At 72.7% G+C, this 222,228-nt stretch carries 217 protein-coding genes, 3 tRNA genes, 1 other RNA gene and 2 pseudogenes (2 of these 223 only partly in view); 95 read left to right on the top strand and 128 right to left on the bottom strand.

What is annotated here, in order from left to right:
• The 4 genes from CCO04_RS03455 to CCO04_RS03440 all read left to right on the top strand — a co-directional run.
• A protein-coding gene (locus tag CCO04_RS03455) for a GntR family transcriptional regulator (protein ID WP_215812682.1) crosses the window boundary here: on the top strand, positions 1-500 show its 3' portion. The gene continues 205 nt to the left of window position 1, outside the view; only the last 500 of its 705 coding nucleotides appear in the window; its start codon lies beyond the left edge, outside the window; it ends in the stop codon at positions 498-500.
• Positions 501-545: 45 nt separating this feature from the next.
• Positions 546-938 (top strand): phage holin family protein, encoded by a 393-nt coding sequence (locus tag CCO04_RS03450; protein ID WP_215812681.1) that lies wholly within the window; start codon positions 546-548, stop codon positions 936-938.
• A 7-nt stretch (positions 939-945) separates the two neighbouring features.
• On the top strand, positions 946-1,461 hold the full coding sequence (locus CCO04_RS03445; RefSeq protein ID WP_308281113.1) for a low molecular weight protein-tyrosine-phosphatase: 516 nt from the start codon (positions 946-948) through the stop codon (positions 1,459-1,461).
• A gap of 68 nt (positions 1,462-1,529) precedes the next feature.
• Entirely contained in the window at positions 1,530-2,384 is an 855-nt protein-coding gene (locus tag CCO04_RS03440) for a 3-hydroxybutyryl-CoA dehydrogenase (RefSeq protein WP_215812680.1), read from the top strand.
• 200 nt (positions 2,385-2,584) lie between these two features.
• On the opposite strand, the gene CCO04_RS03435 is transcribed toward CCO04_RS03440, so the two are convergent.
• The 5 genes from CCO04_RS03435 to CCO04_RS03415 all read right to left on the bottom strand — a co-directional run bounded on the left by CCO04_RS03435 (position 2,585) and on the right by CCO04_RS03415 (position 8,927).
• Positions 2,585-4,288, bottom strand: a complete 1,704-nt coding sequence (locus tag CCO04_RS03435) for an AMP-binding protein (protein WP_215812679.1) — start codon at positions 4,286-4,288, stop codon at positions 2,585-2,587.
• Between the two features lie 62 nt (positions 4,289-4,350).
• A complete protein-coding gene (locus tag CCO04_RS03430) occupies positions 4,351-5,859 on the bottom strand; it encodes an aldehyde dehydrogenase family protein (RefSeq protein ID WP_215812678.1) in 1,509 nt (502 codons plus the stop codon).
• Positions 5,860-5,945: 86 nt separating this feature from the next.
• On the bottom strand, positions 5,946-6,767 hold the full coding sequence (locus tag CCO04_RS03425; RefSeq protein ID WP_215812677.1) for a VWA domain-containing protein: 822 nt from the start codon (positions 6,765-6,767) through the stop codon (positions 5,946-5,948).
• A 131-nt stretch (positions 6,768-6,898) separates the two neighbouring features.
• Positions 6,899-7,801: a MoxR family ATPase gene (locus CCO04_RS03420; RefSeq protein ID WP_215812676.1), complete on the bottom strand. Its 903-nt coding sequence runs from the start codon at positions 7,799-7,801 to the stop codon at positions 6,899-6,901.
• A 13-nt stretch (positions 7,802-7,814) separates the two neighbouring features.
• Positions 7,815-8,927 carry an NDMA-dependent alcohol dehydrogenase gene (locus CCO04_RS03415; RefSeq protein WP_215812675.1) on the bottom strand — a complete coding sequence of 371 codons (1,113 nt, stop codon included), beginning with the start codon at positions 8,925-8,927 and terminating at the stop codon, positions 7,815-7,817.
• Positions 8,928-9,105: 178 nt separating this feature from the next.
• Here CCO04_RS03415 and CCO04_RS29625 point away from each other — a divergent pair, with 178 nt between their 5' ends.
• Complete coding sequence (locus CCO04_RS29625; RefSeq protein ID WP_215812674.1) at positions 9,106-10,716, top strand: helix-turn-helix domain-containing protein; 1,611 nt, start codon at positions 9,106-9,108, stop codon at positions 10,714-10,716.
• On the opposite strand, the gene CCO04_RS03405 is transcribed toward CCO04_RS29625, so the two are convergent.
• Positions 10,710-11,228, bottom strand: a complete 519-nt coding sequence (locus tag CCO04_RS03405) for a MarR family winged helix-turn-helix transcriptional regulator (protein WP_215812673.1) — start codon at positions 11,226-11,228, stop codon at positions 10,710-10,712. The genes CCO04_RS29625 and CCO04_RS03405 overlap by 7 nt on opposite strands.
• 129 nt (positions 11,229-11,357) lie before the next feature.
• On the opposite strand from CCO04_RS03405, the gene icmF reads away from it, so the two are divergent.
• From icmF to CCO04_RS03365, 8 genes are all read left to right on the top strand, one after another.
• A complete protein-coding gene (icmF, locus tag CCO04_RS03400) occupies positions 11,358-14,531 on the top strand; it encodes a fused isobutyryl-CoA mutase/GTPase IcmF (protein ID WP_215812672.1) in 3,174 nt (1,057 codons plus the stop codon).
• Positions 14,532-14,623: 92 nt separating this feature from the next.
• Positions 14,624-14,998 carry a YciI family protein gene (locus CCO04_RS03395; RefSeq protein WP_215812671.1) on the top strand — a complete coding sequence of 125 codons (375 nt, stop codon included), beginning with the start codon at positions 14,624-14,626 and terminating at the stop codon, positions 14,996-14,998.
• A gap of 62 nt (positions 14,999-15,060) precedes the next feature.
• Positions 15,061-16,323: an RNA polymerase sigma factor gene (locus tag CCO04_RS03390; protein WP_215812670.1), complete on the top strand. Its 1,263-nt coding sequence runs from the start codon at positions 15,061-15,063 to the stop codon at positions 16,321-16,323.
• Positions 16,324-16,332: 9 nt separating this feature from the next.
• On the top strand, positions 16,333-17,124 hold the full coding sequence (locus CCO04_RS29620) for an IclR family transcriptional regulator (protein WP_215812669.1): 792 nt from the start codon (positions 16,333-16,335) through the stop codon (positions 17,122-17,124).
• Between the two features lie 46 nt (positions 17,125-17,170).
• A complete protein-coding gene (locus CCO04_RS03380) occupies positions 17,171-18,601 on the top strand; it encodes an aldehyde dehydrogenase family protein (protein WP_215812668.1) in 1,431 nt (476 codons plus the stop codon).
• Positions 18,598-19,743: a cupin domain-containing protein gene (locus CCO04_RS03375; RefSeq protein WP_215812667.1), complete on the top strand. Its 1,146-nt coding sequence runs from the start codon at positions 18,598-18,600 to the stop codon at positions 19,741-19,743. The genes CCO04_RS03380 and CCO04_RS03375 overlap by 4 nt, the downstream gene beginning before the upstream one ends.
• Positions 19,743-20,573 carry a fumarylacetoacetate hydrolase family protein gene (locus tag CCO04_RS03370; protein ID WP_215812666.1) on the top strand — a complete coding sequence of 277 codons (831 nt, stop codon included), beginning with the start codon at positions 19,743-19,745 and terminating at the stop codon, positions 20,571-20,573. Before CCO04_RS03375 ends, CCO04_RS03370 begins: the two co-directional genes overlap by 1 nt.
• Positions 20,573-21,205: a maleylpyruvate isomerase family mycothiol-dependent enzyme gene (locus tag CCO04_RS03365; protein WP_215812665.1), complete on the top strand. Its 633-nt coding sequence runs from the start codon at positions 20,573-20,575 to the stop codon at positions 21,203-21,205. The genes CCO04_RS03370 and CCO04_RS03365 overlap by 1 nt, the downstream gene beginning before the upstream one ends.
• 9 nt (positions 21,206-21,214) lie before the next feature.
• Here CCO04_RS03365 and CCO04_RS03360 read toward each other — a convergent pair whose 3' ends face one another.
• The 8 genes from CCO04_RS03360 to CCO04_RS03325 are packed head-to-tail and all read right to left on the bottom strand — an operon-like array spanning position 21,215 to position 30,710.
• Positions 21,215-22,057: a fumarylacetoacetate hydrolase family protein gene (locus CCO04_RS03360; protein ID WP_215812664.1), complete on the bottom strand. Its 843-nt coding sequence runs from the start codon at positions 22,055-22,057 to the stop codon at positions 21,215-21,217.
• A gap of 18 nt (positions 22,058-22,075) precedes the next feature.
• A complete protein-coding gene (locus CCO04_RS03355; protein ID WP_215812663.1) occupies positions 22,076-22,840 on the bottom strand; it encodes an IclR family transcriptional regulator in 765 nt (254 codons plus the stop codon).
• Positions 22,837-23,724 (bottom strand): alpha/beta fold hydrolase, encoded by an 888-nt coding sequence (locus CCO04_RS03350; RefSeq protein WP_215812662.1) that lies wholly within the window; start codon positions 23,722-23,724, stop codon positions 22,837-22,839. Before CCO04_RS03350 ends, CCO04_RS03355 begins: the two co-directional genes overlap by 4 nt.
• A complete protein-coding gene (locus CCO04_RS03345) occupies positions 23,721-24,668 on the bottom strand; it encodes a hypothetical protein (RefSeq protein WP_215812661.1) in 948 nt (315 codons plus the stop codon). The genes CCO04_RS03350 and CCO04_RS03345 overlap by 4 nt, the downstream gene beginning before the upstream one ends.
• A gap of 42 nt (positions 24,669-24,710) precedes the next feature.
• Positions 24,711-25,061 (bottom strand): DoxX family membrane protein, encoded by a 351-nt coding sequence (locus CCO04_RS03340; RefSeq protein WP_215812660.1) that lies wholly within the window; start codon positions 25,059-25,061, stop codon positions 24,711-24,713.
• A complete protein-coding gene (locus CCO04_RS03335; protein WP_215812659.1) occupies positions 25,054-26,364 on the bottom strand; it encodes a Rieske 2Fe-2S domain-containing protein in 1,311 nt (436 codons plus the stop codon). Before CCO04_RS03335 ends, CCO04_RS03340 begins: the two co-directional genes overlap by 8 nt.
• A 24-nt stretch (positions 26,365-26,388) precedes the next feature.
• Positions 26,389-28,605, bottom strand: coding sequence for a hydantoinase B/oxoprolinase family protein (locus CCO04_RS03330; RefSeq protein ID WP_215812658.1), 2,217 nt, complete (start codon positions 28,603-28,605; stop codon positions 26,389-26,391).
• Positions 28,602-30,710 carry a hydantoinase/oxoprolinase family protein gene (locus tag CCO04_RS03325; RefSeq protein WP_215812657.1) on the bottom strand — a complete coding sequence of 703 codons (2,109 nt, stop codon included), beginning with the start codon at positions 30,708-30,710 and terminating at the stop codon, positions 28,602-28,604. The genes CCO04_RS03330 and CCO04_RS03325 overlap by 4 nt, the downstream gene beginning before the upstream one ends.
• On the opposite strand from CCO04_RS03325, the pseudogene CCO04_RS30080 reads away from it, so the two are divergent.
• Together CCO04_RS30080 and CCO04_RS30075 are read left to right on the top strand one after the other, a co-directional pair.
• Positions 30,633-31,253 (top strand): annotated as a pseudogene (locus CCO04_RS30080) (class II aldolase/adducin family protein); the annotation flags it as partial. The gene CCO04_RS03325 and the pseudogene CCO04_RS30080 overlap by 78 nt on opposite strands.
• Positions 31,136-31,651, top strand: coding sequence for a class II aldolase/adducin family protein (locus tag CCO04_RS30075; RefSeq protein WP_256448389.1), 516 nt, complete (start codon positions 31,136-31,138; stop codon positions 31,649-31,651). The pseudogene CCO04_RS30080 and the gene CCO04_RS30075, both read left to right, overlap by 118 nt.
• Positions 31,652-31,665: 14 nt before the next feature.
• Here the strand turns inward: CCO04_RS30075 and CCO04_RS03310 are convergent, their stop codons facing one another.
• On the bottom strand, positions 31,666-32,397 hold the full coding sequence (locus tag CCO04_RS03310; protein WP_215812655.1) for an SDR family NAD(P)-dependent oxidoreductase: 732 nt from the start codon (positions 32,395-32,397) through the stop codon (positions 31,666-31,668).
• A gap of 58 nt (positions 32,398-32,455) precedes the next feature.
• Positions 32,456-33,385, bottom strand: coding sequence for an AraC family transcriptional regulator (locus CCO04_RS03305; protein ID WP_215812654.1), 930 nt, complete (start codon positions 33,383-33,385; stop codon positions 32,456-32,458).
• 185 nt (positions 33,386-33,570) lie between these two features.
• Between CCO04_RS03305 and CCO04_RS03300 the strand changes: the two genes are divergently transcribed.
• The 4 genes from CCO04_RS03300 to CCO04_RS03285 all read left to right on the top strand — a co-directional run bounded on the left by CCO04_RS03300 (position 33,571) and on the right by CCO04_RS03285 (position 36,565).
• On the top strand, positions 33,571-34,116 hold the full coding sequence (locus CCO04_RS03300; protein ID WP_215812653.1) for a flavin reductase family protein: 546 nt from the start codon (positions 33,571-33,573) through the stop codon (positions 34,114-34,116).
• Between the two features lie 10 nt (positions 34,117-34,126).
• Positions 34,127-35,713: a 4-hydroxyphenylacetate 3-hydroxylase family protein gene (locus tag CCO04_RS03295; protein ID WP_215812652.1), complete on the top strand. Its 1,587-nt coding sequence runs from the start codon at positions 34,127-34,129 to the stop codon at positions 35,711-35,713.
• Between the two features lie 91 nt (positions 35,714-35,804).
• Entirely contained in the window at positions 35,805-36,125 is a 321-nt protein-coding gene (locus CCO04_RS03290) for a hypothetical protein (RefSeq protein WP_215812651.1), read from the top strand.
• Complete coding sequence (locus tag CCO04_RS03285; protein ID WP_215812650.1) at positions 36,122-36,565, top strand: hypothetical protein; 444 nt, start codon at positions 36,122-36,124, stop codon at positions 36,563-36,565. Before CCO04_RS03290 ends, CCO04_RS03285 begins: the two co-directional genes overlap by 4 nt.
• Positions 36,566-36,575: 10 nt before the next feature.
• Here the strand turns inward: CCO04_RS03285 and CCO04_RS03280 are convergent, their stop codons facing one another.
• Positions 36,576-37,847 (bottom strand): MFS transporter, encoded by a 1,272-nt coding sequence (locus CCO04_RS03280; protein ID WP_215812649.1) that lies wholly within the window; start codon positions 37,845-37,847, stop codon positions 36,576-36,578.
• A gap of 157 nt (positions 37,848-38,004) precedes the next feature.
• Between CCO04_RS03280 and CCO04_RS03275 the strand changes: the two genes are divergently transcribed.
• Positions 38,005-38,502: a thioesterase family protein gene (locus CCO04_RS03275; protein ID WP_215812648.1), complete on the top strand. Its 498-nt coding sequence runs from the start codon at positions 38,005-38,007 to the stop codon at positions 38,500-38,502.
• A 200-nt stretch (positions 38,503-38,702) separates the two neighbouring features.
• Here the strand turns inward: CCO04_RS03275 and CCO04_RS03270 are convergent, their stop codons facing one another.
• Entirely contained in the window at positions 38,703-39,620 is a 918-nt protein-coding gene (locus CCO04_RS03270; protein ID WP_215812647.1) for a family 16 glycosylhydrolase, read from the bottom strand.
• A 202-nt stretch (positions 39,621-39,822) separates the two neighbouring features.
• Here CCO04_RS03270 and CCO04_RS03265 point away from each other — a divergent pair, with 202 nt between their 5' ends.
• The gene (locus tag CCO04_RS03265) at positions 39,823-40,632 is read left to right on the top strand and encodes a helical backbone metal receptor (RefSeq protein WP_308281112.1); all 810 of its coding nucleotides are present in this window, start codon (positions 39,823-39,825) and stop codon (positions 40,630-40,632) included.
• A 78-nt stretch (positions 40,633-40,710) separates the two neighbouring features.
• The gene (locus tag CCO04_RS03260) at positions 40,711-40,881 is read left to right on the top strand and encodes a hypothetical protein (protein WP_215812646.1); all 171 of its coding nucleotides are present in this window, start codon (positions 40,711-40,713) and stop codon (positions 40,879-40,881) included.
• Positions 40,882-40,984: 103 nt separating this feature from the next.
• Here the strand turns inward: CCO04_RS03260 and CCO04_RS03255 are convergent, their stop codons facing one another.
• Positions 40,985-42,628 (bottom strand): helicase HerA-like domain-containing protein, encoded by a 1,644-nt coding sequence (locus tag CCO04_RS03255; RefSeq protein ID WP_215812645.1) that lies wholly within the window; start codon positions 42,626-42,628, stop codon positions 40,985-40,987.
• An 80-nt stretch (positions 42,629-42,708) separates the two neighbouring features.
• Here CCO04_RS03255 and CCO04_RS03250 point away from each other — a divergent pair, with 80 nt between their 5' ends.
• Together CCO04_RS03250 and CCO04_RS03245 are read left to right on the top strand one after the other, a co-directional pair.
• Positions 42,709-43,005, top strand: a complete 297-nt coding sequence (locus CCO04_RS03250) for a type II toxin-antitoxin system VapB family antitoxin (RefSeq protein WP_215812644.1) — start codon at positions 42,709-42,711, stop codon at positions 43,003-43,005.
• A 4-nt stretch (positions 43,006-43,009) separates the two neighbouring features.
• Positions 43,010-43,549: a LytR C-terminal domain-containing protein gene (locus CCO04_RS03245; protein ID WP_215812643.1), complete on the top strand. Its 540-nt coding sequence runs from the start codon at positions 43,010-43,012 to the stop codon at positions 43,547-43,549.
• A 12-nt stretch (positions 43,550-43,561) separates the two neighbouring features.
• Here CCO04_RS03245 and CCO04_RS03240 read toward each other — a convergent pair whose 3' ends face one another.
• Positions 43,562-45,055, bottom strand: coding sequence for a potassium/proton antiporter (locus CCO04_RS03240; protein WP_308220332.1), 1,494 nt, complete (start codon positions 45,053-45,055; stop codon positions 43,562-43,564).
• 69 nt (positions 45,056-45,124) lie between these two features.
• Between CCO04_RS03240 and CCO04_RS03235 the strand changes: the two genes are divergently transcribed.
• The 3 genes from CCO04_RS03235 to CCO04_RS03225 are packed head-to-tail and all read left to right on the top strand — an operon-like array spanning position 45,125 to position 48,421.
• Positions 45,125-46,612, top strand: coding sequence for an FAD-binding protein (locus tag CCO04_RS03235; RefSeq protein WP_308281111.1), 1,488 nt, complete (start codon positions 45,125-45,127; stop codon positions 46,610-46,612).
• A 16-nt stretch (positions 46,613-46,628) separates the two neighbouring features.
• Positions 46,629-47,798, top strand: coding sequence for an aminotransferase class I/II-fold pyridoxal phosphate-dependent enzyme (locus CCO04_RS03230; protein WP_308281110.1), 1,170 nt, complete (start codon positions 46,629-46,631; stop codon positions 47,796-47,798).
• Positions 47,795-48,421, top strand: a complete 627-nt coding sequence (locus CCO04_RS03225; RefSeq protein WP_215812642.1) for a hypothetical protein — start codon at positions 47,795-47,797, stop codon at positions 48,419-48,421. The genes CCO04_RS03230 and CCO04_RS03225 overlap by 4 nt, the downstream gene beginning before the upstream one ends.
• Here the strand turns inward: CCO04_RS03225 and CCO04_RS03220 are convergent.
• Positions 48,418-49,659 carry a hypothetical protein gene (locus CCO04_RS03220; RefSeq protein WP_215812641.1) on the bottom strand — a complete coding sequence of 414 codons (1,242 nt, stop codon included), beginning with the start codon at positions 49,657-49,659 and terminating at the stop codon, positions 48,418-48,420. The two genes, CCO04_RS03225 and CCO04_RS03220, sit on opposite strands and share 4 nt — an antisense overlap.
• A 159-nt stretch (positions 49,660-49,818) precedes the next feature.
• Between CCO04_RS03220 and CCO04_RS03215 the strand changes: the two are divergent.
• The 3 genes and pseudogenes from CCO04_RS03215 to CCO04_RS03205 all read left to right on the top strand — a co-directional run.
• Positions 49,819-50,277, top strand: a pseudogene (locus CCO04_RS03215) (WXG100 family type VII secretion target); the annotation flags it as partial.
• A gap of 4 nt (positions 50,278-50,281) precedes the next feature.
• Positions 50,282-51,205, top strand: a complete 924-nt coding sequence (locus CCO04_RS03210) for a hypothetical protein (protein ID WP_215812639.1) — start codon at positions 50,282-50,284, stop codon at positions 51,203-51,205.
• The gene (locus tag CCO04_RS03205) at positions 51,202-52,566 is read left to right on the top strand and encodes a hypothetical protein (RefSeq protein WP_215812638.1); all 1,365 of its coding nucleotides are present in this window, start codon (positions 51,202-51,204) and stop codon (positions 52,564-52,566) included. The genes CCO04_RS03210 and CCO04_RS03205 overlap by 4 nt, the downstream gene beginning before the upstream one ends.
• On the opposite strand, the gene CCO04_RS03200 is transcribed toward CCO04_RS03205, so the two are convergent.
• Positions 52,556-53,104, bottom strand: coding sequence for a hypothetical protein (locus tag CCO04_RS03200; protein ID WP_215812637.1), 549 nt, complete (start codon positions 53,102-53,104; stop codon positions 52,556-52,558). The genes CCO04_RS03205 and CCO04_RS03200 overlap by 11 nt on opposite strands.
• Positions 53,082-54,416, bottom strand: coding sequence for an acyltransferase family protein (locus tag CCO04_RS03195; RefSeq protein WP_215812636.1), 1,335 nt, complete (start codon positions 54,414-54,416; stop codon positions 53,082-53,084). Before CCO04_RS03195 ends, CCO04_RS03200 begins: the two co-directional genes overlap by 23 nt.
• Before the next feature lie 158 nt (positions 54,417-54,574).
• On the opposite strand from CCO04_RS03195, the gene CCO04_RS03190 reads away from it, so the two are divergent.
• From CCO04_RS03190 to CCO04_RS03175, 4 genes are read left to right on the top strand one after another with little or no spacing between them, the layout of a single operon-like run.
• Positions 54,575-55,573, top strand: coding sequence for a diiron oxygenase (locus CCO04_RS03190; RefSeq protein ID WP_215812635.1), 999 nt, complete (start codon positions 54,575-54,577; stop codon positions 55,571-55,573).
• A gap of 18 nt (positions 55,574-55,591) precedes the next feature.
• Positions 55,592-57,283, top strand: a complete 1,692-nt coding sequence (locus CCO04_RS03185; protein ID WP_215812634.1) for an FAD-dependent oxidoreductase — start codon at positions 55,592-55,594, stop codon at positions 57,281-57,283.
• Positions 57,280-58,020, top strand: coding sequence for a TetR/AcrR family transcriptional regulator (locus CCO04_RS03180; RefSeq protein WP_215812633.1), 741 nt, complete (start codon positions 57,280-57,282; stop codon positions 58,018-58,020). The genes CCO04_RS03185 and CCO04_RS03180 overlap by 4 nt, the downstream gene beginning before the upstream one ends.
• Positions 58,021-59,478 (top strand): NAD(P)/FAD-dependent oxidoreductase, encoded by a 1,458-nt coding sequence (locus CCO04_RS03175; RefSeq protein WP_215812632.1) that lies wholly within the window; start codon positions 58,021-58,023, stop codon positions 59,476-59,478.
• Positions 59,479-59,502: 24 nt separating this feature from the next.
• On the opposite strand, the gene CCO04_RS03170 is transcribed toward CCO04_RS03175, so the two are convergent.
• Positions 59,503-60,915: a VWA domain-containing protein gene (locus tag CCO04_RS03170; protein ID WP_215812631.1), complete on the bottom strand. Its 1,413-nt coding sequence runs from the start codon at positions 60,913-60,915 to the stop codon at positions 59,503-59,505.
• 7 nt (positions 60,916-60,922) lie between these two features.
• Positions 60,923-61,840 (bottom strand): MoxR family ATPase, encoded by a 918-nt coding sequence (locus tag CCO04_RS03165; RefSeq protein ID WP_215812630.1) that lies wholly within the window; start codon positions 61,838-61,840, stop codon positions 60,923-60,925.
• Positions 61,841-61,946: 106 nt separating this feature from the next.
• Here CCO04_RS03165 and CCO04_RS03160 point away from each other — a divergent pair, with 106 nt between their 5' ends.
• Both CCO04_RS03160 and CCO04_RS03155 read left to right on the top strand, forming a co-directional pair.
• Complete coding sequence (locus CCO04_RS03160) at positions 61,947-62,342, top strand: hypothetical protein (protein ID WP_215812629.1); 396 nt, start codon at positions 61,947-61,949, stop codon at positions 62,340-62,342.
• A gap of 61 nt (positions 62,343-62,403) precedes the next feature.
• Complete coding sequence (locus CCO04_RS03155; protein WP_215812628.1) at positions 62,404-63,762, top strand: helix-turn-helix domain-containing protein; 1,359 nt, start codon at positions 62,404-62,406, stop codon at positions 63,760-63,762.
• A gap of 40 nt (positions 63,763-63,802) precedes the next feature.
• On the opposite strand, the gene CCO04_RS03150 is transcribed toward CCO04_RS03155, so the two are convergent.
• The 4 genes from CCO04_RS03150 to CCO04_RS03135 form a co-directional block, all read right to left on the bottom strand.
• Positions 63,803-64,693 carry a nuclease-related domain-containing protein gene (locus CCO04_RS03150; protein ID WP_215812627.1) on the bottom strand — a complete coding sequence of 297 codons (891 nt, stop codon included), beginning with the start codon at positions 64,691-64,693 and terminating at the stop codon, positions 63,803-63,805.
• A 90-nt stretch (positions 64,694-64,783) separates the two neighbouring features.
• Positions 64,784-65,152 carry a nuclear transport factor 2 family protein gene (locus tag CCO04_RS03145; RefSeq protein ID WP_215812626.1) on the bottom strand — a complete coding sequence of 123 codons (369 nt, stop codon included), beginning with the start codon at positions 65,150-65,152 and terminating at the stop codon, positions 64,784-64,786.
• Positions 65,153-65,156: 4 nt separating this feature from the next.
• A complete protein-coding gene (locus CCO04_RS03140; protein WP_215812625.1) occupies positions 65,157-66,272 on the bottom strand; it encodes a lysophospholipase in 1,116 nt (371 codons plus the stop codon).
• 62 nt (positions 66,273-66,334) lie between these two features.
• Complete coding sequence (locus CCO04_RS03135) at positions 66,335-67,879, bottom strand: MFS transporter (protein WP_215812624.1); 1,545 nt, start codon at positions 67,877-67,879, stop codon at positions 66,335-66,337.
• A 114-nt stretch (positions 67,880-67,993) separates the two neighbouring features.
• On the opposite strand from CCO04_RS03135, the gene CCO04_RS03130 reads away from it, so the two are divergent.
• Positions 67,994-68,716: a TetR/AcrR family transcriptional regulator gene (locus CCO04_RS03130; RefSeq protein ID WP_252372601.1), complete on the top strand. Its 723-nt coding sequence runs from the start codon at positions 67,994-67,996 to the stop codon at positions 68,714-68,716.
• 52 nt (positions 68,717-68,768) lie between these two features.
• Here the strand turns inward: CCO04_RS03130 and CCO04_RS03125 are convergent, their stop codons facing one another.
• Complete coding sequence (locus tag CCO04_RS03125; protein ID WP_215812622.1) at positions 68,769-69,389, bottom strand: TetR/AcrR family transcriptional regulator; 621 nt, start codon at positions 69,387-69,389, stop codon at positions 68,769-68,771.
• Between the two features lie 135 nt (positions 69,390-69,524).
• Between CCO04_RS03125 and CCO04_RS03120 the strand changes: the two genes are divergently transcribed.
• Together CCO04_RS03120 and leuC are read left to right on the top strand one after the other, a co-directional pair.
• Positions 69,525-70,100, top strand: coding sequence for a VOC family protein (locus tag CCO04_RS03120; RefSeq protein WP_215812621.1), 576 nt, complete (start codon positions 69,525-69,527; stop codon positions 70,098-70,100).
• A 4-nt stretch (positions 70,101-70,104) separates the two neighbouring features.
• Positions 70,105-71,517, top strand: a complete 1,413-nt coding sequence (leuC, locus tag CCO04_RS03115; RefSeq protein ID WP_215812620.1) for a 3-isopropylmalate dehydratase large subunit — start codon at positions 70,105-70,107, stop codon at positions 71,515-71,517.
• Positions 71,518-71,536: 19 nt separating this feature from the next.
• Here the strand turns inward: leuC and CCO04_RS03110 are convergent, their stop codons facing one another.
• From CCO04_RS03110 to CCO04_RS03030, 17 genes are all read right to left on the bottom strand, one after another.
• Positions 71,537-72,481: a ketopantoate reductase family protein gene (locus tag CCO04_RS03110; RefSeq protein WP_215812619.1), complete on the bottom strand. Its 945-nt coding sequence runs from the start codon at positions 72,479-72,481 to the stop codon at positions 71,537-71,539.
• Positions 72,481-73,647, bottom strand: coding sequence for an enolase C-terminal domain-like protein (locus CCO04_RS03105; protein ID WP_215812618.1), 1,167 nt, complete (start codon positions 73,645-73,647; stop codon positions 72,481-72,483). The genes CCO04_RS03110 and CCO04_RS03105 overlap by 1 nt, the downstream gene beginning before the upstream one ends.
• 55 nt (positions 73,648-73,702) lie before the next feature.
• On the bottom strand, positions 73,703-74,440 hold the full coding sequence (locus CCO04_RS03100; protein WP_215812617.1) for a GntR family transcriptional regulator: 738 nt from the start codon (positions 74,438-74,440) through the stop codon (positions 73,703-73,705).
• A 27-nt stretch (positions 74,441-74,467) separates the two neighbouring features.
• Positions 74,468-76,009, bottom strand: coding sequence for an AMP-binding protein (locus tag CCO04_RS03095; protein WP_215812616.1), 1,542 nt, complete (start codon positions 76,007-76,009; stop codon positions 74,468-74,470).
• A gap of 10 nt (positions 76,010-76,019) precedes the next feature.
• On the bottom strand, positions 76,020-77,558 hold the full coding sequence (locus tag CCO04_RS03090; protein WP_215812615.1) for a class I adenylate-forming enzyme family protein: 1,539 nt from the start codon (positions 77,556-77,558) through the stop codon (positions 76,020-76,022).
• On the bottom strand, positions 77,558-78,646 hold the full coding sequence (locus tag CCO04_RS03085; protein WP_215812614.1) for a branched-chain amino acid ABC transporter permease: 1,089 nt from the start codon (positions 78,644-78,646) through the stop codon (positions 77,558-77,560). The genes CCO04_RS03090 and CCO04_RS03085 overlap by 1 nt, the downstream gene beginning before the upstream one ends.
• Positions 78,639-79,529: a branched-chain amino acid ABC transporter permease gene (locus tag CCO04_RS03080; RefSeq protein WP_215812613.1), complete on the bottom strand. Its 891-nt coding sequence runs from the start codon at positions 79,527-79,529 to the stop codon at positions 78,639-78,641. Before CCO04_RS03080 ends, CCO04_RS03085 begins: the two co-directional genes overlap by 8 nt.
• Complete coding sequence (locus tag CCO04_RS03075) at positions 79,522-80,352, bottom strand: ABC transporter ATP-binding protein (RefSeq protein ID WP_215812612.1); 831 nt, start codon at positions 80,350-80,352, stop codon at positions 79,522-79,524. The genes CCO04_RS03080 and CCO04_RS03075 overlap by 8 nt, the downstream gene beginning before the upstream one ends.
• Positions 80,345-81,106 (bottom strand): ABC transporter ATP-binding protein, encoded by a 762-nt coding sequence (locus tag CCO04_RS03070; protein ID WP_215812611.1) that lies wholly within the window; start codon positions 81,104-81,106, stop codon positions 80,345-80,347. Before CCO04_RS03070 ends, CCO04_RS03075 begins: the two co-directional genes overlap by 8 nt.
• 7 nt (positions 81,107-81,113) lie before the next feature.
• Entirely contained in the window at positions 81,114-82,364 is a 1,251-nt protein-coding gene (locus CCO04_RS03065) for an ABC transporter substrate-binding protein (protein ID WP_215812610.1), read from the bottom strand.
• Between the two features lie 88 nt (positions 82,365-82,452).
• Complete coding sequence (locus CCO04_RS03060) at positions 82,453-82,986, bottom strand: DoxX family protein (protein WP_215812609.1); 534 nt, start codon at positions 82,984-82,986, stop codon at positions 82,453-82,455.
• Between the two features lie 143 nt (positions 82,987-83,129).
• Positions 83,130-84,950 (bottom strand): glycoside hydrolase family 18 protein, encoded by a 1,821-nt coding sequence (locus CCO04_RS03055; RefSeq protein ID WP_215812608.1) that lies wholly within the window; start codon positions 84,948-84,950, stop codon positions 83,130-83,132.
• Between the two features lie 93 nt (positions 84,951-85,043).
• Positions 85,044-86,393 (bottom strand): threonine/serine exporter family protein, encoded by a 1,350-nt coding sequence (locus CCO04_RS03050; RefSeq protein ID WP_215812607.1) that lies wholly within the window; start codon positions 86,391-86,393, stop codon positions 85,044-85,046.
• An 85-nt stretch (positions 86,394-86,478) separates the two neighbouring features.
• Positions 86,479-87,012, bottom strand: coding sequence for a hypothetical protein (locus CCO04_RS03045; RefSeq protein ID WP_215812606.1), 534 nt, complete (start codon positions 87,010-87,012; stop codon positions 86,479-86,481).
• 5 nt (positions 87,013-87,017) lie between these two features.
• Positions 87,018-87,332, bottom strand: coding sequence for a hypothetical protein (locus tag CCO04_RS03040; protein ID WP_215812605.1), 315 nt, complete (start codon positions 87,330-87,332; stop codon positions 87,018-87,020).
• Positions 87,333-87,416: 84 nt separating this feature from the next.
• Positions 87,417-87,779: a hypothetical protein gene (locus CCO04_RS03035; RefSeq protein ID WP_215812604.1), complete on the bottom strand. Its 363-nt coding sequence runs from the start codon at positions 87,777-87,779 to the stop codon at positions 87,417-87,419.
• Between the two features lie 248 nt (positions 87,780-88,027).
• Positions 88,028-88,117 (bottom strand) — tRNA-Ser (locus tag CCO04_RS03030).
• Between the two features lie 151 nt (positions 88,118-88,268).
• On the opposite strand from CCO04_RS03030, the gene CCO04_RS03025 reads away from it, so the two are divergent.
• From CCO04_RS03025 to CCO04_RS03015, 3 genes are all read left to right on the top strand, one after another.
• Positions 88,269-89,480 (top strand): GAF domain-containing protein, encoded by a 1,212-nt coding sequence (locus CCO04_RS03025; RefSeq protein WP_215812603.1) that lies wholly within the window; start codon positions 88,269-88,271, stop codon positions 89,478-89,480.
• 85 nt (positions 89,481-89,565) lie between these two features.
• The gene (locus CCO04_RS03020) at positions 89,566-91,089 is read left to right on the top strand and encodes an aldehyde dehydrogenase family protein (protein WP_215812602.1); all 1,524 of its coding nucleotides are present in this window, start codon (positions 89,566-89,568) and stop codon (positions 91,087-91,089) included.
• A complete protein-coding gene (locus tag CCO04_RS03015; protein WP_215812601.1) occupies positions 91,089-91,454 on the top strand; it encodes a DUF779 domain-containing protein in 366 nt (121 codons plus the stop codon). Before CCO04_RS03020 ends, CCO04_RS03015 begins: the two co-directional genes overlap by 1 nt.
• On the opposite strand, the gene CCO04_RS03010 is transcribed toward CCO04_RS03015, so the two are convergent.
• Genes CCO04_RS03010 through CCO04_RS03000 form a run of 3 tightly spaced genes read right to left on the bottom strand, consistent with a single transcriptional unit; the run spans position 91,405 to position 92,956 of the window.
• Complete coding sequence (locus tag CCO04_RS03010; RefSeq protein ID WP_215812600.1) at positions 91,405-92,025, bottom strand: TIGR03086 family metal-binding protein; 621 nt, start codon at positions 92,023-92,025, stop codon at positions 91,405-91,407. The genes CCO04_RS03015 and CCO04_RS03010 overlap by 50 nt on opposite strands.
• Positions 92,022-92,453 (bottom strand): nucleoside deaminase, encoded by a 432-nt coding sequence (locus CCO04_RS03005; protein WP_215812599.1) that lies wholly within the window; start codon positions 92,451-92,453, stop codon positions 92,022-92,024. Before CCO04_RS03005 ends, CCO04_RS03010 begins: the two co-directional genes overlap by 4 nt.
• Before the next feature lie 20 nt (positions 92,454-92,473).
• On the bottom strand, positions 92,474-92,956 hold the full coding sequence (locus CCO04_RS03000; RefSeq protein ID WP_215812598.1) for a tRNA adenosine deaminase-associated protein: 483 nt from the start codon (positions 92,954-92,956) through the stop codon (positions 92,474-92,476).
• Between the two features lie 70 nt (positions 92,957-93,026).
• Between CCO04_RS03000 and upp the strand changes: the two genes are divergently transcribed.
• The 3 genes from upp to pntB all read left to right on the top strand — a co-directional run bounded on the left by upp (position 93,027) and on the right by pntB (position 96,764).
• Positions 93,027-93,671 carry a uracil phosphoribosyltransferase gene (gene upp / locus CCO04_RS02995; protein WP_215812597.1) on the top strand — a complete coding sequence of 215 codons (645 nt, stop codon included), beginning with the start codon at positions 93,027-93,029 and terminating at the stop codon, positions 93,669-93,671.
• 130 nt (positions 93,672-93,801) lie between these two features.
• Positions 93,802-95,337: a Re/Si-specific NAD(P)(+) transhydrogenase subunit alpha gene (locus tag CCO04_RS02990; RefSeq protein WP_215812596.1), complete on the top strand. Its 1,536-nt coding sequence runs from the start codon at positions 93,802-93,804 to the stop codon at positions 95,335-95,337.
• A 2-nt stretch (positions 95,338-95,339) separates the two neighbouring features.
• A complete protein-coding gene (gene pntB / locus CCO04_RS02985) occupies positions 95,340-96,764 on the top strand; it encodes a Re/Si-specific NAD(P)(+) transhydrogenase subunit beta (RefSeq protein ID WP_215812595.1) in 1,425 nt (474 codons plus the stop codon).
• 382 nt (positions 96,765-97,146) lie between these two features.
• Here the strand turns inward: pntB and thpR are convergent, their stop codons facing one another.
• From thpR to mftR, 3 genes are read right to left on the bottom strand one after another with little or no spacing between them, the layout of a single operon-like run.
• On the bottom strand, positions 97,147-97,698 hold the full coding sequence (thpR, locus tag CCO04_RS02980; RefSeq protein ID WP_215812594.1) for an RNA 2',3'-cyclic phosphodiesterase: 552 nt from the start codon (positions 97,696-97,698) through the stop codon (positions 97,147-97,149).
• A gap of 13 nt (positions 97,699-97,711) precedes the next feature.
• Positions 97,712-98,458, bottom strand: a complete 747-nt coding sequence (locus CCO04_RS02975; protein ID WP_215812593.1) for a VIT family protein — start codon at positions 98,456-98,458, stop codon at positions 97,712-97,714.
• On the bottom strand, positions 98,455-99,105 hold the full coding sequence (gene mftR / locus CCO04_RS02970) for a mycofactocin system transcriptional regulator (RefSeq protein ID WP_215812592.1): 651 nt from the start codon (positions 99,103-99,105) through the stop codon (positions 98,455-98,457). The genes CCO04_RS02975 and mftR overlap by 4 nt, the downstream gene beginning before the upstream one ends.
• Before the next feature lie 92 nt (positions 99,106-99,197).
• On the opposite strand from mftR, the gene mftA reads away from it, so the two are divergent.
• Genes mftA through CCO04_RS02930 form a run of 8 tightly spaced genes read left to right on the top strand, consistent with a single transcriptional unit; the run spans position 99,198 to position 105,301 of the window.
• Positions 99,198-99,287, top strand: coding sequence for a mycofactocin precursor MftA (gene mftA / locus CCO04_RS02965; protein ID WP_075018440.1), 90 nt, complete (start codon positions 99,198-99,200; stop codon positions 99,285-99,287).
• On the top strand, positions 99,287-99,586 hold the full coding sequence (mftB, locus tag CCO04_RS02960) for a mycofactocin biosynthesis chaperone MftB (protein ID WP_252372600.1): 300 nt from the start codon (positions 99,287-99,289) through the stop codon (positions 99,584-99,586). The genes mftA and mftB overlap by 1 nt, the downstream gene beginning before the upstream one ends.
• Complete coding sequence (gene mftC, locus CCO04_RS02955; protein WP_215812591.1) at positions 99,583-100,800, top strand: mycofactocin radical SAM maturase; 1,218 nt, start codon at positions 99,583-99,585, stop codon at positions 100,798-100,800. Before mftB ends, mftC begins: the two co-directional genes overlap by 4 nt.
• A gap of 13 nt (positions 100,801-100,813) precedes the next feature.
• Positions 100,814-102,055, top strand: a complete 1,242-nt coding sequence (mftD, locus tag CCO04_RS02950) for a pre-mycofactocin synthase MftD (protein WP_215812590.1) — start codon at positions 100,814-100,816, stop codon at positions 102,053-102,055.
• A 2-nt stretch (positions 102,056-102,057) separates the two neighbouring features.
• Positions 102,058-102,738, top strand: a complete 681-nt coding sequence (mftE, locus tag CCO04_RS02945) for a mycofactocin biosynthesis peptidyl-dipeptidase MftE (protein ID WP_215812589.1) — start codon at positions 102,058-102,060, stop codon at positions 102,736-102,738.
• A complete protein-coding gene (locus CCO04_RS02940) occupies positions 102,738-103,505 on the top strand; it encodes a mycofactocin-coupled SDR family oxidoreductase (RefSeq protein ID WP_215812588.1) in 768 nt (255 codons plus the stop codon). Before mftE ends, CCO04_RS02940 begins: the two co-directional genes overlap by 1 nt.
• Complete coding sequence (gene mftF, locus CCO04_RS02935; protein WP_308281108.1) at positions 103,502-104,878, top strand: mycofactocin biosynthesis glycosyltransferase MftF; 1,377 nt, start codon at positions 103,502-103,504, stop codon at positions 104,876-104,878. The genes CCO04_RS02940 and mftF overlap by 4 nt, the downstream gene beginning before the upstream one ends.
• Before the next feature lie 27 nt (positions 104,879-104,905).
• Complete coding sequence (locus CCO04_RS02930) at positions 104,906-105,301, top strand: RidA family protein (RefSeq protein ID WP_215812587.1); 396 nt, start codon at positions 104,906-104,908, stop codon at positions 105,299-105,301.
• On the opposite strand, the gene CCO04_RS02925 is transcribed toward CCO04_RS02930, so the two are convergent.
• The 5 genes from CCO04_RS02925 to CCO04_RS02905 form a co-directional block, all read right to left on the bottom strand.
• The gene (locus CCO04_RS02925; protein ID WP_215812586.1) at positions 105,298-105,672 is read right to left on the bottom strand and encodes a cupin domain-containing protein; all 375 of its coding nucleotides are present in this window, start codon (positions 105,670-105,672) and stop codon (positions 105,298-105,300) included. The genes CCO04_RS02930 and CCO04_RS02925 overlap by 4 nt on opposite strands.
• Positions 105,669-106,433: an aldolase/citrate lyase family protein gene (locus CCO04_RS02920; protein ID WP_215812585.1), complete on the bottom strand. Its 765-nt coding sequence runs from the start codon at positions 106,431-106,433 to the stop codon at positions 105,669-105,671. Before CCO04_RS02920 ends, CCO04_RS02925 begins: the two co-directional genes overlap by 4 nt.
• On the bottom strand, positions 106,430-107,590 hold the full coding sequence (locus CCO04_RS02915; protein WP_215812584.1) for an amidohydrolase family protein: 1,161 nt from the start codon (positions 107,588-107,590) through the stop codon (positions 106,430-106,432). The genes CCO04_RS02920 and CCO04_RS02915 overlap by 4 nt, the downstream gene beginning before the upstream one ends.
• A gap of 58 nt (positions 107,591-107,648) precedes the next feature.
• Positions 107,649-108,464: a fumarylacetoacetate hydrolase family protein gene (locus tag CCO04_RS02910; RefSeq protein ID WP_215812583.1), complete on the bottom strand. Its 816-nt coding sequence runs from the start codon at positions 108,462-108,464 to the stop codon at positions 107,649-107,651.
• Between the two features lie 197 nt (positions 108,465-108,661).
• Positions 108,662-110,887 (bottom strand): cytochrome P450, encoded by a 2,226-nt coding sequence (locus CCO04_RS02905; RefSeq protein WP_215812582.1) that lies wholly within the window; start codon positions 110,885-110,887, stop codon positions 108,662-108,664.
• Positions 110,888-111,038: 151 nt separating this feature from the next.
• Here CCO04_RS02905 and CCO04_RS02900 point away from each other — a divergent pair, with 151 nt between their 5' ends.
• Entirely contained in the window at positions 111,039-112,148 is a 1,110-nt protein-coding gene (locus CCO04_RS02900) for an NDMA-dependent alcohol dehydrogenase (RefSeq protein WP_215812581.1), read from the top strand.
• 275 nt (positions 112,149-112,423) lie between these two features.
• Here CCO04_RS02900 and CCO04_RS02895 read toward each other — a convergent pair whose 3' ends face one another.
• The 4 genes from CCO04_RS02895 to CCO04_RS02880 are packed head-to-tail and all read right to left on the bottom strand — an operon-like array spanning position 112,424 to position 117,272.
• Positions 112,424-113,332 (bottom strand): ABC transporter permease, encoded by a 909-nt coding sequence (locus tag CCO04_RS02895; protein WP_215812580.1) that lies wholly within the window; start codon positions 113,330-113,332, stop codon positions 112,424-112,426.
• Between the two features lies 1 nt (position 113,333).
• Positions 113,334-114,527 carry an ABC transporter permease gene (locus CCO04_RS02890; protein WP_215812579.1) on the bottom strand — a complete coding sequence of 398 codons (1,194 nt, stop codon included), beginning with the start codon at positions 114,525-114,527 and terminating at the stop codon, positions 113,334-113,336.
• Complete coding sequence (locus CCO04_RS02885) at positions 114,524-116,080, bottom strand: ABC transporter ATP-binding protein (protein WP_215812578.1); 1,557 nt, start codon at positions 116,078-116,080, stop codon at positions 114,524-114,526. Before CCO04_RS02885 ends, CCO04_RS02890 begins: the two co-directional genes overlap by 4 nt.
• 40 nt (positions 116,081-116,120) lie before the next feature.
• Positions 116,121-117,272: a BMP family ABC transporter substrate-binding protein gene (locus CCO04_RS02880; RefSeq protein ID WP_215812577.1), complete on the bottom strand. Its 1,152-nt coding sequence runs from the start codon at positions 117,270-117,272 to the stop codon at positions 116,121-116,123.
• A 168-nt stretch (positions 117,273-117,440) separates the two neighbouring features.
• Between CCO04_RS02880 and CCO04_RS02875 the strand changes: the two genes are divergently transcribed.
• The gene (locus CCO04_RS02875; protein WP_215812576.1) at positions 117,441-118,916 is read left to right on the top strand and encodes an aldehyde dehydrogenase family protein; all 1,476 of its coding nucleotides are present in this window, start codon (positions 117,441-117,443) and stop codon (positions 118,914-118,916) included.
• Positions 118,917-118,919: 3 nt separating this feature from the next.
• Here CCO04_RS02875 and CCO04_RS02870 read toward each other — a convergent pair whose 3' ends face one another.
• The 18 genes from CCO04_RS02870 to CCO04_RS02785 all read right to left on the bottom strand — a co-directional run bounded on the left by CCO04_RS02870 (position 118,920) and on the right by CCO04_RS02785 (position 136,744).
• Entirely contained in the window at positions 118,920-119,204 is a 285-nt protein-coding gene (locus CCO04_RS02870; protein WP_215812575.1) for a hypothetical protein, read from the bottom strand.
• Between the two features lie 103 nt (positions 119,205-119,307).
• Positions 119,308-120,306 (bottom strand): ABC transporter substrate-binding protein, encoded by a 999-nt coding sequence (locus tag CCO04_RS02865; RefSeq protein WP_215812574.1) that lies wholly within the window; start codon positions 120,304-120,306, stop codon positions 119,308-119,310.
• Positions 120,307-120,317: 11 nt separating this feature from the next.
• Positions 120,318-121,094 carry an ABC transporter ATP-binding protein gene (locus tag CCO04_RS02860; RefSeq protein ID WP_215812573.1) on the bottom strand — a complete coding sequence of 259 codons (777 nt, stop codon included), beginning with the start codon at positions 121,092-121,094 and terminating at the stop codon, positions 120,318-120,320.
• A 27-nt stretch (positions 121,095-121,121) separates the two neighbouring features.
• Positions 121,122-121,928, bottom strand: coding sequence for an ABC transporter permease (locus CCO04_RS02855; protein ID WP_215812572.1), 807 nt, complete (start codon positions 121,926-121,928; stop codon positions 121,122-121,124).
• Complete coding sequence (locus CCO04_RS02850; protein ID WP_215812571.1) at positions 121,921-122,718, bottom strand: ABC transporter permease; 798 nt, start codon at positions 122,716-122,718, stop codon at positions 121,921-121,923. The genes CCO04_RS02855 and CCO04_RS02850 overlap by 8 nt, the downstream gene beginning before the upstream one ends.
• Before the next feature lie 216 nt (positions 122,719-122,934).
• A complete protein-coding gene (locus CCO04_RS02845) occupies positions 122,935-124,416 on the bottom strand; it encodes an amidohydrolase family protein (RefSeq protein ID WP_215812570.1) in 1,482 nt (493 codons plus the stop codon).
• Entirely contained in the window at positions 124,413-125,015 is a 603-nt protein-coding gene (locus tag CCO04_RS02840; protein WP_215812569.1) for a thiamine pyrophosphate-dependent enzyme, read from the bottom strand. The genes CCO04_RS02845 and CCO04_RS02840 overlap by 4 nt, the downstream gene beginning before the upstream one ends.
• Positions 125,012-125,536 (bottom strand): thiamine pyrophosphate-binding protein, encoded by a 525-nt coding sequence (locus CCO04_RS02835; protein ID WP_215812568.1) that lies wholly within the window; start codon positions 125,534-125,536, stop codon positions 125,012-125,014. Before CCO04_RS02835 ends, CCO04_RS02840 begins: the two co-directional genes overlap by 4 nt.
• Positions 125,537-125,545: 9 nt before the next feature.
• On the bottom strand, positions 125,546-128,893 hold the full coding sequence (locus CCO04_RS02830; protein WP_215812567.1) for a molybdopterin cofactor-binding domain-containing protein: 3,348 nt from the start codon (positions 128,891-128,893) through the stop codon (positions 125,546-125,548).
• Positions 128,890-129,357, bottom strand: coding sequence for a (2Fe-2S)-binding protein (locus tag CCO04_RS02825; protein WP_215812566.1), 468 nt, complete (start codon positions 129,355-129,357; stop codon positions 128,890-128,892). Before CCO04_RS02825 ends, CCO04_RS02830 begins: the two co-directional genes overlap by 4 nt.
• Positions 129,350-129,985 (bottom strand): cysteine hydrolase family protein, encoded by a 636-nt coding sequence (locus CCO04_RS02820; protein ID WP_082003825.1) that lies wholly within the window; start codon positions 129,983-129,985, stop codon positions 129,350-129,352. Before CCO04_RS02820 ends, CCO04_RS02825 begins: the two co-directional genes overlap by 8 nt.
• Complete coding sequence (locus tag CCO04_RS02815) at positions 129,975-131,363, bottom strand: dihydroorotase family protein (RefSeq protein ID WP_215812565.1); 1,389 nt, start codon at positions 131,361-131,363, stop codon at positions 129,975-129,977. Before CCO04_RS02815 ends, CCO04_RS02820 begins: the two co-directional genes overlap by 11 nt.
• 223 nt (positions 131,364-131,586) lie before the next feature.
• On the bottom strand, positions 131,587-131,952 hold the full coding sequence (locus CCO04_RS28240; protein ID WP_215812564.1) for a HepT-like ribonuclease domain-containing protein: 366 nt from the start codon (positions 131,950-131,952) through the stop codon (positions 131,587-131,589).
• A complete protein-coding gene (locus CCO04_RS02805) occupies positions 131,949-132,392 on the bottom strand; it encodes a helix-turn-helix domain-containing protein (protein WP_215812563.1) in 444 nt (147 codons plus the stop codon). The genes CCO04_RS28240 and CCO04_RS02805 overlap by 4 nt, the downstream gene beginning before the upstream one ends.
• A gap of 59 nt (positions 132,393-132,451) precedes the next feature.
• Entirely contained in the window at positions 132,452-133,696 is a 1,245-nt protein-coding gene (locus tag CCO04_RS02800; protein ID WP_215812562.1) for a M20/M25/M40 family metallo-hydrolase, read from the bottom strand.
• Positions 133,660-134,868 carry a Dabb family protein gene (locus CCO04_RS02795; protein ID WP_215812561.1) on the bottom strand — a complete coding sequence of 403 codons (1,209 nt, stop codon included), beginning with the start codon at positions 134,866-134,868 and terminating at the stop codon, positions 133,660-133,662. Before CCO04_RS02795 ends, CCO04_RS02800 begins: the two co-directional genes overlap by 37 nt.
• Positions 134,869-134,879: 11 nt before the next feature.
• Positions 134,880-135,404 (bottom strand): aromatic-ring-hydroxylating dioxygenase subunit beta, encoded by a 525-nt coding sequence (locus tag CCO04_RS02790; protein ID WP_215812560.1) that lies wholly within the window; start codon positions 135,402-135,404, stop codon positions 134,880-134,882.
• A complete protein-coding gene (locus CCO04_RS02785; RefSeq protein WP_215812559.1) occupies positions 135,401-136,744 on the bottom strand; it encodes an SRPBCC family protein in 1,344 nt (447 codons plus the stop codon). Before CCO04_RS02785 ends, CCO04_RS02790 begins: the two co-directional genes overlap by 4 nt.
• 203 nt (positions 136,745-136,947) lie before the next feature.
• On the opposite strand from CCO04_RS02785, the gene fdxA reads away from it, so the two are divergent.
• From fdxA to CCO04_RS02770, 3 genes are all read left to right on the top strand, one after another.
• Entirely contained in the window at positions 136,948-137,247 is a 300-nt protein-coding gene (gene fdxA, locus CCO04_RS02780) for a ferredoxin (protein WP_215812558.1), read from the top strand.
• Positions 137,244-138,245: an NAD(P)/FAD-dependent oxidoreductase gene (locus CCO04_RS02775; protein ID WP_215812557.1), complete on the top strand. Its 1,002-nt coding sequence runs from the start codon at positions 137,244-137,246 to the stop codon at positions 138,243-138,245. Before fdxA ends, CCO04_RS02775 begins: the two co-directional genes overlap by 4 nt.
• A 91-nt stretch (positions 138,246-138,336) precedes the next feature.
• Positions 138,337-139,101, top strand: a complete 765-nt coding sequence (locus CCO04_RS02770) for an IclR family transcriptional regulator (RefSeq protein ID WP_215812556.1) — start codon at positions 138,337-138,339, stop codon at positions 139,099-139,101.
• A 66-nt stretch (positions 139,102-139,167) separates the two neighbouring features.
• On the opposite strand, the gene CCO04_RS02765 is transcribed toward CCO04_RS02770, so the two are convergent.
• Positions 139,168-140,313: an acyl-CoA dehydrogenase family protein gene (locus tag CCO04_RS02765; RefSeq protein WP_215812555.1), complete on the bottom strand. Its 1,146-nt coding sequence runs from the start codon at positions 140,311-140,313 to the stop codon at positions 139,168-139,170.
• A gap of 151 nt (positions 140,314-140,464) precedes the next feature.
• On the opposite strand from CCO04_RS02765, the gene CCO04_RS02760 reads away from it, so the two are divergent.
• The gene (locus tag CCO04_RS02760; RefSeq protein ID WP_215812554.1) at positions 140,465-141,475 is read left to right on the top strand and encodes a Calx-beta domain-containing protein; all 1,011 of its coding nucleotides are present in this window, start codon (positions 140,465-140,467) and stop codon (positions 141,473-141,475) included.
• An 11-nt stretch (positions 141,476-141,486) separates the two neighbouring features.
• Here CCO04_RS02760 and CCO04_RS02755 read toward each other — a convergent pair whose 3' ends face one another.
• Positions 141,487-142,062, bottom strand: a complete 576-nt coding sequence (locus tag CCO04_RS02755) for a hypothetical protein (RefSeq protein ID WP_215812553.1) — start codon at positions 142,060-142,062, stop codon at positions 141,487-141,489.
• 82 nt (positions 142,063-142,144) lie between these two features.
• Between CCO04_RS02755 and CCO04_RS02750 the strand changes: the two genes are divergently transcribed.
• The 3 genes from CCO04_RS02750 to CCO04_RS02740 all read left to right on the top strand — a co-directional run bounded on the left by CCO04_RS02750 (position 142,145) and on the right by CCO04_RS02740 (position 146,883).
• On the top strand, positions 142,145-144,937 hold the full coding sequence (locus tag CCO04_RS02750; protein ID WP_215812552.1) for an AAA family ATPase: 2,793 nt from the start codon (positions 142,145-142,147) through the stop codon (positions 144,935-144,937).
• Between the two features lie 70 nt (positions 144,938-145,007).
• Positions 145,008-146,237: a hypothetical protein gene (locus CCO04_RS02745; protein ID WP_215812551.1), complete on the top strand. Its 1,230-nt coding sequence runs from the start codon at positions 145,008-145,010 to the stop codon at positions 146,235-146,237.
• A 16-nt stretch (positions 146,238-146,253) separates the two neighbouring features.
• Entirely contained in the window at positions 146,254-146,883 is a 630-nt protein-coding gene (locus CCO04_RS02740) for a PadR family transcriptional regulator (protein ID WP_215812550.1), read from the top strand.
• 30 nt (positions 146,884-146,913) lie between these two features.
• On the opposite strand, the gene CCO04_RS02735 is transcribed toward CCO04_RS02740, so the two are convergent.
• Positions 146,914-149,043, bottom strand: a complete 2,130-nt coding sequence (locus CCO04_RS02735; RefSeq protein WP_215812549.1) for a hypothetical protein — start codon at positions 149,041-149,043, stop codon at positions 146,914-146,916.
• Positions 149,044-149,294: 251 nt separating this feature from the next.
• Between CCO04_RS02735 and CCO04_RS02730 the strand changes: the two genes are divergently transcribed.
• Positions 149,295-150,323: an ATP-binding cassette domain-containing protein gene (locus tag CCO04_RS02730; protein WP_215812548.1), complete on the top strand. Its 1,029-nt coding sequence runs from the start codon at positions 149,295-149,297 to the stop codon at positions 150,321-150,323.
• Positions 150,320-151,072, top strand: coding sequence for an ABC transporter permease (locus CCO04_RS02725; RefSeq protein WP_215812547.1), 753 nt, complete (start codon positions 150,320-150,322; stop codon positions 151,070-151,072). The genes CCO04_RS02730 and CCO04_RS02725 overlap by 4 nt, the downstream gene beginning before the upstream one ends.
• Here the strand turns inward: CCO04_RS02725 and CCO04_RS02720 are convergent.
• From CCO04_RS02720 to CCO04_RS02705, 4 genes are all read right to left on the bottom strand, one after another.
• Positions 150,973-152,241 (bottom strand): serine/threonine-protein kinase, encoded by a 1,269-nt coding sequence (locus CCO04_RS02720; RefSeq protein ID WP_215812546.1) that lies wholly within the window; start codon positions 152,239-152,241, stop codon positions 150,973-150,975. The genes CCO04_RS02725 and CCO04_RS02720 overlap by 100 nt on opposite strands.
• A gap of 25 nt (positions 152,242-152,266) precedes the next feature.
• Positions 152,267-154,444: an MMPL family transporter gene (locus CCO04_RS02715; RefSeq protein WP_215812545.1), complete on the bottom strand. Its 2,178-nt coding sequence runs from the start codon at positions 154,442-154,444 to the stop codon at positions 152,267-152,269.
• 118 nt (positions 154,445-154,562) lie between these two features.
• Positions 154,563-155,069: a hypothetical protein gene (locus tag CCO04_RS02710; RefSeq protein ID WP_215812544.1), complete on the bottom strand. Its 507-nt coding sequence runs from the start codon at positions 155,067-155,069 to the stop codon at positions 154,563-154,565.
• Positions 155,066-156,349 carry a hypothetical protein gene (locus tag CCO04_RS02705; RefSeq protein WP_215812543.1) on the bottom strand — a complete coding sequence of 428 codons (1,284 nt, stop codon included), beginning with the start codon at positions 156,347-156,349 and terminating at the stop codon, positions 155,066-155,068. Before CCO04_RS02705 ends, CCO04_RS02710 begins: the two co-directional genes overlap by 4 nt.
• A gap of 120 nt (positions 156,350-156,469) precedes the next feature.
• Between CCO04_RS02705 and CCO04_RS02700 the strand changes: the two genes are divergently transcribed.
• Positions 156,470-157,237 (top strand): TetR/AcrR family transcriptional regulator, encoded by a 768-nt coding sequence (locus CCO04_RS02700; RefSeq protein ID WP_215812542.1) that lies wholly within the window; start codon positions 156,470-156,472, stop codon positions 157,235-157,237.
• A 4-nt stretch (positions 157,238-157,241) separates the two neighbouring features.
• On the opposite strand, the gene CCO04_RS02695 is transcribed toward CCO04_RS02700, so the two are convergent.
• From CCO04_RS02695 to CCO04_RS29465, 6 genes are all read right to left on the bottom strand, one after another.
• Complete coding sequence (locus CCO04_RS02695; RefSeq protein WP_215812541.1) at positions 157,242-157,631, bottom strand: cupin domain-containing protein; 390 nt, start codon at positions 157,629-157,631, stop codon at positions 157,242-157,244.
• A 75-nt stretch (positions 157,632-157,706) separates the two neighbouring features.
• Positions 157,707-158,162 (bottom strand): MarR family winged helix-turn-helix transcriptional regulator, encoded by a 456-nt coding sequence (locus tag CCO04_RS02690; protein WP_215812540.1) that lies wholly within the window; start codon positions 158,160-158,162, stop codon positions 157,707-157,709.
• Between the two features lie 7 nt (positions 158,163-158,169).
• Complete coding sequence (gene cobB, locus CCO04_RS02685; protein ID WP_215812539.1) at positions 158,170-158,862, bottom strand: Sir2 family NAD+-dependent deacetylase; 693 nt, start codon at positions 158,860-158,862, stop codon at positions 158,170-158,172.
• Positions 158,863-158,936: 74 nt separating this feature from the next.
• Complete coding sequence (gene tuf / locus CCO04_RS02680) at positions 158,937-160,124, bottom strand: elongation factor Tu (RefSeq protein ID WP_215812538.1); 1,188 nt, start codon at positions 160,122-160,124, stop codon at positions 158,937-158,939.
• A gap of 281 nt (positions 160,125-160,405) precedes the next feature.
• The gene (locus CCO04_RS02675; RefSeq protein ID WP_215812537.1) at positions 160,406-161,491 is read right to left on the bottom strand and encodes a glycosyltransferase; all 1,086 of its coding nucleotides are present in this window, start codon (positions 161,489-161,491) and stop codon (positions 160,406-160,408) included.
• 44 nt (positions 161,492-161,535) lie between these two features.
• Positions 161,536-162,534, bottom strand: a complete 999-nt coding sequence (locus CCO04_RS29465) for a hypothetical protein (RefSeq protein ID WP_215812536.1) — start codon at positions 162,532-162,534, stop codon at positions 161,536-161,538.
• Positions 162,535-162,703: 169 nt separating this feature from the next.
• Between CCO04_RS29465 and CCO04_RS02665 the strand changes: the two genes are divergently transcribed.
• The 3 genes from CCO04_RS02665 to CCO04_RS02655 all read left to right on the top strand — a co-directional run bounded on the left by CCO04_RS02665 (position 162,704) and on the right by CCO04_RS02655 (position 165,219).
• Positions 162,704-163,291, top strand: a complete 588-nt coding sequence (locus CCO04_RS02665; RefSeq protein WP_215812535.1) for a tetratricopeptide repeat protein — start codon at positions 162,704-162,706, stop codon at positions 163,289-163,291.
• 87 nt (positions 163,292-163,378) lie between these two features.
• The gene (locus CCO04_RS02660; RefSeq protein ID WP_215812534.1) at positions 163,379-164,017 is read left to right on the top strand and encodes a hypothetical protein; all 639 of its coding nucleotides are present in this window, start codon (positions 163,379-163,381) and stop codon (positions 164,015-164,017) included.
• A complete protein-coding gene (locus CCO04_RS02655; RefSeq protein ID WP_215812533.1) occupies positions 164,014-165,219 on the top strand; it encodes a PrsW family intramembrane metalloprotease in 1,206 nt (401 codons plus the stop codon). Before CCO04_RS02660 ends, CCO04_RS02655 begins: the two co-directional genes overlap by 4 nt.
• Here the strand turns inward: CCO04_RS02655 and CCO04_RS02650 are convergent.
• Positions 165,183-165,866 carry a LuxR C-terminal-related transcriptional regulator gene (locus CCO04_RS02650; RefSeq protein WP_215812532.1) on the bottom strand — a complete coding sequence of 228 codons (684 nt, stop codon included), beginning with the start codon at positions 165,864-165,866 and terminating at the stop codon, positions 165,183-165,185. The genes CCO04_RS02655 and CCO04_RS02650 overlap by 37 nt on opposite strands.
• Before the next feature lie 96 nt (positions 165,867-165,962).
• On the opposite strand from CCO04_RS02650, the gene CCO04_RS02645 reads away from it, so the two are divergent.
• From CCO04_RS02645 to CCO04_RS02630, 4 genes are all read left to right on the top strand, one after another.
• Complete coding sequence (locus tag CCO04_RS02645) at positions 165,963-166,625, top strand: hypothetical protein (protein WP_215812531.1); 663 nt, start codon at positions 165,963-165,965, stop codon at positions 166,623-166,625.
• A gap of 24 nt (positions 166,626-166,649) precedes the next feature.
• On the top strand, positions 166,650-167,540 hold the full coding sequence (locus CCO04_RS02640; protein ID WP_215812530.1) for a LysR family transcriptional regulator: 891 nt from the start codon (positions 166,650-166,652) through the stop codon (positions 167,538-167,540).
• 90 nt (positions 167,541-167,630) lie between these two features.
• Complete coding sequence (gene aceE, locus CCO04_RS02635) at positions 167,631-170,273, top strand: pyruvate dehydrogenase (acetyl-transferring), homodimeric type (RefSeq protein WP_215812529.1); 2,643 nt, start codon at positions 167,631-167,633, stop codon at positions 170,271-170,273.
• An 11-nt stretch (positions 170,274-170,284) separates the two neighbouring features.
• Positions 170,285-171,511 carry a 2-oxo acid dehydrogenase subunit E2 gene (locus tag CCO04_RS02630; RefSeq protein ID WP_215812528.1) on the top strand — a complete coding sequence of 409 codons (1,227 nt, stop codon included), beginning with the start codon at positions 170,285-170,287 and terminating at the stop codon, positions 171,509-171,511.
• Positions 171,512-171,538: 27 nt separating this feature from the next.
• On the opposite strand, the gene CCO04_RS02625 is transcribed toward CCO04_RS02630, so the two are convergent.
• Positions 171,539-172,252 carry a LuxR C-terminal-related transcriptional regulator gene (locus CCO04_RS02625; protein ID WP_252372721.1) on the bottom strand — a complete coding sequence of 238 codons (714 nt, stop codon included), beginning with the start codon at positions 172,250-172,252 and terminating at the stop codon, positions 171,539-171,541.
• Between the two features lie 126 nt (positions 172,253-172,378).
• Between CCO04_RS02625 and acs the strand changes: the two genes are divergently transcribed.
• Together acs and CCO04_RS02615 are read left to right on the top strand one after the other, a co-directional pair.
• On the top strand, positions 172,379-174,346 hold the full coding sequence (gene acs, locus CCO04_RS02620; protein ID WP_215812526.1) for an acetate--CoA ligase: 1,968 nt from the start codon (positions 172,379-172,381) through the stop codon (positions 174,344-174,346).
• A complete protein-coding gene (locus CCO04_RS02615; protein ID WP_215812525.1) occupies positions 174,346-175,008 on the top strand; it encodes an adenylate kinase in 663 nt (220 codons plus the stop codon). Before acs ends, CCO04_RS02615 begins: the two co-directional genes overlap by 1 nt.
• On the opposite strand, the gene CCO04_RS02610 is transcribed toward CCO04_RS02615, so the two are convergent.
• On the bottom strand, positions 174,914-175,597 hold the full coding sequence (locus tag CCO04_RS02610; RefSeq protein WP_215812524.1) for a hypothetical protein: 684 nt from the start codon (positions 175,595-175,597) through the stop codon (positions 174,914-174,916). The genes CCO04_RS02615 and CCO04_RS02610 overlap by 95 nt on opposite strands.
• Positions 175,598-175,669: 72 nt before the next feature.
• Between CCO04_RS02610 and CCO04_RS02605 the strand changes: the two genes are divergently transcribed.
• A complete protein-coding gene (locus CCO04_RS02605) occupies positions 175,670-176,830 on the top strand; it encodes a hypothetical protein (protein ID WP_215812523.1) in 1,161 nt (386 codons plus the stop codon).
• Here CCO04_RS02605 and CCO04_RS02600 read toward each other — a convergent pair.
• Both CCO04_RS02600 and CCO04_RS02595 read right to left on the bottom strand, forming a co-directional pair.
• On the bottom strand, positions 176,823-177,317 hold the full coding sequence (locus tag CCO04_RS02600) for a hypothetical protein (RefSeq protein WP_215812522.1): 495 nt from the start codon (positions 177,315-177,317) through the stop codon (positions 176,823-176,825). The genes CCO04_RS02605 and CCO04_RS02600 overlap by 8 nt on opposite strands.
• A gap of 100 nt (positions 177,318-177,417) precedes the next feature.
• Positions 177,418-177,864: a hypothetical protein gene (locus CCO04_RS02595; protein WP_215812521.1), complete on the bottom strand. Its 447-nt coding sequence runs from the start codon at positions 177,862-177,864 to the stop codon at positions 177,418-177,420.
• A gap of 143 nt (positions 177,865-178,007) precedes the next feature.
• On the opposite strand from CCO04_RS02595, the gene CCO04_RS02590 reads away from it, so the two are divergent.
• Both CCO04_RS02590 and CCO04_RS02585 read left to right on the top strand, forming a co-directional pair.
• Positions 178,008-178,616: a hypothetical protein gene (locus CCO04_RS02590; RefSeq protein ID WP_215812520.1), complete on the top strand. Its 609-nt coding sequence runs from the start codon at positions 178,008-178,010 to the stop codon at positions 178,614-178,616.
• A gap of 571 nt (positions 178,617-179,187) precedes the next feature.
• Positions 179,188-179,529 carry a hypothetical protein gene (locus CCO04_RS02585; protein ID WP_215812519.1) on the top strand — a complete coding sequence of 114 codons (342 nt, stop codon included), beginning with the start codon at positions 179,188-179,190 and terminating at the stop codon, positions 179,527-179,529.
• A gap of 7 nt (positions 179,530-179,536) precedes the next feature.
• Here the strand turns inward: CCO04_RS02585 and CCO04_RS02580 are convergent, their stop codons facing one another.
• From CCO04_RS02580 to CCO04_RS02560, 5 genes are all read right to left on the bottom strand, one after another.
• Entirely contained in the window at positions 179,537-179,938 is a 402-nt protein-coding gene (locus CCO04_RS02580; protein ID WP_215812518.1) for a hypothetical protein, read from the bottom strand.
• A 42-nt stretch (positions 179,939-179,980) separates the two neighbouring features.
• Positions 179,981-180,856, bottom strand: a complete 876-nt coding sequence (locus CCO04_RS02575; RefSeq protein ID WP_215812517.1) for a hypothetical protein — start codon at positions 180,854-180,856, stop codon at positions 179,981-179,983.
• 46 nt (positions 180,857-180,902) lie between these two features.
• A complete protein-coding gene (locus CCO04_RS02570; protein WP_215812516.1) occupies positions 180,903-181,634 on the bottom strand; it encodes a hypothetical protein in 732 nt (243 codons plus the stop codon).
• Positions 181,635-181,704: 70 nt separating this feature from the next.
• Positions 181,705-182,649 carry a 1,4-dihydroxy-2-naphthoyl-CoA synthase gene (locus tag CCO04_RS02565; RefSeq protein ID WP_215812515.1) on the bottom strand — a complete coding sequence of 315 codons (945 nt, stop codon included), beginning with the start codon at positions 182,647-182,649 and terminating at the stop codon, positions 181,705-181,707.
• A 27-nt stretch (positions 182,650-182,676) separates the two neighbouring features.
• Positions 182,677-183,135 (bottom strand): GatB/YqeY domain-containing protein, encoded by a 459-nt coding sequence (locus CCO04_RS02560; RefSeq protein WP_215812514.1) that lies wholly within the window; start codon positions 183,133-183,135, stop codon positions 182,677-182,679.
• Between the two features lie 36 nt (positions 183,136-183,171).
• Between CCO04_RS02560 and CCO04_RS02555 the strand changes: the two genes are divergently transcribed.
• Positions 183,172-184,104 carry a metallophosphoesterase gene (locus CCO04_RS02555; protein WP_215812513.1) on the top strand — a complete coding sequence of 311 codons (933 nt, stop codon included), beginning with the start codon at positions 183,172-183,174 and terminating at the stop codon, positions 184,102-184,104.
• A gap of 99 nt (positions 184,105-184,203) precedes the next feature.
• A tRNA-Pro gene (locus tag CCO04_RS02550) sits at positions 184,204-184,277 on the top strand.
• Between the two features lie 43 nt (positions 184,278-184,320).
• On the opposite strand, the gene CCO04_RS02545 is transcribed toward CCO04_RS02550, so the two are convergent.
• On the bottom strand, positions 184,321-184,851 hold the full coding sequence (locus CCO04_RS02545) for an SRPBCC family protein (RefSeq protein WP_215812512.1): 531 nt from the start codon (positions 184,849-184,851) through the stop codon (positions 184,321-184,323).
• Positions 184,848-185,234, bottom strand: a complete 387-nt coding sequence (locus tag CCO04_RS02540) for a helix-turn-helix transcriptional regulator (RefSeq protein ID WP_215812511.1) — start codon at positions 185,232-185,234, stop codon at positions 184,848-184,850. The genes CCO04_RS02545 and CCO04_RS02540 overlap by 4 nt, the downstream gene beginning before the upstream one ends.
• A 101-nt stretch (positions 185,235-185,335) precedes the next feature.
• Between CCO04_RS02540 and CCO04_RS02535 the strand changes: the two genes are divergently transcribed.
• Positions 185,336-186,244, top strand: a complete 909-nt coding sequence (locus tag CCO04_RS02535) for a hypothetical protein (RefSeq protein ID WP_215812510.1) — start codon at positions 185,336-185,338, stop codon at positions 186,242-186,244.
• A gap of 30 nt (positions 186,245-186,274) precedes the next feature.
• On the opposite strand, the gene CCO04_RS02530 is transcribed toward CCO04_RS02535, so the two are convergent.
• The 7 genes from CCO04_RS02530 to ffs all read right to left on the bottom strand — a co-directional run bounded on the left by CCO04_RS02530 (position 186,275) and on the right by ffs (position 192,751).
• Entirely contained in the window at positions 186,275-187,321 is a 1,047-nt protein-coding gene (locus CCO04_RS02530) for an aspartate-semialdehyde dehydrogenase (protein ID WP_215812509.1), read from the bottom strand.
• A gap of 3 nt (positions 187,322-187,324) precedes the next feature.
• Positions 187,325-188,614 (bottom strand): aspartate kinase, encoded by a 1,290-nt coding sequence (locus tag CCO04_RS02525; protein WP_215812508.1) that lies wholly within the window; start codon positions 188,612-188,614, stop codon positions 187,325-187,327.
• 56 nt (positions 188,615-188,670) lie between these two features.
• Positions 188,671-189,318, bottom strand: a complete 648-nt coding sequence (locus CCO04_RS02520) for a DUF5063 domain-containing protein (protein ID WP_215812507.1) — start codon at positions 189,316-189,318, stop codon at positions 188,671-188,673.
• A complete protein-coding gene (recR, locus tag CCO04_RS02515; RefSeq protein ID WP_151582346.1) occupies positions 189,315-189,911 on the bottom strand; it encodes a recombination mediator RecR in 597 nt (198 codons plus the stop codon). Before recR ends, CCO04_RS02520 begins: the two co-directional genes overlap by 4 nt.
• A 15-nt stretch (positions 189,912-189,926) precedes the next feature.
• On the bottom strand, positions 189,927-190,346 hold the full coding sequence (locus CCO04_RS02510) for a YbaB/EbfC family nucleoid-associated protein (RefSeq protein WP_215812506.1): 420 nt from the start codon (positions 190,344-190,346) through the stop codon (positions 189,927-189,929).
• Positions 190,347-190,414: 68 nt separating this feature from the next.
• A complete protein-coding gene (locus CCO04_RS02505; RefSeq protein WP_215812505.1) occupies positions 190,415-192,604 on the bottom strand; it encodes a DNA polymerase III subunit gamma and tau in 2,190 nt (729 codons plus the stop codon).
• A gap of 56 nt (positions 192,605-192,660) precedes the next feature.
• Positions 192,661-192,751, bottom strand: an RNA gene (ffs, locus tag CCO04_RS02500) — signal recognition particle sRNA small type.
• Positions 192,752-192,880: 129 nt separating this feature from the next.
• Between ffs and CCO04_RS02495 the strand changes: the two genes are divergently transcribed.
• A tRNA-Ser gene (locus tag CCO04_RS02495) sits at positions 192,881-192,966 on the top strand.
• Between the two features lie 51 nt (positions 192,967-193,017).
• Here the strand turns inward: CCO04_RS02495 and CCO04_RS02490 are convergent.
• The 6 genes from CCO04_RS02490 to CCO04_RS02465 form a co-directional block, all read right to left on the bottom strand.
• Positions 193,018-194,250 (bottom strand): S8 family serine peptidase, encoded by a 1,233-nt coding sequence (locus CCO04_RS02490; RefSeq protein WP_215812504.1) that lies wholly within the window; start codon positions 194,248-194,250, stop codon positions 193,018-193,020.
• The gene (eccB, locus tag CCO04_RS02485) at positions 194,238-195,638 is read right to left on the bottom strand and encodes a type VII secretion protein EccB (RefSeq protein ID WP_215812503.1); all 1,401 of its coding nucleotides are present in this window, start codon (positions 195,636-195,638) and stop codon (positions 194,238-194,240) included. Before eccB ends, CCO04_RS02490 begins: the two co-directional genes overlap by 13 nt.
• Positions 195,639-195,649: 11 nt before the next feature.
• A complete protein-coding gene (gene eccD, locus CCO04_RS02480; RefSeq protein WP_215812502.1) occupies positions 195,650-197,032 on the bottom strand; it encodes a type VII secretion integral membrane protein EccD in 1,383 nt (460 codons plus the stop codon).
• Between the two features lie 171 nt (positions 197,033-197,203).
• Complete coding sequence (locus CCO04_RS02475) at positions 197,204-197,500, bottom strand: WXG100 family type VII secretion target (protein WP_215812501.1); 297 nt, start codon at positions 197,498-197,500, stop codon at positions 197,204-197,206.
• Between the two features lie 48 nt (positions 197,501-197,548).
• A complete protein-coding gene (locus tag CCO04_RS02470) occupies positions 197,549-197,875 on the bottom strand; it encodes a WXG100 family type VII secretion target (RefSeq protein ID WP_215812500.1) in 327 nt (108 codons plus the stop codon).
• A gap of 123 nt (positions 197,876-197,998) precedes the next feature.
• Positions 197,999-199,393: a hypothetical protein gene (locus CCO04_RS02465; protein ID WP_215812499.1), complete on the bottom strand. Its 1,395-nt coding sequence runs from the start codon at positions 199,391-199,393 to the stop codon at positions 197,999-198,001.
• Positions 199,394-199,543: 150 nt separating this feature from the next.
• Between CCO04_RS02465 and eccCa the strand changes: the two genes are divergently transcribed.
• On the top strand, positions 199,544-203,635 hold the full coding sequence (gene eccCa / locus CCO04_RS02460) for a type VII secretion protein EccCa (protein ID WP_215812896.1): 4,092 nt from the start codon (positions 199,544-199,546) through the stop codon (positions 203,633-203,635).
• On the opposite strand, the gene CCO04_RS02455 is transcribed toward eccCa, so the two are convergent.
• Entirely contained in the window at positions 203,627-204,904 is a 1,278-nt protein-coding gene (locus CCO04_RS02455; RefSeq protein ID WP_308281106.1) for a YibE/F family protein, read from the bottom strand. The genes eccCa and CCO04_RS02455 overlap by 9 nt on opposite strands.
• A 176-nt stretch (positions 204,905-205,080) precedes the next feature.
• Between CCO04_RS02455 and CCO04_RS02450 the strand changes: the two genes are divergently transcribed.
• Positions 205,081-206,121, top strand: coding sequence for a GTP-binding protein (locus CCO04_RS02450; RefSeq protein WP_308281105.1), 1,041 nt, complete (start codon positions 205,081-205,083; stop codon positions 206,119-206,121).
• 158 nt (positions 206,122-206,279) lie between these two features.
• On the opposite strand, the gene CCO04_RS02445 is transcribed toward CCO04_RS02450, so the two are convergent.
• From CCO04_RS02445 to rpmB, 4 genes are read right to left on the bottom strand one after another with little or no spacing between them, the layout of a single operon-like run.
• Positions 206,280-206,561, bottom strand: coding sequence for an HU family DNA-binding protein (locus tag CCO04_RS02445; protein ID WP_215812497.1), 282 nt, complete (start codon positions 206,559-206,561; stop codon positions 206,280-206,282).
• Positions 206,562-206,598: 37 nt separating this feature from the next.
• Positions 206,599-206,904, bottom strand: coding sequence for a 30S ribosomal protein S14 (rpsN, locus tag CCO04_RS02440; RefSeq protein ID WP_215812496.1), 306 nt, complete (start codon positions 206,902-206,904; stop codon positions 206,599-206,601).
• A gap of 3 nt (positions 206,905-206,907) precedes the next feature.
• Complete coding sequence (rpmG, locus tag CCO04_RS02435; protein ID WP_215812495.1) at positions 206,908-207,078, bottom strand: 50S ribosomal protein L33; 171 nt, start codon at positions 207,076-207,078, stop codon at positions 206,908-206,910.
• The gene (gene rpmB, locus CCO04_RS02430) at positions 207,078-207,311 is read right to left on the bottom strand and encodes a 50S ribosomal protein L28 (RefSeq protein ID WP_215812494.1); all 234 of its coding nucleotides are present in this window, start codon (positions 207,309-207,311) and stop codon (positions 207,078-207,080) included. Before rpmB ends, rpmG begins: the two co-directional genes overlap by 1 nt.
• Positions 207,312-207,370: 59 nt before the next feature.
• On the opposite strand from rpmB, the gene CCO04_RS02425 reads away from it, so the two are divergent.
• The 6 genes from CCO04_RS02425 (at position 207,371) to CCO04_RS02400 (ending at position 211,074) form a co-directional block, all read left to right on the top strand.
• Positions 207,371-207,631, top strand: coding sequence for a type B 50S ribosomal protein L31 (locus tag CCO04_RS02425; protein ID WP_215812493.1), 261 nt, complete (start codon positions 207,371-207,373; stop codon positions 207,629-207,631).
• A complete protein-coding gene (locus CCO04_RS02420; RefSeq protein ID WP_215812492.1) occupies positions 207,628-208,692 on the top strand; it encodes a GTP-binding protein in 1,065 nt (354 codons plus the stop codon). The genes CCO04_RS02425 and CCO04_RS02420 overlap by 4 nt, the downstream gene beginning before the upstream one ends.
• The gene (rpmF, locus tag CCO04_RS02415; protein WP_038676431.1) at positions 208,692-208,880 is read left to right on the top strand and encodes a 50S ribosomal protein L32; all 189 of its coding nucleotides are present in this window, start codon (positions 208,692-208,694) and stop codon (positions 208,878-208,880) included. The genes CCO04_RS02420 and rpmF overlap by 1 nt, the downstream gene beginning before the upstream one ends.
• On the top strand, positions 208,877-208,999 hold the full coding sequence (ykgO, locus tag CCO04_RS02410) for a type B 50S ribosomal protein L36 (RefSeq protein WP_215812491.1): 123 nt from the start codon (positions 208,877-208,879) through the stop codon (positions 208,997-208,999). The genes rpmF and ykgO overlap by 4 nt, the downstream gene beginning before the upstream one ends.
• Positions 209,000-209,093: 94 nt before the next feature.
• Complete coding sequence (locus CCO04_RS02405) at positions 209,094-209,525, top strand: VanZ family protein (protein ID WP_215812490.1); 432 nt, start codon at positions 209,094-209,096, stop codon at positions 209,523-209,525.
• A 19-nt stretch (positions 209,526-209,544) separates the two neighbouring features.
• On the top strand, positions 209,545-211,074 hold the full coding sequence (locus CCO04_RS02400) for an FAD-dependent oxidoreductase (protein WP_215812489.1): 1,530 nt from the start codon (positions 209,545-209,547) through the stop codon (positions 211,072-211,074).
• Positions 211,075-211,089: 15 nt separating this feature from the next.
• Here CCO04_RS02400 and CCO04_RS02395 read toward each other — a convergent pair whose 3' ends face one another.
• Complete coding sequence (locus tag CCO04_RS02395; RefSeq protein ID WP_257752749.1) at positions 211,090-211,560, bottom strand: MarR family winged helix-turn-helix transcriptional regulator; 471 nt, start codon at positions 211,558-211,560, stop codon at positions 211,090-211,092.
• A 59-nt stretch (positions 211,561-211,619) separates the two neighbouring features.
• Here CCO04_RS02395 and CCO04_RS02390 point away from each other — a divergent pair, with 59 nt between their 5' ends.
• The gene (locus tag CCO04_RS02390) at positions 211,620-212,117 is read left to right on the top strand and encodes a VOC family protein (RefSeq protein ID WP_215812487.1); all 498 of its coding nucleotides are present in this window, start codon (positions 211,620-211,622) and stop codon (positions 212,115-212,117) included.
• Between the two features lie 10 nt (positions 212,118-212,127).
• Here CCO04_RS02390 and corA read toward each other — a convergent pair whose 3' ends face one another.
• A complete protein-coding gene (corA, locus tag CCO04_RS02385; RefSeq protein WP_215812486.1) occupies positions 212,128-213,279 on the bottom strand; it encodes a magnesium/cobalt transporter CorA in 1,152 nt (383 codons plus the stop codon).
• A 345-nt stretch (positions 213,280-213,624) separates the two neighbouring features.
• Here corA and CCO04_RS02380 point away from each other — a divergent pair, with 345 nt between their 5' ends.
• The 4 genes from CCO04_RS02380 to CCO04_RS02365 all read left to right on the top strand — a co-directional run bounded on the left by CCO04_RS02380 (position 213,625) and on the right by CCO04_RS02365 (position 217,008).
• Positions 213,625-215,064: a glyceraldehyde-3-phosphate dehydrogenase gene (locus tag CCO04_RS02380; protein ID WP_215812485.1), complete on the top strand. Its 1,440-nt coding sequence runs from the start codon at positions 213,625-213,627 to the stop codon at positions 215,062-215,064.
• Positions 215,065-215,175: 111 nt separating this feature from the next.
• The gene (locus CCO04_RS02375; protein ID WP_215812484.1) at positions 215,176-215,841 is read left to right on the top strand and encodes a hypothetical protein; all 666 of its coding nucleotides are present in this window, start codon (positions 215,176-215,178) and stop codon (positions 215,839-215,841) included.
• A 317-nt stretch (positions 215,842-216,158) separates the two neighbouring features.
• A complete protein-coding gene (locus CCO04_RS02370; RefSeq protein WP_215812483.1) occupies positions 216,159-216,689 on the top strand; it encodes a C40 family peptidase in 531 nt (176 codons plus the stop codon).
• A gap of 19 nt (positions 216,690-216,708) precedes the next feature.
• Entirely contained in the window at positions 216,709-217,008 is a 300-nt protein-coding gene (locus tag CCO04_RS02365; protein ID WP_215812482.1) for a DUF4031 domain-containing protein, read from the top strand.
• Here CCO04_RS02365 and CCO04_RS02360 read toward each other — a convergent pair.
• Positions 216,995-217,810, bottom strand: a complete 816-nt coding sequence (locus tag CCO04_RS02360; protein WP_215812481.1) for a crotonase/enoyl-CoA hydratase family protein — start codon at positions 217,808-217,810, stop codon at positions 216,995-216,997. The genes CCO04_RS02365 and CCO04_RS02360 overlap by 14 nt on opposite strands.
• On the bottom strand, positions 217,807-218,862 hold the full coding sequence (locus CCO04_RS02355; protein WP_252372715.1) for an LLM class F420-dependent oxidoreductase: 1,056 nt from the start codon (positions 218,860-218,862) through the stop codon (positions 217,807-217,809). Before CCO04_RS02355 ends, CCO04_RS02360 begins: the two co-directional genes overlap by 4 nt.
• Before the next feature lie 81 nt (positions 218,863-218,943).
• Here CCO04_RS02355 and CCO04_RS02350 point away from each other — a divergent pair, with 81 nt between their 5' ends.
• A complete protein-coding gene (locus CCO04_RS02350) occupies positions 218,944-221,772 on the top strand; it encodes an FAD-binding and (Fe-S)-binding domain-containing protein (RefSeq protein ID WP_215812480.1) in 2,829 nt (942 codons plus the stop codon).
• Here the strand turns inward: CCO04_RS02350 and CCO04_RS02345 are convergent.
• Positions 221,759-222,228, bottom strand: the 3' portion of a protein-coding gene (locus CCO04_RS02345; protein WP_215812479.1) for an SDR family NAD(P)-dependent oxidoreductase. Its footprint extends 337 nt past the window's final position; the window shows 470 of its 807 coding nt (coding positions 338-807); its start codon lies off the right edge, out of view; the stop codon is at positions 221,759-221,761. The genes CCO04_RS02350 and CCO04_RS02345 overlap by 14 nt on opposite strands.

The raw sequence follows: 222,228 nt of genomic DNA, 5'->3' as shown, positions 1-222,228 counted from the left end.
TCGCCGAGGGGCTCGCCACCCGCGAGCCGCACCGCGGGGTCGCGGTCGCCACGCCGCGGGCCGACTCGGTGCGCGACGTGTGCCGGGCGCGCTGGGTGCTCGAAGGGGCCGGGGTGCAGGCCTGGACCAGCGCCGACGACCAGCAGCGCCAGCGGGTCCGGGACACGCTCGAGGCCTACACGAGCGCGGTCCGCGGCGGGCGGGCGTCGTACGAGGAGCTCAACGAGCGCCACCTGTCCTTCCACGTCTCGCTGGTCGAGCTGACCGGCAGCCCGCGCCTGGTCCAGATGGCCGAGGCGCTGATGGACGAGCTCAAGCTCGCCCTCGCCCAGGTCGACCGGATCCGCCGCAACGCCCACGACGAGGCCGAGTCCCACGAGGGGCTGGTGACCCTGCTCGAGGCCGGCCGGATCGACGGCGCCGGCGGGGCGTACGCCTTCCTGCGCCAGCACATCGCCGACGCCGAGGTCGAGGTCATCGACGCGCTCGACCTGCGCTAGCCCGCCCTGGGACGCCGTCAGCCGCGTCTCTGCAAGGATGGCCGCATGCTGGCCTTCCTCTCCCGCTGGGCGATCACGGCCGCCGCGCTCGCGGTCGCGGCGCAGCTCCTCGGCGGCATCTGGTTCGAGGGCGCGGACTCCGGTCGCGCCGAGCTCGAGGACAAGATCCTCCCGCTGCTGCTGGTCGCGCTCATCTCGTGCGTGGTCACGGCGTGGGTGAAGCCGGTCCTCACGTTCCTGTCGATCCCGTTCATCCTGGTGACGCTGGGGCTGTTCCTGATCATCCTCAACGCGCTGCTGCTGCGGTTCACCGCGTGGCTGGCGGGCCTGGTCGACATCGGGTTCCACGTCAGCGGCTTCTGGGCGGCGTTCTGGGGCTCGATCATCATCAGCATCACGACGTGGTTCCTCGACGCCCTGGTCGGCGTCGACGACTGACGTCCCGGTGAGCGTCGTACCGCCGCCCCGGACGCCGGGGAGCTACCGCATCGCCCTCGTCTGCCTCGGCAACATCTGCCGCTCCCCCATGGCCGACGTCGTGCTGTCCGCCCGCGTCGCCGACGCCGGCCTGGATGACATCGTCGAGGTGGTCAGCGCCGGCACCCGCGGCTGGCACGCCGGCGAGCCGATGGACCACCGCGCCGCCGCCCTCCTCACCGCCGAGGGGTACGACGCCAGCCGGCACCGCGCCCAGCAGGTGCTCCCCGCCTGGCTCGACGAGCACGACCTCCTGCTCGCCATGGACGACGACAACCTGGCCGGCCTCCAGGCCCTCGGCCCCGCCGACCCGACCCGGGTCCGCCTCTTCCGCGACTTCGACCCCGAGGGCACCGGCGAGGTGCCCGACCCGTACTACGGCGGCGACGCCGGCTTCCGCGCCGTCCTCGCCATGGTCGAGCGGACCGCCGACGCCCTGACCGGTGACCTGCTTCACGTGGTGCTACCGACGGGTCACCCCTAGGTTTTGCTAGGACGTCCAAGTAAATCAGCACGGGTGCGCACGAGGCGCGCCTGCGGAGGGAGAACCAGATGACGGGCATCGAACGGGTCGGCGTGGTGGGCGGCGGCCTGATGGGGTCGGGCATCGCCGAGGTCAACGCCCGCGCCGGCAAGGACGTGGTCGTCGTCGAGTCGTCCGCGGCCGCCGTCGAGAACGCCCGTCAGCGCCTGACGAGCTCGCTCGAGCGCGCGGAGAGCCGCGGCAAGATCGAGTCGGCGGCCGCCGTACTGGACCGGATCCGGGTGGTCGACGACCTCACCGAACTGGCCGACCGCGACATCGTCATCGAGGCCATCGTCGAGGACGAGGCCGCCAAGACCGACCTCTTCCGCCGCCTCGACGAGATCGTCACCAGCCCCGACGCCATCCTCGCGTCCAACACCTCGTCGATCCCGATCATGAAGCTCGCGGTCGCCACGAAGCGCCCGAGCCACGTGCTCGGCGTCCACTTCTTCAACCCGGTGCCGGTGCTCAAGCTCGTCGAGCTCGTGCCCTCGCTGATGACCGACGCCGAGACCACCGAGCGCGCCCGCGCCTTCGTCCAGGACGACCTCGGCAAGAACGCCATCGACTGCCAGGACCGCGCCGGCTTCGTCGTCAACGCCCTGCTGATCCCGTTCATCCTCTCCGCGATCCGGATGCTCGAGTCGGGCTTCGCCACCGCCGAGGACATCGACCAGGGCCTCGTCCTCGGTGCCGCCCACCCCCAGGGCCCCCTCGCCCTGGCGGACCTGATCGGCCTCGACACCACCAAGGCCGTCGCCGAGTCGCTCTACGAGGAGTTCAAGGAGCCGCTCTACGCCGCCCCGCCGCTCCTGGCCCGGATGGTCGAGGCCGGCCTGCTCGGCCGCAAGACCGGCCGCGGCTTCTACACCTACGGCTGACCTCTCTTCCGACACCACGAAGTACGCCGGTTGCTGCACCGAAGTACGGCAGCTGCTGGACCGAGGCACGGCTGTCACCCAAGAGAGGCCACACCTCGCGCCAGCAACCGGCGCACCTCGCGCCAGCAACCGGCGCACCTCGCGCCAGCAACCGGCGCACTTCGCGCCAGCGACCGGAGCACCTCGTGGGGTGAGCGGGATCAGCCCCGCAGCCCCGGGAAGTCCTCGTCGCGGAACTCCCCCGCGGCCCGGGCCCCCTCGACATCCAGCGCCGTCTCCCGCTGCCGCAGCTCGACCCGCCGGATCTTCCCCGAGATGGTCTTGGGCAGCTCGTAGAACTCCACCCGCCGCACCCGCAGGTACGGCGCGAGGTGCTCTCGCGCGTACCGCAGGATCGACTCCGCGGTCTCCGCCGTCGCCTCGAACCCCGGCACCAGCGCCACATAGGCCTTCGGTACGGCGAGGCGCACCGGGTCCGGAGCCGGTACGACGGCCGCCTCGGCGACCGCCGGGTGCTCGATGAGGACGCTCTCGAGCTCGAAGGGGCTGATCTTGTAGTCGGAGGCCTTGAAGACGTCGTCGGTGCGCCCGATGTAGGTGATGCAGCCGTCCGCGTCGCGTGAGGCGACGTCGCCGGTGTGGTAGAAACCGCCGGCCATGGCCTCGGCGTTGCGGACCGCGTCGCCCTGGTAGCCGGTCATCAGCGGCAGCGGGCGGGCGGCGAGGTCGAGGCAGAGCTCGCCCTCGCCGACACCGTCGACGACCGTGCCCGCGAGCGGGTCGACGAGCACGACGGGCAGGCCGGGCAGCGGATGTCCCATCGCGCCCGGAACCACCGGTTGGCCGGGGGTGTTGGCGATGCAGGCGGTCATCTCGGTCTGGCCGAAGCCGTCGCGGATGGTCAGGCCCCAGTGCTTCTCGACCTGGCTGATCACCTCGGGGTTGAGGGGTTCGCCGGCGGCGATGGCCTCGCGCAGGACGCCGGGGCCGGCGGAGAGGTCGGCGTTGATGAGCATCCGCCACACGGTCGGCGGGGCGCAGAAGGTGGTCACGCCCTCGGCCCGGATCTGCCCGAGCAGCGCGGCGGCGTCGAAGCGCGCGTAGTTGTAGACGAAGACCGTCGCCTCGGCGAGCCACGGCGCGAAGAAGTTCGACCAGGCGTGCTTGGCCCAGCCGGGGCTGGAGATGTTGAGGTGCACGTCGCCGGCCTGGAGGCCGAGCCAGTACATCGTCGACAGGTGCCCGACCGGGTACGAGACGTGGGTGTGCTCGACGAGCTTGGGCCGCGAAGTCGTGCCGGAGGTGAAGTAGAGCAGCAGCCGGTCGTCGCTGGCGTTGCCCGGGTGCGCCACCGAGGCCGGCGCGAGGTCGTACGCCGCGGCGTACGGCAGCCAGCCGGCGAGGTCGGCAGAACCGACGACCAGCCGCACCGGCGCGCCGGGCACCTCGTCGAACTTGGCGGCGTCGGCGGCGTTGCAGATGACCGCCCGGGCCGCGCCGCGCTCCAACCGGTCGACCAGCTCGGCGGTGCCGACGGCGGTCGTGGTCGGCATGATCACCGCACCGAGGCGGATGAGCGCGAGCATCGACTCCCACAGCTCGACCTGGTTGCCGAGCATCACGACGACGGCGTCGCCGCGGCCGATGCCCTGGGCGGCGAGGTGGGCGGCGACCTGCTCGGAGCGGGTGACCAGCTCCCCGAAGGAGTACGACGAGCGGGCGCCGTCCTCCTCGACGATCACGAGCCCGGGCTGGTCGTTGTCCCGGGCGAAGCCGTCGAACCAGTCGTGCACGAAGTTGAACGCCGGCCCGACGTCGGGCCAGGTGAAGGCGGCGACCGCCGCGGCGCGGTCGGTGCGCAGCGTGCGCAGCAGGTCGCGGGCCGTGCTCAGGGTGGTGCTCATGATCTCCACTCTCCTCGTTCGGGGGCTCCTCACGACACCCCCGAACGAGGGCGAGGTGGGGCTCAGGTCAGCAGCGCGTTGACCGACTTCTGCTCGGTGTAGGCGTCGATCGCCGAGGCGCCGAGCTCGCGTCCCCAGCCGGACTGCTTGTAGCCGCCGAAGGGCATCGCGGTGTCGAACGCGTTGTGGCAGTTGATCCAGACCGTGCCGGCCTTGATCTGGCGCGCGGTGCGGTGCGCCTTGCTCACGTCGCGCGTCCACACCGACGCCGCCAGCCCGTACGGCGTGTCGTTGGCCGCCGCGGCCACGCCGCGCTCGGCGTTGAACGGGGTGGCGACGACGACCGGACCGAAGATCTCCTCGCGGTAGACGCTGAACGAGGAGTCGACGTCGACGAGCACGGTGGGCTCGACGTAGTAGCCGGCGTCCCCGCGGCGGCGGCCGCCGGTGAGGGCGCGGGCGCCGTCGCGCAGCCCCTGGTCGACGTAGCCGAGCACCCGGTCGAGCTGGGTCTGCGAGACGAGCGGGCCGACCTCGGTGGTGGGGTCGAGGCCGGGGCCGACCTTGCTGGCGGCGGCGACCTCGGCGACGCCCTGGGTGAACTCGTCGAAGATCCGGTCCTCGACGAGGAGCCGGGTGCCGCTGGTGCAGGTCTGGCCCTGGTTGAACAGGAAGCCCGAGGCGGTACCGGGGATGGCGAGGTCGAGGTCGGCGTCGGCGTAGACGACCTGGGGGCTCTTGCCGCCGAGCTCGAGCGAGACCTTCTTGAGGTTGCCCTTGGCGGCGTCGACGATGAGCTTGCCGACCTCGGTCGAGCCGGTGAAGGCGATCTTGTCGACGTCGTCGTGCGCGGCGAGCGCGGCGCCGGCCTCGCCGTACCCGGTGATGACGTTGAAGACGCCGTCCGGCAGGCCGCACTCGGCCATGATCTCGGCGAGGCGCAGCGCGGTGAGCGGGGTGTCCTCGGCGGGCTTGAGGACGACGGTGTTGCCGCAGGTGAGCGCGACCGGCACCTTGAAGGCGGCCATGAGCAGCGGGAAGTTCCACGGCACGATCGCGCCGCAGACGCCGACCGGCTCGCGCAGCGTGTAGGCGTGCCACTGGGCGCCGGGGGCCCACGGGACCGACACGGGCAGCGTGCGGCCCTCGATCTTGGTGGCCCAGCCGGCGTAGTACTGGAAGAGCTCGGCGACCCAGGTGATGTCGACGGCCTGCGCGACGGCGGCGGACTTGCCGTTGTCGAGCGACTCCAGCTGGGCGAGCTCCTCGGCGTGGTCGTAGATCGCCTCGCCGATCTTGAACAGCAGGCGCTGGCGCTGGGCCGGCGTCCAGAGCGCCCACTCGCCCTCGAAGGCCTTGCGGGCGGCGCGGACCGCGCGGTCGACGTCCTCGGCCTCGCCGTGGGCGACCTGGGTCAGCACCTGGCCGGTGGCCGGGTCGCGGGTCTCGAACGTGCGGCCGGAGGCGGCGTCCACCCAGGAGCCGCCGATGAACAGGCCCTTGGGGCGGGCGAGCCAGTCGCGCACCTCGGGGAGCACGGCGTGGTCGGTGGGGACGAGCAGGTCGGTCATGGTTCCTCCGTGGGGATGACGATCGGTAGCGCCGAGCGTCGTGGCCCAGGCGCTGCGGGGGTGTTCAGGTTCTGGACATTCGCCCGCTAGGGCGCGAGCAGCCGGTCGAGCACGGCGGGCAGGTCGGCGAGGGCGTCGAGCGACGCCATCCGGGCGCCGGCCTCGCGGGCGAAGCGGCGCGCCTCGTCGTCGTCCGAGGCGGGCGCGACGACGAGCAGCTCGTCGAGACCGCGGGCGGCGGGCAGCGGGTCGATGTCGTCGGTGACCCGGCAGTCCGAGAGCAGCACGGTGATCCGGCGCCGGGCCCGGGCACCGGCGAGCTGCTCGCGCGCGGCGCGCAGGGCGGCGTCGAGCGAGGTCATGCCGTGCCCGCGCAGGCCCAGCACCCGTTCGACGGTACGACGCACCGGGCTCGGCGTCCCGAGGGCGACGACGGGCTCGGCCCGGCGGTCGAAGGCGACGACGGCGAGCTCGCCCCCGGACTCGGCGGCGCGCAGCGCGCACGCCGCGGCGGCCATGGCGGCGGTCGCCAGGCGGTGCCCGTCCATCGAGCCGGAGCGGTCGACGAGCAGGCACAGCGCGGTCGCCGGTCGCTCCCACACCGAGGCGGTGAGCTCGTCGAGGGACGGCGGACGGCCCTCGCCGCGGGCCACCGCGACGGCCTCCAGCGAGGCGTCGAGGTCGAGGTCGCCGCCGCGGTCGGCGCGGGCCGGGCGCAGCCGGCCGGCGCCGATGCGCCCGTGCGGACCGCTGCGCGCGCGTTCGAGCACGAGCCGTGGCACGAGGGCCTGGACCCGCGCGCGCAGGGCCGGGTCGGTCGCACGGCTCATCAGCGCGAGCAGCGGCAGGACGTCGTCCGGGTCCTCGGCGACGGCCGCCTCGACGGCCTCGACGTCGAGCTCGCCCACCTCGGGCGAGAGCTCCTCGAAGCGCGGGTTGCGGGACAGCTCCGCGCGACCGTTGGTGCGCTCGGGTCGGCCCCGGCGGGAGCCGGGCGGAGGTGTCGGTGGGGTGCCGCCCGCCCCCGCAGGGGGCGGGCTCAGGCTTCCCCCGAGCGGGGCTCCTCCTCCGCACCGGCGTCCGAGGAGGACTCCGGGTCGGCGCCGAAGTGTGCGACGTAGAGGTCGGTGATGACCTCCTCGGGCCGCCGGGTCGACGACTCGTCCACCCGGACCCGCCCGCTGAGCGCCACCAGCGCGGCGTCCAGGCCGGTGGCCCAGTGGCCCTCGGCGACGCCGCGGGCCCGGGCGAGCTGGTGGTTGATGCCGGCCAGGTCGATCGTGCCGCGCACCGACGAGCCGACCCGCAGCTCGGGGTGCTCGCGGGTGGCCCGGACCAGCGCGACCGCCCGGTCGCGCCAGTCGTCGGAGGGCACCGGCGCGCGCTGGGCGAGGATCTGGCCCTCCGCCTCGGCGGACTGGTAGCCCATCGCGATCCGGCAGGTGCGGTCGTAGACGGCGGACGACACGCGGGCGGTGCCGACGGCGTCGTACGGGTTCATCGCGGCGACGACCGCGAAGCCCGGGGCCGCGCGGACCGTGCCCAGCCGGGGGACGGCGATCTCGCGCTCGGACATCACCGTGAGCAGGGTGTTGAGGGTCTCCTCGGGCACCCGGTTGAGCTCCTCGACGTACAGCAGGCCGCCCTCGCGCATCGCGGTGAGCAGCGGGCCGTCGACGAAGACGTCCGGCTGGTAGCCCCGGCTCAGCACGAGGGCCGGGTCGAAGTGGCCGACCAGCCGGGCCGGGGTCAGCTCGGCATTGCCCTCGACGAGGGCGAACGAGCGGTCCCGGCCGGCGGCGACCCGGCGCAGCAAGGTGGTCTTGCCGGTACCGGGCGGCCCCTCGAGGACGACGTGGGCGCCACTGGCCAACGCCGCCTCGAGGAGCTCGGTCTCCCGCGCGCGGTCGACGACGGCGAGCGCCGCGAGCACAGCAGTCATCGGTCCTCGACGCTCAGTGCTCGTGGACGACGACGCCGCGGACGTTCTTGCCGTTGAGGAGGTCGTCGTACCCCTCGTTGACCTCGTCGAGGGTGTAGGTACGGGTGAGGATCTCGTCCAGCTTGAGGTCGCCGGACTGGTAGAGCCCGAGGATCCGCGGGATGTCGACGGTCGGGTTGCAGTCGCCGAAGAGGCTGCCGCGCAGCTCCTTGCGGAAGAGCGTGAGGATCGAGCCGGGCAGCTGGATGTTCGTCTCCTCCAGCTTGTTGAGCCCGGTCAGCACGACCTTGCCGCCCTTGCCGACCGCGTTGAAGCCGTCGGAGACGATCTCGGAGGTCATCAGGCCGGGCGTGAGGATCGCCGAGTCGGCCATCTGGCCGCGGGTCAGGTTGGTGATCGTCTCCATCGCGAGCTCGGCGGACTCGAACGCGTGCGTGGCGCCCAGCTCCATCGCCTTCTCGCGCTTGTTGGCGAGCGGGTCGATCGCGATGACGTTCTTGGCGCCGGCCAGGGCCGCGCCCTGGACGGCGTTGATGCCGATGCCGCCGATGCCCATGACGACCACGGTCTCGCCGGCCTTGACCTCGGCGGTGTTGACCGCGGCACCCCAGCCGGTGGGAACGCCGCAGCCGACCAGCACGGCCTTCTCGAGCGGGAGGTCGTCGTCCACCTTGACGCAGGAGTTCTGGTGGATCACGCCGTACTGGCTGAACGTGCCGAGCATGCACATCGCGCCGTACTGACCGGCGGGGCCGGTGATCGGGAAGCGCTCGCCGGGCAGGTAGCCGTCGAGGATCGTGGCGCCCATGTCGCAGATCGACTGCTGGCCGTTGGCGCAGTAGCGACACGTGCCGCAGTTGGGGATGAACGAGCACACCACGTGGTCGCCCACCTTGACCCGGGTGACGCCGGGGCCGACCTCCTCGATGATGCCGGCGCCCTCGTGGCCCAGGACCATCGGCAGCCGGGCCTCCAGGTCGCCGTGGGCGATGTGGACGTCGGAGTGGCACAGACCGGCGTGCGTGTAGCGGATGAGCACCTCGCCCTCACGCGGCTTGTCGAGGGTGAGCTCCTCGATCACGATCGGCTTGCCGGTCTCGTAGACGACTGCGGCCTTGGTCTTCATCGGGTTCTCCTGTGGGGCGGTGACGGCTCGGACGTGATGCCCGACACGCTCGCAAGACCGGCCCCGGCCGAGTGTTCAGAAACTGGACAACCCGGTACCAACCCTCCTCCGCATACTGTGACCGCGGCCACAGGGTGTGCGCCGCTGCGGGCGAGACCCACGACCCAGGGAGTGACGCGTGACGACGGAGACCGATGCCCTCCGCGACCCGATCGCGCTGTCGTGGCGCCGGGCCGAGCTGGCCGGGCTCAACCCCAGCTCGGCGCTCGACCACCTGACGTACGCCGACGTCGACCACTCCGGTCCGCTCCAGGCCGCGGCCTCGCCCGTGCTCGACGAGCTCAACGAGCAGCTCGAGGGCACCATGTTCTGCACGCTGCTGGTCGACCGCGACGGGCGCGTCGCCCAGCGCTGGTGCGGCGACAACGGCTCGCGCCGGGCCTTCGACAACCTCGGCGTCGACGTCGGCGCCTCGCTGCTCGAGGAGGCCGTCGGCACCAACGCGCTCGGCACCGTGCTCGAGACCCGCACGAGCATCACCGTCAACGGCCGCGAGCACTTCGCGGTGCCGCTGCGCCGGTTCAGCTGCTACGGCCACCCGATCTTCCACCCGACGACGCGGCGGATCGAGGGCGTCCTCGACATCTCCGCGCTGATGGAGGACGCCAGCCCGCTGCTGCCGCCGCTGGTCGCCCGCGCCGTCGCCGACATCGAGCAGCGCCTGCTCGACGGCAGCCGGGTCTCCGACAAGCAGCTCCTCGCCGCCTTCCAGGCCGCGGGCGCCCGGCGGCGCGCGGTCCTCGCGATCGGGCACGACCTGCTCATGTCCAACCAGGCCGCCACCGACCTGCTCGGCTCGACCGACGTGGCCCTGCTGCGGATGCTCGCCACCGACGTGCGCGACGAGGCCGCGATCGACCTGACCCTGGAGTCCGGCCTGGCCGTGCGCGTCGAGGCCACCCGGGTGGGCGGTACGCGCGGCGGGGCGCTGCTCCACGTCGAGCCGCACCGCGAGCCGCGGCCGCGGCGGCCCGTGGCCGACGTACCGGTGACCCACCTGCCGGTCCTCGTCTCCGGACCGCCCGGCTCCGGTCGCTCGACCACCGCGCGCCGGCTCGCCGACACCCAGCCGGTCACCGTGCTCAGCGCGGCGTCCGCGCTGCTCGACGGCTCCGAGGCGTGGGCGCGCGACTTCGGCGCGCTGCTGCGGGCCGGCCAGGGCACGGTCTGCGTCGACGGCGTCGACCTGCTGCCCGACGACCTGGTCGACCTCGTCGCCTCGCACGTCGCCGAGCAGCGCGCCCCCCGCCTGGTGCTCGTCTGCGGCCCGCTCGAAGGACTCACCGGGCGGGCCGCCGCGCTCGCCGGCGAGTGCACCGAGCGCCGCCTCCTCACGCCGCTGGCCAGCCGGCCCCACGAGATCCCCGAGCTGGTCCGGGCGATGCTCGCCGAGCTCGGCGCCGACTCCTCGCTGCACTTCACGCCCGGCGCCCTCAGCGCGCTGTCCTCGCAGCCCTGGCCCGGCAACCTGCGCGAGCTGCGCGCCGTCGTCGAGCACGTCGTACGACGCCAGCGCACGGGCGCCGTCATCGTCGACGAGCTGCCCGAGGCCTATCGCACCCAGGAGCCCAGCCGGCACCTCGCCCCGATCGACCGCGCCGAGCGGACGGTCATCGTCGAGGCGCTGCGCGAGCACGACGGCAACAAGGTGCGCGCCGCCCAGGCACTCGGGATCTCGCGGACCACGCTCTACGCGAAGATGCGGGCCCTGCGGATCACGGTCTACTGATCGGGCGCCTGCTCCGGGAAGTCACCGGACGCCTGGCGCACCTGGCGCAGCAGCCCGTAGGCGTCCGCCTGCTGGCCCTCGTCGAGCCCGGTGATCGCGAAGTCGATCGCGGTCACCGCCTTGGTCGCCCGGCGGACCGTGGCCCGGCCCTCGGGCGTGAGCCGCGCGAGCGTACGACGGCGGTCGTCCTCGTCGGGGACCCGCTCGACGAAGCCCTGGGCCTCGAGCCGGTCGATGGCGCTCGTGACCGAGGTCGGGTGCACCATCAGCCGCTCCCCGATCTTGCTCAGCGGCAGCGACCCGCTCTTGCTGAACAGCAGCAGCACGAGCACCTCGTAGCGCGAGAAGGTCAGCCCGAACGGCTTCAGCGCCGCGTCGAGCGCGGCGATCATCAGCTGCTGGACGCGCATCACCGAGGTCGCGAGCCGCATCGCGCTCGCGTCGCCGAAGTGTCGCTCCCACAGGTCGCCGGCGCGATCGATCGGGTCGAAGGGGAGCCGCGGGTCGGACATGGGGCAGACCCTAGGGCATCCACCCCCTGTCGCGCGGGTCACACCGTCGCGCCCTCCGCGCGGGCTTCCTAGATTTACTAGGACGTCCTACTATTGGAAGTCCAAGGACTTTGGAGGGACGACACCCACATGGCCGAGACCACGCTGCACACGCCCAAGCACCCGGTTCGCCTGGTGACCGCGTCGAGCCTCTTCGACGGGCACGACGCCTCGATCAACATCATGCGGCGCATCTTCCAGAGCCAGGGGTGCGAGGTCGTCCACCTCGGGCACAACCGCTCGGTCGCCGAGGTGGTCGACGCCGCGATCGAGGAGGACGCCCAGGGCATCGCCGTGTCGTCGTACCAGGGCGGGCACGTGGAGTACTTCGAGTACCTCGTCCAGCTGCTGCGTGAGCGCGGCGCCGACCACGTCCAGGTCGTCGGCGGCGGGGGCGGCGTCATCGTCCCCGACGAGATCGCCCGGCTCCGCGAGTCCGGCGTCATCATCTTCTCGCCCGAGGACGGCCAGCGGATGGGCCTGCCGGGCATGGTCAACTCCGTCGTCGAGGCCTGCGACACCGACCTCTGGGAGGTCGGACCGGTCACCGCGGCCCAGGTGGTCAGCGGCGACCGTGCCGCCGTCGCCCGGGCGATCACCGGCGCCGAGACCGGCCGGCTCGACGCGGCGCTGCTCGACGAGCTGCGCGCGACGGCCGCGGCGCGCGTCGTACCGGTGCTGGGGATCACGGGCACCGGCGGCTCCGGCAAGTCCAGCCTCACCGACGAGCTCGTCCGGCGGCTGCGTACCGACCAGGAGGACAAGGTCCGGGTCGCGGTCGTCGCCGTCGACCCCACCCGGCGCAAGGGCGGCGGCGCGCTGCTCGGCGACCGGATCCGGATGAACAGCCTCGACCTCGGCACCACCACCGGCACCCAGTGGGACCGCGACCGGGTCTACTTCCGCAGCCTCGCGACCCGCGGCGCGCACGAGGTGCCCGAGCACCTCACCGACGTGCTCACCGTGCTCAAGGCGGCCGGCTTCGACCTCGTCGTCATCGAGACCCCCGGCATCGGCCAGGGCGATGCGGCGATCGTGCCGTTCTGCGACGTCTCGCTCTACGTCATGACGCCCGAGTTCGGCGCCGCCTCCCAGCTCGAGAAGATCGACATGCTCGACTTCGCCGACGTCGTCGCGATCAACAAGTTCGAGCGCCGCGGTGCGGCCGACGCGCTGCGCGACGTGGGCCGCCAGCTCGTCCGCAACCGCGAGGCCTTCGGCAAGCAGCCGACCGACATGCCGGTCTACGGCACCTCCGCCGCGACCTTCGACGACGACGGCGTCACCGCGCTCTACCAGCACCTGCGCGGCCTGCTCGCCGACCAGGGCCTGGCCGTCGCCGAGGGCCACCTCGCGCCGGTCACGACCAAGAGCTCGACCCGCATCCAGCAGGTGCTGCCGCCCGAGCGGGTGCGCTACCTGGCCGAGATCGCCGGCTCCGTCCGCGACTACCACGCCGAGACCGACACGCTGGTCGCCCAGGCCCGTCGCGCGCAGCGGTTCGCCGCGGTCGCCGCCGAGGTCGAGGTCGCCGAGGTCGCCGAGCTCGCCGCCCAGGCCGAGCGCGACCTCCCCCGCGAGGTCGTCGAGCAGGTCGCGTCCTGGCCCGCCACGGTCGAGGCCTACCAGGAGGACACCGCCCAGAACGGCCGGATCTCCCTGTCCGGCAACCGGATCCCCCGCGTCGCCGTCCCCCAGTACGACGACCACGGCGAGCTGGTCCGCTACTGGCGGCGCGAGAACCTGCCGGGCAGGTTCCCCTTCACCGCCGGCGTCTTCCCGTTCAAGCGCGCCGACGAGGACCCGGCCCGCATGTTCGCCGGCGAGGGCGACCCGTTCCGCACCAACAAGCGGTTCAAGCTGCTCTCCGAGGGCCAGCCCGCGACCCGCCTGTCCACCGCCTTCGACTCGGTCACCCTCTACGGCCGCGACCCCGACGAGCGCCCCGACATCTACGGCAAGGTCGGCACGTCCGGCGTCTCGGTCGCCACGCTCGACGACATGAAGGCGCTCTACGACGGCTTCGACCTGCTCTCCCCCACGACGTCGGTCTCGATGACGATCAACGGCCCGGCCCCGACCGTGCTGGCGTTCTTCCTCAACACCGTGATGGACCAGGCCCGCGAGCGCGGCATCGACCCCGCCGAGGCGCTCAAGACCGTGCGCGGCACGGTCCAGGCCGACATCCTCAAGGAGGACCAGGGCCAGAACACCTGCCTGTTCTCCACGGAGTTCTCGCTGCGCTGCATGGCCGACATCCAGGAGTGGTTCATCCAGCAGCAGGTCCGCAACTTCTACTCGGTCTCGATCTCCGGCTACCACATCGCCGAGGCCGGGGCGAACCCCATCAGCCAGCTCGCGTTCACGCTCGCCAACGGCTTCACGTACGTCGAGTCCTACCTCGCGCGGGGCATGGACATCGACGACTTCGCGCCCAACCTGTCGTTCTTCTTCTCCAACGGCATGGACCCGGAGTACTCCGTGATCGGCCGGGTCGCCCGCCGGATCTGGGCGGTGGCGATGAAGGAGCGCTACGGCGCCAACGAGCGCTCCCAGAAGCTGAAGTACCACGTGCAGACGTCGGGCCGCTCACTGCACGCGCAGGAGATGGACTTCAACGACATCCGCACCACGCTCCAGGCGCTCATCGCGATCTACGACAACGCCAACTCGCTCCACACCAACGCCTTCGACGAGGCGGTCACCACCCCGACCGACGAGTCGGTGCGCCGGGCGCTCGCGATCCAGCTCATCATCAACCGCGAGTGGGGCCTGGCGATGAACGAGAACCCCGTCCAGGGCTCGTACGTCATCGACCAGCTCACCGACCTCGTCGAGGAGGCCGTGCTCGCCGAGTTCGACCGGATCTCCGAGCGCGGCGGCGTCCTCGGCGCGATGGAGACCGGCTACCAGCGCGGCCGGATCCAGGACGAGTCGATGCTCTACGAGCACCAGAAGCACGACGGCACGCTGCCGATCATCGGCGTCAACACCTTCCGCAAGCCCGGCGGCGACGAGACCCCCGTCGTCCTCGAGCTGGCCCGGGCGACCGACGGCGAGAAGCAGTCCCAGCTGAGCCGGGTCCGCGACTACCAGGCGGCCCACAGCAGCGCCGCCGACGAGGCGCTCGCCCGGCTCAAGCAGGCGGCCGTCAACGGCGACAACGTGTTCGCCGTCCTCATGGACGCCGCCCGGGTGTGCTCGCTGGGCCAGGTCACCGAGGCCTTCTTCGAGGTGGGCGGGCAGTACCGCCGCAACGTCTGAGAATTTCTTTTCCGGCTCGTGTCGAAAGCGGCGACCGTCGTTCGACGTAGGTTCGACAGCAGCACGAACCTACGAACGAAGGACTGATCCGCATGACGCGCTACATGGGTCTGGTGAAGATGGCCGAGGGCATCACCGAGCCCCCGCCGCAGGCGCTGATGGACGCGATGGACGTGTTCATCGCCAAGTCCGCCGCCAACGGGAGCTTCCTCGACGGTGGCGGTCTCTTCGGGACCGAGGACGCGGTCAACTTCGTCATCCGCAAGGGTGAGATGACCCGCGTCGACGGTCCCTACGCCGAGGCCAAGGAGGTCGTCGGCGGCTGGGCGCTCCTGCAGTTCGAGAACGAGGAGGACGCCGTGGAGAACATGCGCGAGATGGCGCAGCTCCACGTCGAGCACTGGCCCGAGCAGGAGCTGGTGATCACCCTGCGCCAGGTCTCCGAGGGTCCCCCGCCCAGCGAGTGAGACCGCGGAGTGCCGGGTCCCTGCGGACCCGGCGCTCCCAGGACCCGCCCTAGGCTGGCCTCATGCCCGAGGTCAGCCCGTCCGACGCCGTCGTCGAGGTCTGGCGCCGGGAGGCGCCGCTGCTCATCGCGGCGCTGACCCGGCTGACCCGGGACGTCTCCCTGGCCGAGGACCTCGCCCAGGACGCCTTCGTGACCGCGCTCGAGCAGTGGCCGGACACGGGCGTCCCGGCCAACCCGGCAGCGTGGCTGATGACGACGGCCAAGCGGCGGGCCATCGACGCCTTCCGGCGCGCCGACACGCTGCGGCGCAAGACCGAGGAGCTCGAGCGGACCGCCGGAGAGGCGGACCCCATGCCCGACCTGGACGCGCACGTCGACCACATCGAGGACGACGTCCTGCGCCTGATGTTCCTGTGCTGCCACCCGGCACTCACCCCCGAGTCCCGCGCGGCCCTGACCCTGCGGATGGTCGGCGGCCTGACCACGACCGAGATCGCCCGCGGCTTCCTGGTCCCCGACGCGACCATGGGCCAGCGGATCTCGCGGGCCAAGCGCACGCTGACCGCCTCCGGCGCCCAGCTCGAGATGCCCACCGGCGCCGACCGGACCGCGCGGCTCGACGACGTGATGGCGGTCGTCTACCTCGTCTTCAACGAGGGGTACGCCGCCACCTCCGGCGACGAGTGGGTCCGCCCGGACCTCGCCGCCGAGGCGATCCGGCTGGCCCGGATGCTCGCCGAGCTGGCGCCCGACGAGCCCGAGGTGCACGGCCTCCAGGCGCTCCTCGAGCTCCAGGGCTCCCGGCTGTCCGCGCGCACCGACGCCGCCGGCCGGCCGGTCCTGCTCGACGACCAGGACCGCGACCGCTGGGACGCCCTGCTGATCCGCCGCGGTCTCGCCGCGCTCGGCCGGGCCGAGGCGATCGCCACCCGCGGCGTCCCCATCGGCCGGTATGTCGTCCAGGCCGCCATCGCCGCCGAGCACGCCAAGGCGACCACGCCGTCCGACACCGACTGGCCCCGCATCGCCCGCATGTACGACGTCCTGGCCCAGGCCGCGCCCGGCCCGGTCGTCGAGGTCAACCGGGCGGTGGCCCACGGCCGCGCGGCCGGCCCCGACGCGGGCCTCGCCGTGCTCGCGGCGCTGCCGCCGGACGCGCTGCCCGACTCCCCGCTGGTGCCCAGCGTCCGCGGTGACCTGCTCGCGCGCGCCGGGCGGGCCGACGAGGCGGCGGCGGAGTTCGCCGAGGCGGCCCGTCGTACCCGCAACGCGGGCGAGCGGGCGCTGCTGGAGCAGCGCGCCGCCGCCGGCCGGCTGACGTAGGGTTCGAGCGTGCGGCAGGTCAAGGTCGTCAAGCAGCCTCCCTACGCGGTGGGATCGGTCGACAAGGCCCTGCGCGTGATCATGCTGCTCCAGGAGCGCGACAGCGTCCGGCTCGCCGACGTCGCCGAGCTGCTCGGCACGTCGCCCTCGACGGCCCACCGGATCCTCTCGACGCTCGTCTACCGCGGGTTCGCCGAGCAGGACGCCTCGCACCGCTACCGCCTCGGCCCGCGGCTGCTGGGCGCGCGGCGCGAGGCCGACCACCTCGACGACCTGCTCCAGCGCCACCTGACGACGCTGCGCGAGGAGACCGGCGCGACCGTGAGCGCGATGGCGCTGGAGGGCCGTGCCGTGCGCATCCTGCGCACCGTGGTCGCCACCCGTGGCGACCACATCTCCGAGCGCACCGGTACGACGCTCCCCGCGGTCGAGGCCTCGTCCGGCAAGGCCCTGCTGGCCCAGCTCGCGCGCGCCGACCTGCACGCCCTGCTGACCGGGCACCACGCCGCCCGCCAGGGCGAGAGCATGACGCCGGCCCGGCTCGAGGCGCTCGAGGCCGAGCTCGCCCGGGTCCGTGACGAGGGCGTCGCCTACAACCTGCGCCGCACCGAGGTGGACCTGGTCGCGGTCGGCTGCGCCGTGCCCACGCGCACCCGAGCACCCTGGCTGGGGCTCGCCGTCTCGCTGCCCGTGACCGAGGCCGACGGCGTCCGCGACCCCCGGTTGCACGCGGCGCTCTGGGACACCGCCCTCCGGCTGGCCCGCGACCTCGACGCCGAGGCGCCACTGGATTCTGCATGACGGAAGGTGCGGGAGCCCGACCCGAGGCGTCCGTACGTTCCACCGCATGGCTGACCCCGCACTGCACTACATCAACGGCGAGCTCGTCGGCTCGGCCGCGAGCGGCACGGCGACCGATCCCGCCACCGGCGCCCCGATCGGCACCTTCGCCGACGGCGGCGCCGACGACGCAGCCGCCGCCGTCGCCGCGGCCCGCGCGGCCTTCGACCGCACCGAATGGTCCCGCGACCGCGCGCTGCGCCACCGCGTCCTGCTCCAGATGGCCGACCTGCTGGAGCAGCGGTCCGGGGCGTTCATCGAGGCGCTGGCCCGCGAGAACGGCAAGACGCTCGCCGAGGCCGGCTTCGAGATCAGCCTGACGATCCCCAAGCTGCGCTACTACGCCGCCCTGACGCTGACCGAGGCCGGCCGCGCGGCCGAGGTCGCCCCCGGGCTGATCCAGCGCAGCGTGCCCCAGGCCGCCGGTGTCGCCGGCGTGATCGTGCCGTGGAACTCCCCCGTCGTCCTGGCCGTCCGCTCGTTCGCGCCGGCTCTGGCCGCGGGCTGCACGGTCGCCATGAAGCTGCCCGCCCAGACCGGTCTGGTCAACGGCATGCTGCACCAGCTCCTCGCCGACACCCCCGACCTGCCGGCCGGCGTCGTCAACTCCGTCACCGAGTCCGGCTCGGCGCTGGCCGAGCTGCTCGTCGCCTCGCCCGACGTCGACGTGATCAGCTACACCGGCAGCACCCAGGTCGGCCGGATCATCATGGCCGGCGCCGCGGCCCGGCTGAAGCGGGTCTCGCTCGAGCTCGGCGGCAAGTCGCCGATGATCGTGTTCCCCGACGCCGACCTCGACGTCGTCGTCCCGACCCTCACCGCGGCGGTGACGACCTTCGCCGGCCAGTTCTGCATGACCGGCAGCCGGATCCTCGCCCACGCCGACATCGCCGACGAGCTCGCGAGCCGCCTGGTCGCGTCGCTGTCCGCGGTCACCGTCGGCCCCGGCACCGACCCGGCCAGCCAGATGGGCGCCATGATCGACGCCGCCAACGCCGCCCGGGTCGACGCGACCGTCCAGGCCGCGCTCGACGACGGCTCGGCCACCGCGCTGCTGCGCGGCGGTCAGCGCGCGGGCACGGCGTTCTACGAACCCAGCCTGCTCGCCGTCGGCGACGTCACCGCGCCGATCGTCCAGCACGAGGTCTTCGGCCCGGTGGCCACCTTCGAGACGTTCACCGACGAGGACGACGCGGTCGCCCGCGCCAACGCCACCGACTACGGCCTGGCCGCCTCGATCTGGAGCCGGGACGTCGACGTACCCGCCCGGGTCGGCCGCCGGCTCGAGGCCGGCACGGTCTGGACCAACGCGTGGGCGGTGGTCACCGACTTCTTCGAGGAGGGCGGCTTCAAGCAGTCCGGCGTCGGCCGGCTCAACGGCGTCGCGGCGCTCGGGGAGTTCCAGGAGATCAAGACCTACGTCCAGGCGTACGCATGAGCACCGCGGCCTCCCCCCTCCACATCGCCGCCGTCGAGTCCCCCGACCAGCCGGTCGTCAGCCCCGCCCTCGTCGAGCTCTACCGCGGCTTCGAGAGCGAGCTGCTCGTCCCGCTCTGGACCGAGATCGGCGACCTGATGCCGGCCCACCCGCGCTCCCGCGCGGTGCCGCACCGCTGGCGCTGGCAGGCGCTGCGCGCGCTGGCCGAGCAGGCCGGCGACCTGGTCCCGGTCGGCCGCGGTGGCGAGCGCCGGGCGATCGCCCTGGCCAACCCGGCCCTCGGCGGACGCCCGTTCGCGACCCCGACCCTGTGGGCCGCGATCCAGTACCTCATGCCCGGCGAGGACGCCCCCGAGCACCGGCACACCCAGCACGCCTTCCGGTTCGTCGTCGAGGGCTCCGGGGTCTGGACGGTCGTCGGCGGCGACGCCGTCCCGATGAACCGCGGCGACTTCCTCCCCCAGGCCGGCTGGAACTGGCACGCCCACCACAACGCCACCAGCGAGCCGATGGCGTGGATCGACGGCCTCGACATCCCCCTCCAGTACGTCGTCGACGCCCAGTTCTTCGAGTTCGGCCGCGACACCATCAGCGAGGCCGAGCGGATCACCCCCGAGCGCTCGCGCTCCGAGCGGCTCTGGGCCCACCCCGGCCTGCGCCCGCTCGCGGCGACGCCCACCGGCCCCGGGACGCCGCTGCTGTCCTACAAGTGGGAGCACACCGACCGGGCCCTGGCCGACCAGCTCGCGCTGGCCACCGACGGCCAAGCCGGCTGCGTCGCGCCCGGGCACGCCGCCGTCCGCTACACCGACCCCGCCACCGCGGGCGACGTGCTGCCCACGATCCGCGCCGAGATGCACCGGATCACCCGCGGCACCGAGACCGCGCCGGTGCGCGAGACCGGGTCGTCGGTCTACCAGGTCTTCGACGGCTCCGGCACGGTCACCGTCGGCGACGCCACCTGGACCGTCACCCGCGGCGACCTGTTCGTCGTCCCCTCGTGGCTCCCGTTCTCGGCCCGCTCCGAGGCCGGGGCGTCCGACTCCGACTCCGGAGCCCTCGACCTCTTCCGCTTCTCCGACGCGCCCGTCTTCGAGGCGCTCCGGCTCCACCGCACCCAGACCCACAGCAAGGACGACTGATGAAGCTCGCCACCCTCCGTACCTCCACCGGCACCCGCGCGGTCCGCCTCGACGGCGACCTCCTGGTCGACCTCGGGTACGCCGACCTCGGCGCCTACCTGGCCGCCGGATCCCCCGAGGCGCCGGCCGGCGCGACGAGCGGCGCGACCACCTGGCCGGTGGCGGACGCCGACTTCGCGCCCGTCGTACCGAACCCGGCGAAGGTGATCTGCGTCGGCCACAACTACACCAACCACATCAAGGAGATGGGGCGCGAGCTGCCGGCGTACCCGACGCTCTTCACCAAGTTCGCCGACAGCCTGATCGGTGCCGGTGACCCCCTGCGGGCGCCGGCCGAGTCGTCCGACATCGACTGGGAGGTCGAGCTGGTCATCGTGATCGGCCGGGAGGTGCGCCGCGCCTCCGCGAGCGAGGCCGAGGCCGCGATCGCCGGCTTCACGGTCATGAACGACATCTCGATGCGCGACTGGCAGTTCCGCACCATCGAGTGGACCCAGGGCAAGATCTGGGAGGCCTCCACCCCGGTCGGGCCCTACCTGGTCACGCCCGACGAGGTCGGCGGCGTCCGGCCCGCGCTCCGGGTCTCGACCACGGTCGACGGCGAGCTCGTGCAGTCCGACGACACCGGCACGCTGCTCTTCGACCCGGTTGCGCTCGTGCAGTACATCTCGACGATCACGACGCTGCGCCCCGGCGACCTGATCGCCACCGGCACCCCGGCCGGCGTCGGCCACGCCCGCGACCCCCAGGTCTACCTGCGCCCGGGCCAGACCGTGGTGGCGGCCATCGACGGTCTCGGCGCGTGCACCACGCTGGTCGAGGCGGGCTGATGGCGCGAGCGGCGGCGACCGCGCTGACCTGGATGCAGGACGGCACCTCGCTCTTCCTCGACGCCGTCGACCACCTGGGCGAGAACGACTACGCCGCGCCGAGCGGGCTGCCCGGGTGGTCCCGCGCCCACCTGGTCGCCCACGTGGCGGCCAACGCCGACGCTCTGCGCAACCTCGTCCACTGGGCGGCCACCGGTGTCGAGACGCCGATGTACGCCTCGCTCCAGCAGCGTGCCGACGACATCGCCGCCGGCGCGCTGCGGGCGCCGGCGGACCTGCGCTTCTGGGCGCACTCGTCGGCGGCGGCGCTGGCCGGCGACCTGGGCGGCCTCGGCGGTCTCGACGAGGCGCCGTGGCAGGCGCCGGTGGTCACCGCGCAGGGACGCACGGTGCCCGCCACCGAGATCCTCTGGATGCGCGCGCGGGAGGTGTGGATCCACGCCGTGGACCTCGCCACCGGGATCGGCTTCGCGGCGCTGCCCGCGGACTTCCTCGACGAGCTCGTCGCCGAGATCGTGGCCCGGCGCGGGTTGGACGCCGTCCCGGCCGGGCCCCGGCCCGACGTCGCGGCCTACCTGGCGGGACGGCCGCACGGACTCACCGGTGCGGCCGCCCTCGGTCCCTGGCTCTGAGGCCAGGGATCAGCGCAGGACCTGGCGGATCTCGCCGATCCCCTCGACCCGCGACACCAGGACGTCGCCCGCGGCGAGGTAGCGCGGAGGCGTCCGGCCCATGCCGACGCCGTCGGGCGTGCCGGTGAAGATCACGTCGCCCGGGTAGAGCTCGACCACGCGCGAGAGCTCGGCGATCGTGCTCGGGATGCTCGAGATCAGGTGCCGGGTCCGGCCGTCCTGGACGACCTCGTCGTTGACCGTGCAGCTGAGCCGCAGGTCGTCGGGGTTGACGAGCTCATCGGGCGTCACCAGCCACGGGCCGACCGGCGCGAAGCCGGCGAACGACTTCCAGAGGCTGAACTGCGGAGCGGGTCCGGCGAGCTGCCGGGCCCGCTCGGACAGGTCCTGGCCGACGCTGAGACCGGCCACGGCCGACCAGGCGTCGGCCTTGGTCAGGTCCCGGCCGCCGTAGCCGAGGATCGCGACCACCTCGACCTCCCAGTCGATGTCGCCCTCGGGCAGGTCGACGACGACGTCCGCGCCGGTCAGGCTGCTCGCGAACTTGGTGAAGACCGGCGGCAGTCCCTCGGGCCGGCCGAGGCCGGTCTCGTCGGCGTGCGCCGCGTAGTTGAGCCCGATCGCGAAGATCTGGCGGGGGCGCGGCGACGGGCAGCCGAGCGCCTCGCGGCGCACGGGGACGTCCCACACGGGCTCCCACTCGTCGTACCAGGCGACGAGCTCGGGCCAGCGCGGGTAGAGCAGCGCGGGGTCGGCGTCGAAGAGCCCGGCGCTGGCGGTGGCCAGGTCGGCGGCCGTCGTACCGTCGGGACTGACGAGGACCGCACGGTCCTCGTGGTGGGCGATGCGCATGGATCTGTTCTCTCTGGGTCAGGGTCGCGGCCGGCGCCGTTGCGCCAGCGCGACCGATGCATTGTGGGCGAGCAGGCGGAGCTCGCGCACGTGGCGGGTGAACTCACGGGGGGCGTTCTCGCGCTCGACCGTCATCGCCGCGACCACGCGGCCCAGGGGGTCGAGCACGGGCGCGGCGATCGCGTAGTGGCTGAGCCGGTGCTCCTCCATCTCGGTGGCATAGCCCTGGGCCCGGATCAGGCTGAGCTCGGCGCGCAGCTTGCGCGGGTCGACGATCGTCTGCGGGGTGTAGCGCGGCAGCCGGGCGGCGACGATCCGCTCGACCAGGCTGGGCGGGGAGAACGCGAGGATCGCCTTGCCCATCGCCGTGCAGTGCACGGGGATCCGCTGGCCGTCGCGCAGCGGGTTCTCGGCGTGGACGTCGGTCGAGGCCTCCAGCAGGTAGAGGACCTCCTCACCGTCGAGCATGCCGAGCGCGACGGTGCCCTGGGACTGGTCGCGCAGGATCCGCAGGAACGGCTTGATCTGGCGCCGGATGACCCGCACCCGCGGCACCAGCTCGCCGAGCTCGAAGAGCCGCGGCCCGAGCTGGTACGCGCGGTCGGCGTGCTCCAGCACCCGGTGCCGGACCAGCGCCTGGGCGAGCCGGTAGACCGTCGTCTTGGGCAACCCGGTCCGGGTCACCAGCTCGCCCAGGGTCAGGCTGTCCTGGTCGTGCCCGAAGGCGTCGAGCAGGACGAACAGCCGGTCCAGGTAGGAGTCGGCACCGTCGGGAGAGGTCACGGCGCGGCCGCGACCGTCCCGCCCGCGACGACCTGGTCGAAGAACGCCAGGATCCTCTCGTTGACGGCGTCCGGGCGGTCGTTCTGGCACTGGTGCCCGCAGTCCTCGAGCTCCTCGTAGACCGCGTGCGGCAGCATCGCGGCGAGCTCGCGGGCCTGGCTGATCGGCGCGAACTTGTCGTCGAGGCCCCACAGCACGTGCTGCGGGAAGGTCGCCGTCTCGAGGCGGCCCCGGAGCGAGAACCGCTGCCACAGGTTCGGGTCCGTGGCGAGCCGGCGCTGGTAGGCGCCCATCGAGCGCCAGGCGTCCATCGCGGCCGGCTCGGCGGCGATCTTGACCCGGGCCTTGACCAGCTCGTCACTGGGCGGGGTGTGCAGCAGGCCCTCGAGGAAGGCGCGCAGCGGCGCCTCGGTGCCGTCGAAGGCCTTGAGCGCCTGGCGGGCCGGCAGGTGGTCGGGGTTGGCGATCCCCATCGCGTAGGCGACCGTGCCCGACGAGAGCGTGAACAGGCCGAGCACCTGGTCGGGGTTGTCGAGCGCGAACTTCGTGGCGACGTACGCGCCGGCGGAGTTGCCGACCAGGCCGACCGCCTCACCACACAGGGTGTCGACGAAGTCGCGCAGCTGGCGCGCGTGGGCCTCGTGGGAGAAGTCCGCGCCCTTGGGCCGGTCGGACCAGCCGTAGCCGTAGAGGTCGGGGGCCAGCACCCGGTAGCGCTCGGCGAGCGCCGGGATCGTGGCGGGCCAGGAGAACCGGGCGGCCGCGCCCGGTCCACCGCCGTGGAGCAGCACGACCGGCGTTCCTTCGCCCGCCTCGAGGTAGTGGGTACGCCGGCCGTCGGAGAGCCGCACGAAGCGGCTGCTCCAGCCCGGGGCCGCGCTCACGACAGCGTCCACTGGCCCACGGCCATGCCGAGCACCGCACGGTAGAACGGCTCGTACTCCAGGAAGTCCGGCTCGACGCCGTCGCCGACCGCACCGGCCAGGACGACGGTCTGGCGCAGCTCGACCTGGCCGTTGGCCAGCAGGTCGTCCGAGGTGAGCTCGGCCAGGCGCGAGCCCTGGCCGGCCCGGAGGTCCGCGACGACCTGGCGGTCGAAGTCGGCGCTGATCGAGCCCAGCGTGAACGGACCCTCGTAGTGCTTCCACGGGTAGCCGGCGGTGAAGTGCGAGAAGCCGCCCGAGGAGTAGAGCATCACCTTGCGGTCGGGGGCGTAGGACTCGATGGCCTCGCGGATCAGCTGGCCCACGCGGTAGCAACGGCTCGGGTTGGGCCCCGGGTGGTGGATCGAGTTGAGGAAGACCAGCACGACGGTGGTCTCGCCCTCGGGGTCCAGGTAGCGCAGCGGCTCGTAGTGGGCGTGGTCGCGCAGCCGTCCGTCCGCGAAGCCCTCGGTCCAGGCCATGTCGACGTCGGCCGCGACGCAGGTCTCGAGGATCCGGCGCGAGAGCTCCTGGTCGGAGCGGTAGGTGACCGGGTCGCCGGACTCGCCGGTGATCGTGAACTCCGCACCCGTGTAGACCGCGAACTGCGGACGCAGCGGGTCGGTGAAGTTCTCGTCCTGGTCGTCACCGACGAGCACGAGGACGTCGGGCCGGTCGGCGCGCACGGACTCGCGCAGCGCCTCGAAGCCGGCCTTGATCGGCGCGTGCCGGACCAGGTTGTCGGCCAGGGTCTCGGCGAGCGCCTCGGGCTGCTCATCCGGCGCCGGTACGCCGTTGAGCCGCTCGTAGTTGCGCCGGGTGGCCTGGCGCCGGCGGTCCCAGTCGTCAGGGGTCAAGAACGCGTAGGCGTGCGAGGACACCATCGCCTTGGTCAGGTTGGACATCTCTCTCGTTCCTCTTGGTGGGCCACCTCGTGGCCGGGTGGGTCAGGGCAGGGCGAGCAGCAGCAGGCCGCCCAGGACGGCGGTGTTCTTGATGACCTGGGTCAGCTCGCGGCTGCGCTCGGCGCCGTCGGCGGCGCGCCAGAAGGCATGGCCGCCGACGGTCGTCAGCGCGAGCAGCACGATCAGGGCGGAGGCCACCCAGGTGCGCTGCCAGCCGGTGACGAGGACCAGGCCGAGCAGCACCATCGCGATGCCGTTGGCCCGGACGGCGAGCAGCGGCGGGTTGCCGAACCACGCCGCCTTGGCGCGGCGCGGCTCCGGGTCGCGGGCCGTGGCGGCACCGTTGACCACGAACAGCAGCGCGATCAGCGCCCGGGCGACGAGCTCACCCACGGGCGGCTTCCTCGACCCGGCGCCGGTCGGCGACCTCGGCCGCGATCCGGCGCGGGTCCTCGCCCTCGGCGATGACCTGGGCGATCACGTTGATCTCGGGGAAGCCGTTGTCCTCGGGCCGGTGCACCGTGCCGGGCGCCGGCTCGCCGGCGTCGATCCGCTTGATCGCGTCGAGCATCGAGCGGCGCAGCGCGATGACCGACCGGTCGCTGTAGCCGAGGTTCTCCTGGAGCCGGTCCTGGATGGCGCCGCCGGACTCGCAGATCACGGCGTCGTGGATCTCGAAGCCCAGCCCGAGCCCGTTGGTCGGCAGCGCACTGGCCATCTGCGGCCGGTTCTGCAGATGGTGGTTGGCGCGGGTGCGCTTCATCCGGTAGCCGGGCAGCAGCTCGTCGACACCGACGAGCGCCTTGGCCAGGCGCGCCTTGTCGACCGCCTCGTCGCGGCGGAAGACCAGCACGAACTTCCAGTGGTTCTCGTCGTCGACCGGAACGTGCCAGTGCACCTGGTGGCCGCCGATGCCCTGGACCGCCCCCGGGAAGACCGCGACGTTGGGCAGCAGGAAGGACTGGATCTTGAGGTACCTGCCCTCGGGCGCCTTCCGGGTGGTGAACTCGGTGAACCCGTAGTCGGTGTACTCCACCTCCATCTCGGGCGCCTTGTCCTCGTTGATCAGCTCGACGGCGTTCTTGGACCCGCCCGGCGCGCTCTTCTCCAGCTCCTGGTGGCTGTGGGTCTCCTCGGGGTAGAAGACGTGGAGGAAGCCGAGGTGCGACTGGTCGAGGTTGCCCTCGTTGGCCTGCAGGTGGTTGCACTCGTGGAACACCTTGGTCACGAAGGTGTTCTCCTCGTCGTAGCGGAGGAACTCGTAGTCGGGGAACTCCGGCGGCTCACCCTCGCCGAGGTAGGCGAACAGCAGCCCGGCCCGCTCGACGACCGGCGGCGCGTGCAGCCTGATCCGGTCGGCGAAGCCGCGGCCCTCGGGCTCGGGCGGCTGCTCGACGCACTGGCCGGTCACGTCGTACTTCCAGCCGTGGTAGAGGCAGCGCAGGCCCTCGGGCTCGCACACGCCGTAGCTCAGGTCGGCGCCGCGGTGGGCGCAGAGCCGCGCCATCAGCCCCGGTACGCCGTCCGCGTTGCGGAAGGCGACGTAGTCCTCACCGAGGATCGTCAACGGCAGCGGCGCCTTGTTGTCGACCTCCTCGGACAGCGCGACGGGCTGCCAGTAGCGCCTCATCAGCCGGCCACAGGGGTCCTGCGGGCCGGTCCGGATCAGCTGGTCCATCACATCCTGGGCGAACATGCTCGTTGTCTCCGTTCTCTGTCGCTACCGGCGGGCCGCGAACGCCTCGGTCAGCACGCCGACGGTGGTCAGGTCGACCTCGGCGCCGACCAGCGGCGGGTCGTCGGGGCGGGAGGTCTCGATCTCGAGGAGCCGGCCGCAGGCCGGGCAGGCGTACATCTGCGAGCGCAGGTCGCGGTGCAGCCGGATCTCGGTGCCGAGGTCGGGAGCGTCGATCGCCAGCACGCCGGCGTACTCCTTCCAGCTCTCGGCGGCGGGCGCCAGCGCGTGCCCGCACCGGCAGGCCACCACGGCGTCGTCGACCGTGCCCTCGATCCGCAGCGCGTCACCGAGCAGCGCGAGCGTCGGGCGCGGCTCGCCCGCGGCGGCGACCGGCCCCTCCTTGGCCCGCGGCCAGGCGCGGCGCAGGGCGCGCACCTCGTCGCGACGGGTCCGGGTGCGCTCCTCGTCGACCCGGCCGTCGGCGAGCACCACGCCGTAGATCTGGGTGGCGGTCTCCGCGCTGATGACCTCCTGGGCGAGGTCGGCCTGGACGTCGGCGGGGTCGCGCTCGATCGGGTCGCCCCAGCCGCCGCCGGCCTGGGGGAACCAGAAGAAGACGTCGCCGGCCTGGAGCATGAAGTCGGCGGTCTTGGCCTCGGTCTCCTCGACCGTGCCGGCCAGGCGGTCCATCTCGAGCGGCACCTCGCCGCCCTCGACGTGGGACCAGAAGTCGCTCCCCCGTACGACGACCCGCGCGTTGCAGCGCGCCGGGTAGCCGCCGAAGATCCCCGACGCCGTCGGCACCTCGAAGCCGTGCCCGCCGACCGCCGCGCGCAGCCAGTGCGCGTGGTGCAGCGTCATCGCCGCCGACGCGCTCTGCCCGCCACGCTGGCGCCCGGGTCCACCCGAGTCGGGCAGCAGCCGCCGGTAGAGCCACAGCAGCGGCATGATCATCTCCTGGGCCTCGACGTTGGGCACCTGGCAGTGGCTGATGCAGCGGTGCCCCTGGGGGCTCAGGCCGTCGCGGTGGGCGTAGGCGCCGCCGCCGGTCTGCATGGCGTCGAGCACGATCCAGCCCGAGTAGTCGCCGTACTGGTCGATGCCGTTGGGGCAGAACAGGTCGGTGCCGCCGGCCGGCGAGGCCTGCGCCTCGTTGATATAGGTCGGGTGCGTGGCCATCAGCTTGGACACGGCCTCGGTCGTGGTCATCTCGGCCATCCAGATGCCGCCGAGCGGACCCTGGCTGCACGCGGCGGGCGGGAGCGAGGTCAGCAGCGTGCGGTCGGGACAGACGATCTCGATCGCCCGCAGCGCCCCGGAGTTCCAGGGGATGTCGAAGGCCAGCAGCGGCAGCACCCCGGCGTAGACGCCCGCGAGCAGGCCGGTGCGGGTGCAGTTGACGAAGCCGTGGGCCTCGGGATCGGTGCCGGTGAAGTCGAAGCGCAGCGCGTCGCCGGTCTTGGTCAGCTCGAGGTTGACCCGGTGCAGCGTGTTGGTGTGGCCGTCGTGGTCGAGGTACGAGCGCGCCCGGAAGACGCCGTCGGGCAGCTCGCGCAGCCGCTCGCGCACCCGCGCCTCGCTCAGGTCGAGCAGCCGGTCCATCACCGACAGGACGGTGTCGAGGCCGTAGCGGGCGACGAGCTTGCCCAGCTCCGTCGTACCGACCCGGTTGGCGGCGATCAGGCCGCGCAGGTTGAGGCTGAGCGCGTCGGGCAGCCGGCTCATCCCGGTGATCATCGACCAGACGTCGGTGCGCACCTTGCCGCCGTCGACCAGCTTGACCGGCGGGATCTGGAGGCCTTCCTGGTAGATGTCGCGGGCCTGGGGCATGAAGCCGCCGTGCTCCATGCCGCCGATGTCGAGCTGGTGGCTGCACGCGCCGGCCCAGGCGACGAGCCGCCCGTCGTGGAAGATCGGCTGCAGGATGCCGATGTCGGGGGCGTGGAGCGCGCCCTTGTGGGGGCTGTTGAGCACGAAGCAGTCGCCCTCGTTGATGCCCGGGTCCTCGGCGCAGTCGGCGATGACGTGCTTGACCATCTCCGACATCGACGAGGCGTGGTAGATCACCGTGCGGCCCATCGCGACCAGCTGGCCGTCGGCACGGTAGAGACCGACGTTGAAGTCGTCGGCCTCGCTGACGATCGGCGAGCCGGAGACGGCCTTGAGGGCGACCGCCTGCTCGGTGTTGATGGACTCCAGGCGGTGCCGGATGACCTCGAAGGTGATCGGGTCGACGTCGGTCTGCTGCAGGGCGCTCATCGGGCGGCCTCCTCGGCGCTCGGGTCGGTGGGGATGTGGATCGAGAGGTCGCCGGAGGCGTGCATGAGGAAGGTCTGGCCGGGGCCGACCACGGCGGTCGTGCCGGGGTACTCGACGATCGCCGGGCCGGCGATCTCCTCGTCGAGGGGCACCTGGCCGGCCAGGTAGATCGGGGTGGTCACCGCGCCGCCGGCCTCGAAGAAGTAGACCTCGCGGGTCCGGACGGTGTCCGCGCTCTCCCAGTCGGGCCGGCGCCAGGCGACGTCCGGGGTCGGGATCATCCCGTCGACCCGGACCGTCGTCACCTCCACGCCGGAGCCCTTGAGCGCGGTACCCGCGCCGTAGATGCCCTCGTACTGCTCCTGGAAGCGCTCGACGAGCGCGTCGAGGCCCGCGGGCGTGAAGTCGTCGGCGCCGATCGGCACGTAGAGCTCGTGGACCTGGAGCCGGAAGCGCATGCCGACGTACCGGCTGATCTCGACGTCGTCGCCGAGCGCCGCCCGGGCCCGGCCCTCGAGCCGGCCGACGGCGTCGCCGAGCAGGCCGGGCTCGACGTGGTCGGCCAGGTGCTCGAAGCCGGCCGGCGTGTGCCGGCCGAAGGCGGCCGAGAACGAGCGCCGCCGGTCGGCCAGCGCGCAGCCGAGCGCGGAGTGCGCCGTCGCCGTGCTCGGTACGACGACGTGCCCGATGCCCGCGGTCGCGGCGAAGCGGTAGGCGTGGACCGGACCGGCCCCGCCGAACGCGAAGAGCGCGAACTCACGCGGGTCGTAGCCGGCCCGCAGCGTCGTGCTGCGCAGCACGTCGGCCATCTGGTTGTCGGCGACCTCGCGGATGCCGGCCGCGGCCTCGAGCACGCTGAGGCCGAGCGGACGGGCGACGTGCTCCTCGATCGCCTGCTCGGCGAGCGCCCGGTCGAGCGGCATCCGGCCGCCGAGGAAGTAGTCGGGGTCGATGACGCCGAGCACGACGTCGGCGTCGGTGACGGTCGGCAGCGTGCCGCCGCGGCGGTAGCAGGCCGGCCCGGGCTGGGCACCCGCGCTCTCGGGGCCGACGCTGAGGTGGCCGTCGCGGACCCGGGCGATGGAGCCGCCGCCGGCGCCGATCGCCTCGACCCGGATGCTGGTCAGCGCCACGTGGTAGCGGCCGACCGAGCGGCTCGCCTCGAGCACGGGCTCGCCGTCGAGCACCATGCCGACGTCGAAGCTCGTGCCGCCCATGTCGGTCGTGACGACCTTGTCCAGGCCCATCCGGCGGGCCAGCTTGGCCGAGGCGAGCACGCCGCCGGCCGGTCCGGAGGTGAGCAGGCCGGCGGACCGCTCGGCCGCCTCGGCCGCGGTCAGCACGCCGCCCGCGGAGTCCAGGATCGTCGCGGTGTCGCGCAGGCCCGCGGCCTGGACGGCCGCGTCGAGCCGGGAGACGTAGTCGTGGATGACCGGGCCCAGGTAGGCGTTGATCACCGTGGTCGAGGTCCGCTCGTACTCGCCCAGCACGGGGATCAGCTCGGAGGACAGGGTGACGTAGGCCCCCGGCGCCTCCTCGCGGATGAGCTCGCGCACCCGCTGCTCGTGGGCGTCGTTGCGGAAGGACCAGAGCAGGCTGACGGCGAAGGCGGTGACGCCCGCGTCGGCGTACGCGCGGATGGTGGCGCGGGTCCGCTCCTCGTCGAGCGGCACGATCACGGTGCCGGTGTAGTCGACGCGCTCGTTGACCTCGCCGACCTGCTCCGCCTCGATGATCGGCACCGGGAGCGAGCGCTGCGAGTAGTGCGATCCCTCCGCGACGGTCAGCCCGGTCCAGCTCGCCATCGAGCGCTGGAGGCGCAGGATGTCGGCGAAGCCGCGCGTCGTCAGCAGCGCCGTCGGCGCGCCCTGACGCTCGATGAAGGCGTTGGTCGCGGCCGTCGTCCCGTGCGCGAAGTAGCCGATCTGCTGCATCAGCCCAGCCAGGTCGCCGTCGGGCGCGGCCACGGCGAGCGCGTCGAGCACGCCCCGGGTCCGGTCCTCGGGCGTGGTCGGCGACTTCTGCACGTGCAGCGACCCGTCCGCGCCGATCAGCACCGCATCGGTGAAGGTGCCACCCACATCGGTTCCCGCTCGATAGTCCACGTTCTCTCCTCCTGTGGCGTCCATCACGTCGTGGGGGGAGCGTGCCGATGCGGGCCGGTCGCCTCCAACGGAGAGTTCCGCGTCGCGGTACCGACGGTGCCGAGAACGGGCGAATCTCTCCAAGAGGTTCCGCATCACGGAACTTTGTGGATCCGGTCACCTCGGCGTGGTGATGCGATCGGCGGCATCCCTCCCGTCCTGCCCCGAGGAGCCCCCGTGCCGAGCACCCGCCCCGCCCCTGACCCCGACCCCGCCGCCCTGCGCGAGGAGGTCGCGGTCGCCGGCCGGGTCCTCGGCCGCGAGGTCGGCGACGACTACGTCTGGGGGCACGTCTCGCTGCGCGATCCCGCGGGCCGCGGGGTGTGGATGAAGCGCAACGGCATCGGCCTGTCCGAGGTGGGCGCCGGCGACGTGCTGCTGGTCGGCTGGGACGGCACGGTGCTCGCCGGCGACGGGCCGCGGCACCTGGAGTACCCGATCCACACCGAGGTGCTGGCCGCGCGCGACGACCTCGCCGCGGTGGCCCACGTGCACCCCGCGGCCGCCGTCGCCTTCGCCACCCTCGGCGTCGACCTGCTCCCGCTCTCGCACGCGGCGACCCTGTTCGCGGACCGGCCCGTCGGCCGCTTCGACCGGACCGGCGACCTCATCGTCTCCCCGAGCTCGGCGCCGCCGTGGCTGCGTCGCTGGCCGGCACCGAGGCGGCCTTCCTGGTCAACCACGGGGTCGTCACCGTGGGGGCCACGCTGGGCGAGGCGGTGCTCCGCGCGGTCGTCCTCGAGGAGGCCTGCCGGGTGCAGCTCGCGGTCCTGGCCGCTGCGGGCGGCCGCGCCCCGGCCAGCTCGGACGCGGCCGAGGCACGCGCCAAGCGGGACCGGGTCTGGGGGCCTGCCAACCGGGAGCACGCCTGGCAGTACCTGCTGCGCCGGCACGCCACCTGAGCCGCGCGGGTGGCTCAGTGCAGGTCGGCGCCCGGCCCGTCGTACGCCGTCTCGCCGCCGTCGACGTGCACCACCGTGCCGGTGACGAACGAGGCGCGGGCCGAGAGCAGGAACGCGATCGGCTCGGCGACCTCGCCGGGTCGTCCCACCCGGCCCAGCGCGGTGAGCCGGCCGACCATCGCGACGAAGTCGTCGGCGGGCACGCCCGGCGGGGCGTCACCGCGCAGCATCGGGGTGTCCACCGGCCCCGGGCTCACGCAGTTGACCCGGATCCCGCGGCCGGCGAGCTCGCGCGCGCAGACCAGGCTCCACCGCACCAGGGCGGCCTTGGAGGCGGCGTAGGCGCCCATCCCCGGATAGCTGCGGTGCGCCGTGGACGACGCGACGGTGACCACCGACGCGTCCGCGCCGAGCAGCGGCAGCAGCGCGGTGACCAGGTTGCTCGCGCCCACGACGTTGACCGCGAGGAGCCGCTGCCACGTCTCGGCGTCGACCTCGCCGACGCGCTGCATGTGGGCCGCGCCGGCGGTGAGCACCAGCCCGTCGAGCCCGCCCCAGCGCGCCCGTACGACGTCCGCCAGCCGCCCGCAGGACCCCGCGTCGGTCACGTCGACCACGGCGTCGGCGCCCGCGGTCCGGTCGGCGACCAGCACCTCGGCCCCCTCGCGGCGGGCGACCGCCACCACCCCGGCACCGATCCCCGACGCCCCACCCACGACCAGCACGCGCCTGCCCTCGAGCTCCATGGCGGCAGCCTCCGGCCGCCGTACGGGCGGGACAAGGGTGGGTGCCGCCCAGCGAACCTCAGCGCGCGCGCAGGGTGACCGACGGCGCGACGCCGTAGCGGTCGCGGTAGGCGCCGGCGAACCGGCCCAGGTGGCTGAAGCCCCACTGGTTGGCGGCCTCGGCGACGCTCGTCGCGCCCCCGCCGAGCAGGTCGGCGTGGACCCGCTCGAGGCGGATGAGCAGCAGCTGCTGGCTCGGGGTGCGGCCGAGGTAGCGCTGGAAGCCCTGCTGGAGCCGGCGGATGCCGACCCCGGCCTCGCGGGCGAGCTCGGCCGCGGTCCAGTCGCGGGCCGGGTCGGCCTCCATCGCCTCGACCACGCGGGACACGATCCGCGGGCGGACCGTCCCGCAGCCCGGCTCCTCGGGGAAGCACGCGGCCACGAACGACGCCGTGAGCGTGCCGGCCAGGCGGCGTCCGACCCGCTCGTCGCGGGCCAGCGTGGGGTTGCGCAGCACCTCGGTGCCGATCGAGGCCAGCAGCCCGATCCAGGCCCGGCCCGACTCGGTGCGCAGGTCCACCTGGGCCGGCAGCCGGTCGGTCGGCAGCCCGACGAGCGCGGTCACCTCGTCGGCGAGGTAGCCGCGGTCGATCCGCATGCCGACGATCGAGCAGTCGGCCGACCACCGGGTCATCCGGGTCTGCTCGTCCGGCGGGCACACCGTCGCCTGGCCGTCGAGGGAGAGCACGTGGTGGCCGCCCACCTGGGCCTCGAGGACACCGCTGCGCGGCACGTTGATCGCCCAGGCACCGGGGTGGTCGGACTCGACGGCGACCTCGGAGCCCCAGCCGATCCGGGCCAGCCGGACCGGGCCGAGGTCGACCGCGCGCAGGTCCGCCGGACCGGCCGGACGCCGCTTCACGACGAGGTCGTGGGGGAAGTACGCCCGCGCGACGGCGTCGGAGAAGTCGCCGAGCTGCTCGGACGACGCGGTCAAGGTGCCCGTCATGTCGCACCTCACCCCCTCAGTGACGCCCCTCACACTACCGAGCCCGGATCATCCGCAAAACGCACTCGGCCCAACCCGGTGCGCATTCCGGACAGCCCCTTCGCGCAGCGGATCGCCGCGGGCGTCGTACCGGCCTAGCGTCCCGGTCCACTCGCCCCCTGATCGTCCGAACCCGAGGAGGACCCATGGACCCGCGGACCCTGCGCTCGACGTTCGGCCGCTTCGCCACCGGCGTCACCGTCGTCACCTGTCGTACGCCGGACGGAGCCCACCACGGCGCGACCGTCACCGCGTTCACGCCCATCTCGCTCGACCCGCCGCTCGTCCAGGTCGCGCTGACCCGCACCTCCAAGGCGGCGGCCTTCCTCGACGGCGCCGCCTTCGCGGTCAACGTCCTGGCCGACGACCAGGTCGACGTCGCGATGCACTTCGCCGGCCGGCCCAGCCCGGACCCGCTCCCCTGGGCCGCCGGCAGCACCGCCCCCACCCTGCGCGGCACCGCCGCCACCCTCGTGTGCCGCCCCTGGCGTACCGACGACGGCGGCGACCACCTGCTCTTCCTCGGCGAGATCGTCGAGGTCCACAGCACCGGCCGGCGTCCACTGCTGTTCAGCGACAGCTCGTTCCACCACCTCGGCGACCGCTCGTCCGACGTCATCTGGCTCGGCTGCCAGGACGACCCCCACACCGGATGGTTCGGCGCACCCGTGCCGGCCGACACCCACTACTGAGGAGAACCCGATGACCGACACCCTCGCCCCCGAGACCGCCGCCGGCGACGGTCCGCCGACCGTCAACCCGGCCGCGAACGCCCCCGCCAACCAGCAGACCAACTTCGCGTCCCGGCCGATGACCGGGGACGAGTACATCGAGAGCCTCCGCGACGGCCGCGAGATCTACCTCCACGGCGAGCGGGTCAAGGACGTCACCACGCACCCGGCGTTCCGCAACCCGGTCCGGATGACCGCCCGCCTGTACGACGCCCTCCACACCGGCCCCCACGTCGACGAGCTCACGGTGCCCACCGACACCGGCAACGGCGGCGTCACCATGCCGTTCTTCAAGACCCCCACCTCGTCCGCCGACCTGCTCAAGGAACGCGACGCGATCGCCCGCTGGGCCAAGATGACGTGGGGCTGGATGGGCCGCAGCCCCGACTACAAGGCGTCCTTCCTCGGCACGCTCCACGCCAACAAGGAGCTCTACGCGCCGTTCCAGGACAACGCCGAGCGCTGGTACCGCGAGTCCCAGGAGAAGGTCCTCTACTGGAACCACGCGATCATCAACCCGCCGGTCGACCGCAACCTGCCGCCCGACGAGGTCGGCGACGTCTACATGAAGGTCGAGAAGGAGACCGACGCCGGCCTCGTCGTCTCCGGCGCCAAGGTCGTCGCCACCGGCTCGGCGATCACCAACTACAACTTCATCGCCCACTACGGCCTGCCGATCCGCAAGAAGCAGTTCGCGCTCATCTGCACCGTGCCCATGGACGCGCCGGGCATCAAGCTGATCTGCCGCTCGTCGTACACGGAGCAGGCGGCCAAGAACGGCGAGCCCTTCGACTACCCGCTCTCGAGCCGGATGGACGAGAACGACACCATCTTCGTCTTCGACAAGGTGCTCGTGCCCTGGGAGAACGTCTTCATGTACGGCGACGTCGACCGGATCAACGCGTTCTTCCCCCAGTCCGGCTTCCTGCCCCGCTTCACCTTCCAGGGCTGCACCCGCCTCGCGGTCAAGCTCGACTTCATCGCCGGCCTGCTGATGAAGGCCCTCGACGCCACCGGCTCCGGCGACTTCCGCGGCGTCCAGACCCGGGTCGGCGAGGTCATCGGCTGGCGCAACCTCTTCTGGTCGCTCACCGAGTCGATGGCTCGCGACCCCGAGCCGTGGGTCGGCGACGCCGTCATCCCGAAGCTCGAGTACGGCCTGACCTACCGGATGTTCATGATCCACGGCTACCCGCGGGTCAAGGAGATCATCGAGCAGGACGTCGCCTCGGGCCTGATCTACCTGCCCTCGGGCGCCGCCGACTTCAAGTCGCCGGAGGTGCGCCCGTACCTCGACAAGTACGTCCGCGGCTCCAACGGCATCACCGCCGTCGACCGGGTCAAGGTGATGAAGGCACTGTGGGACTCCATCGGCTCCGAGTTCGGCGGGCGCCACGAGCTGTACGAGCGCAACTACTCGGGCAACCACGAGAACGTGAAGGCCGAGCTGCTCTTCGCCGCCCAGAACCGCGGGCACGTGGCCGCGATGAAGGGCTTCGCGGACGAGTTCCTCGCCGAGTACGACCTCGACGGCTGGACGGTCCCCGACCTGTTCTGAGCGCTGCTGGTGTGCCTCGGGTCGCTCCGGCCCGGGGCACACCGGAGTTATTCAGGCGACGTCGCCGGGGCGAACGAGCAGGATGTCCGGCATGGGTTCGCGACTGGGTGTGATCGTCCTCGACGGGTCGCGCGCGGACCTCTACTACGACCACTGGGCGGCGCAGACGATCGGCATGGACATCGCTCTCGACGGGTTCGAGGCGACCATCGACCGGGTCCGGCGGATGGAGCCCATGGGGGTCGACACCCCGGCCGAGTGGACCGGTGCGACCTGGATCGAGGGCTCGCTGCTGATCGACCTGCGGCGACGGCTGGTGGCATGGGCCGAGGAGAGCGAGCTCAACTACCTCCCCCGCATCGTGAACCACGTCGTCGAGCACACCTGGCCCGGCTGGACCGCCGCCTGGTGACCGGGATCCACGTCGACTTCGACGCACGCACCGTCCGGTGGTGGTCCCTGGGCGACGACGACATGCAGATCGTGCCCTTCGACCTGCTCTGGCCCGGGTGGTCCGTCGAGACGACGGGCGATGCCTACGAGGCACACGCGGCGATGATCGGGAAGGAGCTCCGATCCTGGCCGGCGGACGTCGACGAGGTGCGCCGCGCCTTCCGGCTGGCGACGGACGCCGGGCCCCGCACCAACCCGCTGGTCCACGTGGTCGAGATGCTGGAAGAGCAGGGTGAGCGCGTCACGGTGCACCCCGACGCGCTCCTGTTTCAGGCAGCGTCGTCGTTCGCCGGCTCAGCGACCGCGACGGCGGTGCTCGACCGGCTCGCAGCGCAGCCGGCGCTGCCTCCCGCCCGCATCGTCGACCGGCACGGCTCGATCATCGAGCCCCGCCCCTGAGCCGTCGGGATCAGGCCCCGGACGCCGCCGTGGCGACCGGTCGGGGCGCCGGAGCGGGGTCGGCCGCCGGGCCGGGCTCGACCGGCGAGAGCACCCAGTTGGCGACACCCGCCAGGACGACGACCGCGGCCGCGACGATCGGCACGACCAGCGCGGCGTCGGTGCCGAACCGGTCCGCCAGACCGCCGGTGACGGCCGAGGCGGTGGACTGCCCGACGATCACGGCCGAGCCGAGGATCGTCATCACGGTGGCCGAGCGCCCGATCGGGCTGCGGACCGCGCCGAGGCTGTACTGGGTGACCATCGTCGGGCCGATGCCGCAGCCGATCACCAGCAGCACCAGGCACATCCCGAGCACCGACGACGCCAGCGGCAGCAGCAGCGCACCGGCCAGCATGGTCAGCGCGAACACCAGCCACCGCGCGCGCAGCGAGAAGGACGACGGGAACAGCGCCACGCCCAGCGCCAGCGACGCCGAGCCGATGCCCATGACGCCGTACACGAGGCCGGCGGAGGCGGCACTGCCGTGGTCGGCCATGAACGACGTGAGCGAGGTCAGCATCGAGCCGAAGAACAGCCCCACGCCGAAGATGCCCGCCACCACGGCCAGCAGCGCCGGCCGGGTCAGCTCGCGCACGGGCGCGGGGACGATCGCCTGCTCGCCGTGGCCGGCCGCGAGGGCGGCGGACGGGTGCAGCGCGAACGCCGAGACGAACACCAGGGTCAGCACCGCAGCGCCGGCGACGGGGGCCCACGGGTCGAGCGTCGTACCGAGGATGCCGACGACGAACGGGCCCACGATGAAGACGATCTCGTCGGCCGCCGACTCGTACGCCATGGTCGCGTCGAACGTGCGCGAACGACGTCCCGGCGCGATCTTGGAGCCGATGATTTGGACCAGCCGGCTGCGCGACATCGGCGCGATCTGCGGCGCGCTCGCCCCGACCAGGAACGCCACCGCCAGCACCGCGACCCCCGGCAGCGGGCTGTAGACCACCCACGCCATGAGCGCGAGCGCCGACGCCGACGCGACGCCGCTCGCCAGCAGCACCCGCCGCTGCCCGTAGCGATCGGCCGCAGCCCCCAGCAGCGGACCCACGCACGCCGCACCCAGCCCGACCAGCGCCGAGTTGAGGCCACCGAAGGCCAGCGAGTCGCGACCGGCGACCACCAGGGTGAGCACCCCGACGACCATCATCGCGTAGGGCAGCCGCGCCACGAGCGCGATCGGGAAGTACGACGGACCGGTGGCCCGGACCAGAGAAGGCGCGTGATCGCTCATGACCTCGACTCCAAGGGGTGGAACGGTGCCGCCTTGGACCGCCGGTCTTGCTCCGGCGCGAGGTAGATGCACCCACGGATGGGAACTACTCCGTCCAGGGTACGCCTGCGTGTCGCCCGCCAGCCAATCCCCGGACGGACTCGCTAGGGTCCGGGGTATGAGCACGCAGCCGACGTACGACCAGCTCGCCCCGCTGCCCGCCTTCGCGGTCCAGCCGGTCCCCAGCGCCTTCGAGGACAGCAACGGCTTCCTCAACGTGCGCCACTACCTCGGCATCGGCAGCGAGGGCCTCGACGAGTCGCTCTACGACCTCGGCATCCCGTTCAACTGGCCGGTCCTCACCGGCTTCGCCTGCCTGTCCGCCGAGCACCACCTGACCTACCTGCACGAGCTGCGCACCGGCGACGAGATGTCCGTCCGGGTCCGCCTCCTCGGCCGCGCCGAGCGCGCCGCCCACGCCCAGGTCTACGTCCTCGACGACACCAACGGCCGCGTCGCGTGCGTCTTCGAGGAGATCTTCCTCTGCGTCCGCCTCGAGGACCGCAAGACCGCCCCCTGGCCCGAGGACATCGCCCAGGGCCTCGACCAGCGCATCGCCGAGCACGCCGAGCTCCCCTGGGCCCCGGTCACCTCGGGCTCCCTCGCCCTCCGCTGATCCCCCCACCCGCCGAAGTCGCAGGGTTCCGGCGCCGAAGTCGCGCGGTTCCCGCCTCGAGGGCGCAGGGTTGCCCGCTCGAGGTCGCAGTGGCCCGGGCGGGCCGGCGCCCGGCGACCTCGGCGCCGGGAACCTGCGCCCTCGGCACCGGAAACCTGCGCCCTCGGGGCGGGAGACCTGCGCCTTCGGCGGGGGGCGGGCTACTTCCAGACGCGGACCCAGTCGACGGTCATCGTCGCTGAGGTGGGGGTCTGGGCGGTGATGGCGTTCCAGGCGCCGCCGAAGACCTGGGTCAGGACGACGTAGAACGGCTGGTCGAAGGGCTGCGGGGCGGACAGGGGCGAGGCCGGGGTCCAGGTGTGGGTGTAGCAGACCCGGTTGTCGTAGAGGAAGCGCATCGAGGTCGGCGTCCACTCCACCGCGTAGCGGTGGAACTGGGAGGTCGCCAGCATCCGGCAGTTGTAGCCGGTGCTCAGGCGGGTGTCCTCGCCGGCGTAGTGCACCGAGGGGTAGACCCGGGAGGCGTCGGCGCTGAACCACTCGGCGACATCAACCTCGCCGGAGTTCGGCCAGCCGCCGTAGGTGTGCTTCTGGGGGTAGAGCCAGAGCGCGGAGTGGATGCCGGTGATCGTCGTCGCCGGCATCTTGGCACGGAACTCGAAACGGCCGTAGGTCTGGTTGAACAACCCGTAGCTGCCGATCGTGGCGGCCGTGCGCTCGGTCGTGTACGTGCCGAACGGGCTCTGGCACTGGAAGTACGCCGACTCCTTGCGCGAGGTCAGCAGGAGCTGCCCGCCGCTGACCCGGACGTTGTTGGAGTTGTTGACGTAGCAGCCCTTGCCGAGCGCGCTGATCCCGGTGACGGCGGTCTCCTGGACCACCCACTTGGTCATGTCGAGCGCGGTCCCGTTGAAGTCGTCGTCGAACGAGCAGGTGTAGCGGCCGCCGCCCGTCTTGACCGGGCGCTCGCCTCCGCAGGTAGGCGCCTTGGTCGTGGCCGGGGCCGCCGCGAAGGTCACCGGTACGACGGCCGGCGGGGCGCTGCTGACCACCGGCGCGAGCGCCGCGGTGGCCACGGCGGCGGTCCCGACGGCGCACAGAAGTCGAAGACGGAGCATGACGACCCTTTCTCTCCCCCAGCAGCGATCCGGCCGAGCCTGACGGCTTCCCATGCGGCCGGATCACGGGGTCGAGGCCGATCCTTGCGTAAAGAACTGCGCGCTGGCTAGAGGGAACTGGTCCGAAGGGAGTGGTACGAACGGGCTATGCCGCAGGCAGCGACCGTCAGCCCCGCCCCCGCCCGTGACCTAGCCTGAACCGGTGAGCGGCACCCCTGCGACCCCCGTCGACGCCCCCGTCGACGCCCCCGCCGACGACCTCGGCGACGCGGTCCCCCTGACCGCCCCGGCGGCCCGGATCGTCTCCCTCGTCCCGTCGATCACCGAGGCCCTCGCCCGCGACGTCCCCGAGCGCCTGGTCGGCGCGACCGACTGGTGCACCCACCCCGCCGACCTCGACGTACGACGCGTGCGGGGCACCAAGAACCCCGACCTCGCCGCGATCCGCGCGCTCGCCCCCGACCTGGTCGTGGCCAACAAGGAGGAGAACCGCGAGCTCGACGTCCGCCGCCTCCGCGAGTCGGGTGTCGCGGTGTGGGTGACCGACATCGAGACGGTGCCGCAGGCGCTCACCTCCCTCGACCGCCTGTACGACGGCGCGCTGGCCCACGCCCGGCCGGACTGGCTTCGCCAGGCCCGCGAGCGCTGGGACCGGCCGCTGCCCCCGAGCCGCGGGCGGGTCGTCGTACCGATCTGGCGGGACCCGTGGATGGTGGTCGGCCCGCGCACCTACACCGGCGACCTGCTGCGCCGGCTCGGCTGGACCAACGCCTTCGACGACGGTGCCGAGCGCTACCCCCACGTCGAGCTCGCCGCGCTGGACCGCGACGACGTCGACCTGGTGCTGCTGCCCGACGAGCCCTACGTGTTCACCGCCGACGACGGGCCCGAGGCGTTCACCCGGGTGCCGACCGAGCTGGCGTCGGGCCGGCTGCTGACCTGGTACGGCCCGGCCATGGTCGCGGCGCACGACGAGCTTGCCCGCCTGGGGGCAGGCCGCTCGGGGATGTAGTGGCGATCACAGCCCAGGTCACCGACTCGTAACCGTCGAGCGGCCGCGCAGAAACCTGCGCCGCGCAGGCTGGACGACATGAACAACATCGAGGAGCTGAACCCCGAGGACCGCACCGTCGCCCGTCGTGCCGCGCTCCGCAACCGGCACGCGGCCGGCCTGTCCCGCCTGATGGAGGAGCGCGGCGACCTGCGCGGCGTGCACCCGCTCGCCGACTTCGTCGACGACTCCCTGCGCTGGACCGCCTGACCACCAGGCTGGCTGACCACCTGGCTGCCTGACCGACCCACCGTCCACTTCCCCCCATCGCCGGTCCGGCTCGTCACGCACGAGCCGGGCCGGCGGTGGTGCGTCAGCGGCGGCGGCGGGCCGTACCGAACATGCCGCGCGCGATCTCGGCCGCCGCGGTGCGCATGAACTGCTTGAAGGCCGAGGACTTCACGACGTCCTTGACGATCTCGCCGGCCCCGCCGCCGTCGTCCTTCTTGGCCTTGGGCGCGGCCTTGCCCGTGCTCTTGCCGGCCGGCGCCGACTTGGCCGCCTCGGCCGCCTCGGCCGCCTTGGCGCCCTCCTCGAGCTTCTTGGCGAGGATCTCGCGGGCCGACTCGCGGTCGATCACGTCGGCGTACTTGGTGGCCCGGGGGCTGGCCTTGACCGTGGCCTCCATCGACTCCGTGGTGCTGGGCGCCATCAGCGACTCGGGCGCGCGCAGCCGGGTCCAGGCGACGGGCGTCGGCGCGCCCTTCTCGCCCATGACGGTCACGATCGCCTCGCCGATGCCGAGCGTGGTGATCACCTCGCCGAGGTCGGCGTACGCGCTCTTGGGGTAGGTGTTGACGGTCGCCTTGAGCGCCTTGGCGTCGTTGGGCGTGTGGGCGCGGAGCTGGTGCTGGATCCGCGAGCCGAGCTGGGCCAGGACGTCGTCCGGTACGTCGGTCGGGCTCTGCGTCACGAAGAAGACGCCGACCCCCTTGGACCGGATGAGCCGCACCGTCTGGGCAATCGACTCGAGGAACGGCTTGGAGGCGTCCTTGAACAGCAGGTGCGCCTCGTCGAAGAAGAACACCAGCTTGGGCTGGTCCACGTCGCCCACCTCGGGCAGGTCGTGGAAGAGGTCGGCGAGGAGCCACATCAGGAACGTCGAGAAGATCGCCGGGCGGTCCTGGAGGTTCGGCAGCTCGACGAGGTTGATCAGCCCGCGCCCGTCGGCCGCCTGCTGGAGCAGGTCGGCGGAGTCGAACTCGGGCTCACCGAAGAACGCCTCGGCGCCCTGGTCGGCGAACCCGATCAGCTCGCGCAGGATCACGCCCGCGGTCGCCGACGAGAGCCCACCGAGCTCCTTGAGGTCGGCCTTGCCCTCGTCGCTGGTCAGGTGCTGGACGACGGCGCGCAGGTCGGACAGGTCGAGCAGCGGCAGGCCCTGCTTGTCGGCGTAGTGGAAGACCAGGCCCAGGCTGGACTCCTGGGTGTCGTTGAGCCCCAGCACCCGGCTCAGCAGGATCGGCCCGAAGGACGTCACGGTCACCCGGATCGGGATGCCGATCCCCTGGCCGCCCAGCGCGTAGTACTCCACCGGGAAGCCGGTCGCCGTCCACTCCTGGCCCACCGACTTGGTACGGGCCAGCAGCTTGTCGTTGGCCTCGCCGGCGGTGGCCAGGCCGGACAGGTCGCCCTTGATGTCGGCCGCGAAGACCGGGACGCCGGCCGCGCTGAGCTGCTCGGCGAGCAGCTGGAGGGTCTTGGTCTTGCCGGTACCGGTGGCGCCGGCCACCAGGCCGTGCCGGTTGAGCATCGCGAGCGGGATCCGGATGGTGCTGCCGGTCAGCTCGTCGGGACCGGCCATCAGCCCGCCGAGCTCGAGGGCCGGGCCCTCGAAGGCGTAGCCGGGCGCGATCGCCTGCTCGATCGGGTTGGTGCTCGCGGGTGCGGTCTCAGGCGCGGCGGCCGGTGCGGTCTCAGGTGCTGCGTCGGGAGTGGGCGTCTGCTCCTGGGTCATGTGCGGAACTCTAGGAGATTCCGTGAAGACCGAACATGCCACCGGCGCCTGTCTGCACCCGACCCGTAGACTCCGAAGCCGTGATCTTCAAGCGCGTCGGGGACGGTCGTCCCTATCCCGACCACGGCCTCACCTCCAAGGGGTGGGCTGCCGTGCCGCCGCGCCAGATCCGTCTCGACCAGCTCGTCACCACCAAGGACACGCTCCAGCTCTCGTCGCTCCTCGACGAGGACTCGACCTTCTTCGGCGACCTGTTCGCCCACGTGGTGCTGTGGCAGGGCGACTACTACCTCGAGGACGGGCTGCACCGCGCGCTGCGGGCGGCCCTCCAGCAGCGGCACGTGCTCCACGCCCGCGTGATCCGGATGGAAGGCTGACGACGTGGCCCTGGACGTGCGGGAGAACAGCCGCTCCGCCATCACCCTGGCCGTGCTGGCCGTGCTCTTCCTCGGTGGGGTGATCTGGGCCTGGTCCCAGATCGCCGAGCCGTTCCCCGAGAAGGTCGCCGCGCAGCCGTGCACCGACACGCTCATCCCGGCCGGGGACGACGTCGCGCCGCCCCAGGTGATGGTGACGGTGCTCAACGCGGGCGGGCCCAACGGGCTGGCGGGCGACACGCTGTCCAAGCTCGAGACCTTCGGCTTCGTCAAGGGCAAGCTCGGCAACGCCCCCGACAAGACCGGCGCCGTGGGTGCGCAGGTGTGGGCGAGCGACCCCGGCGACCCGGCGGCGCTCCTGCTGGCGTCGTACCTCGGCAAGAACGTCGACATCGTCGACCAGCCCTCGGGCTACCCGGGCGTGACGATCGTCGTCGGCAAGCGCTTCCAGGGCGTCAAGAAGGGCCAGGACAAGGTCACCGCCCAGAAGGACTCCCACATCTGCACGCCGCCGCTGAGCAGCCAGCCCGACAGCGTCAGCTGACGGTCCGCGCGCTCAGTCGTGCAGCCACTGCGCGAGGCGCCCGCCCGAGCTGACCTGGCGCAGTCGGCGCTCGGTGTCCTCGCGGAGCTTGCGCGGGGTGACCACGATCAGGTCGTCGCCGTGGCGCAGGACGGTACGCCGCTCGGGCACCAGCGTGTGCCCCTCGCGCACCACCATCGCGACGTTGGCGCCGAGCGGTAGCCGCAGCTCGCCGACCTCGACGCCGTGCATCTTGGACGACGGACTGATCGTGATCTGGAGCAGGTCGGCGGCGACCCGTTCGAGCGGGGCCGCCTCGACGTCGATCCCCCGCGGCTCCGAGCGCCGCGCCACGCGCAGCAGGCGCGCGGTCAGCGGAAGGGTCGGGCCGGTGATGAGGGTGTCGATGACGACGAGCACGAAGACGATGTCGAAGAGCCGGGTGGCGCCGTCGACGCCCGCGGCGAGCGGGATCGTGGCCAGGACGATGGGCACCGCGCCGCGCAGGCCGGCCCACGAGATGAAGGCCAGCTCGGGCAGCTTCATCGGCTTGACCACCGCGCTGACGAGGACCGACAGCGGACGGGCGAGGAACGTCAGCAGGAGGCCGGCGACGACCGCCATGCCGACCGTCGCCCACGAGAGCCGCTCGGGCGAGAGCAGCAGGCCGAGCATGACGAACAGCCCGATCTGGGCGAGCCAGGCCAGGCCCTCGACGAACGAGCGGGTGGCCGCGCGGTGCGGGAGGTCGGCATTGCCGAGCACGAGCCCCGCGACGAAGACCGCGGCGAAGCCGCTCGCGTGCACCTCGGCCGCGGCGCCGTACCCGATGAAGGTCAGGCAGAGCACGGCGATCGGGTAGAGACCGGACGCCGGCAGCGCCACGCGCCGCATCACCCAGGCGCCGCCGAAGCCGGCAGCGAGGCCGATCCCGACGCCGGCGACGAGCTCGTAGACCATGATCCCCGTCGTGCCGAGCAGTCCGTGCTCGCCGACCGCGCCGGACGAGACGAGGGTGACCAGGACGACGGTCGGGGCGTCGTTGAGGCCGGACTCGGCCTCGAGCGTCCCCGTGATCCGCTTGGGCAGCGGGACCACGCGCAGCACCGAGAACACCGCGGCGGCGTCGGTGGGCGAGCAGATCGCCCCGAGCAGGATCGAGAGCTGCCAGGACAGCCCGAGCAGGAAGTGCGCGCCGACAGCGACGACCACGATCGAGACGAGCACGCCGAGGGTCGCCAGCGACAGCCCGAGCCGCATCGCCGGGCGCGCGTCACGCCAGTTGGTCGTCAGGCCGCCCTCGGCCAGGATCACCGCCAGCGCGCCGAAGCCGAGAGCGTGCGCGAGCTGGGCGTCCTCGAAGCCGATCCCGAGACCGGCCTCGCCGAGCGCGACACCCATGAGCAGGTACACGAGGAGGCTGGGGAGACCCAGCCCGAAGGATGCGCGCACCGCCAGCACGGCCAGGAAGGTGACCCCGGCGCCGATCAGCAGGAACATGTCGAGCTGGTGGACGTCGAACGTCAAGAGGCAACTCGGCTTTCGTCGGGTGGCGGGACCGTAGTCTATCGGTAGAACATGTTCTAGATTGAGCCCGTGAGCTCGCACAACGACAACCTCCCCGCCGGCCTGGCCATTCCCGCCGCGCTGCCTGCCGACGTCCTGACCCCCGACACGGAGCAGTACGACGTCGTGGTCGTCGGCTTCGGCATCGCCGGCGGGTGCGCCGCGCTCGAGGCCGCCCGGAGCGGCGCCCGGGTGCTGCTGCTGGAGAAGGCGGCCGTCCACGGCGGCACGTCGTCCATGTCGGGCGGGCACTTCTACCTCGGCGGCGGGACCGCCGTGCAGCAGGCCACCGGCCACGACGACTCGGTCGAGGCGATGGCCGGCTACCTCATGGCGAGCACGAAGGACCCCGACGAGGAGAAGATCCGCGCCTACTGCGAGGGGTCGGTCGCCCACTTCGACTGGCTGGAGGCCCTCGGCTTCGAGTTCGAGCGCTCGTACTTCCCCGGCAAGGCGGTCATCCAGCCCGGCACCGAGGGCCTGATGTTCACCGGCAACGAGAAGGTCTGGCCGTTCCGCGACCAGGTCGCGCCGGCACCGCGCGGGCACAAGGTCCCGGTCCCCGGCGACACCGAGGGCACCAAGATCGTGATGGACCTGCTGCGCGAGCAGGTCGAGAAGGCCGGCGTCGAGGTCCGCTACGAGACCGGCGCGACCAACCTGGTCGTCGACGGCGACCCGGCGAACGGCCGCGTCGTCGGCCTGGCCTGGAAGTCGTTCGACCAGACCGGCGTCATCCGCGCCGGTGGCGTGGTCGTCGCGGCCGGCGGCTTCGTGATGAACGCCGACATGGTCGCCCGCTACACGCCCGCGCTGGGCTCCAAGCTGTTCACCCTCGGCTCGACGTACGACGACGGCCTCGGCATCCGCCTGGGCGAGTCGGTCGGCGCCGCGCTGGAGAACATGGAGGAGCCGTTCATCACCGCGCCGTTCTACCCGCCGTCGTCGCGCTGCAAGGGCATCATCGTCAACAAGGACGGGCAGCGCTTCGTCGCCGAGGACAGCTACCACGCGCGGACGTCGTACCACGTGATGCAGCAGCCGGACGCCGTCGCGTACCTCATCGTCGACAGCGAGCACCTCGGCGAGGACCACATGCCGCTGGTGCCCCTCAAGGACGGCTTCGAGACGCTCGAGGAGATGGAGGCCGGGCTCGGCATGCCGGCCGGCTCGCTCGTCAAGACGGTCACCGGCTACAACGACAACGCGGCGGCCGGCGAGGACCCCGACTTCCACAAGCACCCCGACTGGATCGCCCCGCAGACCGCCGGTCCGTGGGCGGTCCTGGATCTGTCGCTGGGGGTCGCGCTCTACGCCGGCTTCACCATCGGCGGCATGGCGACCACCGTCGACGGCGAGGTACGCCGTACGGACGGGTCGGTCGTGCCCGGCCTCTACGCCGCGGGCGCCTGCGCGGCGAACATCGCCCAGGACGGTGCGGGCTACTGCTCGGGCACCCAGCTCGGCGAGGGCTCGTTCTTCGGCCGCCGGGCGGGCCGGCACGCCGCCACCCGCTGACGCATAGGGTCGGAGGGTGACCGACCGCTTCACCGCCGCCGCCCGGGCGAACGTCCCGCCGTTCCACGTCATGGACCTGCTCGCCGCGGCGGCGGAGCGGCAGCGCACCCACGGCGACCTGGTCAACCTCGTCGCCGGCCAGCCCAGCACCGGCGCGCCCGCGGGCGTCAGCGCGGCGGCGATCCGGCTGCTCGGCAGCGGCGACCCGCTCGGCTACACGACCGCGACCGGCGTCGTCGAGCTGCGCGCGGCGATCGCCGGGCACTACCGCCGTACCTACGACGTGGCGGTCGACGCCGACGACGTCATCGTCACCACCGGGTCGAGCGGCGGCTTCCTGCTGGCGTTCCTCGCCGCCTTCGACGCGGGCGCGCGGGTGGCGATCGCCCGGCCCGGCTACCCCTGCTATCGCAACGTCCTCAGCGCGCTCGGCTGCGACCTGGTCGAGATCCCGACCGGCCCGGCGACCCGCTTCCAGCCGACGCCTGCACAGCTGGCCGAGGCGCACGCGCAGCAGCCGCTCGACGGCCTGGTGGTGGCCAGCCCCGCCAACCCGACCGGCACCATGCTGCTGCCCGAGGAGCTCGCCGCGATCGCCCGCTGGTGCGAGGAGCACGGCGTCCAGCTCGTCTCGGACGAGATCTACCACGGCATCCAGTACGCCGGCTCCCGGTCGAGCAGCGCCTGGGAGACCTCCCGCGAGGCCATCGTCTTCGGCTCGTTCTCGAAGTACTTCTCGATGACCGGCTGGCGGCTGGGCTGGATGCTCGCCCCCGAGCGGCTCCGCCGCCCCGTCGACGTGCTGACCGGCAACTTCTCGATCTGCCCGCCCGCGCTCGCCCAGCACGCCGCGCTCGCCGCCTTCGACGACGCGTCGTACGCCGAGCTCGACGGGCACGTCGCGCGCTACGCCCACAACCGCGGCCTGCTGCTCGACGGCCTGCGCCGGCTGGGCATCGACCGGCTCGCCCCGGCCGACGGCGCCTTCTACGCCTACGCCGACGTCGGGCACCTCACCACCGACTCGATGGCCTACTGCCGCGACCTGCTCGCCCGCACGGGCGTCGCGGTCGCGACCGGCGTCGACTTCGACACCGTGGACGGCGGGCGGTTCCTGCGGTTCAGCTTCGCGGGGACGGCCGACGACATCACGACCGCGCTCGACCGGCTCGACGGGCGGCTGTGAGGGCTGAGTCCCCGGACCCCCAGGCCGTCGTCGACGAGCACCGGGCGGCGCTCGCGCGCGGTGAGCACCGGGTGCTGCGGCTGACCCGGTCGGGTGAGCCGCACAGCTATGCACCCGACGAGATCGGCCTCGGCCCGGTCGTGTCGGGCACCCAGGTGACCAGCTGGTGGGGCTTGTCGGTGCTCGCCGCGCTGATGGCGGCGGTGTTCGCGGCGTCGTGGCTGATCGTGCTGCTGCCGGTCGCCGACGGGCACGGGCCCGCGTGGGGCGGCCTCGCGGTGACCGCGCTCAGCGGCGGGCTGGGGGCCTACGTCCTCCGGCTCGCGCACCGGCAGCACCGCGCCCGCCGCGTGCGCCGGCTGCGCGGCGTGCCGGAGCCGAGCGACCTACCGGTACCCGGTCACTGGGCCGACCCCGCGGCGCCGGACCCGCGCGCCCGGTCGTGGCGCCGGCGCCCCTGGTGGTGGGTGGCGGCCCGCGCGGTGCTGAGCGGCACGTTCGTCCTCGCCGCCGTCGGGGCGGGATCGGCCGGCGTGCTGGCGACCGCGGGCGCCGGGCTCGTGCTGACCGTCGTGCTCCCCGTCGTCGCCGCCGCGCGCCGGGTCGCCCGCCGCCGCGGCTAGGCGGGCGGGACGAAGCCCAGGCGGCGCGCCGCCGCCACCGCAGCCGGTACGACGCCCGCCGCGTCGAGCGTGCCCGGGAGCCGTCGTACGGTCCAGCAGGCGGCGAGGTCGCCGACGACCTCACCCCACATCCCGGTCTCCTCGACCAGGCTCCCGCCGCGGCGGGTGGCGGCCACCGGGACGCCGGCCGGCGCGGGGAGCAGCAGGGCAGCGCGGACCCAGCCGTCGACCGGCGCGACACCGTCGGCGAACCAGGCGAGTCGGGCCTCGGTGGCGAGCCCGTCGACCCGGCCGCGCAGCACGCCCTGGGCCCGACCGGGCACCGGCTGGTCCGGGAAGGCGCGGTGGAAGGCGTCGGGGTCCTCGAGGGTGAGCCCGAGCTCGGCGGCGGCCTCGCGGTAGGCGCCCCACCACGCGCCCGAGAGGACGTCGAGCAGGCCGGGCGCGGTCCACGCGGGGTCGGCCCACGCGGGCGGGGGCAGAGCACTCCCCACCGGCGCCGGCACGGCGAGCGGCGCGCAGGCGTCGCGCAGCCCCCGGGCGAGCGCGGCGAGCCCGGCCGCGAAGGCGTCGGCCTCGTCCGGGGCGGCGTACCCGTTGCGGACGAGGGCGACGTGCCCGCCCGCGACGACCACCTCGACGAAGGGGTGCGGCAGCGCCCGCAGCGCGGCGCCCGCCTCGCCACCGAGCCAGGTCGCGATGATCTCGTCGAGGACCGGGTCGGTCTCGCCGGCCAGCCGGAAGCCCTCCAGCCCGAGGTCGGCGAGGTCGCGCGAGCCGGACGACGGCAGGCGGTCCGAGCGGCGCAGGCACAGCCGCGGCAGCAGCGCGGCCTGCGGGACCCGAGCGGCGCCGCGGGTGGCCGGCACCCAGACCGCGTCGCGGGCGAAGGGCTCGTCGCGGGGGCCGTTGTCCCAGGTGCCCAGCCACTTCCAGGTGCCGCCCGAGCGGACGTCGTGGAAGGCGCCGTCCATCTCCGGGCCGTCGGTGCTCACCGCGACCTCGTAGAGCTGGTGCATCACCGCGGCGAAGACGTCACCGGCCAGGACGCCGCGCGCGCAGCTGAAGAGGTGCTCGGCCCACATCGGTACGACCGACGCGAAGCCCGACGGGACCTGCTGGCCGAGGTACTCCCAGCCCGCTCCGGAAGCCCAGCCGGACAGGTCGGTCGCGGGCTCTCCGCGGCGTGCGTCGGCGACGTCCTCGGGCGCGAACGCGGCCCGGCTCCGCGCCGTCACTCGTGGTGCTCGCGACGCACCCAGCCGAGAGCGGACTCCGCGATCGCGAAGCGGATGACAGCATGACGGGAGCCGGTCATGGATCGAGGATGACTCAACGAAGGCGTCCGTGAGGGCGGAATCCCCCAGGTTTGACTCGGGGCGGGAACGGGAAGGGCGCGACTCATGTACGGCGACAGCGAGATCATCCGGCGCCGGGTCGCGCAGCTGCGCGACCAGGGCGCCGACGTGCGCGCCCTCGCCGACGAGCTGGTCGCCCGGGTCGAGGCACTCGGCTGGACTGGCCGGGCCGGCGACGCGATGCGGGAGCGGGTGACCGACCGGGCCAGCCACCTGCGGATCGCGGCCGAGCGCCACACCGGCGCCGCCGACGCCCTGGCCGACCACGCCGAGGCGGTCGACGCCGTGCGCGACGAGATCGGCGCGACCGAGACCCGGGTGTCCGCGCTGGTCGCCGACGCCCAGGGCCGGATCGCGGCGATCGCCACCCGCAACGAGGCCGGGCACGGCCCGCGGATCACGCCCGACCCGCTCGACGAGACCCTCGCGGCGTTCACCCCGCCCCCGTCCGGCCACCGCGACTGGCTGGGCGTCGACGTCCCCGGCCTGGAGCGCTGAGCGCGTGCCGACCATCGACCTCACGACCGTCGCCACCCGGCCGGCGTCCGCGCTCGTCGCCGCGCCGCGCCGGATCGGGCTCACCCTCCCCGAGCTCCAGCACGCCGCCCGGCTCGCCGGCGGGGCGCCGCTGCCGTTCGAGGTGGCGCCGCCGCGCGACACCGACGCCATGCAGGCGCGGCTGGGCCGCAGCCCGGCCACCCTCGACGACCAGGCCTACCGCGGCGTCGTCGCCGCGCTCCACGATCCCGACGAGTCGCTGGCCCGGCGCGGGCTGCTCGACGGCACCCGCCTCGACCCCGGACTCGCCGGCGCGATCGGACTGCTCGCGGCCCCGCGCCTGGCGCTCGACGTCGACGTCTCGATGGCCGGCGTCCAGGCCAAGGTCTGGCACCGCCAGGACGGCAGCGCCGTCGCCTCGCTCGCGACCGCCGACGGCATGGTCTTCGAGCTCGGCTGGTTCGGCACCGACGCCTGGCCGGCCGAGCTGGCCCGGATCGCGGTGCCCTCCGAGGAGGTCACCGTCGAGCGCTCCGCCGTCCCGTCGTACGTCGACCTGCCGTTCGAGCTCGCCGACGCCGCCGCCGAGGCAGGCAGCGCCGGACGCGGCGACCTGCTGCCCGTGCTCGTCGCCCGCCACACCGGCCGGGTCCACGGTGCCGACGGTCCGCTGGCCGACGACGTCGTCGTCCGGGTCCTCACCGCGCTCTCCGGCGAGGCCCGCGGCCGGCTCCGCGCGCTCGTCGCCGACGTCTCGGGCGACGCGGTCGACACCGTCGGCGTCGTCTCCTGGTCGCTGCTGGCCGACGGCTGGCGCGCGCTGCGGCCGCACCACGCCGAAGGGGCGCTACGGCTCGAGGTCCGCGCGGTCGGTCCCGACGACCTCGCCGCCGTGGTGGCGCCGGTGCTCGGCGAGGCCGCGCGATGACCGCCGAACGGCAGACCCCGCCGCAGACCCCGCCGCCGACCGCGGTCGAGGCCGCCGACCTCGCCGACAAGTACGACCAGATGCTGCGCCTGGCCGACCTCTTCGACGACGCCGGCGCCCAGATGCGGAGCTGGGCCCAGCTCGGCCGCGACGTGCTCGCCGATCCCGATGTCGCCGACTCGGCGCCGCTCTCGCCCACCACCTGGGCGACCGCCGACGACGAGGTCCGCGGCGCGACCACCGGCAAGGGCGGCCTGCTCGGGCGTTCCATCGAGCTCGACGCCGACGCCCTGGTGCTGCGCGCGACCGTGCTCACCTACCGCTGGATCGACGACCTCCAGGCCGCGGCCTACCAGACCCTCGGCTCGATCGCGGGCAAGGCGATCGGCTACCTCGCCCCCGAGGTCAACCTCGGCGGCGCGATCGTGGCGGCCGGCCTGATCGAGACCGACGCGCTCGACCGCGACGGCGTCGCGGCCTACCTGGGCGAGCTGGCCGAGGCCAACCCCGAGCTGATGGAGCACGTCACCACCGGTGGCGGCGTGCTCGACAGCCTCCAGATGCGCGGGCTCCTCACCGCCGGCGTGCTCGCCGGCGACGCCGGGGCCGCGGCCCGCTCCGGCGGCCTGCGCGCGTCCGGCATCGCGCCGCTCACTGACGACTGGGCCGCCGCCCTGCGCGACGTCGCGGTCGACCTCACCGAGGCCCCCGACGCGACCACCGCGTCCGCGAGCGGGACCGTCGCCATCGAGGACGACCCGGGCGCCGCGCCCACCGGCCTGGGCGACCTGATGACCCTCCTCGCCCGTGCCGACGCCGACGAGCCCGTGCGGGTGCTGCGGGTCGCGCCGGGCCGCCTCGTCGCCTTCGTCTCCTGCGGCGGTACGACGACGCCCGCCCCCGGTCGCCTGCGCCTGGTCTCCGGCGACGCCTCCGGCCAGGCCGGCGCGGTCATCCGCGCGCTCGGCGCCGCCGTCGAGCCCGGACCCGCGCCCACCCGGGTGATGCTCGTCGGCCGTGGCAGCGGCGGCGCGGCCGCGCTCGAGGTCGCCACCCGCACCGACCTGCCCGGCTTCGTCGTCGACCAGGTCGTCACCGCCAACGCCCCCGCGGCCCAGCTGCCCGCGCTGCCGGCCGACGTCCAGGTGCTCTCGCTCGAGGACCGCACCGACCCCGTCGCGCTGCTCGGCTCGCTCATCAACGCGGGCACGCCCAACCGGGTCACCGTCGTCTACGACGCCGGCACCGAGCCCGGCGTCCCGGCACTCGTCGCCGGCGGCCGCGCCGCCGACCGCGCCGACCACCCGGACCTGCGCGCGGCGCTCGACCGCTGGCGCGCGGCGGGCTACCTCAGAGGCTGAACCCGCCCGGCAGCCGCCCCGACGTCCGCTCGTGGCGGACCGTCCACTCCGCGCCGTCCGGCGCCCGGTGCGCGATGCTCGCCCGCTTCTCGTCGGCCCGCCCCTGGCGCAGCGCGGCCAGCACGGCCGTGCGCCCCGCCTCGGCATCGGCGACCCGGACGTAGACGTTGAGCACCAGCGCACCGTCCGAGCCGCGCTTGCCGCGGTCGTGCCCGTCGACGTAGCCCAGCCCGCGCTCGTCGAGCACGGCCGCCAGCCACTGCCCCGCGTGCTCGACCAGCCAGTCGTCGCGGCGCTTGGTCTGCGAGGCCCACTGCACGACGAGCCAGTCGAGCGCGGCGTCCTCGACCTCGGCGAACCCCTCAGCCAGGTACGGCGCCGCGAGCTCCGCCGCCGTCGTCGCGTCGCCCGCGAGGCCGAGCTCGGTGGCCTTGCCCGCGCGGCCCACGACGCCCTCGCGCCGGACCCATGCGCCCGTCGCCTCGCTCACCCAGAGCTGGACGAACCTGCGGGGCTCACCGGGCCGGATCAGCTGCATGGCGGCCGAGGCTACCCGGCAGCCGGACCACGCCCCCGACCAGGCAGGCGGCGATCGGGACCAGCGGGAGGTACCAGAGGATCGCGCCGTCCCGGGCGATCCCGAGCGCCGCCAGCGCACCGAGGCCGCCGCACACGCCGAGCACCGCCAGCACCGGCCGCCAGGCGGCGGGCGCGGGGCGCGGGTCCGCCGCGGGCGTCTCGAAGCGCCCCACGAGCGCGACCGCACCGGCGGTCAGCAGCGCCAGCACCCCGAAGTACAGCGGCCGGGTCGCCCACCAGCCCGCGGTGTCGGGCAGCCGGTGCAGGCCGAGGCCGTCGAGCGCCAGGGAGCCCGCGACGAGGACGCCGAGCATCGTCAGGTGCCACAGGTAGATGCTCATGATCCGGCCGTTGACCAGCCCCGTGGCGACCCACACCCGGCGCCGCGCGACCAGCCGTCGCAGCAGCGGCTCCAGGCTGAGCACGACGCCGGCCTGGAGCAGCCCGAGGAAGCCCTGGGTGACCCGGGTCGGGTAGGCGTTGTCGATCTCGTCGGTGCTGACGCCGACCATCGAGACCGCATAGGGGCCGTGGACCGTGAGCAGCCACAGGACGCCGAGCCCGAGCACCACCAGCGCCAGCCGGCGACCGGCCGAGGCGAGCCGTCCGTCGAGCCAGGCGTAGCCGAGCATGTGCACCGTCGACCACACCACGACGTAGTTGAGGAAGCCCACCGCGAGCAGGTCCCGGCTCACGCTGACGTAGTCGACCAGCCCACCCAGCGCCAGCCCGCCGGCGACCGCCCACCAGCCCGCTCGCTCCCACGCGAGCAGGGTGAGGGGCGCGACCGCGACCACGACGACGTACGCCGCGAGGAACCAGGTCGGCACGAGCGAGGCCCGGCTGGCGATCCGGAGCAGGTCCGGGTCGGCGCCGAGCGCGTGCGCCGCCGGTGCGAGGACCGCCCAGAACACCATGAGCGGGAGCACGGGCAGCACCAGCCGGCGCAACCGGGACCGGAGCCAGCCGCCGTACGGCTGGGCGCGGCGGCGGGCCGAGCGCCACGACAGCGCGTTGGCGTAGCCGCCGACGAGGAAGAACACCGGCATCACCTGGAGCACCCAGGTCAGCGGGTGGGTCCACGCGGCGAGGTCGAGCAGGTCGCCGCGGTGCAGACCGCCCTCCCGGTCGACGTACACGGCCGCCATCAGCCAGTGCCCGAGGACGACGACCATGATCGCCACCGCGCGCAGCAGGTCGACGACCCGGTTGCGCTCGGGCGGGGTGCGGTCGGCGAGGGCGGCGGCGGAGGGCAGCAGGGCGTGGGACATGGGAGAGATCCTGATCACCCGAGCGCCGTCCAGGCTGGGCACGAGTACTCAAATCTTCGACGAATCGCTTGACAAAACCCCGGTCAATGTACGCAACATGGTGTTGCGCTAACACAGCGCATGCTCCTGATTTCGATGACGAGAAACGGACCGACGACATGACTGCGACCGCCGACACCCCCGTCGACACCCCTGTCGACACCACTGGCCTGAGCTACCAGGACACGCTGCGCGTGCTGTCCGAGGCGTCGGTCCACCAGCACTTCGACGCCTTCCTCGACATCGCCTGGGACAGCCCCGAGCTCGAGGTCGTGCCGAACGACCCGCGCTGGATCCTCCCCGAGATCGACTCGCTCGGCGGCACCGACTGGTACCGCTCGCTCCCGCAGGAGCGCCAGATCGAGATCGGCATGTACCGGATGGCCAACATCATGAAGGTCGGCCTCCAGTTCGAGCAGCTGCTCATCGCCGGCGTGATGAACCACCTGATCGGCATGCCCAACGGCCAGGCGGAGTTCCGCTACTCCACCCACGAGGTGACCGAGGAGTGCCACCACACCCAGATGTTTCAGGAGGGCGTCAACCGGATCGGCATCGACGTCCAGGGCGGCCCCGGCTGGTTCGTCAAGGTCGCGCCGCTGCTCACCCTGGCCGGCCGCGGCCTGCCCAACGTCTTCTTCATGGGCATCCTGGCCGGCGAGGAGCCGATCGACTACCTCCAGAAGTCCGTGCTGCGCTCGGGTCACGAGATGCACCCCATGGTCACCCGGGTGATGCAGATCCACGTGGCCGAGGAGGCCCGCCACATCGGCTTCGCGCACTCCTACCTGGTCGAGCGCTCCAAGGACTACGGCACGCTCCAGCGGTTCGGGCTCTCGCTCGCCTACCCGCTGATCATGCGGGTCCTGTGCGACGTGATCATGAAGCCCACGCGCAAGATGCAGAAGGACCTCGACATCCCCAAGAGCGTCATGCGCGAGGTCTACTGGAAGTCCGACAAGTCCGAGAAGCTCCTGCGCGACACCTTCGGCGACGTCCGCATGCTCGCCGACGAGCTCGGCCTGATGAACCGCGTCTCGCGCCGCGTGTGGCGCCTGCTCGGCATCGACGGCCGTCCCTCGCGCTTCCGCAGCGAGCCCAAGTCCGCCGCCGTCTGAGCGGACCGCGGACCCACCATGGCCTACGTCGTCACGCAGTCGTGCTGCGCCGACGCCTCGTGCGTCGTCGCCTGCCCGGTCAACTGCATCCACCCCGCTCCCGGTGAGCCGGGCTTCGGCACCACCGAGATGGTCTACGTCGACGCCGACTCCTGCGTCGGCTGCGGGGCCTGCGCCACGGCCTGCCCGGTCGGCGCGATGGTGCCGGACGCGGCGCTGACGACCAAGCAGCTGCCGTTCCTCGAGCTCAACGCCGCCTACTACGACGCCTTCCCGCACGCCGACCGGACGCCGGTCGCGCTGGTCCCCCAGCAGCGCCGGCTCACCCGCACCGGCCCGTTCCGGGTCGCCGTGGTCGGTGCCGGGCCCGCCGGGCTCTACACGGCCGACGAGCTGCTCAAGCACCCCGAGGTCGGCGGCGTCGACGTCTACGACCGGCTGCGCACGCCGTACGGGCTGGTCCGCCACGGTGTCGCACCGGACCACGCCTCGACCAAGCTCGTCACCCGGCTCTTCGAGGCGATCGAGCGCCAGCCGCGGTTCCGCTACTTCCTCGACGTCGAGGTCGGCGCCCCCGACCGGGCCGACGCGGTGACGCTCGCCGACCTGCGCGCCCACTACGACGCGGTCGTCTACGCCGTCGGCGCCTCCGCCGACCGCAGCCTCGACATCCCCGGCGAGGAGCTCGCCGGCTCGGTCCCCGCGACCGCCCTCGTCGGCTGGTACAACGGCCACCCCGACCAGCAGGGGCTCGACGTCCCCCTCGCCCACGAGCGGGCGGTCGTCGTCGGCAACGGCAACGTCGCCCTCGACGTGGCCCGCATCCTGGCCCGCCCGATCGACGTGCTGGAGCGCACCGACCTGGCTCCCGGCCCGCTCGACCAGCTGCGCGCCAGCGCGGTCCGCGAGGTCGTCGTCCTGGGCCGGCGGGGTCCCGCCCAGGCCGCGTTCACCGTGCCCGAGCTGATCGGACTGGCCGCGCTCGACGACGTCGACGTGGTCGTCGAGGCCGACCCGGCGCTGCTCACGGGCGACGACCAGCGCAGCACCCTGCTGCGCGAGCTCGCCGAGCGCGCCCCCTCGGGCGACGCCGGCCGGCGCCGGATCGTCCTCGCGTTCACCTCCTCCCCCGTCGAGGTCCTCGGCGCCGACGGCCGGGTCACCGGCGTCCGGGTCGCCCGCAACGAGCTCGTCGCGGACGCCGACGGCACGGTCCGCGCCGTCGCCACCGACGACGTCCGCACCATCGAGGCCGGCCTGGTCGTCCGCTCCGTCGGCCACCGCGGCCGCCCCGTCGCCGGGCTGCCGTTCGACGAGCGCACCGCGACCGTGCCGAACCACGAGGGCCGGGTCGAGCCCGGTCTCTACGTCGTGGGCTGGATCAAGCGCGGCCCGACCGGCTTCATCGGCACCAACAAGACCGACGCCCAGGAGACCGTCGAGACGATCCTCGACGACCTCGACGCCGGACTCCCCGCACCCACCGGCTCGGCCGCCGAGCTCACCGCCCTCGTCACCGCCCGGCACCCCCAGGCCGCCGACCTCGCCGCCTGGCAGCGCCTCGACGCCGCCGAGCGCGAGCGGGGCGCGCAGGCGGGCCGGCCGCGGGCCAAGATCACCGACGTCGCCGAGCAGCGCTCGGTCGCCGCGACTCCGGTCGCGACCCGGCGGCGCGGGCTGCTTCGTCGTACGGTGTCGCTGACATCGTGACGATGCGAGGAGGTGTCGCCGTGGCGACCGGCAACGGGAGACGCGATTCGACCGACGGCCGCAAGCGGCGTTGGCAGCAGCACAACGCCGACCGCCGGCAGGCCGTCATCGACGCCGCCCTGACGGTGCTCGCGCGCGACCTCGAGCCCGGTGCCGAGCTGAGCGTGCAGCTGATCGCCGACGAGGCCTCCGTGCACCGCACCGTGCTCTACCGCTACTTCGAGGACCGCACCGACCTCGACGTCGCCATCCAGCAGGAGATCTGCACCCGCGCCGGCGAGCTCCTGCTCGCCGCGGTCACCCTCGAGGGCACCCCGCGCGAGATCGTCGAGCGGATCGTCCACGCCTACGTCGGCTGGGGCGCCGACAACGTCGCCCTGATGAGGTTCGCCGAGCGCGACATCGCGGGCGCCGCGTCCAAGCCGCTCGACGTCGCGATCGGCCAGATCGCCGAGCAGATCGAGCTGGTCATCGGCGGCTTCCTCGCCGTCCTCGAGGCCGACGTCGAGGAGGACGACCGCGACGCCCTGACGCCGTGGGTCTTCCTGCTCGTCGGTGGCGTGATGGCCGCCGTCCGCAACTGGAGCTCCCGCGAGGAGCTGCGCCCGCCGGCCCCCCAGTTCACCCGGCTGCTGGCCGACGTGACCTGGCTGCAGATCGAGGGGCTCGCCGCCTCCCGCAACATCGAGGTGCCCGACCTCCCGGTCGAGCAGCTCCTCAACCTGAAGGAAGCCTAGATGTCCGATTCCGTGGAGCACCTCGACGTCCTCATCATCGGCGCCGGCCTGTCCGGCATCGACGCGGCCTACCACATCGGCAAGGCCTTCCCGGCCCGGTCGTACGCCATCCTCGAGATGCGCGACGCCCTCGGCGGTACCTGGGACCTGTTCCGCTACCCGGGCATCCGCTCCGACTCCGACATGTACACCCTCGGCTTCGGCTGGAAGCCCTGGAAGGGCAAGAAGGCCATCGCCGACGGTGCCGACATCCGCGCCTACCTCCAGGAGGCCGCGCGCGAGAACGGCATCGACCAGCACATCCGCTACCACCACAAGCTCGTGCACGCGGAGTTCTCCACCGACGACGCGCGCTGGACCGTCACCGTCGAGCACACCGACACCGGCGAGACCAAGCAGATCACCGCGGGCTTCCTGTGGTCGACGTCCGGCTACTACCGCTACGACGAGGGCTTCACGCCCGACTTCGAGGGCATCGGCGACTTCCAGGGTCAGGTGATCCACCCGCAGCACTGGCCCGAGGACCTCGACTACCAGGGCAAGAAGGTCGTCGTCATCGGCTCCGGCGCCACCGCCGTCACGCTGATCCCGTCGCTGGCCGACAGCGGCGCCGGGCACGTCACGATGCTCCAGCGCACGCCGACGTTCATCGTCAGCCAGCCGCTCACCGACCCGATCTCCTACCGCCTGCTGCAGACGCTGCCCGACAAGGTCGCCGGCAAGCTCGTCCGCGGCCGCTACCTCGCGATGACGATCGGCTTCTACGAGTTCTGCCGCGCCCGGCCGCGCGAGGCGCGCGCCCTGATCCGCCGGATGTCCGAGCGCCAGCTCCCCAAGGACGTCTCGTACGACGAGCACTTCACGCCGCCCTACGCCCCCTGGGACCAGCGGCTGTGCGTCGTCCCGCGCGGCGACCTGTTCAAGGCACTGCGCCGGCACACCGTCGACATGGTCACCGACCGCATCGCGCGCTTCACCGACAAGGGCATCCTGCTCGAGTCCGGCCAGGAGCTCGAGGCCGACATCATCGTCACCGCGACCGGCCTCAACCTCCAGGTCTTCGGCGGCGCGACGCTCGCCGTCGACGGTGCCGAGGTCAAGCTGCCCGACACGATGGCGTTCAAGGGCATGATGCTCAGCGACATCCCGAACTTCGCGTTCATCGTCGGCTACACCAACGCGTCCTGGACGCTCAAGGCCGACCTCGTCTGCCAGTACGTCGTCCGCGTGCTCCAGCACCTGGACAAGACCGGCACGCGCGTCGTCGTACCGCGTCGCGACCCGGCCGTCGCCGAGGAGCCGTTCCTCGACTTCGAGGCGGGCTACGTCATGCGCTCGATCGAGCAGTTCCCCAAGCAGGGCTCGGTCGAGCCGTGGCGGCTCAAGATGAACTACTTCAAGGACCTGCTGGTCTTCCGCAAGCCGGTCGAGAACGAGCCGCTGGAGTTCACTGCCTGACCCGTGCGCACCGGCCTCACTGCATCACCAGGCGAGCTCGTGCACGAACTCGCTGAGCTGGGTGAGGTTGCGGCACTCGATCATCCGCACGATCTCGGCATAGGTAGGGGCCGCGGAGTCGCCGGTGCCCCAGTTGCGCTGGTGCTCGGGGTTGAGCCAGAAGGTGCGCTTCACCGAGCTCGTGAGCTGCCGGAGGGTGTCCTCGTGCAGGTCGCTGTAGTTGGAGCGCGCGTCGCCGAGGATCAGCAGTGTGGTCTTGGGGGTGAGCGCGTCGGCGTGGTTCTCGGCGAACTTCGTGAACGCCCGGCCGTAGTTGGTCCGGCCCCACAGCGCCGCATGGCTGGCGCTGGCCGCGAGGTCGGAGAGGACGTCGACCGGGTCGGCACCCGGGCGGAAGTGACCGGTCACCTCGTGCACGTGGTCGATGAACGTGAACGCCCGCATCGACTGGAAGACCTCACGCAGCGCGAACACGAACAGCAGCGTGAACTGGGCGAAGTTGGCGACCGATCCGCTCACGTCGCACAGCACGACCAGGTCGGTGCGGTGCGGGCGCTTGGGCCGGTGGTGCGTGGTGATCGGGACGCCGCCGGTGGCGATCGACGCGCGCACCGTACGACGGAAGTCGAGCGGCGCGGTCCGCGCGTGCCGGGAGTGCTGCTCCTTGGCGAGCCGGGTCGCGAGCCGGCGCGCGAGGGGGAAGATCTCCTTGCGCATCTCGTCGAGGTCGGTACGCCGCGCGGCCATGAACGCGAGCTTGTCGATGCTCGGCCGGATCGCGACGTCGGCGACGTGGTCGGGCCCCTTCTCCTCGGCGATCCGCCGGCGGGCGTCGTCCTCGACGAGGGCCGTGAACGCGCCGATCCGGCGGCCGGCCTGGCGGCGGGCGTCGTCCTCGTCGGCGCCGGCGTTCATCAGACCCGCGACCAGCCGGTCGATCAGCTCCTGCGGGGCGACCCGCTGGAGCGCGGTGTAGGCCGACCACGACGACAGCCCCGGCCCACGACCGGGCATCGCGCCGAACGTGCCGACCATCTCGGCGGCCATCTGGCGCAGTTGGGCGTCGTCGAGCTGGGCGGCCTCGAGCGCCTCGGCCAGCCGGTCGCGGAAACCGACCAGCGCCGTGGCGTTGTCCTTGCTCGGGCCGGCCGCATCGGTGTCGTCCGCGTCAGCGGCCGCTGCGGCGCCATCGCCCACCATCGCGGGGAAGTAGACGTCGAAGAGCGCGTCGAAGGTCGTGCGCTGGGCCTGCTTCTTGACCAGCGTCGCGGCGAAGGCGTCGCGGACCGTCGTACGGTCGGACCAGTGCACGGCCGCCAGGGCCGCGACGGCGTCGGTGTCCTCGGCGAGCGACACCGACAGCCCGGCGCCGCGCAGCGCCTCGACGAACGCGAGGTGGCGGTCGAGCAGCCCGGACTGGTCGGTGCGGTCGGTCATGGCGTCCTCAAGCCCGGGCGAGCTTGAGCTCCTTGACCGCACGCTCGTGGTCGGACTGGTGCTTGAGGACGGCGCCGAGGGTGTCCTTGATCGCCTTCTCGTCGAGCTCGCGGATCTCGAGTGCGATGAGCGTGCGCGCCCAGTCGACGGACTCCGCGATCGACGGCGCCTTCTTGAGCTCGAGCTCGCGTAGCCGGCCGACCGTGGCGACGAGCTGCTCGGCGATCCGGTCGTCGAGGGCGGGCACCTGCTGCTGGAGGATCTGCCGCTCGCGGGCGGCGTCCGGGTAGTCGATGTGCAGGTAGAGGCAGCGCCTCTTCACGGCCTCGGAGAGCTCGCGGCTCGCGTTGGACGTGAGCACGACGTAGGGACGGCGGGTCGCGGCGACCGTGCCCAGCTCGGGGATCGTGACCTGGAAGTCGCTGAGCACCTCGAGCAGCAGGCCCTCGACCTCGATGTCGGTCTTGTCGACCTCGTCGATGAGCAGCACCGTCGGCTCCTCGCGCCGGATCGCGGTGAGCAGCGGCCGGGTCAGCAGGAACTCCTCCGTGAAGATGCTCCGGTCCAGGTCCTCCCATGGCCGGGATTGGTGGTCGCCGTCCCCAGTGGTCCCTGGTCCTGCCTGTGCCTCGGCGCCGCTGGCTTGGATCGCAAGCAACTGCTTCTTGTAGTTCCACTCGTAGAGCGCGCGGGCCTCGTCGAGCCCCTCGTAGCACTGGAGCCGCACCAGCTCGGCGCCCGTCGCGCGCGAGACCGCCTTGGCCAGCTCGGTCTTGCCGACACCGGCCGGACCCTCCAGCAGGAGCGGCTTCTCCAGTGCGCCCGCGAGGAACGTGGTGGTCGCCGTCGCTGCGTCCGCGAGGTAGCCGGCGCCCTCGAGCCGGGCCGTCGCGTCGGTCGGTGAGTCGAACCAGGTCATGCTCATGGACCCATCCTGCCGGTAGCCGACCAGTCGTGACCCGGCGCCGTCCAGGTCGTTGAGATCACGACGGACCGAACGTGGACGACCAGACCGGACGAGGGGGACGAAGGTGCGCGACACCATCACGCCTCCCCGCTGGTTGCGGGTCGGCGTCCACTCCGTGCGGACGGCGACCACGGTCGCCGCTCTCACCCTGCTGGTCGGCTTCGGCGCGGTCGGTGTCGTCTCGACACCCAAGCCGAGCGCGCCCTCCACCCAGCTCGGCCTGTCGATGGGACCGCTCGACGCGTTGATGGAGCAGAACCGCTGCTCGGTCACCGGGTTCGACCGCGACGTCATCCCGAGCACCGCGATCGTCCGGACCCCGGCAGGAGGCACCGAGCTGGTGTCCTTCGACCGCGGCTGGGCGGTCTTCAGCGGAGAGGCTGCGGGCGAGCTCGTGGCCGTCTGCCTGGGTCCGAAGCCGGGCGCCGCCCCGGACGGCGGCGTACCGAACTTCCGGTGACCTCGACCAAAATGCGTGTCCCTCGTATCGCTCCTTGTCAAGTCGAGGCAGAATAGGCGCTGTGGACACACACCTCGCGGAATTGAGCCGCACCATCGACGCGGCAGAGCTCGGCCGCCGCATGCGCATCGCGCGTGTGGCCGCCGGGATGACCCAGGCCCAGGTCGCAGGTGACGACGTCTCGGCGGCGTACCTGTCCCGGATCGAGGACGGCCAGCGCCGTCCGGAGGCCGGCCTGCTCGAACGGATGGCGAACCGGATGGGCGTCACGCTCGAGGACCTGCTCCTCGACGTCCCCCGGGACAAGGTGCACGAGCTGCGCCTCGCCGTCGACCACGCCCGGCTGAGCCTGATCTCCGGTGACCCCGAGGGCGCCCTGGCCGCCGTCGGCACGGTGCTCGACGACCCGGCGACCGAGCGGATCGACTTCGTGCAGCGCGCGGCGCGCCAGGTCCGGGCCGGTGCGCTCGAGGCGAGCGGCGACCTCGACGGCGCGATCCTCCTCCTCGAGGACCTCACCTCGGCCCCGACGCCCGACGCGGGCTGGCTCGAGGCGCTCGTCGCGCTGTGCCGGTGCTACCGCGACAGCGGCGACCACACCCGTGCGATCAGCATCGCCGAGCGCTCCGCCACGATGATCGACGAGCTCGGCCTGTCCGGGCTCAGCGAGGCCGTCGAGCTGACCGTCACCGTCGCCGGCGCCTACGAGCTCCAGGGCGACACCGGCCAGGCGATGCGGATGTGCGCACGCACCCTCGAGGCCGCCGAGCAGCACGACTCCGCGGTCGGCAAGGCCACGGCGTACTGGAAGGCGAGCCGGGCCGAGGCCCAGCGCGGCGGCACCCAGGCCGCGCTCGAGCTCTCCGACAAGGCGCTCGCCCTCTTCGCGCTCAGCGACGACAACCGCAACCTGGCCACGCTGCGCGCCCAGGTCGCCAACCTCCAGCTGCTCTCCGACCCGGCCGACCCCGCCGCGGCCCTGGCCACCCTGGCCGGTGCCGAGCAGGAGCTCGCCTGGTCCGGCGCGTCCGCCACCGAGGTCGCGCTCGTGCACCTGACCCGCGGCAAGGCGCACTTCGCGCTCGGCGACCACGACGCCGCCCGCTCGTGCGTCGAGAAGGCCACCGCCACCGCACCCGAGGACGCCTCGGTGCTGCGCGCCTCCGTCTCGGTGCTGCGCGGCCGGATCGCCTTCGCCGACGGCGACCGCGACGCCGCCCGCGACCTGTTCCGCGACGGCGTCACCGCGCTGACCGCGGCCGGCTCCGACCGCCGGGCCGCCCAGCTGTGGTTCGAGCTCGCCGAGCTTCTCACCGAGGTCGGCGACACCGAGGGCGCCGTCCAGGCGTTCCGCAGCGCCGGCGCCTCGACCGGCCTGCGCGTCCCGGCGCGCACGTCGGCCGCCGTACCGCAGCGCTAGCGCTGGCCCGGGCGGCTGCCCGGGCTCAGGCTGGGCCCGTTCACTGCCACGTCGTCGACCGTCGAGCCATCGCGAAGATGGCCTCGACGGTCGACGGTGGGTGGATCTCCCCGTGCCGCCGCAGCCATCCCGCCAACCGGCGCCGCGGGACGACGGCCACGCCCGCCGGCTGGCTCTTGACCACCACCTCGTCGGTGTTGACCGGCACCACCAGACCACCGACGTGGACCGGGTACCCGCACGCCGCGCTCAACAGCCGCCCGGCCCGCTCCGCCTCGTGCCGCGCATTGCGGATGTAGGGCTGCCGCGTCCCGTTGACCAGCAACGTCTCGCCGCCCACCCAGATGCTCGCGCCCGGGTGGTGCTTGGTGTTGACCGTGAACACGCCGCCGGGCCCGATCACCAGGTGGTCGATGTCGCTGCCCCGGTTGCCCACCGGGATCGCGTGCAGGAACCGCCACCGTCCGTCGTCCCGGGCCACCTTGGCCAGCTGCGCGGCGACCTGCTCCTCCCCCACCGCGCCCAGCCGCCACGCCCGCTCGTCGGTGTGCACACCCAGCACCCGGGCCAGCACCGTCTTGATCGGCGCGGCCGCGCGGGCCGCCTCGGCCTGCTCGCGGGCGGCGGCGCCGGGAGGCGTCGTCGCGAGGTCGATCCAGGGCAGCGGGGCGACGGGCTCCGGGTCGGGCGCGGGCTCGGCCTGCGGCGCGGCGGGGGGCGCGGCGGCGACCTGGTGGCCGCCCTTCCAGTCGGCGACGGCCCGCAGCAGCAGCGCCTCGTCAGCGGGCGTGCTGGGGTGCGCGGTGTCGGCGACCAGGTCCCAGTAGCCGACCTTGGCGCCGTCGGCCAGCTCGACGTACAGGCGGTCGTTGCCGTAGCGGCGCCACCGCTTCACGACCCAGATCGGGTCGTCCGCACCCGCGACGTCCATGACAGCATGATGAGGCAGTTCCAGTCAGACAGCGTGCTGGGGCCCGTCTGGCGAGACGGCGCGGGGCCCCGGCCCGGCCCCCGGGCGGGGTCAGCGCTGGGCGGCGCGGACCTCGGCCAGCTGGCCGAGGTCGAAGTACTCCTCGATCCGGGTGATCCGCCCGTCCGCGACGTACCCGCGCAGGATCGCCGGCACCCGGGCCGACCGCCCGGCCCGCTCGACCACGATGTCGTGCTGGCGCAGGAAGCCGTCGGCGAGCGCGACCGTGCGCACGGCGTCGTACTCGAAGCGGTCGTAGCGCTGCGGCAGGCTGCCGAGCGTGGCGAGGTTCTCGTCGACGTCCTGCTCGTGGTCGTCCCAGTTGTGCCAGATCCGGGCGTCCTCGGCGTAGAGCGCGCGGACGGCGTCGAGATCCTGGGCGGTGGCGGCCGCGAAGAAGCGGTCGGAGACGTCGATCATCGGCTCAGGCAAAGCGCTTGCCGATCCAGGCCTCGATCAGGTCGGCGACCTCGTCGCGCGCCCCGTCGTTGAGGAAGTAGTGGTCGGCGTCGAGCTCGTGGGACTCCTTGTCGCTCGCGCCGAGCAGGTCGTGGATGGCCTGCGCGTCGCTCGGGAAGACGCCGGTGTCGGCATTGCCGTTGACCACGAGCGCCGGGACGGTGATCTTCGGCAGGTGCGCGTGGGCGCGGGTCTGGGAGTCCTCGAGACTCCACAGCGACAGCCAGGTCCGCAGCGTGCACGCCGACGCGATGCCGTAGACGGAGCGGTTCGCGCGCTCGGGAACACCGGCGTAGCAGCTGTTCGGCTCGCGCCGGGTCGGCTCCAGCGCCGGGTCGACCATCCGCGGGTCGGCCCACGTGCGGGCGACCGAGAACGGCCGGTCGTGGTAGCCGGCCGCGGTCAGCCGGGCCAGCTCGTCCTTGACCCAGCGGGTGATCCGGTGGTTCCGCGCCTCCTGGGCCGCCCGGTAGCGCGCGACGAACGCGTCGTCGTACGCCGGGCCGTTGGCGGGGTTGAACAGGTCGAGCTCGGGATCGGTCGCCAGCGGGTCGCTCTCGTCGGTGACGGACCCGTCCATCCACGCGGTGAGGACGTCGGGGCGCCCGAGGTGGGCCGCCGTCGAGAGGTAGCCGTCCGCGAGCGGCAGGTCCTCGACGCCCCGCGCCAGCTGCATGCCCGGCAGCGCGGTCACCATCGGCTCCACCGCCTGCGACTGGTACGCCGCCATCAGCGAGCCACCCCCGGAGTTGCCGAGCAGGATCACCGTGTCGACCCCGGCCTCCTCCCGCAGCCACCGGACACCGACGCCGATGTCGCTCAGCGCGTGGTCGAGCAGGAAGTGCGCCTCGTCCCCGCGGAACCGGGTGTTCCAGCCCAGGAAGCCGAACCCGCGCTCGGCGAGGAACGAAGCGAGGTAGTGCTCCGAGAAGTCGATCTGGTAGTGCGTCGCGATGATCGCGACCTTCGGCTGCGTCCCCGCTCGCCGGTGGTAGATGCCCTGGCACGGGTGGCCACCGGCGCCCGCGCGCGGGAGGTTCAGGGACGGCAGGCCGACGAAGGTGCGCTCGGTGCTCGACATCTCACTCCTAAATACGAATCTGATGTCAGGTTTGTATCAGAGCGGGACAGCGACGTCCAGGGTCAGGCCGGGACCGGCTCCTCCCGCGGCTCCTCGGTCACGCGTGAGTCCGTCAGCGTCAGGGCGCCCCAACCGGCGACGATCCCGACCACGACGGCCAGCACTCCGTAGATCACGCGCTCGCCGTGGAAGAACGACGCGACGAGCTCACTGCTCCACACCCCCGGCGGCAGGCTCGTCGTGACCAGAGCCGCGACGAGGGTGCCGACCACCGCGGTGCCGACGCTCGTACCGACCTCCTGGGCCGTGTCGTTGAGCGCGGCGCCGAGCGAGGTCCGGTTGCTGGGCATCGCGCTGACGAGAGCCACCGCGCAGATGGTCATCACCGTGCGCAGGCCGATCGTCAGGACCACCATGCAGGCGGCGATCGCGGGATAGCCGTGGTCGACGCCCCATGCCAGGCCCGCGAGCGAGCCGGCCAGGAGCGCCGCGCCAACGAGGCAGGCGACCCGGTGCCCGAGCCGCTTCGCGAGCTGCTCCGAGATCGGTGTCGCGACGATCATCGTGACGATGAGCGGGAGGTTGGCGAGGCCGGCGCGGACCGGGCTCCAGCCGTAGGCGTACTGGAAGTGCAGGATCAGGCCGAACATGACGCCCGCCATCGCGATCGACGTACCGACCTGGGCGAGGGCGGCCCCGCGGACCGTGCCGTCGGAGAAGACCCCGAGATCGAGCATCGGCGCCGCCGTACGCCGCTCGTGGCGGACGAACGCGACGAGCGCGAGCACCGCCGCCGCGACCGAGCCCAGCGTCACGACCGACACCCACCCGTGCTCGACACCGCTGGTGAGCGCGTAGCAGGCGAACCCGATCGCCGCGATGCTGAGCACCGCGCCCGGCAGGTCGAGGCGCTCGCTGGTCAGGTCCTCGGGACGGTCAGGGGCCACGCCGATCCGTACCCCGATCCAGGCGATGAGCGCGATGGGCGCGTTGACGACCAGCAGCCACTCCCAGCGCACGTGCGCCAGGGCCGAGCCACCCAGCAGCGGACCGAGGATGAAGCCGCTCATCCCGACGACGATCATCAGCGTCATCGCCCGCATCCGCAGCGCCTGGTCGTCGAACAGCCGGAACACCAGCGAGTTCGTGATCGGCGCCATCGCGGCCGCCGCGACACCGAGCGCCGCACGCAGCGCGATCAGCTCACCGGCCGACTCCACCGCGACCACCGCGAGGCTCACGGCCCCGAACACGGCGAGCCCGACCAGCAGCACCCGGCGCCGACCGAGCCGGTCGGCCGCGGAGCCCGCCGTCAGCAGGAGCCCGCCGAACGTGAGCGAGTAGGCGCCCGTAACCCACTGGAGCGCGGTGGTCCCGCTCCCCAGGTCGCGGCCGATCGTGGGCAGCGCGATGGTCAGGAGCGTGTTGTCGACCATCTCGACGAAGAAGGCCAGGCAGAGCGCGGCCAGCGGGATCCACGCCGCCCGGAGGGAGGAGTAGGTCCGCGCGCCGGCGGCGGACGGCGCCGCGGCCTGCGGTGCGGCCCCGGTGGCGGTGGCCGCGGCCTGCGGTGCGGCCGCGGTAGCGGCGTGGGGAGCGGGTTCCATCGGACACCTCCAGTGGTATCGAACAGCGTTCGATTCTCGAACGACGTTCGATACGATAGAACGGTGTTCGATGCGAGGCAAGACCACGACGCCCGATGTGATGGGATGAACGACATGGCAGCACCGACGAGGCGGACCCCGGCAGGAGCGCGCCCGGGCGGACGGCGCCGCGCGTCGCACTCCCTCGAGGCGGTGATCGGCGAGGCCGTGGCGCTGCTCGACGAGGCCGGCGAGCCGGCGCTGACCTTCCGCGCACTCGCCGCCCGGCTCGGCGGCGGCGTCGCCAGCATCTACTGGTACGTCGCCAACAAGGACGAGCTCCTCGACCGCGCCACCGACCACGTCCTCGCGGGCGTGCTCGTCGACACCGAGGCGTTCACCGGCAGCCCGGACCCGATCGACGACCTCCGCTCGATCGCCGTGTCGCTCTTCGGCACCATCGTGGAGCGGCCGTGGCTGGCGGCGTACTTCATGCGCGACACCGGCACGCAGCCCAACGGGCTCCTGCTCTACGAACGCATCGGGCAGCAGGTCCTCCGCCTCGGCCTCACCCCGCGCCAGAGCTTCCACGCGGTGTCGGCGATCCTCGGCTTCGCCATCGGCATCGCCGCCGACCTCGGGCAGCAGCCGCCCCAGGAGGTGCTCGACGGCACCGTCGGGCGCGACGAGTACCTCAGCCGCTACGCCGACCAGTGGCGCGGGCTCGACCCGGCGTCGTACCCGTTCCTGCACGAGGTGGTCGACGAGTTCGAGGGGCACGACGACGCCGACCAGTTCCGCGCCGGGCTCGACCTGCTGCTCGCCGGACTACGCCTCCAGGCCGAGCAGGCGCGCTAGTCCGCCGGTCGGCCAGTCCGCTGGTCTGTCAGTCCGCTGGTCTGTCAGTCCGCTAGTCCGCGGTCCAGTAGATCGCGTGGTACCAGGCGTTCGCGAGCGTCGCGATGCACGCCTCGTCGTTCACGTCGGCGGCCCGCCCGTTGGCGAGGTTCTCGTAGCAGAACATGTTGAGCATCGCGACGATCGCACCGGCGGTCAGGTTCGGGTCGACCCCGGGGCAGAAGCCCCGCTGCTGCGCCCGGGCGACCGCGCGGGCGATGCCCGACTCGGCCTCCATGCAGATCTCGTCCCAGACCCGCGAGAACTCGTCGTTGATCATCGCGAGCTGGAAGACGCCGACCATCTCGGCCATCCGGGCGCGGTAGGTCTCCCAGTGCGCGCGGGCGGCGGCCTCGATGCGCTCACGGGGATCCGAGCCGACGTTCTGCTCGGCGACCTGGAGCCGGTCACGCGCCTCGTCCTGGAACTGGCGGGCCCAGTGCTCGAGGAGCGCTTCCTTGGAGTCGTAGTAGTTGTAGAACGAGGCCGGGGACTTGCCGGCCTCCTTGACGATGTCGGACACCGTCATCTTGAGGAAGCCCTTCTCGGCGATGACCTTGCGCGCGGCAGCGTCGATCGCCTCGAGGGTCTGCCGGCCCCGCTTGGTGGGGCGGGGCGCCTGCGTGCTGGTCACAGGTCAGTTGTACCGGAACCGGGGCGCCGATCCGGCAGAGCGGGGCGACTCTTGCGTGGAATTCGAACCTGGTGTTAGTTTCATACCTGAATCTGATGTCAGTATCAGTTTCTGCGACGGAAGGCAGGCAGGTCGATGAGCGGCAACGCCAACACCCAGTTCGAGCTCCGCGGCTTCAACCACGTGGCTCTGGTGTCCTCGGACATGCAGCGGACGGTCGACTTCTACAGCGGCATCCTCGGCATGCCCCTGCTCAAGACGCTCGACCTGCCCGACGACCTCGGCCAGCACTTCTTCTTCGACGCCGGCAACGGCAACTCGCTGGCGTTCTTCTGGTTCCCCGACGCCCCCGACGGCGTCCCGGGCATCTCGGCGCCGGTCGAGAAGCCCGGCTTCGGCGAGTGGACGAGCGCGATCGGCTCGCTCAACCACGTGGCGTTCGACGTCCCGCCGGAGAAGTTCCAGGAGTACCGGGCCAAGCTCAAGGCGGCCGGCGTGCGGGTGGGTCCGATCGTCAACCACGACGACAGCGCCTCGCAGGTGGCGGCGGAGATGCACGACGGCGTGTACGTCCGGTCGTTCTACTTCCAGGACCCGGACGGAGTGCTGCTCGAGTTCGCGTGCTGGATGCGTGCGTTCAACGCCGACGACCTCGGCACCACGCCGCGCACCGCCGCCGACAGGAGGCAGCCGGCGGCCGTCACCGGCTGACCCGGTGGGTCCCCGCACGCTCCTCGACAAGCTCTGGGACGACCACGTCGTCGTCCGCGGCAGTGACCGTGGCGGCGGCCCCGACCTGCTGTACGTCGACCTCCACCTGCTCCACGAGATGACCTCGCCGCAGGCGTTCGCCGGGCTGCGCGCGGCCGGTCGCGGCGTACGCCGCCCGGACCTGACGGTCGCGACCGAGGACCACAACGTCCCGACCACGCCCCTGCTCTCCGGGGGACTCGACGGCGTGCTCGACCCGCTGAGCCGCCTCCAGATGGAGACGGTGCGGCGCAACTGCGCCGAGTTCGGGGTTCCGCACCACCCGCTGGGATCCGCGGGCAACGGCATCGTGCACGTGATCGGTCCGGAGCAGGGGCTGAGCCAGCCGGGGCTGACGATCGTGTGCGGCGACTCGCACACGTCCACGCACGGCGCCCTGGGCGCGCTGGCGTTCGGGATCGGGACGAGCCAGGTCGAGCACGTGCTCGCCACGCAGACGTTGTGGATGGAGCGGCCGCGCAGCTTCGAGGTGCGGGTCGACGGCGTCCTGCGGGCGGGCGTGACGGCGAAGGACCTGGCGCTGCACGTGGTGCGGGCGATCGGGGCCAACGGCGGTGCCGAATCGGTGCTGGAGCTGCGCGGCAGCTGCATCGAGGCGCTGGGCGTCGAGGAGCGGATGACCCTGTGCAACATGAGCATCGAGTGCGGTGCCCGGGGTGGGGTCATCGCGCCCGACCGGACCACGCTGGCGTACGTCGAGGGGCGGCCGTTCGCGCCGACCGGAGCGGCGTGGGACTCGGCGACCGACCACTGGCGGACGCTGCGCAGCGACGACGGCGCGGTCTTCGACCGCTCGATCACGATCGATGCAGCCGACGTCTCCCCGACGGTCACGTGGGGGACCAACCCGAGCCAGGCGGTCGCGCTCGACGACGTCGTGCCGGAACCTGCACCGGGCGACGAGACGGCGGCGCGGGCGCTGCGGTACATGGACCTCTCCCCCGGTACGCCGATGCGCGCGATCGCCGTCGACACCGTGTTCATCGGCTCGTGCACGAACGGCCGGCTGGAGGACCTGCGGGCCGCGGCGGATGTGCTGCGGGCCAACGGCGGCACGGTCGCCGACGGCGTACGGGCGCTGGTGGTGCCGGGGTCGGCGGTCGTGGTCCGGGCGGCGGAGGCCGAGGGGCTGGACCGGGTGTTCACCGCGGCGGGGTTCGAGTGGCGTGGGTCGGGCTGCTCGATGTGTACCGCGATGAACCCGGACGCCCTCGGGCCCGGCGTCCGCTCGGCGTCGACGACGAACCGCAACTTCGAGGGACGCCAAGGCGACGGCGCCCGGACCCACCTGGTCTCGCCGCCGGTGGCGGCGGCGACGGCGATCCGGGGCCGGTTGAGCGCGCCGGAAGACCTCTAGAAACCGGCGATCCCGGCTCTCAGAAGGTCGCCTCGCGGGTGCGGACGAGCCCGGTCAGCGTGGCGTTGACCGGAGCGGTCCGCCCGACCTTCGCGGCCTCGCGCGGGATCGCGCCGTTGATCACGGCGATCTCGCTGCGGCGTCCGGCTTCGTGGTCGAGCAGGGCCGAGGGCTTGGCGGCGGGCATCTGGGCGCCGAAGTCGCGCACGTGCACCACCGGGTCCGGTACGTCGATCCCGATGCCCAGCGCCCGCGCGGTCTCCCACGCCTCGGTGGCGGCCGCCCGGCTGATCGGTCCCATCTCGGGATGGTCCATCACCTCGCCGACGGTGAGGCCGGTGAGTGCGCAGGGGGCGCTGTAGGCGACATTGCAGATGAGCTTCTCCCACTGCATCGCGGCGATGTCGCCGACCGCGGCGGCGTCGAAGCCGCCGGCCCGCCAGGCGGCGGCGATCCGCTCGACGTCGTCGGCGGGAAGCCCACCACCAGAGACGCCGTCGTAGGCACCGAAGCGCAGCGCCTTCATCGCGTTGTGGTGCACCCGGCCGGGGGCGGTCAGGGAGGCGCCGAAGCCGCTGGCGATGCCGACGGCCAGGCGTCCGGCGCCGAGGACGCGGGCGACCTCCTCGGCCGAGCCGAGGCCGTTCTGGACGGTGAGGACGACGGTGTCGTCGTCCAGCAACGGAGCGAGGCCGGCCGCGGCCGACACCACGTCGGCCGCCTTGACGGCCAGCACGACGAGGTCGACCGGTTCGGCGGGTGGGGACTGGAACGCCCGTACCTGCGCGGTTCTCTCGCCGTCAGGGCCCGAGAGGGCGAGTCCGTCGCGGGCGATCGCCTGGACGTGGTCCGCCCATGCGTCGACGACGAGGACGTCATGGCCGGCGCCGGCGAGGCGGGCGGCGTAGACCGATCCCATCGCGCCGCAGCCGACGACGGCGATCCGCAAGGGAGTGGCGGCCATCAGGCGACCAGCTTCGCGATCTCGTCGCCCAGGCCGACCTTGGCCTCGAGCCCGAAGCCCGGGTGGTCGGCCGGGCGGATCAGTCCGTCGGCGAGCACGCAGTCGTCGCTGTAGCCGCCGAACGGCTGGAAGACACCGGGATACGCCTCGCACCCACCGAGGCCGAGGCCGACGACGATGTGCAGGTTGACCAGGTGCCCGCCGTGCGGGACGGCGGCGCGGCGGTCGAACCCGGCCTCCTCCATGAGCGCGACCATGGCGGCGTACTCGGTGAGCCCGTAGCTCAGCCCGGCGTCCATCTGGAGCAGGTCGCGGTCGGGCCGGACGCCTCCGAAACGGAGCAGGTTGGCGACGTCCTGGCGCGAGAAGAGGTTCTCGCCGGTCGCGATCGGCCCGTCGTACGCCGCGGTCAGCTCGGCCGTCAGGGCGTAGTCGAGCGGGTCGACGGCCTCCTCGTACCAGCGCAGTCCGAGCGGCGCGAGCGCCTCGGCGTAGGCCAGGGCACGCTCGCGGTCGAACCGGCCGTTGGCGTCGACGGCGACGCGGTCACCGGCACCGGCCGCGGCGACGGCGGCCTCGACCCGGCGCAGGTCCTCGGCGAGCGGGAGCCCGCCGATCTTGATCTTCACCGCGGGATAGCCCGCGTCGAGGTAGCCGCGCACCTCGTCGGTGAGCCGGCCCAGGTCGTCGACGGCCTGGTAGTACCCACCGGCCGCATAGACCGGAACCCCCTCCAGTACGGGCTTTCGACCGTGCGCCCGCGCGATCGTGGCGTACGCCGGCTCGTCGTTCACCTTGGCCAGCAGGTCCCAGCACGCGAGCTCGACGGCACTCGCGGCCGCCGCTCGGTCGCCGTGCCCGCCGGGCTTCTCGTCGCGCAGCGCGCTGCCGAGCACCCGGGCCGGGTCGAGCAGGCCGCCGTCGGGATCGAGCAACGACGAGGGGTCGGCGCTCAGCAGGCGCGGGATCATCCGCTCACGGAGGATGCCGCCCTGCGCGTGCCGGCCGATCGAGTTGAACGCGACACCCGTCAGCGGCACCCCGTCGCGCACGACGTCGCTGACCACGGCGACCAGCGAGACCTTGTGCTCGGCGAAGCTGACGACCGCGTTGGCGATGTCCCCCTGCAGGGGTACGTCGACCTCGCGGATCTCGGTGATGCGCACTTCTTCCTCATTTCTAGGGGGTTTCCCGGGATGGGGTGGTGGAGCGAGGGCTGCTTCAGCCGCCGGCTCGCTCCATGGAGACGGTGAACTCGAAACGGTCCGCCGGGTGGACGGAGACGGTCACCTGGGCGACGTCGCCGCCGCGCTCGACGTAGCGGCGCACGATCTGGAGCGCCGGGCTGCCGATCTCGGCCCGAAGGACGTCGGCCAGGTCGGCCGACAGGGAGCAGGCCCGGATGCGCTGGTCCACCCGGACCGTCATCCGGCCGGTGCACTGCTCGACGATCTCGTTGATCAGCCCGTCGGGACGGGCCATCCGGTCACCGACGACGAGGGCGACGTCCGGGTCGAGGTAGACGTCGGTGTGGCAGAGGGGGCGCTGCTCGTCGAGACCGCCGACCTCGTCGAGCCGCAGCATCCGCAGGTGCACCCACGGCCGTCCGGGCTCGCAGCCCAGCAGGGACGCGAGATCGGCGTCGGCGACGACCTCGCGCTGACCGAGCACGCTGCGGCGGGTCTCGGTGGAGTACTGGACGAGCTCGTTCATGGTCGTCACGGTGCGGGCGTACCCCGTCGTGGGCCGGACCGCCTCGACCCGGGTGCCGATCCGGCGGCGGCGCGAGACCATGCCGAGCCGCTCGAGCGAGTCGAGCGCGGAGCGCACGGTCGCCCGCGAGACGGCGTACGCCGACGCGAGCTCGACCTCCGGCGGCAGCTGCGAGCCCACCGGGTAGGTCGCGTCCTCGATCCGGCGCGCGAGCGACCGGGCGACCTCCTCGTAGCGTGCGACCACTGTGCTCCCCCTTCTTCTCTGCGTCCGTCAGGCGATCTCGCGCGAGCGCCCGGCCCAGTACGGCGCCCGCAGCTCGCGCTTGAGCAGCTTGCCGCTCGGGTTGCGCGGGAGCGCCTCGACCAGGTCGACCGACGTCGGGCACTTGTAGTGGGCGAGCCGCTCGCGGCAGTAGGCGACCAGCTCGGCCGGGTCGGGCCGCTCCGCTGCGGGGATGACGACGGCCTTGACCGTCTCCCCCCAGCGCTCGTGCGGCACACCGATGACGGCGACGTCGCGCACGCCGGGGTGGGTCATCAGGACGTTCTCGACCTCGACGGGATAGATGTTCTCGCCGCCCGACACGATCATGTCCTTCACCCGGTCGCACAGGAACAGGTAGCCGTCGGCGTCCTGGTAGCCCGCGTCACCGGTGCGGAACCAGCCGTCCTCGCGCAGCACGGCGCTCAGCTCGCCCGGCTGGTTGCGGTACCCGGCCATGATCAGCGCGCTGCGGGTCCAGACCTCTCCCGTCTCCCCCTCGGCGCAGCGCTCCCCCGTCGCAGGGTCGAAGACGCCGAGCTCGACACCGGGGACGGCGACGCCGGCCGACGCGAGCCGCGCCCCGCCACGGCGGTGGTCCTCCGGCCCCAGGAAGGTGATGGGACCGCAGGTCTCGGTCATCCCGTAGCTCTGGACCAGGTCACAGCCGAACAGCTCGCGCGCGGCGTCCGCGACCGTGGGCGACATGGGCGAACCGCCGTAGATGAGCGTGCGCAGCCGCGGGTACGCGCGTTCGGCCGCGCCGGGGTGCTGCACGAGCGCCTGCACGACGGCGGGCACGGTGAGTGCGTGGTCGACGCGTCCGTCCGCGAAGACGCCGAGGACGAGGTCCGGGCGGATGTCGAGCACGTAGAGCGAGGTCGCGCCGAGGCCGAGGCAGTAGAACACCCAGCCCGTGCCGGACAGGTGGAAGATCGGCGCCGGCACCATGACGACGTCGCCCTCGGCGATGTCCCACGGCGCGGGCGCGGCGAGGTTGGCGGCGACCGCCCGGTTGGGCAGCTCGACGCCCTTGGGCCGGCCGGACGTGCCCGAGGTGTAGATGAGGAACGCGATGTCGTCGGGCTCCGGATCCAGCGCCGGTACGGCGACCTGCCCGGCCAGCCACGCGTCGTACGGCTGCTCGTCGCCGCCGGGCAGCAGCACCCGGGCGGCGCCGTCCTCGGGGACGGGACGGCCCAGCAGGGGCAGGAACTCCGCCTCGACGACGAGGACGGCCACGTCGGCGTCCGCCAGCACGGCCGTGGTCTCGTCGGCGCTGAGGCGCCAGTTGAACGGGATGGCGGCGGCCCGGCGGAACGACGCGGCCGCGAGCACCTCGGCCCAGGTCACCGCGTTCTTGCCGATGAAGCCGACCCGGCCGCCCGGGCCGACACCGTGGGCGGCGAGGCCGCCGGCGAGGCGGCTGCTCGCGTCGAGCCAGCTCGCGAAGGTGTGCTCCGCGACGCCCTCGACGGCGACGGCGGGCGCGTCCGGCCGCACGCCCGCCCAGTGGCGCAGCATGCTGCCGATCGATCGGTGGTGGTCCATCGGGTCCTGCCTATCTCGTCGGGGGAACGGTGTCCACGAGCCGGCGCCGCAGGTCGACCTTCAGCACCTTGCCGAGGGCGTTGCGGGGCAGCGCGTCGATGACGGTGTAGTCGCTGGGGCACTTGAACCCGGCGAGCCGCGCGCGGCAGAACGCCCGCAGCTCCTCGGGGTCGAGGGTCGCCACGTCCGGCTCCGGGACGACGAACGCGACCGGCGTCTCCCCCCAACGCTCGTGGGGACGGGCCACGACGGCGACCTCGGCAACGTCGGCGTGCTCGAGCAGCACCCGCTCGATCTCCGCGGGGTAGATGTTCTCGCCGCCGCTGATGATCATGTCCTTGGCGCGACCGACGATGCTGAGGTAGCCCTCGGCGCTGAGCACGCCCACGTCACCGGTGCGGAACCACCCGTCGTCGGTGAACGCACGACGCGTCTCCTCGGGGTCCTTCCAGTACTCGGCGATCAGGTTCTCGCTGCGGACGAGGAGCTCCCCCGGGGTCCCCGCCGGCAGGGCGGCACCGGAGGCGTCGACGATCCGGGCCTCCCAACCGAGCACGAGCTGGCCGGCGGACGCGAGCCGTGCGGTGCCGGCGACGTGGTCCTCGGGGCGCAGCACCGACAGGAAGCCCTGGAGCTCGGTGCTGCCGTAGATCTGCCGGAAGCGGCCGCACACCCGGCGCAGCGCACGCTCCAGCAGCTCGGGCGCGATGGGCGCGGCGCCGTACTGGACCTCGCGGAGGCTGGAGAGGTCCGCGTCCTGGCGCCGGGTCTCGAGCGCGTCGACGAGCATCTCGATGATCGTCGGCGCCGCGGTGAAGAAGTTGATCCGCTGGCCGGCGATCGTGTCGATCACCCGGTCGACGTCGAAGCCGTCGTGGACGACGAGCGTGCCGCCGGTGAGGAAGCACTGCATCGCCTGGGCGAACCCGGCGAGGTGGAAGAGCGGCATCATCACGAGGTGGTTGCTGCCGCGCACCTGGTCGCCGATGTCGATCGCGAAGCCGGCCAGGTTGCGCACGAGCGAGCCGTGGTCGAGCGGGATCACCTTCGGCCGCCCCGTGGTGCCGCTCGTGTGCATGAGCATCGCGACCTCGTCGACCTTGAGCCGCTCGTCCGGCCGGGCCGGTACGGCGCCCACGAGGCTCGCCGCGGCGAGCCACCCCTCGGTCGCCGGACCGTCCACGACACAGGTCGCACCCGGCACCAGGCCGATCAGCCCGGTCGACGTCGGGTCGGCGAACACCGCCACAGGTGCGGTCATCTCGACCAGCTCGGCGACCTCGGACGGCGTCATCCGCCAGTTGAGCAGCAGCGGCAGCGCGCCGATCCGCACCAGGGCGAGGGTCTGGACGAGGAGCTCCGCGCTGTTGCGCGAGAGCACCGCGACGACGTCGCCGCTGCGCACACCGCGGTCGTGCCAGCCCCCGGCCCGGGACTCGACCAGGGCGTGCAGCTCGCCGTAGGTCAGCGCACCGCGGTCGTCGCGGATCGCCACCGCATCGGCGTCCGCGCTGGCCCGCCAGTCGAGCACGTGGATCCAGGTCTGCATCAGGCCACCTCCGCCAGGACGGGTTCGGGTACGGGCTCCTGCGCCGGACGCCGGCGCCGGCCACCGACCAGCAGGCCCAGCACCCGGTCGAGCCCACCGCGGGCGAACATGATGACCACGATGAGCAGCCCGCAGTAGACGAACACACTCATCACGTTGGCGTCGATGCCGCCCTCGCCGACGGGCGAGAGGAACGGCATCCGGTCGGCGTACTGGCCCAGGACGCGGGGCAGCGCCGTCACGAAGACCGCGCCGGCCACGGCGCCGCGCACACTGCCGAGGCCACCGATGATGATCATCACCAGGTAGTCCGTGGAGAGCTGGAAGCCGAACGCCTGCGGCGTGACGAACTGGGCCGTCAGCGCGACCAGCACACCGGCCGCACCGGCGTAGAGCGCGGCGAGGAAGAACGCCGCCGCCCGGCCCCGACGGACGTCGATCCCCAGCGCGGAGGCGCCGATCTCGCTCTCCTTGACCATCGCGAGCGCGATGCCGGGGCGTCCGCGCACCACGTTGCGTGCGGTCACGAAGGCGACGACGAGCACCAGCAGCGCGAGCCACCAGAGCTTCTCGGCGGCCCCGAAGGGCACCTGCGCGACGACCCACGGCTCGGTGTCACCGAGGTTGATGCCGAAGATGTCGAGCTCGGGCACCGCGCGTCCGACGTACCCGCCGCTGATGCCGCCGACCTCCTGCAGCACGTGCTGCCAGATGAAGACCAGGCCGATCGTCACGACCGCGAGGTAGAGCCCGTTGACCCGGCCCGAGAGGGGGCTCAGCACCAGTCCGCCGAGGGCCGCGAGGCCGATACCGCCGAGCACCGCGAGCGCCGGCGGCCAGCCCAGGCCCCAGGCGAGCTCGCTCGGGTCGGAGGCGAGCACGACGTATCCGTAGGCACCGATGCCGACGAACACCGCGTGGGCCAAGGAGATCTGGCCCGCCACGCCCACCAGGAGGGTGAGCCCGATGGCCGCGACGCCGGCCGCCATGGCGAGCGCGCCGAGCTGGAGCCAGAAGCCGTCGAGGTAGTACGGCGCGACGAGCAGCACGAGCAGCAGGGCCGCGACGAGCACCCGCCCCCTAGACACGCTGCACCTGCTTGGCGCTGAAGAGCCCCTGCGGCCGCAGCAGCAGGACGACGAGCAGCAGCACCCACGCGGAGATCCCGGACAGGTTGTGCGCCCAGCCGCCCAGCGAGCCCTCGTACGTCGCCGCGAACGCCTCGACCATGCCGAGCATGACGCCGCCGACGAGTGCGCCGCCGACCGAGCCGAGGCCGCCGATGACAGCGGCGGGGAACGCGCGGAAGGCCGTGTCCGCCAGCGCGGGCGTCACGCCCGGCGTCGGGAACGATGCGAGGAAGAGGCCCGACAGGACGGCGAGTGCGCCGCCGATGGCCCAGCTCGTCCACGACACCGCGGAGAGCCGGACGCCCATCAGGGCAGCCACCTCGCCGTCCTGGTTGCTGACGCGCATCGCCAGCCCCCAGCTGGTGAAGCGGAACAGCAGCAGGAACACGGTGATCGCGAGCACCGCCACGACGAGGGCGATGAGGCGCACGGTCGGCATCGTGACGGCGCCGATCTCGACGACGTCGTTGCCGATCGGGTCGCGCAGCGGCAGCGTCTCGGTGCCGATCCGGCGGCTGATCTCGGTCACGACGAGCAGGTTGAGGCCGAGCGTGAGGATCGTCAGCGTGACGTGGTCGTGGGTGCGGCTGTTGCGCAGGAACACCGTCTCGGCGACGACCGCGACGAGCGCTCCGGTGAGCAGTCCGGCGAGCACGCCGACGAGGTAGCCGTGGTCCTCGCTGACCACCGAGGCGACGTACACGCCGACGAGGAGGAAGGCACCGTGGGCGAAGTTCAGGACGCCGGTGGCGCGGTAGATCACGACGAAGCCGAGCGCCATCACGGCGTACAGCGCGCCGAGCGAGAGGCCGCTGGCCAGCGCGTTGAGGAGGCTATCCACGAGCGACCGCCTCCGCACGGTCCTCACGCTCGTCGCGCTCGTCGGTCAGCTCGATCGGGTCGGCGCCGAGGTAGGCGGCGATCACCACCGGGTCCTGCTGGATCCGCTCGGGACGAGCGTCGGCGATGACGCGTCCCGACTGGAGGACCGTCACGTGGTCGGACAGGCTCATCACCAGCTCCATGTCGTGTTCGACGAGCAGCACGGTCAGCCCGAACTGCTCGCGGCACTCGCGGATGCGCTCGCCCAGGGCGCGCGACTCCGCATCGTTCATCCCCGCGACGGGCTCGTCGAGGAGGAGGACCTCGGGCTCCGCGCAGAGCGCGCGGGCGATCTCGGTCTTCTTGCGCAGACCATAGGGGAGGACGCCGACCGGATCGGTCAGATGTCCCTCCAGACCGAGGATCTCGGCAACCTGCCGCACCACCCCGTCGTCCGTACGGCGTTCGCGGCGCGCCGCCGGCAGGGCCAGCGCCGTGCCGAGGAGTCCCGCACGGGTGCGGTGGTGCCGGCCGAGCCGGAGCACGTCGGCGACGGTGAGCGCGTCGGGCAGGACCAGGTTCTGGAAGGTCCGGGCGACGCCGCGGCCGATGATCCGGTGCCGGGGCACGCGATCGAGCCGCTCCCCGGACAGCCGCACCGTGCCGGCGGCCAGGGGGTAGAGGCCCGTCATCGCGTTGAAGCAGGTCGACTTCCCCGCTCCGTTGGGGCCGATGATCGCGTGGATGGTGCCCGGCGCCACCGAGAACGAGACGTCGTCGAGCGCGACCACGCCGCCGAACCGGACGGTGAGGCCCTCGGCCTGCAGGATCGGCTCAACCATGGGCGTTCGCTCCGGTCGGCACGGCTGCTGCCGTGTGCTTGCCGAGGCTGACCGCGAGCAGCAGGTCCGACGAAGCCAGCTCGTCGGCCGGACCGTCGGCGACGATCGTGCCCCCGTGCATCAGGTAGGCGTGGTGCGCGACCGACAGCGCGAGCTTGGTGTTCTGCTCCACCAGCAGCACGCTCGTGCCGGACCGGTTGACCTCGCGGACGGTGTCCATGATCTGCCGCGCCACCAGCGGGGCGATGCCGAGCGACGGCTCGTCCATCAGCAGCACCCGAGGGCTGCTCATGAGCGCCCGGCCGATGGCGAGCATCTGCTGCTCACCACCGGACAGCAGCGCGGCGGGCTGCTGCGCCCGGTCCGCGAGGACGGGGAACAGCTCGTGCACCCAAGCCTTGGTCTTGCGCGCCTGGATCCGCGAGCGGACCGACAGCGCGCCGGCCGCCAGGTTGTCGTCGACGGACAGCTGGCCGAAGACCCGCCGCCCCTCGGGCACCTGCACGATGCCGGCGCGGACGATCCGGTCGGCCCGGCTGCGGGTGAGGTCGAGGGCCTCGCCGTGCGCGGTGCCGGCGACCACGCGGCCGCCCTGCCCGCCGAGGATGCCCGACAGGGTGCGGAGCAGCGTCGTCTTGCCGGCACCGTTGTTGCCGAGCAGGGCGACGATCCGCCCGTCGTCCACCCGGAGGCTGACGTCGTGGAACACCTCGGCGGCGCCGTAGCGCACGGCGAGACCCTTGACCTCGATCATCACTGACCTACTTCACGTAGCCCTGCGCGTCGGCGTACGCCGCGGCGGCGTCGCTCTCCTCGGGACCGGCGACGATGACCGCGCCACCCTCGGCCTGCGGGTCCGGCTTGAGGATGAAGCTCGCCAGCGACGGTGCCGTGCCGGGCGTCGAGTAGTCGAGGTCCACGCCGAGGCCGTCGGTCTCGATCTTGCCGACCTTGGCCATCGAGGCGGTGATGCTCTGCGGCGTCAGGTCACCGTCGTCGCAGGCCTGCTGGAGCGCCTTGTGGAGCACGCCCGCCATCAGGTAGCCGGCCGCGACCGGCGCGGTGATCGGGCGGCCGTCGGCCTGCTTCTCCCAGGCGGCGAGCAGGTTCTGGACCGCCGGGGCGTCGGAGCTGAACGGCGCGCTGTTCGACGTGAGCACGACGTGGTCGACGATCGCGTCCTTGGCGGCGCCCTGGACGTCGCCCTGCGAGAGGAGGTTCGTGGCGAGGATCGTGACGTCGTACCCGCTGGCAGAGGCGACGGACGCGGCCGAGACGGTCGGGCCGCCCGCCGTACCCATCACGATGACCTTGGCGCCCGCCCGCTTGAGGGTGTTGACCTGCGAGGTCGCGTCGGTGGCGGTGCTGTCGATCTTGGTGTGCTCGACCTTGAGCCCGAAGTGCTCGGCCGCGCCGTCGACGCCCTTGGTGACCGCCTCGCCGATGCCGTTGGGGTAGGCGATGACGCCGATGGTGTCGCCCTTCACGAGCGTGCCCTCGTCGACCAGGTGGCTGATCCCGTTGACCGCCTCGACGTCGTAGGGCGTGCCGGGCATGAACGCCTGGTGGACCGCGAGCAGCAGCGGGTCGTAGGAGCCGGCCATGACGGCCAGGCCGTCCTTCTTGAGCCGGCTCTCGAGCGTGATCGCGTCGGTGCCGGGCGAGAGGTTGGCGACGGCCGCGACGTCACCGCTGAGACCGGTGTACTGCGTCATCGTCTCCTGCGAGTTGTACTTGTTGTCGCGGGCCTCGATGGCCACCTGGCGCTCGCAGACGCCGCCGTCGGCGTTGACCTTGTCGAAGTAGAGCTTCACGCCGGCCACGCCGTCCTGGCCGAGACCGCCGATCGGGCCGCTGAGCGGGACGAGCGCGGCCAGCGTGATGCTGTCCTTGGTGACGCCGGCGCCCATCTTCACGCCGTCGGCGCCGACGCCACCGGAGGCCTCGTCGGCCTTGGACGAGCAGGCCGAGACCGCCAGGCCCAGGGCGAGCGCGGGGGCGACGGCTTTCACGAACGATTTCATGTGTTCTCCCAGGTACGACGGTGTGACAGGTGAGATGGGCTCGTCTGGCGCGCCCGGACCGCGCGCAGGACGCTTCTTAGGAGGGGCGGCGCTGGTTGACGGCACGGACGGCGATCAGCGCCGCGGCACCGGCCAGGCAGACGGCGAGCGCCGCTGCCCCGGACCAGGCGGGCAGGTCGATCCCGAAGGCGGCGTCGAGCGACCAGCGCCCCGGGCCGACGAGGGCGAGCGTGGCGCCCGCGATGCCGAAGGTGAGGGGCAGCTCGAAGCCGCGCTGGGCCGCCCACACGCCGTACGGCCAGTGGACGGAGCAGGCGACGACCATCACCGCGGCGACGATCGCCCCGGCGAGCGGGGTGACCAGCCCGGCGATGAGCAGGACCGCGCCGACCGTCTCGGAGGCGGCGGCGATGACCACCATCGGCCGCCCCGGCCGGTAGCCGACCCGTTCGAAGATCGCGGCGGTCGCGGCGAGGCCGTCACCGCCGAGGCGGCCCAGGGACTTCTGCACCGCGTGGCCGAGGACGAGGAGCCCGACCGCGACCCGCAGGACGAGGAGGCCGGCGTCCGCCGAGGCGCCCTCCTTCAGTACGTGCGCGACCAGTGCCATCCCTCGACCTCATTTACGAATCTGATTTCAGGTTTAGGTATGTATATGACGCACGTCACGGCTGCGTCAAGGTCCGGACCAAAAGAAGATGGGCCCCCGCCGGAAGCGGGGGCCCAAAGGTGCGGACCTAGAGAGGTGCTCGGTCAGCGGCGCAGGAAGGTACGCCCGATCGCGTCGAGGAGCGGGTTGCTGCCGTCGGGCAGGGCGCCGTAGTTGAGCGTCCAGACGATCGTCCCGCCCGCTCCCCCGGCGGCGACGTAGTCCGCCTTGGCCGCGATGGACTCCTCGTCCTCGTAGGACAGGAAGCCCGCGGGGTTGCGCGGCGGCAGACCCGGCTCGGTGGGCGGCACGTAGCCGCCGCCCCCGTAGGTGCGGTACGTCGACGAGGCGTCGGCGTCGAAGCGCCGGGTGCCGTGGTCGAGGTAGCCCATCTCGACCAACCGCGTGTACGACAGCGCGACGTCGTTGGTCTCGTAGATCTCGTTGGTCTCGGTGGACTGGCGCGGTCCGGTCACGTTGGGGCCGAAGTAGATGCCGTAGAGGCCGATCCCCAGGCCGATCTTGTCGCGCGGCGCGCCGGTCGCGACGTACGCGTCGATGCTGCTGTCGATGCTGACCGGCGTGGTCGGCGACTCGTCGTCCAGCGCGCCGGAGAACCAGGAGCTCCAGCCGTCGCGGTTCCACGTCGTACCGATGCCGTAGGACATGAGGTTGTACTGGTCGACCAGCCACGTCATCTCCGCCTGCCAGGCGTCGACCTTGCCGCCGGGCTGCAGGTGGTTGGTGTTGACCGGGTAGCCGGGGAAGGTGATCAGGCCGGGCTGCGCGGCGTACCGCGGGCGGGTGGCCATCTCTGCCCGGACCTCGACGACGAGGGCGCTGAGCCGTCGGACCGCTTCATCGCGCGAGATCCGGACGCCGCACTCCCAGGCCTCGCCGCCGAGGCAGTTCTCCCAGTCGACGTCGACGCCGTCGTAGTCGTGCGCCACGAGGTAGTCGACGAGGTTGCGCACGAATATCGGGCGCACCGCATCGGTCGTCGAAGCCACGAACCCACGGCCGTCGAAGCCGTCGCCGCCGAGCATCAGCAGCGCCTTGGCACCCGCCGCGTGCGCCCGGTCGACGAGATAGTCCTCGACCGTCGTCCCCGGGTACGGCGACGCGGCCGGGTCGTGCGCGGAGCCGGCGCCAGGCACGACGGCTCCCGGGACACCGTCGAGCGAGCCGCCGCCGGGCGCGACCCGGCCGAACACGAAGTGCGACAGGTCGCTCATGTCGACCTCGTGGGGCGCGTACTCCTGGTCCCAGAACCAGCCCGCGTAGTAGCCGGTCACCCACGGCTTCGCGGACCGCGCGCGGAGCGCGACCGTGGTCGTCGCCGCGGACGCACCCGTGGCCTGGACCCGGTAGGTCGTCGTCGCCTCGGGCGTGACCAGGAAGCTCGCCCGGCCGGTGCGGTTCTCGACCGCCGTGCCCAGCGTGTGCCAGTGACCGTCGGCCTCACGCCGCTGGAACACCACCGTGGCCCCCGGCCGCGCGGGTCGGCTGGTCGCGGTGAGCGGGACCCGGGTGTGCGCCGTGGTGGCGACGGGCGCGGACGCGGTCGTCGTACGGACGCCGGGGCGCACCCGCACGAGGACCGGACGCGAGGTGCGCTCGCCGACGCGGACCCGGAACCGGGTCTGCTCCGGCACGCGCACCCGCAGCACGAACCGCCCCACGCGGTTCGCCCTCACCTGCTGGTCGCGCACCCATCGCCCCGCCTGCTCCCGCTCGAGCTCGACGAGGGGGCGGGCGGACGTCGTACGGGTGCGGCCGCGGAGGATGACGACCGCCCCCGGTACGACGGGGCCCGCCGGGCCGGTGAGGTCCGGCGCCGGCGGGCGCTGTGCCGACGCCGTCATCGGCGTCCCCAGGACGAGCAGGAGGCTCGCGACCAGCGCGAGCACCCCGGTCACGACCATGGGGACGCGGGGGCTAGGGAGAGCGAGACGGCGTGGCACGGGCTCCACTGTGGAGTGCCCGGTGACCCGGGAACCAGGGGCAACCGCCCCGGATCACCGGGACTCGAGGTCCCGGCGCCGGCGGTTCCGTCGTACCCGGGTGACGCCGACCAGGCGCGGTCCGGCGAGCCGCACCTCGACGCGTCGGGCCTCGCGCATGACCGGCTGGGCGACGTACTCGCCGAGGATGACGCCGGACGCGAGCGCGATGGCGATCGAGGCGGCGGTGACCATCGCGAGGAGGCCCTGGGCGGCCTGCTGGCCGCCCTCCTCGCCGAGCAGGAAGAGGCCGCGGTAGATCGACAGGCCGGGCAGCATCGGCACGACCGCCGACACCACGACCACCAGCGGCGGCACCCGGAACTGGCGCCCGACCGTGTAGCCGAACAGGCCGATCACGAACGCCGACAGCCCGACCGCCCAGGTGCGGCCGAAACCGGCCTCGCCCATGATCTCCGTCGCGGCGAGCGCCGTACCTCCGAGGAGGCCGACGGGCAGCAGGGTCCGCAGCGGCGCGTACGACGCGAACGCGAACGCCGCCGCCGCGATCGCCCCGCCGACCCCGACCGCACTGACCCCCACGAGGTCGAAGCGGGGCAACGTCAGCCGCGGCACCTCCAACCCCACCGCCGCGCACAACGACAACCCGCCACTGACCCCCGCGATGATGCCCGCCGTGGCCAGCACCGCCTCGAGGATGCGGGCCCCACCGGTCACGAAGAAGCCCGACAGCGCATCCTGGATCGCCCCCATGAACCCGATGCCCGCCAGCAGCATGATGATGTTGGCCGTCACGACCAACGACGCGTTGAGGTGCAGCCACGGCTCGGCCAACCGCGTACCGAGCGCCGCCAGCACCGTCGCGACCACCCCACCCGCCACCTGCTGGTAGAAGAGCGGCAGCCGCCGCCGCGTCATCAGCAGCTGGAGCCGGTCGATGCAGATCGCCGCCAGCATCGCCACCAGCACCACCACCAGGTTGCCCCCGAGCTGCAGCCCGACACCCGCACACATCAGCCCCCACCCGAGCGTCGCCGCCCACCGCGGCCGCGCGTGCCCCGACGACACGATCTGCGCCAACCGGTTGCGCGCCTCCTCGAGATCGACCTGCCCCGCGACGACGTCCCGCACCAGGTGATCGACCCGGGTCAGGTCCTCGTAGTCGATCTCCCGCTGCGTCACCTGCCGGATCTGCACCACCGGCGCCTCATCGGCCCCCTGCTGGACACTCATCGCCAGCGACGTGAACGTCACGTCCACCTGGGTGTGCCGGATGCCCAGCGACCGGGCGACGGCGCGCATGGTGGCGACGACGTCCGGTGCGCCGGCGCCGGAGGAGAGCAGGACCTCGCCGACCTTGAGGCAGAGGTCGAGCGTGCGGTGGAGAGTCCGCAGGTCGTCCATGGGGACATGGTTTCAGGTGGGCGCCCAGCCCGTCCTCAGGAGTCAGTCGTCACGGCGTACGCGGGACCAGGCCCGGCGCCTCCCATCACGTGCCGTCGCCACCGTCTTCGATCGCCTTGATTGCGGCGTCGACCAGAATGGCGAACTCCGCCGCGTCACCAGACGTCAGCGTCCACTCGTCCTGCTGCATCGCCGCGTTCCGCATGAGCCGGAGGGCGTGCGCTGCGCCAGCACCTTCGGCTGTGAGGACTCCACCGTCCTGCGCCTTCCTCAAGACCTCGACGAAGGTCCGCCCTTCGGCGTCCCGCGGGTCACGTAAGAGGCTCCGCAGCGCCTGTTCCAACTTCTCGTAGTAGGAGTCGATGACCGCCCTAGGATGAAGCGACCCCGAGACGAGAACATCGGAGGCATCCGCCGTCCCCGGACCAACGCTGACGACCAGCTCTGCGACCTCCGACTTCGCCTTCTCGAGCTCAACCTCGATACCAGGCACCTTGACCTTGCGGATGCTCGCGAGGAACTCGGGAGCGTGCTTTCGCAGCACGAGCACGAGGAGAACGACCGCCAACGGCCACGCCAGCGAGTCGATCGCCGCAGCAGTGAACTCAAGAGCATTCATGCGCTTCAGGCAGGTCGGCCGTCAGGCTGTCGCTCCAAGCCGAGGATCCGCCGGACTCGCCTGCTCGCATCCCTGAACTGTTCCTCGGCCGTGAGGATCCCGACGAACATCAGGTTCTCGGCTGCGGCATAGTCGTCGATCTCTCGCTCGACCCCGACCTTCTTGCGCGGGCTACGTGTCCTCTGCAACCAGGTCGGCATGTCAGGCGTCGCCAGCTTTCGCAAGATCGAAAGCTGGCTAGCCGCGGTCAACTGCTTGAACTTGACCAGGATGCGCTCGTCAAGCAAGGAATGGTCATACTCTTCACTGTTGTTCGCCACTCGGGTTTCCCCTCAACGCAGGTCTGTCTTCAACAACAGCTTCGGATGTTAACCGCTCAGACACGACAGGGCAATGGACCTTGCCTACGTGAGCCTTGAAAGCCGGACGCCCGTCCGTGCGTCCTCCGGAAGGTCAAGGTAGGCGGCGACGCCGGCAGCCACTTCAGCGGCACATGCCCATTCGTCGTCGTCGAGCGTCCCGACCCGGAACTCGATGACGACGTACGCCTCGAGCCGGCGGACGACTGGGTCACGCCCGGCAAGCTTCGCGTCGAGGGCGCCGGCGAGTTCCGCTTCCGCTTGCCGAGGATCGCCGACCATGAGGTGCACGACAGCGAGCGCCCCCGTGCGTCGGAGCCATTCGGCGCGGGTCGGGCTGAGAGCCAGATCCGGGATCAGGTCGACTCTCTCGCGCGCGATGGTGAACGGGGAGGACCTCTCAGGCACCCTGACCAGGCTCAACCGATCCCTTCGCGGGTCTCTCGGGCCGGGGCCGTGACCAGAAGGATCTGACAAGGATTCGTGTCGCACCTGATATTCCTCACGCGAGCCGAAGCGGAGCGCCTGGTGCTGATGAACCTATTCAATCCGGTCCCGGAACAGCACTCGACACGCCGCTAGGCGATCGGCGGTTCCACCGAACCGAGCGCAGAGAAGCCCCGAGTCGGACACATCCGATCGGGGCTTCTCCGTGCTGGCGGTGGCGGAGGGATTTGAACCCTCGGTGGGCTTGCACCCACAAACGCTTTCGAGGCGTTCTCCTTAGGCCGCTCGGACACGCCACCGCGGGGAACCTTACCGGAGCGCCGCGCCACGCCCGAAATCGACCTCGCGATCCCTCCGGAGGCGCCGATGCAACGTCCATGCAACGTACGACGAGCAGAGTCGCGGGGAGAGACCCTGGTCACATGGGGGACGACGTTGTCTACTGAAGTCATGAGTCCGGACGCCGCGCGGCCGCACATGCGGGCCGAGGTGGCGGCGTCGTGGGAGCGCTCGGCGGCGGCCGGGGTGGAGGTCGGGCAGGGGGATGCGCCGATCACGCTGGAGACGCCGGATCTGCGGGGGCGGCGCGAGGCGCATCCACTGGCGCGCGTGTTCCCGTTGCTGGACGACGTCCTGGGGCGCGAGGTGCGCGACTGCGGGGCGGTGATGGCGCTGGCGGACGCCGAGGGGACCCTCCTGTGGGTCTGCGGGACGCCGGAGACCCTGCGGCAGGCGGAGCGGATCGGGTTCGTCGAGGGCAGCAACTGGGACGAGCGGCTGGTCGGGACCAATGCTCCGGGGTTGGCGCTGGCGACCGGGCGTGAGGCGCTGGTGACGCGCGAGGAGCACTTCCGGTCGGCGGTGCGGTCGTGGAGCTGTGCGGCGACGCCGATCCACGATCCGCTGACCAGCCGGTTGCTGGGGGTGCTCGACGTGACGGGCGGGGATGCGCTCGTCGTACCGCAGACGATGGCGATGGTGCGGGCCGCGGCGCGGTTGGCCGAGGCCGAGCTGGCTCGGCAGGCACCGCCGCCGCCCGCCCCCTCCGACGCCCGTACGACGGGCGTGCGCCTCCTCCTCGAGCTGCTCGGCCACGACGAGGCCCTCGTCACCGTGGACGACGGCCGCGCGCGCCTCTCCCGGATCCGGCTCAGCCGCCGGCACAGCGAGATCGTCGCCCTGCTCGCGGCCACGCCCGGCGGCCTGACCGGCGATGAGCTCGCCGTCCTGCTCTACGAGGAGGACGGCGGCACCTCCACCCTGCGCGCCGAGCTCAACCGGCTGCGCGGGCTGCTCGGTGACGAGCTGCTCGCCTCGCGTCCGTACCGGCTCACCGCGCCGGTCACCGGCGACTGGCTGGCGGTCGAGGCGCAGCTCGCGGCGGGCGACCTCCGCGCCGCCATGCAGGGGTACGGCGGCCCGGTGCTGCCGCGCTCGACGGCTCCCGGCATCGTCGCCCTGCGCGAACGCCTCGCCGCCTCGGTGCGCCAGGCGCTGCTGCGCTCGGGCACGCCGGAGCTGATGTCGGCCTGGACCCGCTCGGGGTGGGGCCGCGACGACTACGAGATGTGGCTGGCCCAGCGGTCCGCCGTACCGGCGACGTCGCCGATGCGCGCGCTGGTCGAGGGTCAGCTGGCCCGGCTCGACGCCGAGCTCGGCTGACGCAACGCACCCGCAACGTTCCCGCTCCTAGCGTCGTGACCGCCGTCACAACGACGGCGTTCCGACGACACACTGGAGCACCCACATGACCGTCTACGCAGCACCCGGCCAGCCCGACTCGCTGGTCACCGTCGCGCCCCGCTACGGCCACTTCATCGGCGGCCAGTGGGTCGACCCGATCCGGGGCGACTACTTCGAGAACATCTCGCCGGTCAACGGCAAGCCGTTCACCGAGATCGCCCGCGGCACGGCCGAGGACGTCGAGGCGGCGCTCGACGCGGCGCACGCGGCGGCGCCGGCGTGGGGAAGGACCTCGACGACCGAGCGGTCCAACATCCTGCTCAAGATCGCCGACGTGATGGAGGCGAACCTGACCGCCATCGCCGTCGCGGAGACCTGGGAGAACGGCAAGCCGGTGCGCGAGACGCTCGCCGCCGACATCCCGCTAGCGATCGACCACTTCCGCTACTTCGCGGGCGCGCTGCGGGCCCAGGAGGGCTCCATCGGTGAGATCGACGAGAACACGATCGCCTACCACTTCCACGAGCCGCTGGGCGTGGTCGGCCAGATCATCCCGTGGAACTTCCCGATCCTGATGGCGGTCTGGAAGCTCGCGCCCGCCCTGGCCGCCGGCAACGCCGTCGTCCTCAAGCCCGCCGAGCAGACGCCGTGGTCGATCCTCAAGCTGGTCGAGCTCGTCGGGGACCTGCTGCCGGCCGGCGTGCTCAACATCGTCAACGGCTTCGGCGTCGAGGCGGGCAAGCCGCTGGCGTCGTCCCCGCGCGTGGCCAAGGTGGCGTTCACCGGCGAGACCACGACCGGGCGCCTGATCATGCAGTACGCCAGTCAGAACATCATCCCGGTGACGCTGGAGCTCGGCGGCAAGAGCCCGAACATCTTCTTCGAGTCGGTCGCCAGCGACCGCGACGCCTTCTACGACAAGTCGCTCGAGGGCTTCGCGATGTTCGCGCTCAACCAGGGCGAGGTCTGCACCTGCCCGAGCCGCGCGCTGGTGCAGCGCAGCATCTACTCCGACTTCGTGCACGACGCGGTCAAGCGGGTCGAGGCGATCAAGCAGGGCAACCCGCTCGACGACACCACGATGATCGGCGCGCAGGCGTCCAACGACCAGCTCGAGAAGATCCTGTCGTACATCGAGATCGGCAAGGACGAGGGCGCGAAGGTCCTCACCGGCGGCGAGCGCGCGATCCTCGACGGCGACCTCGCCGGCGGGTACTACGTGACGCCGACCGTCTTCGAGGGCGACAACTCGATGCGGATCTTCCAGGAGGAGATCTTCGGCCCGGTCGTCTCGCTCACCGGCTTCGACGACGAGGCCGACGCGCTCAAGATCGCCAACGACACGCTGTACGGCCTGGGTGCGGGCGTCTGGTCGCGCGACGGGGCGCAGGCCTTCCGCGCCGGCAAGGCGATCCAGGCGGGCCGGGTGTGGACGAACAACTACCACGCCTACCCGGCGCACGCGGCGTTCGGCGGCTACAAGCAGTCGGGCATCGGCCGCGAGAACCACAAGATGATGCTCGACCACTACCAGCAGACCAAGAACCTGCTGGTCTCGTACAGCCCGGACGCGCTCGGCTTCTTCTGATGGAGCGCGTCGCGGTCACCGGTGAGGCGGCGGAGCTCCTCCGCCGCCTCACCGAGGCGCACGGTCCGGTCATGTTCCACCAGTCCGGCGGGTGCTGCGACGGGTCGGCGCCGATGTGCTACCCCGACGGGGAGTTCCTGCTGGGCGACGCCGACGTCCACCTCGGCGACCTCGACGTCGGCCTGGACCGGCCGGTGCCGGTGTGGATGTCGCGCGCCCAGCACGAGTACTGGTCGCACACCCACCTCACCATCGACGTCGTCCCCGGCCGGGGCGCGGGCTTCTCGCTCGAGGCGCCCTACGGCGTCCGGTTCCTCATCCGCTCGCGCCTGCTGACCGACCGAGAAGTCCGAGCAGACGGGTGAGTGCGGGCGCCCCGTCCGGCACCGGTACGACGGGCCCGAACGCCGGCGCGCGCATCGCCACCGCCTCGGGGGTCGAGAACGGCTCGGCGAAGGCGAGGCACGCCGCCACGTCCTCCTCCCGTACGACGAACGGCCGGCCGAGCGCCGTCGCCAGGTCCCACCCGTGGACGACCACCTCGTCCAGCGCGACCGCGGCGGCCTCGGGCGCCGGCATCAGGAACGGCCCGGCCTGGGTCTCCCCCTCGTAGGCCGCCGGCACCGACCAGGCCGCGGCGAGGTCGGCCAGGTCCGTGTCGATCCGCGTGCGCCAGCCCGGCTCGAGGCGGGAGGCGTCGCCGCTGCCGCCCTCCTCGGCGCCCGGCACGGGCTGCTTGCGGGCCGCTCCCGCGAAGGCGATCGCCAGCCCGCCGACGTGCTCGACGAGGTCGCCGACGGTGTAGTCGGGGCAGGGCGTGGGGGCGCCGAGCTGGTCGTCGGTGACCGAGGCGACCAGGTCGCGCAGGGTCGCCGTGGCCGGGACGAAGTCGATGAGGTCCATGACGTCCTGACCGCCGCCGGGCGGCCGACTCATCGGTGCTCGGCGAAGAACCCGTCGAGCAGCGCGACCGACTCGGCCTCGAGCACCCCGGCGACCACCTCGGGGCGGTGATTGAGGCGGCGGTCCCGCACGACGTCCCAGAGGGAGCCGACGGCGCCGGCCTTGTCGTCGTACGCACCGAAGACGACGCGGTCGACCCGGGCCAGCACGGCGGCCCCGGCGCACATCGTGCACGGCTCCAGGGTCACGACCAGGGTGCAGCCGGTCAGCCGCCACTCCCCCCGGGCGCGGGCGGCCTCGCGCAGCGCGACCACCTCGGCGTGCCCGGTCGGGTCGGCGTCCCGCTCGCGGACGTTGCGGCCGGTCCCGACCACCGCACCGGACGCATCGAGCACGACCGCGCCGATCGGTACGTCGCCCGTCGCGAGCGCCGCCGACGCCTCGGCCAGCGCCGCCCGCATCGGCGCCTCCCAGGCGCGCCTCACGCCGAGGTGAGGCCGACGACGTCGTCGAAGAGGTCGCCGAAGCCGAGGCCGCGGGCGATCTCGGAGAGCATCTCGTCGGGGTAGAGCTCGTCGTCGTCGAGGATCGCCGCCAGGTCCATCGCGTCGACCCCGAGGTCGCTGAGGAGCTCGAGGTCCCCGGCCGGCTCGGGATCGTCGTCGTCGTCGACCACCGGCAGCCCGAGGTGCTCGACCACGATCGCGGCCAGCTCCCACTCGGTCGCTGCCGTGATGTCGGAGAGCATCACCCGGGTGCGCGCCCCGGCGACGCGGACCACGACGAAGAAGTCCTCGTCGACGGCGACCATGCCGACCGCACCTCCGTCACCGGGGAACCGGCGCAGCGCCGAGGCGAGCCCGTCGACGTCCGTGGCGTGGTCGGGGGTCAGCTCGGCGACCCGCCAGACGCCTTCCTCGCGGTAGGCGGCCAGCGCGAAGTCGACGGCGTCGCTTGCGGGCATGTCCTCAGCGTGACACGGGATCGGGCACAGGACCAGAGGATTTCGGCGTGGCGCCACTAGGCTGCGGCCCATGCGCACCATCGTCGTGGACCACCCGCTCGTCGCCCACAAGCTGACCGTGCTCCGGGACAAGGACACCGACTCCCCCACGTTCCGCTCGCTGGCCGACGAGCTGGTGACCCTGCTCGCCTACGAGGCGACCCGGGACGTGCGGGTCGAGCCGACCCGGATCGAGACGCCGGTGGCGCCGACGACGGGGACCCGGCTGGCGACGCCGCGCCCGCTCGTCGTACCGATCCTGCGGGCGGGGCTCGGCATGCTCGACGGCATGATGCGGCTGCTCCCGACGGCCGAGGTCGGCTTCCTGGGCATGGTGCGCAACGAGGAGACCCTCGAGGCGACGACGTACGCGGAGCGGCTGCCCGAGGACCTCTCCGGGCGCCAGTGCTACGTCGTCGACCCGATGCTCGCGACGGGCGGCACGCTCGCCGCGGCGATCCGGTTCCTCGTCGACCGGGGTGCCGACCACATCACCGCGGTCACCCTGCTCGCCGCGCCCGAGGGCTGCGCGCGCCTGGAGCAGGAGCTGGCCGACCTCGAGATCCCGGTGACCGTGGTCACCGCGGCCATGGACGAGAAGCTGAACGAGAAGGGCTACATCGTCCCGGGCCTCGGCGACGCCGGCGACCGCCTCTACGGCATCGCGGCGGGCTGAGAAGCCACACCAGTCCCGCTGGGCGCAACGGTCGCGCCCTAGATGTACGTCACACGTAAGACGCCCCCCGTAAGAGGGTGCCCTCTGTGTAGGTTGACTCGCGTTTATCCACAGAAGGGCTGGAGGCTTGATGCTCATCGGCATCCCGCGCGAGTCGAAACCGGGCGAATCCCTGGTTGCGGCGACCGCCAAGACCGTATCCCAACTGACCAACCTCGGCTACGACGTGATCGTCGAGTCGGGCGCCGGCGACCACGCCGACCAGCCCGACACCGCGTTCACCGAGGCCGGAGTGCGGGTCGGTACGACGCAGGAGGTGTGGGCCGCTGACGTCGTCGTCAAGGTCAACGCCCCCACGGACGAGGAGATCGGCCGCCTCAAGCAGGGTGCGACGATCATCTCGATGATGGCGCCGGGCCGCAGCCCGGAGCTGATCGACAAGCTCCAGGCGCAGGGCGTGACCGGCCTCGCGATGGACGCGGTCCCGCGGATCAGCCGCGCGCAGTCCATGGACGTGCTGTCCTCGATGGCCAACGTCGCGGGCTACCGCGCCGTCGTCGAGTCGGCCCACGAGTTCGGCCGGATGTTCACCGGCCAGGTCACTGCCGCGGGCAAGATCCCGCCGGCCCGCGTCTTCGTCGTCGGCGCCGGTGTCGCCGGTCTCGCCGCGATCGGTGCGGCGTCCGCGATGGGCGCCATCGTGCGCGCGTTCGACGTACGCCCCGAGGTCGCCGAGCAGGTCGAGTCGATGGGCGCGCAGTTCGTCCACGTCGACATGGAGCAGGAGGTCTCCTCCGACGGCTACGCCAAGGAGATGTCCGAGGCCCAGGTCGCCGCGACCGCCGCGATGTACGACGAGGAGGCGCGCGCCGCCGACATCGTCATCACCACCGCGCTGATCCCGGGCCGTCCCGCGCCGTCCCTGATCACCGCCGAGACCGTCGCCGGCATGCGCAACGGCTCGGTCATCGTCGACATGGCCGCCGCCAACGGCGGCAACGCCGCCGGCACGGTCACCGACCAGAAGGTCGTCACCGACAACGGCGTCACGATCCTGGGCTACACCGACCTCGCCGGCCGCCTGGCCGCGCAGACGTCGCAGCTCTACGGCACCAACATCGTCAACCTGCTCAAGCTGCTGACCCCGGAGAAGGACGGCAACCTGACGCTGGACTTCGATGACGTCGTGCAGCGCGGCATCACCGTCGTACGGGATGGCGAGTCGACCTGGCCCCCGCCGGCCGTGCAGGTCTCGGCGGCCCCGGCCGCCGCGCCCGCCGCAGCGGCCCCGGTCAAGGAGACCAAGCCGCCGATGTCGGCCGGCGCCAAGGTCGGCCTCGTGCTCGGCGCCATCGGCCTCTTCTGGCTGGTCAACGCGCTGGCGCCGACCGACGAGCTGCGCCGGCACTTCACCGTGCTGATGCTGTCGATCGTGATCGGCTACTACGTGATCGGCAAGGTCGCGCACGCCCTGCACACGCCGCTGATGTCGGTCACGAACGCCATCTCCGGCGTCGTGGTCGTCGGCGCCCTGGTCCAGGTGGCCAGTGACGACAAGCTCGTCGTCGGCCTCTCGGCCGTGGCGATCCTGCTCGCGTCGATCAACGTGTTCGGTGGCTTCGCCGTGACCCGACGCATGCTCGCGATGTTCAGCAAGGGAGCCTGACCATGGACATCAACTCCATCACCGGCGCGGCGTACATCGTCGCGGCCCTGCTGTTCATCCTGTCGCTGGCGGGCCTGTCGAAGCACGAGACCGCCAAGAACGGCCTCACCTTCGGCATCGTCGGCATGGCGGTCGCCCTGGTCGCGACCGTCGCCGGCACCATCGACGTCAGCGAGTACATCGACGGCCGCGGCCTGGTCATCGTCCTGATGCTCGCCGCCATCGCCATCGGTGCCGCGATCGGCATCTGGCGCGCCAAGATCGTCGAGATGACCGGCATGCCCGAGCTCATCGCGCTGCTGCACTCGTTCGTGGGTCTGGCCGCCGTCGCGATCGGCTGGAACGGTCACGTCCTCGGCTCGCACGACACGATGCCCAGCCTCATCAACATCCACGAGGCCGAGGTCGCGATCGGCATCTTCATCGGTGCGGTCACCTTCACCGGCTCGATCGTCGCCAACCTCAAGCTGTCGGCGAAGATGAAGTCCGCCCCGCTCATGCTCCCGGGCAAGAACTTCATCAACATCGGCTCGCTCGTGCTGTTCGCCATCCTGACGGCCGTCTACGTCGCGATGGACACCCACGACGACACCGGCGCGACCATCCTGCTGGCCGTCATCACGCTCCTGGCCCTGGCCCTCGGCTGGCACCTCGTCGCCTCCATCGGCGGCGGCGACATGCCGGTCGTGGTCTCGATGCTCAACTCGTACTCCGGTTGGGCCGCGGCCGCCTCGGGCTTCCTGCTCGGCAACGACCTGCTCATCGTGACCGGTGCGCTCGTCGGCTCCTCCGGTGCGTACCTGTCGTACATCATGTGCAAGGCGATGAACCGCTCGTTCATCTCGGTCATCGCCGGCGGCTTCGGCATCGAGGCCGGCCCCGCCGAGGACAAGGACTACGGCGAGCACCGCGAGATCCAGGCCGACGCCGCCGCCGAGCTCCTCGCCAACGCCTCGTCGGTCGTCATCACGCCCGGCTACGGCATGGCCGTCGCGCAGGCGCAGTACCCCGTCGCGGACCTCACCGCCAAGCTCCGCGCCAAGGGCGTCGACGTACGCTTCGGCATCCACCCCGTCGCGGGTCGCCTCCCCGGCCACATGAACGTGCTGCTGGCCGAGGCCAAGGTGCCCTACGACATCGTGCTCGAGATGGACGAGATCAACGACGACTTCCCCGAGACGGACGTCGTCCTGGTCATCGGCGCGAACGACACCGTCAACCCGTCCGCCGCCGAGGACCCCAGCTCGCCGATCGCGGGCATGCCGGTCCTCGAGGTCTGGAACGCCAAGGACGTCATCGTCTTCAAGCGCTCCATGGCCGCCGGCTACGCCGGTGTCCAGAACCCGCTGTTCTTCCGCGAGAACAGCCAGATGCTGTTCGGCGACGCGAAGGACCGGGTCGAGGACATCGTCCGCGCGCTGGACTGACCCAGCCCGCACCCACGCACCAACGCCAGGGGCCCGGATCCACCAGGATCCGGGCCCCTGGCCGTCTGCGGGACGAGGCGGCGAAGCCGACGGGTCCAGCCGGAGGTGGCGGCCGCACAGCGGCGGCGCGGGCGGAGCCCGTGCCGTTGTCGCGCCCCAAGCCGGCCGTCAGGGCCCCGCAGTCAAGGACGCCGAAGGCGCCGCGAAGCGGACCGAGCGCAGCGAGGGTCCTTGACGGCGGGAGACGGCCGGCTAAGCGCGGCCGCCACCGCAACCCAGCTCACCGGCCACCCTGCGACCTCGACCCAGGAAACCTGCACCCTCGGCGCAGCAACCCCGCGACTTCGACCCAGAAACCCCGCGACTTCGGCGGGGGCGGGTGTCAGAGCTGGATCTCGGCGAGGGTCTCGTACCGAGGCGTACGCCGAGCCCCCTCGCCCAGGTGCGACGCGACGACCGCGACGGCCCCCACCGACCACTCCGGACCCTCGTAGGTCTCCAGCAGCCGCACCCAGCTGGTCAGCTCGGTCGGCCGTCCGCCGGTCCGGGCGACGGTGACGTGGGGGCGGAAGCGCTGGCCGTCGACCTCGATGCCGGAGACGACGGCGGCGTTGCGCGCCCGTACGGCGAGCTGGGCGAAGGGGGCGGTGCCGGTGAGTCCGGTGGCGAGGATGCGGCCCTCGGCGACGTTCGGGAACACGACGGCGCCCGCGAGCTGTGCCGGTGCCGGGGTGATGTCGTCGAGGGACTCGGCGAGGCGGTCGACGTAGTCGTCGACGCGGGGCTCGGGGACGGAGGCCATGAAGGCGAGGGTGAGGTGGAGCTGCTCGGCGCGGGTCCAGCGGAAGTCGGCGGCGGCGCGGCGGGGCTCGAGGAAGGCGTCGAGGTGGTCGACGGCGTCCGGGGAGGGGATGACGGCGGTGAAGATACGCATAGGTGGAGGAACCCTAGACCTGGGTGCCGACCAGCTGGCCGATGCCGTGGGTGACGAGCATGGCGAGCAGGCCGCCGAGGACGTTGCGGGCGACGGCGCGGCCCGGGGAGCCGTAGCCGAAGCGGGCGCTGGCCCAGCCGGTCACCGCGAGGGCGAGGACGACGGCGCCGACGGTGACGCCGACCCGCAGGTCGTCGCTGACGAACAGGATCGTGAGCAGCGGGAGCAGGGCGCCGAGGGTGAAGGAGAGCATCGACGCGAGCGCGGCCATCCAGGGGTTGGTGAGGTCGTCGGGGTCGATGCCGAGCTCGACCTCGGCGTGCGCGGCGAGGGCGTCCTTGGCGGTGAGCTGCTTGGCCACCTCGAGGGCGAGGTCGGGCTCGAGGCCCTTGTCGACGTAGAGCCCGGCGAGCTCGGCGAGCTCGTCCTCGGGGTCCTCGCGCAGCTCGCGCTTCTCCTTGGCCAGGAGCGCCTCCTCGGAGTCGCGCTGGGTGCTGACCGAGACGTACTCGCCGGCGGCCATGCTCATCGCGCCGGCGGCGAGCCCGGCGACGCCGGCGATGAGGATCGCGGACCGGTCGGTGGTCGCGCCGGCCACGCCGAGCACGATGCCGGCGGTCGACACGATGCCGTCGTTGGCGCCGAGGACGCCGGCCCGCAGCCAGTTGAGCCGGTTGTTGAAGCCCTGCTCGTGGGGTTCGTCCTCGTGGGGGCCGAGCTCCTCCCCCTCAGGACCGGTCTCGGTCGTCGCGCCGCTCACCCGCCCATGATCCCCTGCGGGAGGCCCTCTCCGCGACCGCCTTGACCCGGTACGACGCCCAGGTGGTCGCGCAGCGCGGCCATCGAGCGGTCGAGCAGGTCCTCCAGCTCGGCGTCCTCGTCCCCCAGCCACGCCTCGTACGCCGTCATGGCGAGCGCGAGCGAGACGTGCGCGACGAGCTGGGGACGCAGGTCGCCCGGCGCCTCGCCGGTGCGCTCGGCGACGTAGTCGGCGATGACCGCGCGCCAGTCGGCGTAGCGCAGCACCGAGTGCGCCTCGAGCTCGGGCGTGGTGAGGATCAGGCGCATCCGGTCGCGGTGGCTGGGCCGGGCGTCGCCGGGGAACCTGTTGAACGCGACGACGGCGCGGTGCACCGCCTCGTGCAGCGGCAGGTCGTGCGGCTGGGCGGCGAGCAGCTCGCGGAACCCGGCGAGGGTCAGGTCGAAGCGGCCCCAGGGGATGTCGTTCTTGGACTCGAAGTACCGGAACAGCGTGCGCCGGCCGACGCCGGTCGCCCGGGCGATGTCGTCGAGCGTGGTCGAGGCGAAGCCGCGCTCGGTGAAGAGCGTGAAGGCGGCCTGCTCGATCGCGGCGTGACTGGTCGCGACGGGGCGGCCCCGTGCGGACGTCCGCGCTGCTTCGACCATGGCGCCGCAAGTTAGCACGGCGCGAGGCTTCCTTTTTGACCACGAGTGCCATTAGTGTGTCCGGCACCACAGGTCAACCAAGGAGGTGTGCCATGAACCCCGAGAACGAGCACCAGGACGAGCTCGTCGCCGAGGACCTCATCGAGGAGGTCTCGATCGACGGCATGTGCGGCGTCTACTGATGGACGCCCTGCTGGGAGAGCCGTGGACGCTCTCGCCGTCGGTCGCGCTGCGCCCCGAGCCCTTCGGCGCGCTCGCCTACCACTTCGGCAACCGCAAGCTGACGTTCCTCAAGCGACCCGAGCTGGTCGCGGTGGTCCGCGGTCTCGCCGCGGCGCCCGACGTACGGACCGCCCTGGAGAACGCGGGTGTCCCGGCCTCCCAGCACGCCACCTATGCGGCCGCCCTGCGCGGGCTGGCCGCGACCGACATGATCCGCCCGCGCCCCGTCGGCGCGATCGCCGAGGAGAAGAGCGCATGACCCTCGCCCCCGAGCGGCCCCAGACCGGCACCCTGGTCCAGCAGTTCGAGTACGGCCTCGACGCCCCGATCTGCCTCACCTGGGAGCTCACCTACGCCTGCAACCTGGAGTGCGCGCACTGCCTGTCGAGCAGCGGCCGGCGCGACCCGCGCGAGCTGAGCACCGAGCAGTGCAAGGCCGTCATCGACGAGCTCCAGCGGATGCAGGTCTTCTACGTCAACATCGGCGGCGGCGAGCCGACGATCCGCCCGGACTTCTGGGAGCTCCTGGAGTACGCCGTCGACCACCAGGTCGGCGTGAAGTTCTCCACCAACGGCGTCCGGATCACCCCCGAGCGCGCCCGCTTCCTGGCGAGCACCGACTACGTCGACGTGCAGATCTCCCTCGACGGCGCGACCGCCGAGGTCAACGACTACGTGCGCGGCCCGGGCTCCTACGACACCGCCCTGCGCGCCCTGCAGAACCTGCAGGACGCCGGCTTCCAGGACGCCAAGATCAGCGTCGTCTGCACCCGCCAGAACATCGGCCAGCTCGACGAGTTCAAGGCCCTCGCCGACCAGTACGGCGCCACGCTGCGCCTGACCCGGCTGCGCCCCAGCGGCCGCGGCGCCGACGTCTGGGACGAGCTGCACCCCCTCCCCGAGCAGCAGCGCGAGCTCTACGACTGGCTGATGGCGCACACCGCCGACGGCGAGCAGGTGCTGACCGGCGACTCGTTCTTCCACCTCGCGGCGTTCGGCGAGTCCCTGCCGGGCCTCAACCTGTGCGGCGCGGGGCGCGTGGTCTGCCTGATCGACCCGGTCGGCGACGTCTACGCCTGCCCGTTCGCGATCCACGACAACTTCCTGGCCGGCAACCTGCTCGACGGCGGCTTCCAGCAGGTCTGGCAGACCTCGCCGCTGTTCCAGGAGCTGCGCTCCCCCCAGACCGGCGGGGCGTGCGCGAAGTGCCAGTTCTACGACTCGTGCCGCGGCGGCTGCATGGCCGCGAAGTTCTTCACCGGGCTCCCGCTCGACGGCCCCGACCCCGAGTGCGTCCAGGGGTACGGCGAGCAGGCGCTCGCCGGCGACCGGGTGATCCCGCCCGCGAGCCAGGACCACTCCAAGACCAACCCCACGCGCAACCAGCCGGTGATGCTCACGCTGCTCACCCGCCCGCCGGTCTCCGACTGCGCGGAGAGCCCGCTCGCCGGCTTCGTCCCCGACCAGACCTGAGGAATCCCGCACCATGAAGATCGAGAACCCCTGGAAGCAGAACCCCTGGTTCGAGTCCGTCGCCGTCGCCCAGGAGCGGGCGCGCAAGCACCTCCCCCAGCCCGTGTACGGCGCCCTGGTGGCCGGTTCCGAGCGCGGCCAGAGCGTGAGCGACAACCAGGCCGCGTTCGCCGAGCTCGGCCTCGCCCCGCACGTCGTGGGCCAGCTCCCCGAGCGCAGCCAGGCGACGACGGTCTTCGGCCACACCCTCGGCAGCCCGGTGATCATCAGCCCGACCGGCGTCCAGGCGGTGCACCCCGACGGCGAGGTCGCCGTGGCCCGCGCGGCCGCCGCCCGCGGCACGATCATGGGTCTGTCGAACTTCGCCTCCAAGAGCGTCGAGGAGGTCACCGCGACCGGCGCGACGACGTTCTTCCAGATGTACTGGACCGGCGAGCGCGACACGATGATCCAGCGGATGACCCGCGCCCACGACGCCGGCGCGAAGGGTCTGATCGCCACGCTGGACTGGTCGTTCTCGATGGGACGCGACTGGGGCAGCCCCGAGATCCCCGAGAAGGTCGACCTCAAGGCGATGATCCGGCTCGCGCCCAAGGTCGCGACCAAGGGCCGCTGGATGTGGCAGTTCGGCCAGCAGTTCCGCCAGACCGGCAAGCTCCCCGACCTGACCGCGCCCAACCTGGCTCCTCCGGGCGGCGAGGCGCCGACGTTCTTCGGCGCCTACTACGAGTGGATGACCACGCCGCCGCCCTCGTGGGAGGACGTCGTGTGGATGCGTGAGACCTGGGCCCAGATCAGCGGTACGCCGTTCGTACTCAAGGGCGTGTGCCGCGTCGACGACGCGCTGCGGGCCGTCGACGCCGGTGTCGCGGGCATCTCGGTCTCCAACCACGGCGGCAACAACCTCGACGGTACGCCGGCCGCGATCCGGATGGTCCGCCCGATCGCCGAGGCGGTCGGCGACCAGATCGACGTCGTCATGGACGGCGGCGTGCGGCGCGGCTCCGACGTGGTCAAGGCGCTCGCCCTGGGCGCCAAGGCCGTGCTCATCGGCCGCGCGTACCTGTGGGGCCTCGCGGCCAACGGCCAGGCCGGCGTCGAGAACGTCCTCGACGTGCTCTCCGGCGGCGTCGACTCCGCGCTGCGCGGGCTCGCGCTCTCCTCGACGAGCGAGCTGCGGCCCGAGCACCTGCTGATCCCCGAGGGCTTCGACCGCGCGCTCGGGGTGCCCGAGCCGGCGACCGCGAGGCCGTGACCATGGAGCGGGCGCTGGCGGCAGCCACCTCCCCCGGCCTCCCGGCCGGGGCGACGGTGCTCGTCCCGGTCGGCTCGATCGAGCAGCACGGGCCGCACCTGCCGCTCGACACCGACACGGTCATCGCGACCGCGGTGGCGACCGAGGCGGCCCGACTGCTGGCGCTGCGTGACCATGACGTGCTGGTCGCGCCGGCACTGTCGTACGGCTCCAGCGGCGAGCACCAGGACTTCGCCGGGACCAGCTCGATCGGGACCGACGTGCTGCACCAGGTCGTCGTCGAGCTCACCCGCTCGATGCGGACCTGGGCCGCGCGGGTCGTGCTCGTCAACGCCCACGGCGGCAACCTGACCGCCCTGCGCGGCGCCGTCCGGCAGCTCACCGACGAGGGCCACGACGTGTCCTGGGTGGCCTGCGCGACCGAGGACGTCGACCTGCACGCCGGGCGGACCGAGACCTCGTTGATGCTGCACCTCGCGCCGTGGAACGTCCGCGTCGACCGTGCCGAGGCCGGCAACACCGGCACCATCGAGGAGCTGCTGCCCGCGATGATCGCCGGCGGCGTCAAGGCGGTCTCGCCCAACGGCGTGCTCGGCGATCCCGCGGGGGCGAGCGCCGAGGAGGGCGCCGTCGTCCTGGCCTCGATGGTCGGCGACGTGGTCCGCGCGGTGGGCGGAGCCTGATGGACGGCCGGGTCGGCCGGGTCGTCCTGGTCACCGGTGCCGCCCGCGGGATCGGCGCGGCCACCGTGCGCGCGCTCCTCGCGCGCGGCGACCGGGTGGTCGCGGTCGACGAGCTGCCGCTCGACGACGGTCACGACGGCCACGACGGCCACGCGGACCACGCCGGCGTCATCGGCTGCGTCGCCGACGTCCGCGACCGGGCCGCGCTGGCCGGAGCCGTCGACCTCGCGCTCGACCGCTGGGGCCGGCTCGACGCCGCCGTCGCCGCCGCGGCGGTCGTGGCCGGTGGCCGCCCCCTGTGGGAGACCTCCGAGGCCGACCTCGACCTGCTCTGGGACGTCGACGTCAAGGGCGTGTGGAACACCGCCGCCGTCGCGGTCCCGGCGATGCTCGCCGGTCCGGACCCGTCGGGCGGCCGGTTCGTCGCGGTCGCCTCCGCGGCCGGGCACCACGGGCTGCACCACCTGGCGGCGTACAACGCGGCGAAGCACGCCGTCGTCGGCCTGACCAAGGGCCTCGCCGCCGACCTGGTCGGTACCGGCGTCACCGCGTGCGCGGTCTCCCCGGGCTCGACACGGACACCGATGCTCGACGCGACCGCGGCGCTCTACGGCCTGTCCGACGTCGAGGAGTTCGCCGGCAACCAGCTGCTGCGGCGGCTGCTCGACCCGGCCGAGGTCGCCGCCGTGATCGCGTTCTGCTGCTCGGTCGAGGGCGCGGCGGTCAACGGCTCGGTCGTCCACGCCGACGGCGGGTTCGCGCCGTGAGCGACGCGCTGCCCGACGGGTTCGCGGTCCGGCTGCGCGCCGACGTCGAGCGCGCGGACGGCGGCGACCTGCTCGTGGGCGGCTCTCCGCTGCGGGCGCTGCGGCTGACGCCACGCGCCCGGTCCCTGATGGACGGCGACGACCTGCGCGTGCGCGACCGGGCAAGCGGACTGGTCGCGCGGCGGCTCCTCGACGGCAACCTCGCCGATCCCGTCCTCACCGGCCCGGGCCTCGACCCGGGGCTGCTCACCGTCGTCGTCCCCGTGCGCGACCGTCCCGAGCAGCTCGACCGCGCTCTCGCCGCGGTCACGCCCCTGGCCACGATCGTCGTCGACGACGCCTCCCGCGACCCCGAGGCGGTCGCCCGGGTGGCTGCGGCGCACGGCGCCTCCGTCGTCCCGCTCGACGTCAACGTGGGCCCGGCCGGAGCCCGGAACGCCGGTCTGGCGCGGGTCCGCACCCCCTATGTCGCCTTCGTCGACTCCGACGTCACCGTCGACGCCGCCACGCTGCGCCGGCTGGCCCGGCACTTCGAGGACCCCGCCGTCACCCTCGCCGGCCCACGGATCACCGGCCGGGCGCGGAGCGCACGCCCCCGCTGGTTCGAGCGGTACGACGAGCAGGCCTCGTCGCTCAGCCTCGGCACCCGCGCGTGCGCGGTCCGCCCCGGAGCCGCCGTCGGCTGGCTGCCGAGCGCCTGCCTGGTCGCCCGGACCGACGCGATCCGTCCCGGCTTCGACGCCGCGATGCGCGTCGGCGAGGACGTCGACCTGGTCTGGCGCACCGTCGCCGCGGGCGGGGTGGTGCGCTACGACCCCGACGAGGTGGCCGCGCACGACGTACGGCCAGGGATGGGCGGCTGGCTCGGCCGCAAGTTCGTCTACGGGACCGGCGGCGCTCCGCTCGCCGCCCGCCACGGCGACCGGATCGCGCCCGCCGTGCTCTCCCTGCCGATGGCCGGCGCGGCGGCGGCCCTGCTCGCGCGGCGCCGCTGGTCGGCCCCCGTGGTGGCGGCCGGGCTCGCGACCGGGCTCGTCTCGGTCGAGCGCCGGCTCCCCGTGGAATCCGGACGACACCGCCTGGCGGCCGGACTGGTGGCCCGCGGCTTCGGCTGGGCGGTCCGCCAGGAGTCCGCGCTGCTGCTGCGGCACTGGTGGCCGCTGACGGTGGCCCTGGCCCTGCCGAGCCGCACCGTACGGCGCATGGTCGCGACGGCGCTCGTCGTCGACGCCGTCGTCGCGCGGGTGGAGCACCCCGGTGCGCCGTACGGGCTGGTGGCGCGGCGGCTCGACGACCTCGCCTACGGCGCGGGCCTGTGGGCCGGCGCGCTGCGGGCCCGGTCGGTCCGGGCGCTGCTGCCGCGGCGCCCCTGAGACCGCGGGGCCGGTAAGAATGGCGGCATGACCGACCACCTCGTACGTCCGGAGGGACTGCCGCCCAGCAACGGCTACAGCCACGTCACCGTGGCCGGCCCGGGACGGGTCGTCCACGTCTCGGGTCAGGTGCCGGCCCGGACCGACGGCACCGTCGTCGACCCCGCCGACGTGACGGCCCAGGCGGAGCAGGTGTTCGAGCACCTGCAGACCGCCCTGGCCGCCGCGGGGGCGGGCTGGGGCGACGTGGTGAAGATGGGCTACTTCCTCACCGACCTCGCCGACCTGCCCGCCGTCCGGGCGGTGCGCGACCGGTACCTCGACCCGGACCGGCTGCCCGCCAGCTCGCTGGTGCAGGTGGCGGGGCTGGTCCACCCGGACTTCCGGGTGGAGATCGACGCCGTGGCGGTCGTGGAGGGCTAGACGGGGAGCTCGAGCTTCTCGAGCAGGTCCGCGCGCGGCGGCACGAAGTAGTCGATGTTCACGCACGGCCCCTCGGTGGGCTCGACGTAGTGCTCCGCACCCCGGGGGACGAGCAGGAACGAGCCCGGCCGCATGTCGTGGGCGACCCCGGCGACGTGGTAGTTGCAGCGACCCGAGGCGATGAACACCAGCTGGTCGAAGTCCTCGTGGGAGTGGGGGTTGAGCGTCATCCCCACCTCGAGCTCGTGGTGGGCGATGAGGACCTCGTCGGTCGCGAAGATCCGGCGGCGTACGCCGGGACGGATCTCGCGCTGGGGCAGGTCGTCCCAGTTGACGACCTTGCCGAAGAGCGAGGGGTTGAGCGCGGTCATGCGTCCTCCTGGGGAGTGACGGCCCGGAGGCCGTGGGCGAGCAGCTGCAGGTCCGAGCTGACGACGACGTACGACGCGGCGTCGAGCCCGAGCCGGGAGACCTCGGCGAGCGCGGGTACCCAGCCGCCGAAGGCGACGCCGGCCTCGTCGGCGGCGGCGCGGACGGCGTCGACGGCGGCCGCCAGGGCGTCCGGCGCGGGCAGGCCGAGGCTGACGGCGAGGTCGGTGGTGCCGACGAAGGCGACGTCGAGGCCGCGGACGACGTCAGCCAGGGGCTCGGCGACCGGGGTCTCGATCTGGCCGACGAGCAGCGGCGGGTCGGCGTCCTCGATGCGGAGGAACTCCGCGAGCGGGATCGCCCCGAAGGCCGCCGCGCGGTTGGCGAGGCTGACCGAGCGGGTGCCGACCGGCGCGAACCGGCAGCACTCCTGGAGCCGCTCCCGCTCGGCGACGGACTGGAGCGTCGAGAGCTGGAGTCCGGCGGCGCCGTTCTCCAGCAGGCGGGCGACGAGCGGGGCGTCGACCACCGGCAGCCGCACCAGTGCGGGAAGCCCGCAGAGGGCGGCGTGCCGGACCAGGCCGATCGCGTCCCGCTCGGTGAGCGTGGAGTGCTCCAGGTCGACCACGACGAGGTCGAGCCCGGAGCGCGCGGCCAGCTCGACGACGTCCGGGGTGGGGAGCTTGACGAAGGTGCCGGTCAGCCGGCCCTCCCCCGCCAGTCCCTCCCGGACCCGTCGCCGGAGCTGGTGCACGGTGCTCACGCCGACGCGCCACCCCGCCACGGCGTGGTCTCGACGAGCGCGCCCTTGTGCACGACGGTGGTCGGCTCGAGGCGCGGCGCGACGATCGAGTTGCCCGAGGCGTCAGGCAGGGTGACCTCGGCGGTCTCGGTGAGGACGGTGACGTTGGCCATCCCGCCGACGTCGAGGCGGCCGTAGCCCTCGCTGTCGAGGCCGAGGACCTGCGCCGGGACGATGGTCGCGCGGCGGATGCACTCGTCGAGCGGGGCGCCGAGGGCGCGCAGCTTGGAGATGCTGGTGACCAGGTCGAAGACCGGGCCGCGCCAGTTGCGAGCGCTGGTGTCCGAGCTGAGGATGTCGGGCAGGAAGCCGTCGGCGATGGCCTCGCGGGCGACGTTGAAGCTCAGGTTGCTCTTGCCGTGGGCGGAGTCGAAGAGGACGCCGCGCTCGCGCGCCGCGCTGACGCCCGGGAGCACCTTGCCGTTCTCGTCGAGGATGCCGTGCGGCTTGCCGGTGTAGCAGTGGGCGACGATGTCGCCGGCGCGCAGGTAGTCCAGGACGGCGGGGACGGGCTCCTCGGTCTCGCCGATGTGCACCATCAGCGGCAGGCCGGCCTGCTCGGCCAGGCTGACCGACTTCTTCAGCAGCGCCTGCCAGTGGTGGCCGACGACGTCCTCGGAGAGACGGATCTTGAAGCCGCGGACGATGCCCGGGTGGTTGGCGGCGGCCTCGAGCGCGTCCTCGACGACGAGGGTGTCGGGGTTGAGCAGCTCGCCGAAGCGGAAGTCGATGAGGCCGAGCACCGAGACGTTGAGGAAGTTGACGACGCGGATCTCGTTGGCGTCGACGACGACCTTGCGGAAGGCGTCGAACGTCGAGGCGCCCGCCGTACCGGCGTCGGCGACCGCGACGACACCGCGGCGCAGGTGGGCCTCGTCGGCGGGGGCGCCGACCTTCGAGACGTCCTGGAAGATGTGGCTGTGGCCCTCGACCAGGCCGGGCACGACGGTCGAGCCGGCGCAGTCGACGACCTGCGCGCCACCGGCGGCCAGGTCCGGGCCGATCGCGGCGATGGTGCCGCCGCTGATCGCGACGTCAGCACGCTCGTTGCGGCCGTTGGCCGGGTCGAGGACGGTGCCGCCCTTGAGAACGAGGTCGTACCCCTGGTTGTCGGACATCTGCTGGCTCCTAGTGAAGGTGGTGGCTGGGCCTGGGTGGAGGGAGAGGGCGTTCGGCTCAGCCGGACGACGTGCCCACGGTGGTGACGAGAGGAAGCACCGGACCGACCTCGATGCGGATCCGGTCGCCGGGGACGAGGAACCGGTCGAGGTCCTGGCCGGTCCCGGCGGGGGTGCCGGTGAGGACGACGTCGCCGGGCTCGAGCGCGGCGTACCAGGAGATCCGCGAGACCAGGTCCGGGATCGCGAAGATCATGCCGGCGCTGGTGTCGTCCTGGCGCAGCTCGTCGTTGACCCAGGTGCGGACCGGGATGGACTCGGCGTCGGCGAGCTCGTCGAGCGTGCAGACGGACGGGCCCAGCGGGTTGCAGCCGGGGAAGCTCTTCGCGAGCGTCGGAGCGGCGGTACGCCGCATCACGTCGCGCGCGGTCATGTCGTTGGCGGCGGTGATGCCGGCGACCGCGGCCCAGACGTCCTCGGGCGCGGCCCGGTGGAGCCGGCTGCCGATGATGACGGCGATCTCGCCCTCGTAGTCGAGCTGCTCGGTCGCGTCACCGGGGACGGCGACCTCCTCGTCGGGCGAGAGGAGCGCCGACGAGGCGGCCAGGTAGAGGATCGGCTCGGTCGGCAGGTCACGGCCGGCCTTGGCCGCCTTGGACCGGTAGTTCAGGCCCACGCCCCAGATCGCCCGCGGCCGGCCCAGGGGGGCGAGCAGGCGGACCTCGTCCGCCGGCACCCGCCGGGTGACGGCGCAGTCGTCGAGGCAGGCGAGCGAGCCAGTGGCCTCGACGACTGCGCCGAGATCGGGGAAGGGGCTGTCGAGGAGGGCGATCTGGTCGCCCTCGACTCGTCCGAGCCCGTGCTCAGTGGTCACCGCGTGCATGGCGGCTATCTTTTATTGCGAGACGGCATCATGTCAAGTGAAACGCATGCGAGATGGGTCGCCCCTCGCCAGCACCTGTCGAGAAGGACGGAAACCCGCCTGGGGACAGGGATTCCGGCGCATTTTCGGGCAGCACGAACACCCGGCACCGCGCCGCGGTACCGGGTGTTCGATGGGGGGTTGTGGGGTTAGAGGTCCAGCACCAGCTTGGGCGTGCAGGACCGGCTGACGCAGATCATGATCGACCGGCCGGTGGCCCGCTCGGTCTCGCTGAGCACCTCGTCACGGTGGTCCGGGGTGCCCTCGAGGACGCGCGTCTCGCAGGAGCCGCAGAAGCCCTTCTCGCAGTCGTAGGCGATGCCGGGCACGGCCTCGCGCACGGCCTCGATGAGCCGCTTGTCCACGGGGACGTCGACGGTGACGCCCGTGCGCGCGAGCTCGACCTGGAAGGGCGTGTTGCCCTCCGTCGAGGTGAGCCGCGCCTCCATCTCGTCGCTCGCCGCGAAGCGCTCGACGTGGAGGTCGCTGCGCCGGCCGAGCTCGTCGCACAGCCGCTGCACCTCGGCGATCATCGCGCCCGGACCGCAGCAGTAGATCGCGGTGCCGGGAGCGGTCGCCTCGATCGCGCCCTGGAGGTCGGGGAACCCGTGCTCGTCCTGGGGGACCAGGTCGACCCGGATGCCGGGCAGGGCGGAGAGCTCGTCGGCGAACGCCATCGTGGCGCGCGAGCGGCCGCCGTACAGGACCCGGGCGGTCTTGCCCTGGGCCGAGATCGACCGCGCCATCGCGAGCACCGGCGTGACGCCGATACCTCCGGCGACGAGCAGGTAGTCGTCGGCCGCGACGAGCGGGAAGTGGTTGCGCGGACCGCGGACGGTCAGCTCGCGCCCCGCGACCGCGACCTCGTGCAGCTCCTGGGAGCCGCCGCGCCCGTCGCGCTCGCGCAGCACCGCGATCCGGTAGCTCGCGCCGTCGTCGGGGACGCCGCACAGCGAGTACTGGCGCAGCCGGCCCGAGGGCAGGCGCACCTCGAGGTGGGCGCCGGGCTCCCAGGCGGGCAGGACGCCGCCGTCGGCCGCGCGGACCGTGACGGCGAGGACGTCCTCGGCGACCAGGTCGACGGCGTCCAGGACGACGTCGTAGGTCTCGTTGCTGCCGCGGCTGGCGGCGGTGAACTGGTCGACCTGCTCGCCGACCCGCGGGCCGGGGGTGAAGGTCGCCGGGATGACGTCCCAGCCCATGTGGTTGCCGCGCGAGGCGTAGCCGACGACGTGCTCGCGGTCGACCTTGTAGTCGGGCATCCGGGTGAGGACCTGGTGGATCATCTCCTGGAACATCGCCCGCGCCAGGTGCGCGCCCGGGCAGCGGTGCGTGCCGACGCCGAACGTCAGGTGCCGGCTGGCGTCGCGGTCGAGGCGGACCTCGTGCGGCTCGCTGAACACCTCGGGGTCGTGGTTGGCCGCGAACCAGGGGACGAGCACGCGCTCGCCGGCCTTGACCGGGCAGCCGCCGATCTCGGTGTCGGTGGTCGTCGTCCGCGACATCGCGGTGACCGAGCCGTAGCGGCGCAGGAACTCGTCGGTGCCGTCGACCAGCAGGTCGGGCGCGTCGATGAGCTGCTGGCGCATCTCGGGGTGCTCGTCGAGGTGGACGAGGACCGAGCCGGTCAGCGAGGTCGTCGTGTCGACGCCGCCGGTGATGGCGATGCCGATCACCGAGAACAGCTCCTCGTCGGTGAACGCCGAGCCGTCCGCCTTGCGCTCCTCGATGAGGCGGCTGATCACGTCGTCCTGCGGCTGCGCGCGGCGCTCGGTGATGAGCTCGGCGAGGCGCTTCTCCATGTAGGCCATGCCCTCGTACGCGCGCTGGGCGCGCTCGCTGCCCGGCTCGGAGGTGAAGACGTCGTGGATCGGGCGACCGATCCGCATCCAGTCCTCCTCGGGGAAGCCGATCCAGTCGAGGGTCACCGCGCTCGGCAGCGGGTTGGTCAGCACCTCGACCAGGTCGACGCTGCCGGACTCGATGAACTGGTCGACGATCCGCGAGGCGTGCCGCGCGATCATCGGGCGCAGCTCGTCGACGGCGGCCGGCGACAGGATCAGGTCGAGCAGCCGGCGGTACTCCACGTTGTCCGGCGGGTCCATCTCGAGCGGGTACTGCATGTTGCCGCCGAACGGACCGCTCGGGATCACGATGGCGGTGCCCTCGAGCCCGCCCGCGGCGCGCGTCGAGGAGAACTCGGCGTCGTTGCGCGCGACGTGGAAGACGTCGGCGTAGCGCGTCGTGTAGACGTAGCCGTTCTCGTGTGCGGTCGACCTGCCCACGGGACACTTCTCCCGGAAGGCCGCGTAGTAGCCGACGATGTCGTCGCGGGCCTCCGCCGAATGGTGGTCGAATTCCTCGTAGGTTGACATACCCGTCCTTCATGGCCGTACGTGTGAGCGAACTCTCAACCGAGACTAACAGCGTCTCGCAAGGCGAGTCAACGTCTTGCATTGCGCAATGGCTCGCCCTGCTTTACCGTCGGGGTGAACCCGCACGTGCCCGGACCAGAAGGACTGCAAAATGCGAACCAGAGGCGCCATCGTCCGCACCGCCCCCGGCCCCTACGAGGTCGTCGACCTCGAGGTGGCCGACCCGGCCCCCGGCGAGGTCCAGGTCCGCCTGGCCGCCGCCGGCCTGTGCCACTCCGACGACCACATCGCCGTCGGCGACTCCCCCGTCGCGATCTACCCGTTCGCGCTCGGGCACGAGGGTGCCGGCGTCGTGACCAAGGTCGGCGCGGGCGTCGACGACCTCGCCGAGGGCGACCACGTCGTCTTCTCCTTCCTGCCCGCCTGCGGCCGCTGCCGCTGGTGCGCCTCCGGCATGCAGAACCTCTGCGACGACGGCGGCAAGGTGTGGATGGCCCCCGAGGTCCCCCGCGTCCACCTCGCCGACGGCGGTGCGCCGGTCGGCCAGATGTGCGGTGTCTCGGCCTTCATGGAGACCACCACCGTCTCGGCCCGCTCGGTCGTCAAGGTCGGCAAGGACATCCCGCTCGACAAGGCCTGCCTCGTCGGGTGCGGCGTCGCCACCGGCTGGGGCGCCGCGGTCAACTCCGGCGCCGTCCGGCCCGGCCACGTCGTCATCGTGATGGGCATCGGCGGCATCGGCATCAACGCCGTCCAGGGCGCCGTCCACGCCGGCGCCACCACGGTCATCGCCGTCGACCCGGTCGAGTTCAAGCGCGAGGAGGCCAAGCGCTTCGGCGCCACCCACGCCTTCGCCACCATGGACGAGGCCGCCGAGATCGCCCGCCAGCACACCAACGGCCAGGGCGCCGACTCCGCCATCGTGACCGTCGGCGTCGTCACCGGCGACCACGTCGGTGCCGCCTTCAGCGCGATCCGCAAGGGCGGCACCGCCGTCGTCACCGGCCTCGGCAACAACGCCGCCGTCGGCGCCCCGATCAGCCTCACCGAGCTCACGCTCTACCAGAAGCGCATCCAGGGCTCGCTGTTCGGCGAGTGCAACCCGACCGCCGACATCCCCGCGCTGCTCGACCTGTACCGCGCGGGCATGCTCAAGCTGGACGAGATCGTGACGCGCACCTACACGCTCGACGAGATCGGCCAGGGCTACGAGGACATGCACGCCGGGCGCAACCTGCGCGGCGTCGTACTGTTCGACTGACGCTCACCGGCGCCGCACCGCGCCCGGACCGCGACCGCGGTCCGGGCGCGGTCGCATTTTTCAGGGGCAGTCGTCGAGCAGCCACGGAGGGCACAGCACGAAGGCGGAGCACCGCGGCCCGGTCGGCGCTGACCAGGCCGACGAGCAGATGTCCAGCGTCCACCGCCCGGGCTGCGTCCGTGCGTGCGGCCCTCTCCCGGGATCGACACCGGCCGCGGACCCGGGCGCCCGAGAGGGGCGGGTCGGGTCCGCGGCCGGGGTCGCGGTGGTGGCTGCTAACGCACGGGTGCGAACGGCTGGCCCAGAGCCAGGGGTCTCTTCGACCGGGCGCCGAGGACGGCGAGCGACGCCAGCGCCAACAGGTACGGCGTCGCCGCGAGCAGCTGCGGAGAGGCGCTGTAGCCGATGGCCGGGAGGGCCAGCTGGAGACCCTGGGCGACACCGAACACGGCGCACGCGCCGATCACGCCGCGCAGCATCCAGCCGCCGAAGATGACGGCCGCGATCACGATGTAGCCGCGGCCGGCGGTCATCCCCGAGGTGAACGACCCGGCCTGGAAGACCGACAGGTAGGCGCCGCCGATGCCGGCGCAGAAGCCGCAGAAGAGGAGCGCCTGGCGGCGCCGGGCGTTGACGTCGATGCCGGTCAGGTCGCCGGCCACCGGGTCGTCGCCGGCGGCGCGGAGCTCGAGGCCCATCCGGCGCCGGCGTACCCACCAGATCAGCAGGAGCAGCGGCACCAGCAGGTAGACGACCCACGGCTGCACGAAGAACGCCTTGCCGATGATCGGCAGGTCGGACAGCAGCGGGATCCGCCAGGGCGAGCCGCCGGGGATGTCGAGCGCGGAGGTCGACAGCAGGTAGTTCGTCACGCCGAGCACCAGGACGTTGAGCGAGAGCCCGACGACGTAGGTGTTGAGCTGCAGGCGGTGGCTGAGGTTGCCGTGCACGAACGCGATGAGCATCGCCGCACCGATGCCGCAGAGCAGGCCGACGATCGGCGAGCCGGACTCGGTGGCGCCGTACGCCGCCGCGAAGGCCGAGCCGAGCATCATCCCCTCGACGGAGAGGTTGAAGGTGCCGGCCCGCTGGGCGACGTACTCCCCCAGGCCGGCGAACAGCAGCGGCACGGTCAGCGGGACCGACGCGGTGAGGATCGTCTCCAGATCCGTCGTCAGGTTCATGTCAGGCCACCTTCACGGTGCGGCGCAGCCGCCGGCGGCGGACCGCGGCGAGCAGGACGGGGGGACACAGGAGCGCGACCACGATCGCGGCGGTGATGACGTTGACGATGTCGACGGGGATGCCGTCGCCACCGAGCAGGCCGCCACCGGCGACCATCGCGCCGAAGACGAGGGCGAGCAGGACGCTGACGCCCGCGTTGGTCCGCGCGGCGAGGGCGATGAGCAGGCCGTTCCAGCCGATCGAGCTGGCGACGCCCGGGTTGAGCTGGAAGCTCTGGCCCATCAGGATCGCCGCGCCCGCGGCACCGGCGAAGGCACCGGACGCCGCCACGGCGAGGGAGCCGAGGCGCGGGGCGCTGATGCCGATCGTGCCGGCCACGGTGGGGTTCTGGCCGAGGATGCGCAGCCGGTAGCCGGCGTGCGCCGACGAGAGGAACCACGCGACGAGGATCGCCGCGACGAGCGCGAGCAGGAACGCGAAGGGCACCGCGACGCCGAGGACGTCGATCGTCGGGAGCATCGCCTTCTCGGGGACGCGCGGCGACTGGGACGCCGTACCGGCGCCGAGGGTGCCGCCGCCCTTGTCGTGCAGGGGGCCGTCACCGCTGATCAGTCCGGTGAGGAGCTGCTCGGCGAGGAACACCAGCAGCAGCGAGCTCACCACGATGTCGACGCCGCGGCCGAACTTGAGCAACGCGGCCAGGAAGGCCCAGGCGCCACCGGCGGCCGCCGCGGCGAGGAAGGCCAGCGGGATCACGACGATGCCGGGGCCGTCGACGAAGAAGACCACGAACCCGGCGCCGATCGCGCCGAGGGTGACCTGCCCCTCCTGGCCGATGTTGAACTGGCCGGCCCGCATGCAGATGACCGCGCCGACCGCGACCAGCAGCAGTGGTGCGGCGGCGGTGAGCATGTAGCCGATGGAGATGCTGTCGCCGATGCTGCCCTCGAACAGGTCGCCGAGGATGACGCCCGGGTCGTGCCCGGTCGCCCAGCCCAGCAGCAGACCGACGCTGATGCCGAGCGAGAGGAAGCAGAGGAACGCCAGCACCTGCTCGATCGCGGGGCGGGTGCTGGAGCGCAGCATCCCGACCAGGCCGCCCATCGCGGCGTCGGGGCCGCGTCGGGCGCCGCCGCGCGGCGGGGGTGGGGTCGCGTCCTCCTGGACCGGCGACTCCGAGACGTCGGTGCTCATGCGCTGACTCCTCCCATCAACAGACCGAGCTTCTCGGGGTCGGCCTCGGCACGGGCCAGCTCCCCCTGGATCCGGCCTCGGTAGATCACGGCGATGCGGTCGGAGAGCTGCATGATCTCGTTCAGGTCCGACGAGATGAGCAGGACGGCGACGCCGGCGGCAGCCGCCTGGCGCATCCGCTCGTGCAGGTCGGCGACCGCGCCGACGTCCAGGCCCCGGGTGGGCTGGGCGAGCACGAGGACCGCCGGTGCGGCGGACATCTCGCGCGCGAGCACGACCTTCTGCTGGTTGCCGCCCGACAGCGAGCGCATCGGCTGGTCGACGGAGGCGACGGCGATGTCGAACTCCTCGACCAGGCGCTCGGCCAGGCTGTGCAGCTTGCGGCGGGAGACGACACCCGCGCGCGAGAGGGACTTCAGTCCCGCCAGCGCCAGGTTGTCGGCCACCGACATGTCGAGGATGCAGCCGGACGTCTTCCGGTCCTCCGGTACGACGCCCACGCCGGCCTTGCGGGTCGAGCCCGGCCGCCCGACGGCGATGCGCTTCCCGTGCACGCGGACCTCGCCCCCCTGCAGGGAGAGCGAGCCCGCGAGCAGCGCGGACAGCCACTGCTGCCCGTTGCCCTCGACCCCGGCCACGCCGACGATCTCGCCGGCCCGGATTTCCAGGTCGAGGGAGTCGAGCGCGCGGGTGCCGTCGGCGGACGCCGTGGCGCCGACGATGCTCAGCACCGGCGGGGTGTCGGGCTGCTCCGGCTCGACCGCTGCGGCGGGCGCGTCCGCGACCGGCGCCGTACCGGCGCCGATCGCGGCGGCGACGTCCGCCTGGGCCGCACTGGGCAGGTCGCGCCCGATCATGTGCCGGGCGAGCTCGGCGACCGGCGTCTCCTTGGGGCTGACCCGGGAGACGACACGGCCGCCGCGCATCACCGTCGCGTTGTGCGACACCGCGGTGATCTCGGCCAGGTTGTGGCTGATGAGGATCACCGAGCACTCCTCCTGCTCCACCAGGCCGCGCAGCATGGTGAACAGGGAGCGGGACTCCTGCCGGGTCAGCACCGCCGTCGGCTCGTCGAGGACGAGCAGGCGGGGCCGGTCGATCAGGCAGGTGACCAGCTCGACGCGCTGCTGCTCGCCGACGCTGAGGTCACCGACCATCGCGCGCGGGGAGACCTCGAGGCCGAAGCGCTCGCTGACCTCCTCGATCTGCGTGATGGTGCGGTCCCGGTCGACCCGGCCCTCGCCACTGAGGACGACGTTCTCCCAGACCGAGAGCGTCGGGATGAGGCTGTAGTGCTGGTGCACCATCCGGACGCCCAGGGCACGGGCCGCGTTCGGGTCACGGATGACCGCCGGCTCTCCGGCCAGCGACACCTCTCCGCGATCCGGGCGGACCAGCCCGAGGAGGATGTTCATCAGGGTCGACTTGCCGGCGCCGTTCTGGCCCAGCAGGCCGTGGATCTCGCCCGGCGCGACCTCGAGGTCGACGTCGAGGCAAGCCGGAACCCCGTTGAAGTGCTTGGTGATGCCGGCCATGCGGAGCGCCGGGATCACCGTCTCCGCCTCCGGTCGGGAAGCCGCTGTCATCACCGGATCAGGACGCCCCGGCCATGGCGAACACGTCGATCTTGCCGGCGTTGAGGTCGGCCTGGGCCTGCTCGATCGCGGCGTTCATCGGGTCCTTGCCGTCACCGGCGTCCGCGCACGGGTGCACGGCGGGGACGGGGTCGACACCGAGGCGCCAGTTGCGGGTGACACCGAGCTCGAGCTTGCCGTCGGCGTACATGTCGAGCATCGGGGCCAGGTAGTAGCCGGGCGCGAAGATGACCTCGCCGATGAACGAGCCGTCCTTGGAGTCGCAGAACGACTTGGGCGAGCCGAGCACCGGGATGCCGGCCTCCTTGGCCTTCTTGGCCACGGCGACGGTCGGGGCGCCGAAGTACGGGTAGATCGCGCCGATGCCCTGCGAGACCTGGGCGTTGAAGCCCTCGACGGCCTTGCCCACGTCGAGCTGGTCGCCGGTGTACGTCTCGACGACGTCGGCGTTCGGGACCTGCGACTTCACGCCCTCCTTGAACACCTTGCCGATCGTGGTGTTGAAGGGAGCCGCGATGCCGGACAGGAAGCCGGTCTTCTTGATGTCGTTGGCCTTCATGTAGGCGCCCATCGCGACACCGGCGACGTACGCGTAGCCGAGGCCGACGTCGTACGACTGGGTGAAGGTGGCGTCCTGCTCCGGCGAGCCGTAGCCGCCCTGCAGGTAGAAGAAGGTGTCCTTGCAGATCGGGTTCTTGGCCGCGGTGACGGCCTGGGCGAGCTGCGCGTCGCCGATCACGATCATGTCGACCCGCTGGCGGCAGAGGTTCTCCGCCGCGGTGACCGCCTGGGTCAGCGGGACCAGACCCTGGACCGTGTACTCCCAGTCGTGCTTCGAGGCGGCGTACGCCACCGCGTCGGCGGTGCTCTGGTAGTACGTGCCGTCGTTCGTGTCGCCCGAGGTGATGACGCCGATCTTGACCTTGCCGTCGCCGTTCTGGTCCGGCTGCTTGGCGGGGACCTGGCCCTCGCCTGCCCACTCCGGCGAGGTCGCCGTGCCGGGCTCACCGATGGCGGCGCCGCGCGCGACGGCGAAGGGGTCCGGGCCGTCGAAGCCCTTCTTCTTCGGCTCGTCATCGCTCGAACCACAGCCCGCCACAGCGAGCATCGCGACCGCCATGCAGGCCGCGTAGAACTTCTGGATTCGCATCTTTTCCGCCCTCGATCCATCCGAGTAGTGCGTGACTGCGGGTCGTTCCGACCTAGGTCCGAGTGCCTTGCCGGCCGAGCCCCGGGACTGCGCCAGCATGCACCAGCGCGTCTCGCAATGCAACACATCATCTTGACTAATGTGATCAGCCGGTCGGACGATCGGAGCGTGACCACGGCTGAGAAGACCCCCCTGACGACCGCTCCGAGCGGCGACCACTCCGGCACGTTCATCGGCGGCGCGTGGCTCGATCGCGCCACGTCGTTCCCCTCCGTCGACCCCGCCACCGGCGAGACGTTCGGGCACATCTCGGCCAGCGAGGTCGCCGACGTCGACCGCGCCGTCGCGTCCGCGCGCGCGGCCGCCCGCACGTGGGCCAGGACGTCGCCCTCCGAGCGCGGCGCCATCCTCGGCCGCTGGGCCGGGCTCGTCTTCCAGAACATGCACCGGCTCGCGGCGCTCGAGGCCCGCGACGTCGGCAAGCCGCTCTCCGGCGGCCTCCTCAACGTCCAGATCGCCGGCTCCATCCTCCAGTTCACCGCCGGTGGCGCGGACAAGATGACCGGCGCGACGCTGCCGACGCGCTCGCCCGACTACTTCGGCTTCACCCGCCGCGAGCCGCACGGCGTCTGCGCGATCGTGCTGCCCTGGAACGTCCCCGCGGTCCTCTGCGCCGCCAACCTCGCGCCCGCGCTCGCGGCCGGCAACGCCGTCGTCCTCAAGCCGTCGGAGGTCGCCCCCCTGGTGATCCACGCGCTCGTCGAGCTCGCCGAGGAGGCCGGTCTCCCGGCCGGCGTGCTCAACGTCCTCACCGGCGTCGGCGTCGAGCTCGGCGCCACCCTGGTCAGCCACCCGGGCATCGACCACATCAGCTTCGTCGGCTCCGTCGCCACCGGCCGCCTGGTCATGCAGGCCGCCGCCCAGAACCTGACCCCCATCAAGGTCGAGCTCGGCGGCAAGTCGCCCAACGTCGTCTTCGAGGACGCCGACCTGGACGTCGCCGTACCGGCCATCGTCCGGTCGATCACCGAGAACGCCGGCCAGAACTGCAACGCCGGCTCCCGCCTCCTCGTCCAGGCCTGCGTGGCCGACGAGGTCCGCGCGCGCGTCGTCGCCGCCATGTCGGAGATCCGGATCGGCGCCTGGCACGAGGACCTCGACATGGGCCCCCTCGTCAACCCCGTCCAGCACGAGCGCGTCAGCGGCCTCGTCACCGGCGCCCTCGGCGACGGCGTCGAGCTCGTCCTCGGCGGCGAGCGCCCCGCGGGCCGCGACGAGGGCAACTTCCTCGCCCCCACGGTTCTTTCCGTGACCGACCGCAACGCCCCGATCGTCGGTCAGGAGATCTTCGGCCCCGTCCTCACGGTCGAGACCTTCACCGACGACGCCGACGCGCTCGACCTCGCCAACGGCACCGACTTCGGCCTGCTCGCCTGCATCTGGACCAATGACGTCTCGCGCGCGCTGCGGATGTCGTCCGAGATCGGCGCCGGCCAGATCTCGGTCAACCAGTTCTCCGACGCGGGCGTGATCGGCATGCCGTTCAACATGGCCAAGCAGAGCGGCTTCTCGGCCGGCAACGGCTACCGCGCGCTGTACGAGTTCAGCCGCGAGAAGGCGGTCGCGGTCAAGCTCCTCGGCTGAGCCTCAGCCGCGGCGGACCCGCGGCGACAGGAACCGGCGCTCGTCGACGCCGGTCCCGAGGTCGCTGCGGGTCGTCTCGGTCGCCTCGTCGGGCACGACGAGGGACACCCACGCCCGGTCGGTCCGCTGCCCCAAGCCCGGGCAGCGGACCTCGGTGCGCTCGGCCTTCCTGTACTTCTCGTCGACGAGACTGACGTAGCGCAGGATGGGGAAGCGCGCCGCCGTGACCAAGGAGCACTCCGCGGCGACCGCGGGGTCGACAGAGCCCTGACCGTCGGCCGTCGTCACGGCGACGTCGCCGACGGCATCGTGCCGGACCCAGCGCTCGGCCTGCCACGCCGGCCGAGGTGGGCACCCGCGCCGTCAGGTGCCCACCTCCCCCGGCGACCCGCTACTTCGTGCTCACGAACGACGGCACGAAGTCGCTCGGGGACGGCGGGTCGTCGAGGCGGTCCTGGTCGACGAGGATCGCGCCCATCCGCTCGAGGGCGTCGGTGTCGACCTTGGCCTCGTAGATGTTCTCGGGCAGCGTCGCGAGGACGGCGGCGTCCTGCTTGCACTGGGCCGAGGCGATCTTGAAGCGCTCGTCGTCGTTGGCGGGGTCGTTGAAGGCGGCGTTGGTCTCGATCAGAGCCTCCTGGAAGGCCTTGATGTCCTTCTCCCTGCCCTTGGCCTCCTTGCCGGTGGCGACGTAGCCGGCGAAGACGAGGCCGTTGCCCTCGCCGACGGCGACGTACGGGTCGCCGAGGCTGACCAGGCCGAGCTTCGGGTCCACGTTCTGCGCGGGGACCTGGGCGGCGGCGACCTTGCCGGTGGCGACGGCGGAGGCGAGCTCGTTGAAGGGCAGCGCGACGAACTTGACCGAGGCCGGGTCGCCGCCGGTGAGCTTCATCCACTGGCTCGTGACGATCTGGTTGATGCCGCCGACCTCGTTGACGCCGATGGTCTTGCCGTTGAGCCCGGCGGCGTCGGTGATCCCGGCGTCCTTGGCGACGACCATGGCGTTGGCGGCGTCGGCCTCCTCGGTCGTGGTCTCGTAGGCGGTGGCGATCCACTTCAGGTCGAGGCCCTGGTCGATGGCCAGCATCGTGGAGAACGGGTTGGCGAACGCGAGGTCGATGTCGCCGCTCTGGAGCGCGGTGAGGGCCGCCGCGCCACCGGTCGACTTCACCAGGTCGACCTCGACGCCGTGGTCGGCGAAGAGGCCCTTCTCCTGGGCCCAGTAGACGACCTCGTTGCAGAGGCCGAGGGTGGTGACCCGGAGGGGGCCGTCTCCGTCGCCGTCGTCGGACGAGCCGCAGGCGGCCAGGGCCGTCGTTGCGGAGAGGCCGAGGACGGCGGCGACGGCGATCCGCCGGCGCAGGGAGGACGAGGACCGGGGTGCACTCATGATGTGCCCTTTCAGTGGGAGGGAGTGTCGGGCCGCATGACGAGGCGGAAGACCTCGCTGCGGAGCTTGGCGAAGCGGGCGTCGAGCTTGGTCTCGACCTGGTCGCGCGGGCGCGGCAGGTCGACGGTGAGGTCGGCGGCGATCCGGCCCGGGTTGGCCGCCAGGACGACGATCCGGTCGGCCATGTAGACCGACTCGTCGATGTCGTGGGTCACGAAGGCCACCGTGACGTCGTACTCGTGCCGGACGCGGAGGACGAGGTCCTCGAGGTCGGCCCGGGTCTGGGCGTCGACGGCGGCGAACGGCTCGTCCATCAGCATCACGGTCGGCTCGGTGACGAGCGCCCGGGCGATGGCGACGCGCTGCTGCATGCCGCCGGACATCTCCCAGGGGTACATCTCCCCCTTGCCCGCGAGGCCGACGGACTCGAGGGCGTGCTCGACGCGCGTGCGCTGCTCCTCCTTGCCGAGCTTGGCCGCGTTGAGCGCGGTGGTCAGGTTGCGGCGCACGCTCATCCAGGGGAACAGCGAGCGGCTGTAGTCCTGGAAGACGACGGACAGCCCGGCCGGCGGCCCGGAGACCGGCACGTCACCGAGCCGGATCTCGCCGCTGCTGGGCTTGAGCAGCCCGGCCATCATCATGAGCAGGGTCGACTTGCCGCAGCCCGAGGGCCCGACGATGCTCACGAACTCCTGTGCGTGCACGGTCAGCGAGGTCTCGGTGAGCACCTCCTTGGCCTCGGCACCGCGGCCGTAGGACTTGCGGACTCGGTCGACGACGACGTTCATCGGTTCACTCCCTGTGGGGCCGGCGGGTCACAGCGCGTCGAGACCGGTACGGCGCTGCCAGCGCAGCAGCCGGGTCTCGACCCTGCCGAAGGCCAGGTTGAGGACGATCCCGATCAGGCCGATCAGGACGAAGGCGGACCACATGTCGAGGTAGCGGAAGCTCGACTGCGCCACGACGATCTGGAAGCCGAGCCCCTCGGTGGTGGCGTAGAGCTCGGAGATGACCATGAGGATCAGCCCGATCCCCAGGCTCACCCGCAGCCCGGCGAGGATCTGCGGCGCGGCGGCCGGGACGATCACCCGGCGGTAGAGCGTCCACCGCGACACCCGCATGCTGCGCGCGCTGCGCAGCCACATCGGGTCGACGCCGGCGACGCCGTCGGCGGTGTTGATCATGACGACCCAGACACTGCCGAGGAAGATGAGGAAGACGTTCATGTTGCTGGCCACGCCGAAGATCTGGACGGCGACCGGCAGCAGCACCGTGTTCGGGATAGCCGCGAAGAAGCGGACGACCGGACCGTACATCTGCGCGATCACCCGGCTCCGCCCGAGGACGACGCCGCCCGCGATGCCGACGACGACGGCCAGCCCCCAGCCGCGCGCGAAGCGCGACAGGCTGGTCGTGACCTCGCTCCAGAACAGGTCGGAGAGGAAGAGGTGCGACGCCGGCCCGCCGAGCCAGACGTCGCCGAAGTTGCCGAGGATCCGCGAGATGGGCGGTACGAACAGCGATTCGCTGGTGCGGCCGTAGATCTCCCACAGCACGAGCACGAGCGCGAGGAGCCAGAGGTTGCCCACCCCGGCGAGCGCGCGGCGCAGCGTCCTAGTCATGGTGCACCCACCTCACGAGACGGCGCTCGGCACGGACCAGCGCCGAGTAGAGCAGCGCGCCCGCCGTGCCGAGCAGGAGGACGCCGGCGTAGACGACCTCGGGCCGCGACGCCTGCGTGTACTGGACGAGCACCGTGCCGACGCCGTAGCGCGCGCCGAGCAGCTCGGTGGAGATGACGACGACGAGGGCGATACCGACGGCGACCCGGACGCCGGTGAGGATCGAGGGCAGCGCGCTCGGCAGCGTGACGAGCGCCTGCTGCCGCCACCAGCCCCACCGCAGCGAGCGGGCGACGTCGCGGCGCATCGGCTCGGTGGTGGCGACGCCGTAGATCGTGTTGATCAGGATCGGCCAGACCACGGCGTAGAGCGCGATGGACACCTTCATCTCCATGCCCAGGCCGAAGATGAGGACGCCGATCGGGATGAGCGCGGTCGCGGGCACCGAGCGGAACGTGTTGACCACGACCATGGTCGGACGCTGCAGGAACGCGAAGCTGCTGGCCACGAGCCCGACCGCCACCGCGATCAGCGAGCCGACCAGGACCGTGATCCCGGTCGCCGCGGCGCTGTCGACGGCACCGGCGAGGAAGTCGCGATCACCGAGGATGGTCGGCAGGGCGCGGAGCACCGACCACGGCCCGGGCAGCGACGAGCGGGGTACGACGTCGAGCGCGCCGAGCAGCTGCCACAGGAGCAGCAGGCTCAGGACGCCGGCGGAGCCGAGCGCGAGCGGGCCCGCTCGGCCGGCCCAGTCCGCGCCGCGGACGGCTGCGTGGTCGGTCTGCATCGGACCCCCTGGCGAGGACGCCGATCTCTCGGCGACGTGACCCGCGTCACGTTCCGACCGAACCTAGGGGCCACGCGCAGTCGTGTCAACATGCAAGTCGTTATCTCGCATGGCAATACGGGACAGATCCGCTGCCGACGAGCCCGCCGGGCTCCCCGAACGCCGAAAGGGGCTCCGATCCGGCGGATCGGAGCCCCTTTCGGCATCAGCGAGGGATCAGTGGCAGGCGGCGCCGCCACCGCCGACGGCGGCCTCGACCTGCTCCAGCACGGGCCGCACCTCCTCGAACCGGGCGAGCCGGTCGGGCAGCGTGGTCCAGATCCGGGTGGCGATCTCGCGGGCCTCGGCGCGGATGGCGTCCTCGTCGATGCCGGGGAAGGCGCGGTCGACGAGCACCGGCTGACCGGCCACGTAGACGCTGCGCACGGCGGAGCCGAGCTCGGCGTACGCGAGCTGGTGGCGCAGCTGCTCGGCGGGCGCGGGCCAGACGTAGTCGGTGTCGATGACCGTCAGGTCGGCCTGGGCGCCGACGGCCAGGCGGCCGACGTCGGCGCCGAGCGCGGCGGCACCGTTGGTCCAGCACATGCCCAGGCCGTCGTTCGCGGTCGGCCAGGTCTCCGGCGGGCCCTGCACGCGGTGCAGGATCGTCGAGAGCTTGAGGGTCTCGAACATGTTCTGGGTGTCGTTGCTGCTCGCGCCGTCGGAGCCGATGGCGACCTTCGCGCCGGCCTTGAGCAGCGCCGGGACGGGCGCGACGCCCGCGCCGAGCTTGAGGTTGCTCGCCGGGTTGTGGACGGCGACCGCCTCGGTCTGCGCGAAGAGCTCGATCTCCTCGGGGCTCAGCCAGATCGCGTGGGCGAAGGACGCCCAGTCCTGCAGGGCGTCCAGCTTGGCGAGGAACTCCACCGTCGAGAGGCCGTAGCGCTGCTGGGCCATCCGGATCTGCGACTGCGCGGAGAGCAGGTGCGTCTGCATCCGTACGCCGCGCGTGCGCGCCGTCTCGACGCTGGCCTCGAACAGCTCGGTCGAGCAGCGCGGCAGCGAGGACGGGCCGAGGAGCGGCTGCAGGAGCGGGGACTTGCCCTGCCAGCGGTCGACGAACCGGTTGGCCGCCGCGAGGACGACGTCCGGCTGGGCGACGGGTGGCTTGCGGAGCTCGGCCCCGCCGGGCACCAGGTCGACCGGGATCGACGAGAAGAAGTCGAGGTCGGAGTACTGGATCGCCACGTTGGCGCGGAAGCCGAGGTCGGCGTACGCCTGCATGATGGCGTCCATGCCGTCGTCGACCCACTCGTTGTCCGAGCGGGCGCAGTCGAGCACGGAGGTCGCGCCGCTGCGGACCATCTCGATCGCGCCGACCATCGCCGAGACGTAGAGGTCGCGCGGCGAGAGCCGGGCGCCCGCGCCGCCGTAGCTCGCGACGACCATCCACGCGTCGAGGGGCAGCGCGTCGCACAGGCCCTTCTCGATGGTCTGGTTGGAGTGCGTGTGCGCGTTGACCAGGCCCGGGATGAGCAGGTCGCCGCCGAGGTCGGTCGACTCGGCCGCGCTCGCGGCGGAGCCCGCCTGGGCGAGCCAGCGGTCGGCGGCGCCGGGGCCGAGGTCGGCGATCACGCCGTCCACGACCACCAGGTCGCCGAGCTCACCGCCGTGCTCGAGGTCCAGCAGCCGGGCGTTCCGCAGCAGCCGTGTCGTCATCCTTCGTCACCCTTCGATCGTTCCCAGTTCGCCAGTGCCGTCCGGAACTCCCGCTGCGCCTCCGCGCCCGAGAGCTCGCCCGGCCCGCCGTACGGCGAGGGCTCCGGGTCGACCTCGACGACGAGCATCGCCGGTCCGGGTGCTGCCTCGAGCAGCTCGCCGAGCAGCTCCGGGAGCTGGTCGGCGGGTGTGTCGCGTACGACGGTGCGCGCGAACGGCCAGCCGGCCCCCCGCGCGATCGCGGCCAGGTCGGCGAGCGCGCCGGCCGCGAGCGGCTGGCCCCCGCCCGTCTCGTACCGGCCGTTGTTGAAGACGACGACCCGCAGGTTGGCGGGTGCCGCGTCGGCGAGCGCGAGCAGCGAGCCCAGGTTCATCACCAGGTCGCCGTCGCCCTCGAGGAGCAGGAAGTCCAGGTCCGGCCGGGCCAGGGCGGCACCGAGCGCGAGGCCGGGCGCCGCACCCATCGGGTCGGACGCGTAGAACGTGGGGTTCGGCCCGCCGTGGTCGCGCCAGGCGCGGCCGGCGGTGCCGAGGCTCGCGATGACGACGTGGCCGGGCGCGGCCGCGGCGATCGCGCCCGCGACGTCGGCGCGCCTCACGCCTGCTCCCCCACGAGCGCGCGACGGGAGCAGAGCAGCACGACGGGACGCCGCAGCAGCCAGGCCTGCTCGCTGGCCTTCTCGAACAGCCAGTCGTCGGCAGGACCGTCGACGTGGTGCACGGTCAGGCCGGCCGCGGCGGCCACGCCGGCAGTCACCTGACCCTTGTACATCTGGTAGTAGAAGCCGTCCTCGGCGCCACCGCGCGCGGCGGCCACGACGACCAGCGGCAGCTCGTGGTGGTGGGCGAACGCGGCCAGCACGTTGGCCGACAGCAGCACCCCGGCGTTCTGGCACAGCACCGCCGAGCGCAGGCCCATCAGGGCCGAGCCGCCGGCGATCGCCACGGCGTCGTCCTCGCGCGTCACCCGGACGTCGAGGATGCTCGGGTCGGCGACCACCTCGCCGATCAGCGGGCTCAGCCAGCTGTCGGGCAGGTACGCCGCGAGGCCGACGCCGCCGGCCTTCAACCGGTCGACGATCGCCGCACTCCGCGTGGTCGCGATATCGACGTCAGTCATCGCCACTCCTCATCTCACGTTCTGGCCGAGCAGCTGCTCGGTTGCTTGTCGGGCCAGGCCGATGGCGGCGTCGAGCTTCCATCGGTTCCCCGGCAGGGGGTGGGCCTCCCACGAGAGGTCCTGGTCGAGCACCGCGGCCACCGAGTCGGCCGTCGGGACGGCCCCGGCCAGCGCGCGCCCGAGCCGTGGCGGCTGCCAGGGCTTGGGGGCGAGCCCGCCGAAGACGTAGCGCGCGGTGGTCCAGCGGCCGTCGGCCCCGCGACGCGCGCACGCGGCGAGCGAGACGAGCGCGAAGTCGCCGTCCCACTGCTGGAGCTTGAGGAAGGTGCCCCGCGCCGCCAGGGCGGACGCCGGCAGCACGACCGCCTCGACCAGCTCGCCGGGACGCAGGTCGAGCTCGCCCGGACCGGCGTACAGACCGGTGATCGAGACGCGGCGGCTGCCGTCGGGGCCGGTGACCACGACGGTCGCCTCCAGCGCGTCGAAGACGGTGGCGAGGTCCGAGGGCGTGACCGCCTGGCAGCGGTGGCCGCCGATCGCGGCGTGGTGCAGGCGGTGGTCGCCCTCGACGGCGTAGCAGGGGCAGCTGACGCCGCCGCGCTTATAGCAGTCGAAGCCGTTGCGGAAGAACCAGCAGCGCTTCTCCTGGCCGAGGTTGCCCGCGACCGTCGCCACCTCACGGATCTGGGCGGAGGCGATGGTCACGACCGCGTCGGCCACCATCGGCACCCGGTCGGCCGCCCAGGCGGCCAGCTCGGCGAGCGTCACCGCGGCGCCGATCCGCCAGTCCCCACCGGGCTCCTCGTCGATGCCGCGCAAGGCGGCGATCTTGCCGGTACCGACCAGCACGGTCGGGAAGAGCAGCTCCTGGTCGCGCTGCACCAGGACGTCGGTGCCGCCGCCGATCGCCGTCGCGTCGGGCGAGGCCAGCTCGGCCACGGCCTCCGCGACCGTCGTGGGGAGGGCGATCCGCTCGACCGGTCGCGGCGTACGGCGGCGCGCGAAGCGCGTCCCCCAGCGGTCGAGCAGCAGGTGGATGCCGTAGGGGTAGAGCGCGCGGAAGAGCCCGATCTGCCAGCGCGACGGGCGCCGCGCGAGGTGGTGGCGCCGTGCGGCGGCGCCGTCCTTCTCGCGCAGCGCGGCCAGGACGACGTCGGGCGTCAGCGGCAGCTCGCGGAAGCGGATGCCGGTCGCGTCGTAGACGGCGTTGAGGAGCGCGGGGGCGGCCGGGATGAGCGCGATCTCGCCGACGCTCTTGGCGTTGAAGGGACCGGCGGGCTCGGGGCCCTCGACCAGGCCGACGTCGATCGACGGCACCGTCGTGGCCCGCGGCAGCGGGTAGTGGACGTAGCCGGCGTTGACCAGGCGACCGCCCTCGTAGTGGAGCTTCTCCCCCAGCGCCGCACCCAGGCCCTGCACGGCACCGCCGATGATCTGGCCCTCGACCAGCGCCGGGTTGATCGCCTTGCCGATGTCGTGGATCGCCGCGTAGTTGAGCACGCTGATGACACCGGTGCCGGGGTCGACCTCGACCTCGATCGCGTGCGCCGCGTAGGCATAGGTCGCCGAGATGTTCGGCCGCTCGATGCCCGTCCAGTAGGGCTGCATCTTGGGCTCGACGTACTCGGTGTCGATGCGCAGCGCGCCGTCGACCAGGTTCTCGATCGGGATGCTGTCGGTCGCGGACGCGACCGTCCCGTCGCGCAGGGTCACGTCGTCGGCACCCAGCTTGGCGGCGCCGAGCTCGCACAGCCGCTCGGCCATCGCCTCCGCCGTCTGGCGTACGGCGTGACCGCCCATGTGCGTGCCGCGCGAGGACCACGCGCCCATGTCGGGCGGGGTCTCGTCCCAGTCGGACATGATCACGCTGACCCGGTCCATCGGTACGCCGAGCACGTCGGCCGCGATCTGCCCCAGGATCGTGCGCTGACCGGTGCCCGCGTCGGCACCGCCGAAGCGGACGACGACCTCGCCGGTGGTGCGGACCTCGACGCCGGCCGCGCTCGTGTTGCCGCCCGGGTAGGCGTACGAGCCGCTGGCGTGCATGCCCGACGAGACGCCGACACCCCGGTAGGGACGGCGTTCCGGGCCGCGCTTGGCGTCCCAGCCGATCCGGTCGCGGACCTCGGCGAGGCACTCGCGCAGCCGGTTGGAGCCGACCTGGGAGCCGGAGAGCTGCGTGGTGTCGGGCAGGCCGGAGTTGCGGATCCGGAACTCGATGGGGTCCTGGCCGCACTGCTCGGCGAGCTCGTCCATCAGCGTCTCGAGGCCGATCGCCGTCTGCGGCTGGCCGTAGCCGCGGAACTGGCCGCCGGGCACGAGGTTGGTGTCGACGAGGCGGGCGTCCCAGCGCACCGCGTCGGGGCGGTACATCGAGCCGAGCTGCTTGATGCCGGCCCGCATCACCGAGGGGCCGTAGTGGTTGTAGGCACCGTTGTCGACGTCGATGACGGCGTCGAGGAAGCAGAGCCGGCCGTCGGCGTCGGCGTGCGCGTCGAGCCGGGTGGTGAAGGCGTGGCGCGGCTTGGTGAAGGCGAACTCGTCGGCCCGGCTGAGCTCGAGCAGCACCGGGCGGCCGCACTTCATCGAGAGCGCGGCGGCGAGTGCCTCGTGCTCGGAGATCTTGGACTTGGAGCCGAAGCCGCCGCCCACGGCGACGTCGCGGCAGACGACCTGGTCGAGCTCGAGGCCGAAGAGGTTGGCCAGCTCGTGGACGACGAAGTGCGGCGCCTGGCTGGAGGTCCACATCTCCAGGCGCTCGTCGTGCCACCACGCGATGCTCGTGTTGGGCTCCATGCACGCGTGGTTGACGCGCGGGTAGCGGAACGTGCCGCCCGCGGTGAACGCGGCGTTGGTCTGGGCGAGGTCGACGTCGCCCCAGTGCTCGGCGGTCGCCACGGCGACGTTGGGCGCGTCCGCGCGCTGGTGCAGCTGGGGGGCGCCGGGGGCGAGCGCGTCGGGGACGGTCAGCACGGCCTTGCGCCGGCGGTAGCGGACGCGGATCGCGCGGAGGGCCTCGTCGGCCGCCTCGGCGGTCTCGGCGGCGACGGCGGCGACCTCGTGGCCGACGTACAGGACCCGGTCGACGGCCATCGGCGGCCGGTCGGAGTAGGGGCCGCCGCTGTGCTCGTAGAGGCGGCCCTCAGGGAAGTCGGCGGCGGTGACGACGGCGTGGACGCCGGGCACGCGCAGCGCGGCGGAGACGTCGAGCCGCTTGATGTCGGCGTGCGGCAGCGGGGAGCGCAGGACCCGGGCGACGAGCGTGCCCGGGGGCGGCTCGTCGGCGGCGTAGCGCGCGGTGCCGGAGGTCTTCTCCTCCCAGTCCAGGGGGCGTACGGACTGCCCGACGGCGTTCATCGCGCGGCCTCCCTGGAGCAGTGCCTGGTCTGCGCGACGGCGCAGACGGCATCGACGATCTGGCGGTAGCCGGTGCAGCGGCAGACGTTGCCCGACATCTCGCGGACGATCTCGTCGCGGCTGCGCTCGACCGACTCGCGGAGCACGGCCTCGGCGCGGACCACCTGGCCGGGCGTGCAGAAGCCGCACTGGAAGGCGGCATGGTCGGCGAACGCCGCGCGGAGGTCCGCCGCGTCGTCGCCGAGCCCGGCGGCCGTGGTCACCTCGTCGGTGACCAGCGCCGCCAGGGTCGTGCAGGCCAGCACGGCCCGGTCACCGACCAGCACCGTGCAGGCTCCGCACTCGCCGCGCCGGCAGGCGCCCTTCGCGGCGAAGTTCCCGGAGGCCCGGAGGACGTCGAGCAACGTCTCCCCGGGCGCCCCGGCCGGGACGACGTCGCCGTCGACCCGGAGGTCCTCAGCCATCGAGGGCGGCGGTCAACCCAGGAAGGTCGGTGACGACGCCGTGGAAGCGCTCGATGCTCGCCAGGGTCGCGGCGTGCGCTGCGTCGTCGGAGTCGGCCACGCACTCGGCGGGGACGACGACGTCGAAGTCCCGGGCGTAGGCGTCGCGGATGGTGGAGTCCACGCAGAAGCTGGTCGTCGTACCGAGCACGACCAGGACCTGCACGTCCTTCATCCGGAGCTCGACCTCGAGCGTCGTCTGGAAGAAGGCGCTCGACCGGTGCTTGACGACGACCTCGTCACGGTCCTCCTTGATCGCCTTCATCTCGTCGAGCAGCTCGGCGTCCCAGGTGCCGCGGCGGCACAGCTCGAGCTTGACGCCCCGGCGCTCCAGGTGCGACGGGATCCGGCGCCGGCTGCGCAGCACGTCGTCGTCGTAGTGGACCTGCTGGGTGAACCACACCGGGATGTCCAGGCGGTGCGCCAGGTCGATCGTCTTGGTGACGTTCGGGATGATGTCCTGCGGGTTCTTGACCGCATCGGCACCGAACGCCTGGCCTCGCGACCCCTCGGGGTGGCAGAAGCCGTTCTGCATGTCGACGACGAGCAGACCCACGTCCCGCGGGTCGAGCTTCACGCTAAGCGGCATGCCAGTTCCTCTCCTTGTCCTTGTCGGGTTCCGGCTTCACGACCACCTGGCCGCTGCCGGGCTGGGCCAGCACCTCGCCGTCCCGGTAGATCACGTCACCGCGGCGCATCGTCAGCGTCGGCCAGCCGCGCAGCGGCACGCCCTCGAAGGCGCTGACGAACTCGCTCTGGGTGACATCGGGACCGACGACCTTCTCGGTCTCCATGTCGACGATCACGAGGTCGGCGTCGGCGCCGACCTGGATCGAGCCCTTGGTCGGCGCGAGGCCGAACAGGCGGGCGGGGTTGTAGGCCATCGTCTCGGCGACCTTCTCGATCGCGATCCGGCCCTTGAGCACGCCCTCGGTGAGGACGACGGGCAGCATGGTGGCGAGACCGGCGAAGCCGGGCGCCTCCTCCCAGATGCCCTTGCCGGACTTGGGGATCGGCACGTGGTCGGAGCCGATGGTCGAGATCCAGCCCTCGCGCAGACCGCGCCAGAGCTCGGCCTGGTGCTCGCTGTTGCGCAGCGCCGGGGCGACCTTGCCGACACCGGAGCCGGCGAGACGCGCGTCGTCCGCGGTCAGCGCCAGGTAGTGCGGGCAGGTCTCCAGCACGACGGTGCGGCCCTTGCGGCGCGACTCGGCGGCCGCGTCGACGGCCATGCCCACGGTCGTGTGCGGCACGTAGAGCGAGCACTCCTGGAGGTCGGCGAGCCAGATCGCGCGGAGCAGGTCCTGCTCCTCGACGAAGTCGGGGCGCGAGGCGCTGTAGGCCGCCAGGTCGTCGCCGCCGGCCTCCTTGACCTTGGCGGTCAGGTGGCAGACCAGCGAGTCGTCCTCGCAGTGCACCATGCACCAGCCGTAGGGTCCGAGCTCGCGGATCTTCTCCATCGCGGCGTAGAGCACGGCGTCGTTGACCGACACCAGGCCGATGGGGTTACCGGGCTCGTAGCCGCCCATGTAGAACTTGAAGCTCGTGACGCCGAACTCCTCGGCGTAGCGGGGGATCTCCTCCACCTGCTCCATCGACGAGATGATGAAGTGGAACTGGGTGTCCACCAGCATGCGGGTCTTCGCGGTCTCGAGCTCGGCCGGGAAGGTGTCGAAGAAGGTCGACGGCGAGCGGCGGTACTGGAGCACGGTGGTGATGCCACCGACCGCGGCGCAGGCGGTCTCGGAGGCGAAGATCTCGGACAGCGGGCGTCCGCCGCCCAGGTGCACGTGCGGGTCGACCAGACCTGGCAGGACGTACCTGCCCTGGGCGTCGATCCGCTCGTCGGCCTCGGGGAGCACGCTCTCGTCGGCGACCGCGACGATGCGGCCGTCCTTGACCGCGACCGCCGCGTCGAACACGCCGCTCGGGCTGACGATCCGCCCGTTGGCGACGATGGTGTCCACGCGCATCTGACCTCCAGTTCCCGCTCTCGTCGAAGAGCGCAACCTCGCCTCGTAGACGCACTGGCAGGAGATCTCGGGTGGCTGTCGGCCGCACACCCGGCGCGCAGTGCGTCAGGGCTGTAATCGACTCCCCGGCAGGGAGGCGATGCCGTCGTCGACGACTCTAGTGAGCCGGCACACACACGTCAAGCATGCGTGATGACGTCTTGTAATGCGATATGTGTCAGGTTGCGTCTCCGCCGAGCGCGGGCAGCACCGTGTCGACCAGGTAGCCGCGCAGAGCAGGCACGTCGGACGTCAAGGTCCGCCAGACCCGGCGCGGGTCGAGGTCGTCGTACTGGTGCGCTGCGAAGTTGCGCATCGCGATCATCAGCCGCCACGGCTGACCGGGGAAGCGCTCCAGGATGTCGTCCGGGATCCGGTGGACCGCCTCGCCGATCCGGATCAACCCCATCTCCACCGCCCACTGGGTCCGCACGTCCTCCGCGAAGGCCCCCGCCTCCGACGGGGCGAGCTCCGCAAGGACGTCGCACACCCGGACGACGCGGGCAGCCGCATCACGTGCCTTGGCGACACCGTCACTGCTCACACCGCGACCGCTTCGGCGAGCAGTCGCGAGCGAAGCGGCTCACGGAGCCCATCGGCGGCGATCACGTCGACCGGCACCTGGAGGAGGTCGGTCAACGCCAGCCGGAGGCCGACCTCGTCGAGCAGGCTCGCCTCGTCGGTGAAGTCGACGAGCAGGTCGACGTCGGAGCCCGGCTGGTCCTCACCGCGCGCCACCGAGCCCACCAACCGCGGTGCCGTGGCGTGGTGTGCCGCGACGATCGCCCGGATGGATGCGCGATGCCAGTCGACCCGAGCCGACGGACGGCCCAGGAGGGCACGACGGAGCCGCTCCTCGACCTCAGGGCTGGGGACTCGCCGACCGTTCTCGTAGGCCGACAGGTTGGGCTGCGGGACGCGGGCAGCGGCGGCCAGCTCGGCCTGGGTCAGCCCCGCCGCGCGCCGTTCGGCCCTGATGTCCACGCGTCGATCGTAGCCGGATATATCGACCTCGATAAGGGAGACGGGCACGGCGCCGGTGCTCAGTGGTGGTGCTCGTGGTCGTGCCGGGCCCGCGGCGGCCGCTGGTGCGGGTGGTGGTCACCCGCGAGGAGGGCCGTGTAGAGCTCCCGATAGCGCTCCAGCTCGGCCAGGTCCACGACGTCGCGCCGCGGATCGGAGGACGATCGTACGCTCTGCGGGCCGACCCGGACGGTGTCGATCCCGTGCTCGCGCAGCACGACCCCGTCGGTCGAGCCGGTCCAGCCGGTGATCGGTGCCGGCGGCTCGCCGAAGACGCCCTCCCACGCGTCCTGAGCCGCCCGTACGACGGGCGCGCGGGCCTCGGTCGCCTGGGCACCGTGCAGCCACTCGACCTCGACCGCGCAGCCGCAGCCGGCCAGCGGGGTCGCCGCCAGCAGGGCGTGCAGGCACGCGGTGAGCTCGGTGGCCAGCCGCGACGGGCGCTCACCGGGCACCGTGACGACGTACAGGTCGAGGAGGAGCTCGGCGGGCAGCAGGTCCGGCTTGTCCGGCCAGCCGGCGCGCAGAGCCCCCACACCGACCTGGGCGCCGACCTGACCGACCGGCGCGCGGCTGGCGAGGTAGCGCTCGCGCCACTTGTCCACCGCGTCGAGGACGACGCCCGCGTGCCGCAGCACGCCGCCCGGCGGTGTCGCCGAGTCGGGCGCGAGCGCGGCGCCGGAGGTGCCGGTCACCCGGACCTGGAGGTACGCCGCGCCGGGCTCCTCCCAGAGCAGCCCGCGTGGGCCGCCCTTGGCCACGATCGCGGAGGGGATCTCGGGGGCGTCGGCGAGGAAGGCGCGGACGCCCTCACCCCGTCCGCCGCGCCGGTGCGTGCCGCCGCCGGCCAGCAGGAGCGTGCCCCTGCCGGCGGCGGCGAAGGCTGCCACCGCGGCCGCCGCCGGCGCTCGGGCCACGCCGAGCCCGAACCCCTCGGCCGTGCCGTCGACGATCCGGAGTGGACCGACCGGGTCGTCGCGGCCCGTGACGAGGGGATCGGAGATCCCGTCCCCGTCGAGGGAGGTGTCGAGGTGCGAGTAGAGCAGCGGCCCCGGCCCGGCGTACGCGACCAGGTTGGCGCCCTCGGCGCCGTAGGGCTGCACGGTCCAGGTGATCGCGGGCCACCGCTCACCGCACCACTGCGCCAGCGCCGTGGCCGCGAGTCGCTCGCGGCCACGGGGCGCCGGCGTCTGGTCGAGCACGCCCAGGAGCTCGACCAGGTCCTCGGTCAGAAACGACCCCAGTCGTCGGACGCCGGCCGCCACACGTCGATGTTGCGCGGGTCGGCGGGCATCTTCCGGGCCCGGTGCGTCTCGTGCTCCTCCGGGGTGAACACCCGGTGGCTGTCGCAGAGCTCGAAGCGCGGACCGAACTTGGTGTCGTGCAGGTAGAACGCGATGGACGTCGACGCCGAGTGGTTGACGATGTCCGACGCGATCGGCGCACCCTTGTAGAGGGCGCGGGCGCGCATCCGCATGACGTGGTCGAGGCTCTTCATCGCGAAGCAGAGGTGCGCGACGTAGTGCTCGTCGTTCTTCTGGATCGCGAGGCTGTGGTGGTAGCGGTCCTCGCAGCGCAAGAACGTCGCCGAGCCGACGATGTGGTCGGACGGGATGAAGCCCAGCACGTTGATGTAGAAGTCCAGCATCTCCTCGTACTTGGTGGTCGCGAGGAAGGGGTGGACCAGGTCGAGCGGGCGGATCTCGATGCTCGGCGGCTCGGCGTACTCCTGGAACTCGGTGAAGAGCTCGACGAGCAGACCCTCGGGGTCGGCGAGCGCGAAGCCGTTGTCGCACAGCGCCTGCTGGCGCTCCTGGAGCGGGAGGATCTCCTGGCCCGCGGCGATCGCGCGCTGCTTGATCTCCTCGAGCACCTCCTCGCTCTCGACACTGAAGCCGACCGCGGTGGTCCAGCCGTCGGTGCGCTCGGGGGCGCTGATCAGCTCGATCGCGTGGTGCTCGATGTCAGCCCGGAGGTAGGCGTACTCGTCGGTCTGCTGCTCCAGCTGGAGCCCGACGTGATACTGCAGGAAGTCGATCGTCGCCTGCATGTCCGGAACCTCGATGCGGGCGTACTCCATGCCGAACGGCCCGCGTGGACGCTGCGTCACGCGTCCCTCCCTTCCCGCGTCGCCCTCGGGGCCCGCGAACTCGTAGGCGACGATCGCCTGGTCGGCGATCACCGGCCGCCACTTCTCGCGCACGAAGGTCTCGTGCGACTCACTGTTGAGGTAGGCGAGCAGGTCCTGCTCGTCGGGGAACTCGACCGACATCCCGTGGGTGTAGGTCTGGTCCCGGCTGCTGATGTTCTCCCCCATCGACCAGTGCCGCATCGCGGGATAGCGCTCGGGGAAGGTCTCCAGCTCCGCGAGGATCGCCTGCCGGGTCCCCGCGGGGACCTCGTCGGCGAACCGGAAGAGCAGGGTGTGTCGGATCATCGGCGCGTCTCCTAGAGGATGAAGCTCAGGCGGGCGCCGACCGGCAGCGCCTCGTGACCGAGGATCGTCCGGCGCAGGCGGTACTTGAGGCCCTCGTCCGTCGGGACGACGACGTGCTCGTACCAGCCGACGTAGGTGTCGAACTGCCCGTCGCGGGCGCGGTGGACGACGAACGACGCACGGATGCGCAGGGTGCCGTCCTCCTCACCCGGGAAGAGCCGGACGTTCGAGACCAGGCGGTGGGTGCGCGAGTGCGGGTTCTCCGCGTGCGCCTTGCGCGACTTGAGCCGCTTGACCCGGGCCTTGATGAGGTCGTAGTCGTCATCGACGAACGAGCCGCCGGTGTGGAGCGACCAGCCGCGGTAGTCGGTGGTCGGCACCTCGTAGCGCGCGCCCTCCTCGAAGAGCGCGAACCAGCCGTCGTAGTTCCACGAGTCGAGGATGTCGGCCTCCTCGTAGAGGAAGTCCTCGACCTGGCCGCGGGTGATGGTGCGGCCGGCGACCTCGATCGAGCCGCGCACGTCAGCCTGCGTCATCGCACGTCCCTCCCCTCGAGGAAGCTCTCCGGGCGGTTGCCCGTGACCTGGAGGCCGCCGTCGACGACCTTCTCCCACTCGCGCCAGAAGCCGCGCATGGCGCCCTCGTCGATCGAGCGGCCCTGCTCGCCCTTGACCTCGTCGCGCATGCCTCGCGACATGTCGCTGTAGTCGAGCTCGCCGGCGCCCTTGGTCGCCTCGATGCCGCGCTGGACGGCCTCGTACGCCTCGATGTCGTCGGGGGTGGCCAGGCCGCCGGGTCCGACGAAGCTGACCACGGTCTTCATGCGCAGCGCACGGGACTCGGGGTCCTCCTCGCGCGGCACGAGCTGCCAGGCGCGGACGTCGGTGTGCCCCGGCGCGACCGGCTCGAGCTGGCGGATGGAGAGGCCCTCGATGTCGAAGAGCAGCAGGTTCGGGAAGACGAAGAGGATGTGGCTCTCGTCGGCGATGTAGTGCGCCCGCTCCTCCCCGAGCCGCTCGACCATCTCGGCGCGGTGCTCCTCGGTGCGGACCTTCTCGGCCTCGCCGAAGCGCGGCTCCCAGATCATGCTGATCCGGCCGCCGTGGCCGGTCAGCACCAGCAGGGAGTGCCCGTTGCCCAGGTTGTAGGCGAACTGGTTGTCGTCGGTGACCGCGAAGCCGGACTCGCGCAGGTAGCCCACGAACGTGTTGTGGGTCGGCGAGAAGTGGTAGCCGTCCATCGCGTTCTCGACGGCGAGCTTCCAGTTGCCGCGCACGCTGTAGAGCTGGACGCCGGGCAGCGTGGTCACGCCGGAGGCGTGCTGCTGCTCGATCATCGTCATGTAGTCGGCGGCGTCGCCGAGGTGCTCCAGCAGCGGCGGCACGTCGGGGTTGAACGAGATGAAGACGTAGCCCTCGTGGATCTCGAGGCGGGGCACCGAGCGCAGCATCATGTTCTTCTGCAGGGACTCGATGTCCTCGTACGCACCGTCGTCCGGGATCGCCGCCACGGTGCCGTCGTTGTTGAACGTCCAGGCGTGGTAGAAGCACTGGAAGCGCTTCTGCGAGCCCTCGTTCTCCCGGCACAGGACGGTGCCGCGGTGGGGGCAGGAGTTGAGCCAGGCCCGCACCTCGCCGTCCGCGTCGCGGCAGAAGATCAGCGGCCGGCCGGCGATCGTCCGGACCTTGAAGTCGTTGGCGTTCGGGATCTCCGTCTCGTGCCCGAGGTAGAGCCAGGTCCGCAGCCAGATGTTGACCCGCTCTCGCGCGAACATCTCAGGAGAGCGGTACGCCTCCCGATTCACGCGGAACGTGAGCTCGTCCCAGTCCTCGACGAGCATGGGACCTGCCGCTCGCTCGGACGCTTCGCTTGGCATGCCGTCGCTCCTTCACCCTCATCACGTTGAGTCACTATCGCGAGATGCCATCTCGCGATGCGACATAGCCTCGCCCACCCCGCAGGGACTGTCAAGGGGTCGTCGCAAAGCCATGACGGGTTGACGCCGACGCCCTTCTGGGTTCATTGTCGTGTCTTGTAATAAGAGACGCTATCTCGGCCTGCATAACGAACGGAGTCGCCGTGCCCTACGTGATCACTGGTTCCTGTATCGACGTGATGGACCGGTCCTGCGTGGAGGAATGTCCCGTCGACTGCATCTACGAGGGCGACCGGATGCTGTACATCCAGCCCGACGAGTGCGTCGAGTGCGCGCGCTGCGAGCCGGTGTGCCCCCAGATCTCGATCTACCACCACGACGACCTGCCCGACGAGTCGAAGGACTACGAGCGGATCAACGCCGAGTTCTTCACCGACCTCGGCTCCCCCGGCGGTGCCCGCAAGGTCGGCCGCACCGGCGCGGACCACCCGGACGTCGCATGAGCGCCACGTCCCCCGCCCCGGTCGCGGGCACGACCCACGAGGTCGACCTGCTCATCGTCGGCGCCGGCCCGACCGGCCTGTACGCCACCTACTACGCGGGCTTCCGCGAGCTGAAGGTCGCGCTGCTCGACGCGCTGCCCGAGGTGGGCGGCCAGATCGCCGCGCTCTACCCCGAGAAGGCGCTGTACGACGTCGCCGGCTTCCCGGCCGTGCGCGGCCAGGAGCTGGTCGACGCGCTGCACGCGCAGGCCCGCTCGGCCGACCCGCTGCTGCTGCTCGGCCGCACCGCGGTCGGCCTCGTCGAGCACGAGGACGGCGTCGAGGTCACCACCGACACCGGCGAGACGGTCCGCGCGGGCGCGGTCCTCATCACCGCCGGCATCGGCAGCTTCACCCCGCGCGAGCTGCCCGTCGGCTCGGAGTACCTCGACCGCGGGCTGCGCTACTTCGTGCCCCGCCTGGCCGAGCTCGCCGACCAGGACGTGCTCGTCGTCGGCGGCGGCGACTCCGCCCTCGACTGGGCCCTCGGCCTGGAGTCGATCGCGCGCAGCGTCACGCTGGTCCACCGCCGACCGCAGTTCCGTGCGCACGAGCGCAGCGTCGCACAGCTGCAGGAGTCGAGCGTCGAGGTCCTCACGCCGTACGAGGTCGCGAAGGTGTCCGGCGAGGAGGCCATCGAGGAGGTCGTCATCGAGACCCGCGACGGCGAGAGCCGCACCCTCACGGTGCAGGCCGTCGTCGCCGCCCTCGGCTTCATCGCCGACCTGGGCCCGATCGACGACTGGGGTCTGGAGCAGGAGAAGCGCCACATCCTGGTCGACCGCACCATGCGGACCAACCGGCATCGGGTCTTCGCGGCCGGCGACCTCGCCCACTACGAGGGCAAGGTCAAGCTGATCTCGATCGGCTTCGGCGAGGCCGCCCTCGCCGTGAACCACATCACCGCGCTGGTCCGGCCCGGATCAGCGCTCACGCCGGGGCATTCGTCCGACCTCTGACGACACGGGGGCCGCGCCGACCGAACCGGATCGGCGCGGCGCCCACCCCGTGCGATACTCCGTCGAGCCCGTGCCCCGATTCGAGGTCCCATTGACTGCCAGCAAGAGCCCCAAGCGCGAGACGAGCGAGACCGCTCCCACCATCCAGACGGTGGAGCGGGCCGCGGTCGTCCTCGGCTCGTTCACGGTCGCCAAGCCCTACCTGAGCCTCAACGAGCTCACCGCATCGCTCGGCACCAGCAAGGCGACCGCGCACCGCTACACCAAGGCGCTGCGCGCTGCGCACCTCCTCCGGTACGACGAGCGCACCGCCCTCTACTCGCTCGGCCCCCAGGTCCTGACGCTCGCCGCGTCCGCCCGGGCCGGACTGCCCATCGTCGCCGCGGCCGAGCCCTACATGGAGTCGCTGCTGCACGAGGTCGACGAGACCGTCGTCCTCTCGGTGTGGGACGGCGAGACCGCCACCGTGGTCCGCTCGGTCGACAACACCGACCACATCATCCGGATCGGCGTCCGCTCCGGCGCCCGGCTCGACCTCACCGACTCCGCGCAGGGACGGGTGTTCTGCTCGTTCCTGCCCCCGGACCAGGTGCCCGGTCTCAAGTCGATCCTGCGCCGCGCGCCCGAGCTGGGCGAGGAGTTCGAGAACATCCGCGAGCTCGGTCTCTCGCTCAACTCCCCCGACATCAACGGCGTGCGCACCATCGCGGCGCCGATCTTCGAGGGCGGCACCATCGTCGCGTCGATGGCGATCGTCGGCACCGCCGTCACCGTCTCGGCCGATGTCGACAGCCCGATGGCGCGGGCCCTGCTGCGCACCACGCGCGACCTGTCCGAGGGTCTCGGCGGTCACTGAGCACCACCCCTGACGACGCGAACCCCCGACGCCCGCTGGGCGCCGGGGGTTCGTGCGTTCGGGGACTCAGAGGCCGAGGTCGCGGCCGATGAGCTCCTTCATGATCTCGTTCGAGCCGGCCCAGATCTTGGTGACCCGGGCGTCGCGCCAGGCGCGGGCCACGCGGTACTCGTTCATGAAGCCGTAGCCGCCGTGCAGCTGGACGCAGTGGTCGAGCACCTCGCCCTGGACCTGCGAGGAGTACCACTTGGCCTTGGCCGCGTCGATCGCGGTGAGCCGCTTCTCGGAGTGCGCGAGCACGCACTTGTCGATGTAGGCCTCGGCGACCTCGATCCGGGTGACCAGGTCGGCCAGCAGGAACTTGTTGTGCTGGAAGGTGCCGATCGGGGCGCCGAACGCCTGGCGCTCCTTGGCGTACTGGATCGTCTCCTCGAGGATCTGCTTGGCGTGCGCGACGTTGGCGACCGCGCAGCCGAGCCGCTCCTGGGGGAGCTTCTGCATCATGTGGATGAAGCCCATGTTGAGCTCGCCGATGATCTCGGCGTCGGTGACCCGGACGTTCTCGAAGAACAGCTCGGCCGTGTCGGACTCCTCCATGCCGACCTTGTCGAGCTTGCGGCCGCGGGAGAAGCCCTCCTGGGTCGCCTCGATGCCGAAGAGCGTGATGCCCTTGGGGCCCTTCTCGGGGTCGGTGCGCACGGCGGTGACGAAGAGGTCGCCGGAGTAGCCGTTGGTGATGAAGGTCTTGGAGCCGTTGATCACCCACGCGTCGCCGTCGCGCACCGCGGTGGTCTTGAGCGCGGCGAGGTCGGAGCCGCCGGACGGCTCGGTCATGCCGATGCCCAGCAGGATCTCGCCCGAGGCGACGCCGGGGAGCCAGCGCTGCTTCTGCTCCTCGGTGCCCAGCTCGACGATGTACGGCGCCGTGATGTCGGCGTGGATGCCGTGGCAGGTCGGGTACGCCGCACCGACCTTGGCGAGCTCCTCCTGCAGGACGGCGTTGAACCGGAAGTCACCGGCCTCGGCGCCGCCGTACTGCTCGGGGACCTCGAGACCGAGCAGGCCCTGCTTGCCGGCCTCGATCCAGAACTCGCGGGGCAGCGCCTTGGCGGCGATGTGCTCCTCGGTGTGCGGCAGGACCGAGCGGTCCACGAACTCCTTGACGGACGCCCGGAATGCCTCGTGGTCCTCGTCGTAGATCTCACGCTTCATGTCCCGGACTCTACTCGCGAGTCACATGGCCGGTCGTTGTCCCCGAGCACAACAATCGGGGGGCGATCGTTGGTCCCGGAGCACGGTGCGCGGCAAGGATTGGGGGCCGACCCTGACGCGCCCCGGCCGCTCCCTTCGTAGCGTGCCGGACATGTCTCGATCTCGCTGGTTCCGCCCTGCCCTGGTGCTCCTGACCGCCGCCGCGCTCCTCCCGGCCACCCCGGCGCTCGCCGCCGCGGCCGCCCCGAAGCCGGTCGCGTCGGCCGCCCCGGTGAGCGTCGCGGAGGGTGCCGGTCAGGCGGTGGTCGTGGTGCGCCTGACCAAGAAGGCGCGCAGCAACGTGGCGATCTCCTGGGCGACCGTGGCGGGCAGCGCCCGGGCCGGCAGCGACTTCCGCGCGGCCCGCGGCAAGGTCGTGGTGAAGAAGGGCCGCAAGGCCGCCCGGATCACCGTCCGCCTGGTCGACGACCGGGTCGCCGAGCCGACCGAGAGCTTCACCGTCGCGCTCCGCAGCCGGGCCGCGAAGATCCGCACCCCGCGGGTCGCCGTACGGATCACCGACGACGACAGCAGCCCGGTCCGCTTCCCGCAGACCATCACCGGGACGGTCTCGGGCCGGACCAAGACGGCCGTCTACCCCGGCGGCACCGTGCCCGACTCGCTGCACGTGGAGTGGAGCGGCACGATCACCTACGTCTTCCAGAAGAACGACCCGGTGCTCGGGACGCCGTGGCGCGACCAGCAGGTGCACTATGTCGTCCAGTCGGCCTCGATCAGCTGGACGGCGAGCGGCACCTGCACCGGCGCCGGCACCCTCACGGGGAGCCAGCTCACCGGCGACTTCACCGTCGACGACAGCGCCACCGGCCCCGGGCACGACGTCGACCCGCGCTACTGGGACTACGCCATCTACCTCGCGCCGGTCACCGGCACCGGCAACATGCCGGTCACCTGCGGGCCCAACCCGGGCAATGCCGCGGGCCGCGTGGGACAGGGCGGCAACGGGGGCGCGCTGGTCTACAACGGCTACGCCACGCCCGATCAGCCGGACCGGCTGCGCTACTCCACCGACCGCTACACGTACGCCGGCACGGCGAACCCGCCGGCCCTGACCTACGACAACACCTGGAACCTGACCGGCAGCGGGGTGGCGGCGTACTGACGCCCGATCCGTCAGCCGGCCGAGACCAGCTCTCCGCAGCCGCAGGCCGCCTGCACCTCGGCGTACAGGTCGGTGCCCTGCTGGCCCCACAGGCCGTTGACCACGAGCGCGGTCGAGCCGGCGACCAGCGCCTGCTTGTCGTCGTACAGGTTGTCCTGGGCGTAGGCCCGGGCCGCCTCCGGCGTGGGCATCTCGACCCAGATGATGGTCTGCGAGAGCGCGGGCAGCCCGATGCCGACCGCGTCCTGGTCGCCGTAGCAGTCGAGCTGGCGGAAGTCGACCTGCCCGGGGGCGCCGGTCTCGTTGGTGCCCCACTTGATGATCGCGCACGACGGGTTGTCGCTGGTGAGGTCGGCGGCCGCGGTCTCGACGACGGCGAAGTCGAGGCGGGCTGCGGGATCCGCCGCGACGCTGGTCGGCTCGGTCGGCGTGGTGGTCGCCGTGGTCGCCGTGGTGGTCGGCGTGGTGGACGGGGCGGAGTCACCACGGTCGTCACCACCGTCGTCGGACGAGGAGCAGGCCGCCGTCGCGAGGAGAAGGAGGCTGGTCATGAGCAAGGGCGCGGCCGTACGGCGCAGGGCAGTCACGCCCCCATCCAGCCAGCCCCGGCGAGGTGACCGCATCAGGGAACGACCCCAATCCTCGGCCGGCCCGCACTACGCTTCGTCCGTGGCCAGCGGTCGACTCGTCGAGAGGGAGGCCAGCCTCGCTCAGGCCGGCGCCGCCCTCGACCGCCTGCGCGCCGGGACCGGCGGAGCGCTCTGCCTGCTCGGGCCTGCCGGGGTCGGGAAGACCGCGCTGCTCACGTCCGTCCTGACCGGTGCCGATACCGGGGCCGGCGGCCTGCGGGTGCTGCGGGCGACGGCCGGCGAGCTCGAGACCCACACGCCGTACGGCGTCGTGCGGCACCTCTTCGGCCGGGCGCTGGCCGCGCTCGACCCGGCCGCCCTCGACGGCCTGGGCGGGATCGCGCACGGCGCGGCCCGGGCCGCGGTCGACCTCGTGCTGCACCGCGGGGCACCGGTCGACGATCCGTCGATGATGCTCAACAGCCTCTACTGGCTGCTCGACGGGCTCGCCGCCGACGGTCCGCTGGTGCTCGCGGTCGACGACGCGCACTGGGCGGACGAGGCGTCCCTCCTGTTCTGCCAGCACCTGCTCAACCGGGCGGGCGAGCTGCCGGTGCTGCTCGTGGTCGCGGCCCGCGACATCCTTCCCGAGCGCCGGAGCCCGGCGCTGGCGGCGCTCGTCGCCGGCGCCTCCCGGCTCGACCTCGCGCCGCTGAGCGTCGCCGGGGTGCGCTCCTGCCTGGCCCAGCTGGGCCACGACGAGATCAGCGACGAGCTCGTCGCGGCGTGCGCCGACGTCAGCGGCGGGAACCCGTTCCTGGTCACCGCGCTCGCCGACCTGCTCGGGACGACGGACGTCCGCTCGCTCGTGCCCCGCACCGTCGTCGACACCGTCGTGCAGCGCCTCACCGCCCTCGGTACGGCGGAGCAGGCGCTCGCCCGCGCGGTGGCGACCCTCGAGTCCGCACCCCTGCGCATCGCCGCCGGCCTGGCGGACCTGAGCCCCGAGCGGGCCGGCATCGCCGCCGACCGGCTGCGCGACGCCGGGCTGCTCTCGACCGACCGGCCCCTGGAGTTCCGCCACGCCCTGCTGCGCAGCGCCGTCGCCGCCGCGACCGGCGCCGCGACCCGCGACGACCTGCACCGGCGCGCCGCCCGCGCTCTCGCGGACGAGCCGGACGGCCTGCACCTGGCCGCCGGCCACCTCCTGGAGGCCGAGGGCGTCGGGGACCCGTGGGCGGCGAACCTGCTGCACACGGCGGCCCGCGCGGCGCTCGCCGACGGAGCACCCCAGGCGGCGGCCGACCTGCTCCGGCGCGCGATCGCCGAGCCGCCGCCGGCCGCGGACCTCCCCGGGCTGCTGGTCGAGCTGGGCACCGCCGAGCTGCGGGCCGGCGATCCGGCGTCGGTGAGCACCCTGGAGCGCGCGGGCCGCGGCGTGACGGACCCGGTGCTGCGGGCGCAGTGCGCGATCGGGCTCGCCGCGGCGTACCACGTCGGCGGGTTCTACGAGCGCTCCGTGCCCATCCTCAGCGACGCGCTCGCCGGCCTCGGGCCCGAGCACGGCGACCTGACCCTCGTCGTCGAGGCCGAGCTCGTCGCGGCCGCGCTCTCGGCGCCGGGCCGGGTCGACGAGGCGCGCACCCGGCTCGCCCACCACGGCCACCTCGCCGGTACGACGCCCGGGGAGCGGCTGCTCCTCATCCACCAGGCATCCGTGGCCAACGCGACCGAGGCGCCGATCGCCGCGGCCGGCGACCTGGCCCGGCGCGCGATCGGCGACGGCGCGACGCCCGAGCAGGTGACGAACCCGTTCGCCTGGACCCTCGCCCGGATCCACCTCGCCTGCGCCGGCGAGTACGACGCGGTCGCCGTCCTCTGCGCCCAGGGCCTCGACCTCGCCGCCCGGTCCGGCTCCGTCCCGCTCTACGCCGCCGCCTCGGTCACCCGCGGCTGGGCACACCTGTGGGCCGGGCGGATCGACGACGGCGGCACCGACTTCGCCGAGGCGCTGCGCCACGCCGAGGTCGTCCCCGGCGGACAGCTGCTCCGCCTCATGGCCTCGGCCGGCCTCGCCGAGGCGCTGCTCGCCCAGGGCCGGCTGGCCGAGGCCGTCGCCGCGCTCGACCACGTGCCCGACGACGTCGCCGAGGACCGCAACCACGCCACCGGCATCCACCTGCTCCGCGCCCGCGGCCTGGTCCGCGCGGCCACCGGCGACCACGCCGGCGCACTCGCCGCGCTGGACACCTGCGGCGAGCGGCTCGCCGCCCTCGCCATGGACTCCCCCACCTGGTGCGCCTGGCGTCCCGCCGCCGTCGAGAGCCTGTGGGCCCTCGGCCGGATCGACGAGGCCCGCGCCCTCGCCGCCGTCGAGCTCGCGTGCGCCGAGGCCAAGGACGCCGCCGCCGTGCTCGGCCAGGCGCTGCGGATCTCCGGCGAGGTCGCCGACGACACCGAGGCCGGGCTCGCCCTGCTCGCACGCTCGGTCGCCGTCCTCGACGGCTCCGAGGCCCGGCTCCAGGAGGCGCGCTCCCGGATCGCGCTCGGCGCCGCGCTGCGTCGTACGGGGCGCCGGGTCGAGGGCCGCGACGAGCTGCGGCGCGGCCGCGAGCTCGCCCACCGGCTCGGCGCCGTACCCCTGGCGGAGCGGGCGGCGACCGAGCTCGCCCTCGCCGGCGGCCGGGCCGGCCGGATCGAGCTGACCGGCGTCGCCGCCCTGACCTCCGCCGAGCGCCGGGTCTGCGCGCTCGCCGCGACCGGGCTGCGCAACCGCGACATCGCGCAGCGCCTCTTCGTCAGCACCAAGACCGTCGAGGTGCACCTCTCCCGGGCCTACCGCAAGCTCGGCGTCGGCCGCGACGGGCTCGGGGCGCTGCTCGCCGAGGCCTGAGCCCGGCCGGGCGTTCGGGTTCGTTCGGGCTCGGTTTCCTGCCGGCACGCCTGGGGCAGGGTCCTGCGGCATGAGGATCCCGGGACTCCGTCGTACCGCGCTCGTCGCCGCTCTGGCGGCCGCGCTCGCCCTGCCCACCGGCGGCCTGCCGACCGCCACCCCGCCGGCGAGCGCCGCGGTGCTGGCCGGCTCGGTCGTCGTCTACCAGTGCGGCACGTCCGTGTGCGCGATCGACCCCGACGTCCCCGGCTCGCGCCGCGTGGTCCGGGCCAACGCCAAGCCGGCCGGCGTGACCACCGACGGCCGGACCGCCGGGGTCGTCGACCGCTCCACCCAGACCGTCAGCGAGATCGCGCTGGCGCCCGGCGGCCTGACCCGGACCATGGCCACGCCCGGCGCGGCCGATCCGCCGGACTTCGCCGCCATCTCCGGCTCGGGCGGCGCCACCGCCTGGGTCTGGTACTACGCCTCGCTCGGCTGGTACGCCCGGGTCGCCCCGGCGGGCGCGCCCTCGACCGCCCAGGCGTCGTCGACGATGCAGCTCTCGATCGGCTGGAAGGGCGACCAGCTCATGAGCACCCACCGCGGTACGACGAGCTACGGCTCCCGCATCTGCCTGGAGGTCGCGGGCGGTCCCGGCTGCGACACCCAGCTCGCGGTCGAGCCGGACCTCTCCCAGCAGACGGCGTTCCCCGACATCAACGCGGCCGGCACGATCGTCGCCGTCCGCGGCCCGGAGTCGACCGGCTTCGGCCTGCCGTACTACGGCGCGCTGGCGCTCTACCGGACCGGCTCGACGACCGGGCCCGACCGGCTGCTCACCACCGGCCAGGACACCCACCCGGAGTTCAGCGCCGAGGGCGACCGGATCGTCTTCGAGCGCAAGGACCAGGGCATCTGGGTGATCAACACCAACGGCACCGGGCTGCGCAAGATCGCCGACGGCACGATGCCCTTCTGGGGCGGTGCCCGGCGGGCCCTCGGACCGGCCCTCGCCGTCACCGGCGCCCGTCCCGTCGTCCTCGCCAAGAAGCGGCTCGTGCTGAGCGCCCGCTGCCCCGCGGCCAACACCTCCGGCTGCACCGGCACCCTGACCGTCACCGCCCGCGGCAAGGTGGTCGCCCGCGGCGGCTACCGGGTCGCGGCCGGGCGCAGCGCCGCCGTCCCGCTCCGGCTGACGGCCAAGGGCAAGGCGCTCCTGCGCGCGTCCCGCAAGGTCAAGGCGACGGTCCAGGCCACCGGCACCGTCCCCGCCGGCGCGACGGCCCGGGCGGTCGTGACGATCAAGCGGAAGCGCTGATACCTACAATCGCGGCATGGCCGCCCACGACACCCGTCTGCTGCTCCTGGGTGCCGTCGCGCTGTTCGAGCCGGTCAACGGCTACCAGATCCGGCGCGAGCTGCTGTCGTGGCAGGTCGACGAGTGGGCCCACGTCAACCCGGGCTCGATCTACAACGGCCTGTCCACGCTGACCAAGCAGGGCCACCTGGTCCGCCACGACCTGGTCGACGGCGGCCGGGAGGTCGCGGTCTACGAGCTCACCGACTCCGGGCGTACCGAGCTCGACCGCCTGGTCCGGGCCGGGCTCGAGGAGGTCAGCATCGTCGACCGCACGGCGTTCAGCGCCGCCTTCGGCCTGCTCCCGCTGATCCCGGTCGACCGGGCGCTGCGCTCGCTCATCACCCGCCGGGTCGCCCTCGAGGGGATCGTCGCCCAGCTCGCGACGCCGGAGGCCCCGGCCGAGACACCGCCCCACGCGCTGCGGACCGTCGTCCTCTGGCTGGACGTCGCGGTGGCCGAGCTGGCCTGGCTGCGCGAGACGATCGAGCAGCTCAAGAAGGACGAGCTGCGCCTCGACCCGGCCACCTGGGCGCCGCCCGCGGACGACCCGGGGTGGCAGATGAACACCGACCGGGAGCGCTACCGCGCGCTGCTCGGGCGCTGACCGGCAGCGCTCCCGGTGCGGTGACGGCCGCTACGCGACCTTGACCTTCCTGGTCACCGAGCCCGCGGCGACACCCGTCGTGCCGGCGTAGGTCACGGTGATCGTGCGCTTTCCGCGCTTGAGCTTGACGGTGCCGGAGGCCTTGCCGCCGCGCAGGGCGATCGTCTTGACCACCTTGCCGCCGTCGCGGATCGTGACCACGCCGCCGAGCGCAGGGACGCCCGGGGCCGTGACGACGACGCTGATCGCGACCTTGCGCTTGGCGCCCTTGCGGCTGACCTGCTTGGCCTTCCAGCCGATCGCGGGCGCGGCCTTGGCGATCGTGACGGCGGCCGACCGGGTGGTCGTGTCGGCGTGGCCGGTGCCGCTCAGCGTCGCGAGGACGTCGAGCCGCTTGCCGGCGTCGGCCGGCAGGACCTGGTAGCGCTCGCTCGTCGCCCCGCGGATCGCCACCCCGTCCCGGAACCACTGGTAGGTCGTGCGGTCCGGGCTCGGCTGGGCGACCGGGGCGGCGGCGACCAGCGTCGTACCGACCCTGGGCGTGCCGGTGATCCGCGGCGCGGACACCACCTGGTAGCCGGGCGTGTCCGTGACCACCGGCGTGGCGTCGGAGGTCTCGGCCTGGATGCGCTCGTAGCCCTCCTTGTCGGCGTACACGAGGACGGTGATGCGCTTGCCGCGGTCGGCCTCCTGCACGACGTACTCGCCGCGGGCGTCGCTGGTCCGGCGGTAGGCGCCGTCGGCGTACCAGTCGTAGCGGTAGGTCGTGGTCGTCGGCACGGCCGACACGTCGACCGCGGTGAGCGTCGAGCCGACGTACGGGCTGCCGGCGATGCGAGGCTTGGAGATGGACGTGAACAGCCGGCCCTTGACCTGGACCTGCGGGGTGTCGCTGAACGCCGCGCCGTACGTGCCGTTGGTGGCGTTGGTGCGGAACACCAGCGTCGAGCCGATGTCGGCGTTGGTCGGCGTGTAGGTCAGGCCGGTGCCGACGGTGCTGACGACCTCGTCGGTCACCTTGAGCCACTGCCCGGTCTTGGTGACGGTGTCGGTCGGCCCGAACGTCGCGTGCGTGGCCTGGATCGTGGTGCCGGCGCGGAAGACGTTGCCGGGCAGCGTCGTGACCGTGGGCGCGGCCGCGACCCCGAGGCGCCGGAAGCCCTGCACCAGGAAGTCCCCGCCCGCGACGACGGACACGGCGTTGGAGCCCGACGGTGCCGGCGAGCGGCGGATCCCGGTGGCGCCGGATCCCCAGACGCCCGCGACGGGCGACTGCTCCGACGTACCGGCGGAGAATCCGTCGCCCGCGGCGATCTGCACCCACCGGTCACCCGGCGCGAGCGCGGGGATGTTGAGGGCGCCCTCGGCGTTGCTGCCCCAGGCGACGATCTCGCCGTCCTCGGTCAGCGCGAGGGCGTGGTGCTCGCCCGCGGCGATCTGGACGACCTTGCGGCCGTCGAGCGAGGCCGGCACCTTGGCCGCGCCATAGGTGTTGTCGCCCCAGGCGTAGACCTTGCCCGAGGTCGAGAGCGAGACCGAGAAGCCGTTGCCGGCCGCGATGTCCTTCATCGTGCCCAGCAGCACCGAGGTCGGCGGCAGCGTGGCGCCCGTCGCGACCCGGCCCCAGCCGGCGACCTTGCCCGTCGACATCAGCGCGAGCGCGTGGTCGTGACCCGCGGCGACCTTGGCGACGTCACCGTCGACGATCGGCTGCGGCACGCTGTCGAGGCTGTACGGCGTGCTCCCCCAGACCCGGATGTTGAAGTCGTCGCCGAGGACCACGTTGAACCCGTCGCCGGCCGCGACGTCGATCGTGCCGAGGTTCTGCAGGTAGTCCGGCACCGAGCCCTCGCCGTGCGTGTTGTCGCCCCAGGCGTAGAGCTTCTTGTCGGTGGTCGCCGCGACGCCCTGGTGCTCGCCGAGCGAGATCGACTGGACGACCTTGAGCCCGCTGCGCAGGTCGGCCGGCAGCTGGGTCTGGCCGTAGTCGTTGCTGCCCCACGCCTGCAGCGCGCTGGCCGAGTACGCCGGGACGGCGTGCCCCGGGGGTGCCGCGGCCACGGTGGCGCCGGCGGCGAGCGCGAGGGTCGCGAGCCACGTGGCCGCGCGGGGCGAGAAGGGCTGACGTCGCGCCCGGTCAGGCGCTGTCGTGGTGGACATGGTCTCTCCTTGGGTGTCGTCGACGGACGCACACGTCGCGACCGTCCCGGTCAGGCTCGGACGAGGCACTGGGAGCCGGCTGGGAGCCGGTTGGGGCCGCGGCCCCCGCACCACCGGAAATCCCTCGCCGATGAATCACTGTCGGTGGCATGGTCTGTGCTGGGGGTGGCGGGCTGCGCGGCGCCGATTGACAGCGCCGTGTTCAATCTTGAATACTCGCCATATTCAACCTTGACTACGAGGGGATCGAGATGATCGAAGCACGAGGACTCGTGCAGACTTTCCACACCGGACAGGGCAAGCAGAAGCGCGAGGTCCACGCCGTGCGCGGCGTCGACCTCGACGTCGCGGAGGGCGAGGTCGTCGGCTTCCTCGGCCCCAACGGCGCCGGCAAGACCACGACGCTGCGCATGCTCACCACGCTGCTGCGCCCGACCGCGGGCACCGCGACCGTGGCCGGCTTCGACGTCGCGACCCAGGCCGTCGACGTCCGGCGCAGTATCGGCTACTGCTCCCAGGTCGGCTCGACCTTCTCCGGTGCCTACGCCGGCGACGAGGTCGTCGACCACGGCATGCTCTACGGGATGTCCAAGAAGGCCGCCGTGGCCAAGGGCCAGGAGCTCTTCGACAAGCTCCAGCTCGAGGGCCTGTGGCGCCGGATGCCCAAGAACATGTCCGGCGGCCAGAAGCGCCGCCTCGACATCGCGATGGCGCTCATCCACTCCCCCGGCCTGGTCTTCCTCGACGAGCCGACCACCGGGCTCGACCCGCAGGCGCGGATCAACCTGTGGCACCACATCGCCGACCTGCGGGCCAAGGACGGCGCGACCGTCTTCCTCACCACGCACTACCTCGACGAGGCCGACGCGCTGGCCGACCGGATCGTGATCATCGACAAGGGCGAGATCGTGGCCAGCGACACCGCCGACAACCTCAAGGCCGCCGTCGCCGGCGACCTGGTCGACCTCGAGGTCGGCTCCGACGAGCAGGTCGCGATCACCCGCGACAAGCTCGGCTCGATCAGCGCGGACGTCGAGGTCGACGGCCGCCGGGTCCGCGGCCGGGTGGCGCGCGCCGGCAAGGCCGTGCCCGGCCTGCTGCGCGACCTGGAGAACTCCGGCGTCTCGCTCGAGTCGATCGAGATCGTCCGGCCCACGCTCGACGACGTCTTCCTCACCCTCACCGGGCGCTCGCTGCGCGACGCCGAGGCCGCGGCCGAGGCCAAGGAGAGCCCCGACGAGGCCGCCGACGCCGCGACCACCGAAGGAGCCCCGGCATGAACACCTTCTTCCGCGAGTCCTGGATCGTCTTCAACCGCCAGCTCCGGATGAACCTGCGCAATCCCGCGTGGGTGATCATCGGAATGCTCCAGCCGGTCCTCTACCTGCTGCTCTTCGGCCCGCTGCTCGAGCCGGTCATCGCCCAGCTCGGCGGCAACAAGTACACCTGGTTCGTGCCGGGCATGCTCGTCCAGCTCGGCATCTTCGGCGCCTTCTTCGCCGGCTTCTCGCTCATCGGCGAGTGGCGCGAGGGCGTCATCGAGGCCGAGCGGGTCACCCCGGCCCACCGCTCCGCGCTGCTCTTCGGGCGCCTCTACCGCGACCTGCTCCAGCTGTTCGTGCAGGCCGTCATCCTGATCGGCCTGGGTCTGGTGCTCGGCATGGACGCCTCCTTCGGCGGCATCGTGCTCGGCGTCGTGCTCACCCTGATGCTCGGCGGCGCCTGCGCCGCGGCGTCCAACGCACTCGCGCTCACTACCAAGAGCGAGGACGTGATGGCGCCGGTCATCAACGTCGTGATGATGCCGGTACTGCTGCTCAGCGGCATCCTGCTCCCGATGAGCTTCGGCGCCGGCTGGCTCGAGCGGCTCTCGGACTTCATGCCGATCAAGCACATCGTCGACGCCGTGCGGGCCTCGTTCTTCGGCGACTACGACAGCTCGCTGCTGTGGGGTGTCGGCTGGACGGTCGTGCTCTTCGGGCTCGCCGTCTGGTGGGGCACCTCGGTGTTCAAGAAGGAGAACGCCTGAGCTGAGCGCGCCCCCGGCCCGCCCGGGGGCGCGCCCGAGGCGCCGGGCTCGTCGCGCAGGAGCAGCGCGAGGCCGACGCCGATCGCCGCAGCGGCCAGCGCCGCGACGATCATCAGCAGCCACCACTTGCCGGTGCCGGTGCCCCGCCGGGCGGGTCCCGGAGCCGGCGCCGACAGGTAGGCCGGCGGCGGCGCATAGACCGGAGGCGCCGCCGGAGCAGGAGCAGGCGCACGCACGGGCGGCGGGCTCGGCGGTCGGGCCGGGGGCCGCACCGCGGTCGGCCCACCCACGACCGGCGTCGCCGGACCGGGCGTCACCGGCAGCCGCAGCGCCGCCTGCAGGTCCGCGCTCATCTCGGCCGCCCGCTGGTAGCGCTCGCCCGGCTCCTTGGCCATCGCCGTGCGCAGGATCCGGTTGGCCGCGTGCACCATCGGGCTGCCGCCGGCCAGCTGGGGCACCGGCTCGCGCACGTGGGCCGCGACGAGCTGGTAGTCCGACCGCCCCTGGTACGGCGGCGCCCCGGTCAGCGCCACCCACAGCAGGCAGCCCAGCGCGTAGATGTCGGTCACCGCGCCCGCCCGGGCGCCCCCGTGCAGCTCGGGCGCCATGTACGTCGGCGTCCCCGCGGTCGTCGTGCTGAACAGGGTGGCGTCGGCGTTCATCCGCCGCGCGATGCCGAAGTCGGCGAGGTAGGCCCGGACCGAACCGGGCCGGCGCCGGACCAGGACGTTGCCGGGCTTGATGTCGCGGTGCACGAGCCCGGCGTCGTGGGCGTCGGCCAGGCCGCTGGTGACCTGCTCGATGATCTCGAGCCCCTCGACCAGCGAGGGCGTGCCCTCGGTCCGGATCAGGTGCCCGAGGTCGCCGCCGGGGATGAGCTGGCTGGCGAGGTAGAGGTAGCCGTCCTCCTCGCCGTGGGCGTAGACCGCGACCACGTGGGCCGACTCCAGCGAGGCCTGGGCCCGCGCCTCGCGGGTGAACCGGGCGCGGAACTCGGGGTCGTGGGCGAACAGCGGCGCGATCACCTTGAGCGCGACCTCGCGGCCGAGGTTCTCCTCGAGCGCCCGGTAGACCACCCCCATGCCGCCCTGACCGAGCTGCTCGATCAGCCGGAAGCGCCCGATCCGGGCGCCCGGGCCGAGGTCGCCGGGCGGCTGCGGGAAGGACACCCCTCCGTTTTACCGGACGGAGATGTCAGGCGCCCGCAGGCACCGGCTCCCGCTCGCCGGGGGACGCGCTGCCGGCGTCGTCGTCCGGGCCGCCGCCCTCGCGGAAGCCGTGCCGGTCCCACCAGCGGGCCAGGGGCGCGGGCGCCCACCAGTTCCAGCGGCCGAGGAGCTTCATCGTGGCCGGCACCAGCAGCGCCCGGACGACGGTCGCGTCGACCAGGATCGCGACGAGCATGCCGAGGCCCATCATCTTCATGAACACCACGCCGCTGAGGCTGAACGCCCCGATCACGACGGCGAGCAGGAGCGCGGCGCTGGTGATGATCCGGCCGGTCTTCTGCACACCGGTCTGGACGGCGAGGTCGTTGTCTCCGGTCGCGTCCCACTGCTCGCGCACCCGGGACAGCAGGAACACCTCGTAGTCCATCGACAGCCCGAAGAGCACGGCCAGCATCACGATCGGGTTGGTCATGTCGAGGAAGCCCTGGGGCGTGAACCCCAGCAGCCCGGACAGGTGGCCGTCGCTGAAGATCCAGGTGACGACGCCGAAGGACGCGGTGATCGAGAACGCGTTCATCAAGATCGCCTTGAGCGGCAGGATCACCGAGCCGAAGGCGAGGAACAGCAGCACCAGCATCACGCCGACCACGATCAGGCCCATGAGCGGCAGGTGGTCGCCGACCGACTGGGCCAGGTCCACGGTGTCGGCGGTGAGCCCGCCGACGAGCGCCTCGGAGCCCTCCGGCGCCGGGACGTCGCGCAGGTCGCGCACCACCTGCTGGGAGGCCTCGGTCTGGCTGTTGCCGTCCCAGGCAGCGCGCAGCAGCGTGGTGCCGCCCTCGCTCACGACGGGACGGACGTCGACGACGCCAGGGACCTGCTCCAGCCCCCGCGTGTACGTCGCCAGCGCGCTCTCGTCGGCGCCCTCGACCAGGATGTTGGCGGTCGAGCGCTCCGGGCCGAACTCGCTGTTGAGCCGCTCGGAGGCCTGGTGCGACGGGGTGTCGTCCGGCAGCACCCGGTAGTCGACGCTGCCCCACTTGACCCCGAGGAAGGGCGAGGCGACGGCGAGCAGGATCGCCGCGACGGCCACGGCCACCACGACCGGGCGGCGCATCACCGCGCGGGCCAGCCGGGCCCAGGCGCCGTGGTCGCTCTCGGTGGGCGTCGAGCGCTGCAGGAACGGGATCCGGACCGCGTCGATCCGGGTGCCGAGCAGGGCGAGCGCGGCCGGCAGCACCGTGAGCGCGGCGACCATCGCGATGAGCACGGCCGCGATGCCGCCGTACCCGATGGACTTGAGGAAGGTCTGGGGGAAGACGAGGAGCGAGCTCATCGCCGCGGCGACGGTGAGCGCGGAGAAGGCGACGGTCCGGCCGGCGGTCGCCATCGTGCGCACCAGCGCCCGCCGGGTGTCGTCGGGAGTGCGGGCGATCTCCTCGCGGAAGCGGGAGACCACGAAGAGCGCGTAGTCGATCGCCAGGCCCAGTCCGAGCAGCGTGATGATGTTGGGCGCGAAGATCGAGACGTCGACGAGCTCGTTGAGCCCGGCGATCGTGGCGCGGGCGCCCAGCACCGCGACCGCGCCGACGAGCAGGGGCATCAGCGCGGCGACCACGCTGCGGAAGATGATGAGCGAGAGCAGCAGCACGACCGGCATCGAGACCAGCTCGGCACGCAGGAGGTCGGACTTCGTCTCCTCGTTGACGTCGCTGTAGACGGCGTACGGTCCGGCCAGCTCGGTGTGCAGCGTGCTCTTCTCGACCGCCGGGCGCAGCGCGTCGAACGAGTCGATGAAGTCGTTCTGGCTGCTGCCGGCGAGCGAGACGTAGACGGCCGTCGCGTGCCGGTCGGTGCTGACCATCGCGGGGTCCTGCACGTCGTACCAGGTGGCGACGGAGACGACGCTGTCCTGCGGGATCGCCGCGACCGTACGGCGTACCTCGGCCTCGAAGGCGGGGTCCGAGACGGTCGCGTCGTCGCTGGAGAACAGGACGATCGTGTCGATGGAGCGGTTGCCGAAGGCGGCCCGCTCCTGGACCAGCTCGCGGGCCGACTCGGTGCCCGGGTCGTCGAAGCCGCCGGCGGCGAGCTTGTCCTCCAGGCCGACGCCGGCCAGGGCGGCCAGGGCGGTGACGCCCAGCCCGACCAGCAGCACGGCCACCGCACGGCGCACGACCAGGGCGCCCCATCGCTCGATCATGGTCAGTCCTCCGAAGGCGCAGCAGTGATGCGGGATCAGGTCAGTTAACAGGCATCACGGTAAACGCCGTTAACGACCGTGTCAACGCATCACTGCCACGCCCCGAGCCAGGGTCGGCTCAGCCGCGGGCGAAGGCGATCACGAAGCCGCCGTCCTGCGGTGTCACCTGGACGAAGACGTCGCCGGCCGTCGCGGTCACGATCGACCGGCCGATGCCGTCGGTCTCCCGGGTCGCCTCGTACGAGGCGAGCGCGCTCTCGTAGCCGGCCAGGACCTCCTCCTCGGAGGCCTCGGTGGCGTAGGAGGCGGTCTCGTTCTGCCCGCCGATGGTCTCGCTGGTCAGGCAGAGGACCGCCTCGACCGGCGGGTCCGGGAAGCCGTCGGGCAGCAGCGTGACGTCGCCGAGGTCGGGCGTGCCGATCGCCAGCGGGAACGGCTCCTTGCACTCCTCGGGGACGTCGCCGAGGGCGTCGTCGCCGCCGTCCCCACCGCCGTCCCCACCCCCGTCCTCGGTGACGACCGGGCCGCCACCGTCGGCGCCCGGGGTGGGCTCGGTGTCGTCGTCGCCACACCCGGCGGCGATCAGGGCGAGGGCCGCCAGGGCGGCGGCGAGCGCGGTCCTCATCGGCGCACCTTCACGATCCGGCTGGTCGCCACGGCGTTCTGGAAGCCCGCGCGCGCCACGCTCACCCGCACGCTCAACCGGTGCCGGCGGTCGGCCTTCTTGACCTGGTACGTCGCCGCGGTCGCCCGCGGGATCGCCCGGCCGTCGCGCAGCCACTGGTAGCGCAGCGACGTCGGCTGCGGGCTCCAGGTCCCGGGCCGCGCCGCGAGCCGCACCCCGGGACGCACCGCGCGGGGAGCCTTGATGCTCGGCGCCGCCTGCACCGCGAAGCGATGGGTCGGCCGGGTGCTCTGCAGCCCGGCGTTGCTCCAGTACGGGGCCCGGGCACCAGGAACGGCGAGCGTCTCCTGGACCGAGCAGTCGAGCGGGTCGTCCTTGACCCAGACGCCGCCCGGGCCGGCCCAGGCCAGCGCGCTGCTGTCGGGCGCGAAGGTCGGGCTGGCGAAGTCCGCGCTCGTGGCGCCGGTCCAGCACTGCTGCGTCGGCCAGGTCGGCCGGGGACCGCTGAGCACGTTGCCGTTGACGCTCGAGATCATGATGTGCGCCTCGCCGCCCTCACCGCGCGTCGACGCGAACGCGGTGCCGTCGCGCGAGACGGTCGGCTCGAAGAGCGGGTGGAAGTCGGTGGACGACTGCGCGTCGTGGAACCAGAACTGCTGCTGGCGCGCCAGGTCGAAGAGGTGGATCGAGTCGAAGCCGGTGCCGTTGAGGACGAGCCGGCTGCCGGTCACCCACGACGGGTTGTCGTAGAACGCCACCCCCTGCTGGGTCGCCGGCGTCAGCGCGGTCGCGGCGCTGACGGCCGTGACCCAGCGCTCCCGGCAGGCACTGCCGTCGGGCGGGCAGGTGAAGTGCTCGTAGGTGTAGGTGATCTTGGAGCCGTCGGGCGAGATCGTGGTGTCCGCGATCGTGCCGCCGATCGGCTGCTTCGAGGAGTCGCGCAGGTCCGGCGGGTCGAACGAGCTGAGCACCGTGCCCCACTGGTCCATCCGGTAGACGACGCTGCCGCGCGCGGCGACGACGATGCCGTTGTCCGCGCTGCTCGGGGAGCGCCACGGGTTCGCGGACGTGCCGTTGGTGGTCAGCCGGCGCTCGCCGGAGCCGTCCGGGCGGGCGACGTACACGTCGTGGCCCTTGAGGTAGACGATCGTGCCCAGGCTCGCGGGCGCCGCGGCGCCGGCCGCAGCCGCCGCGGCCGGCGCGGCCGGCAGGGGGGCCGCCACGGCCAGGAGGGGGAGCGCGAGGAGTGCGCTCGCGCGGAGTAAGCGGGAATATCGCATGGCCCCGAGGCTGCGGTGCCCGGTGACCCGGAACCCAGTGCCGCACGGCCCGACTTCCCGGGCGCCAGCCGCTAACGACGTAAACTATGGTGTCAGCCTGTCACTCTCGAGGGAGCACCCATGGCCCATCTCCGCGCACCGGTCACCCGGCGCGAACGCCAGCGCCAGGCGACGTACGACGAGATCGTGGAGGTCTCCTCCGCGCTGCTCGACGAGGGCGCCGACCTGTCCCTGCGCGCGGTCGCGGGGCGGATGGGGATGACGGCTCCGGCGCTCTACCGCTACGTCGCGAGCTACCAGCAGCTCGTCGACCTCGTCGCCTTCGAGCTCGACAAGGCGGCGACGGCGGAGTGGGAGCAGGCCGCGGCACGCTTCCCCGAGGACGACCCGGCGGGCCGGCTCGCGGTCGCCTGCGTCCGCTTCCGGCACTGGGCGCTGTCCCGGCCGCACCAGTTCGCGCTGGTCTTCGCCAACCCCATCGCCGAGGCCGACACCGAGCGCCGCGAGCTGCTCACCCTGGCCACGTCCGGGCACTACTTCACCGACCTGCTCTGGGACATCTGGGAGAAGTACCGCTTCCCCTACCCCCGCCTCGACGAGCTCGACCCGGTCATCCGCGAGTCCGTCCTCGACCCACTGATCCCGGCCAAGGCCGAGCACATCGACCCGGCCGAGCGCGGCCTGCTGTGGATCTACATGCGCGCCTGGTCGGCCCTGTACGGCGTGGTCACGCTCGAGTCGACGGGCCACTGCGACCCGCGCGTGATCGCCTCGGGCCAGCTGTTCCGGGCCGTCATCCTCGACTGGCTGGGTCCCCTGGGCCTCGACGGCGAGCGCGCCCGGCTGACCGCGATCATCGACGAGGAGCTGGCCCGGACGCCGGCCTGAGCCCTCACGCCACCCACGGCGGGAGGACGGGCTCGCCCGGCGTCCCCTCGTCGGCGATCGGCACGGCCCGGCCGCGGCCGGCGCCGCACACCAGGAACTCCACGTCGTCGGCACCGGCCGTGATCCGGCGCTGCACACCGGCCGGGAAGGTCACCGCGTCCCCGGGCGCCAGTCGCTCCTCGGCGCCGTCACCGGCGACCGTCGGCTCCCCGGCGAGCACCACCCAGACCTGCTCCACGTCGAAGAGGTGGTGCGGCCCCTGCTGACCCGCGCTCATCGCGACCCTCCAGACGCTGAGGTCCGCGGTCGCGCTCAGCGTCGGCGAGGCGAGCGTGGTCATGACGGCGTTGGGGGTGGCCGAGACGCGCTGCTCGGCGGGGTGGGTGATGCGCACAGGGGCCTCCGGATGGTCAAGTTGCTTGACCATCAACGTACGGCGGCCGCACGGAATGGTCAAGCAGATTGACGATCACCAGACCGGGCGCACCCCGCCCGCGGGCGCCGGGGGCGCCACGGCCAGGTAGGTGGCGAGCGCCTCGGTCAGCGCGGCGTACCGGCGCGCCCCGACCGTCCCCGCCACCTCGCCCTCGACCGTGCGCCAGGCCTGGTCGGCCGTCGCGAGCACGGACCGGCCCCGGTCCGTCGCGGTCACCTCGCGCGCTCGCCGGTCGGTCGGGTTGACCGCGCGCGCCACCAGTCCCCGGTCCTCGAGCAGGTCGACCATCTGGCTCGCCGCCTGCTTGGTCACCTGGAGCAGCTCGGCCAGCCCCCCGACGCTGTACGGCGCCCCGGCCACCGCGCGCAGCAGGTAGGCATGCGCAGGCTTGAGCTCCTCGCCGAGCAGCTCCGCGAGCACCTCGGCGTGCCGGTCGGCCAACGCCCGGAAGGCGAAGGCGAACTGCATCCCGAGGTTCGGCTCAGCCATCAGCCCATCAGCCCCAGAACACCTCGCGCACCCAGGCCGGCACCAGCTCGCCCGCCTTGCCCTGGCGCGACTCGTGGAAGAAGTGGCTGCCCTCGCTCGGCTCCAGGTTGAGCTCGAGCGTCCGGGCGCCGTGCCGGCGCGCGTGCTGGACGAAGCCGGCGGCGGGGTAGACCGCGCCCGACGTCCCGACCGAGACGAACAGCGAGGCGTCCGAGAGCGCGTCCGCGATCCGGTCCATCTCGTAGGGCACCTCGCCGAACCAGACGACGTCCGGGCGCAGGTCGGCGACGCCGCACTGGGGGCACACCGGCTCGTCCGCGAGGGTGCCGTCCCACGGCACGATCGCGCCGCAGGAGCGGCACATCGCCTTGAGCAGCTCGCCGTGCATGTGCACCACGTTGCGCGATCCGGCCCGCTCGTGGAGGTCGTCGATGTTCTGGGTGACGACGAGCAGCCCCTCGCCGAGCGTCTCCTCGAGCTCGGCCAGCGCGCGGTGCGCCGCATTGGGCTCGACGGTCCGCAGCGCCGCGCGCCGGTCGTCGTAGAAGCGCTGCACCGTGGCCCGGTCGCGGTCGAAGCCCTCGGGCGTCGCCACGTCCTCGACCCGGTGGCCCTCCCAGAGCCCGTCGGCGTCCCGGAACGTCGGTACGCCGCTCTCCGCGGAGATGCCGGCACCGGTGAGGACGACGATCTGAGGCACGAACGGAGGCTACCTGCCTCGCTGGTGACCGCCGTCACCCGTCCGTGCCCCAGACCGTCCCGGCGCCGGATCGCTCAGTCGAGCAGCGCCACGACCGTGCCCGCCGCGACGGTCCGGCCGCCCTCACGGACGGCGAACCCGAGCCCGACCTCCATCGCGACCGGCTTGCCGAGCTCGACGACGACCTCGACGGTGTCGCCCGGCGCGACGACGGCCACCTCCCCCAGGTCCATCCCGCCCGACACGTCGGTCGTGCGGAAGTAGAACTGCGGGCGGTAGTCCGCCGCGAACGGCGTGTGCCGGCCACCCTCGGCCGTGCTCAGCGCGTGCAGGTTCGCCCGGAACCGGGCGTGCGGCGTGACCGAGCCGGGCGCGACCAGCACCTGGCCACGCCGGACCTCCTCACGTCGTACGCCGCGCAGGAGGATGGCCGCGTTGTCGCCGGCCTGGACCTCGTCCAGCGTCTTGCCGAACGTCTCCAGCCCGGTCGCCACGCTCGCGACCGTCGGACCGAGCCCGACGACCTCGACCGCCTCCCCCGCACGCAGCGAGCCGCGCTCGACCGCGCCGGTGACGACCGTGCCGCGCCCACTGATGGTGAGCACGTTCTCGATCGGCATCAGGAACGGCTCCCCGAGCTCGCGCTCGGGGACCGGCACGTAGTCGTCGACCGCCTGGAGCAGGTCGCCGACCGACCGGGTCCAGCGCGGGTCGCCCTCGAGCGCCTTGAGCGCGGAGACCCGCACGACGGGCACCTCGTCGCCGGGGAAGCCGTACTCGCTGAGCAGCTCGCGCATCTCGAGCTCGACCAGGTCGAGCAGCTCGTCGTCCTCGACGGCGTCCGACTTGTTGAGCGCGACGACGAGGTACGGCACCCCGACGCGCTGCGCCAGCAGCACGTGCTCGCGGGTCTGGGGCATGGTGCCCTCCTGCGCGGAGACGACGAGGATCGCGGCGTCCACCTGGGCGGCGCCGGTGATCATGTTCTTCACGTAGTCGGCGTGCCCCGGCATGTCGACGTGGGCGTAGTGACGGGTCGCCGTCTCGTACTCCACGTGCGCGATGTTGATCGTGATCCCCCGCTGGACCTCCTCGGGAGCGCGGTCGATCCCGTCGAAGGCGACGAAGGTGTTCTGGGTCGGGTCGGCGTCGGCGAGCACCTTGGTGATCGCTGCCGTCAGCGTGGTCTTGCCGTGGTCGACGTGACCCATCGTCCCGATGTTGAGGTGCGGCTTGGTCCGCACGAACTGGCCCTTGGCCATGGTGGTTCTGCTTCCTTGCTGGTGGTTCGTCGGCGTACGACGTGGGCGAGGGCGTGCCAGACCGCTCGCGCCCGGGACCGGGTGGAACCGACCCTCCTCCTTCGGTCCCGCTGGGGCGGGAGGAGGGTCAGCGTCGCGCGCCGGCGAGCGAGAACGACAGGTTCGCGGCACCGGCGCAGCGCGCTGCGACCGGCAGGACTGCCGGGAGCGCGGTGGTGGCGGCGAACATGCGGATCACGATAGGCAGCAACACCGCGGCGTGCCACCGGATTCCCGGCGGCTCAGCCGGCCAGGCCCTGGCGGCACCACGCGACGTTGGCGCGCAGCCGCTCGTCGTCCGGGCGTACGGCGAGCGCGCGCTCCGCGGCGGCCAGCCCCTCGTCGTACCGGCCGGTCCAGTAGGCGCTCACCGCGACCTCGTCCCAGGCGCGCCAGGTGTAGGTCGGGGCGTCGACGAACAGCGCCTCACCCCCGGGCATGGGCAGCGCGGCCGCGGCCCGGGCATAGAGGAGCGCGACCTCGTAGCGCTCCCGGGTGCGCTCCAGGCGGGCCGCCTCGACGAGGGCCTCGGCCCGCCAGGGGCAGGCCTGGAACGCCGCCAGGAAGGCGTCGACGACCTGGTCGACCGGCGCACCGAGCCGCTCCCGCAGGCGGGCGGACTCGAACCGCGCGCACCAGCGCTCCTGGTCCCAGCCCGCGGGGTTGGCGATCCGCACCGCATAGGCCGCGAGCGCCCGCTCCGGCTCCCCGGCGTCGCGCCAGGACTGGGCGAGGTAGAACTGCAGCCGCGGGGAGTCCGGGTCCGCACGCAGCGCCCGCTCGATGAGGGCGGCGTCCTTGCGGTAGGTGTCCGGGTCGCCGGCCCGGGCGCCGTCGTGCCGGACCAGCACACCCGGTGCGTCGAGGGTGCCGAGCGCGGCGCCCGGCAGGTCGAGGTACTCGTGGATCGGTCCGTTCCACCGCCACGGGTCCTCCAGCCGGACCAGGCACAGCCGGGCGTAGCGCGCGTCGCCGTACGCCACCGGGAGGTGGTAGCCCGACGCGGTCAGCGCGGGCCGGACCGGCGGCAGGTCGCGCAGCTGCTCGTCGGCGTCGATCCACAGGGCGTAGTCACCGGCGCCACGGTGGGCGCTGGCCCGGGCGAGGTCGAGGACCTCCTGCCGGTTGTGGCCGAAGTCGACCCACGGCCGCTCGACCAGCTCACCGGGGATCCCGGCCAGGGCCTCGCGCACGAGGTCCTGGGTGCCGTCGCTCGACCCGGTGTCGGCGACGACCCACCAGTCCACGAAGGGACGCACGCTGTCGAGGCAGCGCCGGATCACGTGCGCCTCGTCCTTGACGATCATCATCAAGCCGATGCCCGGCACGCGTGCTCCCTCCGTGGACCTGGTGGTTCGCTCTCCGCGGTGGGTCAGCCGACCCGGACGAGCTGCAGGCTCGCGCCGGTGCCAGTGTCGAGCGCCAGCGCGCCGAGCAGGCCGTAGGCCTCGACCGAGATCGTGTCACCCGCGGCGAGGGTCAGCACCGCAGAGCCGCCCCAGCTGCTGGTCGACACGACAGTCCCGTCGTCGAGCGAGGCCACGGGCGCACCGTTGAGTCGCGCCCGGACGCTCGCCAGCAACCCGGCGTTGCTCTGGACCCGGAACGACACCTGGTAGTCACCGGCCGTGGCGACCGTGAACTGGGTGCTCGTGCCGTCGACCACGACGTCGTGCGACGCGGTCGTGGTCGGGAACGGGATGCTCGTGCCGCCGAGCACGACCGCGATGACCCCGCCGGAGTTGTTCGCGTACGAGCCATAGGCGGGCGCGACGCCCGCGCCGTCGACGCCCGCGATGCCGGTCGGGCCGGTCGGGCCGGTCGGGCCGGTGGCACCCGTCGGGCCGGTCGCGCCGGTGGCGCCGTCGAAGCCGTCGTTGCCGTCGAAGCCGGTCGCGCCGGTGGCGCCGTCCGAGCCGTCCGTGCCGGTGGCGCCGGTCGCGCCGGTGGCACCCGTCGGGCCGATCGGGCCGGTGGCGCCGATCGCTCCGGTGGCGCCCTGGACGCCCTGGAGGCCGGTCGCCCCCGGGGTGCCGTTGGCACCGGTGGCGCCCTGAGCGCCGGTGGCGCCGGTGGCGCCCCGCTCGCCCTGGGCACCGGGCACGCTGACGCCCGTCGTACCGATGCGCCACTTGATCTGGCGCTCGCCGGCCCGGCAGCGGCGCTCGGCGCCGTTGACCAGCCAGCGGCCGTTCTTCTGGACCAGGCGCAGCGCGCCGGTGTCCCGGTCGTAGCAGCCGATGACCTGCTTGACCTTGGGCGCCGCCGACGCGACGTCGGCCGAGGCCGGGACGCTCGGGAGCAGCGTGGCCGCGGTCGTGGCCATGACGGAGACGGAGTAGAGGCCTACCTGGCGCCATTTCTTGTTCATCAGCATGAATTCCTCGGCGAAACGGACCCGGGAGCCTGGCCCTAGGGGGGTGAGAACGCACCGGGCAGCACCGTCGCTGCCCGAGCGCCCCATCGGCGCCGGCCCGGCCGATCCGAGGAATCTGGAGAAGCCTTCTCAAGCGGGACCGGGTCCCGCCGATGAGGCGGACGTGCCCGCACTCGTCTCGCTCGTCCCCCGTCCCTCCCGCGCCCTGGTCGCCCTGGCCCTGGCCGGAACGGTGCTGCTCGCCGGCTGCGGCGGCGGGGGCGACGAGGACAAGGACAGCCGCCCGGCAACGAGCGCCACCACGGCCACGGCCGACACCCTGGTCGCGAACGGCGTCGAGCAGCTGGCCGCGAAGGACGTCGACGGTGCGCGCCGCTCCTTCCAGGCCGCGGTCGCGCTGGAGCCCGAGCACGCCCGGGCCCACTACAACCTCGGCTACCTCGCGCAGACCCAGGACCGCGACGACGCCACCGCGATCGAGGAGTACCAGCAGGCGATCGCCGCCGACCCCGAGCTCGCGCCGGCCCTCTACAACCTGGCGCTGCTCACCGAGCCGGCCGACCTCGAGGCCTCCGTCGACCTCTACCGCCGGGTCCTGGAGGTCGCACCGGAGGACGCGCCGACGTACCTGCGGCTGGGCTACGCCCTGCGCCACCTCGGGCACGAGGCGGAGGCGAAGAAGGCGCTCGCCCGCGGCATCGAGCTCGACCCCGCGCTGAAGGACGTCCCCCCGCCGTCGTACGGCGGCTGAACCGTCACCGTCCCCACGACGCGGGAGCGCCGTCTCCCCTAGGGTGGTCGTGACGAGTCGGCGGGTTCCAGATCTCTGGGAGGTCCAGTGTCGTTGCAGGTCCACGAGCGCAGGTCCCGGGTGCCGGTCGAGCACCGGTTCCTCGGCCTCGACAAGAGATCGTTCCCCTTCGCGTTCTTCGTGATCGGGGTCTTCCTCCTCTCCACCGTGGCGATCCCCCTCGTCGACAAGGCGATCGACTGGGACGACCCGGTCCGGGCCGGTGACGAGCTGGCCCTGACCGCGACGATCGCGTTCACTCCCACCACCGGCTGGGAGATCGAGTCCGGCTTCCGGACCCCCGCGAGCGGCACCCCCGGCCAGAGCGGCCCGGCCGTGGTCACCGGCGGTGGCGGCGTCACGTTCGCGGTGGTCCCCGACAAGTTCGACGGCACCCCCGCCGCGCTGCTGAAGCAGATCCAGAAGGTCACCAGCGCCACGGACGACCCGACCTTCCGCATCGACGGCGACCCCGCCACGATCACGACGTCGTCCGGCGAGGTCGGCGTCCTGCAGACCTACAGCAGCGTCCGGGGCGACGGCCTGATCGCCGCCTTCGTGATCGGCGGGACCGGCATCAAGGTCACCGCCTACGGTTCACCGGCCCCGATGCGGGCCGCCTCGTCCGACATCCGCGCCATGATCACCAGCATCCGCAGCACCGGTTCCGAGGGGAGCGGCTCGTGAGCACCGACGCCGACCAGCGCCGTACCGAGGCGCTCGAGACCTCCGCCTGGGGCGAGCGGTTCACGTTCTTCCAGCCCCAGAACCTCTGCTTCTGGGTCTACCTCGCCCTCACCGGCGTCGGTCTCGTCCACGTCTGGTCGTACTTCGGCCCCAAGGCCGACTTCTACGCCCAGGCCTTCATCATCGCCGCGATCCTCTGCGGCCTGTGCGGCGCGGCCTGGGCGTGGTGGTTCCACCACATCGACCGGTGGGAGCGCCAGCCCCGCGGCCTCGTCGTCGCCGCCCTGACCTGGGGCGCGGTCCCGGCCACCTTCGGGTTCGCGATCACCGTCAACGGCGCCATGCTCAGCATCTACCCCAAGCTGTTCGGGCAGGAGTGGAGCGCCAACTGGGCGGCGGGCCTGACCGCGCCCTTCACCGAGGAGTCCGCCAAGCTGTGCGGCTTCCTGCTCATCATGGGCCTGGCCCCGCGCCTGGTCCGCACCGCCAACGACGGGCTCATCATCGGCGCCTTCGTCGGGCTCGGGTTCGCCGTCTTCGAGGACTTCCTCTACGCCGTCAACAGCACCGCCACCGCCTTCGGCACCGACCCGGTCGGCAACGCGGTCCAGATCTCCTTCACCCGCATCGCCGTCAGCTTCGTGTCCCACCCGCTCTTCAGCGCGCTGGTCTGCAGCGGCGCGATCTACCTGCTGGGCACCGCCGCCCAGCCCCGCAGGATCGGCCGCGGCATCGCCCTGGTGGTCGCCGGGATGTTCCTGCACTTCACCTGGGACGACGCCGCCGGACTCGGCAACGGCAACGGGCTCCAGACGTTCGCGGTCATGGGCGGCTCGATCATCCTGGCCATGGTGATCCTGCGCTGGGCCTTCCGCGCCGCCGCGCCGCGCGAGCACCAGATCATCCGCGACATCCTCGCCCCCGAGGTCGCGGCCGGCGTGGTCAGCGACGCCGAGGTCGAGGCCGTCGTCGACAAGCACCAGCGCAAGGCCTACCGCAAGGCCGCCCCGAACCACCACGCCCGCCGGGCCCGCAAGCACCTGCGCCACGCGGTCCTCGACCTCACCCACGACATCGCCGCGGCCCACCACGGCAATGCCGACGCCGGTGCCGTCGACCAGGCCCGCGCCGAGGTCGTCCGCCTGCGAGCGCTCGCCGAACCGGATCAGCCCGCCGCGGGCACCCTCCAGCCGACCCGGTGAGCGGCGCCGACCGCCGCGATCTGCGAGCACAGCTCGAGCTTGGCCAGGATCGACTTCACCTGGCTGCGCACCGTCGCCGGTGAGACCACGCCGGCCCGGGCGATCTCGCCCACCGGGTCACCCCGCATCAACGCCCCCAGGACGGCGGCCTCCCGCGGCGTGAGCCGCGCCAGCCGGCGCCGGATCTCGCCGGTCTCGGCGTCCTCGCGGCGCGCGAGCTCGACCAGCGCGGCCCGCTCGGCCGCGGGCATCAGCGGTTGTCCGCCGCGGACCCGGTGCACCGACGCGAGCACCCGGTCCAGCGGCCAGCTCTTGGGCACGACCCCGGCGGCGCCGTGGCGCAGGCACTCCCCCCAGCACGCGCGGTCCGGGCTCCCCGTGAGCACCAGGACCCGGACGCCGGCGGCGCGCAGCGGGCCGACCAGCCGCAGGCCGTCACCGAACGGCCCGAGCCAGCGATCCAGCAGCGCCACCTGGGTGCCACCGCGGACGGCCTGGTTCAGCACGGTCGCCGACGAGGCCCGCGGGTCGCCCACGTCGACCAGCCGGACGGCGTACCCCTGGGCCTGCAGGGCGAGCCCGACCGCCTCGGCGAACAGCACGTGGTGGTCGATGATCGCGAGGCGCGGTGCGGTCGATGTCCCCATGTCGCCCTCCCTGACGAGCAGAGGCGGTGAGGCTAGACGTCGCGCTTTCACAACCGCGGGTGGGCCGTTGTGAATTGCTCGGGCACAATCCGGAGCGTGCTGCTGCGCAAGATCACGGGCTCGATCGCGGACTTCCACGCCCGCCCGATCCCCGAGGACCTGACCGAGGCCGAGGCCTGGTCCTTCACCCCCGACCACCCCGCGCTCGTCCTGGGCAGCGCCCAGGACCACACCGTCGCCGACGCGGACGCCACCGCGGCGGCCGGCGTGGACGTCGTACGGCGGCGCAGCGGCGGCGGCGCCGTCTACGTCGACCCGGCCCGGAGCGTGTGGCTCGACGTCGTCGTGCCCCGCCACGACCCGCGGTGGAGCGACGACGTCCGGACGTCCGTCTACTGGCTCGGCGAGGCCTGGCAGCGCGCGCTCGCGACGCTCGGCGTGACGACCGAGCTCTACCGCGGCGGTCTCGAGCAGACGCCGTGGGGCCGGCTCGTCTGCTTCGCCGCGCTGGGGCCCGGCGAGGTCCTCGTCGACGGCCGCAAGCTGGTCGGCATCTCGCAGCGCCGGACCCGCGCCGGGGCGCGCTTCCAGTGCATCGCCTACGAGCAGTGGGACCCCTACGACGTGCTCGACCTGGTCGCCCTCGACGCCGACGAGCGGCGCCGCGCGGGCGCCGATCTCGCCGGCCGAGCCACCGGTCTCGGGCCGCACCTGGCCGCGCTCCGGGACGCCATCGAGAGCGAGCTGCTAGGTACCTGATCCATGCACTGAGAGCATGGGCCCATGGAGCTCGAGACGATCCGTGCATTCCTCGCCGTGGCCGACGGCCACACGGTCACCGAGACGGCCGAGCGCGTCCACCGCACCCAGCCCGCGGTCTCCCGGGCCCTGGCCCGTCTCGAGCGCGAGGTCGGTACGCCGCTCTTCCAGCGGGTCGGGCGCGGGCTGACGCTCACCCCGGCGGGCCGAGAGCTCGCCCGGCACGCCCGCGAGGCGGTCGACGCCTACGAGCGCGGCCTGCGGTCGGTCCAGGACCTCACCGCCCCCGACGCCGGCTTCGTCCCCGTCGCCTTCCTGCACACCCTCGGCACCTGGCTCGTGCCCGAGCTGATCCGCAGCTTCCACGTCGCCCGGCCGAACGTGCGCTTCGACCTGCGCCAGCACGGCGACGCGGGCCTGGTCGACGACCTGCTCGGCGGCATGGTCGACCTCGCGGTCACCGGCGACCGGCCCGAGCACCCGCAGCTCGACAGCCGGCGGCTGTTCCTCGAGCCGCTCCGGCTCGTCGTCCCGCCCGACCACCGCCTCGCCGGACGCCGTACGGCGCGGCTGCGCGACGTCGCGAACGAGCAGTTCATCGTGCTGCGGCCCGGCTTCAGCCTCCGCGCCGTCACCGAGGACCTCTGCGCCCAGGTCGGTTTCGCGCCCCGGATCGGGTTCGAGGGCGAGGAGGTCGAGACCCTCCGCGGGCTCGTCTCGGCCGGCCTGGGGGTCGCGCTGCTGCCCGAGCCGCGCAGCACGGCGGCGCCCACGACGCCGTACCTGCGGGTCAGCGACGTCAACGCCGCGCGCGAGATCGGCCTGGCCTGGGTCAAGGGCCGCACGCTGCCGGCGGCGTCGGCCGACTTCCGCACCCACACGCTCCGGACGAGCCGCAAGATCCATGCACTCTGATCATTGTTTGGTCGCAAACTAGGCATTGGACGCATGAAGATTCCCGGCTGAGGATGGTGCCGCCCGCACCATCGACCGACAGGACCCGGGATGACCGACATCGACCCCGCCGAGACGCAGGAGTGGCGCGACGCGCTCGCGGCCGTCCTCGAGTTCGAGGGCGAGGCACGGACGAAGTACCTGCTCGACCAGGTCCTCGAGGAGGCGCAGCGGCTGGGCGCGCGGGTCCCCTTCGTCGCCACGACTCCCTACGTCAACACGATCGCGCCCGGTGACGAGCCCCAGCACCCGGGCGACCGCGAGATCGAGCACCGGATCCGCTCCGCGATCCGCTGGAACGCCCTCGCCCTGGTGCTGCGCGCCAACAAGGACTCCACCGAGCTCGGCGGGCACCTCTCCAGCTTCCAGTCCGCGGCGACGCTCTACGACGTGGGCTTCCAGCACTTCTGGCACGCGCCCACCGCCGAGCACGGCGGCGACCTGGTCTACGTCCAGGGCCACCTGTCCCCCGGCATCTACGCGCGGGCCTTCCTCGAGGGCCGGCTCACCGAGGCCCAGCTCGACAACTTCCGCCAGGAGACCGGCGGGGACGGCCTGTCGTCGTACCCGCACCCGTGGCTGATGCCCGACTTCTGGCAGTTCCCGACGGTCTCGATGGGCCTGGGCCCGCTGATGGCGATCTACCAGGCGCGGTTCCTCAAGTACCTCCACGCGCGCGGCCTCGCCGACACCGCCCCCCGCAAGGTCTGGGCCTTCCTCGGCGACGGCGAGACCGACGAGCCCGAGTCGCTGGGCGCCATCTCGATGGCCGCCCGCGAGAAGCTCGACAACCTCGTCTTCGTCGTCAACTGCAACCTGCAGCGCCTCGACGGCCCGGTGCGCGGCAACGGCAAGATCATCCAGGAGCTCGAGGGCGTCTTCCGCGGCGCCGGGTGGAACGTCATCAAGCTCGTCTGGGGCTCCGGCTGGGACCAGCTCCTCGCCCAGGACACCAGCGGCGCCCTCAAGCGCCGGATGATGGCGTGCGTCGACGGCGAGTACCAGACCTTCAAGTCCAAGGACGGCGCCTACGTCCGCGAGCACTTCTTCGGGGTCGACCCCGAGCTCGCCGCGCTGGTCGCGGACTGGTCCGACGACGAGATCTGGCGGCTCACCCGCGGCGGCCACGACCCGCAGAAGGTCTACGCCGCCTACGCCGCCGCAGCAGCCCACACCGGCAGCCCGACGGTCGTGCTCGCCAAGACGGTCAAGGGCTACGGCCTCGGCACCGCCGGCGAGGCGCAGAACATCAGCCACCAGGCCAAGAAGGTCGCCGAGCCGGCGCTGCGCGCGTTCCGCGACCGGTTCGCCATCCCGATCGCCGACGAGCACCTCACCGACCTGCCCTACCTGTCGTTCCCCGAGGGCTCGCCCGAGCACACCTACCTGCACGCCCGGCGCCAGGCGCTCGGCGGCTACCTCCCCGAGCGCCGCCGTACGTCGGCCGCCCTGGCGGTCCCCGGCGTCGAGGCGTTCGCCGCCCAGGTCGCCGGCTCCAACGGCCGCGCGATCTCGACGACCATGGCGTTCGTCCAGATCCTCACCAAGCTCCTGCGCGACAAGGAGATCGGCAAGCGGGTCGTGCCGATCGTCCCCGACGAGGCGCGCACCTTCGGCATGGAGGGGCTCTTCCGCCAGGTCGGGATCTTCTCGCAGAGCGGCCAGCTCTACACCCCCGAGGACGCCGAGCAGCTGATGTTCTACAAGGAGGACGCCAGCGGCCAGATCCTCCAGGAGGGCATCAACGAGCCCGGCGCGATGTCGTCGTGGATCGCGGCCGCGACGTCGTACTCCAGCAGCGACACCCCGATGATCCCGTTCTACATCTACTACTCGATGTTCGGCTTCCAGCGGGTCGGCGACCTCGCCTGGGCCGCCGGCGACATCCGGGCCCGCGGCTTCCTCGTCGGCGGCACCGCCGGGCGCACGACGCTCAACGGCGAGGGCCTCCAGCACGAGGACGGCCACAGCCACCTGCAGGCCGCGATGATCCCCAACTGCATCGCCTACGACCCGACCTACGCCTACGAGCTGGCGGTCATCGTCGCCGACGGCCTGCGCCGGATGTACGCCGAGCAGGAGGACGTCTTCTACTACCTCACGCTCATGAACGAGAACTACGAGCACCCGGCGATGCCCGAGGGCGCGACCGAGGGGATCCTCAAGGGCCTCTACGAGCTGCGCCCCGCCGAGGGCACCGCCCAGGTCCAGCTCATCGGCTCGGGCACGATCCTGCGCGAGGTCCTCGCCGCCGCCGACCTCCTCGCTGCGGACTTCGGCATCGAGGCCGACGTCTGGAGCGCGCCCAGCCTCACCGAGCTGCGCCGCGACGGCCTGGCCACCGAGCGCTGGAACACCCTGCACCCGCTCGAGGAGCCGCGCACGCCGTACGTCGCCGCGTGCCTGGCCGGCCGCCCCGGCCCGGTGATCGCCGCGACCGACTACATGAAGGCCTACGCCGACCAGATCCGCGCCTTCGTGCCCGGCGACTACACCGCGCTCGGCACCGACGGCTTCGGCCGCTCGGACTACCGCCGCAACCTGCGCCGCCACTTCGAGGTGGACCGGCACTTCATCGCCGTCACCGCCCTGCGCCGGCTCGCCGACGAGGGCACCGTCACCCCCGCCGTCGTCGCCCAGGCGATCGAGAAGTACGGCATCGACCCCGACCGGGCCGACCCGGCCCACGCGTGAGGACAGCAACGATGGAGATCAAGGTTCCGGACATCGGGGACTTCACCGACGTCCCCGTCATCGAGGTGCTCGTCGAGCCCGGCAGCGTCGTCCGGGCGGAGGACCCGCTCATCACGCTGGAGACCGACAAGGCCACGATGGAGGTACCCGCGCCGTTCGACGGGACCATCGTGTCGCTGTCGGTGGCGGTCGGCGACAACGTCAGCCAGGGCAGCGTGATCGCGATCGCCGAGGTGGCGGCCGCGGTGGCCGCCCCCGAGCCCGCCCCCGCTGCCGCCCCTGAGCCCGTCGCGGCGCCGGCGGCCGAGGCCGTCGTACCCGAGGCGGCCGAGCCGACCGGTGGCCTCCGCGCCACCCCGCTCGTCCGCCGCCTCGCCCGCGAGCTCGAGGTCGACCTCACCGCCGTCCGCGGCAGCGGCCCCCAGGGCCGGGTCACCAAGCAGGACCTGCTCGCCCACCACGCCCAGACCCTCGCCCCCGCCGCCGGTACCGGCTCCGCGGCCGGCACCGGGATCCCCGCCGTCCCCGAGGTCGACTTCGCCAAGTTCGGCCCCGTCCGGACCGTGCCGCTGTCCCGGATCAAGAGGATCTCCGGCCCCCACCTGCACCGCTCCTGGCTCAACGTCCCCCACGTGACCCACGCGGACGAGGCCGACATCACCGACCTCGACGCCTACCGCCGCGAGCTCGACGAGGCCGCCCGCGCCGACGGCTACCGCGTGACGCTGCTGAGCTTCCTGCTCAAGGCCGCCGCGGCCGCGCTCCGCGAGCACCCCGAGGTCAACAGCTCGCTCTCCGGCGAGAACCTCGTCCTCAAGGACTACGTCAACATCGGCGTCGCCGTCGACACCCCCGACGGCCTCGTGGTGCCCGTCGTGCGCGACGTCGACCGCAAGGGCATCCTCGAGCTCAGCCGCGACCTCGCCGACCTGTCCGCCCGGGCCCGGGACGGCAAGCTGAGCGGCGCCGACCTGCAGGGCGCCACCTTCACCATCAGCAGCCTCGGCGGCATCGGCGGCACCCACTTCACCCCGATCGTCAACGCCCCCGAGGTCGCCATCCTCGGCGTGGTCCGCTCCAAGACCGCTCCGGTCTGGGACGGCGAGACGTTCGTGCCGCGCCTGATGCTCCCGCTGTGCCTGTCCTACGACCACCGGGTCGTCGACGGGGCGCTCGCGGCACGGTTCACCGCGCACCTCGCGCACCTGGTGGCCGACGTACGGCGTCTGGTGCTCTGAGCCTGGCGGCTGGGGCGAGGGCGGCGGCTAGGCGAGCAGCCCGAGCCGCCGCGCCTCGACGACGGCCGCCTGTCGCGTGCCCGCGTGCAGCCGGGCCATCGCCGCCCGCAGGTAGCTCTTGACCGTCGGCACGGACAGCCCCAGGTGCTCGGCGATCTCGGCGTTGCGCAGGCCGAGCGCCACGAGCTCGAGCACCTCGACCTGGCGCGGCGTGAGGACCGCGTCGGCGTCCTCGCCCGGCGCCGCGCTCGCCGGTACGGCGCGGATCGCGTCGGCCGCCAGGAGCATCCGCAGCCGCAGGTCGACCTGGTCGCGTACGTCGAGCTCGTGCGCCACCTGGCCCGCCTGGTGCTCCAGGAAGCGGGCCATCTCGGGCCCGCGCGCGGGTGAGCGGGTGCCGGCGTACAGCAGGCCCCGCATCCGGCTGCGGACGACGATCGGCGCGACCGCGAGGGTCACGATGCCCTCGCCGAGGATCTGGGCGTCGAAGTCGTGGGTGATGTCGTCGGAGGCACCGTAGTCGTCCACGGCGAGGGCCTGCCCGGTGTCCCAGCTGCGCCCGCCGAGACCGCGGGAGGGCCGGAGCACGATCGAGGTCAGCCTGCGGGTGGCGGCCCCGGCGACGGCGGTGACGCGCACCTGTCCCTGGTCGCAGAGACCCGCGAAGGACACGGCACCCCGGATCGCGCCACGAACCTCGCGACTCGCCTGCCGCAGCAGCGCGACGTCGCTCGGACGCATGAGATCCACGGACACCACTACCTACCTTCGAACGTGCCGACGAGCGCTGGAGCCACCTGAACATGTGGCACAGACCACGACGGTAGCCGCGATTCTCGCGGGCCCACCCCCTGGAGGCAAGAGCAGATGACCGCCCCGACCGACGCAGCCACGCAGCCGCTGCCCGCCCTCGTCCCGCCTGCCGAGCTCGCCCGGCACGCCAACCTCCAGCAGGACGCCTACGAGCGCGCGGCGGCCGACCGGCTCGGCTTCTGGGCCGAGCAGGCGGCCCGGATCGACTGGGCCGAGCCCTTCACCGAGGTGCTCGACTGGTCGAACCCGCCGTTCGCGAAGTGGTTCGTGGGCGGGCGGCTCAACGCGGCGTACAACTGCGTCGACCGGCACGTCGAGGCGGGCGCGGGCGACCGCGTCGCCCTGCACTTCGTCGGGGAGCCCGGCGACGAGCGCGACCTCACGTACGCCGACCTCAAGGACGAGGTCTCCCGGGCGGCGAACGTCCTCACCGACCTCGGCGTGCGGGCCGGGGACCGGGTCGCGCTCTACCTCCCGATGATTCCCGAGGCGGTCGTCGCGATACTGGCGTGCGCCCGGATCGGCGCCCCGCACACCGTGGTCTTCGGCGGCTTCAGCGCCGACGCGCTGGCCAGCCGGATCGCGGACTGCGAGGCGAAGGTCGTCATCACCGCCGACGGCGGCTACCGCCGCGGCACCGCCTCCCCGCTCAAGCCCGCCGTCGACGTGGCGCTCGCGACGCTGGGTGCGGACAGCCCGGTCGACCACGTGCTCGTCGTCCGTCGTACCGGGCAGGACGTGCCGTTCGACGACGCCACCGACCTGTGGTGGCACGAGACGGTCGCCGCCGCCTCGCCCGAGCACGTGCCCGAGGCGTTCGACGCCGAGCACCCGCTCTACGTCATGTACACGTCCGGCACGACGGGCACCCCCAAGGGCATCCTGCACACGACCGGCGGCTACCTCGTGCAGACGGCGTACACCTTCTGGGGGGTGTTCGACCACAAGCCCGGCGACGTCTACTGGTGCACCGCCGACATCGGCTGGGTGACCGGGCACTCGTACCTCGTCTACGGCCCGCTCGCCAACGGCGCGACCCAGGTCCTCTACGAGGGCACCCCGGACACACCGCACCGCGGCCGCTGGTGGGAGATCATCCAGGACAAGGGCGTCACGCTCTTCTACACGGCGCCGACGGCGATCCGGACGTTCATGAAGTGGGGCGAGGAGATCCCCGAGAAGTACGACCTCTCCCGCCTGCGCGTGCTCGGCTCGGTCGGCGAGTCGATCAACCCCGAGGCGCACCGCTGGTACCACCAGCACATCGGCGGCGGCGCGGCGCCGATCGTCGACACCTGGTGGCAGACCGAGACCGGCGGCCACATGATCAGCCCCCTCCCCGGCGTCACCACCGCCAAGCCCGGCTCCGCCATGACCCCCGTGCCCGGCATCACCGCCGACGTCGTCGACGACGCCGGCCGCTCGGTCGCCCCCGGCGAGAGCGGCTACCTCGTCATCCGCGACCCCTGGCCCTCGATGCTCCGCACGATCTGGGGCGACGACGAGCGCTACCGCGCCACCTACTGGTCGCGCTGGGAGGGCATGTACTTCGCCGGCGACGGCGCCCGCCGCGACGAGGACGGCGCCATCTGGCTGCTCGGCCGCGTCGACGACGTCATGAACGTCTCCGGCCACCGCCTCTCCACCACCGAGATCGAGTCGGCCCTCGTCTCCCACCCCTCCGTCGCGGAGGCCGCCGTCGTCGGGGCCACCGACGAGACCACCGGCCAGGCCGTCGTCGCCTTCGTCATCCTGCGCGAGTCGGTCGACGCCCCCGACGACGAGGTCACCGCCGCCCTCCGCAACCACGTCGCCCGCGAGATCGGCCCCATCGCCAAGCCGCGCCAGGTCATGGTCGTCCCCGAGCTGCCCAAGACCCGCTCCGGCAAGATCATGCGCCGCCTCCTGCGCGACGTCGCCGAGAACCGCACCGTCGGCGACGCCACCACCCTCGCCGACAGCTCCGTCATGGACCTCATCGCCGCCGGCATGACCACCCCCACCCCGGGAGCCGACGACTGATGCGCCTGCTGATCATGGGCGCCCCCGGCGCCGGCAAGGGCACCCAGGCCATCGCCCTGGCCGCCCTCGTCGACGGCCCCCACATCTCCACCGGCGACCTGTTCCGCAGCAACATCGCCCAAGGCACCGAGCTCGGCCGGCTCGCGGAGAAGTACATCTCCGCCGGCGAGTACGTCCCCGACTCCGTCACCGACGACATGGTCCGCGACCGCCTCGCCGCACCGGACGCCCGCGAGGCCTTCGTGCTCGACGGCTACCCGCGCACGTCCTCGCAGGTCGCCAGCCTCGACGCGCTCCTCGCCGAGCGCGGCCTGGCGATCGACGGCGCCGTGGAGCTCGTCGTACCAGAGGCGGAGCTGGTGGACCGGCTCGTCGCCCGGGCGGCGGTCAGCGGGCGCAGCGACGACACGGCGGACGTCGTACGGCACCGGTTGGGGGTGTACGCCGCGCAGACGGCGCCGCTGTTGGCTGCTTACGGAGAGCGGGGTCTGCTGCGGCGGGTGGACGGGACCGGGTCGGTGGAGGAGGTGCGGCGGCGGGTCGGGGAGGTCGTGCTCGGGAACCTGGTCAAGGCCGCCGCACGCGGCGAGGATCCGTCACCTCGGCCCACTTCCTCCACTTCGGAGAGCCGTCCTGCGACTCCCGCTGAGCCTCCACGCTGAGCCGCTCGTCCTGGGCGCCGAGGGCGTCCCACTGACGGAATCCGTCAGCGATGAACCTCTCGACCGGAATCTCGCGCGCCTCGGCATCGAGCACGACAAGGTCCTCGAAAGTGACCGTCCCCTCGATGCAGAACGCAGTCCCTTCGTCCCGCTCGACGCCGCACTCGTTGAACCAGTAGAACGTGTGCGTACCTCGATCGGCTCGCACGGCGATGCGGAGACTCGGAGTCTCCGGCCAGTCGCTGGTCAGCTCCGGCAGGTCGAAGAAGCGCCAGCCGTAGATCGAGCCGCCCCAGGCGAGCGAGTCGAAGAACTCCTCGACCGCCGTCTCGTCAGCCAACGGGATCGCGGGCTGATACCCGGCCTCCTCCCCGACTCCGTCCCGCCGCAGCAGAAACCTCACCTCCGCCGGCTCCGTCAGCCGCATGATCCGGCGACCGTCCGTCGCCAGCGGACCGGACTCGGGCAGCGCGGTCACGTGAAGCAGGACGTCGACGTACGCACCGGTAGGGTCCAGCCGGACCCCGACCACGTCGGACTCGTTGAGCGCGACCTCGAGCCCCTCTCGCGTCGCCTCGTTCCACGCCACGCCGTCCATCCTCACCCAGGCACATCGACGACTGCGACCGAGATTCGCCCGGGCCCGCCGTAGATTGCCGCCATGGGATTCGGGCGCGAGGCGAGACGGGTGCGCGACGAGACCCTGCCCCACGCCCAGCGCCTCCGGGCGCTCGAACAGTGCCTGGAGTGGACGCAACCGATCGGGTTCCACCCGTCGTGGCACTACCTGGAGGTCGCCCTCGGCGTACCGCGGGAGAGCATCGACTTCCTGGTCCCCGCGATCGACCTGCTCGAACGGGAACGCACCCGGCACCTCGAGCTCGACCGGCGCTACGCGACCCTCCGGCGCCGGCTCAAGCAGCAGGGCTCACGCGTGCCGCGTCCCGACACAGCCACGCCGACCTCACCGGCGCGGTGGCACGGAGACGAGCGCCAGGCCGCGGCCCATGCCCTGACGTGGTGGCTCCAGCACCACTCGCCGGCGGACTTCGCCGGCCAGCCAGAGGCCGAGGTCGCCGTCGGCGCAGCACGCGTCCTCGCCGCCGGGCAGGGCGTCACGTCACTCGACGTGGTCGCGCTCCAACGGAGTCTCGTCTGGGCGCGCCGGGCCACGACGGAGCACCCGCGCGCGCACCAGGTGCTCTACCTCCTCGAGCAGATCTACGTCGCGCTCCGCGGCGCTCCGGTGATCGGCTGTCCGTGGACCTTCACCCCGTCCCCCGATGACCAGGAACGCAGGCAGGCCGTGGCGCGTACGTGCTTCCGCGTGCCGCTCGGGCTCTGGCGCAGCACCCCTCGCGAGGACATGGTGGGGCTCCTCAGCGGGGCAGCCGGAGACCTACTGGTGCTCGGGTACGACACTCCCGCGCTCCGGGAGGTCGCCGGCCTGTCTCCAGGCGACTCGATCTACCAGGTCGAACCCTTCGTCTCCGCGGCCGTCGAACAGCTCGGGATCGATGACCTCCTCAGCACACCGGCCGTCCGCGCCGGCCTCGAGGCTCGTCTCGAGCTCTACCTGGCAGGCGATCTGGCGCTGCGGGAGCTCTCGTCGTGGGCCCACCGGGCAATCGGTCACGACGGCGCGGACGACCTGCAGCCCTTCGCGTACCTCGATGACATCTACGACGTCTGGGAGTACGCCGGCCGCGACCTGCAGCACCTCGATGTCGTGACGCGCCAGGCAGCGCGTGACTTCTTGGCCGGCCGCGCCGTCCCCCGCCTCGACATGCTCGAGCCGCCCGCCCCGGGAACTGCTAGCTGATCAGGGGCGGAACGTCGTCCTCGCGCAGCCCACGGAGATGCGCCCGGATCTGTTCGTCCACGGCGGGCCGCCGCTCCGGTTCCTCGTCCCAGTCACGGAGCAGCGCCACCAGTGCCTCGCCCCCGCCAGGCTCCCAGAGGTCCTCGTGATCGCCGATGATCTCGAGGACGTACTGCGCCGACGCATAGGGCCGATGGGTGCCGTCCATCCGGTCGACCGCCCACCAGATGCTCTCCCAATGTCCGCGCCACGGATCCTGCTCGTAGGGGGAGCCCAGGTTCCGGACCGGATGCCCGAGCTCGGCCAGGACCTCCGCGAGGCGTACCTCCCCTTCGAGTGCCTGCCGGGGGGTCAGCGACGCCATCTCGCGCAGCAGCGGTGAGTCATAGCCGTCCACCAACCACTGGGCGGCGACCATCGCCAGGTCGCGGTCCGGGATCACGCGGCCGCGCGAGGCCTGCTCGGGCGTGACGTCGCGGGAGGTCATCGGGGCTCAACAACGATCCCGGCCACGCGATGGTTGGCGTTGGTGGTCGACGGGGTCCGACGACTCTCCTGCCACGTTCTTGCCACGCACGGAGCCTTCGTCAAGACCGCTCCCAGGGCGGCGGTCCGACGTCGGGGTGTGCACTGTCGAGCCAGGGCGCAGGGAGGAGAGCCCATCCGCCGATCTGCTCGTGCGTGCCGTCGGCGAGCGTCGCCCAGACCTCGGTGTCTGGCGATCGCCAGATCGTGAGGCAGTCATGCCCGTGCACGACCTCGAACTGCGGGGTCGTCATGGGGCCACGGAATGTCAGAAGGACTCGTTCGTGCGGTGGGAGATCGTAGGACATGGCCTCCGGCTCGACCATCACGGAGAAGGGTGTGTCAGCGTCTCCCTGCACGAGCATCCGCGTGATGCGGACATCACCACACTCGTCGCCTCGGGCGCGGAGCTGCTCGTCGACATCACGTTGCTCATCCCGACGACGGGCCCGCGAGGCCCACTTCTTGGCCTCATCCGCGTGTCCCCAGAAGCCGTGCTTGCGCGACATGTCGCGAGCACCGTCGTGCTCGGTCCTTCCGCGTCCAAGGGCCACCCCTAGAGACTATCGCTCGCTGGGTCGCCTGGATCGGCGTCGCGATCGAGGAACAAGTCGGGCGCGGGACATCCGGGAACGATGAGATCGTTGCTTCCATGAAGTGGATGCGTCGCAGCGACTCCGCGCATCGCAGCGCTCCGGTCCAGGACCCGGCAATGGCAGGTGCGTTCTGGGACCTACGTGACCACGCGCACGACCACCCGGATGAATGGGATGGAGTCACAGCCGAGGTCGTCTTCCAGGCCGTGGCCGGGGTCATCGAGCGCGCGGCGGAGTCTGGCACAGCGATTGATTGGTCCGCGATTCCCTCGTTGGTCGCGGCTGAGGCACTGGGCCGAAACGATCCGGCGCCGCTGTCCACAACGGACCCCAACGAGGCCGTGCAGGGGCTGAGAATCACCGGTATCAACTTCGTGCACGACTTCATCGAGGTGCACATGGACGACGTCATCCTCACCGGATACACCCAGCCGTTCGGGATCATCGGATGCGCAGGGGTCGGGCCCTCCTCGATTCCACGCTTAGTCGGCAAGGTCGTTGAGGAGCTGTCAGTCGTTGAGGGCGAGTACGTCGCCATCGACTCGGGCGAGAACAGACTGGCCTTCCCGATCGGCGGCCCGTCCGCCAAAGGACCGGAGTCCGTCCGCCTCTACCGTCCCGCGCACCACGAACTCGGCATTCCGAGCGCGCACTGGATCTGGTGACGACAATGCGCTTCGGTTCACGGCTACCCCACGGGTTGCCTCGAGGTTGCTCAGTCCGACGACAGGTCGCTCTTCATCCGCGTGTTGAATGACTGCATCGGCGCACGAGCGCCGCGCGGCGCGCCGCGGGGGCTCTCGACCTACTGGATCGGCCAGGCCCTGAAAGGTGTTCCGCCCCCACCTCGGCGGTTCCCAGGCGTCTGCGATCTTCCCCGGCCACGCGTCGTACCTCGAGCTCGTCGACGGACTCGTCGAGGCACGTTTCAACTACGACCCACCCGACAGTGACGGGACGCCTACACCGCAATCGTCCAGCGCCTCGACAGCGCCGAGCACACCTACGAGGCCGAGCCGTCGGGGCCCGACTCGATCCGATGAGTGGCATTGCCAGATTGCGCCGGCTACCGGTTCGGCCGATGATCGGCGGGTGCAGCCGAGCGCCTATCTCTCGTGGGTCAAGAGCCTCGACTTCCTTCGACAGTGCCTCCGTGTTCCTCCTGCCCTGACCAACGCGACGACACTTGTGGCAGCACGTCACCGCTGGGGACAGCACGTTCAGTGCCGTACGTCTATGCATGACCTCCTTTTCACTGTTCCCGGAGACGAGTTCCCGTTCACCGCCTCCGTGGTCGTTCACGTGGATGGACCGCGCCATGTCGTCCGCCGGACGGCTGGTGGCGATGTTCACGAGGTCGAGTGCACGGCGGACGACGTCGATCGCGTGGTGGATGAGGCCCTTGAATCGCTGCTCGCTCCCATCCAGGTGTGTCGCGCTTGCGGAACCCCGTCTGCCAGCCCGGACTTCACCGCGGTGTTTGAACGGATGCACTACATCTGCTTCCACTTCGAGTTCGAGCACGGCGACGCTGACCGCGATCAGGCGTGCGGTCTGGCGGGTTGCCCCGCCGGATGAGGTGACGTCACGGCCGCTCGACCACGCTGTCGCGGTACGCCTGCCAGGCGCGAAAGCTCGTGCCTGACGCCTCCGATGTGAAGAACTCACCCGCAGAGCAGTCGATAGCGCGGCGACCGAGACGTGTGAGGAGCGCGTCGATGAAGTCCACGACGAGGCCTCCGCCGCGGACGTGCAACATCATCGAGTCCACGACCTCTTCGCTTCCCATGTTGAACTCGATGACGAAGTCGGGAGTCGCCAGTTCGCCCCAGGATGGGTCGGAGAAGTCGGCGCTGGGTGCCACGTCGCGAACCGCGGCGATCAACTCAGATCGGTCGCCAAGAGGCTGAGGCTGGAAGTCATCGGGGATGTCGGCAACCGAGGAGGCGTCGGTCGGCAGGTCCATGATCGAGATGTCCCAGCTCACGCCGCCATCCTGCACCAGCGCACGCCAAGTGCGTGGGTTCCCTCAGAGGTAGTCAAAGAAGCGTGTCCACCACGTTGCGCCGTGTCGAGCATCAAGAGCAGCGAGCGCGCTCGGTCCGTCGTAGTCGTTCCAGAGCGGTGCTTCGGGAACGACCTGGTACCCAAGAGAATCGAGAGTGGCGTAGATCCGAGCCGCATCCCTGGCCGCCAGGCGCTCCTTGAACTCGTCCTGCGAGTACGCGCCTGGGTTCGTCACCGCGACGGTCGCCAAGCTCCCGAAGTTGCTGACAGAGACGACCAGCGGTTCGCCAGTTTCAGTCGCGGCCGAAGGGATGCTGACGCGGGCGTGAAGGCTTGCATCCTCGACGTGTCGATCTGCGTTGGTTCGGCAGGCGAAGGCTGCGTCAAGGCGACCCACGAGCTCATCAAAGAGTTTCCGGGTAGCGCTGTGGTCGAAATCGGACGGGACCTCGAGATGGTCGGGATCATCGAGCGACCGAAGCAATGACCACATCAGCTCGCCGTCGACAACGCACGCGTATGGATCCGGCCGGCCAGTCGGCGCGGCGCGAACCTCGTCCCACTCGTAGCCGCGATCCTCCAACTCGGCGCGGAGTTCATCCACCGATGTCACGAGCACCGTCATCGGCCACGACGGCGGCTCCTGCGCGCCGCCCCAGGTCAGATGCACCAGCGCCACAGCACCGTCGCTCAGGCGAAGGAGAGCGTCGTCCCGCGCGGGAACGCCCAGCCCGATGATCTCCCATGCGCGACCGTGGAGAACGTGGCCAGGTGCGATCTCTCGGCGCAACTCCCTCCTGTGTCGGGCCACCAAGGTGCGGCGCGCGACTCGGTCGCGCCGCCGCCGGAGGTCGATCCAGCGCTCCGGAAGGTCAAGCGAATCGATCCACGACGTCACGGCGCCTTCTCTCCAGCAGCGTCCTGCGCGCGCAGCCGCCCGTCGGTCACGTGCGGAGCTCGCCTTCGTGCACACAAAGTTCGATGGATCGGCCATCGAAGGTGAGTGCCAAGCCGACGAGTTCACCAGCTTCACTCCGGATTGCCGCGCACCATTCGAGACGCCGACCCACAAGACCCGAGAAGGGCTCCTCACTGCTCGCCTCCCGGAGCGTCCAGCGCCCGTCCGGGTCGATGTAGTCGTACGACACGAGCCAGGACTCATCACCCGCTCGGGTCAGGTCGACGTCCAGACACCCGTCGGTCGCACCACTGAGGAACAACCCGACCCCACCATCGAAGCGAAGATGAGCCGGGCCGACGCGGGGGTTGCTGGAGCCACCGGGATCGGTCCAAGCGAACCGCTCCACGGCGCGAAGACGCCGACCAACCGCATCGCCGCCAAACCCTCGCATGGCCGTCACGGTCCGCGCCGCCAGCTTCCTGACTATCGGCCAACTGGAGTCGTCGAGCCACGCCTGGTCAGATGACGTTGGCTCCTGTCGCTCCGAAACCGCCACCACTGCACGGACGACCGACCGGACTGCCGCCGCCTCGTGTTCGTCGACGAGAAGCGCCCCGATGTCCTCCTTGGGGTCGCGTACGTCCCAGAAGGTGTCGTCCACGAGCCAATGAACCGCTTCGGTCAGTGTGGGCCACTCCGCCGACGGGTTCGGACCGGCCAAGATGTCGAGCGCGTTGAGCACGTCCTCGCGACGGTCCGGCCACTCGACTCCCATGCCCAGATGGTGTCACCTACGTCGTCGCACGGCTCGCGCTTCCGCCTCTGACCTGCAGAGCCACGCCAGATCAGTAGTACCAGGGGTACGGCGACCAGTCCGGCTCCCGCTTCTCCAGGAACTGGTCACGCCCCTCCTGCGCCTCATCCGTCATATACGCCAGCCGCGTCGTCTCCCCCGCGAACAGCTGCTGCCCCACCAGCCCGTCGTCCAACAGGTTGAACGAGTACTTCAGCATCCGCTGCGCCGTCGGGCTCTTGCCGTTGATCAGCCGGCCCCACTCCAGCGCGGTCGCCTCGAGCTCGGCGTGCGGGACGGCGCGGTTGGCGGCGCCCATCCGGACGGCGTCGTCGGCGGAGTACTCCTGGCCGAGGAAGAAGATCTCGCGGGCGAACTTCTGGCCCACCTGCCGCGCCAGGTACGCCGACCCGTAGCCGCCGTCGAACGAGCCCACATCGGCGTCGGTCTGCTTGAACCGGGCGTGCTCGGTGGAGGCGAGGGCGAGGTCGCAGGTGACGAACAGGCTGTGCCCGCCGCCGGCCGCCCAGCCGGGGACGACGCAGATGACGACCTTCGGCATGAACCGGATCAGCCGCTGGCACTCGAGGATGTGCAGGCGGGCGAGGCGGGCCTTGTCGATGGCGCTCGGCTCCTCGGCGCCGGTGTCAGCGGCCCCGGCCGACACGTCCTCGTACTGGTAGCCGGCGCGGCCGCGGATGCGCTGGTCGCCGCCGGTGCAGAAGGCCCACTTGCCGTTCTTGGCGCTCGGGCCGTTGCCGGTGAGCAGGACGCAGCCGACGTCGGCGGACTGGCGCGCGTGCTCCAGGGTGCGGAGCAGCTCGTCGACGGTGTGCGGCCGGAAGGCGTTGAGGACGTCGGGGCGGTCGAAGGCGATCCGGACGGTGCCGTGCGCCTTGGCGCGGTGGTACGTCAGGTCGGTCAGGTCCTCGAACCCGGGGACGACGTCCCACTGGCTCGCGTCGAACGTCTCGCTCACGCCCTCGATCGCACTCATGGGCGCTCACGCTAGTCCGTGGGCGGCTCAGCCGAGCTGGCGGCGTACCTCCGCGGCGACGGCGGCACCGTCGGCGCGGCCCTTGACCTGGGGCTGGACGATGCCCATGACCTGGCCCATCGCCTTGGGGCCTGCGCCCGCGGCGCCGAGCTTCTCGACGGCGGCGGTCACGATGGCGGCGATCTCCTCGGGGCCCATCTGCTCGGGCAGGTAGTCCTGGATCACGGCGGCCTCGGCGCGCTCCTTGGCGGCCATCTCGGGGCGGTCGCCCTCCTCGAAGGCGACCGCGGCCTCGCGGCGCTTCTTGCCCTCGCTGGCGAGGACGGTGAGCACCTCGTCGTCGGTCAGCTCCTTGGCGACCTTGCCGGCCACCTCGGCGTTGGTGACCGCGGTCAGGATCATCCGCAGCGTGGACGAGCGGACGTCGTCGCGCGCCTTGATCGCGGTGGTGAGGTCGGCGCGGAGGCGGTCCTTGAGGATGCTCATGCCTTGATTCTGCCTGCCGTGTGTGAGGCTTGCCGAATGGGATTCGCGCGAGGCCTGCTGCGCGCCGCCGGCGCCGGCGGGATGCTCGGCACCGCGGTGACGTCGTACGCCCTGTGGGAGGCGCGTCAGTACACCCTGCGCCGCTACGACATCCGCACGCTCCCCGCCGGGATGCGCCCGCTGCGGGTACTGCACCTCAGCGACATCCACATGACGCCGGGGCAGCGCCGCAAGCAGGAGTGGATCCGCTCGCTGGCCGCGCTCGAGCCCGACCTGGTCATCGACTCCGGTGACAACCTGGCGCACCAGGGGGCGGTCGGTCCCGTCCTCGACAGCCTCGGCGGCCTGCTCGACCGGCCCGGGGTGTTCGTGCACGGGTCCAACGACTACTTCGAGCCGCGGCTGCGCAACCCGTTCGCCTACCTCCTGCCGGACAACGGCAAGCGGCACACGCACGTCCCCCAGCTGCCCTGGAAGGACCTGACCGCCGGGCTGACCGGCGCCGGCTGGCTCGACCTGACCAACCGCCGCACCACGCTCACCGTCGGCGAGACGGTCCTCGCGTTCGCCGGGGTCGACGACCCCCACCTGGAGTACGACGACCTGGCGGCCGTCGCAGGACCGGCCGACCCGGACGCCGACGTGCGGCTCGGGATCGCCCATGCGCCGTACCTGCGGGTGCTGGACCAGTTCGCCGCCGACGGCTACGACGCGATCATCGCCGGGCACACCCACGGCGGCCAGGTGTGCCTGCCGTGGCCCGGCGGCGCTCGTACGCTCGCCACCAACTGCGACCTGGACGCCGCCCGCGCGCGCGGCCTGCACCGCCACCCCGCCGACTCCCGTCCCGGCGACCCCGGCTCGTCGTGGCTGCACGTCTCGGCCGGCATCGGGAGCAACCCGTACCTGCGCATCCGCGTCGCCTGCCGACCCGAGGCGACCCTGCTGACGCTGCTGCCCCGGGGCTGAGCGCCACGCGCCACGTGGGTCCCCGATTGCAGGTCGGGCCGCTGGCTCCGCTATGCTCCCAGGCTTGTGAGCAGGCCCGGCAACGGGACGGACTCATGGCGGGCTGTGGCGCAGCTTGGTAGCGCGCCTCGTTCGGGACGAGGAGGCCGCAGGTTCAAATCCTGTCAGCCCGACCGCCGCCGGTGGACCCACGATCGCGTGGGTCCACTGGTCGTTTTAGACCCTGTCGCCCTGCGCCGCGTAGTAGTCCCGCTGCGCCGGGAAGTAGTCGTCGAAGTCCGGCAGCGCCGCACCGGTCATCGACGCGACGAGCTGGTCGAGGTAGTACTCCCAGCCCGGGCCGACCTCCCCCACCGCGTCCGGAGCCACGCGGCACATGACGAAGCGCAGCTCCGTGCGGTCCTCCCGGCCCTCGGCCGCGGTCAGGTCGACGGAGAGGTCCCAGGAGCCCATCTCGTCGGCGGTCAGGACCCGGAGCCGGCGCGGCTCGTCGCACTCGGTGATCGTGACGTCGGTCCACGGCGAGCCCTCCTCGAACCCGAGCTGGAGCCGTACGGTCTCGCCCACCGCGCCGACGCCCTCCCAGCGGCCGAACCAGCGGGCGGTGCGCTCGGGCTCGGTGACGGCGGCCCAGGCGTCCGCGGGGGCGCCGGGGAGGGTCCGGGTGAGGACGAGGTCGTGGGCGTCCCCGTTCGGCACGAGGCGGCCGGTGGGCGCGGGAGTGGGCGTAGGCGTCGGCGTGGTCATGCGGAGTTCTCCTTGACGTCGGGGGTGGTTTCGGGGGCGGCGGGTTCGGCAGCAGCAGCCGTACGTCGTTCGCGGCTGGTCCGGGCGACCTCGGTCGCCAGCGCGTCGAAGCGCTCCGGCAGCGCGAACGCGGGGCCGAGCAGGCGGTCGAGGTAGCGCGCGAGCTCGGCCAGCGGCTCCCGGCGCAGGGCGTAGATCCGCTGTCGCCCGGTGACGGTCGCCTCGACCACCCCGCACTCGACCAGGACCCGCAGGTGCTTGCTCACCGCGGGACGGCTGATCGCGAAGTGCTCCGCGATCCGTCCGGCCGGCAGCGGGGAGGCGTGGAGCAGCTCGAGGATCTCCCGCCGGACGGGGTCCGCGACCGCTCGAGCTCCCTGCATCCCGGAAGCGTAACCGATTGGCTACGCATTTGGCAGGGGTGCCCGATTTCGCCCATCGGCCTCCCGGTCGTGGGCGGTACGTTCGTGACACACTGCATGCCATGTCTGACGAGCAGGACAAGCTGAAGCTCAGCTTGGAGCCGCCCAAGCTGTTCGGGCGGAAGAAGAAGCCGGCCGACGCCGGCGCCGACGCCCCTGAGGCCGACGCGCCCGCCCCGCCGGTCGCGGAGGCGCCCGAGCGTCCCGCTGCTCGTCCGGCCCCGGAGCCTGAGGTCGAGGCCGAGCCCGAGGCCGAGCCCGAGGTCGAGGCCGAGGTTGAGCCGGAGGTCGAGGTCGAGGCGGAGGTCGAGCAGACCGCGGTCCTCGACGAGATCGTCGCTGAGCCCGAGCCGGAGCCCGAGCCGGAGCCCGAGCCGGAGCCGGTCGCCGTGGCACCGACCCCTGCCCCCGCGGCCGCGCCCGCGGCCAAGCCCAAGGCCGCCCCCAAGCCGACCCCGAAGCCGGCCCCGAAGCCGGCCCCGACCGCGACCGCCCCGACCCCCACCCAGGTCGAGCCCGAGCCGGTCGACCAGGCCGCGCTCGAGGACGCCGAGATCGCCGCGCTGGCGACGTCCGGGTCCGGCCCGCTGCTGAGCCTCTACCGTGCCGCGGCCCTGACCGGACTGGTCGTGGGCGCGGCGATGGTCGTCCTCACCTGGCTCTCGCTGCGCGGCTGCGAGGCGATCCGCGGTACGGCGTCCTGCGGCGGCGGACCGGGCTTCCTGCTGCTGGTCGCGACGTTCGCGCTGTGCGTGCTGCTGGGGGCGCAGCTGCTCAAGGCGTTCTCGATCCCGGATCCGGGCAGCAGCAGCTTCCTGGCCGTCGGTCTGGTCGCGGTGGTGGCGCTGCTGTTCCTGATCGACTTCCTCGACCACTGGTCGACGCTCATCCTGGTGCCGCTGCTGAGCATCGCGGCGCACCTGGCGTCCGTATGGGTCACCAAGACGTTCGTCGATCCCGAGGGCGCCTGAGCGCCCTCGGGATCTCGGTAGCGCGGAGGCTCAGCCGCGGGTAGCGGCGATGAGCTCCGCGATCTGCACGGTGTTGAGCGCGGCGCCCTTGCGCAGGTTGTCGTTCGAGACGAACAGCGCGAGGCCGCGGTCGTCGTCGACGCCCGGGTCCTGCCGGATCCGCCCCACGTACGACGGGTCCTTGCCCGCCGCGGCGAGCGGGTTCGGGATGTCGGCGAGCTCGACGCCGGGCGCGCCGGCGAGCAGCTCGCGGGCCCGCTCCGGGGTCAGCGCCCGGGAGAACTCGGCGTTGATCGCCAGCGAGTGCCCGGTGAAGACGGGCACGCGGACGCACAGGCCCGAGACGCGCAGGTCCGGGATGCCGAGGATCTTGCGGGACTCGTTGCGGAGCTTCTGCTCCTCGTCGGTCTCGTTGAGGCCGTCGTCGACGAGGTTGCCGGCGAACGGCAGCACGTTGTAGGCGATCGTCTTCTTGTAGACGCCCGGCTCGGGGAACGCGACGGCCTCGCCGTCATAGGCCAGCTCGCGGGCCTTGTCGCCGGCCGCGGTGACGCCGGTGGCGAGCTCCTCGACGCCGGCGATGCCCGAGCCCGACACGGCCTGGTACGTCGACGCGATGAGCCGGACCAGTCCGGCCTCCTCGTGCAGCGGCTTGAGCACCGGCATGGCGGCCATGGTGGTGCAGTTGGGGTTGGCGATGATGCCGCGCCCGGCCGCGATCACCTCGGCCGCCGCCTCCGGGTTGACCTCGGAGACGACGAGCGGGATCGACGGGTCCTTGCGGAAGGCCGAGGAGTTGTCGACGACGATGACGCCGGCGTCGACGAACCGGGGCACCAGCGCGCGCGAGGCGGTGGCGCCGGCCGAGAAGAGCGCGATGTCGAGACCGGTCGGGTCGGCGGTGTCGGCGTCCTCGACGGTGACCTCACGGTCGCCGAAGGCGAGCACCTTGCCGGCCGAGCGGGCCGAGGAGAAGAAGCGGATCTGGTCGACCGGGAAGTTCCGCTCGAGCAGGATCTGGCGCATGGCGACGCCGACCTGGCCGGTCGCGCCGACGACTCCGATGTTGACGCCCATGGGTCAGCGCCCCGTTCCGCCGTACACGACGGCCTCGATCTCGTCCGAACCCAGGTCGAAGGCGGCGTGCGCGGCGTTGACCGCGTCCTGCACCTGCGACTCGGCGACGACCACCGACACCCGGATCTCCGAGGTCGAGATCATCTCGATGTTGACGCCGGCCTCCGAGAGCGCCTCGAAGAAGCGCGCGGAGATGCCCGGCGAGGAGCTCATGCCGGCTCCGACGATGGACACCTTGCCGATGCTGTCGTCGTACTGGAGGCCATCGAAGCCCACCTCGGCCTTGAGCCGGTCGAGCGCGGTCATCGCCGTCTGGCCCTCGCCACTGGGCAGCGTGAAGGAGATGTCGGTGAGGCTCGTCGCGGCGGCCGAGACGTTCTGCACGATCATGTCGATGTTGATCTGCGCGTCGGCGACGGCGCGGAAGATGGCCGCGGCCTCGCCCGGCTTGTCCGGTACGCCGACCACGGTGATCTTGGCCTGGCTGCGGTCGTGGGCGACACCGGTGATGATCGCGGCTTCCATGGATCCTTCTCCCTCGGTGGGCACGGCAACGTCCTCGGCCTTGACGACCCAGGTGCCCTCCTTCTCGGAGAAGGACGAGCGGACGTGGATGGGCATGTCGTAGCGGCGGGCGTACTCGACGCACCGCAGGTGCAGGATCTTGGCGCCCTGCGCGGCCATCTCGAGGGTCTCCTCGTAGGAGATCCGCGGGACCTTGCGGGCGTGCGGCTCGATCCGCGGGTCGGCGGTGAAGATGCCGTCGACGTCGGAGTAGATCTCGCACACGTCGGCACGCAGCGCGACGGCGAGCGCGACGGCGGTCGTGTCGGAGCCGCCGCGGCCCAGCGTGGTGATGTCCTTGGTCGTCTGGGAGACGCCCTGGAAGCCGGCGACGATGGCGATCGCGCCCTCGTCGATCGCGGTCTGGATCCGGCCCGGCGTGACGTCGATGATCTTGGCCTTGCCGTGCTCAGCGTCGGTGATCACGCCGGCCTGGGAGCCGGTGAACGAGCGCGCCTCGTGGCCGAGGTCGTGGATCGCCATGGCCAGCACGGCCATCGACATCCGCTCACCCGCGGTGAGCAGCATGTCGAGCTCGCGCGCGGGCGGCAGCGGCGAGACCTCGTTGGCGAGGTCGATCAGCTCGTCTGTCGTGTCCCCCATCGCCGAGACGACGACCACGACCTGGTGGCCGGCCTTCTTGGTGTTGACGATGCGCTGCGCGACGCGCTTGATGCCGGCGGCATCGGCGACCGACGAGCCGCCGTACTTCTGCACGACAATGCCCACTCCGGACTCACTCCTGGCGATTGGGGAAGGAACGAGCCCGATTCTACGAGAGGCCGCTACGCCTTTTCGCCGCTGTCCAGCGCCGCGGCCGCCACCTGGACCAGCTCGAGCTCCTGGGTGGTGTCCAGGTCGACGTCGAGACGGTCGTGGGCGACCACCGAGAGCAGGGCCTTCATCGCCGATCCGGCCAGCGCGCCCCACGAGGAGACGTAGGAGAACTGCCACCACCACAGGGCCTCTTCGACGTCACCGGCGTCGTGGTGGCGTACGCCGACGGCGAGGTCGGCGGCGATGGAGGTCAGGTCGTCGGAGAGCAGGCCCTCGACGACCTCGGGGTCGTAGGGGTCGAAGACGTAGCTGTAGGTGTCGAGGTCGCCCAGCAGGCTCGCCAGCTGGAGGCGCAGGCCGTCGAGGTCGGGGTCGGGACCGTCGTCGGGCTGGTACTCGTCGCGCGGCGCGAAGTCGCGGTGCACGCCCAGCCGGGCGCCGGTGAGCGAGATCTGGCCGATCTGGAGCAGTAGCAGCGAGACCGCCTGGCCGCCGGTCGCCTCGGCCGCGACGACCCGCAGGCCGTCGAGGAAGGACCGCACGGACGCCGCGATGTCGTCGGCGAGCCGGACCGTCTCGGTCTCGACCGCGATCAGTGCCTCGAGCGCGGCCAGCCCCGGGAGCTGGTCGTTGCTCTTCCTCGTGGTGTCGCTCATGTCGCTGCCTGCCTTCCTACGAATGCTCGGCCCAGGGTGACCTCGTCGGCGTACTCCAGGTCACCTCCCACCGGAAGTCCACTTGCCAAACGTGTCACACGCAACCCCAGCGGTCCGAGCATCCGGGTGAGGTAGGTCGCGGTGGCCTCGCCCTCGAGGTTGGGATCGGTGGCCAGGATCACCTCGGTCACCGCGCCGTCGCCGAGCCGGGTGAGCAGCTCGCGGATGTGGAGCTGCTCGGGACCGATGCCGTCGATCGGCGAGATCGCCCCGCCCAGGACGTGGTAGCGGCCGCGGAACTCACGGGTCCGCTCGATCGCCACGACGTCCTTGTACTCCTCGACCACGCACAGCACCGACGGGTCGCGCCGCGGGTCGCGGCAGATCCGGCACTGGTCGTCCTCGGCGACGTTGAAGCAGATCGAGCAGAACTTCACCTTGTCCTTGACCTCGATCAGGACGTCGGCGAGGCGGCGTACGTCGGCGGGGTCGGCCTGGAGGAGGTGGAACGCGATCCGCTGGGCGCTCTTCGGACCGACCCCGGGCAGCCGCCCGAGCTCGTCGATGAGGTCCTGGACGACGCCTTCGTACATGGTGCGGTCGCCGTTCTAGAAGCCGAGCTGACCGGGGCCCGGGCCACCCTGGCCCGGCAGACCACCGAGGTCCGGCATGCCGCCGGCCAGGGGGCCGAGCATCTGCTCGGCGAGCGCGTCGACCTTGGTCCGGGCGTCGCGGAAGGCCGCGACGACCAGGTCGCCGAGGTCGGCGAGCGCCTCGGCGTCGGTGCCGTCGAGGGCGTCGGGGCTGATGCTGACCGCGGTCAGCTCACCCGAACCGGTGATGGTGACGGTGACCGCGCCCCCGGCGACGGTGCCGTCGACGGTCGCGTCGGCGAGGCGCTGCTGGGCCTCCTGGAGCTGGTCCTGCATCTGCTGGGCCTGCTGGAGCAGCGCGCCGAGGTCGAAGCCGCCGGGGCCGCCGGCCCCACCGAGACCACCGGCGAGGGCGTCGAACGGGTTCTGGCTCATGGGATTCGTCTCTTCTCTGGGGTTCTGTGGAGCGGCTTGCGGACGTGCGGGCGTGAAGGGGCGGCGGGTCAGCGGCCGCGGGGGATCTCCTCGATCACCTGGGCGCCGAGCTCACGGGCGAGGAGCTCCGCACTGGACTCCTCGTCGACCTCGGCGTCGGTGTCGAGGTTGACGTGGGCGTCGGGGTCCTCGGGCGGGGCATCGGCCTGGGCCTGGGCTTGGGCCTGGAAGTCGGCCATCCGAGGGCGGCGCGGCGTGGGCTCGGGACCTGGGCCGGGGTCGGGCGGGTAGCCGTCGTCGGGCGGCGGCGGCGGCTCGGTGGCCCACGGCGGCGGGTCGTTGTCGGGGGCAGCTGCGGCAGGCACGGCGGACGAGGCCGAAGCCGGCGGCTGGGCGGGGGCGGCGGACGGGGTGGGCTCCGGCGACGCGGGCGTCGCCGGACCGGTGGCGGCGACCTCGGGCCAGCCGCCGGCGGACGCACCGGCGTCCGTCCCGGTGGCGGGAGCCGGGGCCGGGGTGGGAGCGGGGGCGGGCGCCGGGGGCGGCGGGCCCGCGGACGGGTTCGCGCCGGGGTCGATGATCGCCTCGATCCGGACGTTGGCGCCGATCTCGTCGATCACCGCCTGCTGGACGATCTCGGCGTGCCCGCCGGTCTCGAAGGAGCGGCGCGGTCCGTCGTTCTGGAAGCCGAGGCTGAGCACGGATCCGTTGAACCCGACGACCTGGGAGTTCTGGGTGAGGTGGATCCAGGTGACCCGCTTGACGCTCTTGACCCGGTCGATCACCGACGGCCAGAGCCGGCGGACGTCGACGAGGGTGAGGCCGCTCCCGGTGGCAGCCGGCTCCGGCGCCGGCACGGGCGGGGGCGCGGGAGCCGGCTCGGGCTCCCGCACCGGCTCGGGCTCGGGCTCGGGCTCCGGCGGGGGTGCCGCGGCAGCGGGCACGGGAACGGGCGCCGGGGCCGGGGCCGGGGGCCGCTCCTCGGCGAGCTCGGGCGCGGCCCGCTCGGCGCGCGAGGGCGCCGGCCGGTCCTGCGCCGGTACGGCGGCCGGGGCCGGCGCGGGCGCCGCCTCCGCGGACGTCGTACCGCTGATCGAGGCGCGGCGCTCGAGCCGGTCGAGGCGGGCGAGGACGCCTTCGGTGGTGTGGTCGGCGGCGGGGAGCAGGATCCGGGCGCAGATCAGCTCGAGCAGCAGCCGCGGCGCGGTGGCCCCGCGCATGTCGGTCAGCCCGGCGGCGACCAGGTCGGCGGCCCGGGTGAGCTCGCCGCGCCCGAAGGCCGTGGCCTGGGCGACCAGGCGGTCGGCCTGGTCGCTGGCGACGTCGAGGAGACCCGACGCCGCGGCGTCGGGCACCGCGGAGATGATGACGAGGTCGCGCAGCCGGCGCAGCAGGTCCTCGGTGAAGCGGCGCGGGTCCTGACCGGTCTCGATCACCTTGTCGACCACGCCGAACACCGCCGAGCCGTCGCCCGCGGAGAACGCCGAGACGACGTCGTCGAGGAGCGTGTCGGGCGTGTAGCCGAGCAGCCCGCTGGCCAGCTCGTAGGTCACGCCCTGCGGCCCGGCACCGCCGAGCAGCTGGTCGAGCACGGAGAGGGTGTCGCGCGCCGACCCCGCCCCCGCCCGTACGACGAGGGGCAGCGCCGCGGGCTCCATGGCCACGCCCTCGCGCTCGCACAGCTCGGTCAGGTACGACGTCAGGAGCCGCGGCGGGATCAGCCGGAACGGGTAGTGGTGGGTGCGCGAGCGGATGGTCGGGATGACCTTCTCGGGCTCGGTCGTGGCGAAGATGAACCGCAGGTGCGGCGGCGGCTCCTCGACCAGCTTGAGCAGGGCGTTGAAGCCCTGCGTGGTGACCATGTGGGCCTCATCGATGATGTAGACCTTGTAGCGGCTCTTGACCGGCGCGAAGAACGCCTTCTCGCGCAGGTCGCGCGCGTCGTCGACACCACCGTGCGAGGCGGCGTCGATCTCGATCACGTCGATCGACCCCGGCCCGTTGCGGGCCAGGTCGCGACAGCTCTCGCACTCGCCGCACGGGTCGGAGATCGGGGCACGTTCGCAGTTGAGGGCGCGGGCCAGGATCCGCGCGCTCGTGGTCTTGCCGCAGCCGCGTGGGCCGGAGAAGAGGTAGGCGTGGTTGACCCGGTTGCCGGCGAGGGCGGCGCGCAGCGGCTCGGTGACGTGCTCCTGCCCGATCACCTCGGCGAAGGTCTCGGGCCGGTAGCGGCGGTAGAGCGCGAGCGGGGAGTCCACGTCAGAACACTAACCACCCGGTCCGACACGGGACAGGCGCCGTCCCCCCAGAACGCGAAGGCCCCCCGTGCACCCGATAGAGCTCACTTACCCTTGCTGCCTTCCGGCCCTGGGGGAGTTGGGTGAGATACCGCCGCACGGGGGGTTGCGATCACTTTAGAGGATGGGCCCGCGAGGGCTCACATCAGCGTCGCGCTGACGCCGCCGGCCGGGTCCCTGGAGCGGGCGCCAGTCCCGATTCCACCTCCCCGTCCATCTGCCGGTAACCTCCTCCGCGGAGGTATCGCCTAGTGGCCTATGGCGCTCGCTTGGAAAGCGGGTTGGGTTAATAGCCCTCGGGGGTTCGAATCCCCCTACCTCCGCCGATCGAACGGCGCTGACCTGCGGGTCGGCGCCGTTCGCGGTTTTGGGGCTCAGCGCCGCCGCGACAGGAGCGGCCGCAGCACGATCAGTACGACGAGCGCCGCGCCGCCGCCGAGCCCCCACCAGACCGCGTCCTCGCGGGCGCCGGCCAGGACGTCGGCCTGCTCGCGCGGGGGCCGGGCGGGGGTCATCGGGTCGGCGTCGGGGACGGGGGCGGTGTCGATGCGGCGCTGGACGGCCTCGACGGGCTGGACGACGCCGTAGCCGGTGACGGCGCTGGTGCGGCCGCCGCTGCCGCTGGCGGTCTGCTCGAGGCGGCGGGTGAGGGTGGCGGCGTCCTCGTCGGGGTGGGCCGACCAGACGAGGGCGGCGACGGCGGCGACCTGGGCGGCGGCCCAGTGGGTCGAGGGGGTGGTCAGGGTGCACCAGCCGCCGTTGAGGCCGCGGGAGACGGCGCCGGCGCCGGGGGCGGCGAGGTCGATGCGCGAGCTGCGCAGGACGGTGCCCGCGCTGGGGTCGGCGACGCCGACGGCCAGGACGCCGGGCGCGGCGGCGGGCCAGACGATGCCGGCGGCGTCCTCGCCGACCTTGTCGTCGGCGAGCTGCTCGGGGAAGGTACCGGCCTCGGGTCGGTCGCCGGAGGCGGCGACGACGAGGGCGCCGGAGGCGACGAGGCGGGCGACCTGCTTCTCGAGCGCGGCGGAGTGGGGGACCTGGGTCGGGACCAGCACGACCAGGCGTCCGCGGTAGGCCCCGGACCGCTGGTCGGCGATCCGCTCGAGCTTGGTGGCCAGGCCGGACGCCATCGGGACCACCTCGCCGTCGGAGCGCTGGGACGCCGGGGCCGTGTAGAAGGACTCGGACAGGACCGTGGCCTCCGGCGCGATGCCGACGTCGACGCGGACCGGGGCGGCCTGGTCGCGGCCGCCGATGATGCCGGCCGCGGCGAGCCCGTGCCCGCTCGAGGTGCCCGGCTGCGCGGCGTCGGGTGAGCTGAACGGCGTGTCGACGACGACCACGGTGACGCCCGCGCCCGCCTTCTTGCCGCTGAGCGCGCGGGCAGCCTCCTGGGCCTGGGGGACCTGGAGCCGCTCGTTGGCGGCGTTGGAGCCGCCCACCGTGAGCTGGTCGGCGTAGTCCTCGGTGACCGACGGGCAGTCCGGGCCGGTCGGCTCGGCAGCACCCACCACGCCCGCCAGGCCCGCGCCGGCAGCCGCGGGCGCCGGTGCCGGCACGGCGAGGCTCAGGGCCGCGGCCGCGAGCGCGGTCGCTAGGTGCCGCACGTCCGGGTCCGGGACGGCGGGCAGAGGGCGGCGTCGATCGAGAGCTCCGGGCCGTCCTCGAAGAGCTTGTTCCACACATCCGGTACGACGACCGCCGGCACCTTGTCGTAGCCGAGCTTGCCCAGCTCGTCCCGGCCTGCCACCTGGTAGCTGTAGCCGCGGTCGTCGATCAGGTGCAGGGTGCCGTCGGCGGAGGTGTTCCAGTCGGCCGAGCGGACCAGCGCGCCGCGGCCGGACTCGACGTCGGCCTCCTGGGCGCCGGGGACGACGTCATCGGCGGCGACCGCGCCCTCGGGATCGGTGGCGAGCACCACGGCGGGCTGCTCCCCCTTGGCCGTGACGAGCTCGGCGCAGACCTGCTGGGTCGCGCCCGGCGAGCCGGAGATCAGGTCGGTGGGCCAGGAGGCGTCGGCATAGGGCGAGTCGGGGACGACCCGGTAGCCGACGCCGTCCTTGGGCGTCACCACCGCAGGCTGGCGGGTGCCGGCCAGCACGCCGGCGGCGAACTCGGTCAGCTCGGCCGGACCGGCCTTGGTGATCACGTAGGAGGCGCCAGACTTGGTGAACACGTCGCCGACGGCCGCGCCGGGGAAGCTCGGCAGGCCGGCGTCCTCGCCGAGGCCGGTGACGCCGAGGCCCTCGGCGTCGAGCGCACCGCCGGGCGGGAACAGCTCGAGCCAGGCGTCGGGGACCTCGATCTCGTTGCCGGGCTGGACGTTGAGAGCCGTGGTCAACGGCCCGGAGTCCAGGTCGGGCAGCAGGTAGCGGTAGGCGCGGCGCGGGTGCCCGGGCACCTCGGCCTCGGCGATGAGGTAGGTCTTCTTGCTGGTCGCCCCGGTGACCACGAAGCCCTGGTCGGGCGTGGTCGTGACGCCGGGCCGCTCCCGAACCGCGGCGCGGACGCCCAGACCGGTGCCGGTGCAGGCGGTCCAGCGCGAGTTGACCAGCTGGTCGGCCAGCGGCACGGTCGCGGGGGCGTCGAGGATGCCGATCGGCGGCCCCTTGGGCTGCGAGGCGATCTCCTTGTCGGGGACCTTGCGGGCCTTGATGTCGGCGCCGAGGATCAGCTGGGCCGAGGTGACGTTGATGACCGGGCGGATGGTCGGCTCGCCGGGCACGAGGTCCTGGTCGAGGATGACGTAGAGCGCGCCGCGCTCGTCGCTGACCAGGCCGGGCTTCTTCCAGTCGACCTCGGCGCGCTGCGAGAGCGTCCCGGCGATCGCGGCGCCCGCGACGAGCAGGATCGCCAGGGCGACGCCGCCGACGATCATCCGGCCGGGCCGGGCGGGCTCCACCTCGCGGCCACCGGGTGCGCCGGAGACGAAGGCGGTCACGAGCCGGCGGCGGCTGAACGAGTACGCCTCGACGAGGTCCTTCTTGGTCGCCATCGTGGTGCCGCTCAGCCGACCCAGTCGCGGACCTGCGCGAACAGCCCGGTCGCCACGACCAGGAGCGGCAGGAGGGTCAGCAGCGCGACGGACTCGAGGACGTCGCCGAGCCGGCCCCGTCGTACGGAGGGGGCGGCGGGGCTGAGCGTCGCGACCAGCAGCACCGCGCCGATGACGGCGAGGACCACGGCGAGCGTGGGCCGCCAGTCGGGGTGGAGCACGAGGACGGCGAGCGCGGTGGCCGCGATCCCGGCGATGCCGGAGCAGAGGCCGACGAGGACCTCGCTGCCGGTGCGGTACTGGCGGGTGCGGAGCATGACGATCAGGCAGGCGTCGACGGCGAGGAGGGTGCCGGTGACGCCGAGGCTGACCGCGAGCGGGGAGACCAGGACGAGCAGCAGGCCTACCGTGCCGGAGATCGCGAGCAGGATCTCGTGGGCGATCCGGGCGTCGGCGGCGACCCGGCCGGGCTCGATGTCCTCGGGGTCGGAGGTGATGTCGGCGGGCGTGAAGAGCTGGTCGACCCGGGTCGACGTGGCGCCCAGCGCCAGCCACGGGAACACGCTGCCCGCGAGGACGACGAACGCCAGGACGGTGGTGAGCAGCGCGGCCGGTGCGATGCCGTCGGTCGCCGAGCGCAGGTAGAGGCCGACCGCCAGCGCCAGCGCGCCGACCACGACGGGCGGGAACACGAGCGTGCGGCCGGGGCCGAGCCCGATCAGGCAGATGACGCCCGCCACGAGCGCTCCCGCGCCGGCGGCCGCGAGCGGGTCGGCGAACCACGAGGTGGTGCCGGAGGTGAGCATGATGCCGGCGATCGCGGCATAGCCCGCGCCCAGCCAGGCCACCCCGACACCCGCCTCGGGCTCGCGCTGGGCCCGGGAGAGCACGATGGCGCCGGCGCACAGCACCAGCGCGACGAGGGCGGAGGCGGCCGCGGCCAGGTCGGAGCCGCGCTGCACGAGCAGGGCCGCGGCGCCGAGGGCGAGGAACAGGCCCGCCGCCACGAGCGCCGTACGGCGTCCGGTGGCCGGGCGCCACGGCTGGAGGTCGTGCTCGACGACGTCGGTCATCGCCTCGACCACGTCGTCGTAGACCCGCGGGGCGGGATCGTCGACGCCCGCGGTGACGGTGAGCAGGCCGCCGTCCTCGATGCCCTGGAGGGTGAGGCCGGTGTCGAGCGCGAGCCGGCGGCCGTCCGACGTACCGACCCGGTAGCCGCCGTGGACGGTGGCCGGGTCGAGGAGCCCGACGCTGCGGGCGAGCTCGGGCAGCAGCTCGGCGACCGGGACGGCGCCGGGAAGCACGAGGTCCACGCGCCGGGTGCCGGACGTGACGGTCACCCGCACCAGTCCGGACGCGACCGTGCCGGCCGTCCGCGGCGTCTGTGTCATGTGCTCAACCCTTCCCGAGAGCCCGGTTCCGCATCGTACGAGAACAGCACGTGAGGGACCGACACACGGTGTGTCGATCCCTCAGTGGCCCTTGGTCGGCAGCGCGGCGGGAGGCGCGTCGCGGGCAGCTTGCTGCCCCTCGTGCGCCGGAGACGCGCTCGACCCGACGATTCAGAAGTCGAAGCGGGCGGCGCCGCGCTTGTCGGCGGCCATGTACTCCGCGTTGGAGGTGTAGACGCTCTTGTGGCTGTCGTCGAGCAGGTCGCGCATCTCCTGCATCGCCCAGTCCCAGGCGGCCTTGGCCTGGCGGTAGGCCTCCTGCTGGGTGCCGCTCCACGTGGCGACGTGGGGGGCGACGTCGGACTCGAGGCTGTTGAGGCTCTCGTCCATCTTCTTGACCGTGGCGTACATGTTCTGCGCGGCGGTGTCGAGCTCTGCGTGGTTGACGCGAAGTCCGTCGAGGCTCATGTCGTGATCTCCTGGTTCGGTGGTGTCGAGAAGTTAGGGGGGCCGCGACTACTGCTGGCCGAGGCGGTTGAGCAGGTTGTTCATGCCGGCGCCGGCCTCTTCGTCGACGGCCTTGTTGTCGGCCTCGGTCGCGGTGAGGGACGCGTGGAACTTGTCGAGGGCGGTCGTGACCACCTTGTGCTTCTCGGTCCAGGCGACGTGGAGGGTGTGGAACGCCTGGCCACCGGCGCCCTCCCACTTGCCGCGCAGGGCCTGGATCTGGCCGTCGAGGGTGTTCGAGTGGTTGCCGAACTCCTCCTTGGCCTGGACGACCCGCTCGGCGATCTGCTTGAGAGCGCCCTCTGCGTGGCCGAACTCGATGTTCGATCCCGTCATGTCTCTGCTCCTTGGTCGTGGGGCGGTCGAGCCGCCGTTACGGTTCTCTCGTTGACGCCGCTCCCGAGCACTGCCAAAGAGCCGACGCGAGGGTGCTACCCCTGGCGCGGCGGGGGCTAAACCTCAGCCGGTGACTTCCCACAGGAATCGGAAGAACCCGACAGCCACCACGAGGGAGCCCACGGCGAACGCGCCGCACAGCGCCTCGGCGATCTCGGCCCGGCGCGACCACCACGCCGAGCGCCAGCCGCGGCCGACCACGACGGCGACCAGGACGAGGACCACGGCGAGCGCGACGGAGGTCAGCGCGATGAAGGTCGCGGGGCCCGTCGTACCAGGGCCCGCGATGCCGAGGACGACGACCGCGAGCGCGACGAGGGCGTAGACGCCGGCGATCCGGAGCAGCCGGCGCGCGACGGCGTGGCGGTAGCTGCGGGCCGCGAGCAGCAGCGTCGCACCGCCGAAGCCGACCAGGCACCGGGCGCCCGTGCGGTCGAGCGGGAGGCCGGCCGTGGCCAGCAGCAGGGGCGCGGCGAGCAGCACCACGACGAGGATGGCGACCGACGCGGCGGTCACCGTGCGGGTCCCGCGGGCCGCGACGGCCTGGACCGCCTGGGGCGGGACGACGATCCGCCCGCGCCGCCCGACGGGACGCTCCCGCGCGGACCACGCGGTGACGGCGAGGCGTTCGAGGTCGAGGAGGTACTGGTCCGGTACGTCGACCGCGATCTCGGGCACGAACCGCGCCGCGAGCACCGCGGCGAGGAAGAGCACCGCCCACACCACCTGGAGCGCGACGCCGGTCAGCGCACCCAGCGCAGCGAGCACGAACGAGCCCGCGCCGACGACCATCCAGACCCGCAGCCCGTCGACGGCTGTGTCCCCGGGATCGGCGAGCGCCCGGCCCACGGCCGCGGCGATCGCGGCGCCCAGCGCGGCAGCACCGAGGACCGTGGGGAGCCGCTCGGGCAGGGGGTCCCAGACCAGGGCGAGCACGCCCGCGGCGGCGAAGGCGGGCGCCGCGAGCACCCGCTGGGGGGCGAGCGCGCCGAGGGGCAGGCAGCCGACCACGGCGGCCACGAGCAGCACGGCGGCCACCGGCCACCGCTGGCTCTCGGGCAGCTGGGCGGCGCACCAGCCCGCGACGATCGCGACGGCCACGGCGACGCTCAGCCAGGCCGCCGACCCACCCCCCGGGACGACGCCCCGCTCGCCCGACTCGCCGGATCCCGCGCGCCGCCGGGGCGGCGCGGGCCGGGCGGCGGGGTCGACCGCGACGAGCACCGCGCCGGCGACCAGCCCGGCGCCGGCCACGGTGGTGGTGAGCTGGAGCGGGGCTCCGGAGCGGCCCACGAGCGGCAGCGCGACCGGGAGACCCGCCTCGAGGGCGTAGGCGCGGGCGACGTCGCCGAGGGTCGCGTCGGTGGGCACGGTGAGGTCGAGGACGCCTTGTGGACCGTGCACGGTCAGCGCGGTGACCGAGCCGGCCGCCGGCGGCCGGGACGTCGTCCCCGACATCGGACCTCCCGAGAGATGGTGGGCCGGTCGAGGTTCACGACCGACGTCGGCAGGGTAACCCTGTTTCGTGCCACCTGTACCCGTCGGACCCTCGCCCTATCATCGTGCGCGTCGCATGACCGGGCATCGACGACAGGGGACACCGTGACGATGGGCATCCAGCAGGGCGGCGCACAGGGGCGCCGGGCGGCTCCGGCTGCCCCGGACCCCTCGGCGGGGGCCGGCAGCCTGACCCAGCGCGGCAGCCGCGGTGAACGGCCCGACCTGCCCAGCGGCCAGCTCCAGATCCAGCCGCCGCCGCAGGTCCAGCCCAACGAGGGCGCGGCCGGCGTCGCGATGAACGCGATCCCGATGCTCGGCAGCCTCGGCTCGATCGTGCTCGTCGCCAGCCTCGGCAACTCCGGCGGCGGCAACCAGGGGCTGCGCTTCATCGCGGCCGGCATGTTCCTCTTCGCCACGCTCGGCTTCATCGTCGTCCAGATCGACCGGCAGCGGAAGCAGCGCCAGCAACAGGTGAGCGGCTCGCGCACCGAGTACCTCCGCTACCTCGCCACCGTCCGCAAGGTCGCCCGCGACGCCGCCGACCAGCAGCGCCGGGCGCTGACCTGGTTCCACCCCGCGCCCTCCGCGCTGCCCTCGATCGCCGAGGACCGCTCGCGGGTCTGGGAGCGCTCGTCGTCCGACCCCGCCTTCCTCCAGGTCCGCTACGGCGTGTGCGCCCAGCCGCTGGCCCTTGAGCTGGTCCCGCCCGAGAGCGCGCCGATCGACGACGTCGACCCGGCCGCCGCCTCGGCGCTGCACCGGCTGCTCGTCGTCCACCGGCTCCAGCCCGACCTGCCCGCCTCGCTCGACCTGCGCGCCTTCGACCGGGTCGAGGTGTGCGGCGACGAGGAGGAGGCGCGCTCGCTGGCCCGGGCGCTGCTGTGCTCCGCGGCGACCTTCCAGTCGCCCGAGAACCTCCAGGTCGCGGTGCTCGCCAACGACCAGACGCTCGCCCACTGGGACTGGGTCAAGTGGCTGCCCCACGCCCACAGCCAGCACCACAACGACGCCGTCGGCCCGGCGCGCATGGTCACCACGTCGCTCCACGACCTGGCCGCGATGCTGCCGCCCGACCTCACCGAGCGGCCGCGCTTCGGGGCCGACGAGCGGGCCGCGATCCCCCACATCATCCTGGTCACCGACGGCGGCGAGCTGCCGCCGGGCAACCACCTCATCCCGTCCGACGGGCTGCACGGCGTGACCGTCGTCGACCTGCCCGCGCGCTGGGGCGAGCTCGACAGCCCGACCGCGCTGCGCCTCGAGATCGAGGACCACGTCCGCGACGCCGAGACGGCTCCCGACGAGGTGCCGCTGGTCGCCGTACGGCTGCGGACCGAGCCGGTGCGCGCCAAGGGCGACCAGTGCGGCCCGGCCACGGCCGAGGCGCTGGCCCGCCGGCTGACGCCGCTCTTCACGCCCAGCGCCGGTGCGGCGGTCGGCGAGGACGCGGTCGACATCACCGCGCCCACCGACTTCATGGACCTGGTCGGCCTCGGCGACGTCCGTACGTTCGACCCCGCCGCGGCCTGGCGGCCCCGGCCCTCGCGCGACCGGCTGCGGGTGCCGATCGGCGTCGGTGACGGCGCCGGGCCGATCCACCTCGACATCAAGGAGTCCGCCCAGCAGGGCATGGGCCCTCACGGCCTGGTGATCGGCGCGACCGGCTCCGGCAAGTCCGAGTTCCTGCGCACGCTCGTGCTCGGGCTCGCGATGACCCACTCCCCCGAGCAGCTCAACATGGTGCTCGTCGACTTCAAGGGCGGCGCGACGTTCGCGGGCATGGCCGAGATGCCGCACGTGTCCGCGGTGATCACCAACCTCGCCCAGGAGCTCACCCTCGTCGACCGCATGCAGGACGCCCTCTCCGGTGAGATGGTCCGGCGCCAGGAGCTGCTCCGCGAGGCCGGCAACTTCGCCTCGATCCGCGACTACGAGAAGGCGCGGACGTCGGGCGACCCGGCCTCGGCCCACCTGGCCCCGCTGCCGTCGCTGTTCCTCGTGGTCGACGAGTTCTCCGAGATGCTGTCGGCCAAGCCCGAGTTCATCGACCTCTTCGTCGCCATCGGCCGCCTGGGCCGCTCGCTCGGCCTGCACCTGCTGCTCGCCTCGCAGCGGCTCGAGGAGGGCCGGCTGCGCGGGCTCGAGTCGCACCTGTCCTACCGGATCGGCCTGCGCACCTTCAGCGCCCAGGAGTCGCGCGCCGTGCTCGGCGTCCCCGACGCCTACGAGCTGCCGGCCGTGCCGGGCCTGGGCTACCTCAAGCCCGACCCGACGACGATGACCCGGTTCAAGGCGGCCTACGTCTCCGGTCCGCCCGAGGCGGGCCGACGCCGGGTCGACCGCGACAGCGGCGGCAAGCTGCGCGGCATCCTGCCGTTCACCATCTCCGAGGTGCAGACCTTCGACGAGCCCGAGCCCGACGACGGGTCCGCGACGCCCGCCCCGGCGAGCGACAGCGGCGAGACCCTGCTCGACGTCGCCGTACGCCGGATGGACGGCCAGGGTCCGGCCGCGCACCAGGTCTGGCTGCCGCCGCTCGACCAGCCCGACACGCTCGACCAGCTCATGCCCGACCTCGCCGCGCACCCCGATCTCGGCCTGGTCTCGCTCCAGTGGCGCAACGCGGGGACGCTCGTCGTACCGCTGGGCACGGTCGACCGCCCACGCGAGCAGCGCCGCGACACCCTGACCGTCAGCCTCAGCGGCGCGGCCGGCCACGTCGCCGTCGTCGGCGGTCCCCGCAGCGGCAAGAGCACCCTCCTGCGCACCATCGTGACCAGCCTGTCGCTGACCACGACGCCGCTGGAGTCGCAGTTCTACGTGCTCGACTTCGGCGGCGGCACGTTCGCCCCGATGACCGCGCTCCCCCACGTCGCCGGCGTCGGCACCCGCTCCGAGCCCGAGGTCGTGCGCCGGATCGTGGCCGAGGTCAAGGGCATCGTCGACCGCCGCGAGCGCTACTTCCGCGCCCAGGGCATCGACTCGATCGAGACCTACCGCAGCCGGCGCTCCCAGGGCCGGGCCGACGACGGCTACGGCGACGTCTTCCTCGTCATCGACGGCTGGGGCACGCTGCGCTCGGACTTCGACGACCTCGAGCTCGAGATCCAGCAGCTCGCCGGCCGCGGACTCACCTTCGGTCTCCACGTGGTCACCGCGGCCGCGCGCTGGCCCGACTTCCGCGCCGCGATGCGCGACCTCATCGGCACCCGCCTCGAGCTGCGCCTGGGCGACCCGATCGACTCCGAGATCGACCGCAAGATCGCCGCGCTGGTCCCCAACAACCGCCCCGGACGCGGCCTCGTGCCCGGCAAGCTCCACTTCCTCGGCGGCCTGCCCCGGATCGACGGCAACGGTTCGGCGACCACTCTCGGCGACGGCGTCGACGCGCTCATCTCGGCCGTCGCCGCCGCCTGGCGCGGCCCGGCCGGCCCCAAGCTGCGGCTGCTGCCCGACCGGATCAGCCTCGCCGACGTCCGCTCGCTCGCCGGTACGCCGCCGGCCCGCCACCTGCTCCTCGCCATCAACGAGAAGGAGCTGGCCCCGGTCGCCCTCGACGTCGACGCCGAGCCGCACCTGCTGCTCTTCGGCGACGGCAAGTCCGGCAAGTCCGGGCTGCTGCGCACCTACATCCACGAGGTCATGCGCACCCGCACCTCGGCCGAGGCCCAGGTCGTGCTCGTCGACTACCGACGCTCGCTGCTCGGCGAGGTGCCCGAGGAGTACCTGCTCAACTACCTGACCTCGGCCACCCAGGCGCAGCCGGCGCTCAACGACCTGGCGACGTACCTGCAGAACCGGATCCCCGGTCCCGACGTCACCCCCGACCAGCTCCGCAACCGCTCCTGGTGGTCGGGCGCCGAGGTGTTCGTCGTGGTCGACGACTACGACCTGGTCGCGACCCAGCAGAGCTCCCCGGTGGCGCTCCTCCAGCCGCTGCTCGCCCAGGCCCGCGACGTCGGCCTGCACCTGGTCGTCGCGCGCCGCTCGGGCGGTGCCTCACGGGCGCTCTACGAGCCGGTCATCCAGACCATGCGCGACCTCGCCATGCCCGGGATCCTGCTCGCGGGCAACCGCGACGAGGGCGTCCTCCTCGGCAACCTGCGGCCCGGTCCGGCCCAGGCCGGACGCGGGCGCCTGGTCACCCGCGACCGCGGGGCCGAGGTGGTCCAGCTCGCCTGGACCGATCCGTCACTGTGACGCCGGAGCGGTGACCGGCCCGCCGGCCGGCTCCTCGGCGGGGTCGCCGGCGGGGTCGTCGGCGGGGTCGTGGGCCGGGGCTGCGATGAGCGCCGCGATCGCCGTCGTCACCGGGACGGCGAGCACCAGGCCGATCGAGGTGACCAGCGTGCGGATGACCTCCTCGGCGAGCTGCTCGGTGTTGAGCAGCTCGAGCAGCGGGCGGTCGTAGACGCGCAGCAGCATGAGCAGGATGAGCGTGGTCCCGGCGTACGCGAAGACGATCGTGTAGATCGTCGAGGCGATGTGGTCGCGTCCGATCCGCATGGCGCTGGCGAAGATCTCGGCGCGCGAGGCATCCGGGCTCGCCGCGCGCAGCTCCCAGACCGCGGAGGCCTGGGTGATCGTGACGTCGTTGAGGACGCCGAGACCCGCGATGACGAGGGCGCAGCCGAACAGGGCCTGGAAGTCGAGCTCGCCGAACGTCGCGAGGATCGCCCCGCCCTCGTCGCTGATCCCGGTGAGCCGGGCGTCGCCGAGGGCGAGAACGCCGATGCCGGCGGTGAGCACGATGCCCAGGATGGTCCCCGCGAGCGCGGTGCTCGTGCGCAGCGAGAACCCGTGGGTCGTGTAGAGGACGACGAACATGATCGCCGAGGCACCGGTCAGCGCGATGCCCACGCCGGGCGAGCCGGCGAGCAGGGCGGGGAGCATCCACCACCAGAGCACGGCGCCGCCGAAGGCGAGGCCGAGCAGCCCGAACAGGCCGCGCCACCGGGCGATCGCGAGCACCACGACGATGAAGAAGAGCGCCAGCCAGAGCAGGGTCCCGGTGCGCTCGGTCGCGAAGTAGGAGTACGCCGCGCTCGCGTCCTCGCCCGCCTCGGGCGGGGCCGGCGTACGGAGCAGCTCGACCTTGTCGCCCTCCGCCAGCCCGGAGTCGATCACCTCGGGCGGCACCTGGACCTGGATCGGACCGTCCTCGCCGGCCACCTTCACGGTGAGGGTGCTGCAGCCGGAGCCGTCGGGCAGACCCGTGCCGGGGCAGCGCTCGGCGACCTTCGTGATGGTCCCGGTCGGGAAGGTCACGCCAGGCGCGGCGAACTGCGCGGCGGGGCCGCCGGCCTCGGCGCTGCGCTCCACGGTGTCGCCCGGCGGCCACCACGCGACGATGCCGACCAGGGTGCCGGCCAGCACGAGCGCCAGGGCGGAGAGCAGGACGGTGCGGGCCGTCGTACCGACGCGGATCTGGTGGTCGGGTCCGCTGCCGGCACGGTGGGAGTGACTCACGCGGACCACCCTGTCACGACGCCGGGGTCAGGCGGCGAGGGCCTCGGCGCGCATCTCGCGGACCGTACGGCGGAGCACGAACCGCGGTCCGGTGAGGTCGAGCGCGCGGCTCGGCCGCGAGCGGCGCCACGGGTACGCCGTCCGGCGCGGTGGAACCGTCCGGGACAATGGGCCGGGTGAGCGCCCGCGTCCCCGTCACCGCCCTGACCGGCCACCTCGGCGCCGGCAAGACGACCCTGCTCAACCGCCTGCTCCAGCGACCGGGCGCGCGGATCGGCGTGATCGTCAACGACTTCGGTGACATCAACGTCGACGCCGGCCTGGTCACCGGACAGGTCGACGAGCCGGCGTCGATCGCGGGCGGCTGCCTGTGCTGCCTGGAGGACGTCTCCGGGCTCGATGCCGCGCTGGACAAGCTCAGCCAGCCGCGGCTCGCGCTCGACGCGATCGTGGTCGAGGCGAGCGGGCTGGCCGAGCCGGGGGCGCTCGCGCAGATGATCGCGGCGAGCCCGGTCGCGCGGGTCCGGCCCGGGGGCGTGATCGACGTGATCGACACGGTCGAGTACTTCGCGACGCTCGACGACGGCGGGATGCCGCCGGCGCGGTTCGCGGTGGCCACGCTCGTCGTGCTCAACAAGTGCGACCTGCTCCCGGAGGCCGAGCGCGAGGCGACGCTGGCCGCGATCGAGGCGCGGGTGCGCGAGGTGAACCCGACCGTGCACGTCGTCCGTACGTCGGGCGCGCGGATCGACCCGGCGCTCGTCCACGACGTCGCGATGAGCGAGGACCCGCCGGACCAGCTGCCGCTCGGGGCGCTGCTGCGGGCCGAGCGGGCGCAGGACCACCAGGAGAACGAGCACGACCACGAGCACGGCCACGCGGCGTCGGCGTCGTACCGGGTCGAGGGGCCGGTCGACCCCGGCCGGGTGGTCGACCTGCTCGAGGACCCGCCGGTGGCGGCCTACCGGATGAAGGGCACGCTCGCGATCGCGACCGAGCCCGGCCGCACCAAGGGCTATGTCGTCAACGTCGTCGGCCGTCAGCTCCACGTGGCTGCGCTCCCTACCCCGCCCGACGGCGGCGAGCTGGTCGCGATCGGGATGGGTCTGGACGCCGCCGCGGCCCGGGCCCGGCTCGCGGCGGCACTGGTGCCGGCGACCGAACCGGACCCGGACGGTCGCCGGCGGCTGGAGCGGCTGCGCCGGCTCAGCGGCTAGGGCGTGTCTCCCCAGTCCGCGCCGTCGCGAGCGATGTTTGCGGCCGATCTGGCAAGGCCGAGTCGCGAAGGCGGGCCGGAGGCCCGTCGAGTCGGCGAGAACGCCGCCAGATCGAGTCGCAAACATCGCGCAGCAGGCGCGGGCTGGGGAGACGCGCCCTAGGCGCCGGCGGCCACGCGCGCCCGGAAGGCGCTCGCCGCCCGGAAGGCCGGCGCGGTGGTCGCGGCGATCTCGATCGGCTCCCCGGTCTGCGGGTTGCGGCCCTGACGGGCCGAGCGCTCGCGGGCCTCGAACGTGCCGAACTCGGCGATCCGGACCTGCTCGCCCGCGGCGACCGCCGTCACGACGGCGTCGAGCGCGGCGGCGACGGCGGCCGTCGCGGTGGCGGCGTCGAGGCCGGCGGTGCGGGCGACGTGGTCGATGAGCTGGTTGCGGTTCATGGTTCTCTCCTCGGGGTCGGGCGCTGGAGCGGGTCGCTCACCAGCTGGACTTCGTGATGCCCGGCAGCTCGCCGCGGTGGGCGAGCTCCCGGAACCGGATGCGGGACAGCCCGGCCTTGCGCAGGTAGCCGCGCGGGCGGCCGTCGACCTGGTCGCGGTTGCGCAGCCGGGTCGGCGAGGCGTCGCGCGGCAACCGGGCGAGCGCCGCGACGGCCGCGGCGAGCTCGGCCGAGCCGGGCTCGGCCGCACGGACCTGGTCCTTGAGCGCGGCCCGCCGCTCGGCGTACCGGACGACGGTGGCGCGGCGCCGCGCCTCGGCGGCGACCTTGCTCTGCTTGGCCACCCCTCAGCGCTCCTCGCGGAACTCGACGTGGCGCCGGACGACCGGGTCGTACTTGCGCAGCGTCAGCCGGTCCGGGTCGTTGCGGCGGTTCTTGCGGGTGACGTAGGTGTGGCCGGTGCCCGCGGTCGAGCGCAGCTTCACGATCGGCCGGACGTCGGATCCTCTCTTCGCCATCAGATCTCCCCTCGTGCGCGGAGGTCGGCCACGACGGCCTCGATCCCCCGCTGGTCGATGGTCTTGATGCCGCGGGCCGAGACCCGCAGCGTGACGTGCCGTCCGAGCGACGGCACCCAGTAGCGCTTGCGCTGGAGGTTGACGTCGAAACGACGCCGGGTCCGGCGGTGCGAGTGGGACACCCGGTTGCCGAACACGGGTCGCGCCCCGGTCACCTGGCACAGCGATGACATCCGCTTCCTTCCTGTCGTATGATTGAGAACGATTCTCATTCTAATCTAAGGAGCAAGCCATGAGGAAGGGCATCCACCCCGACTACGGACCCGTCGCCTTCCGCGACCGCGCCACCGGCGACCTGGTGCTCACCGGATCGACCCTCGCCGCCCGCGCCGACGGCGCCACGGTCGAGATCGACGGGAAGGCGTACCCGGTCGTCGACGTGGACGTGAGCGTGCACAGCCACCCGTTCTGGACCGGCCAGGGCCGGGTCCTCGACAGCGAGGGCCGGGTCGAGGCATTCGAGCGGCGGTACGGGCGGGTGGCGGGCCGATGAGGGTTCCCGTCGTCCTGCTCGCGGGGGTGGATCCCGACGCGATGGCCACGACGATGGTCGGGCTCCAGTTCGACCTGCCCGGTGCGGTCGCCTGCCGGCACACCATCGACGTCGAGCGTGGGGTGCTCACCCGCACGGTCAGCGACCTGTCCGGCGTGATCGAGACCCACGAGACCCTGCTCGAGCACGCGTGCGTCAGCTGCGCGATCCGCGAGGACATCCTCCCCACGCTGGAGCGCCTGGCCCGCGACGGGCGCTGGCACAGCATCGTGGCCCACCTGCCGGTCGGCGCGGAGGCCGCGCACCTGTGCGCGGCACTGACCTGGGACACCCGGCTGGCCCGGTTCCTGCGCGTCTCGGCCGTCGTCACCGCGGTCGCCGGGCAGCACCCGGTCCGCGACCTGCTCGGCGACGACCTGCTGGCCGACCGCGGGCACCACTGCGCGCACGACGACCGGCGCGGCGTGGGCGAGGTGCTCGCCGCGATGATCGAGCACGCCGACGTGGTGGCCCTGGACGACACGTTCGCCCCGGTCGCCGCCGGTCTGGTCCGCAGCCTCGCCCGCCCCGACGCGGCGGTCGTGGACGGCGTGCACCGGCTCGGCGGCGAGACGTTGCTCGGGCGGCTGCACCAGCACTCCCGGACCGAGGCCTGGACCAGCCCGGTCCGGACCGACGCACTGCCCGTCGTCCCGGCCGAGGGGGTCTGGCAGCTCGACCTGCAGTCGCTCCAGCCCTTCCACCCCGAGCGGCTCCTGGAGTCGCTCGAGCGCCTCGGCGCGGGCGCGCACCGCTCGCGCGGCTGCTTCTGGCTGTCCACCCGCCCCGGCCGGGTGCTGGAGTGGGACGGCGCCGGCGGCCAGCTGAGCATCGGCGACCACGGGTCGTGGGGCACCCGGCGCCCGTTCACCCGGATCGTGGCGACCGGCGTCGGCGTCGCACCCGACCACCTGCGCCCGGCGTTCGCGGACCTGCTCGTGGACGCCGGCGAGTCCGGCGCTCACGCCGACACCGAGGACGGCTTCGAGCCGTGGCTCGGCCCGATCCGGAAGGCGGCGTGATGGCGGTCCCCAAGCGGCGTACGTCGCGCAGCAACACCCGGCACCGCCGGGCGCAGTGGAAGGCCGCCGCCCCCGACCTGGTCCCGGTCGTCGTCGACGGCCGCACGCACCGGGTGCCCCGGCGCCTCGCGGCGGCGGTGCACGCCGGGCTGGTCGACCCGAGCACGGGAAGGAGGATCCCGCGATGAAGGTGCGCAACTCGCTGCACTCGCTCAAGAAGCAGCCCGGCGCCCAGGTCGTACGACGGCGCGGCCGGACGTACGTGATCAACAAGCAGAACCCGCGGATGAAGGCCCGCCAGGGCTGACCCCGCGACGAGCCGGCCGATTCGGTCCTCGGGTACCGCCGATCGGCACCCGAGACCGAGGGGTGGGCCGACGGGCGTGCCTAGCGTCGAGAGCATGATCCGCCGTCCCGTCGCCGCCGCCCTGCTCGTCTGCTACTCGGTCGTCGTCGCCCGGCTCACCCTGGCCGATCCGTCGGCGGGGCGCTGGGCGTTCGACCTCGGCTGGGACGCGGCGGACGTCGCCAGCGGCGGCCGGCTGAGCTGGGACCAGACCGAGGCGCTGGCCAATGTCGCGCTGTTCGTGCCGGCCGGCTTCCTGCTCGCGATCGTGCTCGGGCGCCCCCTGCTCGCGGCGGCGCTGACCGTGCTCGCCTCGGCGTGCATCGAGCTGGCCCAGCAGCAGTTCTTCCCGAGCCGGGTGCCGACCCTGGCCGACGTCTGGCACAACGGGCTGGGCGGGCTGATCGGTGCGATCCTGGCCGCGCCGATCAGCCGGGTCCGCCGGCCCCGCCGACCCAGTGGGCGGACCGCCGTCCGAGCAAACTAGAACGCGTTATCGTTTCGCCATGAGCGAGAGCGCACCCCTCCAGCCGGAGTACGACGTCGTGGTGGTCGGGTCGGGCGGCGGCGCCCTGACCGGAGCGGCCCTGGCAGCCACCGCCGGGCTGAGCACGCTGGTCCTGGAGCGGACCCCGCTGATCGGCGGGACCTCCGCCTACTCCGGCGGCGCGTGCTGGCTGCCCGGCACCCAGGTGCAGCAGCGGGCCGGGCTGCCGGACTCGACCGAGGGCGCGCGGGCCTATCTCGCCGCCGTCCTCGACGACCCCGACCAGGAGCGCGTCGAGGCGCTGCTCGCACAGGCCCCGCGGCTCGTCGAGCAGCTCGAGGCGGACCCGCTCATGGAGCTCGAGTGGATCCCGTTCTCGGAGTACTACGACGCGCCCGGCCGGGTCCCCATGGGCCGCTCCATCCAGCCCAAGAGCATCCGCCGCGACGAGCTCGACCCCGCGGTCACCGCGATCCTGCGCCCGCCGGTCGAGCGCGACCGGGCCGGCCGACCGGGCCGCTCGACGCTGTCGGGCGGCCAGGCGCTCATCGCCCGGCTCGCGGCGATCACCGCCCGCGAGGGCGGCACGATCGCGACCTCGTGCTCGGTGACCGGCTTCGAGCGCGACGCCGACGGCCGCCTCACCACCGTCCGGTACGACGGCCCCGACGGCCCTGCCGAGGTCCGGGCCCGGCGCGGCGTGCTCATCGCGGCCGGCGGGTTCGAGGGCAGCCCCGAGCGGCGCGCCGAGCGCGGCACGCCCGGTCGCACCGCGTGGTCGATGGCCCCGCGCGGCACCAACACCGGCGAGGTGATCGACGCGGCCGCCGCGATCGGCGCGGCCACCGACTGGTCCGGCGAGGGCTGGTTCTGCCCGGGCCTGCTCCAGCCCGACGGCAGCGGCGCGTTCACGCTCGGCTTCCGCGGCGGGCTCGTCGTCGACCAGACCGGGCAGCGCTACGGCAACGAGTGCCTCCCCTACGACCGCTTCGGCCGGGTGATGGCGCAGGCGCCCGAGCGGACGCCGTCCTGGTTCGTCTTCGACAGCCGCGAGGAGGGCCGGCTCCCGGCGATCGCGATGCCCGAGGGCGAGCGGGCCGAGCACCTCGCCGCCGGCACGTGGGTCGAGGCCGCGACCATCGAGGAGCTGGCCGCCCGGACCGGGCTCGACCCCGCGGCGCTCACCGCGACCGTCGCGCGCTTCAACGCCTTCGCCGAGAACGGCAAGGACGAGGACTTCGGCCGCGGCGAGGACGAGTACGACACTTTCTTCGCCTCCGCCGGCTCCCCCAACAAGGCGCTGGTGCCGCTCGACCAGGGGCCGTACACGGCGGCCAAGATCGTGCTCTCCGACCTGGGCACCAAGGGCGGCCTGGTCACCGACGCGAGCGCGCGCGTGCTCGACGAGACGGGCGCGCCGATCCCCGGGCTCTACGCGGCCAGCAACTCGACGGCGTCGGTGTTCGGGTCGGCGTACCCCGGGCCGGGGGCGCCCCTGGGCGCAGCGATGACGTTCGCCTCGCTCGCGATCGAGGACCTGCGGGGCTGAGCCCCCGCGGGTGGCTCAGCTCTCGGCAGCCAGCCGCTCGAGCACGGTCGTCGCGAACCGGCCCAGGCTGCGCACCTGGTCGCCGCTGAGCCCCTCGAAGAACAGCTCGCGCACGAGCGCGACATGACCCGGCGCGGCCGCGGAGATCGCAGCCAGGCCGGCGTCGGTCAGGTCGACGAAGGCGCCGCGCCGGTCGTCGGCGCAGTGGCGACGCTCGACCAGGCCGCGCGCCTCCATGCGGGAGACCTGCTTGGAGACACGGCTCTTCTCCCACTGGAGCCGCTCGCCGAGCTCGAACATCCGCAGCGAGCGGTCGGGGACGTCCTGGTCGGTCAGCGCGACGAGGATCTCGTAGTCGGACAGCGACAGCCCGCTGGCCGCCTGGAGCTCGCGGTTGAGCCGCGCGGACAGCTGGGCGTTGAGATCGACCCAGGCCCGCCAGGCCAGGGTCTCCTCGTCGTCGAGCCAGCGCGTCGTCGTACTCACGGGGCCCATTCTAGCCGAGAATGTTGACATATCCACGATCTCGGAGGATGGTGGTTGACATGGCAACAATCGACCTCGACGCGATCACCAAGGATCGCGAGCGCATCAAGAAGGAGTACCTCGCTCCCGAGGGCGAGCGGCCCGAGAGCAGTGCCCGCGGCATCCACCACGCCGCCCTGCTCTCGTCCGACGTCCGGCGGACGATCGACTTCTACCAGGGGCTCCTGGAGTTCCCGCTGACCGAGATCTTCGAGAACCGCGACTACGCCGGCTCCGACCACTTCTTCTTCGACGTGGGCGCCGGCAACCTGCTCGCCTTCTTCACCCTGCCCGGCCTCGACCTCGGGCCGTACGCCGAGGTGCTCGGCGGTCACCACCACCTCGCGATCTCGGTGACCCGCGAGAAGTGGGACTACCTGCGCGCCAAGCTCGACGACGCTGGCGTCGACTACCACCTGGAGTCGAAGGTCTCGCTGTACTTCCCCGGGCCGGACGGCGAGCGCCTCGAGCTGCTCGCCGACCCGCTCGGAGAGATGTACGGCACCAAGGTGCTGTGAGCCGGGCGGCCTAGATCCAGCCGCGGCGCCTGAAGACGCCGTACAGACCGACGCTGACCATCGCCATCAGGAACAGCGCGAACGGGTAGCCCAGCTGCCAGTGCAGCTCGGGCATCTCGTCGAAGTTCATGCCGTAGACCGTGCCGATGAGCGTCGGCGCGAACAGGATGGCGGCCCAGGCGGAGATCCGCTTGACCTCCTCGTTCTGGTCGAGGCTGGCCTCGGTGAGCGCCTTCATCTCCTCGTTCTGCTGCTGGGCGACGAGGGTGGCGTTGACCGTCATGATGTCGCGCAGCAGCTGGCGGAAGCCGTCGACCTGCTCGATCACGTGGGTCAGGTGGTCGTCGACGTCGCGCAGGTAGCGCTGGAGCTCGTCGTCGGTGCCGTACTTGGCGAAGCCCGCGGTGAGCCGCCGCAGCACGGTGGCCAGCGGCCGGGTCGCGCGCTGGAACTCGATCACCTCGCGGGTGAGCTCGTAGATGCGGCGGGACACGGCGGGGTCGCCGCGGAAGACCTCGGTCTCGATCTCGTCGATGTCGTTCTCGAGGCCCGCGACGACGGGCAGGTAGCCGTCGACGACCCGGTCGAGGACGGCGTACAGGACGGCCTCGGGGCCGAGCCGGAGCAGGTCCGGGTTGCTCTCCAGGCGGCGGCGGACCGCGGCGATGTCGGGCGCCTCGGCGTGCCGGAGGGTGACTACGAAGTCGCGCCCGACGAAGACGTGCACCTCGCCGAACTCCACCTCCTCGCGGTCGTCGACGTAGCGCGCGGCCCGCAGGACGACGAACAGCGTGTCGTCGTAGCGCTCGATCTTGGGACGCTGGTGGGCCAGGATCGCGTCCTCGACGGCCAGCTCGTGCAAGCCGAACTCGTCGGCCAGCGAGGCCAGGTCGTGCTGGTCGGGGCGGTAGAGCCCGATCCAGGCGACGGCGTCGTCGTTCTCGCGCAGCGCGTTGAAGCTGTCGGCCAGGGTCGCCGGCGAGGCGACCCGGTCGCCGTCGACGTACACGGCGCTGTCGACGAGGGTCGCCCGGTCGGTCCCGCGGCGGTCGTCGCGGGGGGCCGGGGTGGACGTGGGGCGGGTCGGCTCAGCGGGCAGCTGGAGGCGTCGTACCCGACCCGTCAGGGTGCGGATCGGCTTGAAGGACCGGTTCTCGGACATGCGGCATCCTCAGGGTGCGGAGGGCGCACCCGGACGCCGGCGTGACGCATGGTCACGAGCGCGCGCAGAACCGAGCGGGACCCTCAGGGACGGTCGAGCAGAGCGGGGGTACGACTGGGAGGTTGGCCTTCCATCGCCGACCACCTCCTCGCTCCGGACTCCTGAGGTCGGGGTCAGCATAGGCCCGCGCATCGCCCCGGAGGTAACCGCCGAGGGCCTCCCGCGGGGCCGCTACGCCGCGGCTGTGACTGAATCCACGCGTCCAGCGCTCGGCCCGATTAGCCCTTGCCCCAGGCGGGGGGCCTACCATCAAGCGGCTTTTGTCGACAGTTCATAGGGGAAGCGTTGAGCACCACCGAAGACAAGTTCACTCGCTGGAAGCACCACGAAGAGCTGGCCGAGGCGATGATCCCCATCGTCGGCAAGCTCCACCGCGAGAAGGATGTGACGATCCTTCTGCACAGCCGCTCGCTGGTGAACAAGTCGGTGATCAGCATCCTCAAGACCCACCGCTACGCGCGCCAGATCGACGGCGTCGAGCTGTCGGTCGTCGACACCTTCCCCTTCCTCGAGGCGATCGCCGCGCTCGACCTCGGCGCCGCCAAGGTCGACCTCGCGCTGCTGATCCGGGCCTACCGCGCCACCGACGGTGCGCAGTCGATCCCCGAGTTCACCGCCGCCGCGCTCGCCGAGGCGACCGGTGACAACAAGAGCCCGGCACCCTGCCCGCAGGACGTCGTCCTCTACGGCTTCGGCCGGATCGGCCGCCTCGTCGCGCGCCTCCTCGTCGAGAAGTCCGGCTCCGGCAACGGCCTGCGCCTGCGCGCGGTCGTCGTGCGCAAGGCCAAGGGCGACGACCTCAAGAAGCGCGCCTCGCTGCTGCGCCGCGACTCGATCCACGGTGCCTTCAACGGGTCGATCACGGTCGACGAGGAGAAGAACCAGATCATCGCCAACGGCAACGTGATCCAGGTGATCTACTCGAACTCGCCCGCCGAGATCGACTACACCGAGTACGGCATCGACGACGCCATCCTCATCGACAACACCGGCATCTGGCGCGACCGCGAGGGTCTCTCGCAGCACCTGCGCCCCGGCATCGCCAAGGTGCTCCTGACCGCGCCGGGCAAGGGCGACGTCCCCAACATCGTGCACGGCGTCAACCACCTCGACGTCGACCTCGACGAGACGGTGCTCTCGTGCGCGTCCTGCACGACCAACGCGATCGTCCCGCCGCTCAAGGCGATGGAGGACGAGTTCGGCATCACCCGCGGCCACGTCGAGACGGTCCACTCGTTCACCAACGACCAGAACCTGCTCGACAACTTCCACAAGGCCGACCGCCGCGGTCGCTCCGCGCCGCTCAACCTGGTCATCACCGAGACCGGTGCCGCCTCGGCCGTCGCCAAGGTGCTGCCCGACCTCGACGCCAAGATCACCGGCAACTCGATCCGCGTCCCCACGCCGGACGTCTCGATCGCGATCCTCTCGCTGCAGCTCAAGCGCGAGACCACCCGCGACGAGGTCAACGCCCACCTGCGCAAGGCGTCGCTGACCGGCCCGCTGGCCCGCAACCTCGACTACACGACCGCCTCGGACGCGGTGTCCACCGACTTCATCGGCGCCCGCGCGGCCTCGATCGTCGACGGCGGCGCCTCGATCGTCGACGGCGACTCGGCGATCCTCTACGTCTGGTACGACAACGAGTTCGGCTACTCCTGCCAGGTGCTGCGCACCGTGCAGTACATCTGCGGCGTCGAGTACACGACGCTCCCGCGGGTCTGACCGCACCCGGTCACCGGCGCCGGTCCGCGCCCCCTTGTGTGGGGGTGTGGGCCGGCGCACACTGGTTGTGAGGGGCCCTCTCACCGGGGAGCCACCGAAGGGACCGGAACCATGAACGAACGCCACGAGTCCGGCGTCGACACCTTGGCCGACACCGTCATCCAGACCCACGCGGTCCTCTACGCGCGGATGCACAGCGCTTCCTCCTGCCGCCCGACCCGGGACCGCCCCCGCGCCCGGCAGACCGCCACCGACCCGTTCCTGGCGAGCACCAGCCGGCACCTCTCCGCGGCCAACGCGGTCCTCGGGCCGGCCGCGCGCCACCACCTCGACCACGGCAGCGAGCGGGCCCACGACTTCGCCCAGCAGTGCCGCCGGCTCGAGATCGCGCTGAGCCAGGTCAAGGCCAAGCTCTACGGCTCCACGTTCGTCGTACGGCGTCCGTGGGACTCGATCTGGGAGGAGGTCGGCCGCGAGCTCGCCCGGACGCGCACGCTCGAGGCGCAGCTCGTGACCGACCTGGGCACGGCCGCCGCGGAGCGCTGCGACGAGCTGGCCGAGCGGCTCTACTGGACCGAGCGCCGGGGGCCGACCCGGCCGCACCCCTACCTGCCCCACCGGGGCGTGCCCGGACGCATCGCGCGCCGGGTCGCCGTCCGGGTGGACCGGTTCTGGGACACCGCCGAGGGCCGGATGGTGCCCGACCCGGTGCGTCCCGAGCGCAACCGCGACGGGCGTCTCGTGCAGTACCTGCTCGCCGACCCGCACGTGTCCTGAGCCCCGCTCCCGCGGGGTGTTACACGGGTGCGGCGTGAGCATGCCCACGCCCGTTACGTGACGCGGGCCACTGCGCTTGCTCTTGCAAGCACGGTGGAATCGTCCGTCCTCCCGTCCGGGAGGCCGCTCCCGTCGCGCCGAGGCCCGCGCACGACGGAGGGTGACATCGACACCGATGAGGAGAGCGCGGGCACGGGAGACCCAAGCAGTACGCCGGACCACGCTGGTCCGGCTGGGGGCGAAGGATTCGTTCCGGGGCACCAGCAGCCCAAGCCCGACAGGTCATCTTCCGCAGGCGTCGCTGACGAAAGACCACGATGTCCTTCACCCTGCCGCGCGCTGCCGCGCGCCTGCTCCTCGTCCCGGTCGCCCTCTCGGCGTTCCTGGTCACGGTGCCCTCGGCCCACGCGAACGAGACCTTCGAGTCCGCCTCCGGTGTCGCCACCGACGCCGGCACCCAGCGCCAGGTCGACGAGGGCGAGCGTGCCGCGCACCTCGCCGCCCGTCGCGGTGAGCGCGTGATCGCCAAGGCCCGCTCGCGCGCCGGCGACCCGTACCGCTACGGCGCCGCCGGCCCCAACGCCTTCGACTGCTCGGGCCTGGTCCAGTGGACCTACCGCCAGGTCGGCAAGCGCCTGCCGCGCACCTCGGGCGCCCAGGCCGGCGCCACCCGCCGGATCGCGCACCCGCGCCGCGGCGACCTGGTGTTCTTCACCAGCGGCGGCCACGTCTACCACGTCGGCATCTACGCCGGCAGCCACACGATCTGGCACGCCTCGCGCCCCGGCGTCCCGGTCCGCAAGGAGCGGATCTGGACCGGCTCGGTCTTCTACGGCCGCGTGCGCTGACCCCGGTAGGGTCCGCCGTGTGACCGTGTACGTCGACGACATGCAGCTCGAGGCCGTGGTCGGCCCCGTCGACGGCGTCTGGTCGCACCTGCTCTCGGACCTGCCCGGCGAGGCCGGCCGGCGCGAGCTGCTCGCGTTCGCCGAGCGGCTCGGCATCGAGGCGCGCTGGATCCAGAAGCCGGGCACGGCCCGCGAGCACTTCGACGTCACCGAGCCGACCCGGCAGCGGGCGCTCGCCCTGGGGGCGAGGCCGATCCGCTACGGGCGGGCGGTCGCGGCGATCACCCGGGCGAAGCGGGACGGTCTCAGCGGCCGGTGAACTCCGGCGGACGACGCTCGACGAAGGCGGTCATCGCCTCGTCGAGGTCGTCGCTGAGCAGGAACGCGGCGTTCCACACGGCCGTGTAGCGCAGGCCGGCCTCGACCCGCGGCGCGCGCTCGGCGTCGAGGACGTCCTTGATGCCGCGCAGGACGAGAGGCGAGTTGGCCGCCATCCGGGCCGCGAGGTCGGCCGCGGCGGTCCGGGCCTCGGCGGCGGTCGGGTGGACGTGGTTGACCAGGCCGAGCTCCGCGGCGCGTACGGCGTCCACGTCGTCGCCGGTGAGCGCGAGCTCGCGCAGGTGGCCGTCACCGATGACGCCGACCAGGCGCTGGAGGCTGCCGAGGTCGGCGACGATGCCGACCTTGGCCTCGCGGACGCTGAAGACGGCGTCGGCCGAGGCGATCCGGACGTCACAGGCGACCGCGAGGTCGACGCCGCCGCCGATGCACCACCCGGTGACCGCGGCGACTGTCGGCTTGCGCAGGCCCGCGACGACGTCGAGGGCGCCCTGCCAGCGCCGGACCAGGGCGAGGAGCTCCTGGCGGGCGCCGGCGTGGGTCGCGCTGCGCAGCGGCGCGAAGGTGCCGGCCGCGGCGCCCAGGTCGAGGCCGTAGGAGAAGTGGTCGCCTGCGCCCGCCAGGACGACGGCGCGCACGCTGTCGTCGGCGTCGAGGTCGGCGAAGGTCGCGGCCAGCTCGGCGAAGAAGGCGTCGTCCATGACCGCCTTGCCGCCGGGTCCGGCCAGACCGACGGTGGCGACGGCGCCGTCGCGGGTGAGGGTGAAGCGGGGCTCGCTCATGCGGTGACCTCCGTGACGATCTCGGAGAGCCGGCGCACCTGGGCGACCCGCTCCGCGTCGCCCGCGGCGAGCGGGTTGAGCAGGAACGTGCGGACGCCGGCCGCGTGGAACTCGCCGACCTGGCGCCGGACGGAGTCCTCGTCGCCCATCAGGGTGACCGCCTCCACCAGCTCGTCCGGTACGGCGGCCGCCGCCGCGGCCTTGTCGCCCGCCAGGTAGCGGTCCTGGATCTCCTTGGCCTCGGCCTCGTAGCCGTAGCGGCAGGCGAGCTGGTTGTAGAAGTTCTTGTCGCGCGCGCCCATGCCGCCGATGTAGAGCGCGAGCTGGTTGCGCACCGCCTGCACGGCCTCGGCCGGCGGCTCGCCCAGGTGGTAGTGAATCTGGAGCTGGATGTCGAGCTCGCCGAGCGCGGGATCGCGCCGCGCGAAGCCCTCGGCCAGCGGCTCGCCCCAGGCCAGGTCGCGCTTGGCCGGGTGGAAGAACAGCGGCTGCCAGCCGTTGGCCAGCTCGGCGACGAGCGCGACGTTCTTGGGCCCGAGCGCGGCGACCGAGATCGGGATCTCCGAGCGCACCGGGCGGTTGATGATCTTGAGCGGCTTGCCGAGGCCCGAGCCGCCCTTGTCCTTGGTCAGCGGGATGTCGTAGTACTTGCCCTCGAACTCGACCGGCTCGCGGCGCCACACCTGGCGGCAGACCTCGATCACCTCGCGGGTGCGGCCGAGCGGGGCGTCGTACTTGACGCCGTGGAAGCCCTCGATGACCTGGGGCCCGCTGGCGCCGAGGCCGAGGGTGAACCGGCCGTCGGAGACGAAGTCGAGGCCCGCGGCCGTCATCGCGGTCAGCGACGGGGTGCGGGTGTAGATCTGGAAGATCGCCGACATCAGCTCGAGCCGGTCGGTCTTGGCCGCGATGTAGCCGAGCTGGCTGACCGCGTCGAACGAGTAGGCCTCGGGCATCGCGACCAGGTCGAGGCCGTTGCGCTCGTACTCCTGGAGGAGCTCCACGGTCTCGGCGAAACCGCCCGAGTAGTCGATGATCATGCCGAGCCGCATCACGCCTCCAGGTTGTCGAGCGATTGCCGGGACCTGGGACGGGAGCGTAGCCCGCGGACCCGACCCACTAGATTTCAGTGCGTGTCCGGCATCGCTCACCTGCTCCAGCGCCACGGAGCGGGCGACGTCAGCGACGACGCCGCGGTCCTCGGTGCCTACTCGTCCGACGCCTCGCTCTACCGCGTCCCCCCGGTCGCCGTCGCGTTCCCGCGCTCGGCCGACGAGGTCGCCGCGATCCTCGCCGCCGCCCGTGCGGAGGGCCTGACCCTCACCGCCCGCGGCGCCGGTACGTCGGTCGCGGGCAACGCGATCGGGCCCGGCGTGGTCGTCGACTTCAGCCGGCACCTCAACCAGGTCGTCTCGGTCGACGTCGAGGCCGAGACCGCCGTCGTCCAGCCGGGCGTCGTGCAGGCCGCGCTGCAGAAGGCCGTCGCCGGCCACGGGCTGAAGTTCGGGCCCGACCCGTCGACCAGCACCCGCTGCACCATCGGCGGGATGATCGGCAACGACGCGTGCGGCGCGCGCTCGCTGGCCTACGGACGCACCTCGCACAACGTGCGCGGCCTGCGCGGGCTGCTCGCCGACGGCACCCCCCTCGTCACCGGGTACGACGCCGCGGGCAAGCCGGTCGCCAGCGCCGAGGGCTCCGACGTCCTCGACCGGCTGCGCGGGCTGGTCGCCGACGACCTCGGCACGGTGCGCACCGAGTTCGGCACGTTCGGCCGGCACGTCTCGGGCCTCGCGCTCGACCACCTCGTGCCCGAGCGCGGCTTCGACCTGACCCGCGCGCTGGTCGGCTCCGAGGGCACGCTCGCCGTGCTCACCGAGGCCACCGTGCGGCTGGTCCGGGCGCCGAAGGCGTCGCTGATGATCGTGCTGGGCTTCCCCGACTTCCCGACCGCGGGCTACGCGACGACCGAGGTGCTCGCGTTCGAGCCGTCGGCGTGCGAGGGCCTCGACCGGCGCATCGTCGACGTGATCCGCGAGCGGCGCGGTCCCGACGCCGTCCCGCCGCTGCCGGCCGGCGACGCCTGGATGTTCGTCGAGCTCTCCGGCGACGACCCCGATGACGTACGACGCCGCGCGGACCTGCTCGCCGCGGCGGGCCTCGGCGTCTCCGCCCTCGTCGTCGACGACCCGCGCACGGCCGACCGGCTCTGGAAGATCCGCGCCGACGGGGCCGGCCTCGCCGGGCGGGCGCCGTCCGGCAAGCCGGCCTGGGCCGGCTGGGAGGACTCCGCCGTGCCGCCCGAGCGCCTGGGCGAGTACCTCACCGCCTTCGAGGGCCTGCTCTCCGCGCACGAGCTGACCGCGATGCCGTTCGGCCACTTCGGCGAGGGCTGCCTGCACGTGCGGATGGACTTCCCGTTCGCCCGGCCCGACGGCGCTGACCGCTTCCGTGCCTTCCTCGAGGAGGCGGCCGACCTCGTCACCTCGCTCGGCGGCTCACTCTCGGGCGAGCACGGCGACGGCCGGGCCCGCAGCGACCTGCTGCCGCGGATGTACTCCCCCCGCGCGCTCGGCCTGATGGCCGCGGTCAAGGACCTCTTCGACCCGACCGAGGTGCTCAACCCCGGCATCCTCGTCGACGCGGCGTCGAGCACCGACGACCTGCGCTACTCCTCGACGACGCGGCTGACCAAGGGGCTCGCGTTCGCCTACGCGGACGACGGCGGGGACTTCGGCCAGGCGGTGCACCGCTGCACCGGCGTGGGCAAGTGCCGCGCCGACAACAGCGGCTCGGGCGGCGTGATGTGCCCGTCGTACCAGGCGACGAAGGAGGAGATCCACAGCACGCGCGGCCGCGCCCGGCTGCTCCAGGAGATCGTCAACGGCGACAGCGACGTGTCGTGGGGCTCCCCCGCCGTGCACGACGCGCTGGACCTCTGCCTGGCCTGCAAGGGCTGCGCCTCCGACTGCCCGACCGGCACCGACATGGCGTCGTACAAGGCCGAGGTGCTGCACCAGACCTACAAGCGCAAGATCCGGCCGCGCTCGCACTACTCGGTCGGCTGGCTGCCGCGCTGGGCCAAGGTCGGCTCGGCGATGCCGCGCTTCGCCAACCGGTCGATGGACGTGGGGCCGCTGCGCAAGGTCGCGCTCAAGGCGGCGGGCGTCGACACCCGGCGCCGGATGCCGGCATTCGCGCGGCGCACCTTCCGGCGTACGTTCGGCGGCGCCGCGGGCACCGGCACGCCCGTCGTGCTCTTCGTGGACTCCTTCACCAACCACTTCGCGCCCCAGGTCGCCGATGCGGCGGTCGAGGTGCTGCGCGCGGCCGGGTACGATCCGCGGATCACCCGGCAGCAGGAGTGCTGCGGGCTGCCGTGGATCAGCACCGGCCAGCTCGACGGCGCGGCGAAGCGGATGCGGGGCATGGTCGACGCCCTCGCCGCCGACGCGCGGGCCGGCGTACCGATCGTCGGGATCGAGCCGTCCTGCACCGCCGTGCTGCGCCACGAGCTGCGCGAGCTGGTCCCCGGACCGGACTCCGACGCCGTCGCCGCCGCGACCCTGACCCTGGCCGAGGCGCTCGCGAAGGCCCCGGACTGGACGCCGCCGGACCTCACCGGCGTCCGCATCGTCGCCCAGCCGCACTGCCACCACCACGCGGTGATGGGCTGGAACGCCGACCGGACGCTGCTCGAGAAGGCCGGCGCCCAGGTCGAGGCCGTGGCCGGCTGCTGCGGCATGGCCGGCAACTTCGGCGTCGAGCAGGGGCACTACGAGGTGTCCGTCGCGGTCGCCGAGCAGAACCTCCTCCCGGCCCTGCGCGCCTCGGCGGGCGAGGCCCGGCGGGTCGTGCTGGCCGACGGCTTCTCGTGCCGGACCCAGGTGGGCGAGCTCGCGCCCGACGAGGCGCCGGTGCACCTCGCCGAGCTGCTCGCACGCGGGGTCAGCGGGCGCTGAGCCACTCCTGCGTCCGCACGTCCAGCGCGGCGCGGGCGTCCTCGTCGCGCGCGGCCTCGGACGGCTCGACCGGACGGCTCTTGCGGTAGTAGCCGGACGCCGCCCCGGGGTCGGTCGCGATCCGGACCAGGTGCTCGGCCGACGCGGCCGGGGACATCAGGCTGCGCCGCTCCAGGGGCAGCGCGAGCCGACGGAGGCGGCGCAGCAGCGGGCGGGTCTCCAGGCCGCGGTCGGCGATGTTGGTCGACACCGCGCCGGGGTGGGCCGCCAGCGCGCGGAGGCCCTGGTCGCCGTACTGGGTGGCGAGGAGGGCCGCGTGGTGGACGAGGCCGAGCTTGGAGGTGCCGTACGCCGCCCACGAGTCGTACGGCGCGTCCTCGCCCAGGAGCCGGTCGGTGGTGCCGCGCTCGTGGAGCTGTGAGACGACGTGCAGGACGGTCGGCTCGGGGGCCGCGA

This window comes from Pimelobacter sp. 30-1, assembly GCF_018831735.1.
In the GTDB taxonomy this organism is placed as follows: domain Bacteria; phylum Actinomycetota; class Actinomycetes; order Propionibacteriales; family Nocardioidaceae; genus Nocardioides.
This window is presented reverse-complemented; position numbering and strand designations above follow the sequence as displayed.

Bases quoted from the DNA above. Each gene is read 5' to 3' on its own strand.
- acs (WP_215812526.1), top strand. From the start codon at position 172,379: ATGACCGCCCCGACCGACGCAGCCACGCAGCCGCTGCCCGCCCTCGTC.
- CCO04_RS03190 (WP_215812635.1), top strand. From the start codon at position 54,575: ATGACTGCGACCGCCGACACCCCCGTCGACACCCCTGTCGACACCACT.
- CCO04_RS02735 (WP_215812549.1), bottom strand. From the start codon at position 149,043: ATGTCCACCACGACAGCGCCTGACCGGGCGCGACGTCAGCCCTTCTCG.
- mftD (WP_215812590.1), top strand. From the start codon at position 100,814: ATGAAGATCGAGAACCCCTGGAAGCAGAACCCCTGGTTCGAGTCCGTC.
- pntB (WP_215812595.1), top strand. From the start codon at position 95,340: ATGGACATCAACTCCATCACCGGCGCGGCGTACATCGTCGCGGCCCTG.
- CCO04_RS02360 (WP_215812481.1), bottom strand. From the start codon at position 217,810: ATGAGCGAGCCCCGCTTCACCCTCACCCGCGACGGCGCCGTCGCCACC.
- CCO04_RS02725 (WP_215812547.1), top strand. From the start codon at position 150,320: ATGAACACCTTCTTCCGCGAGTCCTGGATCGTCTTCAACCGCCAGCTC.
- eccB (WP_215812503.1), bottom strand. From the start codon at position 195,638: ATGGCGACCAAGAAGGACCTCGTCGAGGCGTACTCGTTCAGCCGCCGC.
- CCO04_RS03275 (WP_215812648.1), top strand. From the start codon at position 38,005: ATGAGCACGCAGCCGACGTACGACCAGCTCGCCCCGCTGCCCGCCTTC.
- CCO04_RS02715 (WP_215812545.1), bottom strand. From the start codon at position 154,444: ATGATCGAGCGATGGGGCGCCCTGGTCGTGCGCCGTGCGGTGGCCGTG.
- CCO04_RS02585 (WP_215812519.1), top strand. From the start codon at position 179,188: ATGCATGACCTCCTTTTCACTGTTCCCGGAGACGAGTTCCCGTTCACC.
- CCO04_RS03305 (WP_215812654.1), bottom strand. From the start codon at position 33,385: ATGACGGGCACCTTGACCGCGTCGTCCGAGCAGCTCGGCGACTTCTCC.
- ykgO (WP_215812491.1), top strand. From the start codon at position 208,877: ATGAAGGTGCGCAACTCGCTGCACTCGCTCAAGAAGCAGCCCGGCGCC.
- tuf (WP_215812538.1), bottom strand. From the start codon at position 160,124: ATGGCCAAGGGCCAGTTCGTGCGGACCAAGCCGCACCTCAACATCGGG.
- CCO04_RS02820 (WP_082003825.1), bottom strand. From the start codon at position 129,985: ATGCCGCTTAGCGTGAAGCTCGACCCGCGGGACGTGGGTCTGCTCGTC.
- CCO04_RS02615 (WP_215812525.1), top strand. From the start codon at position 174,346: ATGCGCCTGCTGATCATGGGCGCCCCCGGCGCCGGCAAGGGCACCCAG.
- CCO04_RS02420 (WP_215812492.1), top strand. From the start codon at position 207,628: ATGAGGGTTCCCGTCGTCCTGCTCGCGGGGGTGGATCCCGACGCGATG.
- CCO04_RS02475 (WP_215812501.1), bottom strand. From the start codon at position 197,500: ATGAGCCTCGACGGACTTCGCGTCAACCACGCAGAGCTCGACACCGCC.
- CCO04_RS03000 (WP_215812598.1), bottom strand. From the start codon at position 92,956: ATGCCCGCAAGCGACGCCGTCGACTTCGCGCTGGCCGCCTACCGCGAG.
- CCO04_RS03090 (WP_215812615.1), bottom strand. From the start codon at position 77,558: ATGCAGACCTGGATCCACGTGCTCGACTGGCGGGCCAGCGCGGACGCC.
- CCO04_RS02590 (WP_215812520.1), top strand. From the start codon at position 178,008: ATGAAGTGGATGCGTCGCAGCGACTCCGCGCATCGCAGCGCTCCGGTC.
- mftC (WP_215812591.1), top strand. From the start codon at position 99,583: ATGACCCTCGCCCCCGAGCGGCCCCAGACCGGCACCCTGGTCCAGCAG.
- mftE (WP_215812589.1), top strand. From the start codon at position 102,058: ATGGAGCGGGCGCTGGCGGCAGCCACCTCCCCCGGCCTCCCGGCCGGG.
- CCO04_RS02915 (WP_215812584.1), bottom strand. From the start codon at position 107,590: ATGTCCGACAACCAGGGGTACGACCTCGTTCTCAAGGGCGGCACCGTC.
- CCO04_RS02900 (WP_215812581.1), top strand. From the start codon at position 111,039: ATGCGAACCAGAGGCGCCATCGTCCGCACCGCCCCCGGCCCCTACGAG.
- CCO04_RS02895 (WP_215812580.1), bottom strand. From the start codon at position 113,332: ATGAACCTGACGACGGATCTGGAGACGATCCTCACCGCGTCGGTCCCG.
- CCO04_RS02560 (WP_215812514.1), bottom strand. From the start codon at position 183,135: ATGAGCATCCTCAAGGACCGCCTCCGCGCCGACCTCACCACCGCGATC.
- CCO04_RS03435 (WP_215812679.1), bottom strand. From the start codon at position 4,288: ATGAGCACCACCCTGAGCACGGCCCGCGACCTGCTGCGCACGCTGCGC.
- mftB (WP_252372600.1), top strand. From the start codon at position 99,287: ATGGACGCCCTGCTGGGAGAGCCGTGGACGCTCTCGCCGTCGGTCGCG.
- CCO04_RS02565 (WP_215812515.1), bottom strand. From the start codon at position 182,649: ATGAGTGCGATCGAGGGCGTGAGCGAGACGTTCGACGCGAGCCAGTGG.
- CCO04_RS02535 (WP_215812510.1), top strand. From the start codon at position 185,336: ATGTCTGACGAGCAGGACAAGCTGAAGCTCAGCTTGGAGCCGCCCAAG.
- CCO04_RS02400 (WP_215812489.1), top strand. From the start codon at position 209,545: ATGAGCGAGAGCGCACCCCTCCAGCCGGAGTACGACGTCGTGGTGGTC.
- CCO04_RS02390 (WP_215812487.1), top strand. From the start codon at position 211,620: ATGGCAACAATCGACCTCGACGCGATCACCAAGGATCGCGAGCGCATC.
- CCO04_RS02690 (WP_215812540.1), bottom strand. From the start codon at position 158,162: ATGGCTGAGCCGAACCTCGGGATGCAGTTCGCCTTCGCCTTCCGGGCG.
- CCO04_RS02595 (WP_215812521.1), bottom strand. From the start codon at position 177,864: ATGTCGCGCAAGCACGGCTTCTGGGGACACGCGGATGAGGCCAAGAAG.
- CCO04_RS03015 (WP_215812601.1), top strand. From the start codon at position 91,089: ATGGAGCGCGTCGCGGTCACCGGTGAGGCGGCGGAGCTCCTCCGCCGC.
- CCO04_RS03130 (WP_252372601.1), top strand. From the start codon at position 67,994: ATGGCAGCACCGACGAGGCGGACCCCGGCAGGAGCGCGCCCGGGCGGA.
- CCO04_RS02530 (WP_215812509.1), bottom strand. From the start codon at position 187,321: ATGGGCGTCAACATCGGAGTCGTCGGCGCGACCGGCCAGGTCGGCGTC.
- recR (WP_151582346.1), bottom strand. From the start codon at position 189,911: ATGTACGAAGGCGTCGTCCAGGACCTCATCGACGAGCTCGGGCGGCTG.
- CCO04_RS03270 (WP_215812647.1), bottom strand. From the start codon at position 39,620: ATGCTCCGTCTTCGACTTCTGTGCGCCGTCGGGACCGCCGCCGTGGCC.
- CCO04_RS02470 (WP_215812500.1), bottom strand. From the start codon at position 197,875: ATGACGGGATCGAACATCGAGTTCGGCCACGCAGAGGGCGCTCTCAAG.
- CCO04_RS29465 (WP_215812536.1), bottom strand. From the start codon at position 162,534: ATGAACAAGAAATGGCGCCAGGTAGGCCTCTACTCCGTCTCCGTCATG.
- CCO04_RS02845 (WP_215812570.1), bottom strand. From the start codon at position 124,416: ATGACGACACGGCTGCTGCGGAACGCCCGGCTGCTGGACCTCGAGCAC.
- CCO04_RS03205 (WP_215812638.1), top strand. From the start codon at position 51,202: ATGACCGCCGAACGGCAGACCCCGCCGCAGACCCCGCCGCCGACCGCG.
- CCO04_RS03440 (WP_215812680.1), top strand. From the start codon at position 1,530: ATGACGGGCATCGAACGGGTCGGCGTGGTGGGCGGCGGCCTGATGGGG.
- CCO04_RS02520 (WP_215812507.1), bottom strand. From the start codon at position 189,318: ATGAGCGACACCACGAGGAAGAGCAACGACCAGCTCCCGGGGCTGGCC.
- CCO04_RS02545 (WP_215812512.1), bottom strand. From the start codon at position 184,851: ATGACCACGCCGACGCCTACGCCCACTCCCGCGCCCACCGGCCGCCTC.
- CCO04_RS03260 (WP_215812646.1), top strand. From the start codon at position 40,711: ATGAACAACATCGAGGAGCTGAACCCCGAGGACCGCACCGTCGCCCGT.
- CCO04_RS02940 (WP_215812588.1), top strand. From the start codon at position 102,738: ATGGACGGCCGGGTCGGCCGGGTCGTCCTGGTCACCGGTGCCGCCCGC.
- CCO04_RS02405 (WP_215812490.1), top strand. From the start codon at position 209,094: ATGATCCGCCGTCCCGTCGCCGCCGCCCTGCTCGTCTGCTACTCGGTC.
- corA (WP_215812486.1), bottom strand. From the start codon at position 213,279: ATGTCCGAGAACCGGTCCTTCAAGCCGATCCGCACCCTGACGGGTCGG.
- CCO04_RS03170 (WP_215812631.1), bottom strand. From the start codon at position 60,915: ATGACCGACCGCACCGACCAGTCCGGGCTGCTCGACCGCCACCTCGCG.
- CCO04_RS02600 (WP_215812522.1), bottom strand. From the start codon at position 177,317: ATGACCTCCCGCGACGTCACGCCCGAGCAGGCCTCGCGCGGCCGCGTG.
- CCO04_RS02855 (WP_215812572.1), bottom strand. From the start codon at position 121,928: ATGACTAGGACGCTGCGCCGCGCGCTCGCCGGGGTGGGCAACCTCTGG.
- thpR (WP_215812594.1), bottom strand. From the start codon at position 97,698: ATGCGTATCTTCACCGCCGTCATCCCCTCCCCGGACGCCGTCGACCAC.
- CCO04_RS02375 (WP_215812484.1), top strand. From the start codon at position 215,176: ATGAACGAACGCCACGAGTCCGGCGTCGACACCTTGGCCGACACCGTC.
- CCO04_RS03005 (WP_215812599.1), bottom strand. From the start codon at position 92,453: ATGCGGGCGGCGCTGGCCGAGGCGTCGGCGGCGCTCGCGACGGGCGAC.
- CCO04_RS03365 (WP_215812665.1), top strand. From the start codon at position 20,573: ATGGCGCGAGCGGCGGCGACCGCGCTGACCTGGATGCAGGACGGCACC.
- CCO04_RS02740 (WP_215812550.1), top strand. From the start codon at position 146,254: ATGGCCGCCCACGACACCCGTCTGCTGCTCCTGGGTGCCGTCGCGCTG.
- CCO04_RS02930 (WP_215812587.1), top strand. From the start codon at position 104,906: ATGACCGACCACCTCGTACGTCCGGAGGGACTGCCGCCCAGCAACGGC.
- CCO04_RS02905 (WP_215812582.1), bottom strand. From the start codon at position 110,887: ATGTCAACCTACGAGGAATTCGACCACCATTCGGCGGAGGCCCGCGAC.
- CCO04_RS03290 (WP_215812651.1), top strand. From the start codon at position 35,805: ATGGGTTCGCGACTGGGTGTGATCGTCCTCGACGGGTCGCGCGCGGAC.
- CCO04_RS02765 (WP_215812555.1), bottom strand. From the start codon at position 140,313: ATGAAGCGTGAGATCTACGACGAGGACCACGAGGCATTCCGGGCGTCC.
- CCO04_RS02700 (WP_215812542.1), top strand. From the start codon at position 156,470: ATGGCCCATCTCCGCGCACCGGTCACCCGGCGCGAACGCCAGCGCCAG.
- CCO04_RS02925 (WP_215812586.1), bottom strand. From the start codon at position 105,672: ATGACCGCGCTCAACCCCTCGCTCTTCGGCAAGGTCGTCAACTGGGAC.
- CCO04_RS02510 (WP_215812506.1), bottom strand. From the start codon at position 190,346: ATGAGCCAGAACCCGTTCGACGCCCTCGCCGGTGGTCTCGGTGGGGCC.
- mftA (WP_075018440.1), top strand. From the start codon at position 99,198: ATGAACCCCGAGAACGAGCACCAGGACGAGCTCGTCGCCGAGGACCTC.
- CCO04_RS02795 (WP_215812561.1), bottom strand. From the start codon at position 134,868: ATGATCCGACACACCCTGCTCTTCCGGTTCGCCGACGAGGTCCCCGCG.
- CCO04_RS03395 (WP_215812671.1), top strand. From the start codon at position 14,624: ATGACGCGCTACATGGGTCTGGTGAAGATGGCCGAGGGCATCACCGAG.
- CCO04_RS03025 (WP_215812603.1), top strand. From the start codon at position 88,269: ATGAGTCCGGACGCCGCGCGGCCGCACATGCGGGCCGAGGTGGCGGCG.
- CCO04_RS02990 (WP_215812596.1), top strand. From the start codon at position 93,802: ATGCTCATCGGCATCCCGCGCGAGTCGAAACCGGGCGAATCCCTGGTT.
- CCO04_RS02465 (WP_215812499.1), bottom strand. From the start codon at position 199,393: ATGTCGGGGACGACGTCCCGGCCGCCGGCGGCCGGCTCGGTCACCGCG.
- CCO04_RS03045 (WP_215812606.1), bottom strand. From the start codon at position 87,012: ATGAATGCTCTTGAGTTCACTGCTGCGGCGATCGACTCGCTGGCGTGG.
- CCO04_RS02830 (WP_215812567.1), bottom strand. From the start codon at position 128,893: ATGAACGCCGTCGGGCAGTCCGTACGCCCCCTGGACTGGGAGGAGAAG.
- CCO04_RS03075 (WP_215812612.1), bottom strand. From the start codon at position 80,352: ATGGTTGAGCCGATCCTGCAGGCCGAGGGCCTCACCGTCCGGTTCGGC.
- CCO04_RS02555 (WP_215812513.1), top strand. From the start codon at position 183,172: ATGGGATTCGCGCGAGGCCTGCTGCGCGCCGCCGGCGCCGGCGGGATG.
- CCO04_RS03070 (WP_215812611.1), bottom strand. From the start codon at position 81,106: ATGATCGAGGTCAAGGGTCTCGCCGTGCGCTACGGCGCCGCCGAGGTG.
- CCO04_RS02775 (WP_215812557.1), top strand. From the start codon at position 137,244: ATGAGCGCCACGTCCCCCGCCCCGGTCGCGGGCACGACCCACGAGGTC.
- CCO04_RS02865 (WP_215812574.1), bottom strand. From the start codon at position 120,306: ATGAGTGCACCCCGGTCCTCGTCCTCCCTGCGCCGGCGGATCGCCGTC.
- CCO04_RS03420 (WP_215812676.1), bottom strand. From the start codon at position 7,801: ATGACTGCTGTGCTCGCGGCGCTCGCCGTCGTCGACCGCGCGCGGGAG.
- CCO04_RS03185 (WP_215812634.1), top strand. From the start codon at position 55,592: ATGGCCTACGTCGTCACGCAGTCGTGCTGCGCCGACGCCTCGTGCGTC.
- CCO04_RS03150 (WP_215812627.1), bottom strand. From the start codon at position 64,693: ATGGACGTCGCGGGTGCGGACGACCCGATCTGGGTCGTGAAGCGGTGG.
- CCO04_RS03145 (WP_215812626.1), bottom strand. From the start codon at position 65,152: ATGATCGACGTCTCCGACCGCTTCTTCGCGGCCGCCACCGCCCAGGAT.
- CCO04_RS03255 (WP_215812645.1), bottom strand. From the start codon at position 42,628: ATGACCCAGGAGCAGACGCCCACTCCCGACGCAGCACCTGAGACCGCA.
- CCO04_RS03310 (WP_215812655.1), bottom strand. From the start codon at position 32,397: ATGGAGCTCGAGGGCAGGCGCGTGCTGGTCGTGGGTGGGGCGTCGGGG.
- CCO04_RS03055 (WP_215812608.1), bottom strand. From the start codon at position 84,950: ATGGTCGTGACCGGGGTGCTCGCGCTGGTCGCGAGCCTCCTGCTCGTC.
- eccD (WP_215812502.1), bottom strand. From the start codon at position 197,032: ATGACACAGACGCCGCGGACGGCCGGCACGGTCGCGTCCGGACTGGTG.
- CCO04_RS02705 (WP_215812543.1), bottom strand. From the start codon at position 156,349: ATGCGATATTCCCGCTTACTCCGCGCGAGCGCACTCCTCGCGCTCCCC.
- CCO04_RS02825 (WP_215812566.1), bottom strand. From the start codon at position 129,357: ATGGCTGAGGACCTCCGGGTCGACGGCGACGTCGTCCCGGCCGGGGCG.
- CCO04_RS03300 (WP_215812653.1), top strand. From the start codon at position 33,571: ATGGACCCGCGGACCCTGCGCTCGACGTTCGGCCGCTTCGCCACCGGC.
- CCO04_RS03390 (WP_215812670.1), top strand. From the start codon at position 15,061: ATGCCCGAGGTCAGCCCGTCCGACGCCGTCGTCGAGGTCTGGCGCCGG.
- CCO04_RS02355 (WP_252372715.1), bottom strand. From the start codon at position 218,862: ATGCGGCTCGGCATGATCATCGACTACTCGGGCGGTTTCGCCGAGACC.
- CCO04_RS03360 (WP_215812664.1), bottom strand. From the start codon at position 22,057: ATGCGCATCGCCCACCACGAGGACCGTGCGGTCCTCGTCAGTCCCGAC.
- CCO04_RS02540 (WP_215812511.1), bottom strand. From the start codon at position 185,234: ATGCAGGGAGCTCGAGCGGTCGCGGACCCCGTCCGGCGGGAGATCCTC.
- CCO04_RS02445 (WP_215812497.1), bottom strand. From the start codon at position 206,561: ATGAACCGCAACCAGCTCATCGACCACGTCGCCCGCACCGCCGGCCTC.
- CCO04_RS02835 (WP_215812568.1), bottom strand. From the start codon at position 125,536: ATGACTGACGTCGATATCGCGACCACGCGGAGTGCGGCGATCGTCGAC.
- CCO04_RS02860 (WP_215812573.1), bottom strand. From the start codon at position 121,094: ATGAACGTCGTCGTCGACCGAGTCCGCAAGTCCTACGGCCGCGGTGCC.
- CCO04_RS02370 (WP_215812483.1), top strand. From the start codon at position 216,159: ATGTCCTTCACCCTGCCGCGCGCTGCCGCGCGCCTGCTCCTCGTCCCG.
- CCO04_RS02640 (WP_215812530.1), top strand. From the start codon at position 166,650: ATGGAGCTCGAGACGATCCGTGCATTCCTCGCCGTGGCCGACGGCCAC.
- icmF (WP_215812672.1), top strand. From the start codon at position 11,358: ATGGCCGAGACCACGCTGCACACGCCCAAGCACCCGGTTCGCCTGGTG.
- CCO04_RS03200 (WP_215812637.1), bottom strand. From the start codon at position 53,104: ATGCAGCTGATCCGGCCCGGTGAGCCCCGCAGGTTCGTCCAGCTCTGG.
- CCO04_RS03095 (WP_215812616.1), bottom strand. From the start codon at position 76,009: ATGGACCACCACCGATCGATCGGCAGCATGCTGCGCCACTGGGCGGGC.
- aceE (WP_215812529.1), top strand. From the start codon at position 167,631: ATGACCGACATCGACCCCGCCGAGACGCAGGAGTGGCGCGACGCGCTC.
- CCO04_RS02890 (WP_215812579.1), bottom strand. From the start codon at position 114,527: ATGAGCACCGACGTCTCGGAGTCGCCGGTCCAGGAGGACGCGACCCCA.
- CCO04_RS03430 (WP_215812678.1), bottom strand. From the start codon at position 5,859: ATGACCGACCTGCTCGTCCCCACCGACCACGCCGTGCTCCCCGAGGTG.
- CCO04_RS03110 (WP_215812619.1), bottom strand. From the start codon at position 72,481: ATGGCCGCCACTCCCTTGCGGATCGCCGTCGTCGGCTGCGGCGCGATG.
- rpmF (WP_038676431.1), top strand. From the start codon at position 208,692: ATGGCGGTCCCCAAGCGGCGTACGTCGCGCAGCAACACCCGGCACCGC.
- CCO04_RS02850 (WP_215812571.1), bottom strand. From the start codon at position 122,718: ATGCAGACCGACCACGCAGCCGTCCGCGGCGCGGACTGGGCCGGCCGA.
- CCO04_RS02630 (WP_215812528.1), top strand. From the start codon at position 170,285: ATGGAGATCAAGGTTCCGGACATCGGGGACTTCACCGACGTCCCCGTC.
- CCO04_RS02650 (WP_215812532.1), bottom strand. From the start codon at position 165,866: ATGGGGACATCGACCGCACCGCGCCTCGCGATCATCGACCACCACGTG.
- CCO04_RS03140 (WP_215812625.1), bottom strand. From the start codon at position 66,272: ATGTCGAGCACCGAGCGCACCTTCGTCGGCCTGCCGTCCCTGAACCTC.
- CCO04_RS02425 (WP_215812493.1), top strand. From the start codon at position 207,371: ATGAGGAAGGGCATCCACCCCGACTACGGACCCGTCGCCTTCCGCGAC.
- CCO04_RS02785 (WP_215812559.1), bottom strand. From the start codon at position 136,744: ATGCCAAGCGAAGCGTCCGAGCGAGCGGCAGGTCCCATGCTCGTCGAG.
- upp (WP_215812597.1), top strand. From the start codon at position 93,027: ATGCGCACCATCGTCGTGGACCACCCGCTCGTCGCCCACAAGCTGACC.
- rpmB (WP_215812494.1), bottom strand. From the start codon at position 207,311: ATGTCATCGCTGTGCCAGGTGACCGGGGCGCGACCCGTGTTCGGCAAC.
- CCO04_RS02625 (WP_252372721.1), bottom strand. From the start codon at position 172,252: ATGCGTCCGAGCGACGTCGCGCTGCTGCGGCAGGCGAGTCGCGAGGTT.
- CCO04_RS03370 (WP_215812666.1), top strand. From the start codon at position 19,743: ATGAAGCTCGCCACCCTCCGTACCTCCACCGGCACCCGCGCGGTCCGC.
- CCO04_RS03375 (WP_215812667.1), top strand. From the start codon at position 18,598: ATGAGCACCGCGGCCTCCCCCCTCCACATCGCCGCCGTCGAGTCCCCC.
- CCO04_RS02730 (WP_215812548.1), top strand. From the start codon at position 149,295: ATGATCGAAGCACGAGGACTCGTGCAGACTTTCCACACCGGACAGGGC.
- CCO04_RS03335 (WP_215812659.1), bottom strand. From the start codon at position 26,364: ATGTTCGCCCAGGATGTGATGGACCAGCTGATCCGGACCGGCCCGCAG.
- CCO04_RS03010 (WP_215812600.1), bottom strand. From the start codon at position 92,025: ATGAGTCGGCCGCCCGGCGGCGGTCAGGACGTCATGGACCTCATCGAC.
- CCO04_RS02790 (WP_215812560.1), bottom strand. From the start codon at position 135,404: ATGACGCAGGCTGACGTGCGCGGCTCGATCGAGGTCGCCGGCCGCACC.
- CCO04_RS02570 (WP_215812516.1), bottom strand. From the start codon at position 181,634: ATGGGAGTCGAGTGGCCGGACCGTCGCGAGGACGTGCTCAACGCGCTC.
- mftR (WP_215812592.1), bottom strand. From the start codon at position 99,105: ATGGTCGAAGCAGCGCGGACGTCCGCACGGGGCCGCCCCGTCGCGACC.
- CCO04_RS03405 (WP_215812673.1), bottom strand. From the start codon at position 11,228: ATGTCCGACCCGCGGCTCCCCTTCGACCCGATCGATCGCGCCGGCGAC.
- CCO04_RS03295 (WP_215812652.1), top strand. From the start codon at position 34,127: ATGACCGACACCCTCGCCCCCGAGACCGCCGCCGGCGACGGTCCGCCG.
- CCO04_RS03165 (WP_215812630.1), bottom strand. From the start codon at position 61,840: ATGAGCATGACCTGGTTCGACTCACCGACCGACGCGACGGCCCGGCTC.
- CCO04_RS03280 (WP_215812649.1), bottom strand. From the start codon at position 37,847: ATGAGCGATCACGCGCCTTCTCTGGTCCGGGCCACCGGTCCGTCGTAC.
- CCO04_RS03020 (WP_215812602.1), top strand. From the start codon at position 89,566: ATGACCGTCTACGCAGCACCCGGCCAGCCCGACTCGCTGGTCACCGTC.
- CCO04_RS03120 (WP_215812621.1), top strand. From the start codon at position 69,525: ATGAGCGGCAACGCCAACACCCAGTTCGAGCTCCGCGGCTTCAACCAC.
- CCO04_RS03450 (WP_215812681.1), top strand. From the start codon at position 546: ATGCTGGCCTTCCTCTCCCGCTGGGCGATCACGGCCGCCGCGCTCGCG.
- CCO04_RS03380 (WP_215812668.1), top strand. From the start codon at position 17,171: ATGGCTGACCCCGCACTGCACTACATCAACGGCGAGCTCGTCGGCTCG.
- CCO04_RS03135 (WP_215812624.1), bottom strand. From the start codon at position 67,879: ATGGAACCCGCTCCCCACGCCGCTACCGCGGCCGCACCGCAGGCCGCG.
- CCO04_RS03345 (WP_215812661.1), bottom strand. From the start codon at position 24,668: ATGTCCAACCTGACCAAGGCGATGGTGTCCTCGCACGCCTACGCGTTC.
- CCO04_RS03330 (WP_215812658.1), bottom strand. From the start codon at position 28,605: ATGAGCGCCCTGCAGCAGACCGACGTCGACCCGATCACCTTCGAGGTC.
- eccCa (WP_215812896.1), top strand. From the start codon at position 199,544: ATGGGCATCCAGCAGGGCGGCGCACAGGGGCGCCGGGCGGCTCCGGCT.
- CCO04_RS03415 (WP_215812675.1), bottom strand. From the start codon at position 8,927: ATGAAGACCAAGGCCGCAGTCGTCTACGAGACCGGCAAGCCGATCGTG.
- CCO04_RS03050 (WP_215812607.1), bottom strand. From the start codon at position 86,393: ATGGACGACCTGCGGACTCTCCACCGCACGCTCGACCTCTGCCTCAAG.
- CCO04_RS03175 (WP_215812632.1), top strand. From the start codon at position 58,021: ATGTCCGATTCCGTGGAGCACCTCGACGTCCTCATCATCGGCGCCGGC.
- CCO04_RS02710 (WP_215812544.1), bottom strand. From the start codon at position 155,069: ATGAGGACCGCGCTCGCCGCCGCCCTGGCGGCCCTCGCCCTGATCGCC.
- rpmG (WP_215812495.1), bottom strand. From the start codon at position 207,078: ATGGCGAAGAGAGGATCCGACGTCCGGCCGATCGTGAAGCTGCGCTCG.
- CCO04_RS02745 (WP_215812551.1), top strand. From the start codon at position 145,008: ATGAGGATCCCGGGACTCCGTCGTACCGCGCTCGTCGCCGCTCTGGCG.
- CCO04_RS02760 (WP_215812554.1), top strand. From the start codon at position 140,465: ATGTCTCGATCTCGCTGGTTCCGCCCTGCCCTGGTGCTCCTGACCGCC.
- CCO04_RS03060 (WP_215812609.1), bottom strand. From the start codon at position 82,986: ATGGCACTGGTCGCGCACGTACTGAAGGAGGGCGCCTCGGCGGACGCC.
- CCO04_RS02605 (WP_215812523.1), top strand. From the start codon at position 175,670: ATGGGATTCGGGCGCGAGGCGAGACGGGTGCGCGACGAGACCCTGCCC.
- CCO04_RS02880 (WP_215812577.1), bottom strand. From the start codon at position 117,272: ATGCGAATCCAGAAGTTCTACGCGGCCTGCATGGCGGTCGCGATGCTC.
- CCO04_RS03195 (WP_215812636.1), bottom strand. From the start codon at position 54,416: ATGTCCCACGCCCTGCTGCCCTCCGCCGCCGCCCTCGCCGACCGCACC.